Below are 230,686 nucleotides of genomic sequence, written 5' to 3' on the forward strand. Positions count from 1 at the left end.
CCGGCACTGGCAAAACGACCATCGCGCGGTATATCGGCCGACTGCTTTACGAGCTGAAATTGCTGCGCAAGGAAAAACTGATCGAGGTTGATCGTTCGGCGCTGGTCGGAACCCATCTGGGTGATACGGCGCGTCTTGTTCAGGACAAGGTGAAAGATGCGTTGGATGGGGTACTGTTCATCGATGAGGCCTATACGCTGGCAGGTGGTGGAGGCGCGACCGGGAAGACCGATCCGTTCGGTCAGGAAGCGATCGATACTTTGCTGAAGCTCATGGAGGACCATCGGGAGCGGCTGGTCTGCATCTTCGCGGGGTACACGACCGAGATGCGTCGTTTTGTCGAAGCCAACCCGGGTCTGAAGTCAAGGATTTCGCGGACGGTGGAATTCCCTTCTTATGGAGGTGACGAGCTGTTTCAGATATTCGAAAGTCTGGTCGAAAAGAACGGCTTCAACATGACCGAGGATGCGCGCGACGAAGCCCGGAAGGTGATTGACGATCTGGCACGAAACGCAGACGAGAACTTTGGCAATGCACGTGAAGTGCGTCAGTTCTTTGAAGCTTTGCAGCCCATTCAGGCCGAGCGGATTGCTGAACATCTGGACGAGGTCGATGACATCGACCAGATCGACAACGAAACGCTGATGCGGATCGAAGAAGACGACATCACTTATTACGCTGAACATCTCTGAGGAAACCACCGGATGTCCCTCGGAACCCAAGCTGTCCAACTTTGGAAACGATCACGCCCGTTTCGTTTCACGACAATTGCTGCGGTCCTGATGACCGCGCTTGCCGTGTTTTCCGGAAGGGGCGGCGGCTCCAACACAAACCCTAATCAGCAAGTGGCTGGCAACACACTACCACCTGTCGGCGGATCAGCCCCAGGTACGGGCAGCACGCAGAATACGGGCGGAGGTAGCAATCAGCAGGCTCTGGTGCGTTGCGGCCCTGGTGGGAATACCCAACTTGCGGCGCCAATCGTTCAGGGCAGTTCGGTTCCCCGAAACGTTACTGCCGTTCAGCCGTCAGGTAATCAAAATCAGGGCGGTGTTCCACTTGAAGTTGTCGGGCGTTTCAACCAGTTCTTTGTGACGGTGGATGCTGCCAAGTCGGAACCCCGACGGGGTGAAAGCTGCGCTTTGATGAGTAATGCGGTCTCTATTCTGCAGGCGACTGATTATGCTTATGCGTCCTGTTTTCAGGATGGTCAGTCCAAATTGACCGACGCGCAATCCTGCGCACAGACGCATGCGCAGTCCGAGGCCCGCTATGCCAGCTTGCTTGCAGCTCATGCGGCGTTCAAGGATCAGCCATCCTCGGCCAACATTGCCGCTCTGGCCAAGGCGCGTTCGGATATGCGTGACTACGACGAAGCCCGCGAACGTTGGCGGGATGTCGTACCGATCGTTTCTGAGGCACAGGCCGCGGCGGCCTCGATCGCGGAAAGCGACATTCGCATCGGTAGGCTTGTCGCGGCGGCAAACGCTGCGAAATCGGGAGGCGCGCCCCAAGTCGAAGCGCTGGCTGCGGCATCGGCACTTGAGCAGTTGGACATTGCCCGGCTGAGCCCGGATCAACACGACATGCTGGAAGCAGCCCGCGCGGCACGGTCGGATGTTCAAGACAGCGATGCCCGGCTGGATGTTTTGGCTATAAGTGTGCAAAGCGCTGCTGGGGGTGGCGCGGAAGGGCGCGCTGATCTGATTTCTGCGGTCGGTGCCCTGACGCCCTTTGACACCGCACGGGCGAACCCCGAACAGGCGCAGACGATTGCGCGCGCCAAATCTGAGGCTGCGGGATTTGCATTGAGCGATCTGGTTGCGGAAGCAACGGACCTGACGTTGACCACAGCCACCGCTGAGCAACATCAACGCCTTGTGGACTTGGCCGCTGTGGTCACGGGACACGGTGGGGTCGACATGCCAACCCCGGAACAGACTGCAGCGTTGAAGCTGGCACAGGAAGCCGGAGCTGCACTGGCACGCTCGGATCGCCGCCTGAAAGCAATGTCAGACACAATGAGTTCGGTTCGCTCTGGGGGGCCATCGGCAATCGGCGACGATGTTCTGAAAAGCTATGATGCGATCCAACCGTTTGACCAAAGCCGGATGTCCGATAGTCAGAAGGCGGATTATGCCGCACTTGCCAAGGCTCGTGAGGTTGCAGTTGCCACCGACGAGAAAGAGCTGACCCGAACTGTTCCAATCTATCTGAGCGCCGAAGGATTCGGCCCGACCGATGACGCTCTGGAAGCTTTCGGCACCGGCCTGAGGCAAGACGGCTTTAACATAGTTGAGACGCGTGAATCCGCTGCGGTTCATCTGATCCTTCGGGTTGGTGAGATGCAGGAACGCGAAAACACATTTGGCAGTACAACGGTCAAAACAGCGCGGATCGACGTGAACCTTGGTGGGGAATGGACAGTCGCAGGGGACGAGATTTTGTCCGCGTCCGCCGAAGGCGTCGGCCGTGGGCGGGATGCCCCGGACGAAGCGATAGACGTAGCAATCGACGCCTTGTTGGAAACCGTGCGTAAGACCGCATCGGGAGGCTGATCGCGATGAAACACAGGATCAGCTCTTCCGACGTTACCGAAGCGGGGGTCACATTCTGGGCAAGTCTCTTTGGGTCACTGGGCATTTGCTTCTGCATTCATCTTGTCGCTCCAGGGTTCCGTGACGATGATTTTTTGCGGATGGTTCTTGTTGTCCTGTTTTTTGGCTGCCTGGCTTCGGCGACCTGGAGCCTTACGAAACCCTATGCTGATTATTCGAATGCGAAGTATCGCTGGAAATACGCCGATGCCGGCCCTTCTGTTCAACAAAGCGTCGAGCGTTACCTGATCCGTATCAACCGATATGTCGGCGCGCTGGGCAATGTGCTGACAATCGGGGTTAGCGCCGTTGGCCTTGCCGTTTTGACCGACTGGGACCTTTTTGCGCCACTTTCGGTTCTCAGAACGCCGCTTTATTGGATCGGATTCGGCGCCATCCTAGCTACGCCTATTGTTGCGCTTTTCGGGGCAGGCAGATTGCGTGAAGCCATGGTTTTGCGTCACCAGATTGATGAAGAGATGGAAATCTCGGGCGTGAAAACCCGCGACACGTCCAGCCTGGTGCAGGAACGCGCCGAAGAGGAGCGGGATGCCGTTGAAGTCACCGGCCCGATGACATTTCGCGCGGGTGGTTACGACTGGAATGTCAGCGACTTTTACAAAAACGCAGCCATCTTTGGACAATCGGGCACAGGTAAAACTGTCTGTGTTCTGAACGCCCTTCTGGACGGGCTGCTGGGCGCGACAGAGGCGGCAGGCAAGCCAGCAGCCGGGTTGATCCTTGATCCCAAAGGTGACTTTGCCGACAAAATAGAAATTCTTGCTGCCCGTCATGGCCGCAAGCGAGATCTGCATGTGATCGACCCCGACAAGCCAAAGATTTCGATGCGCTGGAACCCGCTGGATACCGACGATGACGCACAGGAGATCGCCGGGCGTTTCGCGGCGGTTATGGAAATCCTGAGTCCTTCCGGCAAAGATGATGCTTTCTGGGTCGATAACACAAAGCGGCTTGTGCAAAACCTGATATCATTGCTCCGCTTCGCGCGCCCGGATGAGCCACCGTCGTTGATCGAAATATATGAGGCCGCGATGTCTGACGAAAAGGTCGAGGCATGGGCCAGGCAGGTCGCAGACGAAATATACGACAGCAATATCGAGGTTGCCCGCACATTCGATTTCTTTCACGAAGTTTGGTTCACCATGCCGACCGACACGCGCGGCACAGTGCGTAGTTTTGTGTCAAATATGCTGGGTACCTTCCTGACACCACCATACGACAAATTGTTCTCGGGGCAGTCGACAGCCAGTATTGGAGATATCATCGACGATGGAGGTCTTCTCTACGTCAACATGCCGATAGCCGACAAAGAGGTTATGGCCCGTGTGGTCTCTACCTTCATTAAGTTGGAATTCTACCGCGAAGTCCTTAAACGCCGGGACAAATCGCGCCCATCTTTCTTCCTGTGCGACGAGTTCCAGTCATTCTTTACCACCGGCCAAGGTCGCGGAGATGCGGATGCGTTCGAACGCACCCGGCAATCCAATCATGCGAATATCGTAGCGTTCCAGAACCTCAACGCCCTGTTTAAGCAGACGGATCGAAAAGAACCGGTGCTGAACATGTTGGGGAATTGCGGCACTAAGATTTTTCTGCGCAATACCGAGCGTGAAACCAATGAGTTTGCTTCGGACCTGTTCGGTGAGCAGATCGAGACTATGACCGGCTCCAGTGTCAATGTCGCGCAAGGCGCCCGAGGACGCGGCGGCGGGGCCGCGATTTCAAGTACGGCACAGTATTCGGCGCGCGTGAAAAAGGATCAGTTTGCCACTCTCGGCGTGCCTAGCCGAGAGGAAAACGCTGCGTTTGCCGAGGCGATAGCCCATCTCGCCGCTCGGGCGACCGTTGAAATGAAGACGATGCGTTGGAAAGTGCATCCGATCGAAAGGAGCTGATGCATGTTGTTTCGCTTGCTTTTGATCGCGGTGATCCTTTTTGCGGGCTACAAATTCGCGACCGGTGCGATTTCAAATGCGCAGAACGCACTAAGACAAACCTTTGCCTGGATGTATGAGGATTACTGATGGTGGATCGTTTATCAATTCTACGCGCAGCGCAGAATTTTGAAGCCCGAATTGACGGTGTTTTTTCCGGTGAGGTCCGAACCCGGCTTATGGATAGAAACAAGGCCGAAATCACCGTGCCTAACGGGCGGGTTGAAATTGCCATCGAACGCGGCTTTGGCGACAACGACGAGGATGGATGGATCATTTATCCGCAACGTCTTCAAAATTGGGCTGACGACGAACCCGTCACCGAAGATGAACGGGTTGAAATCGCTCGGGTTCTGACCGGGGCGCTGGAAGCTCTTGACTATGTTGTCTGGAGGTAATCCCAATGCCCTGCCGCCACGACTCTGCCGAAGCCTATATTCAGGAAACCAATTGGAAACGTGGCGAGCTAAAGGCGCCGCGTGACGGTGCTATTTTTTATACCAATGGCGGTCAGGAAACTGCCCGTGCTTACATGATTGAGCAAAACGAAAACCAGCAAAACATGACAATTTTGGAAGAAACCAAACATGGAAAGCGGTTGGATGAAGACAAACTGTATGAAGCAACCGACGACAACTACGCCAAGCTTGAGCGCAAACAGGCTGAACGTCTTTCCAAGGAACTAGGTCGTCCCATAAGCCCCTATGGCCGACGTGGCGCTGACCGGGTGTGGGACCACGCCAGCAATACATATGCCAAGCAGGCCTCGGGCCGTGTCACTGTAATTACGAATAGTGAAGAGATTAAAGAAACCTCTGCTTTCGCGCGGCAAGAGCGGAATACGTTGATAAGAAACGAAGAAGTCACGCATATTAATGGCGTCGACCGAAAGGAACTGCTTGCCAAGCTCAATCAGGTCGAAAATGCCCGAAACCTTGAAAAAGCAGAGAGACGGCGCGAGTTGAATGCAATGATCGAATCCAACGCACCAATGCCAGCCAAAGGTGTGCATAATTCTGATCGTCAAAAGAACGAGCAACTCGAACCAGTGAAAAACAGATATGACAGTCAAGTAAAATCCAAACAGCCGACGACGCCTTCACTTCGGAAAAATAAGTCAAAGTGAAAGCTCGGGAGGTCAGGTGAGCGATACCGTGTGGGCGTGTTCTGACCAAGAGCGGTGATTTCGCCGTTGGGCAAGATGCCGATTGCGCTGGAAGTAAGATTGTCAATTTTGGACGGTATATATTGCTGGCCTGCGTTCCGGCCTCAGCAAATCGTTCCGCTGGATCCGTCGAACAATGACAACGCTTGTCTGGACCTTGGGACAGACGCAAGATTTCAAAAAAAATCGCCTGGATACGCAGCGCAAAAAAGTAAATAATATAGGCTTGCCCGAGCATCTCTTTGATATTGTCGATATTGCTCGTTTACACACCTGCCTTCCTGACTAATGCGATGACTTGCTAGGCTAACACATGCTTTGCGCGAAGCCGATCGCTTGAACATAGCCCCATCCATTTGCGGCCACATAAGCAGCAGGCACCGCCAGAACTTTGAACGCCCATGAGGGCCACTCCAGCACCTCGGCAGATGCGGTTGCGATTGCATTGAACACCAGCGCAAGCGCGATGGTAATTACGCATTGAATCACCAGAAACAAAGCAAAATTCCATGCGCCGGATTGCGCGAAGGCAATAGCAAAACCAAGCGCCAGCGTCGGACCCAGCAAGGCGGCCCAGACCTGAAAACTCAGAACGGGGATCATGACATAAACCAGACAGGCAAAGAAAATCACTGCTGACCATGTCGCAAAGAAATCAGCCCTCAACCCCGGCGGAGGCTGGGTAGAGGGGCATGGCAGAAAGTACGAAAAGGCAGATGCGGCTGAAATGATGACTGCGATTGAAGCGCCTAATAGAAACAGGCGCAAAAATATCATTTCTTCTTGGCTTCGCCGTTGAACTTATCCTTTAGAGCCCGGCTGTCTTTTGCGCGCACATCTTTCTGAGCACCAGCGCCACCTTTCCGCTGTGTGTGCTGATCCCATGCGGTGTGACCCGATCCCCCCAGACCCGGGGCCGCGTACTTTGGCGGTTTGGGTTTCAGTTTGGGTTTTGGCTGAGAATGCGATTTCTCAGCTTGACCTGCTGCTGCCTTGTTGAAATCGTTCTTGATAGAGCGTTCTTCCCAACGTGACATGATCACCTCCTAACCGATGTGAGAAGACTAGCAGCACGTTTCCGGGCTGGACAAGGGCTAGGCTCGGATTGAGGTGCATCTTTGATGCCAGGCTTTTTACCATGAATCAGAAAAAGCAAATTGTGACAAAGCCCGTTGCAAACCCGATGGGCCCCATCCGCCCCTGACTTGCCCCTTCATCCGGTGTACCTTGAAACCCAGGCGCGCCGCTCTTGGCTGGTCGATCGGGGCTTTAGCAGCCTCTGCTTAACTCGCGTGAACAGCGTCTGCAATCAGCTCGGCTACTGACGGGCCGGGCCCAACCAGTTCCAAAACGTTGCGGTCCGGGTCGCGGATGAAGATCGTCTTTGTACCACGGAATTCGCGCCGTCCGGTGATCGCGATACCCTGTTCCTTCACAAAGGCTTCGGTGGCCTCTGCATCGCCGACCTTCAAGGCCAGGTGCGTGATGCCCGGATACTTCATGGCTTCATCCATCAAGACGTTTTTGCCAGCCTTGGCATCTGCGGGCCCGAGAAGATTGATGTTGATGCCTGAGGGGTGAAGCATGACCAGCGGATGGCCTTTGTCATAGCCGCCATCTGCGATCAACTCAAAGCCAAGTCGCTCGTAGAAAGCCACAGAAGCCGTTCGGTTACTAATGCGGATCCCGATGTGGTCGAAGTTTGCGATATCAAGCATTTTACTTTCCCTTCTGTTTGGCAAAAGGATAGGCTTGCAGCATCCATGGAGCTAGAATGGCAAAAATTACAGCACCTGCTCAATTCAAACACAGTCCAAGTCTCGATCGCATGCGGGAGTTTTTGGCTGTCATCCAGGCGGGCAGCATCTCGGAAGCAGCGCGAGATTCGGGTATTCCACGGGCAACACTCAGCCGTCGTATTGCGGCTCTGGAAGCTGATCTTGGCGTCCGTCTGATCGTGCGACGAACAACCCGGCTTGCGCTGACCCACGCTGGAGATGAGTTACTAAGACGAGCGGAACGGATCATCGCAGATGCCGATGCCGCTTGGGCTTCCGTCCGGCGTCTGGACGACACGCCGCGCGGACTTTTGCGCGTTTCGGTCGCGGGCGCGCATTTCCCAAAACTGTTCTCGGCCTTTCTGCGCGAGTTCCCAGAAGTAAAGCTTGAGGTGCAGTCGACCACTCGCCAGGTCGATCTGCTTGCAGATGGTGTTGATGTCGCCATGCGGATTGGACCGGTGAAGGATCAGGATCTGATCGCGCGCCTGATCCACACGGACAGGCTGGTTGTGGTGGCGTCCCCCGACTACCTCGCCCGCGCGGGCACACCATCCATGGCCTCGGAACTTCGCAGCCACGATTGCCTTCTCGGATTTGCTGGCGAATGGGCGGCAAATAGGAAATGGCCGCTTCAATCGCGCGGTGCGATTGCAGTCGACGGGCGCATGGCTTCCAACGATGTCAGTCTCCTCCGGCAAGCCTGCCTTGATGGCCTTGGGTGTGCACTCATTGCTTCTGCAGTCGTTGCCAAAGATATCGAAGCCGGACGCCTTGTTCCGATCCTCTTGGATGAAATCGGCACTGAGCTTCCAATCTCTTTGGTTTATGTAGATCGTGAATATACCGATCCAAAGGTACGCGAGTTCGTCGACCGCGCGGTCGATGTCATCGCGCGTGAGATGCCGAAGCCATGGAGCCGGAGTGTTCCATAATTAGCACTTTCACTGTGAAGACTTTCAGAACTTTCATGTGCATCCAGCGGGTGCCGCAAGCCCAAAGCCGCCGTTGACCTGGACACGGCTATGCCGCGCAGCGGCTCGTTGAATCTGCCATTCGCTGCGTTGCAAAACAGGGTTCGCGCTGCCAAACCAAGAGACGACGCGCCCAATTTGGTATCAATGAACGGTCGCTCCGCACTGGCTGGTTGTGAAATTTTTTTCATCTTTTGATAATTATCCTGGGATTGGTTGACCGAGTGCATTCTCTGTCTAAGAAATAGGGCGTGCAAAAAAGTGCGCTCAATGAAATTTCTTGCGTCCCTGAAAACTTGGAGGAAGTGTTTTCAGGAACGACGAGCAAAAGATAAAGGGAGGATTACAATGAAGTACAAGAAACTGAAGACAGTTCTTGCGTCTGCTGCACTCGTCGGCAGCGTCACTACAGCGGCCCCGGTTGTCGCCGAAGGCATCATGTGCGAACCGGGCGAGACTTATATCATGAACGTTATGGTTTCGGGTCATCCTTACTGGGTGCCGGTCTATCAAGGTTTCAAACAGGCGGCCGAGGCATTCGGCTGCGACACCGTGTTCTCCGGCACGCCGGACTACGACATCACAAAACAAATTGCCTCATTCGAGCAGGATCTGGTTAAGACCCCCGCCGGTATTCTGCTGCATCCAATGCAATCGGACCCGTTTATCGAGCCAATCAACCGCGCAATTGGCAGCGGCACTGAAATCGTGACCTTTGCCGCGGACAGCCCGAACTCGGATCGAACCGCATACATTACTTCCGACAACCTGGCCGAGGCGAAGTTCGCTGCTGAAGAAATCGTCAAGCAGGTGGGCGAAAGCGCGGAATATGCGGTGCTGGAAAATCCGGGACAATCCAACCACGACCTGCGCGTGACGGCTCTGATTGCATATATGGAGGAGAACTTTCCGAACATGAAGCTGGTCGGCCGTCAGGCCACCAATCAGGACAGTAACGCCGCCTATCGTGCCACTGCTTCAATTATTCAGGCCAATCCCAACGTTGCCGCAATCTGGATACCCGAAGCCGGTTCGGCTGAAGGCGCGGTTGCCGCCAAGCTGGAAGCGAATTCGGACCTGTTGATCATGCACGCTGACGTGACGCCCACAACGCTGGAACATATCAAGGCGGGCAACATTCACATGTCGCTGAATCCTAATCAGGGTGTGCAAGGGTTCATGGGCTTCATGGCTGTACATCTGGCCAATCGCTCGGACATATTTGATCCGTTCAACGACTGGCAAACCAGTGGCTTCAACCCGGTTCAGATTCCGTTCATGGACAATGGCTTTGCGGTCATCACCAAGGAAAATGCCGACAGCTTTGACCTGAACGTCTACATGGAAGGCCGCGATCCGGCCTGATGCTACACACGGGCGCTGCCTTGCAATTGTGCTGGCAGCGTCCGATCTGAACCGAAACCTGGCGCGATGGTATCATGCAAGACGATGTGATCCTAAAAATCTCGGACCTCAGCAAGTCATTTGGCCCGGTCAAGGCTTTGCGCAGTGTCGATTTCGAGCTGCGCAAAGGAGAAATCCACGCCATCGCGGGTGAAAACGGGGCCGGAAAATCGACCCTGATGAACGTGATCGACGGCATTCTACAGCCCGATTCCGGGCAAATTATGCTGGACGGCAAGCCTGTCAAAATTTCTTCACCCACTATGGCGCAGCGCCTGGGTATTGGGTTTGTTCATCAGGAAATTGCGCTGTGCCCGGATGTGTCGGTGGCCGAAAATATCTTTATGGCCAAAACCAACGTCAGCAAATCCTGGCTGATGAATTACAAAAAACTGGAACGAGACGCAGCGGACGTGTTCCGGCAGCTCAGTGATATCGACCCCGCGGTGCTGGTCAAGGACCTGTCGATCTCGAACCAGCAACTGGTCGAGATTGCCAAGGCGCTGACCCTCGATTGCCGCATTCTCATTCTGGACGAACCCACCGCTGCACTGACCGAGGCCGAAGCGCAAACGCTGTTCGGGATCATGCGCGATCTGGCGGATCGGGGGATTTCGATCATCTATATCTCGCATCGCATGGTCGAGATTTTTGACAATTGCGACCGGGTGTCCGTGTTTCGGGATGGTCAGCATATCGTTACGCAAAACGTGGCGGATATTCAGCCCTCGGACGTGGTCAACGCCATGGTCGGGCGGGTTATCGACAACTTGTACCCGGACAAGCAGACCGAAGACGAGAAATCGGACGACATCCTGCTGGATGTGCGCAACCTGACCGAGGCAACGCGGTTCCGCGACGTGTCTTTCAGTCTCGAAAGAGGTGAGATTCTGGGCATTGCGGGGCTGATTGGCGCAGGCCGCAGCGAAATTGCTAAGGGTATTTGCCGGCTCGAAGGGGACGTGACCGGTGAGGTCTGGCTGAACGGTGAAAAGCTGGCCCTGCGCAACTATCAGGACAGCATTGCCAAGGGCATGGTCTACCTGTCTGAGGATCGCAAAGGCGATGGCGTGTTTCTGGACTTGTCAATCTCGGCAAATATTTCGGCCCTGAAACCGGACCAGGTGGCTAACGGGCTGGGTTTGATCCAGCAGGCGACAGAAGAGGCGCAGGCCGAAGCGCTGGGTCGAAAGTTGAACCTGAAATACGGGTCACTATCCGATCCGGTGTCATCGCTGTCGGGGGGAAATCAGCAGAAAGTGGCGCTGGCGAAGATGTTATCAGTGAACCCGCGGCTGATCTTCTTGGATGAGCCGACCCGTGGGGTCGATGTAGGCGCGAAATCGGAAATCCATCGAATTCTGCGTGATCTGGCGCGGGGCGGGGTGGGGATTGTCGTGATTTCCTCTGAACTGCCGGAGCTGATCGGCGTTTGTGACAGGGTGCTGGTGGTGCGCGAGGGCAGCGTCAGCGGGCAGGTCGCAGGTGTGGATATGACAGAAGAAAACATCATGCATCTGGCCTCGGTCATGGATGCGCAGGCGACGGTCGCATGAGCGGGGAGAGCAAGATGGACAATACGGTAAACATGGCCCAGGCAGGCCCAGGCGACGGTGTATCACTGTTGAAACGGCTGTTTCGGATGCGTGAGACCGGGCTGATCGTGATCATCTTGGCGCTGTTTCTGATCATGTCCTTCGCCTCACCCTATTTTCTGACGTGGGCCAATATGCGGGCCATGTCGATGGCCTTTGCGGTTGATGGCATTCTGGTGATCGGGATGACCATCCTGCTGATTTCGGGCGGGATCGACCTGTCGGTCGGCTCGGTCACGGCGCTTGCGATGGTGAATGCGGGCTGGCTGTTTCTCAGCGGAATTGACCCGTGGGTCGCATCAGCCATGTCCATTGCGCTGTGCACGGGGATCGGGGCCTTTATGGGCTTCTTTGTGACCCGTGTGGGGCTGCATCATTTCATTGTGTCGCTGGCCATTATGGTGATCGCGCGCGGCGCCTGTCTGTTGTTTACCGGAGGGCGCCCCCTTGGCCTTTACACTCTTCCACCCGAGTTCAAGTTCATTGGTCAGGGTAGCATCGGCCCGATTCCGATCGTGATCATTATCTTTCTGGTCTTTGTGATCGCCTTTGATTTCATGTTGCGGCGGACAACCATGTTCCGCAAGGTGTTCTATACCGGCAGCAACGAAAAGGCCGCCGCCTATTCCGGCATTCGCACCAAGAAGGTCATCTTTCTGACCACCACCCTGTGTTCGACCCTTTGCGGGATCGCCGGGATCATTTACATGGCCCGGTTCGGCTCGGCCCAGCCTACTTTTGGACTGGGGCTGGAGCTGACGATCATCGCCGCCGCCGTGATTGGCGGGGCCAGCCTGAATGGCGGCTCGGGTTCAATTCTGGGCGCGATCCTGGGTGTGATCCTGCTGTCGCTGGTGTCCAGTTCGCTCGCTCTGCTGGATGTGTCGGTCTATTGGCAGGACATCATCCGCGGTTCGATTTTGCTGAGCGCGGTGACCATCGACCATTACCTCAACAAACGGCGGGGTTAGGACATGACGGACAAGGAAAAAGACTTTGAACTGATCCGCCAGATTCACACGGTTCTGATCCTGCATTTCATCGAAGGGCAGAAACAGTCGGACATTGCCAAGGCACTGAACCTGTCGACCTCCAAGGTCAACCGGCTGATCACCCAGGGTCGCCGGATGGGCATGGTGAAGATCGATATCGAAACGCCGTTCCAGACGCTTATGGACCTGGAGCGCGAACTGGCTCAGGCTACGAGTCTGGTCGACGCGGTGGTGACGCCTTCGGTATCGGGCAGTGTCGACACGACATTGCAACAGGTGGGACGCGCCGCTGCCAATCATCTGGTCGAAACACTGCGTGACGGCGACGTGATCGCGATTACCGGCGGCAAGGCAGTCAGTGCCGTGGTTGAGAGCCTGACCCCCGAGCAATCCTTTGACGTGACCGTTGTGCCGCTGACTGGTGGTGTGCAGGGCAAGTACTATACTGACGTGAACCATCTGGCGATGCGGATGGCCGATCGTCTGGGCGGTCAGACTATGCTGATGCACGCGCCGTTGTTTGCCGAAAGCCAGCAGCAGCGGGATATGCTGATGGAGGTCGCCTCGATCCGCGACGTACTCGATCTGGCGCGGCGGGCGAATGTGGCTCTGGTCGGCATCGGCTCGATCGAACCTGAATGTTCAAGTTACTACGACTTGCACCCGGTGCCGGATGCGGATCGTAAGATGCTCGTTGGGATGGGCGTGGTCGGCGAGTTTCTGGCGCATCTGATCCATAGCAACGGCGCGGTATCGAACTACGCACTGAATTCGCGGTTGGTGGCGTTGCCGCCGGGTGATCTGGCCCAGTGCGCCCGGGTGATCGGAGTGACGGCAGGCCCGCTCAAGGTGCAGCCGATCACCGCGGCACTGAATGGTGGCTTTCTGGATTCACTGATTGTCGATGAAGAGACTGCCAAGGCGGTGCTGGAAGAAATGGAAGGAACACAGAATGTCGCATGACATGCTGACACGTGCAATCGGTAGGTCCGGGATAGAGGCCTCGGCCATCGGGTTGGGCACATGGGCCATTGGTGGCTGGATGTGGGGCGGTACGGATGAGGCCAAATCCATCGCGGCGATCCAGGCTTCGGTGGATGCGGGCGTAACTCTGATCGACACCGCACCTGCCTATGGGCAGGGCGTCGCCGAGGAAATTGTCGGCAGGGCGTTGAAAGGTCGCCGCGATCAGGTCGTGCTGGCTACCAAATGCGGGCTGGTCTGGCACACGCAAAAGGGCAACCATTTCTTTGACTATGATGGCAAGCCCGTGCATCGCTATCTGGGCAAGGACGCCGTTATTCATGAGGTCGAACAAAGCCTGACTCGCCTGGGAACCGACTACATAGACCACTACATCACGCATTGGCAGGATTCGACCACACCGGTTGCCGAGACGATGGAGGCGCTGGAACAGCTCAAGCAACAGGGCAAAATCCGGTCCATCGGGGCCAGCAACACATCAACCGGTGATATCCGGGCCTATGTTGCTGCCGGTCAGTTGGACGCCATTCAGGAAGAGTATTCGATGGTCAGACGTGACATCGAAAACAGTTTGCTGCCCGTCTGTCGCGACAATGAGGTTTCGGTGATGAGTTATTCGTCGCTGGCCCTCGGCCTGTTGACCGGCAAGATCAGTCCAGACCGGGTCTTTGCTGGGGATGACCAGCGTAAGGATAACCCGCGCTTTTCGCAGGCGAACCGTAGAAAGGTGGCCCGGCTGATGGAAACCATCACCCCGATTGCCGAGGCGCATGGCGCGACGCCGGCCCAAACGGTCATCGCTTGGACGGTGCAGCAGCCGGGCATCACCTTTTCTCTGTGTGGCGCGAGGGATGCGGCGCAAGCAGCGGAAAACGCGCGGGCAGGCCAGTTGCGCCTCTCCGCGGAAGATATTGAAACAATCAACCAGCAAGCAAAAACACACCTGAGCGATCTGGACGCCTGATCCCAGGTCAAAACCCAAAAATCAAACCCGCTGAAGCACCCTTTCAGCGAACAGGAGAGTCATGTCTACTCAACGGCAACAGAGCCTGGCCAAACTATACAGCGACGGTGCCTTCGATGTCGTGGTTATCGGCGGCGGTGTGAACGGAATCGGCGTTTACCGCGATCTATCGCTGCAGGGTTTGCGGGTTCTGCTGGTGGAACGGAATGACTTTTGTTCAGGTTGCAGCGCGGCGCCGTCTCGTATGATACATGGCGGGTTGCGCTATCTTGAGAACGGTGAATTCGATCTGGTGCGCGAATCCCTGCGCGAGCGTGACGCGCTGCTGAAAAACGCCCCCCATCTGGTGCGCCCTTTGCCCACGATGATCCCGATCACCTCGCGGTTTTCTGGCCTTTTGAACGCCGCGGCCAGCTTCCTGGGGCGGACAGGAAAACCCTCCAACCGGGGTGCGATTCCGATCAAATTGGGGTTGTCGCTTTACGACTGGGTGACCCGGTCCCGCCGCATTCTGCCGCGCCACCAGTTCAAGTCTGCTACTCAAACACGGCAAGGCTGGCCCGCTCTGACTCCGGCGGCCACACGGTCCGCCATTTATCACGACGCCTGGATCAGCCATCCGGAACGTCTGTGCATCGAATTGCTGCGTGACACCGTGCGGGCTAATCCCAACTCTATCGCGCTAAACTATGCTGAACTGGATGTTCGGGGAGGCACTTACAATCTGCTTGATTTACGTACAGGGGAGTCAAACCCGATCCAACCAAAGGTCATCGTCAATGCCACCGGTGCTTGGTTGGATGACACGATCCGCACCTTGGGCAACACGCCGGACAAGCCGTTCGTATCCGGCACCAAGGGGTCGCACCTGATCCTCGACAACCCCAAGCTGCTCAGAGCGCTTGGCGGGCATATGGTGTATTTCGAAAACATGGATGGTCGGGTATGTATCGTCTTTCCTTACCTGGGAAGGGTGCTGGCCGGATCAACCGATATCCGTGTCGACAGGGTTAGGCGGGTGCGTTGTGAGGAGGAGGAGGCGGACTACATCCTGGAATCGCTGCGCCTTGTGTTCCCGGGCCTGAAAATTTCATCAGATGACGTCGTGTTCAGCTACAGCGGCATCCGCCCATTGCCGCATAGCGACCATGATTTCACCGGTCGGATTTCCCGCGGTCACTACACCAGGCGGTTGGACGGGGATGTGCCGCAATTCTGCATGATCGGTGGAAAATGGACCACCTTTCGTGCTTTCGCCGAACAAACTGCGAATGAAGTGCTGACCGAGTTGGGCAAAACCCGGCACCAATCCACACTTGAAACTGCCATCGGTGGCGGAGTTGGTTTCCCTGCGCAATCAGAGGTTCTGGAAGAGGGCCTGCAGCGGCGCTACCGGCTTAGCGCTGCCCGCGCGGCGCATCTGGTGGCGCACTACGGCACTCAGGCTGATCGGGTGGCAGACGCTTGCGAGGCGACGGTCGATGAGCCGCTGACCCAAGGCTGCCCATACACCCGGCAGGAGATCCGGCTGTTGTTGCGTGAGGAATTTACCGAAACGCTGTCGGATATTGTGTTACGCCGGACGGCGCTGGCCATCACCGGCGGAATTTCGATGCAGGTGATTGATGCTCTGGCCGATCTGCTGGCCAAGGAGCGGTGCCTTTCCGAACAAGACATAGCAAGGCAGCGCGCGGCGCTAATCAATGAATTGACAGAATACCACGGTGTATCAGCCGAAACTCTGATCGCCAGAAACATCAAACGGAGTGAAGAATGCGAATTAGCAGCAAGGCCCGCATGAACCGAATGTTCACCAATGGTGGATGTCTGGACGTTGCCATTGATCACGGGGTCTGCAACGAGCCCAGCTTTATGGTCGGTCTGGAAGATATGCCCGCCGTCATGAATACGCTGATCGAGGCTGGACCAGATGCTATCCAATGCGCATACGGGCAGGCTGATCTGCTGCAGAGCCGCCCGGAAAAGGAAAAACCGGCATTGGTTATGCGGATCGACATGGGCAATCCCTACAATGATCAACGCCACCGGGTGATGTGGTCGATGTTGCAAAACGCCGATGAGCCTATAATCGGTGCCCTGGAAATGGACGCTGCGGCCGTGGTCGTGAACCTTTTCATGCTGCCGGACGAGCCCGATTTGTTCCGTCAGTGCGTCGAGAACATCTCGCGCGTCCGCGCCGCGTGCCACAAATATGGGATGCCGCTGATGATCGAGCCGCTGGTCATGCTGCCCAACGATGTGCGCGGGGGCTATCAGGTGGATGGGAACGCAGAGAAGATCGTGACGCTTGTCCGCCTGGCATCGGAAATGGGGGCAGATATCATAAAGGCCGACCCAACCGAGAATCCTGAGGATTTTCATCGGGTGATTGAAGCCGCGCGGGTTCCAGTTCTGGTTCGCGGCGGCGGGAAGGAAGATTTGAAGACGGTTCTGACAAAATCGGCGGCCTTGATGGCGCAAGGCGCGCAGGGCATGGTCTACGGGCGCAATATCTATCAGCATGACAACCCAAAAGCCGTGGTGTCGGCCCTGATGGCGATGATCCATAACGGCGCAAGTGGCGAAGAAGCCTGGGATATCTACAACTGTGGCTGAGAACGGCACATATTTTCTTGGGTTGGATGCCGGGAACACGGTGATCAAGGCCGTCTTGTTCGATCAGGACGGGCGTCAGATGGCGGTACATGCGCTGGACGGGCAGTCCTCGACCCCCGAGCCGGGTTTTGTGGAGCGTGATCTAAATGATCTCTGGGCCAATGCGTGCGAGGCGATCCGTGGTTGTATCGCTAAGGCGGACATTCAGGCCACACAGATTGCGGGCGTCGGATGTGCGGGCCACGGCAACGGGCTTTACCTGCTGGATCGGGCGAACGAGCCTCTGATCGGCATTCAGTCGCTGGATACCCGCGCCGCCGATCTGGCCGCCGAGCTTTCAGCGTCCAATGGGAATAGGTTGCATGAGATTTGCCTGCAAAAGCCTTGGCCCTCGCAGACACCGACCTTGCTGGCCTGGATCAAACGACACCGACCTGAAGTATATGACGGCACACGGACCGTATTGCTGTGCAAGGACTTCATCACTTTCAAACTGACGGGTGAGCGGGTCAGTGAGTTGTCGGACATGTCAGGCTGTGGCCTGACCCGAATGCCGGATTGCGTTTATGACGATGAGCTATTGGCGCTGTACGGCCTTTCGGATGCGCGGGACTTCTTGCCACGCCTGATCGACCCGGCAGAGATTGCCGGCGTCCTGACCTCTGATGCCGCCGCCCAGACCGGGCTTACACCCGGAACGCCGGTAATCGGCGGATATTTCGACGTGATCTCCAGCGCCATGGGGTCGGGTGTGGTGGGCGCGGGTGAGGCGTCGATTATCGCGGGGACCTGGAGCATCAATCAGGTTTTCTCGTCAGTACCGGTGAACGATCCGACGGTTTTTATGGCGTCGTGCTTTGGCAAAGATCGCTTCGTCAATATCGAATCCAGCGCGACATCTGCTGCCAATCTGGAATGGTACGTGCGTGAACTGGTCGAGCGGGGCGGGCATCACGCTGATCCTTTCGGGCACTGCAACGCGCAAGTCGGGCGTGTGATGCCACGTGGGGATGATCCCTTTTTTCACCCCTTTTTGTATGGCTCTGGTCAGGGTGCAGCGTTCCGGGCCGGATTCTACGGGTTGGCGGGCTGGCATGAAGAAGGCCATATGCTGCGCGCCCTCTTCGAAGGCATAATGTTCGAGCATCGCCGCCATATCGGGGTGCTGCAACAAGCAGGTGTTCAATTTGATCGCGCGGTCCTTTCAGGTGGCGGGTCGCGCAGCCCTCACTGGCCGCAGATGTTTGCCGATTGTCTGGGCGTACCCATCACCGTTGCCGAAGCCCGCGAAACCGGCGCCTTGGGCGCAGCCATCGGAGCCGCTCAGGCTGCGGGAGAGGTTGCGGACTATGAAGAAGGGATCGCCCGGATGACGCGTGCCAAGCAGGTATTTGAACCCGATCCCGGCATGTTCACTCACTATGACGAACGCTACGAAACTTATCTGGACTTGGCTGAAACAATGCAGGGCTTCTGGTCGCGTCTGCACGCGCAGCGTGACCGGGTGTGAAACCGGAGCTATGTTTGGCAATGTCGTGACAGACAAACGAGACGGAAAATGACACAGCCAACGCGCCTTGACGGCGATTTCGACTACATCATCGTTGGAGCCGGAACCGCCGGTTGCGTACTGGCAAACCGATTGACCGAAGACCCCAGCACGCGCGTATTGTTGTTGGAGGCAGGTAAGTCCGACAGCTACCACTGGGTTCATATCCCGGTAGGCTATCTCTATTGCATCGGCAATCCCCGCACCGACTGGATGATGAAAACCGCACCCGAGCCGGGTTTGAACGGGCGATCGCTGGTCTACCCGCGCGGCAAGGTTTTGGGGGGCTGCTCATCGGTGAATGGCATGATCTATATGCGCGGACAGGCGGCAGATTACGATCACTGGCGGCAGTTGGGGAATACCGGCTGGGGTTGGGATGATGTGCTGCCTTATTTCCTAAAGTCCGAGGACCACCATGGCGGCAGCACCGACATGCACCACTCTGGCGGAGAGTGGAAAGTTCAGAAACAAAGGCTTAGCTGGGATATCCTGAAAGCTGTGCAGGAGGGTGCAAAGGAATTTGGCATCCAGCCGCGCGACGATTTCAATGATGGTAACAACGAAGGGTCGGGTTTTTTCGAGGTCAACCAGAATAACGGCGTGCGTTGGAACACCGCCAAGGCCTTTCTGCGCCCGGCCATGAACCGCCCGAACCTGCGGGTTTTGACACAGGCGATCACGGACCGCCTGATCCTTGACGGCAAAACCGTGCGCGGAGTCCGTTTTCGCCAAAAAGGGCAGGTTCTGGATGCGTTTGCCAGGCGAGAGGTGCTGCTGGCCGCCGGTGCGATTAACTCCCCCAAGATACTGGAACTGTCAGGGATTGGTCGCGCTGAGGTATTAACAGCGCAAGGTATCGACGTCCTGCACGAAAGCAATGGGGTCGGAGAGAACCTGCAGGACCACCTGCAAATCCGGACAGTGTTCAAAGTGACGAACGCCAAAACGCTGAACACGTTGGCCAATTCCGCTTTGGGTAAGGTCCGGATCGCACTGCAATATGGTCTGACTCAGTCGGGGCCGATGTCGATGGCACCCAGCCAGTTCGGTATGTTCACCAAATCCGATCCCGCACTGGAAACACCTGATCTGGAGTATCACATCCAGCCCTTGTCGACGGACAAGTTGGGTGATCCGCTTCATCCTTTTCCCGCGATTACTGTCTCGGTCTGCAACCTGCGCCCCGAAAGTGTTGGTAACAGCCATATCCAGAGCCGAGATATTGATCAGCAGCCAGATATCCGCTTGAATTATCTGTCTACGGCACGAGACAAGTCCGTCGCGGTCAGGTCGGTCCAACAGGCCCGCCAGATCATGAGCGCCAAACACCTGGCCCAATACGAACCAGAAGAAATCCTGCCCGGCCCGGCCATAAGGAACGAAACTGATCTTTTACTAGCGGTCGGAGACATCGCGACCACGATTTTCCACCCAGTTGGGACCTGCAAGATGGGGCAAGATGACGGGGCGGTTGTGGATCCGCAACTACGTGTGCGGGGGCTGAATGGGTTGCGTGTCATAGATGCCTCAATCATGCCAAGGATCGTGTCAGGCAACACGGCGTCTCCGGTTATCATGATCGCTGAGAAGGCAGCCGAGGACATCAGGAAATCCTAGGGTAGTCTGGGCTGGTGTACGATACTTCGTGCGGACGCTGTTCCATCGCAGGACCTGGAAGTGCAGATTCACACCTCTTGTGCCTTGACTGCCTGCTCACACTCGTTCGGTTTTCGATTTGGGCCGTTTTCACGGACAGCGATGTCCGACTAAGCGTTTCAATGTTGTTCGCGTGCTATTCAGCATCCGACACAATAGGCTCATTGCAGGCATCTTAGCTTACGCAGCATGGGCTTCTGTTCTGTTTGCCGCGATCTATTCCGGCCCGAAGCCGACGTTCGGCACCGCTGCATTCCGGGCATTCGCCGTGAGCGCTTGGTGACGAGGTTGTCAAAGTCGGGACCGCGAACACTGCAGAATCTCAACAACTTAACCCAATGTCTGCTCTCTGGAAGAAAAAGGTGTTGGTGAGTGATATCGTCGATACTACCTTCTGACGTCGCATTGCTTGTGTGTCAGATTGGTCTCGGTGTTACCCGACTTATGGATTGACAGAGCTTCTGGGCGCTCTCTCTATGGCTGAAGTGATTTTTTCGTATCAAGCAGAACAGGATGTTCAATTTAGTATTTTTGGTGGCAAGCGTCACAACGAGCATAATCTTAGCAACCATTTTCATCGAAGCGACAGATGGCGCAGCCGGATGGGTGGTTCTCGGAGTTTTTGGAATTCTGCTGGGCATTGCAAATGTGTTTGTGTTTCCAAGATTTTTTGGTCTGCCCGTTTCAAAACCACACGTAGACATAACGTATTATGCGCTCGGCATGGCAGGCATCATACTTTTCTTCGAGGCTGATCGCCTGGATCGCAAAGTCGCCGAACTGAGGCAGTCGGCTCTGAGTAATATTCTCGCCGTGAACGCAATAGAAGATGAAATTGAAGCGCAGAAGGTGTTCCTGAGCGCGCAACGTCAGGATTTTGAGGAGGAAATTGAATTACTCCAACTCAATGAAGATATTTTGATGGATTTATCGAAAGGAGGCGACGCATCCGACTCAGATCTTGCAAAAAGGATAGTTCAACATGTACAGAAAGCAGCTTTAGAACGCGCTAACGCGAGTGCCACAGACGGGGACCCATTTGAACAATCTCTATTAAAAGGCATCGCAGCGACCTCAAGCATCGCAGCGCTTGTGCAGTTTCACAATCAGGCTCCGAGACAAGCCTTCGAAGTTCGAAAAATCCTAGCAGGCACCGAGGAATATTTCCCACCCTATGCCAGGAACTGCGTCTTTGAAAATCGTGCAGATTGCCAACCTCTTTATGATCAACTGCAATATCTGCAGACTTACGTGAAGCTTATTGCTGAGAACATCGAAAGTCTTGAAAATGAGAGGTCTTTCGTATTCCGGCAACTTTTTGAAGCCAAGCTGAAAAGTCGCGATGCCAATGCAGCGTATCTGGAATTTACGAACGGAGTTGATGGATCTCCTAGTTTTGATGATCCCTCTCAAATTGAGGCAGATCGATACAGGCATTCGTTCTGGCCCTATGCGATCATTTCTGCGTTTACGCTGAAGCTCGCCAGTGCTGACAGTTCCCGAATTACCGAAGCTTTGTCCAGAAAGGTCGCCGCCGCAAAGGCGTATTTGAACTACGCCATGAATGAGCAGAGGGCAAGGCAAGGCAAATCGAAAGCGTTGCAGAGAAGTATCCGGGGTTTTCACAGGAGGTTCCGAAGATCTGGAACATTAGAAGAAGTCAAAGCTTACCTGGAGGCTGCGCGTGAACTGATCAGCGAGGCAGATGCCGCCGGAGAAATAGATATCTCCGATGCGGTGTATTCTGGATGTATCGAATTTCTTCGAAACGCTCTACCCGTCAAAAGCTCTGTTGCCGGCTTGGTAGCACGCGGTGATTTTCTGGAGGCAAGTGGAGACTTTTGGTTTGGACTTGAGAGATTTGAGGATGCGCGCGACGCTTACACTGAGTGTATTGAAGACCGAAAGTCGATCGAACGCCGGACATTGTCCGACGAAGCGGCTTTTGATCACGCCAGGTGCATTTTGAAACTCTGCATTTCAGAAGCCGGCCTGGAAAACCATACGGCGGCAACCAGTCTTCTGGATAAGCTTCAAAACCTCGAAGATGAACTGGATAGTGATTATCAGAAGATGCTCAGGGAATTCAAAGCCCGCGCTCGGCGTGTCCTGTCGGGCTTCCCTTCTAAGGTTATCTAATGTTTGATTAACCCCCATTTCGGCCACAAGGTCTTACTCTCACCCATCGCACTCGCAGCGACCGTTAGGGCATTTCTGCTTGGCGACGGTACCCATCATCGTTGTTTTGACGGTCCCGCAGAACTCACGAAATCATGAAGTCGATCCCGTAGGCTAAAGAGTTCCTCTGCGGGGATGTTCAAATAACAAAAGAAATCTCCCAACATCTTTTCGGCCTGCTCCCGCAGTGCTTCACCTTCGGGTGTTAATTCTACTAAAACGCGCCGCTCATCTGTGGGCTGTCTTCGTCTTGTAATCAGCTTCTTGTTTTCCAGTCGCTTGAGCATGGGAGACAGGGAGCCCAACTCCATTTTCAGCAGCGTGGAAAGCTCACCCACGCCCTGAGCGCCACGTTCCCAAAGGACAATCAACACCAGATATTGAGGGTAAGTTACACCCAGATCGCGCAGAAAAGGCGAAAAAATGCGTGTCATGTGGTTGCTTGCAGCATAAAGCGCAAAGCAAAGGTGGCTGTCCAACGTCACGAAGTCTGCCACATCGATCGACCCTGGATCCATATTGCGGATATTCTTCGCTTGGCTTGGCATAGACAGGTTTCCAGTGGTCGTTCACGTACGTCGGAGAGGTTGATGCCCCGTCAATCAATATAATCGCGATTGATTAGAAGACTACCAGAGCGATAATTTCGCGCAAGCGATACTCACATAGTGCTGAGGGTTCGACTTGGTGACACCAGCTTGTGGTAGCGCCATCCAGGCCGTTAATAAACTGGCTGCTAGATCGTTGTTTTGAGTCATTTGTCGAAGTGTTGACAAGAGGGAAATCTTACAAGATTATATCTTGTAAGATTCAATATCCAACTTCTGGCTGATACCGCCAACCCAATGCTGTTTTTGCCAGCGGTTTGATCAAAATCCTTGGGGAGAACAACAGATGTCGCAAGTGATCCTGCACCACTACCAGCTTTCTCCGTATTCAGAGAAAACCCGTCTTGCCATGGGCCTCAAAAAGGTGGCCTGGAGCTCGGTCGATATCCCGATATGGACACCGCGTCCCAAGCTCACACCGATGACCGGGGGCTATCGGCGAACGCCAATTGCCCAGGTCGGGGCAGAGTTTTATTGTGACAGCCTGCATATTTTTCAACTTCTCGAACAGTTGGGCGGTGCTGGCAGATTATACCCACCCGGCCAGGAAAGCCTGGCAAAGGCGATTGGCTGGTGGTTCGAAAAAGGGTCTTTCTTCAACGCCGTAAGTGTTGCAATGGGTGGAATGGAAGGAGTGCCCCAGGAGCTTATCGACGAGCGTCTTCCTCTTTTTGGCGTAAATATCGATCCAGAGGTGCTGCGCCCCGAGCGCGCCAAATACCTTCAGAGGGTCGATGCGCATCTCCAGTGGATTGATGATTTGCTTTCTGACGGTCGTAATTTCCTACTCGGTGCCGAGCCCTCGGCAGCGGATCTGTCCGTGTATCACCCTCTTTGGTTTGTTCGGCAGAATGGTGGTGACGAGGTGAACGAACTCGTCAACCGTTCGACTGTGATCGACGCATGGTATGGGAGAGTGGCGGCCATTGGTCATGGTGATTTTACCGAGTTAACAGCGGATCAGGCCATTGATGCGGCCCGGGAAAGTGATCCGAGCGAGCCTGTCGAATGGTCACGTGAGGCAGAAAATGTAGGGCTTCATCGCGGTGATAAGGTCACTGTAACGCCAGACGATTATGGCAACCCGGTGTATGGTACCCTGATTGCCTGGGCTGAGAATCGTGTTGTGCTGCGGCACGAAGATCCATCCGTTGGAAAAGTGAACCTCCATTTTCCGCGTGTCGGTTTTGACGTAGCTCTTGCTGCATAGGCCCGGGGCTTCTTCCGATCTGTGCTCGGTTGCGAGCTTTGAACGATCAACGGCCGGATTGAACTTAAGCAGCTAGTTCCGCGAATTGATGAAATGGGCAGGTTCTGCGCGTTAGTTGCCTTTGTGCGAACAACAAAAAAGGAGCGGAAAACCAGTTGCAATGCTGTCTACCTACTGATAGGTAGTTATATGAACCACAACCCCCGTCGGAGTTATTCAGATGAAGATTTATGATGTCGAAGGGTTCCCGAACCCCGCCCGTATCCGTATTGCGCTGGCCGAAAAAGGCGCATCGGACAAAGTGGAATTCATCCCCGTGGATGTGATGGGTGGTGAGCATCGTACGCCGGAGTTCAAAGCAAAAAACCCTGATGCGGTAGTTCCTTGTCTGGAGCTTGAGGATGGATCCCACATTGCACAATGCAATGCGATCACCGAGTATATCGACGCAACGTTTGACGGCCCCTCATTGACTGGGGTTACTGCAAAAGAGCGCGCGCATATTTCTATGATGAACCTGCGCGCAGAAAACGGTTTGCTGAACGCGGTCGGCACTTACTTCCACCACGCCACACCTGGTCTGGGTCCGGATTTGGAAACCTATCAGTGTGCCGAATGGGGCAACAAGCAGAGAGAGGTCGCGGAAAGCACCATGGCCTATCTGGATTCGGTTTTGGCCGAAAACGAATATCTGGCCGGAGAAACCTTCTCGATGGCCGATATCACCGCCTTCGCAGGGTTGGCATTTGCCGATTTTGCCAAGGTTGAAATCCCCGAAAGCCTGGGCAACCTTAAGGCTTGGCGTGCGAGAATAGCGGCTCGTCCGTCCATCGCAGCTTAAGCGAAACCTGCCATTTAAGTCGAAAGGACGTCTCCCCATGGAACTCAACTCGGACTTCTCTTCCCGTGTCGTTGTTCACTCTGATCAGCTTGAGTGGCAGGCTTCGCCCATGAAGGGTGTGGACCGCCGCATGCTGGACCGGATTGGTGGCGAAGTCGCCCGCGCCACCACCATTGTGCGATATGCACCGGGCAGCAAATTTTCGGCCCACACCCATACGGGCGGAGAGGAATTCATCGTTTTGGATGGCGTATTTCAGGATGAACACGGTGATTTTCCTGCGGGCACTTATGTTCGCAACCCACCGACCACGGAACATACGCCTGGCTCAGAGCCTGGCTGTACAATCTTTGTCAAACTCTGGCAGTTCGACATGGAAGACCGAACCCAGTTCCGCAAAAACATGGCTGAAGAGTTGGCCTCTCCTGTGAATGGTGTCGCAACCGCGACTCTGCACCAAGATGACCGAGAAGTCGTGACATACAGCCATCTTGATCCGGCAGCGATGTTGACCTCGGGCGCTTCAGGAGGGATCGAGTTGCTGGTCATTGATGGCTCAATCACAACCGGAGGCGACGTTCTTGGGAAAAACGCCTGGTTGCGGCTGCCCGAGGGTGAGAGGCTATCAGCCATAGCAGGACCTGAAGGCGCAAAGGTCTGGATGAAAACCGGGCACCTGCCCTTTGCCCAACCACCGGCGGTATAGCGTATGAACACCGTTCATTCCCTAGCGCTTGTCGCCGGTGCGGGGGCTGGCCTTGGCCAGTCCCTCCTTTCCCGTTTTCAGGCTGGCGGCATGACGGCTGTTGGCCTCGGTCGAACCCGTCCGGAAAACCCAATTGGCATCTTTCACGAACTCGACCTGTCCAACCCCGAGGCTGTTGCCTCAGTCATTGCGGATATGATTGCGACCCATGGTCCACCAAAAATCGTAGTCCACAATACTGCCGAACTGGTGATCGCACCTTTCTCTGAAACCACTTTGAATGACTATCAGCAGACCTGGACTTCAATGGTCCAGTCGCTTGTGGTTCTGGGGCAATGCGTTTTGCAACCCATGGTACGCGGCGGCGGTGGTACGCTGATCGTGTCCGGAGCTACTGCGTCGCTGCGAGGAGGGCCACGTTTCTCGGCCTTTGCGTCTGCAAAGTTCGCCTTACGCGGGCTGACGCAATCATTGGCGCGAGAGTATCAGCCAGCGGGCGTGCACATAGCTCATGTCATTTTGGACGGTATCATCGATACATCTCGTTCGCGTGATCTTCATAGTCTCGACGCATCGAAAATGATGAAGCCCGATGAGATTGCAGAAGCCTACTGGCAATTGGCGCATCAACCCCGCTCGACATGGACCCATGAACTGGACCTGCGCCCTGCTTCGGAGGGATTCTGAGCGATGCAGTGTGAGACTCTCGTCATCGGGGCAGGCCTTTCGGGCCTGTCCGTTGCAACGCAACTGGCAGAGCATGGGCACGATTTCCTGTTGGTTGAGGCAAGGGATCGGCCAGGTGGACGTATTTTGACCCAACGCGATGGGGCCAGCTATTTCGATTTGGGGCCTGCATGGTTCTGGCCAGGCCAACCGCGGGTGGCATCCCTTATCGACCGGTTGGGTTTGGAATGGTTTGAACAGTATTCGGCTGGTGCCTTGAGTTACGAAAACGAAAGCGGTCGCGTTGACCGGGGGCCAAGCTTTGCTTCAACGGAAGGTTCTTATCGGCTGAAAGGTGGTTTTGGTGAAGTGACCGATGCCTTGGCAGACCGATTGCCTAAGGATCGCCTGTTGTTATCCATGCCAGTTTCTACACTTACAAAAACCTCAGATGGCGTCATGGCGACCACCCGTTTAGGGCAAGAAATCCACGCGCGACAGCTTGTGCTTGCTTTGCCGCCACGTATCGTTAGCCAAATAACTTTTTCGCCTGCTCTGTCGCGAGAGACCCATAATGCAATGACCGGTGTCGTGACCTGGATGGCAGGGCAAGCCAAAGCTGTCGCTATCTATGATCGGCCGTTCTGGCGCGACGCTGGGCTATCCGGTGATGCAATGAGCCGTCGTGGCCCCATGGTGGAAATCCACGATGCGTCACCGGCACAGGACGGCCCATATGCCTTGTTCGGCTTTATTGGAGTCCCCCCACAAGCACGTCGGGAGGAAAGCAGTTTGCGTAAGGCGATACGCGACCAGCTAGTTCGAATTTTTGGGACCGATGCTGCGGAGCCTAGGTCACTCCTTATCAAAGACTGGGCTCTCGATGGCTTCACCTCTACCGAAGAGGACCAGCAACCGGTATACGCTCATCCAAGATACGGGCTACCGCAGGCTCTGGTACAGATCTGGAACGACCGCCTGATCTTTGCCGGCACCGAAATAGCGTCACAGTTCGGAGGGTACATTGAAGGTGCACTCGAAGCTGCGGAAGACGCATTGGCCCAGATTATGAGAGAAAAGGTTTGAGAATATGCCAAGCGACACCAAAACCGCGTTGCTGGATGTAGCTGAACACGCTGCCCGGGCGCGCGGGTTTGACGGGTTCAGCTACGCTGATCTGGCTGACGCAGTGGGTATCCGCAAAGCCTCAATCCACTATCATTTTCCCACAAAAGCTGATCTATCCGCGGCTCTTATGGATCGCTACCACGCTGCACTTGAAGGTGAATGTAGGAAGATCGAGGCGTCACACGACACGGGATCCAAGCGACTGCGGGCTTTGATCCAACTGTACCGAGACGCTTTGAATGATGGCAAAACACTGTGCTTATGTGTCTCACTGATCAGCAGTCGGGAAAGCTTGTCGGAAGAGGTTATTGAAAAGATCAAGGCCTTCCGCACCATGATGGTTCAGCGGATCAGTGCGGTCTTTGAGTTGGGCCAAAAAGACAACACAATCTCCGGTGTGACCGACCCTCCTTCTGAAGCACGGGCCACCCTTGCGCTGCTGGAGGGTGCGCATCTTACGGCGCGCGCCGAAGAAAATACCATAACTTTCGACGAAGCCGTGGCTGTGTTGAAGTCGCGCTGCTGACACCAAAAAACTGATCGTTCCAGAAGATTGCTCAAGAAACTTGAAAGTTGCTCTCTGCACTGAAGGCAACCCTCGAACCTGCGATGAAAGAGGCGGGTTTCCCTTGTGGACGTTCTCACTAATCAGGCGCTACTTTCTGCGCAGAACCACCACAAGATGCCAGACTTCGCAGGCATGTTTGTTCGTCTCCGACTCGTAGAGTTGCGTGAGACGATTATAGAACTCCGCCATGAGTTGATCGAGCAACTCGGCAGTTCTGCAATTGGGACCGAACAGATGCGTTCTCAATGTCGAGTCTGCAAAGGCCCGGATATATCCAACATATTTTTGGGCATAGGTATGGGGATCATCAATATGCTCCTGGAAAATATCTTCCGCCTTGGTCGGAGCAGGTTGGACGGTTGTTTGGATAACTTCGAACGCATCCCTCAATTCGGTGTTTTCTTCAAACGGCCTGCGCGCCTCGGCTTCGGTCATGAACCAAAGCGAAAACAAAAAGGAGTCGAGGCTTTTTGGACTGATGAGTGCATCGTCCACCATCGATTTGGCGACGACCTGAATAGAGCGGTAGATGCCGCGCCCCGACGCAGCGATCCCATTCACTTCGGAGGCGTCGGGGACCGAACCCAGCGTCCCGACAACCAGATGCCCACCTGCATTGATTTCCCTGGAGCGCTGAAGCAGGAATTGGGTCCAGTCCCTTTGCGCAATCCGGTCAACAATCTGGCGGGCATCACTTTGTAGATCGGCGAACCAGACGGTTCCGGCAGACGTCAGTTGAATACCCTGGCTCAACCAATGGCTGGCGAATATGCATGTGCCGATTGAAGCCGACGCAGGGGATGTGACCTGATCATAAAAAGACCCGACGGCTGCTTCTGTGCGGATATTCTTGGACATTTGCGCATAGCCCTCGGGGCCTGCCGCCAGTTGGAACAAGGTGTTCCAATCGTTGCCAACCTGATCAGAATGGCAAACAACGATGGGGGTTTTGGCGAATTTCTCCAGACAAGCCTCGATTGCCGGTTTGACCATTTCGATGGAGTTCACACCCGGCCCGCACCCATAGTCCATGATTTTGAACTCAGTGTCGGGCGGACTCATCGAATGCACCAGGTCTCGAACCAGTGGGGACAACAGTCGCACCAGCTGCAGTTGCGCGGAAGAGTTGTCGTTGTAATCCAACATGCCTTCGGTAGATTGTCCCGATTGCATTTTCTTTTCAGTCATTGTTTTGGTCCTCAATTTGAACCGGGGCATCAAATGTTTGAACACTACAGGTCCAACCGCGATTTGTCAGTTCTGGCTGCTGGTGAGGTTCGTGATAACAACACAAGTGGGGCTTGCCACAGGTGTTCGCTGCCAGTGCTTTGCCGGAGAGCCGAGTACCGTAAACGGAGGCCAAAGTTTTAGTGAGATGTGTCCGCGCCTGATCGATCTGAGTGTCGCGAGTTTAGCGTGGCTTTGAATCGTTATCGATATATTCAGCTATGGCTGCCCGGCCGCCACTGCGCCAAATTGCGGTCAACCAAGAAGAAAAGGCTTCGGAAAAGCGCGTGCCAGGCCCAAAGTCACCGCAATACAGCCGTTGTCCAATCCAGAGGCCCGGATCAGTTTTGGCCGCCAACGCGGTTTTTCTCAGGTTCTCCCAGAGGGGGTCATTTGGTGCGATTTCGGAGCCATCTTCACGAACTCCGGCACACATCCGGCACCAGAATGCTTCGGCCAGCGCGAGTCCGTTTATGGACGAACCGGACGCAATTGCATCGCGCAGGGAAGGCAGCAGGAACCCGGGATGTCGTGCTGATCCATCGAACGCGACCCGGCGTGTCGAATCGTGAATCGCTGTATTTGCAAATCGCCGCTTAACCAAGCCAAGGTAGTCCTGCGCTGTCGTTCCGGGAACGGCCTCGACATGGGGCAGAATTTCCTCGACCTGAACTTTCGTGAAAAATGCTGCGATGTCCGGATCCTGCATACAGTCTGAGATCGTCGGGACATTCAGAATTTCTCCGACGTTCGCGAGCAGTTGGTGACCTCCGTTCAAAATGCGTAGTTTCATAGTCTCGTAGCTATGAACATCGTGGGTTAACGTCACTCCGACCTGTTCAAGTGGGGGCCGCCCAGCGCAGAAATCATCCTCGATCACCCATTGGCGGAAGTTCTCGTGCGAGACCGGGGCGCGATCATCGATGCCAAGCGTTTGGCATTGTGAAATCAAATGGTCAGTCGTCGCGGGCACGATGCAATCTACCATCGCATTCGGGAATGCGCCGTTCCGATCAATCCAGTCGGCCAGATCAGGGTCGGACAGGCGCGCCAAACCAGCCACGCAGTTTCGCAGGATCGTTCCGTTGCCCTGAAGATTATCGCAGCTCAGCGCTGTAAAAGGTTGCACTCCATTCACGCGGCGCTGCCTGAGTGCAGAAACGATGGCGCCAAAAACGGTACGAGGCTGGTCGGGATTTTCCGCATCGTGGCGAATGTCTTCGTGATTTGTATTGAAGGTGCCTGTATTGGCGTCCAAAAAATACCCGCCTTCGGTTACCGTCAGCGACACAATCCGGATAGATGGCTCAACCATCTTTCGGATCAGGGCTTCGTTGTCTGCTTCAATCGGAAGGTAGTCGATCATCGGACCAATCACCTCGGCGGATATCCCTTTCGGATCCAGCTCGATCAGAGTCGTCAGGCAGTCTTGCGCAAGCAATCTCTCCCGCATCTCGACATCGTGGCTTCGTACACTGGCACCGATGATCGCCCAGTCATACGCCCGACCCTGCTGCATCAGTTGGTGGATGTACCCAGCCTGATGCGCGCGGTGAAAATTGCCAAGCCCGATATGGACAATACCCGGCTTCAGGTCCGATCGCTCATACGCTGGCACCCTGACAATCGCAGGCAAGTCTGCAAGCCTGTCGCGCCGCAGCCGCACCGGAGGTTTCGCGTTCGCCACAGGGTTCATCAACTCATCCAGTTTCCGCCATCGACATTGTAGGTTTGGGCGACGATGTATTTGGCCTCGTCAGAGGCCAGAAAAACCGCCATGCCGGTCAGATCTTCGGCGCGCGCCATGCGGCCATAGGGAACGGCCGCCGCGACTTCGCGTTTCTTTTGCCCTGGCGATTTGCCCTCGTGTTTTGCGAAGAATGCATCAACGCCGTCCCAGTGTTCTCCATCCACCACACCCGGAGCGATGGCATTCACGTTGATCCCGTGAGAGATCAGGTTGAGGCCCGCAGATTGAGTCAGGGATATGATCGCGGCCTTGCTGGCGCAGTATACGGCAACCAGAGGTTCGCCCCGCCGCCCGGCCTGCGATGCCATGTTGATGATCCGGCCTTTCACCCCGTGTTCGATCATATGGCGCGCAACTGCCTGCATCGTGAACAGAACACCCGAAACGTTGATGTCGAAAACACGGTTGTAGTCGGTGCGCTCAATTTCGACGATTGGCGCAGCGGTGAAGATGGCTGCGTTGTTGATAAGAATACCGATGGGGCCGAATTGCGCTGCTGTTTTCGCCACGGCCCCATCGATGCTTTGCTGGTTGGTCACGTCTATCTCGACAGCCAGAGCGGCCTCGCCGATATCCTTAGCCGCATCCTGTGCCCGCCGGATGTCGATATCGGCGATGGCGACGCGCGCGCCCTCTGCAACATAGGCTTTGGCAAAGGCCAGTCCGATGCCTCGTGCAGCCCCGGTGATCAGGGCAGTTTTGCCTGCCAGTCTTTTCATTCGATGCGCAGGCCTTTTGCGTCAAACCGATGAATCACATCTGATCGCGGAGTCAGGTGAATGCGATCCCCGTGACGAAAGCCGACCTCGCCATCCGCGCGAACGGTGATTGTCTCGGCCAGACCGGTTTCGTGAACATGGAAGAAGGTGTCCGAGCCAAGGTGTTCCGAAACGCTGACGACTCCGGACCATTCACCTTCGGTTTCGGAAACGGAGATGTGCTCAGGTCGAATTCCGATGGTTCGTGCGCCGTGTTTTGCGGCCTCATCGCCTTCGATGAAGTTCATTTTCGGCGAACCAATGAAGCCTGCGACGAAAAGGTTTCTTGGGGTACGGTACAGTTCCAACGGGCTGCCAACCTGTTCGATTACACCGGCTTGAAGAACAACGATCTTATCGGCCATGGTCATGGCTTCGACCTGATCATGGGTGACGTAGATCATCGTGGTCGCCAGACGTTCGTGCAACTCGCTGATCTCCAGTCGCATTCCAACGCGCAGCGCCGCGTCGAGGTTCGAGAGAGGTTCGTCAAACAGGAACGCAGCGGGCTCACGGACAATCGCGCGACCAATGGCGACCCGCTGGCGCTGTCCGCCGGACAACTGGCCGGGGCGGCGATCCAGATAGTCGGTCAGGTTCAACACGCTTGCTGCCCCTTCGACGCGCCTGTCGATTTCGGCCTGATCCAGCTTGGCCATGCGCAAGGGAAAGGCGATGTTCTTGCGCACAGTCATATGCGGGTACAAAGCGTAAGACTGGAACACCATCGCCAGACCGCGCTTGGCAGGTGGCACGTCGGTGGCGTCCGCCCCGTCAATATCGATCGAGCCGCTGGTGATATCCTCCAACCCCGCGATCAGGCGCAAAAGGGTGGACTTGCCGCAGCCCGAGGGGCCGACGAAGACAGTGAACTCGCCATCCTCGATGGTCAAATCCAATGGGGGAATGACCTGCACGTCGCCGAAGCTTTTGGTCACGGACTTGAGTTGAATACGTCCCATGTGTCGTGTTCCTTATTTCACAGCGCCGAAGGTCAGGCCGCGGACAAGTTGTTTCTGGCTGAACCAGCCAAGGATCAGGATTGGTGCGATTGCCATGGTCGAGGCTGCGCTGAGCTTGGCAAAGAACAGGCCTTCGGGGCTGGAATAGCTGGCGATGAAGGCCGTAAGCGGTGCCGCATCTACCGCGGTCAAATTGAGGGTCCAGAACGCCTCGTTCCAAGCCAGGATGAAGTTCAGCAAAACGGTCGAGGCGATGCCCGGAACGGCCATGGGCGTCAAGACATAGAGGATTTCCTCTTTCAACGTCGCCCCATCCATCCGTGCGGCTTCCAGGATCTCACCCGGAATTTCGCGGAAATAGGTGTAGAGCATCCAGACAATGATCGGCAGGTTGATCAGCATCAACACCACGACCAATCCTCCACGCGTGTCCAGCAGACCCAGCCGAATGAACAGCAGGTAGATCGGGTACAGCACGCCGACCGCAGGCAGCATCTTGGTCGACAGCATCCACAGCAGAATGTCCTTGGTGCGCTTGGACGGTACGAAGGCCATCGCCCAAGCGGCAGGCACCGCTATGATCACACCCAGAACAGTCGAGCCGCCCGCGATGATCACTGAGTTCCACAGGAACCGCATGTAATCAGAGCGCTCTTGAACGATGGCATAGTTCTCAAGCGTCCAATTGAAGTTCAGGAACAGGGGCGGACTGGCAATGGCCTCTGCCTCGGTCTTGAAGCTGGTCAAGATGGTCCAGAGGATCGGAAAGAAGATCAGCAGGCCGATACCCCAGGCAATGGCGGTATTGATCGTTTTGCGTTGTGTCGTGACGGCGCGGGCCATATTCGTTCCTCCTCACGCGTCCAGGTTCTTGCCGACGATGCGCATCAGGAAGATCGCAACGATATTGGCTAAGATGATTGCGTAGACACCTCCGGCTGATCCTAGGCCGACATTCTGGCTTTCCAGCACGCGCTGGAAGATCAGGTAGGTGAGCGTGCGGGTGCCGAACGCGCCGCCGGTGGTCACGAAGATCTCGGCGAAGATCGACAAAAGGAAGATCGTCTGGATCAGGATCACGATCGTGATCGCGCGGCTCAGATGCGGCAGAATAATGTGGTAGAAGCGTTTCAGAACCGGCGCACCGTCCATTTCAGCGGCTTCCAACTGCTCACTGTCCAGCGACTGGATCGCAGTCAGCAGGATCAGCGTTGCAAAGGGCAGCCACTGCCATGAGACGATCATGATAATCGAGGTCATCGAGGCCTCGGACAACCATGAGATCGGCTCGGCCCCGAAAAAGCGCCATAGGTGGGCCAGCAAACCGTTAACCGGGTCCATGAACATGTTCTTCCAGACCAGTGCGGATACGGTGGGCATTACGAAGAAAGGCGCAATGACGAGGATACGGACAACGCCCTGACCCCACATCGGCTGATCCAGCAACATCGCCAGAAGGATGCCGAGGATGACCGTGATCACCAGTACACCACCAACGATCACCAAAGTTGCTTGCACGGCTGGCCAGAAGGAACTGGAGGATACGAACCGGACGTAGTTGTCGAACCCAACCCAGCCTAGGTCGCCACCGCGCAGGGGCAGGTATTTCTTGAAGGAAAAATACAGTGTCATCGTCAGCGGTACGAGCATCCAGCCAAGTAGAAGGACCACTGCGGGTGCCATCATCAAGCGCGCAACGGATCGGGAATGTTGAGTTGCCATGACGCAAGACCTCTCTGTTCAGGCACATACCAGCCTGCGAGAAAAATACGGTTTGTGGAAGGGTAAGGCGGGGGGCAGATTGCTGCCCACCCGAGGGGAGATTCTCAGCGGTAGCCTGCGGCTTCCATCGCGTCGTTTGTTAGCGCTTGTGCTTTTTCAAGCGCTTCCTCTACCGTTTGCTGTCCCGCATATGCGGCGGAAAACTCTTGGCTGACTTCTGTCGCGATACCTGCAAACTCGGGTATTGCGGCAAATTGGACACCAACATACGGCGACGGCTCGACAGTAGAATCGTTGGGATCCGCTGCTAGGATCGTATCCAACGTGATCTGAGCAAATGGTACTTCCTGATACAGCTTGTTGTCATACAGCGACTGACGAGTTCCCGGGGGAACGGCCGCATGACCGTGTTCAAATGCGACGAGACGCATATAATCTGGGCCAGTTGCCCATTCCATGAACTGCTTGGCCGCATCTTCTTTTTGCGTTCCGGCAGGGATCGCAAGCGCCCATGACCAGAGCCAACCGGCGTTCTTGCCAAGACCATTGTTTGGGGCAATTGCCCAGCCAACCTTTCCGTCGACTTCGCTAGGTGTACCTTCACGCTCGCCAGTAAGCCATCCGGCTGCAACCGTAGCGTCGATCCACATTCCGCATTTACCTTGCCGGAACAAAGAAAGGTTCTCGTTGAAACCGTTGGTCGCATATCCTGCAGGACCGTAGTTATCCATCAGGTCTTTGTAAAAGTTCAGAGTATTTGCCCATTGCTCGGTGTCGAACTGGGCATTCCAATCTTCGTCAAACCAACGTGCACCAAACGAGTTGGACATCGCAGTGATGAAAGCCCCGCCTTCACCCCAGCCAGCCTTGCCGCGTAAACAGATACCGTTGATGTCATTGTCACGATCCGTCATCGCTTCGGCTGCTTCGCGGATGAACTCCCAAGTGGGCTCTTTGGGCATTTCAAGACCTGCTTTTTCCATCAGGTCTGTGCGGTAATGCACCATCGAGCTTTCGGCGTAGAACGGTGCTGCGTACAAGGTGCCTTCATGGGAAAGCCCGCCACGAATAGCCGGCAGAATATCTTCAACTTCGTAGCTGTCCGGCATGTCATCCAGTGGCACCAACCAACCATTCGCACCCCAGATCGGAGCTTCGTACATCCCGATGATCATGATGTCGAATTGGCCGCCTTTGGTGGCGATATCCTGAGTCAGGCGCTGACGTAGAGTATTTTCCTCTAAAACAACCCATTCGACGTCGTGTCCGGTTCTTTTGGTAAAGTCGTCGCTCAGCGCCTGCATGACGATCATGTCGCCATTGTTCACGGTACCTACGGTTAATGTTTCAGCATAGGCGCCGCCCGCAACAACAGTTGCTAGTGCAGTCGCCGCACGAAGTGCGTGTTTCAGATACATCCCTGTCCTCCCTGAGCTTGGATGTCGTGCAGAGAGCGTAGATCGTAAATTGTCGCGGCGTCAATAAAAACTTTACGCGCGTTAAAAACTGGAAGTCACGCAGAATCTCTCAACACGAGGCGCGCCGGAAAAAGCGTTTCTGTTCGAGCATCGAATTTCCCACCACTTTCAATAAGTTCGAACAAAGTTTCGACGCTGCGCCCGGCCACGTTGTCGTAGTCATGCGCAGCCGTCGTCAGGGACGGGCACGTGAATTTTGCGAACGGGTGATCGTCATTTGAGGCGACCCGCAGGGTGCAACCTTCTTTCCGGCCGACCCGAATCCCCTGTTCGAAACAAGCTGCAAGGAAGCCAATAGCAAGCCGGTCATTGCTGCACAGAACCGAATTCGTTCTCAATCCACGCTCTTCCAGAACCTTTAGCGCGCCCCGGTGCCCAATCTCTTCAAACGCCCATCCTTTGCCGTCGACTTTGATGATATGTGGCTCGAACCCCAGACGGTTCATCATTTCAACATAGGCCTTTCTTCGTTTGTTGGCGTTCGGGTTCGCAGGTGTGCGCATTTCGAAGAAAGACGGCGGCTCGCCCGTCCGGGTCATGTATTCGACGGTTTGCGATACAAAGCTGAAATTGTCAGATCCGATAAAGGCGGCCCCGAGACCATCTAGGTTACTGTCAAACAGAACCGTTGGCACATTGGCGCAGAACCTTTCAATCGCTGAACGGTCCGAGATTCGCCCCAATGGCGCCAACAAAACGCCGGCGGGCTTCATGGATTGCAGCCCATCCAGAATTTCGTTTTCCAATTTTTGTTCGCCATGTGCACTAAACAGAGATGGGCGATACCCCGCTGCGATACAGCTTTGTTCCAGGTACCGAGCAATTTCGGCGAAGAACGGATCAGCCAGATAAGGCACTACAATGCCGATATTCTTAGTCAGCTTCCGGTTCTGGTTCACCGCGTAGATATTCGGGCGATAATCAAACCGTTCGAGCGCCTCTTCGATGCGAGCCCTTGTCGTTGGGCGAACGCTGTCGGGATCGTGGAAGTACTTGGACACAGTGGGCCGCGAGATACCGCTGAGGGCTGCGAACTCTTCCATGTTCTTAATCTTAGTCATGCCAGTTTGCCTAAGGATATTAGCCATCTTGAACTTGTCATATTTTTACATATTCTTTGCGCGCGATAAAAATCAATAGCCAGACAAGTTCCGGGCGTTTGTGCGGGCAAAGGGTTTGAATGTATCTCGGGATCGATATCGGAACGTCAGCGGTCAAGCTTGTCTGTGCGGATATCGATCGAATTCTCGCGACGTCCTCAGTTGGGATAAAGACTTCCTCGCCGCAGCCCGGCTGGTCAGAGCAGCACCCGGATCTTTGGTGGAAGGCAACAACGGATGCACTGAACCAACTTGCTGGGCAAATCACGATGTCGGACGTGAAGGCTATCGGGTTGTCAGGACAAATGCATGGGGCCGTTTTGCTGGACCGGGATCTACACCCGATACGTCCGGCAATCCTGTGGAATGACAGCAGGGCAGTCCCGGAGTGCGATGAATTGCGCGCGACCCACCCGCAGATTGGTCGTATCGCAGGCGTCCTCCCCTTACCAGGCTTTACCGCGCCCAAGATTACCTGGATGAAAAAACACGAACCGGCCAACTATTCCCGACTTGCCCATATCCTGCTGCCCAAGGACTACATCGGTCTATGCCTGCACGGAGAGTTGGCGACCGACACGTCCGATGCTGCAGGAACTCTGTGGCTGGATCAGGCCGCGCGCAACTGGCATGCAGATATTGCCGAAGCCACTGGCGTAGCGCCCAATTGGCTACCGCCGGTTTTCGATGGCCACAGCGTCGTTGGGACGGTGACGGCACAAGCCGCAGCAGAAACAGGATTGAAGCCCGGCGTACCCGTCGTGGCCGGAGGAGGAGATGCAGCAACCGGGGCGGTGTCTTTGGGCGCGACCGAACCGGGGCGTGGCTTCATCTCCCTTGGGACGTCCGGCCAGCTGTTCGTGGCGGATCGTAGGTATAAGCCCAACCCCGAATGCTATGTGCATGCCTTTGCACACACATTGCCCGACCGCTGGTATCAAATGGCCGCGATGCTGAACGGTGCAAGACCGATTTCATGGATCGGCGATCAACTGGGGTTATCTGCTGCCGAGGTCGTTGCGCTGGCCGAAACAGTAAGCGGTGACCGCGTGCCAATTTTCCTGCCATATCTCACAGGTGAGCGCAGTCCCCTCGGAGACCCGCATGTTCGGGCCAGTTTCTTCGGCCTTGAGGATTCGACAACACGCGCGGACATTTGCCGTTCCGTGGTAGAGGCAATTGCCTTTTGCTTTGCCGGCGCCGCGCAGAGTTTCGGTGACACCATTGACAGCTTGCCGGAACTAGCCGCAATCGGAGGTGGCAGCCGATCTGATCTGTTGTTGTGTCTGATTGCAGCGGTGACCGGGAAACCCATCGTACGCTCGGACGGGGCGGATGCCGGCCCAGCCCTTGGCGCGGCCCGTCTGGCAGCCTGTGGCGACAGTGCGTTGACTATTGCCGATCTTGCGGACCAGCCCCCAACAACGGACAGATTCGAGCCGGTCGATCTGGCGGGACTGTCCGAGCGATTGGAGCGGTTTCGAAGACTCTACCGCGCAGTGAGTACTGCCTACTGATTGCCCTATAATCATCTTCCGCAGTGACTTTATCGCAAACTTTCAGCGACGACGCCTCCGTACGAGTTGCACTTCGGATTTTGAGCGTCGTTGGCTGCGACGATCTCACTCAAAAGTGCTCATTTACCAAGGGGCTTTTGTACACGGTTTTTCTATTTTCGTTATCCAGTGTCCCATCGATAACTGAAAGAAAATCTGGCTGAGCGTGGGGTAACCGCGATTGGAACTGAGTCCACATGGCTTGTCCTCGCAGCCCCCTGAAAACGTTCAAAGATAGAGATGTTTTACGGTATCGTCCGCCAGCAACTCTTCCCGCGTTCCGGCTGCTGCAATCCGGCCTCGCACCAGCAAGTACCCTCTGTCTGACACCGATAGCGCTGTTTCCGCGTTCTGTTCAATCAGTAGGACGGTTGTTCCATCCTCACGGATGCGCTTCACGATCTGAAAGTACTCCGCAATCAGTTTGGGCGACAATCCAAGCGAAGGTTCGTCCATAATGACAAGCTTTGGTGCGCCGATCAGCGCCCGGGCCAGGGCGACCATCGCCTGTTCCCCGCCCGACATGGTTCCGGCGGGTTGTGACAACCGCTCACGAATACGCGGAAACAGCGTGGCCATTTCCTCCAGCCGGCTTTCAAAAGGGATCTGACAACCTGCCGCGTCATATCCAAGTCTTAGGTTTTCGCGCACAGTGAGCGAAGGAAACAAGCGGCGACCTTCGGGGACAAATCCAATACCAAGCGCCGAAAGCTTCTCGGTGCCTAACTTCGACACGTTTTCACCAGCCAGGGTGACTGTACCGCCCTCAGAGGGAAGCAGCCCCGACAACACTTTGAACATGGTGCTCTTTCCAGCACCATTAGGACCCAGAAGGCTGACGACTTCGCCTTCCATCACGTTCATCGACACGTCCTGCAGCATCGGCACGACGCCATAGCGCGAACTCACTCCGGACAGTTCTAGCATGTTACACCTTTTGCCCCAAATAAGCTTCCTGAACGTCTTCCCGCAGACGAATATCCTGAAACAGCCCGTCCGCGATCTTGCGTCCATAATCGATCACGATCACTCGGTCCGGCAGGGCGGATACCAACCGCATGTCATGCTCGATAATCAGAAACGAAATGCCGGGCCGTTCCTGCATGATGCGTCGGACATCTTCCATCAAGGCATCCGTATCGCGGTCATCCATACCCGAAGAGGGCTCATCCAGCATGATCAGTTGCGGGTCACTCGCCAGCGCACGCGCAATTTCAAGCCGTCGCCTGTCGGCCTGTGGCAGTGCACCTGCCAATGTGTTTCGCCGGGCATAGAGATCTCTGGAAATTGAGTTCAGCAAAGCGCCTGCGTGGTCTGCGGCCTCCCGTAGTTTCCGCCGCGCGCGCCGCGGCAAAAGAAGCGCTTCGAGCACGCCGGTATCGGTACGGCTGTGCATTCCGATGATCACATTGTCCAGAACCGTCAGATCGTTGAACAAGCGACTTGACTGGAAGGTGCGGGTGATCCCCATTTCGACGATGCGATGCGCAGGTCGACCCGAAATGCTGACGCCGTTTAGTAAAACATCCCCGTTTGTTGCCTGATACAAGCCCGAGATCAGGTTCAGCAATGTGGACTTGCCCGCACCGTTTGGGCCAATGACCCCGAGAATTTCAGACGCATCCACATGAAGGCTGACTGAATCAACCGCGACTAACCCACCAAATCGAATGGAAAGGTCGCGGGTTTCAAGGACAGGTGTTGTCATTTGCTCTCTCCATAGTCGCGCGCACGCTGTGGAAACAGCCCCTGTGGTCTGAGGATCAGAAACAGGATCACCACCACGCCGACGAACAGCAGGCGATAGTCATCGAAGATGCGTAGCTTTTCGGGTAGCAGCGTCAACAGGAAGGCCCCAAGGATCACACCAAGCGTGTTGTCCATGCCCCCAACGATAACCATCGTCATGATCGTGACCGAAACAATGAATGTGAAATTGTCCGGCGAGATATAGCTGACATAAAACGCATAGATGGTACCCGCGAAGGCCGCGAGGAACGCATCGACACCAAAGGCCAGCATCTTGTACCAGACAACGTTAATGCCCTGACACCGTGCCGCAATTTCATCGCTGCGCAGCGCGTTCCATGCCAGACCGACGCGGCTTTCATGCAGCCATTTGGCGGACAGGATCGTCAGCCCCACAAGCGCGGCGGACAGATAGTAGAAATTCGCCTGACTGGGCAAACGGTAGCCAAAAACCTCGATCGGCGAGATGAAGGAATGGCCAAATAGTGTAGGTGCGGGAATACCGACCAGGCCATTGGGTCCGCCGGTCCAATCGAAATTGTTCAGAAGCTGATGCACCACGATGCCGAATGCGATGGTCACAAGCGCCAGATAACTGTCACGTGTGCGCATGGATGGGAAACCGAGCAGAAAGCCAAAGAGCGTTGCAACCACCGCCGCCACCGGCAGGGTGAGCCAGAACGAAACCCCGAAATTGAGCGCCAACAAGGCCGAGGTATATGCGCCGATGCCGTAGGATGCGCCCGTCGCAAAATTCGGGATATTGGCGCTGCCCAGTTGGAAGTTGAGCGCCAGCGCGAGTACGGCATAAAGTTGCGCGATGATCAGCAGATGCAGCGCATAGCTGCTGCCTTGCATGAAGAATGGAAAGACCAGCGTAATGGCAATACCGAGAAATATCGCCAGACCGCGAAGGCCGCTGAAGGCCGAAACGATGTAGTCTTCGATCATCGGGCGAACCTGCAAAATGGCAAAGCCAACCCCAAGAAGCGCCAGCAGGACCAGCGTTTTGGCGGTTGTCCCCGCCAGGACAATTGCCCCCAACATCACCGCTCCGCCTATTGTGACGGAAAGGACCGTTGCGATCCGCAACATGGTCGAGAGGCTTGATGCTGGGTTTGAAGGGGCGCGTGCTACGTGACTCATGTTTATACCTTCTCAATGATCGGCTTACCGAACATTCCCGATGGTCGGAGTACCAGGACGGCGATGACCAAAAGGAAGACAAAGACCAAACGATAGGCTGCTCCGTCGGCCAAGGTTGCCTGCGCCAGAACGTCGATTCCCGCGATCAGGAGGCTTCCGACAATCGCACCGTGCATTGATCCGAGACCGCCCAGCACAGCGGCGGAAAACCCGATCAGCCCAAGCTGGATTCCAAAATCAAATCGGACCACGCCCGCGTAGCTGCCATAAAGCAATCCCCCCACGGCGCCGATTGCCGAGGCGATAAAGAAGGTCACCGCGAATATCCTGTTTGGGTTTATGGCCATCAACCGGGCCACTTCACGATCTTCGGCCACGGCTCGGATGCGCATACCAATTGGCGTGCGATGCAGCAGGAGATAAAGAAGCGCCACAAGCCCGCTGGCCGAGACCAGGACGACGATGGTGAATGCCGAGATCTCTGTTCCCGCAATGGCAAGTTTACCCTCAACCACCAATGGAAACGGTTTGGGATTGCTGCCCTGGGGATAGACTGTGCGGACAAGCTCGCGCAGGACGGCGCCTAATGCGACCGTGGCGACCAATGCCATCATTGCAGGTGAATTTCGGAACCGCCGGATCACCAACCAATCCAACAGAACGCCCAGACATCCAGTTGCCAGAACGGCGAACCCCAAAGAGAGTATCCAGCCCCAAGCGCCCAGGCCCGGTGCAAGCCATGAACTTACGGCCTGCACACTCGCCAGTGCCAGAAACGGGGCAACAATGGCGACATCCCCATGCGAGAAATGGATGACATTCAATACGCCGAACAGAAGGCTGAACCCCAGCGCGACGAGCGTGTAAAGACAGCCCAACATCAACCAGTTCATAATGTGCTGCAGTAAGATTGCGTCCATGGGTCCCTCAGATCAGAGCTAAGCTGGCTCTATCTGATAAGGGGGAACCCTCAATTCGGAAAAGTATAATCGCCGTAATCGGGCATACGCATTTTCTATACGGTCTATTGAAAAATCTTTCTTTCGCGGCGACGTCGAAAACGGCCACGGTTTTGATGCGCGTTCTTTCCACCGCCAGTGGATGACCGATGGATCGGACGTTCACAAGAAACGATCGTTCTTCTTGACAGCGATCGTACCGACACCCGAAGGGAAACGAAATGATCTCGATCAAATTCCATCGCCGGACACTTCTAAATACTCTGCTCGCCGCCTCCATGAGCTTCGCGGTACCAGCCTATGCAGAGGACAAGCCCGTCATCAAACTTGGCTTCATTGGCCCGCTCAGTGGCGGGAATGCGTCGCAAGGCCTTGGTGCGAAAAACGGCTTTCTGCTGGCTGTTCAACAAGCGAATGAGGCTGGGTTCCCGTATACCGTGGAAGGGGTGGTGCTTGACGACGCGTCCGACCCGCAAACCGGTGTTTCGGCTGCACTTAAGCTGGTCAATGACCCCGACGTGGTCGCCGCAATCGGTCACTGGAACAGCCCAGTCGCGCTGGCGACGACCCCGGTATTCAGCCGCTTTCAGACTCCTATGATCGTTTGGGGTGCAATCAGCCCCAAGGTAACGGACCAGAACCTGCCTGAAATCACACGCGTCACTCCGACCCTGGTCGCCGAGAACGAGCCTTTGGCCAATTGGGCGGCAGAGGAACTGGGAGCGTCGAAAATAGCCGTTGTTGCCGACACCAGTGACTACGGAACATCCAATGCAGACGCATTCGGGACATTCTTTGGCAATGCTGGCGGAGAAGTTATCTCGGAAGATTTGCTGCCTGTTGGGACAACCGATTTTCGTGCTGTACTGACCCGGATCAAAGGCGAATCTCCGGACGCGATTTACTTTGGCGGTGTCATTACTGAGGCCGGCATCCTTCGCAAGCAGATGATCGAACTGGGCATTGACCTTCCGATGATCGGGATTTCGGGTTTCTATGATCCCGAGTTCATTGCGATTGCCGGAGACGCCGCTGTTGGCACGATGGTGAGTTACCCTGCGTCGGCTTCGAACCCGATCCTGGAAAAACTCTATGCAGATTATGATGCTGCGAACTTTGACGAACCGACAAGCCCGTACACCAAGTATGCGTTCGATGCCGCGAACATCCTGCTGGAAAACATCCGCGAACACGGCATTGAAGACAAACCGGCACTGGCCAAGGCCATTCGTGCGACCGAGCATAACGGTGCACTCGGGGTTACCGCGTTTGATGAAACCGGTCAGACGAAGCTGCCGATCAATATCGAAATCAAGGTCGTTCAGGATGGCGCTTGGGTCACCAAGGGCAAGTAATATCCCTCTGTAAATCGGTCCGTGCCCTTCCCGGGGCACGGATAACTCATCAAAAGGTTTGTTTTGTTGCGGGCTTCAGTTGTCGTACTGTGGTTGAAAACGTAGAGCTAGTCCGGGGAGCACCAGTGCAACCCCCCAAAAGCTCGGACTGCCAAAGACAGTAATTCCAGGGTCCGCACATGCGCTTTACTCTAAGACAACTCAGTTATTTCGTTGCTGCGGGCGAGACCGGAAGCGTAACGCGCGCAGCGGAACGGGTGAACATATCGCAGCCCTCTGTTTCGGCTGCGATCGCACACCTGGAAACGGAATTCGGCGTTCAGCTTTTTGTTCGTCAGCATGCGCAGGGTCTGGCTCTGACGCCCGCAGGGAAGAGGCTGCTCAAGGCCGCCAAGCAATCGCTGCAGTCCGCCCACGATTTATACAGTGTGGCAAACGAAAGCAGCTCGGCCGTGACAGGCAGCATAAATGTCGGGTCGTTCAAGACCTTTGCGCCTTTGATCGTCCCGAAACTGTGGAACAGCTTCAAATCGAGATACCCGGATGTTTCAGTCAATGTCAGCACCGGGAGCGAGGCGGAAATGCTGAGTGGTTTACGTTCGGCGCAGCTGGATATCGCGTTGACCTATGAAATCCACCTGAGCGACGACATGCTGTTTCAGCCGTTGGCACAACTGCCGACCTATGTGCTGGTTGCGGCGGATCACAAGCTGGCCAGCAAAGATGCCATCACGCTTTCAGAAATAGCCGACGAGCCGTTTGTGCTGCTTAATCTTCCGCTGAGCGGGCAGTATTTTCTGTCTTTGTTCGAACGCGAACGGCTGAAGCCCCATATCGTGACCGAAGTCACCGACTCGGCGACGTTAAGATCTTACGTTGCTGCCGGTATCGGGTATTCGCTTATGACAGCGCGCCCCATGAACAACTTTGCGGAAACCGGTATGCCATTGGCGTATATCCCGCTGAAGGGTGACTATGAACCGATGGTGATCGGTCTTGCCAGCCTGAAGGAAATCAAGCCCACCAGCGTTGTCACGGCCTTTCAGGATCACTGCAAATCGCTCATAACCAGTGGCAAAATACCGGGCATGCAACCGTATTGAACACAGGCCGATCTGGCCCAAGGAATTCCTGAATCACACCCACAGAATTCCCGATTTCTTCGATTCACCCATTTGGCTCAAACTTCAAAACAGAACCGAATCTGACTTGGGAAAACAAAAACATGGACCCATTGGACCAAGCGCTGCGCGATAAATTTCTGCACGGGATGAGTCACGCGGCCTGCACGGTTAATATTGTGACCACTGACGGCGTTGCAGGTCGCGCCGGTGTCACAGTTTCGGCGATGTCGTCGGTTTCTGCGGATTCGACAAAGCCGACCTTGCTGGTCTGCGTACATCACCTGAGCCCGGCGGCGAACATGATCGTTGAAAACGGGGTGCTTTGCGTCAACGTTTTGCGCGATGACCAATCGTATATCTCTGATACTTTTGCAGGACGTTTCAAGGACGAAGTTACGGACAAGTTTGAATGCGCGGAATGGACAAAATGCCCTTCTGGTGCGCCGCGTCTGATCGATCCGCTGGTCGCTTTCGATTGCACCTTGTTGTCAAGTGAACGCGTTGGCACGCACCACATTTTTTTGTGCGAGGTCCAGGACCTTGTTCTGGCAAGGCGCGGCTCACCACTCATCTACGCCAAACGCGCTTATGGCACTCCGCTTCAGATCGAAGGGGCCAAAAACCTGAAACATGCGCTGGCTGCAAACGAAACAACATTCAAGCTCGGCTGCTTTCATACCTTTGGTCCCTATATTTTGCCGCGTCTCATCGCGGATATGCCGGGCACCTCAGTTCACCTGGTGGAAGGAGATCAACGTAGCCTGTGCCAAAGCCTGTCCACTGGTGAATGCGAACTTGCATTGATGTATGACATTGATCTGCCCGCAGATTTGGACGTCGAACCGATCGACAGATTGAGCCCTTACGTTTTGCTGCCTGACGGGCACCCGCTGGCGCGTCAGTCAGAGGTTTTGCCGCATGAACTGGCCGAAGAGCCGATGGTTCTTTTGGAAGGACAGCCCAGCCGGGACTATTTTATTGGTTTGCTGGAAAACTCGGGCGTGAAGCCGTTTATTGCCTATCGTTCCACCTCTTTTGAAATGGTGCGGGGCATGGTTGCCCATGGGCTGGGTTTCGCCCTGCTGGTCACCCAGCCAGCGTCCGCCATGAGCTATGACGGGCTGCGCGTTGTCAGCCGGCCTCTTGGGGGCGTCGCGGGCGAAAGTCAGCTTGTTCTGGCGCATCGAAAGGGCGAAGAACTTTCACCCGCAGCGCAGCGTTTTACCGAACTATGCCGGGATCAATTCGCCGGTTCTTTGGCGTTCCAAGAGGCTGTATAGCAATTTCTTATTCACGCTATACGAGAAGCGAATTTTTCATGCGCAGCGCCTTGCACTAGGCTTGTCGTGCGTTTGTCAGACGCAGGAGCATTCAATGCTGGACGCAACCGATCGCTTGTTTACCCAAAGCTATTCCGTACAAGAACCTCTGATAGTCTCCTCGGCTTTACCTTTGGATGATGCGATGCGTGGCGGCGTATTGATGCTGGGTAATTTCGATGGGTTCCATCGCGGGCACAGGGAACTTGCGCGTCTGGCGCAATCGGTTCCGACCAGAACGTGCATCGGCCTAATGTCATGTGAACCGCATCCCAGGGCTTTTTTCGGGGTCGAGACAGAGGCGTTTCGGTTAGCTACGAAAAATACCAAATCGGCGATGTTGGGCAACAAGGGTATAGACTTTGTTTTTGAACCAACATTTGACAGCTCTTTCGCCCGACAGACACCAGAGGAATTCATCACAGAAGTGCTTTGCGGTGCATTAGGTGTATCCCATGTGGTGACGGGGCCGGATTTCCGTTTTGGCCATCGGCGCTCAGGGGATGTCAGGCTCCTTCAGGAGATGAGCAGACGCTTTGGATTTGGAATTAGTGTCGCCGAAAGCCTGAAATCAGGCAGTCAGACGATTTCATCGACGCGAATTCGAAATCTGATCCGTGACGGCCAGATCAATCAGGCTCTCGAATTGCTGGGCGACCCATGGATCATCGAGGTTGAACGAACACCAAACGGAAAACTGCGCATGCATCCGTCGCTTTGCCGACCAAGGGCAGGTTGCTACAAGTCGAGCCTGCAAGAACCGTTTGGCCGGAAGATCAGCATCGATCTGGATGTCGATGAAGACGGGTATGTTTCCCCGAAAGGTCCATTGCCGACCGTGAACCGGTATCTTTTCCAAATTTGTGGGCAGGCTTCGAACAGATAAGTCTCGGGCGACGGCCAACCCGCAAATGTAACCCAAAGCACTAAGGATACGAAACACGTGCCTGTCCGGTATTATCCCGCCTCATCCTACATCCAACGTCCCTGGAAAAATGGCGTGGGGCAAACTGATGAAATCTACCTGATGCCAAAGGAGTCGACCCGGGACAGTTTTGATATCCGTGTGAGCAGCGCCGCAATATCTGAACCTGGTGTATTTTCACCTTTTCCGGGCGTAGATCGTGTTATTACGGTGATCCGAGGTCACGGCCTGTCGCTGAGCTTCGAAAGCGGCACCGTTCAGCTGCCTCCGTTTCAGCCATTCAAGTTCGATAGCACTATGACCCCTTTCAGCGACCCTGGCGCAGAAGAAACCCGGGTTTTGAATGTCATGGTCAACCGAGCCAAGTGGACAATCACTGATTTCCGGGTTTTGACAGATAAGACCGTACTTCGCTGTGGCGAAGGTGGATTGATATTTGTCTTTGCTGCAAACGCTCCCTGCCGCATCCGGTCCCAAGGTCACGATGTCGAACTGGGTATTCTTGACACAGCTTTCGCCGATGAATCTGCCGAGATCATACCTCAGCCTTCTGCGGTCGAGGATACCATACCCCGCGTTCTGGCTGGTGTGCTTGACCTTGTCTGAGTCCGTTCTGGTGTCAAACGCCCTGAACCAGCCGCGCAAGTAGCCGATCCATCATACGGTCGCACTGTTCCAGTTGATTGATCGCAAGATACTCATCCGGCTTGTGCCCTTGTGCCATGAAACCGGGGCCACACACTGCTGTTGGCAGACCCAATCGCTGATCGAAAAGGCCTGCCTCGGTCCCGAATGCGACCTTGAAGGTGTCTTCGCGATAGTTGGTAACATCCCGCAGAAGGCGAACAATTTCAGCATCCGGATTAGTGCTCAGACCCGGGTAACTATTGTATTGCTCAATCTCGATTGAAGCTTGCGGAAACTTTGTCTGAAAAGGCGCAACCAGCCTTTCGGCTTCTTCATTCAACGCGGCAATCAGCTTGTTTGGATCATCTGCGGCGATGTTGCGGATCTCAAAATCCAGCTCACATTTGTCCGGAACGATATTGAGCGCTTTGCCACCAGACATCTTGCCTACATGCAGCGTCGAATAGGTGACTTCATACCCGTCTTCGAATAGGCCGCTGTTTGCCAGCTTTGCCTGTAGCGCGCGGATACCACTCAGAAAGTCAGCTCCCAGATGCAGCGCGTTCAAGCTCAACGGTGCCATCGCGGAATGACCGGCACGTCCGGTGCACACAGCGCGCAATGCTGTTTTGCCCTTGTGGCCAACTGCGATGCCCATGCCGGTGGGTTCACCCACAATGCACATGCGCGGTTTCGGCGTCCGGGCCTTCAGATACTCGATCAACGACCGCACCCCGACACAGCCGATTTCCTCGTCGTAGGAAAAGGCCAGATGCAGCGGCGTTGCCAGTTCCAATCTCGAAGCGCGTAACGCCGCCGAAAGCGCCGAGGCCAGAAAGCCCTTCATATCAGCGCAACCGCGCCCATAAAGCTTGCCGTCCTTCGACACCATTGAAAACGGGTCGCTTTGCCAGGCCTGACCTTCGACGGGCACTACATCCGTGTGGCCGGACAGCAAAACGCCGCCTTGGTCATTGGGACCAACCGTTGCAAACAAGTTCGCGCGCGTTCCGTCCGGGCTTTCGATACACGTCCACGAAATATTAGCTGCATCTAAAAGGCTGGTGACAAATGCAATCAACTGACGGTTCGGCGTTCGGCTGACCGTCGGGAAAGCGATCAATCGCTCAAGGATATCCAGCGTTTGCATGATACAGCGTCAAAAAAGGCGCGCACGAAACGTGCGCGCCAGAACTGACCTGCCAATCAGGGGCAAGGGGTCAGCGGGGAGAATTGAATTACAGATCACCCGGTACACCATAACTTGGGGCTGCGTCCGGGTTGAGCGCCCGTGCGACGTAATCTGCCATTTGCGGTTCGTAAGCTTCCCACAAGGCACGCAACGCTGCGATCGGGCATTCGTCGGACCAGTCAACGCGCAGATCAACCAATGGCCAGGGCGTCGAATCCGCGACCAGCAGGCAGGCAGAATGAACCGGACCTTCTTCACCGCCCCCTTCGTGCAGACCGCTTTCCAGCGCCTTGAGCAATCTTTCAGGAAGTGAGAGGTCGCTTAGTGTTTCAAAGCTGCTAGCCATGACCTGTGGCAGTCGTGTGTCCGACAGCAAGTTCCCTGCCGCAATGCAATCCCGGCCTATCACCTCGGCGTGCTGGCCAAGTGTCTTGCTGCCGGAAAAAAGCGCCGTTCCGCCTTTACTGTCGACGACGGCGACCTGTCGATAATCAGGGAAATCCTCGGCGCCTATGACGTTATCAAGCGCGGATTGGGTATCTGCCCCGGCGGCAATCCTGTCCAGGACATCGTTACCGATGGACGGCTTGGTCACATTCTGTGTTGCCACCGCACCAACGCCTGCGCGAACCCATGGGCAGCGACTGCCAACCGCGATTGAGCTTGTCGTGATCGCCACGCCCACTTGCCCGGTTCGTGCGCATCGCCCTGTTATCGAGAACGTCATTCTACCTCCTCACGTCAGTCCGGAATGACCGCAGTCGCTTCGATCTCGACCACCCATTCGGGCCGCGCGAGCGCTGGCACAACGATACCGGTCGAACAAGGATGAACGCCCTTAATCCACTTTCCCATTTCCTGATAAACCGCCTCGCGATAGCGGATGTCAGTCACATAAACCACAATCCTGCACAGATGTGACATGTCACTGCCCGCCTCCTCCAGAAGCATCTGGATGTTTTCCATTGTCTTGGCGGTCTGAGCACCAGGATCACCAATATGCAGGCATTCTCGGGTCTCCAGATCCTGTGACACCTGACCGCGCAGAAAGACGGTCGTGCCCTTTGCAACAACGCCCTGCGACAGGTCATTGTCGAGGTTCTGCTCGGGGTAGGTGGCTTTGGTGTTAAAGGGGCGCAGGCGTTTGTGTGCCATTCGAGGTCTTTCCATGTGAACTGCGGTCAGTCAGCAGGCCGCTTCCTGTCCGGTGTGATGTCGATCTTGATGAGTTGGTGCGCGCATGATGCGCGCACCCTTGTTTGTTGGCCAGGCTCAGCGCGCCTATTCCGCCGCCGTCCGTTTGGAGTGGGACTTTATGTCTGTAGAGAACCAGCTGGAAATGGCCGAGTCCCCCATCGACAGCGTCTTGCCTCCCATGACATTGTCGCTGAGATCGGCTGCATCCTTGACAAATGCCAGCGGACCTTCCCAGTCAAAATTGCGATAGACGGCCGCAAGATGGGCAAATGGTGGGGATTGCGCAAACAGCTGGAACGTGAGCCGGTGGCCCGCATAGTCCGAGTTCAACATGTCCCGTGCAAAGGCCAAAAGCTTGCGACGGTCATCCGCAACCCATTCGTCGTTGATGCTGTAGTACTTGGACATCCATGGTTTGGTTTCGGGTGCTTCGAACGACGCGACATCCGGTGTCACGCAAATCTGCCCACCGCACAGTTCGCGGGCAATATGGACCATTTCATGCAACTGGCTACATGCGTGGACACGGCCCGTATACAGAAGTGACTGGTTCGGCATCATCAAGCCCGCCGGGGACTTTTCGCCCAATGCGATCGCCGCGGTAAGATGGGCATTGATCCCCTCGCGATAGACTGCGAGCTTCGCAAGCTTCTCTTGAACGCCCTGTTGCTTTTCAAGCCCGGTCTGGCGCGCATTGAACAGCGCGGCACCAATCATCATGTCGGCCAGTTTCAGATTTCGTTGAACAAATGCAAACGCAGAGTAGCGGTGCAAAGTGGCCCGAATAAACGTCGCTGCGCGGGTATGACGATAGAACAGCACGTTTTCCCAAGGTATCAACACATTGTCGAAAATCACGATCGTGTCGACTTCGTCAAACTTGTTGGCCAAGGGATAATCGGCGGCAGGGGCGCGACCGGCAAAACCGGTGCGGCAAATGAACTTCAGGTTTGGCGAATTCAGATCACAGATAAAGCCAACAGCATAGTCCGACATTTCCGAGTTGCCCCAGTTGGCAATGGTCGGTTTTGTGAAGGCCTGGTTGGCATAGGCCGCAGCCGTCTCGTACTTGGCGCCACGGACGATAATGCCTTCGTCGGTTTCCTTGACAACATGCAACAGCATGTCCGGGTCCTGATCCTGCGGCGCTTTGGAGCGGTCGCCTTTGGGGTCGGTGTTGGCCGAGACGTGAAACGGATCCTGTTTGAGGACACGGAAGATATGGTTTTCGATATTCTTTGAAAACTGCGGGTCGACCTCGTTCAGGACATCTTGCCCATCGTAAAGGGACCACATCTCGCCCACGGTTTCATCACCAACCCGGGTGACCACGCCGCCGATCTCATTCATCATATGATCGGTGGCGCGGCGCTTTGCCCACCAGTCATCTTGGCTGTAGGGCAGGGCGCTGCCCAGAGCATTCGTTTCACCATCCTGCTTGACGGTCATGATATCGCGGTGCGCTTCTTCGTGCTGCATGTCATAGATGCGCGCGCGGATGTCCACCAATGGTTTAAACTGCGGATGGGAAGTTACGTCCTTGACCTTCTCACCATTGACAAAGATCTCGCGGTTCCCACGGATCGAGTCACGATACTCATCGCCTGTTCGTATCATTGATTATCCCTTTTGACTTTTCGCTCTGCGGAATGACGCAACTCAGCGAAATTACCTGTCTTGCATCTAACAGCCTAGATGGATTGGCCAAAATAGGTATTTTTACAGCTTTGAAATGGAAAAACTGATGCTATCGCCGAGGTGGGTTCAGTGACCCAAAATCAGGTCTGAAAATACCCGCTGTGGAACTTGCCTGACCAGAGATAAGTTAGGGCGACAGGAACTGCGGACGTTGAGAAATTGACTCTATTGCCACCTCACCCGGCAAGCTACTGATCCCGTTCTTTTCGTTGATGTCTTATCGAGCTTTCGTGCCACGTTATGACAACAGTAGCCGCATCTGGGGTGAACACGGTGTCGAATTTGGCAGGTATCGCAAATGAGCAGGAAAGTGCCGCGCGAAATGCCAGCACGGGCTGTTCATCAAATTTGGTGACATATCCGGTCAGACAATTGGACCCTGACCAGATGGCAGTTAGCTCAGCATTCTTTCGGACACATCCTCAAGAAGATCATGCAAGTCGAACTTCTCGCCTTTCTCTGCAAGACCATGATCTCGCAAAATGAACGACAGCCCGTGGACGAAGCTCCACAACAGGAACCCACGGCGGCGGACTTCATCGGTGATTTCCGGTTCGCCAAGACATTTCGCCACCTCAGATAGGAGGATTCCAAAGCTTTGCTGGCCGCCTTCTTCCAAGCGCGGGTCAGCGATGCGATCTGTAAACCCGCCAAACTTAAGTCGAAATATCCCCGGCTCATTCAGGGCAAATGCGATGTATTCCATGCCGATTGCGGTAATGCGCTCGGGTGATCCTTCGGGGATGCTTTCCAACGCAGCCAGCATGTTTTTGCGATGCCTGCCCATGCCCTCAAGAACGGCAGCGACAAGCATTTCGTTCTTGTCTTTGAAGTGTTTATACGGCGCGGCGGTGGACACGCCAGCCAGCTTGCAGGCCTGAGAAACCGAAAAACTGTCCGGGCCCTTTTCTTCAACCAGCTGCCGGGTCGCTTCTATCAGGGCAGCGCGGAGATCCCCGTGATGGTAGGCTTTTTTTCCCACCGTCCGGCGGTCTGCGTGGTCGCCTGCCAATTGATTTTTTTCAGTGCTGGTCATGCTCCAACATGTGCCAGATCACATACCCCTTGTCAAAGTGAGAGCTTCTAACATATGTTAGAGATGCTAACTTCTTGAGGTCCCCAAATGCCGAATTCTGCGACATCCCCCTCTGAGACCACTAAGAAAAGCCCTTTTTCGCGCATGTTGCGCGGCGCTGCCCGGCTTGGATTGACTGCCAGCATCATGACCATCGCCGCAGCTGCGGTTTACTTCGGAGCAGCTGAGCTTATGCGCAGGGCAAATGCCGTACCTGCGCCGGACGCGGCCGCGGTGACTCCGGTCTCTGTGACACCGATCAAGTCCGAAAGCGCATATACCGTTGATCGTGTTTTCATCGGCCAGGTTGAACCGCAGCGTTCCGCTGACGTGTCATTCGAATTGAATGGGACGCTGGATCAAATTTTGGTGGATGAGGGCGATGAAGTTGCATTGGGTCAGCTTCTTGCCACGCTGGATACTGCACTTTTGGAAGTCGAACTTGACCGCCTGACGGCTTCGCGCGATGCCGTTGCGGCGCAACTTAACTTTGCAAAGAAAACGGTGGAGCGAAACGCAAAACTCATCGAACGGGGCTTTACCAGCCAGGCCCGTTTGGATGAAGCCGTCGCGCAACAGGATGAACTGCTGTCCAGAATCGGTGAACTCGACGCGGGATTGCGCGACGTTACGGTTCGGATTGAAAAATCCAGTATTGAGGCCCCGTTCCCAGGCCAAATTACTACCCGGCACGTGGATGGGGGCGAGACGCTAAGGTCAGGCGAGCTGGTTTTGGGCATGGTCGAAATCGTGTCGCCGCAGGTTCGGATCGGGATCCCATTGGATGTGGATCCCTCACTACTGTCCGATGTCGAGATTGAAATAGCGGGCAAAAGCTATCGGGCAGACCTTGCGACCTTGCGCCCGGATATCGATCCGGTAACCCGAACACGGACAGCCTTGTTCGACCTAAAGGGCGGGCCGGATGTTGCGTTCGGGCAGACTGCTCGTGTGCATGTGCTCGACACCATCGCCAGTATTGGCACCTGGGTTCCGACGACCCTGCTGAAAGAAGGAACACGGGGCCAATGGACGCTGATGGTTGCCGACGCTCAAAAAACTGTGCGTCTTGCGTCTGTCGAAGTGCTCCATGCCGAAGATAACCGTGTGTTCGTGCGGGGGGAGTTTCCGGACGGCACCGTCCTGATCGGTCAGGGACCACAGCGTGTGACCGTTGGTCAGCGCGTGGCCTTCGGCACCGGTGATTGACGGAGCGATACCATGGAGACCCTGACCTTTCGCCATCCTCGTCTTGTCGCACTTATCATTCTGGTTCTGGTATCCGCCGGGCTATCTTCCTTCCTGTCGCTGGGGCGGCAGGAAGATCCGACAATCACCAATCTCTTCGCAACCATAACGACACAGTTTCCGGGGGCGGACCCCGAGCGTGTCGAGGCGCTGGTTACTGCGGAAATCGAGGAAGAGCTTCGGAAAATCGCCGAGGTGGATGAAATCAGCTCGGTTTCCCGCTCGGGCGTTTCAGTTGTCTCGGTTGAGTTGCTGGAAACGCTGGACGAAACCACCATCGAACAGGTTTGGGCCGAAGCGCGCGACGCCGTCGATGATGCCAGTCAGAATTTCCCGGCGGGCGTACTACCTCCGGAATTCGATGCCGAGGGCATTTCGGCTTATTCTGCCGTCATCGCCGTCGCCGCAGAAAGCCCTGATTTCCCGGTCACTCTTTTGTCGCGCCACGCCGAAGCGCTGGGTGACAGGCTTCGCGCGATTCCAGCTACACGGGCCGTTGACTACTTTGGTCAGCCAGACGAGGAAGTATTGGTCAGTGTCGATATGGACAAAGCCGCAGCATTGGGGCTCAGCGCCATTGAGATATCACAGCGGATTGCAGAAGCCGACGGGAAGGTTCAATCTGGACGGCTGCAATCTGATGTGGATCTAACGATAAGCATCAGCGGCGAAATTGAGACCCTGGACCGCATCCGCAACATCGTACTGCGTGAAAGTGTGGATGGTGCCGTGGTACGGCTGGGGGATATCGCAACCGTGGATAGAGGAGCGCGCAACCCGCAGTCCTCAATCGCTATCGCCAATGGCAAGCCGGCTGTACTGGTAGGCGTACTGGCGCAGGACGGGGTCCAGATTGATCGCTGGACTGGGTTCCTGCGGCAGGAACTTGAGGCAGGCGCTGCATCGGTGCCATTGGGCATTCAGGAAATGCTGCTGTTCGATCAAAGCCAATATACGACAGATCGCCTGACTGATATCGGGATCAACATGGCCATCGGTGTGGCGCTGGTCGTGGCAGTTCTATTTATAACGCTGGGGGTTCGGGCGGCGACGATTGTGGCTTTGGTGTTGCCTGTGGTTTCTTTGGCTACGCTTGCCACCATGAACATGATCGGTCTGCCGATCCACCAGATGTCGGTCACAGGCCTGATTGTGGCATTGGGCTTGCTTGTTGACGCGGCCATTGTGATGACCGACGAAATCCGGCGTCGCCTGCAGGGAGGGATGGAGCGCCTTGCGGCCGTACGGGACGCCGTTCGTCGGTTGGCCGCGCCGCTGTTGGCGTCGACCATTACAACGGCGCTCGCGTTCACGCCGATGATCCTGCTGCCGGGGCCTGCTGGTGACTTTGTCGGCGCTATCGCCATTTCCGTTGTGCTTATGCTGGTTTGGTCGTTGCTCGTTGCCCTGACTGTAACACCAGCGATTGCGGGCTGGGTCCTGTCGGACCGCGCCGACGCTGGAATGTTAAGCCGTGGTATCAGTGTCCCTCCACTCGCCCGCCTGTTTGAAGCCTCCATTCGTTTGTCGGTTGCCAATCCGGTGCGTTCCATTGCGCTGGCACTGGTTTTGCCGGTCCTTGGATTTGTTGCCTTTCCCACGTTGACCGCGCAGTTCTTTCCGGGCGTCGACCGCAACCAGTTCTATATCGAGGTCGATATGCCGGGCGGCACATCAATCGCCAGCACCGAAGCAACCGCGCGACAGATTGACGAAATGCTGCTGACCGATGACGGCGTAAAAAGCGTCTACTGGACCGTGGGAGAGTCAGGTCCAGCCTTCTATTACAATATTGTCGGCAACCGTTCACGTGAGCCCGGTTTTGCGCAAGCCATGATAACGACCGATACTGCAGACGATGCTGCCCGTCTCGTTGGCGCGTTGCAAAGCCGATTGGACACAGAATTCCCCGATGCACAGATCATAGTGCGCAATTTGGTTCAGGGTCCGCCAGTCGCAGCGCCGGTCGAGGTCAAAATCCAGGGACAGGACATCACGGTTCTTCGCACTCTGGGGGATGAGGTGCGCTCGATCATGGCCAACCTCGATCTGGTGACCCAGGCGCGGGCCAGCGTTAATGGAGGTAACCCACAAATTCGGATCGAGATCGATGAGATTAAAGCCCGGTTGCTGGGATTGGACGTGGCGGATATCGCTACTCAGTTGGATACGGCACTGGTCGGAATTACCGGCGGATCACTGATCGAAGGAACGGAACAGCTGCCTGTTCGTGTGCGCTTGGGCGACGAAGTTCGCTCGGACCTGAGTGCAATTGTCAGCATGCCGATCTTGCTGCCAAACGCCGCCGCGATCTCTGCCACCGGTGTGTTTCCGGCTGTGCCACTATCGGAATTGGCCCGACCCGTTATCGAGCCTGCCGAAAGCGTTACAACCCGAACGGACGGCATCCGCGAAAACACTATCCAGGCATTCATTGTACCGGGTGTATTGCCCGAAGAGGCATTGCAGGACGTATTGGAAGCGCTGGATGCGTCCGGTTTTGTGCTGCCGCAAGGTTACACCATGTCTCTGGGCGGGGACAGCGACGCACGCTCGAATACGGTTGGCAATCTGATGGCCTCGGTTGGGTTGATCGTAACGCTTTCCAGTGCGACCATTGTGCTGACCTTCAATTCGTTCCGGTTGACACTGGTCACTTTGGTGGTCTGCGTATTGTCAGCCGGTCTTTCGATATTGTCACTGGCAATCATGCAGTTCCCGTTTGGTATTCAAGCCATTATCGGCGTGATTGGCTCGATTGGCGTTTCCATCAATGCGGCCATCATTATCCTTACTGGATTGCAGCAGGACCCCCAGGCCAGTCGCTGCGATCAAAAGGCAATGACACGCGTGGTCACCGGCTCAAGCCGGCACATCATTTCGACAACGGTGACGACTTTTGGCGGCTTCCTGCCCTTGATTTTGGGTGGGGGCGCTTTCTGGCCACCCTTCGCAGTTGCCATAGCAGGAGGTGTTTTGTTGTCGACGGTTGTGTCCTTTTACTTCACGCCGCCCGTTTTTGCTTTGGTGTATCGTGGGCGGTTCACAGAACCGGTTTTGTCCACTCATGAACATTCCAAGTCCAGCGACGCGGTTGTCCCACTTGCGGCGGAATGACGATAGAGGCCAAATATTTAGTGAACTTTCCCTTTGCAGCCTAATCGGTTCGCCGGGTGATTCAGATTTGTCGCTTGGCATTGTTGCAGAAGCTTTGGTCACTGTTGCTCATGGATGTTGCGAACCAATGGGTCTCTTTACCTCTGGGACGAAATGACCACGATTTCTCTCAGAGGTGCATAGCATCTATAGAATGTTATCCTGTTCGCCTTCTTCCATGTTCGCTATCAGAGCGGCGGTAAAAGCTACAGCCGGGAGCGGAGTTTGCACAGAACCCTATGTTTGTCAGTCTGCGGTGTTGAGAATACGGTGCACCCATTGAGCGATGTCCAGCAATCGGGCATCGCCGCCGCGCGGTGCGATCAGTTGTATTCCAAGCGGCAGGCCGTTCGCGGTGGCGCCGAAGGGCAGGGCCAGAGAAGGGACCTGCAACAGGTTCCACATACGAGAAAACACCGGATCACCCGTTGCATCCAGCCCCTCGGGCGCAGGGCCAGCGGCAGAGGGGACGAGAAGGGCGTCAGTATCGCGAAATAGCTGATCGAGGATTGAGTTGGCTCTGTCACGGACTGTCAACGCTGCGCGATAGGTGGCCTCGTCGATCTGTTGACCTGCTTCGATAAGGGCGTGGAACTGTGAGCTGATACCTGGCTCGCCAATCTCGAATTCCTTGGCACGCAGGCGGGCGGCTTCGTATCCCATTACAGTGATCTGGGCTTGGGTGAGTTCGGCAAAGACTGCGGGATGGGCAATTTCACCCGTGTCAGCCCCTGCATCGGCCAGTGCGGCCAGTGCACGGGTACAAGTGTCTCTCATTTCCATGGTTCCGTCCTGCCAATGCGGCCCCCGCATCAGACTGATCCTTGGCAGTGCTTCGTCAAAATCAGGTGGCGGCGGTAGGTCGGTACCGCGCAGGACCGCGTCGGCCAGTACCAGATCGCGCGGGTCGCGGGCCAGAATGCCCAGCGTGTCCAGACTTTGCGACAGACCCATCACTCCGGTCAGGTCATAGCTGCCGGTTGTGGGTTTGAACCCGTTAACCCAGGTTCAGCAAATTTGACATACACGGCTCCATAAGGTCATGATACAAAACGATTTTATTTTCGGAAAAGCCCGATATGGCACTACATTTTGTGCGTCAGGAGGTCGGTTGGAATGGCCTCGACCGTTACGGGTTTTTCAGTTTCCGGATACGCCTTTCAAGCGCGTATGGTACGCCCGCCGCCTTCGCAACCCCTGCCGCCACCGGGTCTGGCCGAGCGTCCGTTCTGACCTCGATCCGTGCGCCGTCGACGGAGGTGAAGGACGTGGTGGCCCGCTGCCAGCGACCGAGCTTGTTGCGCACAGAGGCCCAACTGTCGTGGACCCCCTGCGCAGCGAGACGGGTCCGGATGACATTGACGCCGTACAGCGCCAGCACCGCGATGAACAGATGGCCCTCGATCCGCCTGGACAGTTGGTGCCAGATCGGGCGCAAGCCGAGTTCAGACTTGAGCGTCTCAAACGTCGCTTCGAGTTCGGTCAAACGCCAGTAGGTGCGCACCGTCTTCTCAAGGCCCCATTCCGTGTGGCTGGTGCGCAGCACATAGAGGCCCGCGCGGGCATCGCGTGTATTGAATGCCGCATTGGGTACCCATGTCACCGCGCTGGCCTTGCCATCCGAACCCTTTGTGACGCGGATGTCATAATGCTGATTGACCATAGCGTAGCGTTCCCGCAAACGCCCGAGCCGCTCCAGAACCTTGTCGTATGTCTTGACGGAGCGCGGCTTGCTCAAGCCGTCGTGCAAGGCGGTAAGTTCTGCCTCAAAGGCGTCCCGCTTCTTGGCCAGAATGGCTTCATCACGCTCCTGTCGCGCCTGGCTCCAGATGCAGAGTTGCGCTTCGTTCTCAGGCTCGTGGGACAGGTTCCAGATCCGCGCCTCATGCCCCGATCTGGTCTCGATCGTTGCATCAGGATCCCGCGCGCCTGCAGCATCCGCCTGATCCGGCTTGACCCCACCCCGCCTGACCGTGATCCAATGATAGCCCCGGTTGCGCAGTTCGGCGAGGTTGTTTTCGGTAGCGATGCCTGCATCCATGATGACCGTGGGCTTGTCCTTGTCCTCCGGTGTGGCAAGGCTGTCCAGCGCCTCGAACAGCGTGCCGGGTTCGCTGACATTGCCGGGCAGAACGCTGGAGCGGCGCGGGAAGCCGCCCTCGTCGGTGGCCATCGCGAGCGTGACAAGAGGGCAGTCGTTCCGTTTCTGCTTGGAGCGTCCGAACCTGGCCAGATCGGACGCTGGACGCCCGGTCATGTAGGTGTTGGTCAGGTCATAGAAGATCACCGCACCGGAACTGCCGAACAACGTGCGCTGACGGTCAAACAGCGCGTCTTCGATGGCCTCGTGGTGTTTGACCAGACCGTCACTGAGACGATACAGCTTGTCGAGATAGAGCGCCGGCCCGGTATTGAGGCGCAGAAGTTCAAACGTGGCACTGTTGGTCTCCAACCATCGCAAAGTCTCCCGTTCGCTGGCGGGATGCACCATGCGCGCAATCACCAGCGCCATGGCGATCCGGGCGTCTCGATCCGACAGGCCGACATTCTTGAGCACCCCAAGAAAGCCCAGAGCCTCCAGAGCGGCCAGGGCAAGTCGCTCACAGCCCACAGACCGCGCGTCTTCAATCTGTATGCTGTCGAGACGGATATTTGCTGTGCCGCCATCCAGGGCCTCGGCCGCCGACTGGACCAACGCGCGGCTGCGCAACTTCTGCACAATGGTATCCGCCATTGTCGCCAATTCCGGTTCAGGATCGAACAGAGGCGTTTCTCCCGTAATCCCCGCCTGAACGAGTTCGACCAGTTCGGGCCACTGCGATTTGGGGATCGGAAAGGCTGCTCCGAGGTTCAGGAGCGTCTTTTGTTGCACCTTGCGGCCCGTTCTAAAATTCTCGACCAACCGGACGGATCGGTAGCATTTGTCAGCGCGGCGGCGGGTCAGGGTCTCACGAATAAACATGTTCCTACATTAGGACCGCTGCACCCCACTGGGAATCCCGAAAAGCCCTCAGGAAGCACATTATGGCACCACTTCGAAAATCCAGAAACTCACCTCAACAAAATCAACGCTTTACCGGCCAGAAAGCGGCAATTTCGACCGATTTCAGCAAAAAAGTGCGGAACTTGGGTTAACGCCGCAGTAAGCAGCAGGGCGGATCAGGGAGGCCGCGGTTTGCGATCCAAAGGCCAGCGGTGCCATGCAATCCGCCACCGCCGCTGCCGAGCCCGAGGACGACCCGCCCGGTGTATGTTTTGGATTTGCGGGATTTGCGGTTTTACCGGGGCGGAAATAGGCGAATTCGGTCGTGACCGTCTTGCCGATGGGAATGGCACCGGCGTTCAGAAATGACTGCACGCATGCAGCGTTACGGTCCGGACGATGGTCTGCGTACAGATCGCTCCCCCAGCCGGTCGGCATATCTTCGGTATCGATGATGTCTTTGATGACAAAAGGCACGCCATGGAGCGGGCCGCCGACGGGGAGAGCATCGGCTGCATGCGCCCGCTCCATGGCGCGTTCCGCGTCGAGATACTGAAAGGCCCCGATCGCGGGCTCTCGGAGGGAGATGCGTTCCAGGTGAATGGCCATAACCTCCGATGGTTTGACCGTGCCCACCCGGATCAGGTGGGCAAGGTGGTGGGCACTGAGTTCAGCGAGGTCGCTCATGCCTCAAGCGCTTTCATTGCTGCGGCAAAGGGACCGACCGGCATGTCGTAGATACCGCCGCCCAACCGCCCGGCCTCACCCAGGCGGTCGAGAATGCCCAGCGAGATCACCGGGCCCGAACCCTGCGTAAGCGCGCCGCGCCCGGTGCTGCCCAGTTGCACGTCGAGTGTCTGGAAATAAGGATGCGCGCCGACCGACAGGCCCGAGGTCCGGGCCTTGGCATCTTCGGGCAGATAGGCGCCCAGACCCTTCTTTTGTTCCGGGCTCAGCTCGATTGCCATTGCGCCCAGCCCAAATGCCTCGACCACGGCGCTGTCACCGATTGCGCCAAGCGCTCTGTCTTCGGGCAGGTCAACGTCAAACTTGCCTTTTGGCGGTGTGGCCGGAACGGTGAACCACTGGCCGGGCAGGCCTGATATCTGAATCCCAACCTCGCGCCCGTTGCCGCCCGCAGCGGTGACAAAGCTTGATCCTTCCACGCCTTCAGCCAGCTTCATCATGATCTTGGTTGCCGCCATCCACAGGTTGAGGAACAGCGAGGGCGAACTGGCCATGAATTCCAGCACATCTGGGTCATGAATGCCGCCGGGGGTGCGGTCTTTCAGTTCTTCCACCAGCGCATTGGCCGCCACTGGTGTACGCCCATGGCAATCATCACCACCCATCAGGCCGACAACAGCCAGCGGCACCAGTGCAATGCCTTCGGCAATGCCGCCCTGAAGCACGTCCAGAAAGCGGGTGTTCAGCCAGCGGATATGTTCCAGCACCGCTTCGGACCGCAGCCCCAGCCGCATCGCGGGGCGCGACCCGGCGTTGATCGGGGTGAAGATCCGCGTCTGCCCGCGCCAGGCGTCATACACCGTGTGCAGGGGCATGTTGGCCGAAACTACTGCTGCCAGCGGCGTGACGACGTCATGATCCTGCGCCGGTTTCAGCAGGATTTCACCCGTCATGATCATCGCCTCGGCCTGATCGAAATCCTTTGCCAGCCCCTCCCAGACAGCGGCGACGCAAGCAGAGTTCAGGATCGGTGCGGTGATCTGATCCGGTGCCGCAAAGGCGGGTCCTGCGTGCAGCAGCACATTATCGGGCAAATCCACCGCATCTGCGGCGGTGTTGAAGCGGTTCCAGACTGGCTGGGTCACCATTGCCCGGTCAAAGGCCAGTTGATCAGCTTTGTGCAAAGTCATGGCACCTCCGGCGGAATGATCCAGGTTTCCGAGAAATAGAGGAATGCGGTTGTAGTCTCGTATCCGGCCTGCACCCGCGTACCCAGCTTGCCCGGCAGCGCATGGCCGTTGACCAGAATCTGCGCCGAATGCGCGGGCACCAGAAGCGAGAACATGTTCTGCTCGCCCGAGGCCACCTCATGCGGTGACAGTTCCAGCGCCCGGGGCGGTTCGAACCCTTCCCAGACCAGCTCCACCGTCAGGTTTTCGCCCGCAATGGTTTCGGTATAGCGATGGCTCATCGGATCGCCCGAGCTGCGCACCGCCTGGGCGCCTATTTCGGGTAGGGTGGCAAATGCAGGCGCGTTGGCAAACGCTGCGAGCTTGCTGATGAAGTTTTCCTTCAGGAACGCTGTCAGTTCGGGGTTGTCGCTGAGAATGACGTTGGGGGCCTCGGGCGGGCCCTCGACCTGCTCCGGTGTTCCGTACAACAGCAGCACCTGCCCCTGACCCACGGGCGACCAGGCGACCCGAAAGAACAGGGCCATCGCACTGAAGTTTCCGTCATCATCCTTCAGTAGGATGCCGGGGTTTTCGCCAGTCCAATCGACAACGCCCGGTGTAATCGGTTCACTCAGCGGCATCAGACATCCTCCTTTGGGGTAACCCAGGTTTCGGAAAAGGCCAGAAAGGCAGTGCTCATGGTGCGACCAAAGAACTGGCGATCCGCAACCTGACCGGGCAGGGCTGTGCCGTTGATCCTGACCTGCGCTGATTCGGCCTCCAGAAAGACCGAGTACATTTCGTGCTCTTTGGTGGCGGAGTTTTCCTTGGTCACCTCGACCGGTAGTGGCGGGCCCATATCCTGCCAGATCATTTCCAGCGTCACACCTGACCCGCGCAGGGTCTCGGAGTAGCGGCTTTTCAGATCGCCGGGGCGCTTTTCGACGCTGTCGCAATCCAGCCAGGTCATTGCGCCAAGCCCCGCCTTGCCGATGAATGTCGGCATCTTGGTGACCCAACCGTCAACGATCCATCGCATCATACGCTGGTTGTCGGTCATGATCAGGTTGGGTGCGTGCGGCCAGCCCTTGGCCTGATCCGGCGCGCCTAGAACGATGGCAGCATGGCCGCGCCCATAAGGCGACAGCACCACGCGAAAGAACAGGGCGAGCGTGTCGTAGTGTTCCTGCGACGGGTCCTGTTTCAGGTATATGCCCGGGTTTTCCCCGGACCAGTCGACCCGTCCGGGGTTGTGGGGAATACGCGCGCTCATGCCCAGCCCGCCTCGTATTCCTTGAGTGCGTTTTCGATGAAGGCGCGGCGTTCCTTGCCTTGCAGATGGTCGCCGGATTTCAGAATCTCGGCTACTTTGAAGCTGACTTCTTTCTGCAAAGCGCCGTCGTCACGACCTTCCTGCATCGGGATTTTCAGCACCGTGTCACCGGCGTAGGTCGGGATCACGCCTCCTTTGAAATTGTCTGTAGCCTGAGCCGGACGCTCGCCCTTTTGCAAAGCGCGGATGGCATTGCGCACCATGCGCCGCGCCTTGGCCACGCCGCGATCGGTAAAGGACAGGTTTTCGCGCGCGTGCACGTTGATCGGCCCTTGACTGACCCAGGCATCATAGTCGCCGGGATCACGCTGTCGCATTTCATACGGACGGTCCGGCCCCTGGCCGTAGAAATCGGTTTTGCCGAAGCCTACTTCGTCGCGATTGGTCATACCACGCGGGTCATCGTTGAAGGAAGGATCACGGAAATGCCGCCAGGCGATCACCATTGTATTGGTGTCGTCAATCGGCGTGATCCAACGGGTCAGACCGCCACGACCAAAATAGCGCGACTGGTCCGGGATCGGGAAATGGCCCCCATTCTGAGTAAACGAGGGCAGCATGTGGTCATGCACCCGCACCCAGATGTAATCGCCATCGCGGCGTACATTGGTGTAAAAGTCGCCGGTCTGACAATCGTGGAACTCGATCATCGGCATATGCGCGAAAGCTTCGTGGAACTGAACGCGCGCGGCTTTGGTGTGCAGATAGACCACATGGAAAGGATCCCAGGCGTTTTCCATCACCTGCAACCAGTTGCAGGGCGATTTGATGAGATAGGGCACCAGTTCGTCCCCGTCATCATCGAAGGTATCCATGACTGGAAACGGTGGGCGTTCGTCGGCAGGACCCATATAGGCAAAGGCCAGCCCTTTATACTCGATGACCGGGTAAGCCCCAAGACAGGCCTTTTTCTTGACCTGGCTGGCTGGTGGTTCGCACGGTGTCTCCAGCACCGTGCCATCCAACCCGTATTTCCAGCCGTGATACGAGCAGCGGATTCCGCCCTCTTCGATGATGCCGAACTCCAGACTCATGTTGCGATGGCAGCAATGCAGATGCGTCAGGCCCAGCTTGCCCTCTTTCTTTTCCCGGAACAGAACCAGATCCTCGCCCAGAATGCGGATGCGGTAGGGCAGGTCGCCCACCTGATCCGTCATCGCGACAGGCAACCAGAACCGGCGCAGATATTCGCCGCAGGGGGTGCCGGGGCCAACCTCGGTCAGTTCGGGATCATGTTGCTGGTTCCAGACCGATTGCTGATCATGGCCGCGGAAATTGCCCTCGGGCGCCTGAAAATGATCGTTCATGGTTCTCCTCCGTTCGTCTCTTGTGTGTTCTGCGCAGGTGTCAGGGAAACGGATCCGGCACCGGTGCGGTGCCCGTCCAGATCGATTTGGCCTGCAGGAAATCCTTTACGGCGCCCGGGCCCAGTTCCCGCCCGTAGCCTGACAGCTTGATGCCGCCAATCGGGCTGGACGGATCGACGTTCCGGTAATGGTTGATGTAGACCGTTCCGGACTGGATTTCGCCCGCCACCCGCGCGCCCTTGTTCGCGTCGCTTGTCCACACCCCGCCCGCCAGACCGTAATCGCTGTCATTGGCCAGCGCGATGGCTTCGTCTTCGGTGTCGAAGGTGGTGACAGCAAGGACCGGTCCGAACACCTCTTCGCGCCAGAGCTGCATGTCGCGGGTCACATCTTCAAATATCGTCGGGCCGACATAAAAGCCTTGCCGCCCGTTTGCGGTCTCGGTTCCGTCCAGCAGACAGGTCGCCCCGTCAGCCTTGGCTTGCGCGATCATCGACTTGACTTTACGCAGATGCGGCTCATTGGCCAGAGGTGCGATCTGCGTGGCCGGGTCCATTGGGTCCCCCATCCGTAGCGCCTGCGCGCGTTCAACCAACCGTGAAACCAGCGCGTCTTTGATCGATGCCTCGGCAATTACACGCGAGCCCGCGACGCAGGTCTGACCGTTGGACAAAAAGATGCCGGACAGGATGCCGTTCACGGTGTTTTCCAGATCGCTATCGGCAAACACGACCTGCGGAGACTTGCCGCCCAGTTCCAGCGTGGTCGGGACCACTCCGGCCGAGGCGGCCTCGGCCACTTTGCGGCCGCCGATATCAGAGCCCGTGAACGTCACCTTGCGGGTCAGCGGGTGGCGAACCAGCGCTTCACCCACCTCATGTCCCAGGCCGGTCACCACGTTTAACACCCCGGGGGGCAGCCCTGCCTCGTGCGCCAGTCGCGCGAACTCTAGTGACGAGGCCGAGGCCATCTCAGAAGGTTTGACCACCACCGTATTGCCCGCTGCCAAAGCTGGGGCGATTTTCCACGCCAGGATCATCAGGGGTGAGTTCCATGGCGTAATCGCGACCACGACACCGTAGGGTAGCCAATGGCCAACGCTGGTCACGCCGGGGATGGAGTTGGCCTGTGCCTCGGGTTTAAGTTTGCGAGCCTCGGCGGCAAAGTACCTGAACCAACTGTGCAGGCCGGAAAGCTGGCCGCGGACCTCGGTGATCCGTTTGCCGTTGTCGCGGATTTCGGGTTCGACCAGTTCTTCCCACCTTGCCTCCAGCACATCCGCCAGAGTGTCCAAAATGCGCGCGCGCCCTTCGATGCCAGCGTCGGCCCAGGGCCCGGTGCGAAAGGCACGATTGGCATCCTGAATGGCGGTGTCGGCCTCATCAGCGCCGCAGCGCGCAACCTGGCTCCAGACCTCACCAGTGGCGGGATCGACGCTTGGTATGGTGTCGCCCTGCCAGTGTTGAAATTTACCCGAGATAAACGGAGCGTAGGTTTTCATTCAGTGTCCTTCAGAAACATCTTGGGCCACAAGCGCCAGCAGGTCGCCGCGGCGCACCATGCCGCGATTGCCATGGGCCAGCACAAAGCCGCTGTTGGGAAAAGTCAGGTCCAGAGCTGGTCGGGCCGGGTTATCGGGAAAGCGAAGGCAGCCAGCCCGGTCACCGGCCTGAACGCTCTGTCCGGCTGTGATGGACCGGTCAAACAGGCCGGTGCCGGGGGCAAAAACGGAATCGTGGGGCGATGCGATCTCAATGCGCCGCGCGCCAGAGCGTCTTGAAGGCGTGTCGCGGGTTATTCCCAGATGGGCCGTGCAGTGCAAAAGGCCCGCCTCTGCAATGTCTGTGAGTTCCGGGTTCACATTGCCACCACCACCCAGTTCGGCTGCAATCATCGGCACACCCACGCGGGCGGCTGCGGCGTTAACCGAACGGTTGTCGTTGTGTTCGCCCAACGCCCAGATCAGGGGCAGGCCAAAGGCCTCGGCCAACTCGAAGTTGGCGCGGGTCAGGGCAGCATCTGGTGTGCGGGCGGCCAGGGTGCAAGGGGTGAACACAGAAGCCTTGCCGCCGGAATGCAGATCGATCGCCGCATCTGCGCGCGGCAAGAGAACGGTTTCGACAAAATGCGCCAGCATTGCCGTCGGCCCGCCATCAATGTCACCCGGAAACGCCCTGTTCAGGTTCTGACCGTCCAGGGGCGACACCCGCGACGACGCCATCAGGGCGGGCGCGTTGAGGGCAGGCAGCAGAATGACCTGCCCTGACATCTGCGATGGCTCCAATCGCGCGGCAAGGCGCAGAATTGAGGCCGGACCCTCGAACTCATCACCGTGTGTGCCGCCGATGATAAGAAGAGTCGGCCCCTCTGATCCGCGCAAACTGATTATCGGGACAGGATGATAGCCCAAGGGCACGGAGTTGTCCGACCATTTCACCATCACATCCCCTACCTGCCGACCGGGTGCGTCCAGATCGATGGTCAAGTGCAGCCTGCCTGCCAGAGAAGTGCGCGGGTCGGTCATGTTTCTCCTGTCGCGGGATGGTTTCGGCATTCTTCTTATCATAATTTTTTTGTAAGTGAATTGCAAAAATATGTTTACTATGTGATATGACGAAATAAGGATGACGGGTAGTATCGGCACAGGAGGGACTGTATGGCTGTTACGCGTGCGAAAGTGGGAATAGACCGGATCAAGCCGCACATGGTGGGCGGCGCGACCGACGAAGTTCCGCCAGCCTCAGTTTTGCTGAACTCCAATGAAAGCGTGTTTGGGCCAAGCCCGAACGCAATTGCAGCGGCGCGTGCAGCCGTCAGCGGAATTGAAAGGTATCTGGAGAATCCGGATCAGGTGCTGGCCCCGGCCATTGCTGCGCATTTTGGGTTGGATGGGTCACGTATCACCACCGGTCAGGGATCGGATGATCTTTTGGCTCGTCTGGCCCGCGCCTATCTGGGGCCGGGTACAGAACTGATCCGCAGCGCCAACGGGTACCTGAAGGTTCCGAACTACGCGCATGCCAACGACGCGGATGTTGTTTCAGTTGCTGACGATGGTTTTGTGCCGTCCGTGGACCGGATGATCGCGGCTTTGACGGATTGCACCCGCATTGTCTATCTGGCCAATCCCGAAAATCCGGCAGGCACATATCTGAGCGGTGCCGAGGTCAGGCGTTTGCACGCTGCATTGCCTGACAATGTGTTGCTGGTGATTGACGCCGCATATGAGGAATATGTCGACGCCGAAGACTATGAGCCTGCTCATAAGCTGGTTGACGAGGCGGACAATGTCGTAATGTGCCGAACGTTTTCGAAAATCTTCGGCCTGGCAGGCGCGCGTGTCGGTTGGATATACGGCCCCGAAGACGTGATCGATTCCGTTCGGCGGATTGCGCTGACTTTTCCCGTTGCGTCGCCCTCGGCGGCTGCGGCGCTTGCCGCATTAGAGGACCGGTCGCATACGCAGTTTGTCTTTGATGCCAATCGCAAAGGTCGCGAGTGGCTGACATCGGAATTGGGCGCGCTAGGATTGTCGGTGGTGCCGAGCCAGGCCAACTTTTTATTGGTGCATATGCCCGACCCTGAAAAATCAGCAGCAGCAGCGGACATGGCTTTACGGCAAAAAGGCATCGCAGTGCGCCGTTTCGCGTCACCCGCGTATCAGGACTATATCCGTATTTCGATCGGGCATCGGCACGAACTGAAGGCGGCCCGCGACGGGATCGCAAGCTTTTTGAATGGAGGGGCGTGATGGTGGCTGCACCAACACTTGCTGACGATGCGCCGGTGGTGGCGCATCCGTCCGGGGCAAGGATCATTGCTGGCATCAAGGCGGCCGGGGTTCGGGAAATTGTTGCCTTGCCGGATATTGTAACCAGCGATGGTCTGCTGTGGCCGATCTCAAGGGATCCTGATTTTCGCCTGACACGAATCTGCAAGGAAGACGAGGGTGTCAGTATCTGCGGGGCAATGTCCTACAACGGGACCAGATCAGTGCTCATGATGCAGCAAACCGGCTTGATGGACTCGCTGAACGCGATCCGGGCCATTGGGGTCGACTATGAGCGGCCTATCGTGATGATGGTCGGCCTTCAGGGGAAAGAGCCGCATGTGCATCCCGATCAATCGGCCTCGTACGGGGTTCGGATCATCCGCCCGGTACTGGACGCAATGCAGATTTCGCATTCGATGATTGAAGAACCCGAGGACGTCGATCATGTTCCGCAAGCGATTGCAGCGGCTTACGCGGCATCGCACCCGCATATTTTCCTGATTGGCCGCGCGCCGGAGGCAGTATGACCCTGTATCGTGACCAAGCGCTCAAGGCGCTGATCCCGCATGTGAATGACCGCGATATCGTAGTGGCCGTATACCAAAGCTGTTTCGATTGGCTGCAACTCAACCCCCGTGACCTGAACTATGTCGCGGTGGGGGCGATGGGGCAGGCCAGCTCGCATGGGCTGGGGCTGGCTCTGGCCAATCCCGACCGCCGGGTGATCGTGCTGGATGGGGATGGGAGCCTGCTGATGAACCTTGGTTCGCTGGTCACCATTGCCAATTCCGGGGTGACCAATCTGTATCACTTTCTGTCGGCCAACCGGGTATACGAGGTCAATGGCGCACATCCGTTGCCGGGCGCGGATCAGGTGGATTTCGAAGGGTTTGCCCAATCCGCCGGATATGCCGGTTCGCATAGTTTCACCGAACTGGATCAGTTCACCGAAGCGCTGCCCGCAATTCTGACCGCGCCCGGGCCTCAATTCGTGAGCATGGAAGTGATGCCGGGTGATGCCTATCCACGGGACTATGCCTATATCCACAGTGCTGGCGCACGTGAGAAATTCCGCGCCGCGCTTACTCGGGGTTGAGCGAGTCGCGCGCGAGGTCCAGAAAGATTTGCGCCACTGCTGACAGCGGTCTGTTCTTGGACCAGAATAATACTGCCCGGAAATTCAGCGGCGCGGCGAAAGGCAGGGCAACGCAGCCCGGGATCGTTTCCAGATAGCTTTTTGATGAGCCGACAATCGACACTCCGAGTCCCTTTGCTACCAAGCGGCAGATACCGTCAGTGGTGCGGGTTTCGTATTTCATGCTGCGCGATACGGATTTTGCCTCGAAGAAGCGGTCGACCTCAAACCGGAAGCGCGATGAACTCATGTACGAGATAAAACACTCGTCCGCCAGGTCACGGGCATGGATGACGGCTTTGTCTGCCAGGCGGTGGCCCTTTGGCAGGACGCAATAGACATCGTCATCCGACAATATCAGACTGTCAAATGACGGATTGGAGGGCTGGCTGGACGTGATGCCAAAATCATAGCTTTGCGCCACCATCCATTCGACCGAGTCGTCATTGGCTTCGAATTCCATGCGCGCCATGGAATCGGGGCAGGCGGCTGCAAAGGCGCCAATCAGATCCGGTGCCAGTTGCGAAGCAAAGGCCGGGGTGGCCACCAAGCTCAGCCGCGCATGCCCGAAACTGCCGATCGCCGTCGCAGCCTGCTTGATATGTTCCATCCCGCTGACCGCCTGGCGAACCTCCTCTACCAGTAGCCGGGCTTCGTCCGTTGGCACAAGTACCCGGCCCGAGCGTTGAAACAGGGCAAACCCCACTTCGGCTTCGAAATCTGAAATCAGGCGGCTAACGGCAGGCTGCGATATACCCAGCATTTCAGCCGCTTCTGTCACCGTTCCGGTGGATACGACCGTACGAAACGCATCAACCTGTCTGAAAGTAATTTTCATAGCCATCGTATTTCCACTATCGAAGGATTTTAGGCAAGAAGTTTCGTATTATAGCATTTATGAAAGTAAAATTACCAAAATCGTTGACAAAGCTATATATTGCACATGATACTCATCAAATAAATCAGCAGCGGACCAGGGGGACTGCATGCAGGGAAGGGTTGCCGCAGCAACACCGCGCAATGAGCGTCAGCGTGAGGAAGCGGGCTTTGACGCAGCAGCTTTCAGCCGTACGACCTGGCAGGTCGGGCAGGCCGTCCTGATCTTCGCTGTTCTTGGGTTTCTGATCTGGCGCGGTGCCCAGGCCATGGACTACAATTGGCAGTGGTACCGGGTGCAGCCCTTCTTCTATCGCGTCATTGATGGCGAGCTTATCTGGGGTCCGTTGGTTCGGGGTTTGATCCAAACGCTAAAGTTGGCTGCTACTGCCGGGATTATTGCGATCCTGATCGGGTTTGTTACGGCCTTCGCAAGACTGTCCAATTCGATCTCGGGGCGGATCATCGCAAAGGTCTATCTTGAGGCGATCCGGAACACGCCGCTGCTTGTGCAACTTTTCCTGTTCTACTTCGTGCTGGCGCCAATCTTTGGCATCGACCGTTTCTGGGCCGCCATTCTGTGTCTGGCTTTCTTCGAAGGCTCTTTCGCCGCTGAAATCATTCGCGGGGGCATTACGGCTGTTGACAAGGGGCAGTACGAAGGTGCGGACTCGATCGGTTTGAGCGTTGCCGACAAGTATCGTTTTATTGTTATTCCACAATCCTTGCCTCTCATCCTGCCGCCACTCACGGGGCTTTTGATCTCGCTGATCAAGCATTCGGCGATTGTCAGTGTGATTGCGGTATCGGAACTGACCACTGCGGGGCTGAACCTGATTGCCGATACGTTCATGGCGTTTGAAGTGTGGTTCATCGTGGCCGGGATGTATCTGGCTGTCACCGTCACTTTGTCCGTCCTGGTCAGCCTGTTCGAGCATTCACTCAACAAGGGAAAACGATAACCCTTTGAAAACACTGAACCCAACATCGGAGGATATAAAATGAAGTTCCTGAAACCACTTAAGGGTTTTGCCGTTGCAGCGGCACTGGCTGTCACCAGCGTTGCTGCATCCAGTGTCCCGGCTGCGGCAGAAGGCGTGCTGGAGGAAATCCAGAAACGCGGCAAGCTGCGGGTTGGCATGGCCACGTTCGTGCCATGGGCCATGCGCGACAAGGAAGGTAACCTGATCGGCTTTGAAATCGACGTGGCCAAGAAAGTAGCTGCGGACATGGGCGTCGAGATCGAGTTCGTACCCACTGCGTGGAGCGGTATCATTCCCGCCCTGATCGCCAAAAAGTTCGATGTCATTATCGGCGGTATGTCGATCACGCCCCAGCGCAACCTGACTGTCAACTTCACCATTCCCTACGCGCATTCCGGCCAGCAAATGGCTTCCAACACCGCGCTGGCGGGGGAGTTTGGCGCATTGGATGACTACAATGACACCAGCGTGACAATTGCCTGCCGTCGGGGTGCCACACCCTGCAATATTGCCGAAAACCGCTTTCCGAAAGCGACAATTCGCAAGTTTGACGACGATGCGCAGGCCTTTCAGGAAGTTGTAAACGGGAACGCACATGCGATGATCTCGTCGGCACCCAAACCGCGGTTCTGGGCAGACGCCTACCCTGACAAAGTGTTCCTGGCCAATGACGGCGAGAACCTGACGCGCGGTGACGAGGCCTTTGCGCTGCGCAAAGGCGATCCGGATGCACTCAACTTCTTTTCGAACTGGATTCTGGTGAATTCTTCGAATGGTTGGTTGCAGGAAACCCATGACTACTGGTTCAAGGATCAGTCGGCCTGGAAAGACATGGTTGCATCTAACTAAGCCTTGCCCAGGCAAAGCGGAGGCGCCGGGTTTGTCCTGCGCCTCCGGAACTTACTCAGGTGATGGTTCCTATGGACAGAAACACTCCTCCTCCCGCAGCGCCCAGGAAATCTCTTACGGTTTCTGACTATGTTATCTTTGGCATCGTGGCAGCTGTGGTGGTGTATGCGGGTTATCAGGTCAATGATGTGTTGGTCTACCGCTGGGATTGGTCGCGGGTCCTGTCATTCCTCATCCGTTGGGATCCTGAGAGGCAGGAGTATGTAAGCAACCTGCTGTTGACCGGGCTGTTCACCACCCTGCGGCTGGCCATCTGGGGGACCGTTTTCGCAACCATCATCGGGATCGTCATGGGGTATTGGCGAACCTGCGAGAACCTCACGCTCAGGATCATCAGCCGCGCCTACGTCGAACTGATCCGCAATATCCCGCCGCTGGTCTTCATCTTCATTTTTTTCTTCTTCATTTCCAGCCAGCTTTTCCCGGCATTGGGTCTGGAAGACATTGACCCTGAAAATCCGGTCGTAAACAACTCGGTCTTTACATTCCTGTTCGGGCAACCCGCGCTTCTGTCGAACTTTCTGGCCGGTGTTTTGTGTCTGGCGATGTTCGAAGGTGCCTATATCACCGAGATCGTGCGCGCCGGTATCCAGTCCGTAGCAAAAGGTCAGTGGGAAGCAGCGCGTGCCATCGGCCTGTCGCCATTCAACGTGTTGCGCGACGTGATCATGCCGCAGGCCCTTCGCAAGATCCTGCCGCCGCTTGCTGGCCAGTTCATCACCCTGATCAAGGACAGCGCCATCGTATCGCTGATCTCGATTCAGGAGCTGACCTTCATGGCCACCGAAGTCGCCGCGACCACAACCAAGGTGTTCGAGACCTGGATCCTTGTGGGCGCGATGTACTTCGTCTTGTGCTACAGCTTTGCCCTGTTGTTCGACTGGCTTGAACATCGGACAACCAGAACCCGCCGTTAGGAGACTTATCTATGCCCGACGCATCCGCCAATCCGCTGGTTGAAATCACCGGAATGAGCAAATGGTATGGTCAGTTCAGTGCGTTGCACGACATCAACCTGACCGTGAACGAAGGCGAGAAAGTGGTTGTCTGCGGCCCGTCCGGTTCAGGGAAATCGACGATGATCCGCTGTATCAACCAGCTTGAGGCGCATCAAAAGGGTACCATTGTGGTCGATGGGGTCGAAGTTACACCAGACATGAAGAACATCGCCGACATCCGCCGCGAGGTCGGGATGGTGTTTCAAAGCTTCAACCTGTTTCCGCATATGACAATTCTTGAGAACCTGATCCTCGGGCCGATGCGCAATCGTGGGGTCTCCAAGAAAGATGCGACTGATCTGGCGATGCATTACCTTGAACGTGTGCATATCGCACAACAGGCCGACAAGTACCCGCCGCAATTGTCGGGCGGGCAGCAGCAGCGTGTCGCGATTGCGCGGTCGCTATGCATGAAACCCAAGCTGATGCTGTTTGACGAGCCGACCTCGGCGTTGGACCCCGAGATGATCGCGGGCGTTCTGGATGTGATGACGGAACTGGCCGAGGAAGGCATGACCATGATCTGTGTGACCCATGAGATGGGTTTTGCCCGCAAGGTGGCTGATCGGGTTGTCTTTATGGACGAAGGTGAAATCATCGAAGTTGCCGAGCCTGAGGAGTTTTTCGGCAACCCACAAAGCGACCGGGCCCAGTTGTTCCTGAGCCAGCTTTTGGGGCACTGAATTCGCCGATCACTGTGGGCGGGTTGAGACGGTTATGAACTCAACCTCATCCGACTGGATTTCGCGAAACCCATGGGGCAGTTTGGCGTCAAAGCTGAGCGTATCCCCGGCGGACATCGGGAAATCTTCGTTGCCGCATCTGTAAATCGCCTTTCCTTCGATCATGTAGATGAACACATGCCCTTCATGCTGATAGCGAGGCAGGGCACCTGCGTCGGTGCGGTGGATGCGGATGCGCGCGGATTGAAACGATCCGCCCGGCCCGCTGTGTTTGCCCAGCAGCAAATAGTCATGGGCGTGGTCTTGCGTGATACGTCGCCCCGGCAATCCCGCCCCGGCGCACACATGATGGACATCGGCGGCGGAGTCAGAGTGCGCAAACAGCGCCATCAACGGCACCGAAAGCGCATCGGCCAAAGATTGTAGTGTATTAAGAGACGGCGAAACGTGCCCGTTCTCTATCCGACTGATCATCGCCGTTGACACCTGGGCGTGTGAGGCCAGTTCAGTCACCGTCAGGTTCCGCTCCTGCCGCAAGCGTTGCAGGGTGCGCCCGATTTCTGTCTCGGTATCGATTTTTTCCGCCATTGGGTTCCGCGTCACAGTGTTTCATCGAAGCTGACCTTATCTGTTTTGAGGATTGCATGAAAGTACAGGATTTGCTTGACGGTTAATTACTGTTGATAAATAATATAACCAACATGCAAAATTACTCGATCTTCTCGCTTGTCCGAAATGGACTGTCCGGGCACAAAAACTGGCATCGGGCGTGGCGCAGCCCTCCGCTGCAAAGCCGGTACGATGTCATTGTCATCGGGGCGGGCGGGCATGGGCTTGCAACCGCCTACTATCTGGCCAAAGAGTTCGGCATCACCAACGTCGCGGTGTTGGAGCGGGGATGGCTTGGCGGTGGCAACATTGCCCGAAACACAGTCACCATCCGCTCGAACTACATGCGGGACGAGTCGATCCCATTCTACGTCAAGTCGGTGGAGATGTACGAAGGTCTGACGCGTGAGCTCAACTTCAACATGATGCATTCCAAACGCACCATGGTGGATGTCGTGCAGACCTGGCCAAAACTGAGGGAACTGCGCCGGCGTCAATTGGCGATGGATATCTATGGCTCGACCTATACACAGATCACCACCGAAGAGGTTCGCCGCCGCATTCCGGCCCTGACAGGTGGTGGACCGGACGCACGGCTGCCGGTGATCTGTGGGATGGTGCATACGGATGCAGCTGTAAACCGGCATGATGCCGTGGCCTGGGGTTATGCCCGGGGGGCCGATGCGTTGGGGGTCGAGGTTCATCAGCAGACACCGGTGCAATCACTGATCCGCGGTGATGACGGTGCGATTGCCGGGGTCGAAACCCCAAACGGCACTGTGCATGCCAAAAAGGTCGTGGTCGCAGTGTCAGGCCATACAACCACCCTGACCGAAACCGTTGGACTGAAACTGCCCCTTCGTACCATGAACCTGACGGCATTTGTTTCAGAGCCGGTTCAGCCCCTTGTCGATGTGATTGTGAATTGTCCCGACAGCGGTTTCTATTTCAGCCAATCCGACAAGGGTGAGATGGTGATCGGCGGGGCGCCTGACATGGGGCAGAGTTTTCGACGTGACATCAAACAGCACGTGTTCGAAGATACCGTCTCGGCGATGCTGTCGCTTTTCCCAAGTTTCAAGAAACTCAAGCTTATGCGGCAATGGGGCGGGCATCTGGACATCGCCCACGACGCGTCCCCGATCATGTCGAAGACCGACATAGGCGGGTTGTTTGTCACGGCTGGCTGGTGGGGTGGGTACAAAGCCATTCCGGCCGGTGGTCTGACGCTGGCCCATCTTGTTGCCAAAGGTGAACCGCACCCGCTTATGGCGCCTTTTACGCTCGACCGTTTCCGTCATCTGGATTTCGTGATGGAAGCCGGAACCACCACGGCTCGTTAAGCAGGACAGACTCATGATGAACATACCCTGCCCATTCTGTGGCAACCGCAACGAAAGTGAATTCATCTATGGCGGGCCGGTGGTTGATCCTCGGCCGGACCCGAACAGGGTCAGCGACGCCGAGTGGGTCGAGCATCTGACAATTGTGCCGAATCCGCTTGGTCCGGTGCAGGAAAGGTGGTGGCACGCACGCGGCTGCGGCATGTGGTTGACGATCTGGCGGGACACGAGGACCCATGACATTGGCGGGGGTCCTGATGGCACAGCGTAACAGACTGGCCACTGGGGGGCGCATAGATCGGCAAAAGAGCATTCGGTTTCGTTTTAACGGTCGGGAGCATGAAGGATATGACGGGGATACTCTGGCATCTGCGTTGATCGCCAATGGCGTGACGGTCACGGCCCGCAGTTTCAAATATCACCGTCCGCGCGGGATCGTGGGTCATGGCCCCGAGGAACCCGCATCATTGGTCGAGCTTGATGGCGCGGATGCGTCCGGCAACAACCCGGTTACCACGGTCCCGCTGCGCGAGGGGTTGAGTGCGCGTTCGGTCAATTGCTGGCCTTCGCCGGAATTCGATCTGGGGGGGATCAACCAGTTATTTGCCCGTTTCATCCCGGCGGGCTTTTACTACAAGACATTCAAGTGGCCCGACTGGCACCTGTTCGAGCCCTCAATCCGGAAGGCGGCCGGATTGGCTGCTGCGCCATCACGGCCTCCGACTGTGGGTCATTTTGAGGCGCGGCACGCACATGCGGATGTGCTAGTTGCCGGGGCCGGGCCCGCAGGCCTGATGGCCGCGCTTGAGGCTGGTCGGGCGGGCAAACGTGTTTTAGTGGCAGATGAAGGGGCTGAGGCAGGTGGCAGCTTACTGAACCGTTGCCTAACGATTGGTTCACAGGCCGCAATGGATTGGGTTGCCGATGCAGTCGCAGAGCTGTCTTCAATGGACAACGTGATCCATCTGCAGAATGCGACGGTGTGGGCCTATCGCGAGCACAATCTGATGATGGTCAATCAGCGTCGGACAGGTCAGGACAACGTGATCGAACGCAGCTGGCACGTACGCGCGGCTGAGGTCGTGATCGCCACCGGCGCAACCGAGCGGGCAATGGTCTTTGGTGACAACGATCGTCCGGGCGTCATGCTGGCCTCGTCGGTGCAGGCATATGTCAACCGATACGCTGCGGTGCCGGGGCAGCGGGTTGTTCTGTTCACCAACAACAACAGCGCCTATGCAGTGGCCGCAGATCTGGTGCGCGCCGGGCTTTCAGTTGAGGCGATCCTCGACAGCCGTCCGGGTGTACCGCAGGCGGCTTTGGATCTGGTGTCCGGCATCTCTGTGCAAGCTGAAACCGTTGTGGCCGGGGTGCGCGGGCACAAACGGATGCGTGCGGTATGCGCCATGCCGCGGGGTGGCGGCCCGCAAAGCTGGATCAGGTGTGATGTTCTGGGCCATTCCGGTGGCTGGAACCCGACCCTGCATCTGTGGTCGCAATCGCGCAGCACGTTACGGTTTGACGACGATCTGGCCGCCTTTGTCCCTGATCAGGCGGTGCAGGCCTGCCGTGCCGTTGGCGCTGCCGCGGGTATGTTAACATTGGATGGGATCGTTCCGGGCGGCAACGATCTACCTTACGAGATTGAACCGCTTTGGCGGGTAGATACGCCCGGACAACGTGGCAAGGCATTTCTGGACATTCAGAATGACGTGACAGTCAGCGACGTTCATCTGGCTGTGCGCGAAGGGTACTCCAATGTGGAACACGTCAAACGCTACACAACCGGCGGTATGGGCATCGATCAGGGCAAGACCGGCAACATCAACATCGTCGGCACAGTGGCAATGCAAAAGGGTGCTCCCTTGCCGGAGGTTGGCACGACCACTTTCCGCTCGCCCTATACCCCTGTGCCCTTTGGCGCGATTGCCGGACTGCGTGAAGATACGGTCCTGTTTCCCTATCGCCATACGCCGGTAACACAGTGGAACAAAGACAATGGCGCGGTGATGTACGAGGCGGGCGCGCGCTGGCGGCGACCGGGTTATTTTCCGCAACCGGGCGAGGGCTTGCAAGAGGCGGTGAACCGCGAGTGCCGCGCAGTGCGCGAAGGGGTTGGCGTCTATGACGGATCACCGTTAGGCACGTTTGAATTGAAGGGCCGAGATGTGTCGCGGTTCCTGGACTTTCTCTACACCAACGCGATGTCCAGTCTGAAACCGGGCAATGGGCGTTATGGCCTGATGTTGTCGGATGACGGGCTGATCCTGGATGATGGGGTCGCCTTCCGGCTGGATGAGCACCGGTGGATGGTTTCCACCTCGACGGGGCATGCGGATGCGGTCAACCAACATATGGAAAAGCTGTTGCAGACCGAATTCCCCGACTGGCAGGTGATGATCACCACCGTCACCAGCCAATGGAACAATGCAACCATCTGCGGGCCCAAAGCCCGTGACATGATGCGGGCTTTGGGCACAGATATTGATCTGTCACCCGAGGTCTTTCCTTTCATGTCCTTCCGCGATGGCACCGTCGCAGGGTTGCCTGCTCGGGTTATCCGCGTCAGCTTTACCGGTGAGCTGTCCTTTGAGGTCAACGTAGCCCCGCGCCATATGGCTGAATTGTGGGCGAAGGTGATGGCGGCTGGCGCGCCTTTTGGCGTCACGCCCGTCGGTTCGGAATCCAATCATGTTCTTAGGGTCGAAAAAGGGTTCCTCTCGCTGGGGCATGAGGTTGACGGTACCGTTGATCCTTTTGATCTGGGAATGGGTTGGGTCATGTCGAAGAAAAAGTCCGACTATTCGGGCAAACGCTCGGTCGCGCTGCGGCGCGCGTCCGGTAAACCCCGGCGCGAATTGGTCGGTTTTCTGCCGCAGGATCCGAACCGGCAAGTCCCCGAGAGTGCGCCACTAACCCCCGGTGGACGTAAAGAAGCGACCGAGGGTCTGGTCACCGCCTGCGTTTGGAGTGTGGTCAAAGACGGCTGGGTCGGGCTGGCGCTTTTGGAGAACGGGCACGCCCGTCATGGGGAAACGGCACATGTGCGCCTGACCGATGAAACCATTCCGGTCACAATCACTCCGCCTGTCTTCCACGACCCGGACAGCAAACTGCTGAGGTCCTGAGACATGAGCTATGATGTCGATATCGCCCGAACCGGAATGGCCGCGCTGTTCGATCTCAAGGGAGTACCTGAACCACTGGAGGCCTGGCTGATTGGCACGATGCCTGCCTTGCCGCGAAGACCGAACTCGAAATTCTCCGGGGATGGGGTCGATCTGCTGTATATTGGGCCCAATCACTGGCTGATCCGGGCGCCGTTGGATCAGGAGCAATCTCTGTCGGATCGCCTGAAACCTGAAACCTGCCCGCCGGATATCAGCATCGTTCGTGTCTCGGATACCCAGGTGTTTTTTCGCGTTGTCGGCCCACAGGCATCGGACATCATGGCCATTGCCTGTCCGCTAGATCTGCATCTTGCCAGCTTTGGCCCGCAGGATGTTACCTTTACGGAAATCTTCGGTCTCAAGGCATTGGTGCAGAGGTGTGAGGGCGGGTTTGAATTTGCCGTCGAACAAAGCTTTGCTGATATGGTCGAAGACTATCTGAGCCGCGCCAACGCCTGAGGAGGTGCCCCATGAGCCGCACACATATTCACAAGTATCAAACCCGCTATCATGCGCGGGCAACCTACTCCAAAGCGATCCGGGCGCGTGGGGATTTTGTGTTCATGCAGGGGCAGGTTGGCACCTTGTTGGACGGGACCCTTGTCGGCGAGGGTGATCCGGGTGCACAGGCCGATCAGGCCTGCCGCAATATCAGCCGCTGGATGGAAGAGGCGGGCGGCAGCATTGCGGACGTCTGCAAGCTGACGGTCTATGTGACCGACATTTCGTACCGTCCGGCGGTATACGAAGCGATCAATCGTTGGTTTGACGGTGTACATCATTGCTCGACCGGGGTGGTGGTGCAGGGGCTGGCTGATCCTGCGCTGCTGGTCGAGATCGACGCGATGGGAGTGATTGATAGTGACGCGGATTAAAGCCGGGAATGAAGCACCACGAAAGCCATTGTAATCGGTGCCGTTTCAGTGTCCGGTTGCTTCGGCCCCTTGCCGCACGTGACACGCCATGTTGACGACCCTGACCTCGATCTTGCCGATCTTTCTGATCATTGCGCTGGGCCTGGCCCTGCGCAAAGGCGGCATTCCCAGTACCGATTTCTGGAACCTGAACGACAAGCTGGTCTACTGGGTTCTGATGCCGTGCCTGTTGTTCACCAAAATTTCGCTGGCACCGATCGAGGCGGCATCGCTGGGGCTGTATTCGATTACCATTCTGGGCGGTTTTGTTGCCGCCTTGCTTTTTGGGCTGATCGTGCCCCGGCTGGCGGGTTTTTCGGCGCCTCCCGCGACCTCGATCCTGCAGGGAAGTGCGCGGCATAACTCATTCATTGGATTGGCGATGGCCGCCAATCTTTACGGGCAGCAGGGGTTCGATATCGCAATTCTGGCCACCGCCATACTGGTGCCTGTAACGAATATCGTGATGGTGGTGCTGATGGTCAGCACGCTGCAAACCCGAAGCTCTGGTTATCTGCCGATGGCTATTCTGCGTGAACTGGCGCGCAACCCTTATGTGATCGCAATATTGCTGGCTGTTCTGGTCAACCGCTTTGTCGGCGACCGTATTCCCGTGGTGCATGAGATATCCGATGTTCTGGGCGCAGGCGCGCTGCCGATTACCCTGCTGGCCGTGGGCGCCAATCTGCGGGTACGGGCGATGGCGGCGCGGGTGATGCCGATTGTGTTGTCTTTCGTCGGCAAGATGATGGTATTTCCGCTGGCCGTTCTGGCTATTGGCTTGATGGTCGGCCTGCCGCAGAACGTTTTGCAGATTGCTGTCGTCTATTCCGTGGTGCCGACAGGAGTGTCGTCCTACACACTGTCCAAACAACTGGGCGGAGACGCCCCCCTGATGGCCGCCATTGTCACGGTTCAAACACTTTTTTCGGCAATAACCATACCGATATCCCTGGCGTTGTTGCTTCCTTTGGTTGGGTCGGTCACTGCAGCAGTTTCAAACTGATAGCAACTGTATTTCTCAGGCAATCTGCGATCCCCACTTTTCGCGCGATTTGCATAGTGCGTTCACGATTGTAATGAGCTTTCGGGCAACTGCCGTAATGACCACCTTGTGCGGCTTGCCGGCGGCGCGAAGGCGATCTGCGAAGGTTTTCAGGACCGGGTTGTGATGGCTGGCAACGAGGGCGGCCTGGAACAACACGTGTCGCAGCGCACGACGTCCGCCTCCAATGGCGCGCTTGCCGCGCATTGCGCCGCTGTCATGTGCTATGGGAGCAAGGCCTGTGAGGGCTGCGGCCTGTTCGCCTGTGATCTGGCCGAGCTCTGGCATTTCAGCGATCAGCATCGTGCTGGCGACCGGACCGATCCCGGGGACGGAGCGCAGGATGTCACAGGTCGCAGCCAAGCTTTCTTCGGTTGCGATGGTCTGTTCGATACGGGTTTCGAGCCCTGCTATCTGACGATCCAGCAGGTCTTTCAGTTCGCCATCAATGGCTTCAAACATCTCTGCCGATCCCAATTTCTGATGCGCTTTGATCTGCACCAGAAGCCGCTTTCTTGTTTCAACGAGTTGCCCGCGCTTTGATGCCAAGGCTCTGAGTTGGCGCAATTTTTCCTATGGAAGGTTACGTCCTGCTTCGGGCCGGAACGTCATGAAGCGCGCAATCAGTTCGGCGTCGATCCGGTCCGTCTTGGCGCGCGTGCCACAACTGGCAGCAAAGGCCTTGATCTGTGCTGGTGGCAATTGCCTCGTGGCAATCCCAGCCGCATCGAGGGCGGACCACAAACGCCATTCCTGTCCGCCAGTCGCTTCAAAGCACACCAACGCGCCGTCCGCGCATATCGACCTAGCAAGCTTTGTATGTCCAACTTTCGTGTTTGGCAGGCGAAATCTCCAACCGTCTGGCAGGCGGTGGATATCCAGCCAATCGCGGCTGACATCTATGCCAATGATCCGTTCATGTGATACTTTGCTCATGCTCTCTTCCTTCTGCTCCGCGGTCCAAGGCGGCCGCAATCAACTGTTCGAGACGATGAAGAGAGGCGGTGCCGACAGGCTAGGAAACGTGGTCATGCCACAAGGGTCAGACGTCGAGCACCACCCCGCCATCGGCCCAGGCCGGGGCCGGTGACGGGGGAAATCTAGCAGATCAGAGATACAGAAGGGTCAGGACTCATGACCAGAACATGCTGATACGAAGACTTTTGGGCAGTGCCAGCCAATGCACCCCAGCCCAAGCAGGACAGGCCAATTCCTGCAGTGAAAGCGCGTCGGTTCATGAAGGTCTCAAGTGCTTATAACGGTGGTTCAAACAGCTGTTTTGAAACTATTCGCCAACGGTCCGGGCATCTACTTGGCGGTGTCCATACTGCGTTGGACAGTTCTCGCACTCTCTCTTGGTGGAGGACAAGGCACTGCGCCGCAGTATCGGCACAGGTTGTTCAACAGAGGAAAAGAGCCTTCGTTGGCTGAAGCCGCATATCGGCCTGTCGCTCGACTAATACAATCCCTAGAGGCGTCCCGGTACCTTCGCACTTTTCCACTTGCAAGATGGGTCAGGGCGGATGGCGTCTACATACCAGTACTCACGCGGAACCATCGCCTTCCACTTGATCCAGCTCCCATTGTAATCTGGATGCTTATGGAGCCAGCCCAGCCAGCGGGCGTAGAATTCTTCATCACTCAACTCTCGATCCAGAATCCATTGACAAGGCAAATTCTCCTTATTTCTCCAGTCGGATCTCAGCTTTACGCTCTTATCCAGGAACGCATTCTCAAAGTTCGTTTTCGTGTCAGTATCGATGTATCCCAGATTGATGTTGCGAAATGCTGCACCATCGGCGACGACGCTGGAAAATTTCGCCCCGCGAGGCAACACATCTGCGTGGTTTGAATCCGCGAAGTATGAAAAACTGATATCAGCATTCGAAAAGTCCACGTCCACAAAGTTGCTTCCGACGAAGCGTGAGAACCTTAGATCAGCCTCAACAAAGCTGGCTTTCACGAGCGTTGCGAAACTAAAAACAGCGCTGTTGAGATGCGCGCCATCGAATTCCGCGGCGGTTAGTCTCGTATGCCGGAAGTCGCTGTTTCTAAACACGGCGGAGTGCAAAATGGCACCTTGCAGACGGGCACCAAGAAAACTGGCGCCACTGGCGTCGGCCCCACGCAGCTTAGCGAAATCAAGATTGGCACCGCCGAAATCAGCGGCCTGCAATTCTGCGTTCTCAAAATCGGCGCGGCTCAGGCTGGCGCCTTCGAAAACGGCACCTCGCCCGTCTGCATTGTGAAACCGCGCCCCTGTGAAATTCACCCGCGGCATAAAAGACAATCGAAAACTAGCTTCGCGAAAGTCAGGTCCTCGCGTTTCTAGTTCCTGCACATCTTGAGTCGCCAATTCAAAAACATCAATGGAGTTCAAGTTGGATATGCGCGGCAGAGGCAGCTCTTCTAGAAGTGCATTTCGTTTGATAGACCATTCGTTGTAAATTTGTGTGTAATCATCAACTTCTAACTCTGAACACGATACACCTTGCTTCATGCACCACGACATACGGTACTCTAGTTCATCCGCACTGCGTGGTAGCCACCCCTTGGGACGTTCCGTCAGTTTCTGGCCCTCCAGGTCAACAGGAGCCAGATAGCCAGCGGGACCCGCTGTGCGCACGTAACTGAAACCGCCAAGCCCCAGCGCCAGCAAAACAACGGTCGCTTTAACCGGTGTTGACCAAAGGCGTGTGTGTTCCTCGGGTTTATTTTCGCCCATTCGTAACCAACACATTGCCAGACTTGCCATGCCTGCAAACAGGGAGATGGCAAATGACCCAACTGCGATGCCGGCCATCCAAAACGTGCGGGCGGACATCGAAAGCCACCAGATAAAGAACAGGACGACCAGACCTGCAAGCCAGGCAAGCGCAAAATTGAGCAGCATAGAGGGAAACTCCAAGGTCCTTTGCGTTGTGCAAAAGTCCTTTTGCCTGCGATGGCGTAAGAGCAATGCGGCGTCCGTGACCAGCCAAGGCGTTATGGCGTCCCCTAAGCGCAAACCGCCCTGGCGGGCATCCGCAGAGGCCAATGCATCCCATAGCCGGACAAGGTAAAGATGGAAGTAACCGTAGACTGCAGCTGTCAAAATCGGTGCTGCGACGAAGAAAAACCTAGTGGGAACTTCAACATTGACCAAGGGCAATTGAGTGGCCCGATTAACTCCGTAAAAGTCAATATGCTCCACGCGCATCAAGGTGAGCCCAACGAAGACGAGCACGCCAAGCAACGCAAACCAAGTATTTCGCGCGTTGTTGGTCAAAGCGTTGATGCGGTCGATGGCATCTGGATAGTCGCTCATTGCAAAACCATTTTTTGAAATTTCATAACAAACTCATGATCCTGAAATGGTAACCGATTGGGAGTCTTTTTTCCAAGCTTTGTCGGTGTTTCCTTACTGTACGCGGGCGTGGCACAATCGCTTGCGGCACAGCTCTGAGCTAAAACCTCGAATTTGCACTTGAAGCGAAAGTCTTGAACACGGTTTGCTGGCGCAGCATGCGAAGATCATGCCCAAAACCAGCTTCCGACCCCAGAAAATTCAGTTTTTACGATCATAGGTAATCCCTTAAGCTGACGCCTGACGAGTGAGGAGCAAATCAATGGACATAAGGCCTCTGACAGGCGGTTTGGGTGCAGAGATCATCGGCGCTGACATCCGTGATCCTACTCAGTTCGGGGACATTCGCGCCGCCTTTTCCAAGCATTCTGTAATCGTCGTCAGAGACCAACAGATCAGCCCAGACGACCACTTGGAATTTGCCCGTCGCTTTGGTCCGATTAATGTCAATCGCTTCTTCAAGCCCGTCGATGGCTATCCAGAAATCGCCATGGTTTTGAAAGAAAAGGATCAGAAGGAAGCGGTCGGCGAGGGCTGGCATACCGACCACTCCTACGATCAAGAGCCCGCCATGGGCTCTATTCTTCATGCAATCGAGATGCCGCCCTACGGTGGGGATACGCTGTTTGTGTCGATGGGGGCGGCCTATGACGCGCTGTCCGAGCCGCTGCGCCAATTCCTGCATGGGCTGACCGCAATCCATTCCTCGCGGCACGTCTTTGGTACGACAGCACAAGACAGCGAGGCCGCACAGAGCGGGCGTCTGAACAACGCAGAAAACGCCACCCAGGACGCTCACCACCCAGTCGTCATTTCACATCCTTTGAGTGGGCGTCGCGGCTTGTTCGTGAACCCGGTGTTCACCACGCATATCGAGGGGCTGAGCAAAGCGGAGTCTGACGCGATCCTCAACATGCTTTTTGAGCACTGCAAACAACCTGAATTCCAGTGCCGTGTCCGGTGGCGTGCAGGGGACATCACTATGTGGGACAACCGCGCGACGTGGCACAAGGCCATCAATGATTATCACGGCTTTCGGCGCCTGATGCATCGAGTAACCGTAGACGGCTCAGCTATTTCTAGCCATTAGGTTGGCGCTAATTGCGCGAATCCAAAGGCCGGAAAAAATGCCCGTGCCTCGGTCAATGCAAAGTCATTAACTGAGGTCGTTTGCCAAGGCTGCCTATGCAAGTTGCGATCGCAGCAACAGGGGGCCACGCTCTAAGTCGGCTTCGGCCCGTTGTCGGATTTGCATGTCTTCGCGCGTCCTTGCACCATGCGACTTATGCATGGAGGCGAAAATGATATACGCAATAACGATCTATGGGGAACCGGGCGCGTTCGAAGCGCTGCCCAAGGACCGTCAGGATGAAGTAATGTCGGGTCACGGCGCGCTGCAATCGGTGTTGACGGACCGGGGGGCCTTCGTGTCGATGAAACTGATGCCACCCACCTCTGCTGTGATGGTCGAGCCCGCCCCGATCGAAGGCGCGGCGCCATTGATCACCGATGGCCCATTTGCTGAGACAAAAGAGAATTTCCTTGGGTTTTACGCCGCCGATTTCAAAGACCTTGATGAAGCATTGGAATACGCAAAGATGATCTCATCCCCCGTGGCACGGCTTGAAGTGCGGCCGGTCGCCTGGGCCGGCGGCGTGATCTCGTCGGAATAGGTCATGTCGGACTGGCTTGAGGCCACTTTCACTCTGCACCGCCCGCGTGCGCTTGCCGCTCTGACCCGGGTGTTTCGGGATATCGACGTGGCCGAAGAGGCGTTTGCTGACGCTTGTCTGAAAGCGCTGACGGTCTGGCCCGAAGACGGGGCACCTCGTGATCCATTGGCATGGCTGCTGACAACGGCACGTAATTCTGGCCTGGATCATGTGCGCAAATCACAGCGCCGTGCTGCAATCCTGTCGCGCCACGTAGAGGAGTTTCAGCCGATGCCCGCCGAAACACCGGACCCGGACGAGATGCGCGATGACGTTTTACGGCTGCTGTTCATCTGCTGCCATCCGGAACTGGACCGGCGGGATCAGATTGCCATTGCTTTGCGCGTGGTCCTGGGGTTGAGCGTGGACGAAATCGCAGGCGGATTTCTGGTCAGGCCCAGGACCATGGAACAGAGGATCACCCGTGCCAAAAAGAAGATTGCCAGCAACCCGGTTGCTTTCGAAACGCCCAGCCCGGCTGAGCGGGGTGCGCGCTTGGGCGAAGTCTCAGTGATGGTTTACTTGATGTTCAGCGAAGGGTGGTCGACCTCGGCCGGGCCAAAGCAAATCAAGCTTACCCTGTGCGAAGAGGCGATCCGACTGGCCCGTCTGCTTGCAGCGTTGTTTCCGGCAATGGGTGAACAGGCCGCCTTGCTATCGCTTTTGCTGTTTCAACACGCACGGCGGCGTGCACGCATTGACGCCGAAGGAAAGCTCGTCGCGCTGGACGATCAGGATCGCAGGCTTTGGGATCGTGCTGAAATCGCCGAGGCAACAGGCCTTTTGCAGAAGGCCCAGCGGACCGGCCATCATGGTGCTTATATTATCCAGGCTGCAATCGCTGCGACACACGCCCATGCCGAGTCGGTCGGTGATACGGACTGGGCGTTGATTGAAAGCCACTACGCCGCCCTCTATTCATTGCAACCGACGCCTGTCGTCCGTCTCAACCAGATTGCGGCGCAGGCCAGATTGCATGGCCCGCATCATGCGCTGAAGGCGATGGAGCCTCTGGCACAGGATTTGTCCACCTATCGTTGGTTTCACGCAATGCGCGGCGGGCTTTTGCAGGAAACGGGTGATCACGATGCAGCTATTACTGCCTTTGAAACGGTGATGGCACTCGGTCCGACTGCCCTCGAACGTGTTGCAATCACGGAAAAAATCGAGATTAGCCAAGAAAGTTTACGCAAGGTGTAGGGATCGCTGCGCTTCGCGCGTCCTTGGATCAGACCCGTATGTGGCGGGCGCAACCAAGGGAGAAGCACATGAGTATTCTTGAAATGACCACCGTCGGAAATTCCGGTTGGATCGGACATTCCGGCCCTGATCAGGGCAAAGCTAAAGCTTTCTATCAAGAAGTGTTGGGCTGGACGATCAACGACATGCCCATGCAGGACGGGTCGAGCTATTCCGCCGCTGTCGTGGGTGAAACCGCCATTGGTGGGTTTTCCCCGATGCCAGAGGATCACGGCAACTGGACGATCTTCTTCACTGTGGCCGACGTGGACGCCAGTGTCGCCAAAGCCGAGGCTAAGGGCGCTACAGTCGTTCAACCTGCGATGGATATGCCAGGCGTCGGTCGAATGGCCACGTTGAATGACCCTCAGGGCGCACGGTTCGCGCTGATCACTTACGAAAGCATGGCGTCCTGAGCGTGACCTGAAAAGGAGAGATCAGATGGAACAGTTTCCGCAAGTCGCGTTGGCAGTCACAGCCGCTTTTGTTTTGATGAGCATTCCGATGGCGATTGCCGTTGGCGTGCGTCGGACCAAGACCGGGATTCCTTTGCTTCACGGCGAGGATGAAAGCTTGCTGCGGCTGATGCGGGCGCATGGGAACTTCATCGAATATGTCCCGCTTGCCTTACTGGCCCTTGCAGGGGCCGAGATCGCTGGAACTGCACCCTGGCTGGTCGCTGCCTGCGGTGTAACGCTGATTATTGCCCGCCTCATCCACTATTTCAGCCTTAGTATTTCGGTAGATGGTAAGGGTCGCGCGGTTGGGGCGGGGCTCACGACCTTGATCATGTTGGTACTTGCACTGGCGATCCTCTGGCAGCTTTGGACGACCAGCTGATGCCCGTGGATGAAACACTGAACGCCCGCATGCGCGAGGTTTTGGCCGCGCATGTGGGCATTTCCGAAAAGCGGATGATGGGTGGCCTTTGCTTCTTTTTGAACGGCAACATGCTGTGTGGTGCGCGGCGGCACCAGGACGGGGTGGGTCGGTTCATGTTTCGGGTCGGCAAGCTGAATGAGAGCACTGCCCTGAAAGATCCCACGGCTCATGCCGTGATCCACGGAACCCGTAAACTGGGTGGCTTTGTTCGCGTGGATGAAACAGATTGCGATGACGCCGCCTTGCAGCGTTGGCTGCACCTGTGCCTCGAACACGCCGCAGCGCTGCCAAAGAAAAGCTGAACGGAGGATTTTATGGCCCAGTTTGACTGTTTCTCGTCTGAGGCGGTTGGCTTCCTGCAAGACCTGAAAGCGAACAACACGAAAGATTGGTTTGCGGCGAACAAAACGACCTACGAGACCTATCTGAAAGCGCCCAGCAAGCTGTTCGCCGATGACATGGCGTTGGCCTTGCGCGACCTGACGGGGCAGGATCATGGCAGTAAAATCTTTCGGATTCATCGGGATGTTCGATTTTCCAAGGACAAGACACCCTATAATGCGCATTTGCACCTTGCGTTCATGCCAACGGGGCAGGTGGTTCAGCCGCCGATGTGGTTCTTTGGGCTTTCACCTGACAAGTTGTCTCTGGGTTGTGGGGTTTTCCAGTATGATAAAGGGGCTTTGGACACCTTCCGTGATGCGATGGCGGGTCCCCTGGGGAAAGAATTAATCCAGACCACCTTAGAGATGCGAGATCTGGGTTTCCGGATCGGAGAGCCAGAGTTGAAACGGATACCACCCGGTTTTGACAAAAATCACCCCCATGAGGAAGCGTTGCGGCGCAAAGGCTTTGCGGTCTGGATGGACGCCGGTACCCCTGACTTTGTTCTCGAACAGAACCTGACGGAGCGAACAACCGCCGCGTTTGCCGAGCTTATGCCGGTGTTTCAACTGCTTTCTCGGATCAAGTAACCCCAATTTCGGCCTTCAGCGAAGGGCTACTGGCGCTGGCCGCGGTATTCGCAACATAGGCGCGGGCAAAGGCACTGCGTCCGCACCCAGCTTAGCCACCGAAGGCGTTGCAACCGACACCGCCTTGAGTGACTGTTGCAATCACCTAGAAATTGCGCGCGCGCCGAAACCCGCTTTTTTGAGTTCACTTGAGCTTCGGCTCTAATAAAGAGAAAACCCGCTACCAACGGTAACGGGTTTCTACCTTCATTTACGGTCGGGTGGGTATCACCATCGGCGAACCCTAAAGCCATATTGCAAAAATGACCTTAGCCCGCCGCGTCTGCGAGTTCCTGAATCCGGCCGCGAATTTTTTCACGTTGTGGTTTAGAGAGCTTCACCTTTTTGACAGGCCGAGCACGCACACCCTGTGCCGCAGCTACCGCTGCGCGCCGCCGTTTAATCGCGTGCTCTTTTACGCGAACCATGGAGTCCATGATGCGATCTTCGCTCGCGCGGACCCGAACCTGCGCATCGGCGCTCTCAGCCGTCTGGAGAGCCGGCGATTCTAGTCTAGGCATTTTTTCCAATCCTTACACAGCACCGAAATCGCAGCACTGTAGCTGTCCCTTGTTCTTTGTAGGACAGTCTAACAGGTGAACTGCGCAACGTATATGCTTGATTTCTTAACACTCTGTTGATCTATATATTGGGGTCAAACGTGTCGCAGACAAGGCACACACCGGCCAAACTTGTGGGCAAATCCCACACAAACCATAACTGAAGCGTGACATTGAAACATCGATTTTCCCCCGTTGAATAACCTCCTATGCACATGATTTGGTGTGAAGATCAAGGCAATCGGGTTCCGGCCCCGGTCTGTCGGCGGAAGTTTGTTTAAGGAATAAGCAGTGAGTACCGAAGTCAAAAGTGGCGGTTTCAGGCAAACTGTCGGCCATGCGCTCCGCGCGGTGATGCCCGAGGGGACACAGCCCGAAGACCTTGAATGGAGCGATGAGGAACGCGCAGAACTGGCCGAAGACGGCTATGATCAGGAGGTACTTCAGTGGTACTTACCGCCATCACTGCCTTCGGATATTTTTGCTGGCGCGGCTTACCTCTGCAAGATTGGCGGTGTGATCCCGTTTTTTGAACCATCGCCCTATTGGAAAGACCGGAGCAGCAGCCGCTTTGCATTCGGCGTTGGTGAAAGAAAAAAACTGAGGGCCGCAGCAAAAGAGTGGCAGAATCCGGATTTAGAGAGCGACGTTCCTGATTTCGTTTACGATCTTTGGGATGTTTTGATCCACGCCTGGGACGATGTCATCACACCCGGTGCATACTCTTCGTCTGAAATCGACACCCCGGAATGGTGGCGCGCGGCCGTTAAGCTTGTCGTAATTTCCGATCTGGCATGTGATGGGCTTTTTAATCGTGGACTGGAGAAAACCCGGCGACGCCAAGATCGGAACAAGACGCTGATGGAAGCATGGCTCGACGGGCAATTTGTAAAGCCCAGGATCAGCGAGGGAGAGGATTTTCGCCCTCCTGCATCCGTAACCATGATGGCCGATACGTCGATTGTCTGCGTCCAGCCGAAAGTCCGTGTAGCAGCTGTTGGGGCAACGCTGAGCAACATGTCACGCAATTTGTGCCTTCTGCCGGGCAGGGGCGAAGTGCGTTGCTACTGGGAATCGCCCGTGCAGGCGATGCCAAACGAAAACAGTGCAACACTTGATATTCTATTGATCCCTGAACCGAGGGAGCTCAAGGCGAATGACTTTGTTCCTCATGTGGATGAAAATGTATCGGAGAAATCACGACACGAAAACAAGCACGCCTGGGAGTATTTTGATCTTGAGCAGCGTTGGATATCCGATTGCGTGAAACGCGCCCATTTTTTGAAAAATTGCGTTGCCCTGCTAAAGAAAGCCAAGCTTGAGTCCCGTTCGGTTAATGCCGTCATACTGCCCGAGTATGCATTGGATTATGACCTTTTTGACAGGCTGTGCAGGTTGCTCAAGGAAGAGGAGCCGCGCATCGAGTTTGTGGTCTCTGGCGCTTCTGACAACTGCTACACTGAAAGCGGCAACCACGTGTTGACGCGAATATGGTATCAGGACAGCGCGCAGGTCCTGACACAAAGCCGCCCAAAGCATCATCGCTGGCGTGTCGATCGCTCGCAAATTGGCACGTATGCACTGGGTGCCTCGCTGAACCCCAAGATCGAAAACTGGTGGGAAAACACGCCCCTTGGGCGACGGGAGTTGCACTTCCAAAGGTTCCGCAAGTCGTCCGTGTTGTCCGTGCTGATCTGCGAGGAGCTGGCGCGCTCTGACCCCTGTCATCATATCCTTCGGGCAGTTGCTCCTAACCTTATTATTGCTCTGCTTCTCGATGGGCCGCAGTTGAAATCCCGGTGGCCTGCGCAATATGCTTCCAATCTGGCAGACGATCCCGGATCGGGTGTGCTGACCTTCACATCATTTGGCTTGATCGATCGCAGCAACAAGCAGGGACACTATCCCGAAGCAAGTGCCATTGCTTTGTGGAAAGACGACAGTGGCAAGATGGTCGAGATTGCAATGCCAAAAGGCCAAGGCATGCGAGGTGTTTTGCTATCTTTGTGGAGCGAGCACACTCAGGACCAAACACTTTGCGGTGAAAGTCGACCGGTCAGAGCTTGGCGGTATTCCGGACATTTTCCGATCGTTTTGGAGAGCTGAATGCGATGGCGGCCCGCACACGTCACAAACGTGGTCTCGCGTTAATGTTCGGAATCTGACCAGGCACTTAACATAGCCTTGCCAATAGCGGTTAGGCGCGCCGTCCAACACGCTTGCTTTGATAGCCCCAAAAATATCCGACACAGCCGTTTCGATGCGGAGTCTGTGCAGAGTTGGCGAGCCTTTTGCAGACGAAATCATTGAAAAGATTCTGTTTTCCTGTTTTTCTCAATGCAAATTTCTTTTTTTGGGTAGTTTTATGAAAGATGATACCGACGACCTTAAGGTCCCTTCTGGTTCTTTTTCACATGTCAAGCTAACTCGTCGCCGCTTCCTGCAATCCAGCGCTGCCGTACCGTTAAGTGCGGCAGTCGCACGAGCGAATACGCTGCATGATGGCGATGAGGTGGATCTTGATTTTCAGTTTCTGGGCGGTCGTAAGCAAGTCCAGATAACGGTGCTGTTCCCATCGCCAGAGGGAGATACGTATCCTCCAACGGCAACTGAAAATCCGATACAGTGGACGATTGATGCCCGTCGCTTTGGTCCGCGCGCTTATTTCACGTTCCGGGACCGCTCGCGTGAACGCAACTCAAACGGTGTGCTCAAAAGCTACGAACTTCGTGTTCGTAACGTCCAATATGGCACGGTGCCAGCGGCGAATGTTGTCTTCTTTTTTGAGCAGCGTACTATGCCGGATAGTGGGGCAAAACGCTTTGGCGTCGTTATTGAATCCGATGTTTTCCAGCGCAATGGCCGTCTGCCTTTCTTTCTCGAAGACTATCGCAATCCGATGGGTGTGTCTGACGGGGAACGGTTTACTGTCCGCTTGGGCTCAAACCTCGGTGGCCGCCGCCCTTATCCCGGGCTTTTTCGGGCCGTAGCAAGCGGCGAGGCCGAGCTGCGTCAGGTTGTAAACGCGAATGTAGTACCTGGCACATTTGATGGCATGTTTAACGGTCTTGTTCAGTACAGACCTACGACGCGCGCAGGGCGTGATGTAGACGTTGTGCTGACCCGTGATTTGATTTGGGAAATGCGATCAAGGGGTGCGGCACCCGGACCTCAGATCTATATCGCATCCATTCTTTTGCCCCTCAAGCGGATCAGCTTCGGCTGGATGTCAGATAAAACGTCAATGACCGGCAAGGTGTCCGAGAGCGAGAAGGCAGATACTTATCAGCTTTTTGCGCGTGCCACGAGGACAGACCTGGCGGCCTTTGATCTCAATGGAGGCAGTGGCCCGAAAACTTACCTGACGCAAAACAGCGCTTCGGAGCGAAGCGAGCCGGATGCTCCGGGCGTTTTCATTTTAAGACGCGATGATACCCGCGCTGATGGCGCGTCGCGCGCAGAAGCCACTTTGCCCGGGATGTTCACGCTGACAATTGGAGACCCCGACGATCCGGACCATAGGACGGGCCCGTTTCGCAATCTGGCCGCGCGACTGCTCCTTCGGGCGGACCGCACCTCGCCCGCGTCAGCTTCTGTATTTTCGCTGAGTTTCGACGGCGACTTTGCGTCGTCAAAGGCTCAACGGATCGTCAGCCCAATCGGGCCGCTGATTTTGCGCGGGCCAACATTGTCACCCGAGGTCGACCTTAACGCAGATACCAACCCGGAGACTTCGCGTAGGCCAAGCGTTTTTCTGGACCCATTCGCGCCGCGTTGGGATCAGGGCGTTTCGCTGATCTGGTCGCGCGCTCAGACTTTCGAACGCGATCTCGAATGGGCCGAAGTCAATGTCTTGTTGCTTGAGCATGCGGCAGGTTTGGCCGACGCGGAATACTCTCGGTTGACGTTCAAACCGACGGACATGCGGATTCTCTGGGCTCCGACGGAGCGTGAGGACGCTGCAGCAAGCGTCAAGAGCCTGCTGCGTTTGGGGCCGCGCGGTCAAATACCCGGCACCCGAATAGATCTGAGCCAAGCAACTTTGCGGGCGTCGCGTAGCCATGATCTTCTTTCTCTTGGCTTCCGGTTTTCTGGTCTGTCTCTAGCCTATGGTCCCGTTGGGCCACCCGAACTGGTAAAGGATAACGCAGCCTGTTTACGTCCGGTTGAAAGCGGGGCTGGCGACGACGATCCAAGACCGCTGATTGTTGTGGATTTTCCTGGTCAGCATCTGTTTGAAGAAGCTCTCTTTCTACCCAAGCCCGAGCCGCTGCCAGATGTGGGCCTCGACCCTGCGCACGGGTCGGTTGACAAGATGTCCGGGCAGCTCGAGGTTCTCCCCGACGACCCGCCACGAGTCCTGTCTGAGACCGAGACACATATTGCGCTCGATTTGAACGATCTTGTGCAGGTCGATGAAGCGCTGCGCCGTCTATCGAGAGGCAGCGAAGATAGCGGGCCGCGCACGGTATTCAGATCTGCGCTGAAGGATTTGAAACATAGCGCAGGGGATGATGCGTTCAGGGCTTTTGTGGATGCGTTTCACGCTTCGTTTGAAAGCATGTCTGGGCAACTCAAACTACCAAAGAGCCAAAGTGCGTATATCGGCAATGTTGGACTTGACGCAGATACCCGTGCTTTGGCCAACAATGTTCAGCGTAAGCTGCGGGAACAAAAGGCCGCGTCGTTCTTTGATGAGTTTGTCGGCCGGCTGGCTGACACACGAGCGGCCATCATTGCCGCTGCTCAGCAAGCCAAATCAAAGACGTCTGAAGATCTTGCAATAGCCGCGCCAAAAGATTCGGTCGCCAATGCGTTGGTGCTGGAAGGGCGTTTAGAACAGGCCGTGCCGGTCTATCAGCTTTTGCGGAGCTATTACCGCGATCGCATGATTTCACAGAGCGTGTTGGGGGATGGAGGGGAAAGCGCCTCAGGGCCCTTGGATACATCTGCGGCAGAGCTCGAGCTTTTTTCCGCAATCGTTGTTGGGCAGCCTGCAGATTTGCCGCCAGGCGTTTCTCAGGAGGATGCAGGAACGCGGTTTACCGAAACTCGGAGCGCTTTCACTGCCGAGATACTTGCGCATGACGAACAGGCCCAAATTGCCCGGCAAACAGGAAAGGGTCTGGTCGAAGGTCGATTGGCCAACCCGTCGCGCCTGGCCTTTCGCGTGTTGTGTCGCGACTGGACAGAGGTGCAGCGCGCCAGCGCCATCACCCATCTTGATGAGCCCGACGAAGCCGAAGCACGTTTGCCGCGGTCTACGCTTAAGTTTTCGCTTCAGGCGCTGACAAACTTTGCGGATTTTGAGCTTGCGGTGACCAAAAGGGCCGAGCGCATCTACACTTCGGACGAAGGTGGCCGTCGAGACAGGTTAAGTCGCCGCACACTGAATGTCAGTCCGGGCGCGATGCTGGACCATTTGGGGTTTCATCAGGGGCCGTTCGTTAATTCATCGACGCGTCTGGCGGATATCCAGAAAGCGCTCCAGACCCCTCCTGGGGCGTTCGAGACGGCAATCGAAATCCCGGCTCGGTTGATCCTTTCACCTCATCAGGACGCGGTTGTCATCGGGCGGGGGACCGGTGTTGTCCCCAGCAGCGTCTATGCAGAAGACGAGCGTCAGGCAACGCCGGGCCGAGCGGTCTGGAGTGCCGATTTCATGATCGAGGCTGAGGATCCCGGCATCCGCGCGGTCGCGTCGCCGGATTTGCGATCCGATTTCCTGTGGGGCGGTGTCTATGGCACAACCCCTGTTCCAGAGTCCAAGCCAGCCCATGTGCCTGCCACAGCACCGCCACGAGGCCCGTTGGCACCTTGGCTGTCCGGTCGGGGCGATACGGCCATCGGGGCGCACGAGCCTATCCTTATTGGTCCAGGTCGTCATGTCCTTGACCGATCATTTGGTGCGCCTGACGATCCATCCCACGAGTGGTCCTTTGTTGTTCAACCCAAACAGAAAAAAGGACTGCGCGGCGGTATCGCGGCGATCTGCAATGCATTGGTTGGAACCGACGCCGGGCAAGAGGTTTCAGAGCCCACACGCTTCCGGGGCCCAACCGACGCATTCATCCGTCACGAATTGGTTTTGTTGTCCTCGGGTTGGGGTCTGCCCGTTGTCGGCCGTCGCTTGCCGACAGGCGAGTTGGCCAATGGTGCATCGCAGGTCGAGCCTGAACCGAGACACCGTCTGGTTGATGTAACTCAGGGTAGCGCTCTTTATCAGCCGCGGTCACTGGAGGTTTCAGAACTTTCCCTTAGCAGTCTCGGTGGATCATTGCGTCATGATAGTAGTTTCGAACCCCCCGCGGCTGCCCTTAGCGCGTTTTCGGGACAAGGTCTCTTCGATGCGCTCTCAATTGAACGCTGGCAACAATGGACTGTGTTGGGGCGGGATGTATTTTGCGAGGTCACGTTCAAGGGTTTCCTATTCCCTCTGGGACATCGGGCGGCGCTGGTACAGGTCACCGAGCGTGAATTTTTGCGCGACAATGCATCGGGTAGCATCCGTGCTTATTTGCGGCAGCGGATGTTTATTCGGCTGGGCAAACCAGAGAAACGTTTCCCGGCGATTGGGCAACCCTTTGAGGGCCGTCTTTTCCCGGTCGAGCGCCTCCGCATTCTGACCACCCAGACACCTGATATCATGGACCCGGCAACAAATGCCGACAACAGCACGCCAATTCAGGGTCCGATCATGCCTGTGGCAGTTGACGCCTTTGGTCGGCTCAATTTGCGTAAGAAGAGCGCTCTTGCCTTTTGGCCCCGGACCGCCCCCCTGCAAGAGGCAAATGTGCGCTTTGAGATGGAGATAGACGGTGCCAAGGCCGATCTGCCGCTCATATTTGTCGACAATGTCGCGGCCAATGATCCGGCAAGCCTGGAAGAGGTTGTCGTAACCTACAATGCCCTCGTGTCGCCCGACAACGCTGCGGGGCAGGTGGAAGTCGACCCCCTCAGACATCTGCGCACCTTGCAATTCCGTGGGCAGAAGCGCCGTTACGCGCCGGAAAAGAAAGCGGGCTCTGCAAGCCTGGAAACGGATCACTGGACATTGGCAGCCAGCGGGCGGAGAGGGGGCGGGGCCGAAGGTGCCCCGGTTTCCATTCCCGATGTGCAGCAAATCCGAGCGTTCACACCCTCGCTTAGTCGATTTGTAAGCGATCCGATCCTTCAGGGCGCCGATCAACCGCCCTTCTATCCGCAGGTCGACATCGCCCGCGTGCGCCTGCGTCAGGCCGAAAGGCTTGTGGGGCGCAGTTATCCACCGGTCCGTGCTCGATTTGAATTCACCTACCTGCAGCAGGGTTTCCCCGAGGTGCCAGAGGGCGAGGTAATTCAGGGCAATGCCGGGGAGGTATTTCTGGCCGTTGCCTCACAGGACCAGCAAGAGCAATCGATGGGCAAGAAGGGCGACCAATCGGGCGGTGTGTTCCGGCCATCTGGTCAGATGGTTGGTTTGTCGCGGGCCAAGGGGGTCCTGAGCAACGCGACGCGAGTGGCGGTGCCTTTGAGTGCGCCAGCGCTCCAACCCATCCCGGAAGAACCTGAAAAGAAGCGGCCCGTGATTGGGGCCTACCCGCAGTTGGCCCCGCTGTTTGATCATGACGCGACACCGCCTGCGGCGCGGCAGTATACCGATCAGGAACTCACAGAAGCCGGATCAGACGAAGAGCGAGACGCGCTCAGAAAGGCCAATGAGGCGCTGGAACGGGCGCGCGAAATCTACAGCAAGCTCTTTGACTCAAAGGCTAAGATACTTGGCCTTGTCAGCCTCAAAGACCTCATGAAAGTTCTCGAAAACCTGGAAAACCCCAACACCGGCGCACCAGAGCTTGATGAACAAATCCGCTATGGGGCGGGCCAGTTGAAAGGGGCGATAAAGAACGCACAAGGTCAGGTCAACGACGTCGTAAATGACGTCGATGACGCGGTTGATGAGTTAACTGGCGAAGTTCGGCAGCAGGCGGCGGATGCTGCGGATCTGGTACGGCTGCAGGTGGTCAAGCCACTTTCGGACGCGGTCAAGGATATCCGTAAAGGTTGGGATGAAATCGAGGCGCAACTTGCCGAGGAGCAGCGTATCGTAGCCCCTGCTCAAATCAGCGCGATAACGTTTCGTGAAATTTTTCCCGAGCTCGATGGCGGGCTGACTGCACTGGATCTTGCTCTTACCGACAGTGCCAACCAAAGCGATCAAATTGCCTTTGCCCTGTCCTTGGGTGCCGTTTACGAAGCCGGTCGTCGTTTTATCGATGCGTTGCAGCGATCGCTGTCGAATCCGGTCGCCCGGATTGAGGAAGCTTTCCGCTCTCGCTTTGATGCAATGCGCGATATTTTCGAAGGGTTGGCTGATGGATTAGAGAGCATCGTAGAAGACTATGTCGGAACGTTGTTCAAACAGGAACGCAGGCAGCTTGCCAACAGACTTGCAAGTCGAATTGTAGCCAGTAGCGGTTCTGACAATTTCGCATTTCCGATAGTCCGCGTTCCCGACATCGACGCTTTGCAAGCGATCGGTTTACCGCCCGAAGCCGCGGACAAATTGGTTGCGGATCTGCGCGCCGTTCTTTTGCTGAAACGCGAAGAAGCGCGGTGGTTGCTCGAAAACTTCATTGTCTTCAGTCTTGATCCTGAGGTGATTCAGCAGCTTGACGGTAATGATCCCCTCGGCGACGTGGTGCGAGCTTTCCTTGCGGACAACAGCTTTCCGAATGTCCTGTCCTCTGGCGCAGGTCAGGGTAGGTTTTCATTTGTGCTTGGTAGCGACACCCATGGAACGCAGCTGGGCGAATGGCTGGACAACAAAGAAGATGAGGTCAAAGCGGTCTTTGGGGCTGCCATTTCCGCGGTGGAAGTGCGGATCGCAGAGGTGCGCGCCGAGATCGATACCGCAGTTGGAGAGGAGCAAAAGCGGCTTGAACTGCTCCTAATAGAGCTTGAGGCCATTGCTGCCGAGTATCGCGTTCTGCTCAGTGAATTGGTGGATCAGGCGATCGATGAGTTGACTGACTGGATTCTGCAAGAATTCGCGGAAGAAATATCTGTTCTGGCGGATATCGTCTTGAAGGTGGAAGCGCTGTCGGTAGCGATTGCGAAAGGCGCGCCTCGGCCTGTTATTGATCGCTCGTTGGATCTGATTGAAGTCTTCGCCGGCCCACTTCAAATCACATCCGATGACATCTGCAAAGAAGCTGACAGGTTCGTCAAACCTTTGCGACGAGTTCTGACTTACCTCAACCCCGAGGAACTGCTGTTTTCAGACCCCAAGGCCCTTGGCGCGCCTGTCATTCTTGAAGACGTAGCAGTGCCCGAAGGAGCGGCCGCGTTCAGACTTACGATGACACGGTTAAGCGAGGGTACGCCGGTGCCTCAGGCGCCCCGCCCGGGAACGCGCCTTTTCGGTGCGCAACGCGGCATCGCGAAGGCCTTGGAACAAGGCGCCGCTGGCTTTGCGGGTGCAGTTGCCGACCTTCAGGATGCCAAAGACAAGGCACCAAGTGTCGAGGATCAGATCAATGAGGTGATCGACGAACTGCAAGAGCTTGTCGAGCCCGCACTGACGGACGTCAACACCGTACACACGGCCCTTGCCGAAAGTTACCGAGACCTCGTGGCAGCAGATCGGGGGGCTGTGATCCTGCGGGGGCGCTTGAATGCTGTGGCGAAGATTGACATCTGCGGACCGGATATCGGCGCTCAACTCGACGCCGCTGCGCGATTGCCGCGGGACCTGGAAGCTTTTGCTGCAAATTACCAGACACTTGCCACGACCTTAGCCAGTTCCGGAACCGCAATTGGTTTGTCACTCAAGTCTTTGTGGGCAGGGGACGCGAAATATGTTGCCCTTACCGGTTTTCTGGTCAAGGAGCTGGACGAGCAGACAGGCATTTTCGCTCTGATCGAGCAAGAGGTCGCGGATGCAGCTCAGACGGCCAAAGCTTACGCAAAAAGACTCCAGCGTCTTGAATATAAGCTTACAATCTACATTGCTGGTGTTCTGCAAGATTTCGTCCGGCCGATCCGTGCGCAAGCGGTACACGCACGCGCGCTCGTAGATGAAGTGCGCGAATTGAACGAAAACGGCCTGGTGATTGATCTTGGCGTCATCAGTAATCTCGAAACCAACCTCAAGTCCATCGAAGATGCGATTGGATATCTGGACGAGCTGAACACCAAGCTTGCAGATATTGCCGCCTTGCCTGACTACGACGAGGATAAACCCGCCGATGCACAGCCGCCGATGGTTGGCCCGAAGCTTTCGGAGCTGCAAACCGTCCTGACTGAGCCGTTGGACTTCCTTACAGCCCCGGTCTCGCCTAACCCTGACAGCAAGACACTGGCCGAGTTTCGCGCGTTGCAGGCGGCCATCGAAAAAGAGCTTGATGCCATCGTGCGCAACCTGCGCGTCCGGCTTCAACGGGCAGAAACACAAGTCTTGGCCGAGTTCGATAGCGTTGTGGTTGAGATATTGAACAAGCCCGTCAAATTCGGGCACGACATATTCACGCTCGCAGACTTTTACAGGAACGCGGTTCAGCAAAGGGCAAAACTTCTGTCTCAGACCCCAGAGGTCCTTCGGCCTGCTTTGCAGTCAGCAATTGTTGCTGCGCCCGGCTCTCATCACAAACGGCTTCCTCCGCTTCCTGCCGCAGCAATTTATGAACCTAGCCCACCTTCTGATGATCCGACGCTGGAGAATGACGCATTGGCTGGGGATTCTGCGTGGCTTGACGTGGTTTCATCCGGCAAACCACTCAGCGATCCGGATCAACGCCAATTCCTTGAGGCCTTTCTGCGACAGTGGGTGGCGTTGGACGAAGCAACGCCGGTGGTAATCGGTCAATCGGTGGTGAGCGTTCTTTCTGACATCCTTCGTGGCGACATCATGCGTCTGATCGATCTCAACGCAATTCGCACCCAGATCGAAGACCATCTACTGTCGCTTGTACCGTCGGAAATCCAGATGAGATATGGCTATGGCGTCGAGTTGGGAGATCCAGTTCGTAAGGCCACCGGTGGTATCTTCGCACCGCAAAAAGGTACACGTCTAGACGTAAACACAGGTATCGTCATCCGGCTAAATCAGTTTGAGCCCGAGATTGCCTTTTCGTCGGTCGGAACACTTGGTGCATTTGACGTCAAGCTTGTCGGCGACGCTTTCGATGCCCTCACGCTGCGGTTCAAAGGTGCGCGGTTTGAAACCAAAGGCGGTTCCAGGCCGCGCTTCGACATCACATACGATGATTACGTGATCGGCCCCCAGTTGGAGTTCGTGCAACAGCTGCAATCCATCCTGTCGCCCTCGGAAGGTTCGGGTGCTTTCATCATCCCTCGTTTTGGTCTTCCAGGGATCGAAGCGGGCTATAGCATGAACCTTGGCATCTTTTCGATTGGCGCGGCATCGTTCTTCAATATTGCACTACGCACGTCGGCCATTCTACCCTTCGGCGACGGGGATGCGCGGTTCAGAGCGTCCCTTTCCAGCAGGTCAAATCCGTTCACAATTTCATACTTGCCATTTGGAGGCTCGGGCTTTTTTGCCATTGAAGCGAACGCTGAGGGCATAGTTGGATTCGAGGCTTCCTTTGATTTCGGAGGGGCGGCCGCCTTCGGTTACGGTCCGCTGACCGGACAGGGACGTCTGATGTCCGGCATCTATGTCCGGCAGATGACTCTTGCACGCGGACGCAAGCTAACTGAGATCTCGGGGACGTTTTATGTTGGTGGTTCCGCCCGGATCTGGATCTTTGGTTTTGGTGCGTCACTTTATGTCCGCCTGGGAATGGTCAATGGAAACATGTCCGGCGAGGCCGTGTTCACTTACTCATTCTCAATCGGAATAAAGGACTTTGATTTCTCGGTTCAGGTCTGGAAGCAAGAGGCCAAAGGGTTCAGTGGTCAGACTGCGGCGCTGAGTTCGAATGGACTGACCCGGTTTGCCCAAGCGGGCGGGGCACGCGCGTCAGCACGGTCTAGTCCGTTGGTCGAAACGGATGTGAAAGCTCATCCCAACACGAACTACGCCGAATACCGGGACACGTATTTCCGCAAACCACTTCGCAGCGAGGATTTTTTCTGATGACCCTTGAATTCGGAGTCACCGAAGCAAACGTCAGCGGCGCGGAATACGTCGATGCGGATCTTTACGTCCTGGCTGCCGGGACCTGGCCCGAGACAGGTGCGGCCAGGCTTACGTTGCAGGTCGAACCTGCGCCAATCCCCAAGGGTACGCTTAGGGACAGCACTGCAGAATTGATGACCCTTGAAAGCTGGCCCAGCGGTATCGCTGCAAAGCTGGCGAAGGGCGTGCGATTGACGTTCGTCCGACTTAACCCAGGTTCAGCAAATTTGACATACACGGCTCCATAAGGTCATGATACAAAACGATTTTATTTTCGGAAAAGCCCGATATGGCACTACATTTTGTGCGTCAGGAGGTCGGTTGGAATGGCCTCGACCGTTACGGGTTTTTCAGTTTCCGGATACGCCTTTCAAGCGCGTATGGTACGCCCGCCGCCTTCGCAACCCCTGCCGCCACCGGGTCTGGCCGAGCGTCCGTTCTGACCTCGATCCGTGCGCCGTCGACGGAGGTGAAGGACGTGGTGGCCCGCTGCCAGCGACCGAGCTTGTTGCGCACAGAGGCCCAACTGTCGTGGACCCCCTGCGCAGCGAGACGGGTCCGGATGACATTGACGCCGTACAGCGCCAGCACCGCGATGAACAGATGGCCCTCGATCCGCCTGGACAGTTGGTGCCAGATCGGGCGCAAGCCGAGTTCAGACTTGAGCGTCTCAAACGTCGCTTCGAGTTCGGTCAAACGCCAGTAGGTGCGCACCGTCTTCTCAAGGCCCCATTCCGTGTGGCTGGTGCGCAGCACATAGAGGCCCGCGCGGGCATCGCGTGTATTGAATGCCGCATTGGGTACCCATGTCACCGCGCTGGCCTTGCCATCCGAACCCTTTGTGACGCGGATGTCATAATGCTGATTGACCATAGCGTAGCGTTCCCGCAAACGCCCGAGCCGCTCCAGAACCTTGTCGTATGTCTTGACGGAGCGCGGCTTGCTCAAGCCGTCGTGCAAGGCGGTAAGTTCTGCCTCAAAGGCGTCCCGCTTCTTGGCCAGAATGGCTTCATCACGCTCCTGTCGCGCCTGGCTCCAGATGCAGAGTTGCGCTTCGTTCTCAGGCTCGTGGGACAGGTTCCAGATCCGCGCCTCATGCCCCGATCTGGTCTCGATCGTTGCATCAGGATCCCGCGCGCCTGCAGCATCCGCCTGATCCGGCTTGACCCCACCCCGCCTGACCGTGATCCAATGATAGCCCCGGTTGCGCAGTTCGGCGAGGTTGTTTTCGGTAGCGATGCCTGCATCCATGATGACCGTGGGCTTGTCCTTGTCCTCCGGTGTGGCAAGGCTGTCCAGCGCCTCGAACAGCGTGCCGGGTTCGCTGACATTGCCGGGCAGAACGCTGGAGCGGCGCGGGAAGCCGCCCTCGTCGGTGGCCATCGCGAGCGTGACAAGAGGGCAGTCGTTCCGTTTCTGCTTGGAGCGTCCGAACCTGGCCAGATCGGACGCTGGACGCCCGGTCATGTAGGTGTTGGTCAGGTCATAGAAGATCACCGCACCGGAACTGCCGAACAACGTGCGCTGACGGTCAAACAGCGCGTCTTCGATGGCCTCGTGGTGTTTGACCAGACCGTCACTGAGACGATACAGCTTGTCGAGATAGAGCGCCGGCCCGGTATTGAGGCGCAGAAGTTCAAACGTGGCACTGTTGGTCTCCAACCATCGCAAAGTCTCCCGTTCGCTGGCGGGATGCACCATGCGCGCAATCACCAGCGCCATGGCGATCCGGGCGTCTCGATCCGACAGGCCGACATTCTTGAGCACCCCAAGAAAGCCCAGAGCCTCCAGAGCGGCCAGGGCAAGTCGCTCACAGCCCACAGACCGCGCGTCTTCAATCTGTATGCTGTCGAGACGGATATTTGCTGTGCCGCCATCCAGGGCCTCGGCCGCCGACTGGACCAACGCGCGGCTGCGCAACTTCTGCACAATGGTATCCGCCATTGTCGCCAATTCCGGTTCAGGATCGAACAGAGGCGTTTCTCCCGTAATCCCCGCCTGAACGAGTTCGACCAGTTCGGGCCACTGCGATTTGGGGATCGGAAAGGCTGCTCCGAGGTTCAGGAGCGTCTTTTGTTGCACCTTGCGGCCCGTTCTAAAATTCTCGACCAACCGGACGGATCGGTAGCATTTGTCAGCGCGGCGGCGGGTCAGGGTCTCACGAATAAACATGTTCCTACATTAGGACCGCTGCACCCCACTGGGAATCCCGAAAAGCCCTCAGGAAGCACATTATGGCACCACTTCGAAAATCCAGAAACTCACCTCAACAAAATCAACGCTTTACCGGCCAGAAAGCGGCAATTTCGACCGATTTCAGCAAAAAAGTGCGGAACTTGGGTTAATGACGACGACCCGCAGCTTTCGCCGCAACCGGCTGCGGAAAACGAAGTGCACTACGAAGCCCGCGCGCTTGGTTTACCTCAACAGAGCGGTGCCGCCCAAGCAGATGCGGCAGTTCTGTGGAGTACTCTCTTATCGAAAGCCGGAGCTTTGCCGGATCATCGTTATGATGCCCCGGATAGTGTTGGCGCATCGAAAGAGCGCGCGCCTGAAGGCACGTGGTCCGACCTCGCCTTGGCGTTGAAAAATTCGCAGGCCAACAAGGGCGTGATGGGCGGATCATCCATGCAGGATGGAACCGGCGCTGTGGCCGAACTTCCACTGGACGAGCTTGGCCAGGATGGGCAGATACCGCCGCGCTCTGCCGAAGACAGCGCGGGTATTGCCGCGATTGTCTCGGTACCCCATGGCGATCTGGCGCTTGCTCTTGATCAACAGCGCACGCAAGAGCTGTGCCTGTCTCTGCAGGAATTCTGTGAGCCGTCCAAGCAACATTGGACAGCAGAGGAAGCGCGGCGCAACGCGTTGAACCGCGACAGAAAATTCGAAAAAATCCGTGAGCTATTGGACGCGCCGAAGGCACCGACCTCGAAACAGGTCAAAAAGGTCTTGGGTGTTGAACTGGACATTTCCGCTCTGTGGGGGCCGCCGGGAAATCCTCAGGATGAGGTCATGTCGCAATTGCGGAAGGTTCTTAAGCAACGGGAGAGATCAGCCCTGTCAGAGCGGCTGTCTGACGGGCGAAAAGCGGCAGCACAGGCGTATTGTGACGAGCAAAAGCGGCTTGAAGACGGACTGTGCGATGCAAAAGACGCCGAGCCCGTGACCCAGCTATGCGGCGAAACCGTTCTGGATGAAACCGCGCGGGAAGCGGCCATGGAGCGTGCTTGCGCTGCACATCACTATGCAAGTTGGCCGCAATATCCCGACGCGGCTACAGATACCGGTGCGCCTGTGGGAGTTCCAGACAAAGCGGCGCCACCGCTGACGGAAAAGGCGATCGTCCAGCGCTATGCAAGCCTAAGATCCGATCCGGTGCTGTCACGCCTGTTTGGTTTGAGCGTTGACATCGAACTTTCCCAGACAGATTTTGCAGGTCTTTCCGATGGGTTTTACCTGGTCGCCGCGCAGATTGGCGAATTGACCGAGGAAGAGCGCGAAACACCTCTCACCGGGCAAGGGGCGACCTGGACGCTGCTCGAGATTGCCGATCACGGGAAGGAGGTGAAGTTCTGGCCTGCGACGGAACGAGCGGCTTTTCTGGGGCGCGGCGGCGAAGGTGGCCAAGGCGTGCCGCGTCAATCCCACGGCCTTATGGCGCTGTCTCAAGGGGCATGCGGGGTAGGGGCTGATCTGCCGCGCTTCGATCTTACCAGCCTTGAGCTGCGCACTGCGACCGAAGCGGAAATGCAACGCCGCCTGGCGCGGCAAGCGAATGTCGATTCAAGCGATCCACGCAAGCCCGATATCACCGACGGCAACAATCCGCTTCCGACAGACCCGCTGCCCGAAGCGGATGATCTGAGCTTGGGGGCCAAATACCTTACTGGGGGGCTAACACTTTTGACCCGCTCCTCGGGAACAGACATGGCTGTCCGCTTGGCGCGGCGTGACGGACGACTAAATGCCCTGCCCAATCATCGGGATGTTGTCCTCGATGCCGATGATTTGACGACCGGTGTTCGGCCGATCGTCGGCGTTCCTGTCGAAAACGGGAGTAAGACACGCTGGTCCCTTCTGACGGAGAGAGACATCGACTATGGAACGTCCGGTTCGCAGCGCGCGGCCGTCCAGGGTTTGATCCAAGCCGTTTTTGCTGCGCCATCCATGGCGCGTCTGCGCGATACCTTAGAGGCTGGTTACCTGACGACACCCTCTCGTCTGCTACCCACGGCCGCAGCCGACCAGGAAGCGGTCGTTGATGAAGCGTTCACGACATGGGATGGCTCGCCCATGGGTGTTGACATTACATCACTCGACCAGGCAGCGAGCGATGTGCAGGCGTTCGGGCGTACGCACAAATTGCCGGACAACAGCCTGGATACTTTGCGCTTTGGCGTTCCTTACCGTTTTGCATTGGCGGCTGTGTATTCCGGCGGTATCTCGCGCCCGGTCGAGAGCTTACCCGCGCGCCCCAAATCCGATGAGGCACCGGCCTATTATCCTGCGCCCGCGGCGCAATCCAAGCCGGGTGCGTCGATTGTTTGGCCGTTCTTCCGTTTCCTACGCCACGAAAAGATTGCCGCTCCGCAATTTGCGTTGCCCCTAGGCCATGCCCTGCGTAGCAAAGGAGAACAATTGGACAAAGGCGGGACGCGTCGGAACCCCTTTCCCTTTATAGCGGCCGGTCCCATGGGGTTTGATACGGGCCCGCGGATGGTTCTTCGCTCTTTGGGGCCAACCGGAGGCGATGACAAGCCTGAGTATGATGCGCGTATGGAGGCAAGGGGCACCCCTGAGATATGTCATCGCGTCGTCATGGCACCCAGTCTTCCTTTCGACTGCGCCGAATGGCACGGAGTGTTTGATGACGTCTCCACCGATAGAACCAAGGGTGATTTTCGCGGGATGACCGGCGCGCGCGCGCTGATAGGTGAAAAGGGTACGCTGGCGGCTCAGCGCGATCCAAGGGACCGCGAAAACCTTATCGTTGCACGTACCAACCTGCAGCGCGGGATTGGCAATCAAAGTGTTCTCGATACCCGCACCTACACGGACGTTCCCAATGCCGAACTTGCATCCGACACGTTGAAACTTGGTGACGCCATCTTGAAGCGTCCAAATGAGTTAAACGGACAGGTTCTCAGCCGCCGACGGGACGAAAAAAGGCTGAACCGCTATTATGCCGATCCACTTGCCCGACGGCTTGCCTTTGGCATCCGGATGAAGGGCGAAGACTGCTATCTGGATGGCGGACCCCTTGTCTACAACGTCGCGGATGTGACCGACGAAGAGGGCTCGGTCTTTTCACAAGTTCCCGTGGTGGTTACTAGCGTGATCTCTGGCGGGGCATCACGCACGGCCCCCAAGAAGCTGAGCGATCTGGTTATTGTAGGACCTGACGCCAAGCTGAACTGGCTTAACTCGGATGCATCGGGTGATGGGTTTGTTGGGCGTAACCGTCATTTCCCAGCGCTTGAATTACGACTTGAACTGCGGGCGGGTGAAGCCGTGGAAATTGACGTTTGGGCATTGCCGGACGACGACTTGCTTGCGCGGGAGCATGCGCTGATTCAGTCACTGGGCGTACGGCTTGGCGCTGCGGGGCGTAAGATAGACGAAAATGCCACAGAGGATGAGGCGCTTTTTCTGGGCGCCAAAGACACCATGCCTCAAGCCTTTGTGGATGCGCTCTTGGCGGCTGAAGAGGCGCTCGGGAAGATTGCGGTTAAGCCGACCGATGCCGTTTGTTTTATCGGACCCGGTGGGGTCGAGACGCCGTCGAACCGCACGCTCAAGATTTTAGGCCGCGCAGTGACCACTTTTCTTGAACGCTCGCCACTCCCCGAGATTTGCGGACTGACCACGTTGGAGGCGGTTCATGCCACAAATCGCATGCCAGAGCAGCCCGTGGCACTGCGCCCTGCACAGCCCGCGGAACCTCAGGCGTCAGTGTTGCCACCCGTGCCTGACCTGGCGATCGATCAGATTCCGAGCCCCCGCCCGGTGCGCGCTGCGCGGCCTGCCAACTTAGATGGTTCCCTGCACGCACCTCTGGCAGTCTGTGCACCCGGCTCTGCACATCTCGTTCTGGACGGGACGGTTCCCTTCAACACCAGTGGGAATGATATCGTAGAGATTGTAGCTGATGTCACCCTGCCTGGCAGTTCTGCCTTTGATGATGTCAATCGCCAACGATCACTGGCGCATCGGCGCAAGGGCACCTGGCCACCACTCCGTGGGCTGGACGGGAACGAGTTGCGAGACAGCGCAAACCAAATTCGCTATCGCAGTGCCGAGGACCTGTTTGGCTTCAAAGTCAGTCGCGATGGTAGTGTCCGATTCACCCCGGCGAAAGTAACGCTGCTCCGCGTGGAAGGGTTGCCCCGAACGCTTCCTGGCGGCTTGTTGGACTTGCGGGCCCTCTTCTTTGGGGATCTGCCCGAGGGCGCGCGCGAGGCACATCGGCACATTTTTCCCGATGGCAAGGCGCGGCGTATGACCGTCCGCGTCAACGCATTGTCCCGAACGCTGGAAGACATGCGTACAGCATCCCGCGTAGCGCGGAGTAACGACCCCTGGACCAAAGGTGAGGGTCGCATCTACGATGTGGGTGCCCAGATAACTGGTCAGGTTGTCCCAGCCAGACACCAGAAAAACCTGTCAGACGAGTCCGAGATCGTCCTTCCAGCCACGATCCGTCCTGCAAAGCCGGACGCAAAGGCACCGATGCCCCTTTTGGAAACGGAAGTAAGCCCGGATGCTACAGATCGCAGGCCATGGATTTATCACAAACGGCATTCGTCGCTACGCATTCCGCTGGGTCGGGAATGGTTTTCCAGCGGCGAAGGTGAAGCTGTTGGCGTTGTGTTGTGGCCGCCGATCTATGACGGTGTGGAAAAACGATTTGACAACTCTGTGCCTGTACCAGGTCACCATCCGGGCGATCCTGACCGGCGGGTCGACCTCGATAACCTTGGGGACGAGAGCTATTTCTTCAATGATGATGATCTTGGGCCTGGCGGCAAATTCGTTTCTCGTCGTGGCAGCGACCCGGTGCGAGGAGGGATCGAAAAAGAAGCCGTTCTTCCGCCCTCTGCCATTGCTGACCTGATGCGCGATCGTTCAGATATCCGGCGCGCGCGAATGGTGGAAAACGTGCTCATGCCGCTTGATGACGAAGGGTCCGACCCTGGCCAGGCCGAGCAGTCCAAAGTGTCGCCCATGCGCGTCGCATTGGCTGTTTACGAGCCGCGCTTCGATGTGGAGCGCGAGGAATGGTACATAGACGTTACACTGGATGCGCCGATGGCGCCGGAGGGCTTCGTTCGTCTGGGCCTTGTCCGTTATCAGCCGAACAGCATTCCGGAATTGCGGTGTTCGAGACCGGTTGTCCAATGGGCACAGCCTCTCAGTGCCCGATCTGTTTATGCGCGCAAAAACGGCACCGGGCGTATCACAGTCGAAATGACAGGGGCCGCGCCGAAAGAACGCAAGCCGATTGCGGCATTATCTGGCGCAGAGCCGCTGCGCGGCGTCGATCTGTCGGCACTGACATGTCAGCCCGCAATGAGGCTTACATTGTTTCGCGAAGTAGCCAATGCAGGCGAAACGCAGAGAGTTCTGCTCAGACGGCGCGACGTGATCAACGTTAATACCATTGGCGCAAATGAAGATGCGTCTGATGCATTGCATGCTGACAACGTGTTGGTAAGTCCGGAACGCCTTACCGATCCGTTGGCGCGTTGGCGTCATACCATTGATCTAAAAGAGTACACAGTTGGTTTTGGAGCAGACGCAGAAGATACAGCTTCCCGGGGAAACCTCCGCCTGTTGGTCGAAGAAATCGAGCACTTTCGCCCTGCAAGCTATGCCGAAGAACCGTTGGCCAGTGCAACGGATGCTGCTTGGCAAAACCAGTTGCAAGAGGCTGGTCCACGCTTCAGCGCCATTTTGAACCTCGGGAATTTGGAGTAAGCTGCCAACAACAAACGAATGGGCCGACTAACTGAAAGATGCAGCAATACAAACTGGCCCGACGCAACACCGGGCCTGGCGACCCACCAATCGAAAAAATCTTGCTATGCTTAAGGCGTGCAAACAAGAATTCAGTTCTCTGACAATCTTTGAGGGATAGGTAAAAATGACATTGGATCGTAGAAGTTTAATCGCAGGTGGTGTCGCAGCAACACTGTTCTCCGGCTCGCCAGTCAAAGCCCAAACGCCTTGGGAAGAATGGCGAGATCTAACGAATTACCTGCCAGATCAGGCCGCGCTTGAAGCATTAAGAACAGGCCGCGGGCGGCCCCCGCTGGTTTGGGAGGTGCAGAGGATTGAAAGCGCCCAAAAGCCCACTTTGAATCTCGACAAGTATGAAATCAGAATTTCAAGTCTACCAACATCAGGACCAGGCGCTGGCGGCGCGCAAAATCTCTATGATGCCATTCGAAATAACTTCGGATCCTTCTTTGATAGCTCAATTGCCGAGTTTCGGCCTCATATTGCGACGGATGGCACAGAGTGGACACAGTCCAGTGTGCCGCCGCTTGGTGGCATGCACCTGTTTGGGATCAAAGCCTGGGGTTTGGAGCTTGAGCGAGGCGCAGTTGTCTTAAGCGGCGCCACCAACATGAGCTGGCGTTTTTCCACTGTAACCATTGGCAGTATTATCGTCGGAACGCATCCTGTTGCCGGAAACCGTGAGTTCCTTTTGCAGGCGAACGGCGATGGAAGCCACTCGTTTATCATTAGGGCTGCGGATCGAGCCTACGACCATACTCCGACAGAGGCCACGGTGCTTGACGGAGCCAAGGATTGTTGGCGCGCGTTTCAGGGTCGCTTGGTGGCGTTCGTGAACTCAGGAGGCGGGAGCGCACAAGCACTTGCACCGATCGTGATGGCCCCGGCATGGTCTGACGCCGTGGCAAACGGGCTTTTTACCAGAGCATAAGGAATAGCAGAGCGCGGACTTGCAGAGCCTTTGCCTCAGTAGAAAGATGGGTTGGAAGGGTTGCCGATATCGCAGGAAAAGTGTTTTGGGATACACGGCAGCGATCTCCTATTCTGTCGGCCGGCTTTCATAAAGTGGCGACGGGTCCATAAATACCCGATAGTCGACCGCTTTGCTTGATTGGCGGCGAATTGTGCTGGTGGCCTGTAGAACAATGCGCCGACCGTCTAAAAGGTCGTAGGTCACGTCTGCTTCGATTGCGATCACATCGCCGTGGGCCCAGGTGCCTGTCCAAATTCCCAAAATGTCATGCCGGAACTGCTTGACGAACTTCTTGTTTGCCTCTGCTCCGGTCTGGAACGCATCGTATCCTTCTGCCACAGGGAAATTCGCCATTCTAAAACGAAGGTTGTCGGCCAAGTAGTTTCGAAGCGCATCGAAATCTCCTGCGTCCATTGCCTTGAACATGTCGCGGGCCCAGTTGTCGATTTCTGTCATGAGTTCAGGCTTTCCGTGATGATCCGCCGCATGTCCCAGGCTTCCCACTCTGGATGCGCGGCGGTTTGCTCGGTCAGCGATCTGACAATTTCGTTCGATTGCTCTTCGGCCACGTATTTTGTGCTGTAGTGAGTAAAGATGTAGTAGTCGCCCCGTTGGATGCCCTTTAGGCAACGCCGCGCGACTTCTGCCGGTTGCATGCCGATCTCAAAAGCCTCGACGACGCTTTTGATCGGGCCGCCGAATTGTTCAGGACGGTTTCCGGGGCTTTTGATGAGTTTGGTCTTCACCAGACCGGGGCAAAGAACGCTGAGTGCGATATGGTCGGGAAGCTCCATGCGCAGAATACCGGAAAACCCTGTGACGGCTGCCTTGGCACCTGCATATACGCTGAAAAACGGGGCGGACGCACATACGCTTTGCTCGGACGCCGTGTTCACGATATGCGCGGATGCCGATTGTTTGAGCAGCCTGCGCGTGAAGGTCGAGCAAACATTCCAGGCACCAAAAACATTGACCTCAAAAACCCACCTTAGAACATCCTCGCTGACCTTAACAAAGGGCAGAGTTGGTGCCATGACGCCTGCATTGTTGAAAAGCAGATTGACCTCACCGAGCCTGTCAAATGCTTGGTTGGCAAAGGCCTCGATCTGCTCTTTGCTGGTCACGTCGCAACAAATGGCGGTGACATTGCCTCCGCGCGCTATCAGGGCGTCGCGCGCTTGGTTCAGGGCTGCTTCGTCAATATCTCCGATAATCAATTTCACGTTTTGGTCAACAAGGGCTTCGGCCAGTGCGTAGCCGATACCGGAAGCGGCCCCCAAAATCACCGCCGTCTTGCCCGCGAACCCGTCCTTGAACGGTTGTTTGCGCCGAAAGTAGTCGGTGTTGGTCTTCATGCCAGGGACTTTTTCTTGAGATAGCCGAAGTCGAGGTGATGCGTCAGATCTCCAAACAGGGGGTGCTTGATCTCGCGCTTTCGAAAGGCCCATGCGCCGTCAATTCGCTCATACTCATCAAAGTAATGGCCAGAGAAAATCACCTGCAGGGGTAGAGCCTTAGTGGCCTGGAAGATGGTCATGTAGCTTTGCGCGGTGGCTGTGCCGTTTTCTTCGTCCACCTCGATCTGAATGTTGCTTGCCACGTGCCGGGTTTTGACTTCGCCGTCGTAGAGGATGATGTTGTCAAGAAAGCTGCGGACGCCCTCTCTGCCTTCGAAGGCGGGTCCGCTGGCCCCGATCCAGGCGCCATGGGTGAAGAGTTCTGCAAACGCGTCAAATTCGCCGCGATCAATATAATAGCTGTATTTGTTCATTAATTCGAGAATTTCAGCTTGGGCGGTCATATCAATTGGTCCTCTGGGAATGTTAAAGTCTCAGGTCGCGGCGGAGACGGTCGTCCAGTGCTTTGTCGCCCTGAGTCCTGCGAATTTCGCTGTATTCAAGCGGCTCACGCGGCAGTTGAAGACGAATGGGCGGATTGGTCATGATTGCGGTTCGGGTGACCTCTTTGGCGACGAAGTTGGGGTCCATACCGCCGCGAGTCAGTCGTTCCAGCGCGTTGACCACCTCGTCGTAGTCGGCAGGATGATCGATCCTGCTCATCTCTTTGGCCTGTTTTGCCAGAAACGGAGTGTCGATAAGACCCGGTTGAATCAAAACGACATCAATTCCGAACTGAGCAACCTCCATCCGCAGCGCATCGCTGACCCCTTCGATCGCGAATTTGGAAGCCGAATACCAACCAAAGACCGGTGTCGATAGAAAACCGGCGATTGATGAGATATTGACGATACGGCCCGAGCGCTGACGGCGCATCGCCGGAAGGACGGCCTGCATGAAGCGACCATAGCCGAAGACGTTTATGTCAAACTGGCGCTGCACATCGTCAATCGGCACACATTCTACTGCGCCCGGCGTGGCAATTGACGCGCCGTTGATCAGGATGTCGATGCGATCCTGTTCCTGTAGAACCCGGCTAACGGCGCTGTTGACCTGCTGTGTATCCGTGGTGTCCACGGCCAGTGGCAGGATGCCATCGGCCGCGACTTCCGCTAGCAGGTCGTCATCCAGAGCGGCGGCATAGACAACACAGCCGTGTTCCCGCAGCCGGTTGCAGATAAGCCGCCCAATGCCGCTGGAACCCCCCGTTACAATTGCAATTTTGTTATTCACGTCTGTTCCTCCCTGACGTCATGAAGAGGGCGGTTTAGGCAACCGGATCCGGCTTGAGCGCATAGCGTGGGTCCGCCAGACGTGCCGCGATCTTGGTGTTAAGCTTGTCGTAGTCGACTTTGCCTGACGGGGGGTGTTGGAATACAGGGTAGGGGATGTCTTTCCCGCGCGCGACGCCGGGACGTGCGGACATCCGTTCGAACCAGCGCAGGATGTTCGGCGAATCTTCAAGTTGCTGGCCGTGCCATTCGTGGTATTGAATCCATGGAAACAAAGTTATGTCGGCAATGGTGAACTGGTCGGCGGCCATCCATTCCCGATCCTCAAGGTGGTCTTCCAGCAGGCGATACAGCCGGGCCGTCTCGTTCGTGAACCGCTTGATTTCATACTCGCGCGGTTCCGGCACATAAATCCGGTACATATGCGCGTTGCCAATGTAAGGGGCGTGGCTTACCTGCCAGAAAAGCCATTTCAGCGTCTCTGCGCGTTTTCGGGTCTCTGTCGGAAGAAATTTGCCATATTTCTCGGCCAGATAGACAAGGATGGCACCGCTTTCCCAGATAATCAAAGGCTCGCCGTCGACGTCATCGTCGATGATGGCGGGAAACCGGCCGTTTGGATTGATCTCAAGGTATTCCGGCGACCGGTTGTCGTTCTCGAAAAGGCTCAGCCCGACATACTCATATGGAACTTCGGCTTCCTCTAAAAAGATGCTGATTTTTTTTGGATTAGGTGCAGAGCATCCATACACTTTTATCATTGATAGTACCTCATTCCGATGCCGTAAGAGATTGACGAAGGTTGCTCTTATGAAAACAAATAAGTCAATAGATATTTATTCCCTTCGGCTATCGATTCCCGATAAATTCAACTTGGAAGACTGAAATGAACTTGTCTGAATTGCAAATTCCCGACTTATGCCGACACCTTGATGGCGCGCGTACTAGGGCGGGGAAATTGGATTTTTTGTGAGCCCTGCTTTTATATCATGACAAATCTATTTCTATTAAAAAAACATAAATATCATGTAGTTAAGACAAGTTGCTTTTCAAAGGAATTTCTCCGTTCTGGGATTTTCGGCGGCGTGGGTTAGAGCTCGCTTGTGAAAAGATTATTGACAGGTAAATGTAATCACTAGATATATTAATAAAATTGGCAACTGTAACAGTTGTATCGGGGACGGGAGGCTCTGATGGCAATAGGTGATACGGCTCTCGCACCTGCGGGGGCTGTTGCAGGGCAGCACTCATCAAGCTTGCTGCAAATAGAAAACGTCACCGTGAAATTCGGAGGAATCGTTGCCCTGAACGATGTTTCGTTCGATGTGAAAGAGGGTGAAATACAAGGTTTGATCGGCCCCAATGGGGCGGGAAAGACCACGCTGTTCAACTGCCTTAGCCGTCTTTATGTGCCGAATTCTGGCGATATCAAATTTGAAGGCCAATCCATTATGTCGGCGCGGGTCGATCAGATTGCTGCGCTGGGAATTGGTCGGACGTTTCAGAACCTTGCATTGTTCAACACGCTTTCAGTCAGCGAAAATGTGAAGATCGGCTGTCATTGCCGCAGTTCGGGCGGCATCGTTTCGGGGATGTTGAGCTTGCCCGCGTCCCGGCAGGAAGAACGCCAGATCGAGGATCTTGCCTGGGAGCTGATTGAGTATCTGGGGTTGCAGGATGTCGCGTATGTCGAGGTTGGCGACCTTCCGTTCGGCACTCAGAAAAAGGTCGAGCTTGCGCGCGCCATGGCAAGCCAGCCAAAGCTTCTTTTGCTGGATGAACCCGCCGCGGGTCTGAACCACAACGAAGTGAATGTGCTGGCGGATCTGATCAAGCAGATCAATGAACAAAGGGGCACGACGATCCTGTTGGTCGAACACCATATGGGGCTGGTCATGTCCATTTCAGACACCGTTGTTGCAATCGATTTTGGCAGCAAGATCGGCGAGGGCAAGCCCTCGGATATTCAGCGCAACCCCGAAGTTATTCGGGCCTATCTTGGAAGTTCAGCTTAATGCCGTTTCTCGAAGTTCGAAACCTCGACGCATTTTATGGGCAGATACAGGTTCTGTTTGGCATCAGCTTTGCGCTGGATAAGGGCGAGATTACTGCAATCTTGGGTGCAAACGGGGCAGGCAAAACCTCTACGCTTCGCGCCATATGCGGAATGATCAAGACCAAAGGATCCATTCTGTTCGACGAAACCGAAATTGCGGGCCGTTCCACCGAGTCCATCGTGCGCTCTGGCATTGCGCATGTGCCCGAGGATCGTGGAACGATCGTGCGTGTCACGACGGAAGAAAACCTTTTGCTCGGCGGCTACACGCGAAAGGCCAGCGAAGCAGCAGGGGATATCGAGCGTGTATATTCCTACTTTCCGCGATTGAAAGAACGGCGGCATCAGCAGGCGGGCACCTTGTCAGGAGGTGAGCAGCAGATGCTGGCAATCGGCCGCGCCCTGATGCTGAACCCAAAGCTGATGCTTCTTGACGAACCGTCCTTCGGATTGGCGCCGCTGATCACGGAAGAGCTCTTTGAGATTCTTCGCAAAATTAACGAAGAAGAAAACGTGACGATGCTGCTTGTCGAGCAAAACGCCGGGTTGGCGTTGGGCCTGGCGAACCATGCCTACCTGTTCGAGACAGGGCAGATCGTAAAATCCGGGACATCGGCAGAGATCAGTGGAGATGATGCCATCCGACGTTCTTACCTGGGATATTGAATTGAGGATGGGCTGATTACGATGGAACTCTTTTTCCAACAAACGCTGAGTGGGCTAGCGACCGGGGCCATTTATGCCAGCATCGCACTGGCTGTGGTGATGATTTACCAGGCCATCGATCATGTGAATTTTGCCCAGGGTGAGATGGCGATGTTCTCGTGTTACATCGCCTGGCAACTGATGGATATGGGCGTTCCCTATTGGGCGGCCTTTTTCCTGACGATTGGTCTTTCGTTCATGGGGGGTGTCGCGATTGAGCGCGCTCTTTTTGCGCCAATTCACAACGCCCCGGTTTTGGGTCACATCGTCGTCTTTATCGCCTTGTTCCAAATATTTAATGCGATGGCTGGCTTCCTGTGGGATTTCACGATCCGTGAGTTCCCAAGCCCCTTCCCGGACAAGTTGCCGTTTGAAACCAAGCTTATTGGCGCTCATGAGATTGGCGTTGTAGCGGTGACGCTGCTTATGTTGCTGGCCATCTTCATGTTCTTTCAGCACACCAGAGTCGGGCTTGCCATGCGGGCGGCAGCCTCCGCGCCGGTGTCAGCGCGGCTTGTTGGGATCAATGTCGGTCATATGCTGGCCTTCGGCTGGGGGCTTGCCGCCGCAATCGGAGCGGTTGCGGGCATGATGATTGCGCCAATTGTGTTCCTGGAACCGAACATGATGCTGGGCATTCTGGTTTATGGCTTTGCCGGGGCTGTTGTCGGCGGGCTGACAAGCCCGGTGGGCGCCGTTATCGGAGGATTCTCGGTCGGAGTGCTGGAAAACCTCGCCGGCACATACGTCATCGGATCTGAACTGAAACTCACATTCGCTTTGCTGGTCATCGTGACCATTCTGATTTTCAAGCCTGACGGCTTGTTCGGCCGTACCGTAGTCAAGCGCGTCTAACCTTGGGGTTTTGTTATGACTTTAAGCGATAATTCACCCACGATGGTTTCGTCAGACGCCAAATCCCCCTCGGACACCGGCACAGCGGACAAGCAATTTCGGCAGGACCCCAGTAATCGCCTGGTGCTTTTCGGGGTGCGGCTTCCTCTGCTGCGGAGCGCTTCGATTCTATTGGCGTTGGTCATTGCTCTGACGTTGCCGTTTTTCCTCAAGGGGTTTCAGGTCTTTCAGCTTACGCAGGTGATATATCTGTCCATAGCCGTTTTGGGCCTGAACATTCTGACCGGATATAATGGCCAGTTCTCACTTGGTCACAGTGCTTTTATGGCGTTCGGTGCTTATACGGCGGCCATTTTGATGAGCCATATGCAGATTGGGTACGTCTGGACGATCCCTATTGCCGGTCTCACCTGTTTCGTCGCCGGGTTTCTCTTTGGTCTGCCAGCTTCGCGGCTTGAGGGCATCTATTTGGCGCTGGCGACTTTTGCGTTGGCCACTGCTGTGCCGCAACTGCTGCGTCATGACGACCTTGAGCATTGGACCGGCGGTGTGCAGGGGATCAGCCTTGATGGAGTGGAGACCCCATTACAATTCCTGACGGATGATCAATGGCTTTATTTCTTTAGCCTGGCGATCGGAGCTCTGCTTCTGATCGCTGCGCTGAATCTGGTGCGCTCGCGGTTTGGCCGCGCCATGCTCGCGATCCGCGACAATCCGATTGCGGCTGCGACCATGGGGGTCAACATCCCGATGGTCAAATCCCTGACTTTCGGATTGAGCGGGTTGTATTGCGGCATCGCCGGCGCATTGTCCGCCATTGTTGTCGAGTATGTCGCCCCCGAAAGCTATACGTTCCTGCACGCGATCCTGTTGCTTATCGCGATGGTTGTGGGCGGGGTTGCGTCTATACCGGGTGTCATTTTGGGGGCCATGTTCATCCTGTATGCGCCCAGCTTCTCGGAGAACGTGGTTGATACCGTTTTTGATGGTGACCCAAGCTCCAAAGCTCTGGTTTGGGTTGCCTTCGGGGTTTTCCTGATACTGACCGTCCACCTGATGCCAAATGGCGCTGCCGGTTTGGTGAAAAGCTTTGTGCGGCGATTTGCCAAGCCAAGCAAATAGCCCGCGCAGAATTGTCCAATTTAAAAGAAGCCAAATCTAGTCGTGAATTCAGAGGAGGAAAATTCATGAAAAGACCAACTTCAATCATCGTCGGTGCCGTTGCCGCCGTGGTCGTCGCAAACTCTGCATTCGCGGCTGATATGCCCGGTGTGACTGATACAGAAATCAAAATCGGTAACACCACCGCTTATAGCGGCCCCGCCTCGCCTTATTCGACAAGTCAGAAAGCGGCTGGCCTTTGTTTTAAAATGATCAATGATAATGGCGGCATTAACGGACGGATGATCAATTTCATCTCTTACGACGATGCGTACAGCCCACCCAAAACAAAGGAGCAGGTCCGGCGTTTGGTCGAGCGGGACGAGGTCGCCTTTTTGTTCAACACAATGGGTACGCCAACCAACTCAGCGATCCATGAATACGTGAACAAGGAGGAAATACCGCACCTGTTTTTGGGAAGCGGCAGCACCAAATGGGGTCAGCCTGACAAGTATCCGTGGACAATGGGTTTCGCGCCCAACAACCAGGTGTTCGGAGGTGTCTACGGTAACTATATCCTCGACAACCATCCGGATTCGAAGGTCGCGATCCTCTATCAGAACGACGACTACGGTAAGGACTACCTGATCGGGCTTAAGCGCGCCATGGGTGACAAGTTCGACGAAATGGTGGTGGCCACCGAGTCGTACGAGGTGACCGATCCGACAATTTCCTCTCAGATCGTCAACCTGGCCGACAGTGGCGCGGATTTGTTTGTCGACATCGCCATTACCAAGTTTGCGGCTCAGGCCATCAAGAAAATGGACGATATCGGCTGGAAGCCGACGCATATCGTGTCTCAGGACAGTGCCAACATCAAAGCCGTTTTTGAGCCAGCCGGTATCGAGCGGTCCATCGGCATTATCTCGGCCACTTACTTCAAAGATCCCGGCGATCCAGCCTGGGCGGATGATGCGGAAATGAACGAATGGCGCACGTTTATGGCGGATTACTATCCCGAGGGGGATGTGAGCAGCTGGTTGAATGTCTACGGTTGGTCCGTCTGCAGCATCATGCAGCATGTGCTTGAGCAGGCCGGTGACGATCTGTCCCGCGAAAACATCATGGAGCAGGCACGCAGTGTAAAGGATTTCCGCCTGCGGGGTATGTTGCCCGGTATCGTCGCGAATACCGGCGCGGATGACTATTTCCCGGTCGAGCAAATGCAGATGACCCGCTTTGACGGAGAGCAGATCGTCCGCTTTGGCGATATCGTCAGCGCGCGCTGATCACACCATCAAGAGACCTAGCTCTCCGACCTTACCGGGCCGGGGAGCCAGACCAACATAGCAATGCCGTCCTAACGGAGATTTCTCTGTGAGCGTTCACCTATCCATTGCGCGGGCTGCACAGATAGCACCGCACGACATCGCAATCAGATCACCGCATTTCGAACAATCCTGGGACATGACGGCCAAAAGGGTGGCGAAACTGGCCGCAGGCCTGCACGGCCTTGGTCGTAAACCCGGAGATCGCCTTGCGATCCTTGCCGGAAACAGCCCAATTCATATGGAGCTAACCTATGCGTCTTTCTGGGCGGGTGTTCCGATTGTGCCGATCAACACAAGGCTTTCGGTGCCGGAAATGTGCCAGATCGTCAAAGAAAGCGGCGCTAGCGGCCTTGCATATGACCGGGCGAATTCAGCCAGCGCGCTGTCGATCGCAGGGAGTATCGGTGGCCTGAACCTGATCGCGATGGACGGCGGCGAGCAGGGGGCGGATATTGGTCAGATGCTCACATCCTCGGGTGTCGAGCCGGTGCATTCCGCCGCAACGGACATGATTGCGCTTTACTTCACCGGGGGCACGACAGGGCGGCCTAAAGGAGTAGAGTTATCCTATGGTTGCCTGCACGCGGTTACCCAGGATTTGTTGTCCGCCGCTGCCTACAATTCCTCCCACAGCTATCTACACGCCGCCCCGTATTTTCATTTGACAGACAGCGGTATCGGTCACGCGATTTCTTACGCGCGCGGAACGCATGTCTTTATCGACCAAGTTACACCGCAGAGCATTCTGTCGGCCATCGAGCTGCTCGGCGTTAATACGCTGACATTAGTCCCGACGATGTACCTCGATCTTATGGATTATGGTCCAGAGCCGTCGCCCTTGCTTCGAAACGTCGTAAACGCAGTCTACGGGTCCGCGCCAATCACACCCGACCTGTTGAAGCGTATGCTCAAGGCATTTCCAAATGCTGAGTTTCGCCAGGGCTACGGGCAAACCGAAATGGGAGGGGCCTGCTGTTTCCTGCCACCAAGTGCCCATAAGCCGGACGGGGATAAACTGTCGTCCGTCGGGGTGGCACTGAACGGGGTTCATCTGCGTATCGCAGACGAGAATGGAATTGAAATGCCACGGGGGCGAGCAGGCGAGATCCAGGTTCGCGGCAATCGGATAATGACGGGTTATTACAATCAGGAACAGCTTACGCGAGAGACGATTGTAGATGGGTGGCTGAAGTCGGGTGACATCGGAGTCATGGACAAGGACGGGTTTGTATCCATAGTTGATCGAAAAAAAGACATGATCGTGTCTGGCGGAGAAAACGTGTTCTGTTCGGAAGTGGAGAACGCCCTTTCGACACACCCGTCGGTATCACTGGCGGCGGTGATAGGTATTCCCCACCCCCGTTGGGGTGAGGCCGTGCATGCCTATGTCGTGGCTTCCGAGGGGTGCGAACTGAACGAAGCGGAGTTAATCGAACACACGCGTCATCAGATTGCCGGATACAAATGTCCAAAGTCCGTCAGCATTGTCCCTGAACTGCCGCTCAGCGCCGTTGGGAAGGTGCGGAAGGACATACTGAAGCGAGACTGGGCATCCTAAACGCCTTTTTGAATTAGCCCGCCATCCTGTTAGCCACATCTATGTATGTGGGGTGCTGCCCGTCGTCAGAACAATTTGGAATGCCGGGGCTATATCTCAGTAGAGGCTCGTGTTCGATTTCTTGTAAGGCTATGTGTTCGCAGCTTAATGCTGCAATCTGCGCTTACGGCGTGATGATATGACTGCTCATGTCGCGAAAAGATTGCCACGCAGATATTAACGGTGCCATTGTTAACACCGCTTAGCTTTTTGGGACCGATAGAGCACCTGATACATGTCTGAACCCGTACCAGGACGCAGGCGTCCAGAACATTGCGAAGAGGAGAAGAGAATGATCGTTCGCGAATTGAATGATGTCATCGGGTCTTGGCGTCATGCCAGTGGAGATGGATGGGAGAGCCGTCGCATTGTGTTGGCCGAAGATAAGATGGGATGTTCTCTGCACGACGCGCTGGTCAAGGAAGGGGCTGAACTTCACTTGGAGTATAAAAACCACTTGGAGACAAATTACTGCATATCCGGCGAGGGCGAGGTGGTTGATGTTGCGACAGGCAAAACCTGGCCAATTCACCCCGGGACCATGTATGCGCTTGACAAGAATGACCGGCACGTCCTGCGTGCGCTCAAGGGGGATTTACGCCTGATCTGCGCGTTTACTCCGGCCCTTTCGGGCAGGGAAACGCATGACGCGGATGGCAGCTACAGGGTAGAAGGGTAACCTTGTTTCAACTTTGCGCTCTCTTGGGTTCGGGCACAGAAAGGAACGGAATTGAATTCGGGGCTCAAAGCGGTTCGCCAGAACGCACCCGGCCGTTCCTGCCCCGACGATGATGTAGTCATGGTCGCCATCGAGGCGGGTGGAATCGGTCATCGTCATTTCCAATCAGGCTCGGCCAATCACCGTTTTTGGTCAGTGTACTCTAGCACTTCTTCGAGGCGGCGTTGTCAAAAGCTTAAACGACTCGTTTCCTTTGGGCATCTCGGACGAGGGCTGCCATGCGATAAAACCCATGCGCCATTTTAGTATAGGGCATCAGCAGGAAGAATGTCAGGACCGGTCCAAGGTGGACTGCCAATAGCGCTGGCATCAGAACCGTCGAGCCGAGGGCGTAAAGAACAAGCCCGCTCAGCCCTACAAACCCAAGCAAGAGGATGAAGCCGATATCACCGCTCCATGCCGACGGGTCGCCAAGTTCGCGGTCTGACTTTTGCTTTAGCAGAGCCATCGCGCCGCATCCCACTGTCAGCAAAACACCACCCGAAATCCCAAACAGTTTGGGTAAAGACCAGAACCCGTATGGCGCATGCATGCCAAACACGTAGTGCATAATCGTCGCCACCGAGGTCGACGCAAAGCACAGCAGGAAGCCGTACATAATGGCGTGGTGAACGTGACGACGCGCCTGGCTAAAGCGGTCTTCGTCCTCGAAATTGCAACCTTCGCCATGCCCCGCAGCCAGATCCTGCATTTTGCCCGCGCGTTGGAAGGCGACCGCCAAGTCGTTCATTTGGACGGATTTCCCGCCGACCTCAACCCAATAGCGCCGGAGGCCGATGGCGATACTAAAGAGCGGCAGCAGAAATGCGGGTGCAAAAATCGCGACCATCGCACTGTGCGACAGGACGGCGTAGAAGCCCTCCCCACCGCTCGATCCAATGGCGCGGATGGCCCAAAACAATAGGGCAAACCCGATCACAAGTGCCAGGGCGATGGCCCCGCCATGCGTGTGAAACCGACGCGCCACAGGCTGCGGCCAGGCGAAGCTTTCCCAACTGTCTCGACGTACCTCGGCCAGAGCTTTGGGGAGGTTCAGGTCGAACTCATGAGGTGCCGTGTACTGACAGGCGTAGTAGCAACCCCGGCAGTTGTGACAGAGATTGGCCAACTGCGTGATGTCTCCGTCCGAGAACGCGCGTTCTGAATGCAATGACGGAAAGACCGAGCAATAGCCCTCGCAATACCGGCAGGCGTTGCAAATCTCGGCCTGACGGCGGGCTTCTTGAATGAGATCAGTTTGCATAGGCTGCGGCCTCACGTCCTGCGATGCGTCCAAACACGGTTCCGATGGTCATGCCAAAGCCCGCAAGATACCCTTGCCCGAGGATCGAACCGGCCATCGTCTCTCCGGCGGCCCAAAGGTTTTTGATCTTTCCGCTGGCGGTCGAACATTGGGCAGAGTCGTCGACCTTCAGACCCAGATAGGTGAAGGTCACTCCGGTGCGTAGCGAGTAGCCATAGAAGGGCGGCTCGGTAATTGGGCGCGCCCAGTTGGTTTTGGGCGGCGTCAGGCCCGAGGTCGCGACCCCATCCAGTTCGGTTGGATGAAAGGCGCTGGTATCGCCACAAGCGGCGTTGAACTCGGCGACGGTGGCAACCAGCTTTTCGGCAGGCAGGCCCATCATCCCGGCCAGTTCTTCCAACGTGCCTGCCTTCAGCGGCGGGAACACGGACGGCATGAACAGGTCGAGCGACTTGGCGTCGATGATTACATAGCCCACCTGATCCGGCTGCGCCGCCACCAAGCGGCCCCAGATCGCGTAGCGTTTGGGCCAGACATCCTCGCCTTCGTCATAGAACCGGTCGGCATACTTGTTCACGACAATCGAAAACGGCACACAGTCCAGACGGGTGACGATCCCACCATCGAACTTGGGCGCGCGCCCGTCGATTGCGACGGCGTGGCATTGGGTCGGATCACCGACGCTTTCAACGCCTTGATCCAGAAGATCGGCCAACACCACACCTCGATTATATGGGGTCCCCCGGATCAGAAAGTTTTTTGCGGGTTCGCCCCAGGCGCGGGTCAACCAATCTGTGTCTGCCTGAAATCCGCCCGCCGCGACAATGACCGCTTTGGGTGTGATGCGATGGGACAGCCCCTCATATGCGTAATCAACCCATTCGATTTGATCCCCGTGCAACTCCAGATGCGTAACCGCGGCCTCGTACAGAACATCGACACCCAAACCCGCTGCTGTTCGGTAATATGCGTTCACCAAAGACTTGCCGCCTCCCATAAAGAACGCGTTGGTCCGAGCCAATGACAACGTCCCCGACAGAGAAGGTTGAAACCGGACGCCGTGTTCTTCCATCCATGGCAGGCATTCCTCGGAGGTTCTGATCGCGAGGCGAGCCAGATGTTCGTCGGTTTTGCCACCCGTGACCTTCACCCAGGTTCAGCAAATTTGACATACACGGCTCCATAAGGTCATGATACAAAACGATTTTATTTTCGGAAAAGCCCGATATGGCACTACATTTTGTGCGTCAGGAGGTCGGTTGGAATGGCCTCGACCGTTACGGGTTTTTCAGTTTCCGGATACGCCTTTCAAGCGCGTATGGTACGCCCGCCGCCTTCGCAACCCCTGCCGCCACCGGGTCTGGCCGAGCGTCCGTTCTGACCTCGATCCGTGCGCCGTCGACGGAGGTGAAGGACGTGGTGGCCCGCTGCCAGCGACCGAGCTTGTTGCGCACAGAGGCCCAACTGTCGTGGACCCCCTGCGCAGCGAGACGGGTCCGGATGACATTGACGCCGTACAGCGCCAGCACCGCGATGAACAGATGGCCCTCGATCCGCCTGGACAGTTGGTGCCAGATCGGGCGCAAGCCGAGTTCAGACTTGAGCGTCTCAAACGTCGCTTCGAGTTCGGTCAAACGCCAGTAGGTGCGCACCGTCTTCTCAAGGCCCCATTCCGTGTGGCTGGTGCGCAGCACATAGAGGCCCGCGCGGGCATCGCGTGTATTGAATGCCGCATTGGGTACCCATGTCACCGCGCTGGCCTTGCCATCCGAACCCTTTGTGACGCGGATGTCATAATGCTGATTGACCATAGCGTAGCGTTCCCGCAAACGCCCGAGCCGCTCCAGAACCTTGTCGTATGTCTTGACGGAGCGCGGCTTGCTCAAGCCGTCGTGCAAGGCGGTAAGTTCTGCCTCAAAGGCGTCCCGCTTCTTGGCCAGAATGGCTTCATCACGCTCCTGTCGCGCCTGGCTCCAGATGCAGAGTTGCGCTTCGTTCTCAGGCTCGTGGGACAGGTTCCAGATCCGCGCCTCATGCCCCGATCTGGTCTCGATCGTTGCATCAGGATCCCGCGCGCCTGCAGCATCCGCCTGATCCGGCTTGACCCCACCCCGCCTGACCGTGATCCAATGATAGCCCCGGTTGCGCAGTTCGGCGAGGTTGTTTTCGGTAGCGATGCCTGCATCCATGATGACCGTGGGCTTGTCCTTGTCCTCCGGTGTGGCAAGGCTGTCCAGCGCCTCGAACAGCGTGCCGGGTTCGCTGACATTGCCGGGCAGAACGCTGGAGCGGCGCGGGAAGCCGCCCTCGTCGGTGGCCATCGCGAGCGTGACAAGAGGGCAGTCGTTCCGTTTCTGCTTGGAGCGTCCGAACCTGGCCAGATCGGACGCTGGACGCCCGGTCATGTAGGTGTTGGTCAGGTCATAGAAGATCACCGCACCGGAACTGCCGAACAACGTGCGCTGACGGTCAAACAGCGCGTCTTCGATGGCCTCGTGGTGTTTGACCAGACCGTCACTGAGACGATACAGCTTGTCGAGATAGAGCGCCGGCCCGGTATTGAGGCGCAGAAGTTCAAACGTGGCACTGTTGGTCTCCAACCATCGCAAAGTCTCCCGTTCGCTGGCGGGATGCACCATGCGCGCAATCACCAGCGCCATGGCGGTCCGGGCGTCTCGATCCGACAGGCCGACATTCTTGAGCACCCCAAGAAAGCCCAGAGCCTCCAGAGCGGCCAGGGCAAGTCGCTCACAGCCCACAGACCGCGCGTCTTCAATCTGTATGCTGTCGAGACGGATATTTGCTGTGCCGCCATCCAGGGCCTCGGCCGCCGACTGGACCAACGCGCGGCTGCGCAACTTCTGCACAATGGTATCCGCCATTGTCGCCAATTCCGGTTCAGGATCGAACAGAGGCGTTTCTCCCGTAATCCCCGCCTGAACGAGTTCGACCAGTTCGGGCCACTGCGATTTGGGGATCGGAAAGGCTGCTCCGAGGTTCAGGAGCGTCTTTTGTTGCACCTTGCGGCCCGTTCTAAAATTCTCGACCAACCGGACGGATCGGTAGCATTTGTCAGCGCGGCGGCGGGTCAGGGTCTCACGAATAAACATGTTCCTACATTAGGACCGCTGCACCCCACTGGGAATCCCGAAAAGCCCTCAGGAAGCACATTATGGCACCACTTCGAAAATCCAGAAACTCACCTCAACAAAATCAACGCTTTACCGGCCAGAAAGCGGCAATTTCGACCGATTTCAGCAAAAAAGTGCGGAACTTGGGTTCAGTAGATCTTCAAAATACTCATCTTCGCTGTATTCTTCGATCAGCGGGCCCAGAGGAATGCCATGCATACAACGAAAGTTGCGCGTGTGGCGCGAGTTTCCTCCGCGATAGGGTCTCGGTGCCGCTTCAAGGATCAGAACGCGGGCGCCTGCCTCGGCAGCGGTCATTGCAGCGCAGAGGGCGGCGTTCCCACCACCAATCACAGCGATATCGTAAGCTTCCCTTTGGGTGGCCATATCCTGTCTACCTAATGATTATCGTCGGTTGTCCGGTCGCGCTGTTGCAGCGCCCGAATGCGCATCCGTTGCGCGGCCTGAATATGCGCCCGCATTTCTGTCTCGGCCGCTGCTTCATCTCGGGCTTTCAACGCTGCCATGATACGGCGATGTTCGGCGACCGCAGTCTCGGCACGGTCCCCGTCCAGCAACTGCGAAGGCCCAAGGATCAACAGCGCTTTTTGCAGGGATAACATGGACTTGGTCAGAAAGCGGTTTTTGGCCGCATCCAGAAGCGTCGCATGAAATATCCGGTTGATCCGCGCCGCATCTGGCCCGGTACCAGCCTCGGCCAGCCGGTCATTCAGCACCTCCAACTCGTCCAGTTCGACGTCCGAGGCCGCGCGGGCTGCCAACCGGGCTGCTGTGCCTTCCAGAACGGCTCGCATCTCATAGAGTTCCATCACCTCGGCATAATCCAGACTGCGCACCGTGGCGCCTTGTCGCGGTACATGTGTTACCAGCCCGTCTGCCTCTAACTGCCGGATTGCTTCGCGCACCGGGGTGCGGCTGACGCCAAGCCGTTCCGACAACTCGATCTCGCGCAGGCGCTCGCCGGGTGGAAGCGTGCCGTCGCGAATCTCATCCAGCAGGCGCTGATACGCTGAATTGCCTTGTGGGGCAGACTGTAGCGGGTCGTCTTGAATGGTCATCACGCGCTCACTTGTTTTCTTGCGTCCAATTGTATACATTTGGATACATATTGAGTCAACCACATCGGAATCCGCGCATTGACCACCCAGAACGACGAACCTACTGCTCTGAAAAAGCGGGCCGTGACCTTCGGGCTTGCAGTGTTGGGCACCGGAATCTTTTGGGCGCTGAACTTGCCGCTGCCTTTCTTGTTCGGCCCGATGAGCGCCTGTCTGATCGCGGCCCTCGCTCACGCGCCGATGGAGGGATTTGGGCAGGTGTCGGTGGCGGCTCGCACCATTCTGGGTGTGGCGGTGGGCGCATCAATCACCCCGGCTTTGTTTGTTGAATTGCCGAAAATGGCCGCGTCGATTGCGCTGATCCCGTTTTTCATCCTGCTGATCGCGCTGGTCGGTGTGCCATTCTTTCGAAAAGTCTGGGGCTTCGACACGGCAACTGCTTTCTATGCGGCCATGCCCGGCGGCTTGCAGGATATGATCATTTTCGGCACCGAGGCCGGAGCGAACCCACGCACCCTGTCCCTGATCCACGGCACGCGCGTGTTAATTATCGTGACGCTGGCCCCTCTGTTTATGACGGTGTTTTACGACGCCCAACTCACCAACCCAATCGGAGAGCCCGCGCGCGACCTGCCGGTGCATGAATTGGCCCTGATGGTTTTGGCAGCCTTTGTCGGCTGGAAAGGTGGCGAGCGCATCGGCCTGTTCGGCGCGTCCATTCTGGGGCCGATGACACTGACTGCTGCACTGTCGCTCGGGGACTTCATCCATACCCGCCCTCCGCGCGAAGCCATCCTTGTTGCGCAATTCTTCATTGGATGTGGCATCGGCGTGAAATTTGTCGGCGTCACCTGGATCGAACTGCGCAAGGTTGTGGCTGCGGGTTGCGCCTATGTGGTGGTGCTGGCGATGCTGGCCGCGGCCTTCACCGCCGTTGTCACCACTTTGGGCCTCGGAAAACCGGTCGAAGCATTTCTGGCCTATGCCCCCGGCGGTCAAGCCGAGATGACGGTTCTGGCCATCGTCTCGGGCGCAGATCTGAGCTTTGTCATCACCCACCATCTGACAAGGATCGTGCTGGTGATCATCGGCGCGCCCATAGCGGCCAACCTTATCCTGCGCTGGTCCAAACCTCGGGGTTGATCATGTGGATCGGAGCGCCTTCGGCATATGCGTTCACCTGATCGAAAATATCCGCGAATTGCAGGTCGAACTCGTCCTCGGTCACAAAACCTATATGCGGTGTCGCGATCAGGTTGGGATGCGACAATAACGGATCGTTCGGATCGGTCAGCGGCTCGGTATCGAACACATCAATCGCCGCCTTGCCGGGGCGACCCGAGTTGAGCGCCTCAAGCAAAGCGCCCGGAGCGATCAGCCCGGCCCGTGAAGTGTTCACGAACAGCGCCCCGGGTTGCATCTGCGCAAAATCCGATGCGGTGATGATCCCGCGCGTATCCGGTTTCAGGCGCACATGGACCGAAACGACATCACTGTTGGCAAAGAACGCCTCACGGCTGGGCGCGACCTCTGCACTATCAGCCTGCGCACGTGTCCGGCCTTCCTCGGACGACCACCAGACCACATCCATCCCGAACGCCTTGGCATAACCTGCAACAGCGCGCGCAATTCGGCCATAGCCATAAAGCCCCAATTGGCGGCCACGCAGCGTTTTGCCCACACCGGCTTGCCAGTGCCCTGCTTTGGCCGAAATCATCTGCGCAGGCAAATCGCGCATCCCGGCCATGATCAGCGCCCATGTAAGTTCGGCAGCGGCATAGGACGGCGTACCGCCATGCATGTTCGAACACAACAGCACGCCGTGATCTGTGCAGGCCCCAACGTCGACATGAGGATAAACGCTGCGCTGGCTGATCAGTCGCAGGTTGGGAAGGGACTCAAGCAGTTCACGCGTCACTTTCGTGCGCTCCCGGAACAGGACCAGTGCTTCGGTGTCTTTCAGGCGCGAGGCTAGTGTTCCGGTGTCATCAACGTGATCTGTCCAGATGGTCACATCATGATCGGCGAGTTTCGCAAAGCAAGGCAAACCCCGTAGCGTGTCAAACCAATCATCGAGAATGTGTATTTTCATCGGCTTTCAACGCTTTGCCCGGCGGTCGGTTTTCTTGGGGTCGGAATAAAATACGGAGCCTCAAGCGCCGCCAGAGCATTCCGGACACGTTCGCTTTGATCCAGCAGGTGATTGAATTGCTCGTCGCAACCCGCAATCGGCGTTGGGTAATCCGCCATATCCCGCCGCAGCGCAGTTTGTGCGAGTTTGAGTTCTTGCCGAGCAATATCGAGGCACTCGGAATAGTTGTCCATCGCGACGCTCCCTTTTGGTATACTAAAGTATACCAAATACGCTGTACCCGATCAACTCCCCTCCCACACGGCCCGTGGCACGTAAACATGTCCATCTGCCAGTTTGCGCGCGGTACGCACCAAACCCGCGGCATTGAGGGTAAATCCGTCGGTGTCCACATAATCCACCAGAACGTCTATCTTGCCCGAGGCGTGCTCGAGCGCCACTTCAGCCGGACTCGCCTCGGGCCGTTCCAAAAGCCCGTCCGCAACTGTTCCAGGTGTCAGCGCACACGAAGCCATGCATTGCGCGCCTGTGACAGCCATCGTTGGATGTGTCTTCCACGGCATGAAATACCGCACCGAAATTGTTCCGCCCGCTCTGGCCGGTGCAAAAAGTCCAAATTTCGGAGTGACCGACTGCGAAACATCGCCCATCCCCATTCTTTGACCTGCTTCGATCCGAATAGCTTCCATCCGGTCAAAGAACGCCCGATTATTGTCCAGTTCTTCAGCGGTTTCATATCCTGTCAGACCAAAGTCAGATGCCCGGGCGATGACCATGGGCATCGCGACGTCCATACAAGTCAGGTCCACCCCCTGCACGGTGTCCCGCAGATTGCCTGTGGGCAGAAACGCCCCGGTGGATGACCCCACGACGCCCCTAAAGCTCAGTTGCACGGGCGCCGCATGCCCAGGAACTCCGGCAATTTCTGCCCGCCCTTCATAAGTCAAATGACCGCCAGGCGTCTGAACCTTCGCCACTACCTGTGCGCCTGTATTTACAGCTCGAATACGAATTTCAGTTTCGTCTTCGGCGGGTTTGATCAATCCCATTTCGATAGCGGCAGGAGCAACGCCAGACAGTATATTTCCGCAGGTGGGTTTGAAGTCGACCAGTTTCTCTTCGACCGAAACCTGCGCAAAGAAATAGTCGATGTCGGCCCAATCATCCTCGCTGATTGACAGCATCGCGACCTTAGTTGTGACTGCCGCCCCGCCGCCGATGCCATCGATGTTGAGGGGGTGCCCAGCGCCGAGCACTGCAATCAGAACGTTCGACAGGGTGTCCGGATTTTCCGGCAGGTCGGTGCGCTTGAAGTAGGGGCCACGGGACGTGCCGCCGCGCATGAAGATAAAGGGGATTGCGGTTTGGGTCATTTCGCGCCCTCACTTCAAAGGCCATGGCAGATCAGCCATGTCCTGCAACAGACCCGGCGGGAAATCGCGGTTCAGTGCACCCGCCATCAGGCACATGAACCCGATACCGCAGGCCGTCAGGACCAGCGTCATCTGCCAACTGGCCCCCGCCCGGATGCGGAAGAAGGCGATCAGGAATCCCAGCAGCGCGAGGATGAACCCCACCACCCAGGTTGCCGCAATCAGGCTGGCGAACCACGCCAGCGTGGACCACAGGCCATGGGGTGCAGTTGCGTCCTCACCCGCGATTTCCTTGTCGGCAAAAATCGCATCACCCTCGGGCCGCCGCATCATCTGGATCAGCAGGATCACGCAGCAGAACAGCGAGACGCTGCCGATCACCAGCGGGATGATCTTGTCGGTCATGTTGTAGTCGGGGATCATGTTGGCGTTGATCAAAGCGACGATCAGATAGGCCATGATCACCAGCAGGAAGATCAATGGCGCGCGCTTTGTACCTGCCTGAACATCACCTTCGGACATGATCATCTTGGCTTGTCGGATGCCCAGAATGACTGAGACCACGGTGACCACGATCAGGACGATCACGATGGGGCTGAAGACGTATTCCATGCCCTCGCCAAAGCTCTTGCGGAACCGGAACGAGGCGATCTGGAAGGCCTGATTGGTGAACTTCTCAACTGGGTTCGACAGAACGAAACCGATCAGGAAGGCCGGACGCGACCAATCGAAACGACGCAGGAAGATACCGATCAGCCCAATCACGAACAGGGCCAGCAAGTCTTCGAAGTTCTGGCCGGACTGGAAGGCGGCAAAGCTGATCAGCATGAACAGGAACGGCGCCAGATAGGTAAAGCGGATTGTGGTCAGCTTGGCGATCCCGCCCGAGGCTGCGATGCACAGGATGGTGCCCACCACGTTGGCAAGCGCCAACAACCAGACAATCGAATAAGTAATGTCGAGATTGTCCTTGAGCATGCTCGGGCCGACCTCGATATCACCCGACCCCAATAGCGCAACCGCGCCGATGAAGATCGCCATCGAGCCTGATCCGGGGATGCCGAACAGCAGCGTTGGTACCAGCCCGCCGCCCTCTTTCGCGTTGTTCGAGCTTTCCGGGCCGATAACCCCGCGCACTTCGCCTTTGCCGAAATTGCTCTTGTCTTTGGTGGATTGAACCGAATGGCCATAGGCGATCCAGTCGACGACCGAGCCGCCGAGGCCGGGAATAACACCAACAACCACACCAATGATCGAACAGCGGACCGAAAGCCAGATATTGGCGAACCAGTCTTTGACACCGTCCAGCCATCCGGCCCCAAGCGAGGCGCCTTTGGCAATCGACCGATCCTGCCGCAGCAGCGAGACGATCTCGGGCACGGCAAAGATGCCCAGGCCAACGATGACCAGCTTCAGACCATCTGTCAGATAGGGAATGTCGTAGGTCGCCATCCGCAGCGAACCGCCCGCATCGGCCTCGCCAATCGTACCCACCATCAGGCCCAAGCCGGCGGCGGCAACGCCCTTCAGCGGGATGCGCCCGGCCAAAATGGCGACCATAGACAGGCCGAGAATTGTGATCATCAGCATCTCGGGCAGGCCAAACGCCAGAACGATGGGTCGCGCGATCAGGATGAACATGGTCAGGAAGGTTGCACCCACCAGCCCTCCGAACAGCGACGAAGAAAAGGCGGCCGACAACGCGCGCGCCGCTTCGCCCTTTTTCGCCATGGGGAATCCATCCAGCACGGTTGCCTGTGACGCCGAACTTCCGGGGATACCCATCAGGACCGATGCGAAGGTGTCCGAGGTCGGCACCACCGCGACCATCCCGATCATCAGTGCCAGCCCCAGGATCGGGTCCATCCCGAACATGAAAGGCAGCAAAAGGGACAGGCCGGCGATACCGCCCAGCCCCGGAAAGACGCCCACGGCCAGCCCCATAACGACGCCGAGAACAAGGTAGCCCAGAACGATAGGTTGCAGGATCAGACCCCACGCATCACCAAGCGCAGGAAGAGCGGTGGCGAAAACCTCCATAGCGGCCGCCTTTCATAAATTGTCTTGTATGCAGAAAAGCGCGCGCCCTACGTTGGGCGCACGCTGCGGCGTGTTGGCCTAGTTCAGCTCGACGCCATAGGCCTCTTTCAGCCAGTTCAGAACGTAGGCTTTGGCGTTGTCGTCGACGTTTGTCGCGGTTTGCAGCGCCGCCTTAGAGCCGTCGCCGACGAACACCGGGTACTTGCCTACGCGTTTGGACGAAATGTCCGCAAAGTCACCACGCTCGGTTACAGCCTGGAACGCTGCGGTGTATGCATCGACTATTTCCTGAGGCGTATCACCGGGCAGGAAGGCCAGCTTCTGAACCGGGAAACCTGCGACAAAGAAGGCTTTCCAAGCATCCCATGCCTCACCGCTGGTTTCACAGCCATCAGTGGCTTCACAGACTTCCTTGAATGTCGGGATGTCCGGGAAAGTCGGGTCGCGGACGATATTACCGTCAGCATCCAGAGCACCCCAGGTCATCATCGGCACAGCCTGACCGGATTCAACCAGCGGGGCCGAACCACCCAGATAGCCGGACGAGGTCTGATAATCGATGTTGGCTTCGCCACGCTCGAACATCAGACGACCATCGCCACGGCCTTTGATGCCAAAGACCGGCTCGACATTCATACCCAGCATTTGCCAAGCCAGCAGCGGGACCAGATCCAGCCGGGTCGCGCCCTGCGAGCCGTAGATGAAATTGGTGTCTTTCAACGCATTGGCAGAGCCATCAAACTTGGCGCCATCCTCGGCGTTCAAATAGGCAACGCCACCGGTACCCGACGCCATGACCGGAATCCAGTCATTGTATTCATAACGGACGCGCGGGTCACTCAGCAGATAGGGGAACTGTGTCGAGCCAGACGTGCCGAACAGCAGCGTGCCGTCGTCATGGCTCTGCTCCTGAAACCAGTTCGCACCCTTGGTCGATCCAGCGCCCGGCATGAACTTGACCACCACAGTCGGCTGACCCGGCAGCGCTTCGGACAGAAGGGGCGCAAAGAAGTTGGCCCATTTGGCCGACCCGCCCGTTTCCGAGAACGGAATGACCCATTCGATGGTCTTGCCCGAGAAATCGACCTCGGCGGCGGCGGGCGCGGCGATACCGGCGGCGGCGATCAGCCCCACGACGGCGCGACGGGTGAAGTTGGAAATGGCCATTGGTTCCTCCCTGTTGACCAGACAACCACGTCGGCGCCCTCCGCGCCACAGTGATCGCAAATGGAACTGTGGGGTTGATTCCCCCTTCCATCTGGCAATCATGGAGCGCCAACCTTGCGCGAAACTTGCAGGAGCCCGAATGCGGATCGTCATCGTCGAGGATAACGAAACCCTCGCCAACGCCATTGCCTATCGCCTGCGCGACCGGGGCCATGCGGCGGATGTGCTGACAGATGGCGATGCTGCCGATCTGTATCTGGAACAGGAAGGCGCGGATCTGATCGTCCTGGACATCAACCTGCCGGGTCGGTCAGGGCTTGAGATCTTGCGGTCTCTGCGCAACCGGGGCGACAGCGCGCCCGTCATCCTGCTGACCGCGCGCACCGAGACCAGCGATCGCGTATCGGGGCTGGATATGGGCGCGGACGATTATCTGGTCAAACCTTTCGAGATGGATGAACTGGAGGCACGTATTCGCGCGCTGTCTCGCCGCAAACAGCTTGATTATGGCGCGCGGGAGATCATCGGAGATCTGGAATTCGACCGCACCGCCCGGCAGGTCAGTGCAAATGGCCAAGTGCTTGACGTACCCCGCCGAGAAATGGCGGTGCTCGAATGCTTGCTGGAACGGCGCGGCAGGATCGTCCCCAAAAGTCAGTTGACCGATTACGTCTACGGCGTAGGCGCCGATGTCGAGGATTCAGCCGTCGAACCGCATGTGTCACGGTTGCGCAAGCGCCTTCAGAACCTTGGCATCCGGATCAAGACCGCCCGTGGCCTAGGATACTTGCTTGAGGTGCAGAAGTGATCCGGCACGGTTCGCTCAGGCTTAGGCTTTTCATTCTGATCCTGACGCCATTGGTGCTGCTGGCAATCCTGCTTGGATACTGGCGTTACACGGTGGCTCAACAGACAGCGCAGGAGCTTTTTGACGACAGCCTGTTATCCGCCGGTCTGGCCATTTCGCGCGACGTGGCGGTGTCAGAAGGGGATGCGCTGTCGCCCACCACGCGCAGTATGATCCGCGATGCGTCGGGCGGAGAGATTTTCTATCACGTGACCGGACCGGGAGGTATCTACGTGACCGGCTACGCATATCCTCCGGCCTCAGCAAGCTCGTCAGAGCGGGACCCGTACCAGCCGCAGTTCTTCGAAGCGGTTTATCGGGATGAGCCAGTGCGCGTGCTGAAAATGACGGAAAGGGTCACGCTGGATAATCTGGCTGGTGACGCAACTGTCACGGCTTGGCAGCGCATCGCGGATCGCAATGCCTTTGCCAATGAGTTGTCGATCCGCGCTGCGATCCTGATGGGTATCCTGCTTGCAACCCTTGCTTTCGTTGTCTGGTTCGGTGTTGCGCGTGGCTTGCGGCCCCTGCTGGATTTGCAGGACGCGATCGACCTGCGCTCGCCCGACGACCTGAGCGAGATTAAGCGCCCGGTTCCGGCCGAGGTTCGCGGTATCGTGCAGACCCTGAATCGACTGTTTGGGCAGGTCGAGCATAGTATCAACGCTCATCAGGTGTTTATCTCCGAAGCCGCGCATCAGCTGCGAAATCCGGCGGCAGCCGTCCAGTCCATGGCCGAGGCGTTGCGGGACGCGAAGTCGGATGAAGACAAGGACAAACGTATTGTCGAACTTGTGGCGGCGGCAAAAAACTCGGCCACGGTGGCGGAGCAGCTTCTATCATTGGAACGGCTGCGGCACCCAACACACCAGGATCAGATGGATGAGATTGATTTCCGCCAAGTCGTCGAGGAAGCCTGCGCAGAGATGGGCGTTCCCATCCTTGCCAAGGGTATCGAATTCGATGTCACGATGCCCGAAAAGAAGGTCTTGGTGTCAGGTGACCGGGTGTTTTTAAGTGAAGCTATCAAGAACTTGTTGGACAATTCGCTTAAACACGGCGGCGATGTACTGAGCAGAATATCGGTTACGTTGCGGTGCGATGATGAAGCCGTGCAGTTGAGCGTAATCGATAACGGAAAGGGGCTAGCGCCCGACGAAAGTGAAGCAGCATTTGGCCGCTTCTCACAGTTGGAGCACTCGGAGGGTAGCGGGTTAGGTTTGTCGATTGTCTCTGCTGTGGCGCAACGCCACGGAGGACATGTTTCAATCGACAAGGTCAATATAGGCGCCAGCCTTACACTTACCTTGCCGAGGGCGCATTGATCTTTGGTGGAGGTCTCCGCTCACATTGCCGATGCGGGCAAGCAGGGCGTAGGTCTGCAAACGCCTCTAGCCAAGTTCCGCAATCAGTTCGCGCGTGGAGACCTGCCGACAATAGCCTTTGATCGTTCTCAGGCTGTGGTCGTGGCGATCCTGAGTGTAGGTGAGGCAGGCGTCTGTGACTTGCGTGACCAGGTAGCCTAGGTCGCAGGCGTCGCGGATTGCACTTTCGACACATTGGTCTGTGATCAGGCCCGAGATAACCAGTTGGCGCACCCCGAGATTGCGCAGGATGTAATCAATATGGGTCGAGACAAAGACCGAGGACGAGGTTTTGGGTAGAACGATCTCATCGCCTTCCGGTGCAATCTGGTCAATGACCTTACCGTCCCATGATCCTTTTGGCACGTGGAAACCGGTGATTTTGTAGTCGAGTGACCGGTCACGCCCATCAAGTGTCAGGCTTTCGATGGTGGTGTACATCACTTCGATATCCGCCTGTCTACACGCGGTCTGAAGGGCCTGCATGTTGGGGATCACTCGACTTTGCAGCTCAGAAAAGAACCAGCCATATTTGCCTTTGAATTCGGCATCCGGCAGATCCTTGAATTCGCCTCCATCACGACGAGCCGCGAAATTCTGAACGTCGATGAACAGAAGTGCCGACTGCGCCGGGTCAAGTGGGAGGTTGCGGGTCAGTGTCATGGGGTGGTCTCCAAAAGGGCTTGGATGGCATTGGCCTGTAGATCGGCCCAGCGGTCAATCCCAGTCGTATCCCGGAGCTGATCATTGCGAATTTCGATCAGGGCATGGTACACGCCGCGCGGCTCGGCGTGGGCGGGGATGAACCAATCGGTTTCGTCATCAATCTGGTAGGGTTGATTTGCGGTCAGCAGAAGTTCAGGCGCGGCTCGGCTGATATGGGCAATCAGCGATTGGGCAGTTCCCAGATCGCGGCGGGTCAGGAAACCTGCATGCCAGGGACGATACGGGCCACCTTCCAATGCGGGTGTGAAGGAGTGAACCGAAAACGCCGCCCTGCGGGGATGGCGGTCAAACCCTTCTCGTACTGCATCTGCCAGCGGGTCGAATATCTCGCGAATGCGGGCTGTGCGCTCATCGGTATCGAGACTGGTATTCCCGGGGACTATCTGTTCGTCACTGATTTCAGGTATGGCACTGGGGGAAAGCGGCGGTCGGTTACAGTCGATGACCAGACGGCTGTAGCGTTGCAGGATCAGCGGAGCGTTCAGCCGTTCTGCGATACCACGCGCCAGGGCTTCGGCCCCGATATCCCAGCCGATATGGGTGTCAATCACACCTTCAGTCAGCCCCAGATCACCCAGCGCACGGGGTACTTCCTGACCGGCATGTTCGCAAAGCAGCAGCACTGGCGACGGGCTGTCAGCGTTGACCCACTCCACCGGAGGAGGATCGGCATTGCCAAGAAGCCGGGGTGCGCGGGTCATACCTTTTGCGCCTGCAAGGTTGCCGCCGGGATCAGCCCGTTGGGTCTGAGGATCAGGATCAGTACCACTAGGCTGAGCCCAATGGGCTCGCGAAATTCCTGCCATTCTGCGGGCAGGAAAGCGGCCAGAAACACCTCGATAAAGCCAAGTGCAAAGCCGCCGGCAACTGCCCCTTTGAGCGAACCAAGCCCACCCAGTATGGCCGCGATAAACGCCTTGAGGACGGGTGTGAACCCCATCAGCGGATCAACGGATGCGCGCTGTGAGACCCATAGGACAGCCGCCACACCAGCCAGAAGGCCAGAAAGGGCAAAGGCTGCCGAGATCACGGTATTTGCCCGGATGCCCATGAGGCGGGCAATGGCGAAATCCTCGGCAGCGGCGCGCATGGCAATGCCGTGCTTTTGCCGTTTCATAAACAGCTCAAGCGCAATCAGCATCACGATTGTCGCAAGGATCGCGAATATCTTGTTCACCCCGATAATGAGGCCACCAACGGTGACGCTCTGGCTTAGCAGATCGGGCAGGATCACCGGCTGCGAACGGGCCGAGATCAGGTTCTGGAACAGCACTTGCAGGATCATGGCCACCGCAAAGCTGGTGACAAGCATGGTGGCACCCGAGGCGTTGCGGACCGGTCGGAAAGCTATCCGTTCCATAGCCATGGCCGCCAGCATCGGGGCCAGAATGGCCAGTGGGGCGCTGATTGCAAAAGGAAAACCCGCGAGCCCGCAAAACATCAGCACATAGCCAGCAATGGTCATCAGTTCACCATGAGCGAAATTGATCAGTCCCATGATCGAAAACACTACCGCCAGACCCAGCGCCAACAGCGCATATGTCCCACCCAAGGCGAGCGCATTGACGGTTTGCTGAAGGATCAGGTCCATGTTCAGTGCACTCCGAGGTAGCTGGCGCTCATGTCTTCCGAAGCACGCATTTCTGCGGCGCTGCCAGCGCGGGTGATTTGGCCTGAAGCCATCAAATATGCACGGTCTGCGATCTCAAGCGCTCCGGCCACGTTCTGCTCGACCAGAAAGATCGTTACGCTCTGATCGCGCAGGGTTGAGATCAGTTCGAACACTTGTTCGACTACAAGAGGGGCCAGCCCGAGTGATGGCTCGTCCAGCAACAATAGGCGCGGATTGCACATCAGCGCTCGTCCAATGGCCAGCATCTGCTGTTGCCCGCCGGACAGCGTTCCGGCGAATTGATTCTGACGTTCGGCGAGAATGGGGAAAAGCGTAAAGACACGATCCTGTGCCGCCCTGATTTCGGAAGGGTCCGACACCGCGTAGGCCCCCATACGCAGGTTGTCTGCAACGGTGAGAGTGCCAAAGACCCGCCGCCCTTCGGGTGCCAGGGTCAGCCCGGAAATTGGGATTTCTTCCGGGGGCAGGTCGGTGATGTCGCGCCCGTCGAAAATGACCCGGCCGTCGGCCACCGGTGCCAGACCTGCGATCCCGTTCATGGTTGACGATTTCCCGGCCCCGTTGGCACCCAGAAGGGCGGCAATCTCGCCCTTCCGGATTTCAAGATTAATACCGCGCACGGCCTCTACGGCACCGTAGCGCAACTTGAAGTTTTCAAGCTTCAGAAGCACGGACATGCGCGGGCGGTCCTTATTGCATCCGTGGGGCAGGGATCAGGTCGGCCTGCGGCGCTGGCTGACCCACCAATTCACGCTCTGCCCCTTTGACACGGACAAGCGAGACCTGGCGGACCGGCATGCCGGTGGTGCCTTTATAGGTGATCAGGCTGGTTGCGCCCTGCACATCCTCAAGGTTGGCCATAGCGTCACGGATCGCCTGCGGCTCGGTCGAGCCAGCGGCCAGCACGGCGGCCTCTAGCACTTTTACCAGATCATAGCCCACCGCGTTGAAAACAGTCTCAGAGTCATTGCCGGTAGTTTCCTTGTAGAGTGCGTTGAACGCCTCCAGCGGGCTGCCTTCGGTGGCATGTCCGGCGGTGGTGAACACAACGCCTTCGGCCACGTCGCCCAAGCCAAAGGTTGTCGGGCTGTCGATGCCGTCGGAGCCGATAACCTGCCCATCATAACCCGCCGCGCGCAGCGCCTTGATGAAGGTCGGGAAATCGGGTTCATAGGCCGATGTCATCACCACATCGGGAGCCGGGTCGAGGGCCGCGATCTGCGTGGCGATTGCGGAAAAGTCGGGTTGACCGATATTGTAGGTCGCCTCTCCTACAATCTCGCCACCAAGCGCTTTCATCACATCAGCGAAGTAAAGCGGCATCGTCGTGTACTGGCTGTCCGGGGAATACAGGATAAACGCTGTCTTGTGACCCTGATCAAATGCCCATGAGGCCGAGACCGTAGCCTGCACATTATCCCCGGGGAAATTGGCAAAGACATAGTCCCCGCCTATAAGCGGCAGTGTTGGCGACGAGGCACAGGTAGAGATCGCCGGGATCTGCGCCGCGCCGACGATGGCGGCGGCTGCAATAGATGGATCCGCGTCGCAGGGCAGCACAATGGCCTCGGACCCGTCATCGACCAGCTCCTGCACCGAGATTGAGGTCTGAGCGGTGTCAGAGCGCACGTCCTTCTCGTTCATCTCGATCATGATGGTGCCACCAATACCGCCCGCGGCATTGATCTCGTCCACGGCGATGCGGATGCCTTCGACCACGGGCGCGTCGTATGGTGCCAACCCGCCGGTCTGTGCAGTGGCCAGACCCAGTTTCAGCTCATCGGCCTGCGCGGCGAGTGCTGCAAAGGCCAGTAAGGACGAAGTCGTCAGAATGTGTTTCATAACAGGTCTCCCTAGATTGGTTGTCGTTTTATGTCGCAGATGTGCCCAGATAGGCCTCAATCACTGCGGGGTCTTTGCGCACCTCTTCGGGGGTGCCTTCGGCGATCAGTTTGCCTTCATTCAGGACAGTGATGCGGTGACACAGGGCGTTGATCAGCCCCAGATCGTGATCGACCAGCAGAATGCCGATCCCCAATTCGCTGTTCAGTTTGCGTAGGGTTTCCATCAGCGCATCGGTTTCGTCGCGGTTCATGCCTGCGGCGGGTTCGTCCAGAAAAATAAGCGAGGGCTGACAGACCAGCGCCCGGGCAATCTCGACCCTGCGCTGATCACCGTATGAGAGTGTGCCAGCCTGCAGTTCAGCCACCTGTTCAAGGCCCAGCCATGTCAGCGCGCCAGCGACCCGGGCACGTGAGTTCTTTCCACCCTGTGTCGACAGAGCTGCGGCCTGCACGTTCTGATAGACGCTGAGCGTGGGAAAGAGGCGGATGTTCTGAAATGTGCGGGCGATGCCAGCGTCTGCGAACTTGTGCGGAGGTAATCTGGTAAGATCGCTGATGCCCCGCGTGATTTCACCGTCGGTAGGACGCAGGACGCCTGAAAGCTGGTTTAGAAGCGTAGTCTTGCCGGACCCATTGGGACCGATCAGCCCCAGAATCTCTCCGGGCTTGACCGTTATGCTGACCTGATCCGTGGCGGCCAAACCGCCAAATCGTTTTGTGACGCCCTTGGCCTCCAACGGTTCCGTTCCGGCAGGGGATAGCGGCAGCGGGGAAGCTTTCGACCGGTGCGGGGTGATCAGCCATTCTTCCCACTCCTTCAATCCCGCCAGACCTTCGGGGCGGCGCACGAGGGCCAGAAGTATCAACAACCCTATACCGATTTGAGTGGTGCCAAAAACCTGCGGGATTTCCACGAACCCCAGATCCAGCCCACCCTCAAGCCGCCGCAGGAATTCAGTAATCAGCGTTACAACAACCGCGCCCAGTATTGCGCCGGTTATTGTGGTCATCCCGCCCACGATCAGCATGGCCAACAAGAAGAAAGTGTCGGTGAAATAGAATTTCTTAGGGCTGAAGGCACCGAGGAAATGCGCAATCAACGCCCCCGAAAGCGCCATCAGACCGGCGCTAAGCACCAGCGCGATGAACCGCTCACGCCGAACATTGACCCCGATTGCGGCTGCGGCAATCGCGTTCTCTCTGCCCGCGCGCAACCGCAGGCCCGAGGTTGAATCCCTGTATAGCCGCACCACGACCAGCGCGATCAGGCATCCTGCGGCGGCGACCCAGATTGTAGTCTCTCGGGGCACCCCAAAAAAGGTCTGCGCGCCCCGCGTTACATCGCGCCAGCCGATCAGTATTCCGTGGGTGATGATCAGCAGCGCCAGAGTTGAGATAGTTGCAGCCGACCCCTCAAGGCGCCAGATCGCCAACCCCACTACGACGGCGACCGCCATTGAGATCACGACCGCCGCCACGGTAGCCGGCAGAAGGCCTGTTTGGGTTGTTGCCAACCATTCTGGCAGGGCGGGCAGGGTCGCCGACTTTAGTTGGGCTGGCAAGGTCAACAACGCGGCGGCATAGGCCCCGATGCCCATGAATGACAAGTGCCCAAAGCTCAGAATGCCGGAATTTCCGGAATAAAGTCCCATTGCCGCAATCGCTGTCAGCGAAATCAGAAATACTATGATGGTCCGCTGAATCGACGTTCCGATGATTTGACCGGCGACAGCCAGACACAGCACAAAGCCGAGCACCGCCAACAGGGCGGCAACAAGCTGCATGCGCGGTGCTGTCAGTTCCATGAGAATCCCCTTGGGCGGCTTCAGCAGTAGACGAGAGGAAATTTTCAAAGTCAACATTTCTATCATTGACTGAAAACACATTTTCAATCATGATCTCGTTTACCCAAACCCAACCTTGGACTCATGAGAATTCAGGACCGGATCAAAAACGCCGCCGAGCATCTGACCCCCAGCGAGCGCAAGCTCGCCGCCGTTATCCTGTCTGACTACCCTTATGCTGGCCTTGTCTCGATCCAGGATCTGGCAGAGCACACAGAGGTTTCCGCCCCATCGATTTCGCGTTTTGTCACCAAGATCGGTCTGTCGGGGTATCAGGAATTCCAGCGCGGTCTGATTTCGGAACTGAAAGAAGGGCAGAGATCTCCGCTGGAGCTACACGAGGGCAATCGCGCCATTGAGGGCGCGTTTCTTGGCGACTTCATCTCGCGCGCGACACAGCAAATGGCGGTGTCATCGGCCGCGATCACCGAGGACCAGTTTGCCCGGATAAGCGACCTGCTGATGGACCCGAAGCGAGAGATTCATATCCTTGGCGGCCGCGTGAGCGACTCCATCGCGTTTGTCTTGTCGTTCCATCTGCGTCAGATGCGTAAAGGTGTCTATCATCTGCCTGCCAATATCGAAGCCTGGCCGGAATACCTTCTGCGGATGAAACAGGGCGATCTGCTTTTTGTTGTAGATTTCCGGCGCTATCAGCCAAACTTGCTTGGGCTCAGCCGATCTGCCCATGATCGGGGTGCGCGTATTGTGCTGATGACCGACAAATGGCTTTCACCCATAGCCAAATACGCTGCTGAAGTGATGCCCGTTCCGATCGAAAGTGGTACGCTTTGGGACACTTATACCCCTGCGCTTGCGGTAATTGAGGCGTTGGCGACCAAAATAGCTGAAGACAACTTCGAACAGACTCGCGCCCGGATCAAAGCCTGGGATGCTGTGCGGCTGACAGAACAGGAAAAAATGCCATGACCCCTATGCCACTTATCTTTGCCGGAACCTGCGATCTTGCTGGTAAGGTGCGGGGTAAGGCCTTTCCAGCGGATCAATTGGACAAGCGCCTGCAACGGGGTGTTGGCTGGACTCCTACCAACGTGCAGATCAACTGTTTTGACGGGATCGGCGAAAGCCCCTTTGGCGCCTTGGGTGATTTGCTGTTGATCCCCGATCCGTCGACTGAGGTTAAAGTCGATTTTGGCACCGGGGCTGTTGAGCATTTCATGCTCGGCAATATCACCACACTTGACGGAGATCCCTGGGAGCTGTGCACCCGGTCGCTTTTGCAATCAGCACTGGATCGGTTGCACCAAGTGGCGGGTATTCGTCTGATTGCCGCCTTCGAGCATGAATTCCAGCTGAAAGGTGAACCTGCTGTACGCAATCAGGGCTATGGTCTGGAAGCCTTCGAAGTTCAGCGCTGCCTGTGTGAGACGCTGATGGGTGCGTTAAAGCAGGCTGGAATGGAACCCGACAGCATCATGAAGGAGTATGGTGACAACCAATACGAAGTCGTCGTCGGCCCCAATGAAGGCGTCCGCGCCGCCGATGCGGCGGTCATCCTGCGCGAACTGACCCGTTCCACCGCCCGGTCTCTGGGAGAAGCGGCGACTTTCACACCGATCCGCGATGTGGCAAGCGTGGGCAATGGGGTACATATCCACATGAGTTTCATTGACGATGACGGGCAACCGGTCACATACGACGAAGCTGGTGCCTGCGGAATGTCTGCCCTGACCGGAGCCTTCGCGGCAGGTGTGCTCAAATATCTGGAAAACATCATCGCGCTGACGGCGCCCTCCGATATCTCTTATGAACGACTGACGCCGCATCGCTGGTCAGCAGCTTACAACAATCTGGGTTTTCGCGATCGGGAGGCTTCACTCAGGGTGTGTCCGGTAACTAGGAAGGAACCGGTGTCCATCGCGCGCCAGTTCAATATGGAATACCGCGCCGCGGATGCAGCCGCGTGCCCCCATCTTGCGTTGGCGGCCATTGTTCACGCCGGAGCGCAAGGTATCGAAGAAGGACTGAGGAGTCCTGCTCCGACCGAAGAGGACCTGTCGCTTCTAGCGCCCGACGATCTTGCTGCGCGTGGCTTTATTCGTTTGCCGACCTCGCTTGCTGCGGCGCTGGACCGGTTTGAAGCCAGCGAAACAGCCAAGGGCTGGTTCCCCGTGCCTTTCGCCGCTGTTTATAGGGCACATAAAGAAGCCGAGATGGCTCATGTCGCTGAGATGGATATCACCGGGAAATGTGCGGCTTATGAAGACAGCTATTGATGTAGGGCCACCATTGGCACGTTTTGTAAACCTGATGTCTGACTGGGGGGGGGCTTTGAAACCCCTGCCACGCGTGCTTTTTCAGGTTGGCTGTGCGAACAGGCGGGTGTTTAGTATGTTGTTCTCATTTGGTAACCTTGATGGAATGTCATTCTGACGAATGTGACGGGTTTGTTTTGGAACCATGTGGTGCGTTCGAGCTGGAAGAGGGGTGTTCCGGTTGGGACGGAGAGGAAGTCCTGGAGGGGGCCTGTTGCGGGGACGGCTGAGAAGGCGATTTCGGCGTTTGAGAAGGGAACCTCGGAGAGCAACCATTCATTGGGGCCGGTGCTGAGGAAGTCTTCGGCCACCACATGGGGTACGGCGTCGATATTGATCCAGCGTTCCTCGAACTGGAAGGGCCGGTTGTCGGCGTGGTGCATGCAGGTCAGGTGCAGAACCTGGGCGCCCTCGGGCAGGCCGAGCTTGGCTTGCAGCCAGGCGGGGCAGTCGATCACGGTGCGGCCGACCAGGGCATAGCGGTATTCGGCATTCATCTCTTCGATGGTCTGGCGGACCACGGCGATGGACAGTTTGGCCTGTTTGACGGGCATGGTGACCACGCGGGTGCCGCCTTTGCGCTTGCGGGTGACGATGCCCTGCTCGGCCAGTTCGCGCAGGGCACGGTTGACGGTGGCCCGGGCGCAGCCGAATTCGGCGGCCAGTTCCAGTTCGGTGGGCAGCAGGCTGCCCTGCGGCCAGACGCGGGTCTGGATGCGGTTCAGGACCTCGTCGCGGATCGCCTGAAAGCCGATGTTTTTTTGCTCGGTCAAGTTCTGCTCACTATATGATTTTGCTCATATTCATATTATGTCCAGATCAATAGCAACATGCAAAGAAATTGAACCGGATGCAGATAAGACTGGATGAGATCGCCGCCACACCCTGGGCCAACGGGGGTGGTGTGACCCGAGAGCTGGCCACCCACCAGATCGGGGGGCAGGTCGCCTGGCGCATCAGCGTGGCCGAGATTGAACGGGACGGGCCGTTCTCGCGGTTTCCGGGGCTGGCGCGGGTGCATACGATCATCGATGGGGCCGGGCTGGACCTGCAGGGTGCGGAGGGCACTTTGAAGGCGCGGCCGTTTGCGCCTCTGTCCTTTGACGGGGCGCTGGAGTTGCAGGCGCGCTTGCTGGATGGCCCGTGCCGGGCGTTCAACGTGATCTATGATCCGCAGATTGTCACGGTCACGGTGGATGTTCGTACCGGCGCGCAGGCGTTCGACGCGGCGGCGGATGCGTTTGTCTTTGTTGCGGTGGGAGGGGTTACGATAAACGGCACCGGGTTGGTCGCAGGCGAGGCGATGAGGCCGGACGACGCTGTAACGATCATTCCGGCCCCCGGGGCCAAGGTTCTGCATGCCCGGTTTGTGGACGCCCCGATTCAGAGATCGGCCAGAAGCCCGGCTATTGCGGTCCGGTAGTTCGAGACAATCCGGTCACGATTTACATGGCGGCCATTCTGCACCTGATGGCGGCCAGCGGACCACAGATCGGTGACCACATGATCCTTGGCGGCAAAGACCAGCCCGTCCAGCAATTGATCAGAGCGGAGCGCGCAGAGCGCCGGGTTCCGGCTGTCGATGGCCACGAGATCGGCCAGTTGGCCCGGGGCGATCTCTCCGGCGTTGCGGCCTAAAGCCTGTGCGCCACCAGTGGCCGCGCCGCAATAAAGGGTCTGCCCGACCGAACCCTCACCCACGACCAGCACATTGCGTGACAGATCGCGCAGGCGCTGGGAGTATTCCAATATACGCAGTTCTTCGGTCAGGGAAATCAGCACGTTGGAATCCGAGCCCACGCCAAAGGCCCCTCCTGCATTCAGGTAGGTTGGGCCGTTGAAGGGGCCGTCGCCCAGATTGGCCTCGGTCACCGGGCACAGGCCTGCAACGGCCCCGCTGGCGGCCATGGTGCGGGTCTCATCCTCGGTCATATGGGTGGCGTGGATCAGGCACCAGCGCGCATCGACCGGGGCATTGGCCAGCAGCCATTCCACCGGGCGGGCCCCCAGACCGGCCTGGACCTCGGCCACTTCCTTGGGCTGTTCTGCAATGTGGATATGGATCGGACCGGTGCCTTGCGCGGCCACCACCTGCGCCAGATCGGCGGGCGAGGTGGCGCGCAGAGAGTGTGGCGCGATGCCGACGCGGCAGTCGCCGGGCAGGGTCGCGCGTGCGTCCCGCGCCTGATCGACCAGCGTGCAGAAACGGTCGACGTCATTGCCAAATCGTGCCTGCCCCGGTTCAAGCGGCTTTTCCCCGACACCGGCATAGGAATACAGCACCGGCAGATGGGTCAGGCCAATTCCGGTCTCGGCGGCGGCCTCCATGATCCGGTCGCTGAGTTCGGCGAGGCGGTCATAAGGCTGCCCGTCCGGCCGGTGATGCAGGTAGTGGAACTCGCCGACCGAGGCATACCCGGCCTCCTGCATCTCAAGGTAGACCAGTGCGGCGATGGCCTGTACCTGCTCGGGGCTCAGGTGTGCGGTGAAGCGATACATCAGATCGCGCCAGGTCCAGAAACTGTCGCGACCGGCCAGACGGTATTCGGTCATCCCGGCCATGGCGCGCTGAAAGGCATGGCTGTGCAGATTGGCCAGCGCAGGCAGCAGGGTGTCGACATGCGTATCGCCCGGTTGTGCTGTCACATTCGGGGTCAGGCGCGCAATGCAGCCTTCTTCGAGCTCGACGCGCAGGTTGTCTGCCCAGCCGGTTGCGAGCAATGCGCGGTTTGCAAAAATGGCCATCGTGCCGTCCTCCGATTTTATGGATAGACATATGGCATAAAGACTTGTACCAGAAAAGAGAGAATTGCAGGGAGGGGGGATTCGAATGCCGGCCCACGATCAGCTGTTCACCGATCTGCATGCCGCCACCATGGCCGGTGGGGGCGCCTATGGATTGATCGAGAATGCGGCGATTGCCGTTCAGGGTGGCAAGGTTGCCTGGGTTGGCCCGCTGGCAGATCTTCCGGCTGATTATACGGCGCTGCCCCGGACCTCGCTTGGCAATCGCCTTGTGACACCCGCACTGATCGACTGCCACACCCATGTGGTCTTTGGCGGCAACCGCGCCGTTGAGTTCGAGATGCGATTGAACGGGGCGACCTATGAAGAGGTCGCGCGGGCCGGAGGTGGCATTCTTTCGACAGTCAACGCAACGCGGGCTGCGTCCGAAGACGCTCTGCTGGCCGATGCGTTGACGCGTGTGGATGCCCTGCTGGCCGAAGGGGTGGCGTGTATCGAGGTCAAGTCCGGCTATGGGCTGGATGTCGATACGGAGCTGCGCATGTTGCGTGCGGCACGGCGTATCGAAGAAGAGCGCCCTGTCCGGGTAAAGACCACCTTTCTGGGTGCGCATGCCGCGCCGCCCGAGTTTAAATGGCGCCCGGATGCCTATATTGACGACATCTGCATTCCAGCCCTGCGTGCGGCCCATGCCGAGGGGTTGGTGGATGCTGTTGACGGGTTTTGCGAAGGCATCGCTTTTGACACAATCCAGATCGCCCGTGTCTTTAACGTTGCGCGGGAACTGGGCCTGCCGGTCAAGATACACGCTGAACAACTGTCCAATCTGGGCGGTGCGAAACTGGCCGCCGGTTATGGCGCGCTGTCTGCCGATCACATCGAATATCTGGATGAGGACGGCGTCCAGGCCATGGCCGCAGCGGGCACCGTGGGTGTGATCCTGCCCGGGGCGTTCTACACCCTGCGGGAGACGCAACAGCCGCCCATTGACCTGCTGCGCAAACATGATGTGCCGATGGCTTTGGCCACCGATTGCAACCCGGGATCCTCTCCTCTGACATCTTTGCTGCTGACCATGAACATGGGCTGCACGCTGTTCCGCATGACGCCCGAAGAGGCTCTGGCCGGAGTCACCACGCATGCCGCGCGCGCACTGGGTCTGACCGATGTGGGCACGATTGCTCCGGGCCAGCGCGCCGATCTGGCGGTGTGGAATGTCACTCACCCGGCCGAGCTGTCTTATCGCATCGGCTTCAACCCGCTTCATACCCGCATATTCGGAGGCGCAATTTGACCCCCCTGACACTTACTCCCGGCGCTGTCTCTCTGGCGCAGCTGGAACAGGTTTACCGTGATGAATTTGCGGTGCGGCTGGACCCCGTTTGTCGCCCCGGTATTGAGGCCGCCCATGCCCGTATCGCCGATGCGGCGGCGGGTGAGGCGGCGGTTTATGGGGTCAATACCGGCTTTGGCAAACTGGCCAGCGTCAAGATCGCGGCTGAGGATACGGCGACCCTGCAACGCAACCTGATCCTGTCCCATTGCTGCGGTGTTGGCCCGGCCATTCCGCGCGCGCATGCGCGGCTGATGATGGCGCTGAAACTGCTCAGCCTCGGGCGCGGCGCGTCCGGCGTGCGGCTGGAGCTGATCGATCTGCTGGAGGCCATGCTGGACAAGGGCGTGACCCCGGTAATCCCGGCGCAGGGTTCAGTGGGCGCTTCGGGCGATCTGGCCCCGCTGTCGCATATGGCGGCGGTCATGATGGGCGCGGGCGAGGCCGAGTTTGGCGGCACTGTCATGCCCGGAGGCGAGGCATTGGCGGCAGCCGGTCTCACGCCGGTCGAGCTGGGCCCCAAGGAAGGTCTGGCGCTGATCAACGGCACTCAGTTCTCGACCGCCTTTGCGCTGGCGGGTCTGTTTGGCGCGTGGCAGGCGGCGCAGAGCGCGCTGGTCACCTCGGCGCTGACCACGGATGCCATCATGGGCTCGACCGCGCCGTTGCAGCCCGAGATTCACACTTTGCGCGGTCATCGCGGCCAAATCGAGGCCGGGGCCACCATGCGTGCGCTGTTGGCCGGGTCGGTGATCCGCGAAAGCCATCGCGAGGGCGACACGCGGGTGCAGGATCCGTATTGCATTCGCTGCCAGCCGCAGGTTGTCGGTGCGGCAATGGATGTGCTGCGGCAGGCGGCCACCACGCTGGAGATCGAGGCCAACGCGGCCACCGACAACCCTCTGGTCCTGTCCGAGGCCGGGCTGATCGTCTCGGGCGGCAACTTCCACGCCGAGCCGGTGGGCTTTGCCGCCGACATGATCGCGCTGGCCGTGGCCGAGATCGGGGCGATTGCGCAGCGCCGTATTGCGCTGATCGTCGACCCGGTGCTGAGCCATGACCTGCCGCCCTTCCTGACGCCCAATCCGGGGCTGAACTCGGGGCTTATGATTGCCGAGGTCACTACAGCGGCGCTGATGAGCGAAAACAAGCATCTGGCCAACCCCTGCGTGACGGATTCGACACCGACCTCGGCCAATCAGGAAGATCACGTCAGCATGGCCGCCCATGGCGCGCGGCGTTTGGGGCAGATGGTGACAAACTTGGAGCGCATTCTGGGGGTCGAGCTGCTCTGTGCGACGCAAGGCATTGAGTTCCGCGCGCCGCTGCCCACCAGCGAGACCTTGCAGGGCGTGATGGCGCAGCTGCGTGCGATGGTGCCGCCCTTGGGCGATGACCGCTATACCGCGCCGGATATCGAGGCGGCCTCGACCCTGATTGCCAGCGGCGAGATTGCCCATGGCACGGGTGTCGACATGCCGGAACTTGGCGCATGACCGAGCCAGTAGAGATCACGAAGGGCCACAGCCCTATCGTGTTGGGCCTGCCCCATACCGGAACCTATGTGCCGCCCGAGATCGAGGCAAAACTGAACGACCGGGGCCGGGGGCTGGATGATACCGATTGGCATATCCATACGCTCTATGACGGGTTGCTGCTCGATGTCACCACAGTACGCGCCACCTTCCATCGCTATGTGATCGACGCCAATCGCGACCCGTCCGGCGTGTCGCTTTATCCCGGGCAGAACACCACGACGCTGGTGCCGCTGACCGATTTTAACGGGCAGGATATCTGGGATCAGCCGCCATCGGAGGCTGAGATCGCCGAGCGCCGCGCGGCGTTCCACGCGCCTTATCATGCGGCGCTTGAGGCCGAATTGGCGCGAGTGAAGGCGATCCATGGATTTGCTGTCCTCTATGACTGCCACTCGATCCGCAGCCATATTCCCTTCCTGTTTGACGGCGTGTTGCCGGACTTCAATATCGGCACCAATCTGGGTACGACCTGCCATGCGCGGGTCGAGAAAACCGTAGTGGATATCTGTGAGGCAGCCGAAGGTTACAGCACCGTGCTCAATGGCCGTTTCAAGGGCGGCTGGACAACACGCCAGTATGGCCGTCCGGCTGACGGCATCCATGCCATACAGATGGAATTGGCCCAATCTACCTATCTCAGCGCTGAGACCGCGCCCTGGACCTATGAGACAGGCAAGGCCGATCGTCTGCGCTCTCATCTCAAAACCATTCTCAATAGCCTGGCCGCGCTGGCCCCTCAGACATCCGGAGAACCCCGATGACCGACCCCCGCAAGAACACCCGTGACATCTATCCACCCACCGGCCCTGAGCTGAACGCCAAAAGCTGGATGACCGAGGCGCCGTTGCGGATGCTGATGAACAACCTGCACCCGGACGTGGCCGAAAACCCGCATGAGCTGGTGGTCTATGGCGGCATCGGGCGCGCGGCGCGGACGTGGAATGATTTTGACACGATTGTTGCCAGCCTTAAGGATCTGGAAGAGGATGAGACGCTGGTCGTTCAGTCCGGCAAACCGGTGGCCGTTGTGCGGACGCATTCGGATGCGCCGCGGGTGCTGATCGCGAACTCGAACCTGGTGCCGCATTGGGCCAATTGGGATCACTTCAACGAGCTCGATAAGAAGGGTCTGATGATGTACGGCCAGATGACCGCTGGCTCGTGGATCTATATCGGCACGCAGGGCATCGTTCAGGGCACCTATGAGACCTTCGCCGAGGCCGGGCGTCAGCATTATGATGGCGATCTGACCGGCAAATGGATTCTGACCGGCGGTCTGGGCGGCATGGGCGGTGCGCAACCTCTTGCAGCGGTCTTTGCCGGGGCCTGCTGTCTGGCCGTGGAATGCAACCCGGACAGCATCGATTTCCGCCTGCGCACCAAATATCTCGACGAAAAGGCCGAGACACTGGACGAAGCGCTTGAGATGATCGACCGCTGGACCAAGGCGGGTGAGGCGAAATCGGTCGGTCTGTTGGGCAATGCCGCGGAAATCTTCCCCGAGATCTACGCCCGGATGCAGGCCGGCGGGATGCGTCCCGATATCGTCACCGATCAGACCTCGGCCCATGATCCGGTCAACGGCTACCTGCCACTGGGTTGGACCATGGCGCAGTGGAAAGACAAGCGTGAAAGTGACCCCAAGGCGGTTGAGAAAGCCGCGCGCGCTTCGATGAAACAGCACGTCGCCGCGATGGTCGACTTCTGGAACGCGGGCGTGCCGACGCTGGATTACGGCAACAACATCCGGCAGGTGGCGCAGGATGAGGGACTGGAGAACGCCTTTGCCTTCCCCGGCTTTGTGCCCGCCTATATCCGCCCGCTGTTCTGCCGTGGCATCGGCCCGTTCCGCTGGTGCGCGCTGTCAGGCGACCCCGAGGATATCTACAAGACCGATGCCAAGATGAAGGAGCTGTTCCCCGAGAACACACATCTGCACAACTGGCTCGACATGGCGCAAGAGCGGATCGCCTTCCAGGGCCTGCCCGCCCGTATCTGCTGGATCGGGTTGGGCGACCGTCATCGCGCCGGGCTGGCGTTCAACGAGATGGTTCGCAACGGCGAGTTGAAAGCACCGGTGGTGATCGGGCGCGATCATCTGGACAGCGGTTCGGTTGCCTCGCCCAACCGCGAGACCGAAGCGATGCAGGACGGATCGGACGCCGTCTCCGACTGGCCGCTGCTGAATGCGCTGGTCAACACCGCCTCGGGCGCGACCTGGGTGTCATTGCACCATGGCGGCGGCGTTGGCATGGGCTTCAGCCAGCACGCAGGCGTCGTCATCTGCGCCGATGGCACAGACGAAGCCGCAAAGCGCCTCGAGCGCGTTCTCTGGAACGACCCGGCTTCGGGCGTCTGGCGTCACGCCGATGCAGGCTATGACATCGCCAAGGACTGCGCCCGCGAACACGGATTGCGCCTGCCCGGCATTCTGGGCTGAACTATGCCAGCGGAGGGACAAGCACCCTCCGCACCCACTTTGGAGAAAACGCCAAACAAACCCAGCCTGACCAATAGGACAGCAAGGAGACGTAGATGCGAAGTATTCTGAACCTGGTAATCCAACGATTGGGCCTGGGCACGACAAACCTACTGGTAGTGCCTATCTTCATCTCGGCGACCTTTCGCAACTCCTGGCGTCATCGGACAGTGTCTTGTCTGTCTGTTTCGTTGCCCGCGCATTCGCCACCGACCCGAAGTTTCTGATTTCTGACGTCGCCGCCAAACTATTGGGCGACAACTCCGCTTTCGACCCACGCGTCAAACTGCGCCAATACCGCGTCGCTGAAGGCCAGATCATTTATGTGTGCGTCCAGCTCGGTTGTTGGCACGCGCCCAGCCATCATCTTGCGAACCTCATCCACCATATCGTTCAACGCCTCCGGATCAAATGCCTCCTCACCTTCCGTGTCCCAGGCCTCGACCCCTTGAATCGGCAGGAAAAAGTGAACGGGTCCGGTTGCAGCCTCCAGGCGGTTGGCGAGTTCCCGCACCCAGGCGCGGCGTTCTTCCCCGGTAAAGACCGAGCTTTTAATAAGCCGATTGTGCTCATGAAATGGGCGATCAGTATATTGGTCAGGGATGTCCTGCCAACCGGCAAAATCCAGCAAGTCCAGTGCGCCGGGCGCAACCATTTGCGGGATGCCCACGCGGCCAGCATTGGTGACGCGATCCTCACCGCTTGAGACTACCGAGCCAGCCATCAAGTTCCCGAATTCCTGCATGCAGAAATCCATGACACAGACAAAGGCACCTTCGCCCGCAAGTTTTTCAAACGCCATTCCCCCCATACCGGTCGAATGGAACACGGCCACCTCAAATCCACGGTCCTCCAATGCTGGCTTCAGAGTTTTCATGTAGCGCAAGCAGGAGGAACCAAGGCTGGTCATTCCGATCAAGGGCTTGCTGCGATCTACTTCAATGGCCGCCTTGGTCGCTCCGACGACCGCGCCCGCAGCCTGAGTGAGAGAGGACCGGCAGATCGAGTTCATGCCATAAAGGCCGCCCGCCCACAAAATCATTTGAATGTCCGGGGCCAGACGGTGTGGCGGGATCAATGGTGAGAAGCTCACGGTCGAAACAATGTACTTTGGAACTCCCATCGGCAGTGCCTGCGCACAGTCCAGCGCCAGATCTGTTCCCATGGTGCCGCCTATTGCCAGCATCCCATGGAAGCGCCCCGCGGCATAGGCCTTTGCAACAACATTCGCGGCGCCGGCGGACATCACGCGAAATGCCTTGTTTTCGTCACCCTGCGCGATGACTTCTTCGATGGTCATTCCTCCGGCTGCGGCGACGTCATGTTTGCTGATGTCTGTAGCACTTTCTGGATCTCCCAAAACCGATACATCCATTGTCAGCACGTTGGCCCCTTGCGCCCTGACGACATCTTCGATGAAACGCATCTCGGGTTCTTTTGTGTCGTATGTACCAATCAAAAGGATTGTTTTTTGGGTCATGGGCACCTCCCGTCTGTGTGATTTATTTTAGGTATCGGCTCAGTAATTCCCGGGCCGTTTCCAGAAATCGGATGTTTCGTTCGGCTGATCCATCTTCGTCCAGGCGCGCTGAAATCCATCCAACATAGGATGTCGCGCGCAGTGCCATGAACAGGTCAAGTTGATCGGTGTCGATTGGTCGTTCGGAACGATAGCCGCCCAAAAGCGCTTGTTTCAACTGGTCGAAATCCGGCTCCTTGAGGTTTTTGATAAGCGCTGTCGCAAGGTCGAACTGCCGAAAGCCAAAACCGGCATCATCAAAATCAATAAACCTTACTTTGTCGCCGTCTATTATGACGTTTTCGCGGACAAGGTCGGCGTGTATCAATCCGTAGTCAGCGGTCTGCTCCAGCTGTCGCAGATCGCGGTTCGCTTTTTCCCGAAAGCACCCCAATAGCCAGCGGTCATTTTCGCCCAATGTGGGATTTTCCCAAAACGGGCCCCACAATGGTTTCTCTCCCAACAGCCCCGCGCGATTCCAGGACCATCGCGTAAAACTATCCGGAGGGTTCCAGACGTCGCTGACTTTGTGCAATCGCGCCATTTCGCGGCCAACGGCCCAGAACACGCCGGTGCGGTTCTTATGATCGATGCCCGACCCGGTCGCCCCGAGTGGGCGGCCCGGCAACCAATTCAGCATATCCACGTAAGTTCCTGCGACTTCGTGCAACACCTGACCATCAATGGCTGGAATTGGGGCAGGGACCTCGACGCCCTTTGCGGCCACCGCGGCCATCCACTGCAGTTCTGACCAAAGCTCGACTGCCGAATGCAGACCCTGACGGTGAAGACGCAGCGCATAAGAGGTTTTCCCGCGCTGAAGGCGGTACACGTGGTTTTCCCGAGCAGCCACCAACGACCATTCGGTATTTTCCATTCCCCATAGGACCAGAGCTTGTTCGACAATCTGCTTCATTGCGTCAGGGGCGTGTCAGCCAGAACATCGTCCAGCGTATCGAAAAGAAGGTCCGCATTTTCGATGGAAAACGGCATGGGCGGGCGGATTTTCAACGTGTTCTTATGTCGCCCGAGCTTGGAAAGAATGATGCCGCGTTGGCGCATGGCGTTAACGACATGATCGGTTAAGGCGCTGGCGGGCTCTTTGGTCTCATGATCCAAGACCATTTCAGCGCCGAAAATTAACCCCGAACCTCTGACGTCTCCGATGAAATCGTACTTTTGCTTCAAAAGGTTCAGTCTGGAGCGTGCGTGGCCGCCGACGTTGTTCGCATGAGTGACCAAATCCCTGTCTTCAATTTCCTGCAAGACAGCCATCGCAGCGGCACAAGAAACGGGGTTTCCGCCGAATGTATTGAAATACCGATACCCTTTACGGAACGTCGAAAGGATCTCGCTGCGCGTCACTACACCGCCTACCGGGTGACCATTGGCCATCGGTTTGCCCATGGTCACCACGTCCGGCACGACGCCCATTTTTTGATGAGCCCACATATGCGTGCCAGTTCGCCCAAAGCCCGACTGAACCTCGTCACAAATCAAAAGACCGCCAGCTTTGCGAACGGTTTCGGCCACGGGCTTCAACCAATCGTTTGGATGATCCGGGAACCCTTCGTTCAGGAAATAGGGGCAAACGACCAAAGCTGCAAAACCTGCAGCCGATTTCTCATGCTCGGCAATCTGTTCGGCCACGGCGTCGGCAAAACCCCTGCCGTCCGGATCGGGGCTGCGGTAACTATCCGGTGCGTCAACGAACCGGAAGTATTGGTCCAGACCAAACCCAACCGCCGGCTCATTTGATTTGCCAAGCTGACTGACCAGAGATGTATTCCCGTGATATGTTGCATTGGTTGCGATGATACCCCGTTTGCCGGTCATTCCTTCCGCCATGCGCAGCGCGATGTCATTGGCCTCGGACCCGGTGCAGGTCAGGATAGCGGTGTCGAGTGACGCCTCCATAGTTCCTGTCAGCTTTTCAGCGTAGTCCAGAATACCGTCGTGCAGGTATCGCGTGTGTGTGTTCAGTGTCGAAGCCTGACGACAGATCGCCTCGACCACGCGTGGATTGCAATGCCCGACATGCGGAACATTGTTGTAGCAATCCAGGTACTTGCGGCCATCGGCATCCCACAACCAGACGCCTTCGCCTTTAACAAAATGCACAGGCTCGTCATAAAACGTCGAAACATTCGGGCCCAGTAATCTGGCCCTGCGTTCCAAAAGCTCGACTGACTTTGCGGAAAGGGTCACGCATGTATCCTTGGTTCAGAGTTTTATCCAGGCAGTTTTCAAGTCCAGATATTTATCAAAAGCATGCAAAGATTTGTCATGCCCGTTTCCGGATTGCTTTACACCTCCCAACGGTACGGTGATGTCCGCGCCGCCATAGGTGTTGACGTGAACCACACCAGCCTGAATTTTTGCGATCATGCGGTGCGCGCGTGACAGGTCCGCAGTCCATAATCCTGCCGCCAAACCGAACTTGGTCGCATTGGCCAGCGCCACCGCTTCTTCCTCTGTGTCAAAGGCTTGCACGGTCAGAACCGGGCCAAACACCTCTTCGCAGACGACGCGGTCATCAGGCTGCACGCCTGTTATGATGGTCGGTGCCATGTAGGTACCGCCTGTTTCCTGCAAAATGCGGTGTCCTCCGGTGGCGATTGTGCGGCCGGCAGAGCGGGCTTCATCGACAAACGCAAGGTTCTGCGAAAGTTGGCGTTCTGAGTTCACAGCACCGGCCTGGGTGCTTGGGTCCAGCGGATCGCCGACCCGCAGTGCCTCGGCGTTTTCGACCAGCATCTCGACGAATTTGTCGTGAATCTCGCGTTGCACCAGCAACCGTGATCCGGCAACGCAGACTTGGCCGGAGTTGCGAAAGATACCGGCGGCTGACACTTTCGCGGCTTCGGCCAGGTCGGGTGCATCAGCAAAAACGATGTTTGGGGATTTGCCGCCCAGTTCCAGATATACGCGTTTGAGATTGGACTTCGCCGAGGCCTCCATTAACCGCCGCCCCGTCGCGCCCGATCCGGTGAAAACCAGAACATCGACATCATGAGATTCGGCGATTTCGGCGCCAACAACCGCGCCTTCACCAGTCACGACATTGAACACACCGGGTGGCAACCCGGCGTCGAGTGCAAGCTCTGCCAAGCGGATCAGGGTCAAAGAGGCCGTTTCCGCCGGTTTCAAAACCACAGCACAGCCTGCGGCAAGTGCCGGTCCCAGCTTCCAGCTGCCGATCATCAAAGGGAAATTCCACGGGACGATTGCACCAACCACACCAACCGGCTGCTTTTGTACAAGTCCAAGTACGTCCGGGGCCGTTGGGGCGATCTCGCCGTAAATCTTGTCAATCGCCTCGGCGAAATAGCGGATCGTTCCTGCGGCGCTGAGTGGCTCGGCCTTATAGGCCATTCCGATTTCAGTCCCATTGTCGCGGACGCCCAGAACGGCCAACTCTTCGGCGTGTGCCTCAATCAGCTCGGCCCATTTCAGCATGGTTTTCTTGCGGGCAGAAGGGGATAGGCCCGACCATCTACTGTCGTCAAACGCCCGCCGCGCAGATCGGATCGCGAACTGAGCGTCGTCTTTCGTGCCCCTTGGCATCGTCGTCAGGGACGAACCGTCTATGGGCGACACAACATCCAGCGTATCGCCATTCGATGCCTGATGCGGGGTGCCTTCAATCAGATGACTTGCTGGTGGAACGGGTCGGGTCCGAAGATCCTCAAGTCTTGCAATGTCCAAGTCAGGCCTCGCATGGTTTAAATAATGAACCAAAGGTGTCAAAAAAAGTGTCAAACTTTAAACCTACATTTGTCAATAATGATTTTTTTGTTGACATGTGAAGAATCCAATTCAGAATAAATGATACTAAAGGTTCAAATAATAAACCAATATAGCGACGCGTCGCAGGGAGATGATATGTCCAACAAAGCTAAGGCCGCATTGGCCGCACTTGCTATTGGTCTGGCCGGTCCGGCCCTGGCCGAATACCCCGAAAAACCTGTAAGCTTTATTGTTCCGTGGCCTCCGGGCGATCTGGAAGACGTGCTGACCCGGATGATCGCCGAAGACTTCCAAGCCGAGTACGGCGTACCGGCGGCCGTGGTGAACAAGCCTGGCGGCGGAGGAGGTCCGTTCCCCGGCGCGGTAGAGGTGGCAACGGCCCCTGCGGATGGGTACACCATCGGATCTTTTGTTCCGGCGGTTTCCTTGATTGGCCATGAAATCGATATCCCCGAGCTGACGCCTGAAAAATTCGATCCCATCGGCATTTTCCTGACTTATCCGTTCGTGATCGCGACCTCGGGCAACGCGCCTTATTCGTCGATGCAGGAACTGGCTGACTATGCTAAAGAAAACGAAGTCTTCCTTGGGCATTTTGGCGATGTTCTGACGCCGACCCAAGTTACCAAAGCGTTGTCTTCAACCATGGGTTTTGAATGGGGTGGGGACGCTGCATTTGATGCGCTGGATTGCAACACGCTGGCCTCGGGCGATGCGGATGTGATCAATACGACCTTGCAGCTCATCCTGCCGTGTCTTGACGATGTAAATGTTCTGGTCTCGATCACGGGTGAGCGGATCAGCAAAGTTCCAGACACGCCGGCAATTGGCGAAGTTGAGCCAAGCCTTGATATCTCACTGTGGAACGGTCTGTTCGTTACCAAGGACACCCCGGCAGATGTGCGCGACAAGATTGCCGCCGTTGCTGAGAAGACAGTCAATAGCGAGCGGGCACAGCAGTTGGCAGCAGAAACAGGTGCTTTGGTCTATTGGCTGAACGCCGATGAAAGCGCTGCTGTAATTGCGGAAGACAAAGCAACTCTGGGCACAATCTCAGAAGCGCTGGGTCAGTAAGTGTGAACTTGAGAGAGGGCGCAAACTGCCCTCTCACTTGTGCTAAGGACCACTTCGAATGGACAATTCCGAGCTTTTACAGGTCAAGACAAAGACGTCCGGTCAGGTTGTTTTTGTCGTGGCGGGTCTGATCGTGACGCTGGTCCTGTTGTCCCAGATCGGCAATCAAACGGAATGGACCGACAAGGCGCGCAATATCGGCAGCCAACCCCGTTTGTGGCCCGCAATTGCGCTTATCACCATGCTTGCTGGCTTTGCGGTTCATTACCGTTTGATGCGGCGCAGAAAGCCGAACGCTCTGGATTGGGTCGAAGCAAGGCGTTGGGCCGAGCCGCTGGAATACCTTGTGTGGTTCTTGGTCTATGTCGCGGCGGTTCCGCGTTTAGGCTTCATGCCCATGAGCATCATTTTCGCCTGCGCTTTGACATACCGTCTGGGATATCGGACGCGTTTGGCGGTAGGTATCGCTGCGGTGTTCGCAATCGCCATGGTGCTGCTGTTCAAGGGGCTTCTGGGCGTGAGTATCCCGGGGGCCCAAATCTATGAGTTCCTGCCGGATTCGATCCGAACCTTCTTTTTGGTGTATCTCTGATGGAGCTGATCTTTTCGGCCATTGACGTTCTGGCACGCTGGGACGTGATGCTTGCCCTTCTGGTGGGGGCTGTCGGAGGCGTGGCCATTGGTGCAATCCCCGGTGTCGGGCCGGCCGTTGCCATTGCCATCCTGTTGCCCGCGACATTCTCGATGGACCCTATCGTCGGGCTGACCCTGCTGCTGGGCATCTACGGGTCGTCAATGTATGGCGGGTCCATTCCCGCTATCCTGATCAACACGCCCGGTACGGCGGTGAACGCGCTGACCACCTATGACGGATTCCCGATGACCCTGCGGGGCGAGGGCCGCAGGGCTTTGTCGTTAGCCTACTCAGCCAGTTTCCTGGGTGGTCTGTTTTCAGTCATCTGCCTGATCTTCCTATCGCCTGTACTGGCCAAGATCGCACCGATGTTCGGGTCGCGTGAGATTTTCCTTGCAGCTTTGCTTGGGCTTTTGCTGGTGGTCGTGGCGCATAAAGGCCAGATGGCTATCGCCGCCGCGCTTGCCGGTTTTGGTATCCTGATCGGCACAGTTGGTCTGGAACCTGCTGCGTACACCCGCCGCTTCACATTTGGTCAGAGCTGGTTGGCAGGTGGTCTTGATCTGATTGTGGTCGTTCTGGGCCTGTTCGCGCTGTCGCAGGCGTTTTTGTTGCTGACGATGGATGACGAGAAAATACGGCTCCCTCGGTCGCGTGGCTCATTGTTTCAAGGGTTTCGGGAACTGGCGCGCCACCCGCGCGTTGCGGCAATCTCGGCCAGTTTTGGCGTCGTGATGGGTATGATCCCGGGGGTCGGGGAGTTCACGGCTCAGTTCATGTCCTACACTTCAGCGCGCAAGCTCTCGAAAAACCCCAAGGCATTTGGCCATGGTTCCTCCGAAGGGCTGATCGCGTCAGAAACCGCCAACAACGCGGTTCCTGCGGCGGCGATGATTCCACTGCTCGCGCTTGGAATTCCCGGCGAGGCACTGACAGCGATGATGCTGTCGGTGTTCTATGTCCACAACGTGGTTCCAGGGCCCGGATTGTTCCAGAATGACATGGATTTTGTCGTCGCGCTCTATATCGCGCTGTTGGTTCTGAATGTCATTGTGGTTGGCTTCCTTCTGGTCTCGACTGGCTGGCTCGTGCATCTGACGCGCATTCCGAACCGCTTTCTGGGAATGTGCATCCTGTTGCTCAGCTTTGTCGGGGTCTATTCGATCCGAAACTCTGCAATGGACTGCATTATTGCGGCTGTGTTCGGGCTGCTTGGTTTCGTCCTCAAACGCCTTAACATGCCGATTGTTCCGATCATTCTCGGTATGGTTCTGGGTGGGATCATGGAGGTCAAGCTGCGGGCATCCCTGGCGCGGGTGAAAACCCCGTTGGATTTCATCGACCGCCCAATCGCTTTCCTGCTGTTCTGCATCATCGTGATCATCCTGTGCTCGACCATATGGCGGGTCTGGCGGGAATGGCGCCCGGTTGATCGCCGCTCGATCCAGAAAAAGGCATCAAGCACATTTGCCAAACGGATCTCGGGCCGTTCGCACCGGCACTTTGAAAATCGCAAGAAACAACAAAGACGGAGGCGTTTCTATGACCATGTGGGTTCCTGATGACGATGGGTTTGCAGACCTCGGCTCGCATGACAGTTTCGCCGACGGTGCGCCGTACAACACATTCGCCCGGCTGCGGCACGAAGCGCCGTGCCACTGGTCCGAGTTCGATGGCGGTAAAGGATATTGGTCGATTACGCGCCACGCAGATATCGACAAAATGGTGCGCGATGTCGAAACCTTCTCTTCAGCGCGCGGCATTCGTATGGAAGACCAGACATACGAAGAATACATGGCCCGCCGGACCTTTCAGGAAACGGATGGTACCGATCACCGCAAAGTGCGGATGAAAGTGGCCAAGGCGTTCTCGCCCAAGGTTGTTGCGGGGTTCGAGGACCAGATCCGCGACCTGTGCGGGCCCATCCTGGATCGCGCGTTGGAGAAAGGTTCGTTCGACGCAACCCGTGACATCGCACGGGAGTTGCCGATGCGGATGCTGGGCCAAATCCTGGGCGTTCCGGACGAAGATTTACCGTGGCTGGTCGACAAGGGTGATGCCCTGATGGCCAATTCCGACCCGGATTTCACCGAACACGTGGTGGACAAGATGGAGACCGATGAATTCCGTTTGATGCCATTCAATTCGCCCGCCGGTGCCGAACTGTACGAGTACTCGCGCACGTTGATGGACAGAAAAAACGCAACGGGGGACACCAGCGGCATACTCCACCTCATCCTGCAGCCGGATGAGAATGGTGACACGATCTCGGAGACTGAGTTCCGCAATTTCTTCTGCCTGTTGGTGGCTGCTGGCAATGACACAACCCGATACTCCATCGCGGCGGGCATCCAGGCGATTGCGCGGCAGGACGGTCTGCTGGAGGAAATGCAATCGGGCGAGGTGTGGGGCACCGCCGCCGATGAGATTGTACGCTGGGCTTCACCCGCGACCTATTTCCGCCGGACGGCGATGAAGGATGTCGAAGTTCATGGTCAGCAGATCAAAGAGGGTGACAAGGTTCTTTACTGGTTCATTTCGGCCAATCGGGATGAAACGATGTTTGAAGACCCTTATCGCCTAAACCTGTCACGCAAGCCCAACCGTCAACTGGGCTGGGGGCAGGGCGGGCCGCATGTCTGTCTGGGAATGCATCTGGCCCGGCTTGAGGTACGGGTGCTGTTCGAGGAATTGGTCAAGCGGATCAAGACCATCGAACCTGAAGGCGCCGAGGCTTTTGTTCGGTCCAATTTTGTAAACGGCATCAAACGGATGCCTGTTCGCGTCACTTTGCAATAGGTTTTCAATGTCCAACCGTTTACGTGCCCTTTTTATCGATCACCTGTCGATCCCACGTGGGAAATACATGCCCGCCAGCAAGATCAGTGATGCCTCGACCCGTTTTGCACGTGCAACCTTCGGCGTACATTACGACCGTGACCTTCTTTTAGATGCGCCGCACGCAAAGGTGAGAGAAGGCGCGCCGGATATGGAGTTACGTTGGCGCGGCGAAGACGTGCGCAAGGGTTGGGAACCCGATACGTCCGTGGTGCTGGGGGATCTTTACGACGCCGATGGTTCACCGCTGTCGTTGTGTCCGCGAGGTGCCTTGAAGCGTGCCGTTGCGGCCTGGGAAAAGCACGGGTTGAAACCGATGCTTGGGATTGAGCTGGAAGCCTATGCATTGCAGGGTGGCGAAGATGGCCGGTTGCGACCCTATGATGCGCCCGGTGGTGGAGTGTATGGAACCGGCCCGTTCGCGGATCCGATGCGGATTAACGACGTGATCTGGAACAAGGCGCTGGAAATGGGGTTCAGGCTTGACCTGATCACGGCCGAGTATGACAGCCCCCAGTTCGAATACACACTGACCTTTGATAACGCGCTGACGGCCGTGGACGACATCGTACTCTTCCGCCAGATGGCACGCGAGATCGCTCTGGATCATGGGATTGTCCTGACATTCCTGCCCAAGCCACTGTCCGAGCTGGGTGGATCGGGAATGCATATTAACTTCTCGTTTCAGGACGCTGAGGGCAAGAATGCACTTGCGACCGGCGAGGTCGGCGGCCCGGAGCACCTGAACGACCTGTCGCGTGGCTGTCTTGCTGGCTTGGTTCACCATCACGAAGGTCTGGCTGGCCTGATCGCGCCTACTGCCGGTTCATATCGCCGTCTTCAGCCTTCGTCGCTGTCCGGGTATTGGAAAAACTGGGGCGGCGACCATCGCGGCGTCACCACGCGCGTGTCCGGCGAAGGCGGCGCAAAGGCCCGTTTGGAACATCGCATGGCCGATGCCAGCGCCAACCCCTACACTGCGGCGGCGGCTGTTTTACAGGCAGCCCGTCTTGGGTTCGAGGCCAGGATGGAATTGCCGCCGATCGAGACTGGAGACGGGTTTGACACCGTGGACGCGCGTTCCGGCACGGCCCCGAACTTACGCAAAGCCATTCAGGACTTGCAGGCCGACACGGCGTTGGTAGATGCGGTCGGTCGCGAGCTTGTCGAAAATCATGTCTTCATGAAGGAGCGCGAATTCCGTAAGACGCGCGAACTGGAGCCTGATGCTCTGCTCGACTTTTATGTGTGGTTTATCTGAGATGCGACTTGCGACCCTTGTCACCAACACCGATTTTAGCGCTTTTGCAAAAGCGCGCCCGTTGGATGACGAAAAATTTGCCACTTTGATTGCAGAGGTCCGCCCGGATTGGGAGGTAAACGCCTTTTGGGTCTGTAAGGGGGAATTCCCTGATGATGTTTCGGCATTTGATGGCGTAATGATCACCGGAAGCCCGGCCTCGGTCACTGAAGATGCAGCTTGGATGCAGCGACTTGAGGATTTGGTGAAAGAGGTTGTTGATCAGAAAATCCCTTTGTTCGGGGCGTGTTTTGGCCACCAGATCATTGCGAAATCCTTGGGTGCCCGGATTATCCGAAATCCCGAAGGTTGGGCGCATGGCCGGATCAAGAACCGTCGTGTTGCGTCTTTACCGTGGTCAGATCAAGAAAGTGGTTGGCACCTGTACGGCTCGCACATTGAACAGGTCGGGTCTTTGCCTGATGGAGCGCAGCGTGTTTTTGAAAGCCCGGGATGCCCGATCGCCGGTTTTATCTTCGGCGAAAGGGTATTTACGGTTCAGCACCATCCTGAAATGACAAAAGAATTCATGACGGATCTTGTTGAAGAATATGCCGACTATGTTGGCGAAGATGTCACCCGAACCGCACGCCAGTCGCTCAGCAAAGGCCCTGCCGATCGGGCGGGCTTTGCCCATGAAATGGTGGCTTTCTTCGAATATGGGGGGCGTTAGATGGGAACGATCACAAAAGCACTGGATCTGCTCTCTCTATTCGCTCGTGACCGGGCGGAAATCGGGTTGGGTGAGTTTGTGCGTCTCACCGGTCGTGACAAGGCCACCGTCCATCGCCACCTGACCGAGCTTGCGGAAAACGGCTATCTTGAACAAGATCCAGACACGCGCGCCTATCGTCTTGGCCCGGCATTACTGCGGCTGTCAGCCCTGCGAGAAACGCTGTTTCCGGTGCGAAAGTTGTTGCAGCCTATCGTGTTTGAACTGTCCGAGGCCGTCGGCGAACTGGCCCACGCCAGTTTGCTGCAAGGCGAGGCTCTTTCGCCGGTTTCTCATGCGGACCCCAGCCTGCATGGCATTCAGGTCAATTTCGATATCTCCGAAATGTTGCCCTTGCATGCAACGTCATCCGGCGTTGCGGCCTTGGCTTTCTGCCCGGATGACTGGCAGGCCCGTATCATGACCAGGCCATTGGCGAGGTATACGGATAAGACAATTTCCGACCCGGCTATCCTGAAAGACAAGATCAACATGGTGCGCAGATTTGGGGTGGCGACGATCACCGGGGCGTTTGACGAGGGCGTCAGTTCGGTCGGGTCACCGTTGTTCGGCGAAGGTGAGCGCGTCCTTGGTGCGCTGGCGGTGGCTGTTCCAAGTGCGCGGGCCAATCCGGAAAAACTGCGTGATATCGCGCTTGTGCTTTTGAAAGAGGCGGAACGCGCCTCTGTCGCGCTGGGTGGCGTGTTTCCGCGAAACTTCGAAGACCTGCCGCTGCAATGGGGCGGCGAAACCACGACACAACAGGTGAACTCATGAAGGATAGTAACTTCCTTAAAGAAAATAATGCCCGCCACCTGTGGCACCCGATGGCGCATCCCGCCGATAGCCTTGCAAACCCGCCCGATATCATTGTCGGCGGCGAAGGCGTCAGCATCGCCGATGTAGATGGGCACACGGTCGTGGATGGGGTAGGCGGCCTTTGGAACGTAAATCTTGGATATTCCTGTCAGCCTGTGAAAGATGCCATTTCGGCACAACTGGACCGGCTGCCATACTACTCAACCTTCCGGGGGACGACCAATGATCTGGTCATTGAGCTGAGCTGGATGCTGCGAGAGTTCTTTGAGCCAGACGGGCTTTCGCGTGCGTTTTTCACATCTGGCGGATCGGATGGCGTTGAAATAGCTCTGCGCCTTGCGCGACAGTATCACAAGGTACGGGGTGAAGCCGGGCGTGTTAAATTCCTCAGCCTCAAGAAAGGTTACCACGGAACGCATACGCTGGGGGCCTCGGTCAACGGGAATCCGAACTTTCGAACGCAGTATGAACCGTTGATGCCGGGCTGCCATCACATTCCTTCCCCGTACACGTACAGAAACCCGTTTGGCGAAACCAACCCTGAGAAACTGGCGCAGCTGTGCCTTGCAGCGCTGGAAGACGAGATCCGCTTTCAGGACCCCTCGACCATTGCCGCAATGATCATGGAGCCCGTTCTCGGGGCCGGGGGTGTCATCCCCCCGCACGAGAGCTTTATGCCCGGCGTGCGCGAGATCTGTTCCAGACATGGTATTCTGCTGATCGCGGATGAGGTGATCACAGCTTATGGCCGCACCGGGGCGTGGAGCGGATCGCGCCGATTTGGTGTGAAACCTGATATGGCCGTCACGGCCAAGGCCATAACGAACGGATACTTCCCCTTTGGAGCGGTGATGATCAGCGATGCCGTCTCTGATGTTTTTGAAAACGATACCTCTGGCAAGGCCGCGATCGGATCAGGCTACACTTATTCCGGACATCCGGTGGGTGCGGCCGCAGCGATCGCATGCTTGAAGGAAACGGAGCGCCTGAACGTCAAGGAGAATGCCGCTGCGCGGGGAGCGCAACTCTATGCAGGCCTTCAAAAGCTGGGCAGCGAATTTGACCTGATCGGAGATGTCCGCGGTGGGTATGGCTTGATGTGCGCGCTAGAGCTTGTTTCAGACAGAAATACCAAAGCGCCGATCGACAAGGCCACAATCAACACGATTCAAAGAGCTGCCTATGACGCTGGGGCCATGGTGCGTGTATCGGGAAACAACATCATTTTGTCACCGCCACTTGTTCTGAGTGAGGACGATGTGAACACCATTCTCTCGGCACTGCGCAGCGGATTTGAGGCGGTGTGACTCTCTGGGCGTTAGGAGTCGTAGGTCCGATCTTCGATGCTGCGTGCGAGTTTGTGTAGCAAGCCCAGCAGCAAATCATGATCTTCATCCCCAAGGACGTCGCGATAATACGCCGCGATGTCCAATGCTTCGGCCATGTGGTCGTCGATAATCGCTTGTCCCGCAGCCGTAATGGCTATGTGTTGCCTACGGCGATCACTGGCGTCCGTTTTGCGTGAGACGAACCCCGCGTTTTCCATGGAGTGCACAATCCGGCTGAGGCTGGGGGGCATCAGCGCGCTGCGGTTGGCCAGCATGCCGGTGTCCATTTCTCCGCTCTCGCTCAAGACCCTCAGCACGCGCCATTGCTGCTCGGTGATGCCCGCGCGAAGCAACATCTTCCGGATCGGAGCCATGACGGCCTCTCGGGCACGGATCAGAGACACGGGAAGAGACTGTGATGTCGGTGGCAGAGAATTACGTTTTGGCAATTTCGAAGTGTCCGGCACAGATCCAATCCTTAATTATATCACATGTTAATTAAATTGATTGACTCAAGACTGCAATATCCGGTAGGTCTAATATTAATTAACATGGCAATTAAAACGAGTTGAACCATGCCCCACATCCATATCGAATACTCGGGAAACCTAGAAGGTGTGGTGGATATGGCAGGTTTGTGCGACGCGCTTAGGGAAACCGCTGCCTGCATCGACACTTTGCCTATGCCGGGGGTCCGTGTGCGGGCCATTCGTGTAAACCATTATTCCATCGCTGATGGTGACGACAAACATGGATTTGTAGATGTTTCAGTCCGTTTGCGCGAAGGGCGAACGGAAGATGAAAAACATGAGGTCATTACGCGCGTGTTCGATGCTGCCTGCGTCTTTCTTGCGTTAGCGATGAAAACACACTCAATCGCGCTGTCATCCGAATTGCGCGAGATCGATGCCAAACTTTCCCCGAAATGCGGCACGATCCGCGATCATCTGGAGGATCCGAAATGAGTGCCTTGGAACAGAATCTTGAAAAGCTGACGGGGTTGCTGGCGCGTTTTCAGGCAGAGGGCATCAAGAACCGCATTGCCGGAAAAGACCGCGATGGTTCTGCCGGTAGATTCGACAACACTTCTCCTGTCGACAAGAGTGTGATTTGTCAGGTTGCCCGGGGCAATTCGGACGATATCGACGCCGCAGCAAATGCTGCGGCTGATGCTTTTGCCGACTGGCGTGACATGGCCGCAACCGAACGGCGAAAAATTCTGATCCGGGTTGCCGAGGGCATTGAGGATCGCGCTGAAGACATCGCTTTGTGTGAGTGCTGGGATACCGGCCAGGCGTTGAAATTCATGTCCAAGGCAGCTCTGCGCGGCGCAGAAAATTTCCGCTATTTCGCCGATCAGGTTGTGCAGGCGCGGGACGGGCAGCATCTGAAATCTCCGACCCTTATGAACATTACGACCCGAGTTCCAATAGGTCCTGTCGGAGTGATTACCCCGTGGAACACGCCGTTCATGCTGTCTACATGGAAAATTGCGCCCGCTTTGGCGGCCGGTTGTACCGTGGTTCACAAGCCCGCCGAAGCCAGCCCGCTGACGGCCCGGCTGTTGGTCGAAATCGCTGAAGAAGCTGGTCTGCCAAAAGGTGTTTTGAACACAGTGAACGGCTTTGGCGAAGAGGCAGGTAAAGCGCTTTGCGAGCACCCGAAAATTCGCGCCATCGCTTTCGTAGGCGAAAGCCGCACCGGTAGTTTGATCACCAAACAGGGGGCGGATACGCTAAAACGTAACCATCTTGAGCTTGGAGGAAAGAACCCGGTGATCGTGTTCGACGACGCCGACTTGGATCGTGCTTTGGATGCGGTGATCTTCATGATTTACTCAATCAACGGCGAGCGCTGTACGTCCTCTTCGCGTTTGCTGGTGCAGGGCACGATCAAGGAGGAATTCGAAGCCAAGCTTGTCGAGCGCGTCAACAAGATCAAGGTGGGTCATCCCCTGGACCCGGCAACTGAGATCGGTCCTTTGGTCACCGAAGAGCACTACAACAAGGTCACAAGTTATTTTGACATTGCAAAAGAAGACGGTGCGACCATTGCGGCAGGAGGAACAACGGTCGGAGATGCGGGCTATTTCGTGCGTCCGACCCTTTTTACCAACGCGACCAACCAGATGCGTATCGCGCGCGAGGAGATCTTTGGCCCGGTTCTGACCGCGATTGCGTTCTCGACGGAAGACGAAGCGCTGCAAATTGCCAATGACACGCCCTATGGTTTGACCGGCTATGTCTGGACCAACGATCTGACCCGCGCCTTGCGTTTTACCGACAAGTTGGACGCAGGGATGATTTGGGTAAACTCAGAGAACGTGCGCCACCTGCCCACGCCCTTCGGCGGGGTCAAAGCCTCGGGCATCGGTCGCGACGGCGGGGACTGGAGCTTTGAGTTTTATATGGAACAAAAGCATATCGGTTTTGCAACCGGTCAACATAAGATCACGCAGCTGGGTAAGTAGGTCAGACGGGGTCGATCCTTTGAGCCAGGCTGATACGCTATACTTGGTTGGATACGCGTACAGAATATCGGCCCGAAGTCTTGGCCATTGGCGCGGACCACAGGCGTTTTTCTTCTGCGAAGGCAGCCGCAGAAAAAGCGCACTACGCATGAGGAGGAACTGTCATGGGAAAGATTGTGCAGGCCGCGAAGATTACGCATGTGCCTAGTATTTGGATGTCCCACACGATGCCAAAGTACAAGGGCATCCGGCAACCTGCCATCGATGGGTATGCGCGCCTGCGCCAGGATGCGATTGATCGCAAGGTCGATACGTTTGTCATCTTCGACACGCACTGGATTACAAATCAGGGCTTTCACCTGAACACCAAAGAACATCACAAAGGCCGTTTTATCAGCCATGAGCTGCCACATATGTTGGCGGATATGGAATTCGACTATCGCGGCGACCACGCACTGGGAGAGACCATACTGGATGTCCTGCGCGAGCGAGGTGAACGAGCTTTGGGTCACTCGCACCCCGACATGGGCATGGAGTATGGGACGCTGCTGCCAATGCATTTCATCAATGAGGGCGTGAATGCGCGGGTGCTGCCTGTGGCCGTCAACCAGTTCTCTTCGATTCAGGAAAACCGTGTTTGGGGCGAGGCAATTGCCGAGGGGATTCGCCGCTCCGATCGCAACGTTTCGATCCTTGCATCAGGCTCACTGAGTCATGATTTCACGCCGAACGAACGATCTGTCGACGGTCTGAACGCTGTGAATGGAGAGTTTAACCGTCAGATGGATTTACGGGTGATCGAACTGTGGGAGCAGGGGCGGTTTGAAGAGTTTCTGGAGCTTCTTCCCGACTATGCCAAGAAATGCACGGGCGAGTGCGCGATGAATGACACCGCGCTTTTGTTCGGGGCGCTTGGGTGGGGCAGCTACAAAGGTGAGATTGATATCTATACGCCATATTTCGGTAGTTCCGGGACGGGTCAGGCGAATATCAGTTTCTCAGTCTGAGGTTCAAAAACACTGATAATACAGGACAGTACCCGGCCGCAACGGTCCTGTCCTGCTGATTGTTGCGGCACTGGAAGGCGGATTGATGAACTGGGATGAGTTTTCACATTGGGGCCAGCACATATCAAGATGGGCGGCCGACTACCACCAAACCCTGTCTGATCGTCCGGTGCGGGCGCAGACCGCGCCCGGAGATATCGCAAATCAGCTTGAGCGGTCGCCGCCGGAAACCGGCCAGCCGATGGACTCGATCATGGCCGATTTTGAACGGATCGTCATGCCGGGTATGACCCACTGGCAACATCCGCGCTTCTTTGCGTATTTTCCTGCCAATGCCGCGCCACCTTCAATGCTGGCGGAAATGCTGGTTACCACAATCGCTGCCCAATGCATGCTGTGGCAAACCTCGCCCGCGGCAACAGAGGTCGAAGGCGTCATGGTGGATTGGTTGCGCCAGGCACTTGGGCTGCCCGACGGAATGACCGGAGTGATACAAGACAGCGCGTCTTCTGCAACGCTTTCGGCTGTTTTGACAATGCGCGAACGAGCCACTGGGTATACCGGCAACCGTGACGGTCTGGGTGCCAAGGGCGCACTGCGGATTTATTGCTCGGATCAGGTGCATTCCTCAATCGACCGGGCGTGTTGGGTTGCGGGGATTGGTCAGAGCAATCTGGTCAAATTACCTACCAGCGGCCCAACTTTCGCAATAGATACTGTCGCGCTAGAGGCTGCCATAAAATCGGATATCGCGGACGGGCACATTCCGGCAGGCATCGTCGCGATCACCGGCGGTACAGGGGTAGGGGCTTGCGATGACCTGAACACCGTCGCGGACATTGCCAAGAAATACGATCTCTACACCCATCTGGACGCTGCCTGGGCCGGGTCGGCCATGATTTGCCCGGAATTCCGCGAGGCTCTTTGGCCTGGGGCAGATCGCTATGACAGCATCGTTTTCAACCCTCATAAATGGCTTGGTGCCCAGTTCGACTGCGCTATCCAGTTTCTCAAAGATGCCACGCCGCAGCTGAACACGCTGAAAATCGAACCCGAATACCTCAAGACTACGGGGGCCGAGGTCACGAATTATTCGGAATGGACAATCCCGCTGGGCCGTCGCTTTCGGGCGTTGAAAATCTGGTTTCTCTTGCGGTCATACGGGTTGGAGGGTTTGCGTCTGCGGATCCGAAACCATGTTGCTTGGGCGCAAGAGCTGGCGGAAATGATCGGTGAGATAGACGGGTTCGAGATTGCGACCGGCCCGATCCTCAGTTTGTTTTCGTTCCGCTGCCCGGGGGATGATGATATGCAACAGCGGCTGGTCGATGCGCTGAATGATGACGGTCGGATTTATCTGACACAAGGCATGTTCGAAGGTCGCAAGATCATCCGGTTTCAGGTCGGGCAATTCGACACCACACGGGATGACGTGCTTATGGCGGTGGATGTGATCCGTAACGTTTGGGGGCAACTTTCATGAAATTTGCGACCTACACCGCTGATGGTGAGACTTTCTTTGGGGCGATCACAGACGAAGGTGCAATCGCCTTGAATGGCGAATTCCCAAACCACGCAAGCCTGTTCGAGGTAATCGCAGCAGGTGAGTTTGACCAGCTGACTGAGGTTGCAGGAGTCAAATCCGTAACGCACAGGGACTTTGCCTACGAAATGGTCATGCCGGATGCCCGGCGTATTCTGTGCGTCGGTGTGAACTTCCCGGATCGCAACGCAGAATACAAAGATGGTAGTGCGCAGCCAAAATTCATGTCCCTGTTCCCGCGCTTTGCCAGCGGCTTTACCGGCCATGACCGCCCGCTGATCCGACCGCCCGAGAACCATACACTGGATTATGAGGGCGAAGTGGCCATCGTGATCGGCAAAGCAGGTCGAAGGATTTTGCAGACCGACGCCTATGACCATATCGCTGCGCTGACCCTGTGCAACGAAGGAACCATTCGGGACTGGGTTCGTCACGCCAAGTTTAATGTCACGCAGGGCAAGAACTGGGACAATTCGGGCGCAATTGGACCATGGCTTGTTCCGTTTGTTGATCCTGCACAGTTGGACGACGCTCGTATCCAGACCCGGGTGAACGGCGAGCTTCGTCAAGACGATACGCTGAACCGAATGATGTTCCCGATCCGGCGTGAGATCGAATATATCTCAACCTTTATGACTCTTCAGCCTGGGGATGTCATCGTAACCGGAACACCAACTGGTGCAGGCGCCCGTTTTGATCCTCCGAAATATCTGGTTCCCGGAGACGTTGTTGAGGTTTCGGTCGATGGCATCGGTACTTTGCGCAATACGGTGGAGGACGAGCAGGTATGACCCCGGAAGATCATGCGCGTGCCGCCGCTGACCTATTGCAGGCCGAACGTTTGCGCGAACAGATCGGGTTGCTGACCTTGCGCCACCCCGAGATGGGGATGGATGACGCTTACGCGGTGCAGGACGCATTACTCCGCCAGAAACTGGCCGAAGGGCGCAGAGTGATTGGCTGGAAGATTGGGCTAACGTCGAAAGCCATGCAATATGCGTTAAACATCGATGTTCCTGACAGCGGGATTCTATTTGATGACATGGTCTTTGAAAACGGCGGAACTGTACCGGCCGATCGCTTCATCCAGCCCCGGATCGAAGCAGAAATCGCCTTTGTCATGAAATCCGCCGTGGGTGGCAGGAACGTTACCCGCAACGATGTCCTCGCTGCGACGGATTATGTATGCCCTTCAGTCGAGATCCTTGATACGCGCATTCAACGGTCGGACCCAGAGACGGGCAAGACACGCTCGGTCTATGATACGATCAGCGACAATGCCGCGAATGCAGGCATTGTGCTGGGTGCGGAACGCCATGGGGTTGACGCGTTTGATCTACGCTGGGTGGGCGCGCTGACGTTCCGTAATGGTGAAATTGAGGAAACTGGTCTGGGCGCAGGAGTTCTGAACGATCCGGTTGAAAGCGTCGTCTGGCTGGCCCGTCGACTGGCGCAGTATGGTCAGAGTATCGAACCGGATCAGATCGTTCTTTCGGGTAGCTTTATTCGCCCGGTTGAGTGCCCTTCAGATACCAGAATCCATGTTGATTTTGGGCCTTTCGGTTCGGTGAACATAAACTTCGCCTGAAAAACCGCGGTAAATCCGGCTCCTCGCAACGCATTCAAGAGCGCTTGTTCACGATTAAATTCACGAAGTCACGGCGGTGGTTTTAAACACTTCTATGTCCTGTGGCAGACCTCGAACCGAATGAAACCCAACCGACTGAACCGTGCCGCCTAAATGCCGAGAGACATCTGAGGTCATCAGAATCTGTTCCCCCAATTCTTTGCAAAGGCCTTGGACACGACTGGCAACATTTACCGCCTGTCCAACCACCGTAAAATCCAATCGGTCAGGGCTGCCGATATTGCCGAAAGTTACCTGGCCAAAATCTATACCTGTAACAAATTCAATGGGTTCGCGGCCTTCGCGTAGCGCTGCCTCGTTGTAATTTTTGAGGTTGGCCAGCGACTGAACCGCTGCCTTGACTGCAGATCTACAGGCGTCTTCATCGCTGTTTTTCTTGTTGAAGACGGCCAGAATACCATCCCCCATAAATTTGAGGACGTCGCCTCCCATTTCCTGGATGGGGGATACAACCATTTCGAAATACTCACCCATCATGTCCAGCAATTGGGCTTCAGGCCAGGCTTGTGCCTTTTCCGTAAAGCCGCGAAGGTCCGCAAACAGGATTGCGGCGGAAACAGTCCTGTGTTCTCCGCGCTTGATGTGACCCTGGCCAATTTCTTCGGCGGGCCCATAACCAAGATAGGTTTGCAGCAAACTCTTTTGCGAATGGCGCATCGCAATCGGTTCCAAGGCTGCGGCGAGTGCATAGCGTGAGTCTTCAATGCATTCGATATGCGCGTCAGAAAACCCCGTTTCCGCATTCGAGGTGAAGCTGGTGCCTTGAACCGAACCGTTGCCATGCTCCAGCGGGATGGCCAGGAAATCGGTGGCGCCCGCCTCGGTAAGCTCGGCATAAACCGGGTGCTCGGCTTCAAGGTTCAGACCAAGCAATCGCTTGCGCAGCGGCCGCCGCTGCGTGACGACAAACTCAAAAGGACTTCCGCGCCATGCGCCGGTGGACAGGACGGTTGTCGGAACGGTGTAGCGACGGGCTTCATCCGGGGTCCAGATGATACCCCAAGCGCTCAGCAACGGGTTGGAGTAGTTCTGCGCGATACGCGCGCGGGCCAGTGGTACACCAAGCTGAACCAGACCCTCGCAATAACCTTTGACGATTTTTACCTCATCGCCAAGCAATCGTCCTTTGGAAATAAGCCATTGGTTCAGTTGATCAATTTCGGGCACAGGTATCTCGTGGAGTGTTGGACACGCACTATTCTACATACTGCTTGCCCGAAAAGAACCCATGGTGTGATCCACGGTTGGGGGAAACATGAAATTCTGATCAGCTTGCAGCTTGTTGGAAAAGTTTCTGGAACCTTACCATATAAGGCCGCGCCATTCGGGTCACCCCTCAGCATGACTCCGCAATGGTGTCGCCGCTGATCATTGCCAGCATTTGCTTGGCGGTCTGTCGGGCTTCATGCATGCTGATTGAGGCGGCGGACTCAACCATTGTAATCACCGAAGTCAAGCTTTCGTCATAGTCGAAAACTGGCACCGCAATACCAATGAGACCGGGAATCGTAACCGAGTTTACGGTTTCATACCCCCGATGGCGCGTGGCTTCGCAGGATTCGTATATACGCGATATCGTTTCCTCACTTACCTCGTCATCGGCTTCTCTCAGTTCGCGGTGGATAATTCCCTCTGTGCGGTTCCTTGGCAAAAAGGCGGCGAACACCCGTCCTGTCGCCGTCTGAAGGGTAGAGGGATGATGGCCAATGCGTATCTCAAATGGTGTGTCAAGGAACCCCTCGCTTCTTGACACGATGACGGGGCCGGCTTCGGACCAGATTGAGACGAAGAACTGCCCGTTGAAGCGGCCGCTGTCCTGCATTCTGCGGACCATAGATCGCGAGTGTGATAGCCCGTCTCGTGTAGAGAGTGCTGCGAGGCCGAGATCCAATGCCAAACTGCCCAGCATGTATCGCCCGGTGTCTTCATCCTGCGCGATCAACCCGACACGCTTAAAGCTTGTCAGATACGAATGTGCGCGACTTGGCGTCATCTTGATGCGCTCGGCGATCTGCGAAAGGGACTTGGATGTCGGTGTTTCAAGGATTGCTGCGATAACCTCGAAACCCACTTCTATGGATTGGATTCCGCGGGAGTTGGGGTTTTCCTGTGGCAAAGCTCGGATCCTCGAATTCGTATCAGGTCAAAACAACAGCCGCGGCAGAAAAAGCGCAAGCCCTGGTATCGATGCGATCAGAGCAAGGCGCAGAATGTCAACGATCCAAAATGGCACGACACCCCGGAAAACGGTCCCAAGTGAGATACCGGGAACGGTTGACCGAATGACAAACACGTTTAACCCGATGGGGGGTGTTATCAGGCTAATCTCAGTGGTGATCACGACCAGAATTCCGAACCAAATCAGATCGTATCCAAGATCCGCGATCAGCGGAAAGAACACCGGCACCGTCAAAAGAAGCATCGAAAGGCTTTCGAGAACACAGCCAAGAAGGATGTAGATGCAAATGATGGCAAGGATCACCAAGGGTGGGGAAATTGAAAACCCGGACACGAAAGAAATCAGCGCGGATGGAACGCCCAACAGATTGATCAGATTTGCAAAAAGAAGTGCGCCAATGACAATGGCAAACAACATTGCTGTGGTCCGTGCGCTGTCGAATAGCACATGGGCAAATAGCCTTACGTTCATCCCTCGTCGACGCAAAGCCAACAGCAAGGCGCCTGCTGCACCGATACCTGCGGCTTCGGTCGGTGTGAAGTAACCGGCGTAGATACCGCCAATCACCAGAACGAACAGGAATAAGGCGCCCCAGACTTTATTCAATGCCAGCAGTCTTTCCTTAAAATCTGTCTTTGCACCCCTTGGCCCCGCGTTCGGATTGCGACGCACGACATAAGCGACGGCCATCACATAAAACAGAACACCCATCAGCCCCGGAACAAGGCCGGCCGCAAACAACTGACCGATACTGGTTTCCGTCAACACTCCGTACAGGACAAGGATTACCGATGGCGGGATCAGAATACCCAACGTACCCCCAGCGGCGATTGATGCCGCAGCTAGCCCGTCGTCGTATTTGTACGCACGCATCGATGGCATGGCGACCTTTGACATTGTCGCCGCCGTTGCAAGAGAGCTGCCGCAAATCGCAGAAAACCCGCCGCAGGCCACGATAGTCGACATGGCAAGCCCGCCGCGACGATGCCCCAGGAATGCATAGGAGGCATCGTATAGGCCGCGTGACAAACCGGCACTGTTCACGAGGTTTCCCATCAATACAAACAGCGGGATCACAGAGAACTCATAGGTGAACGCCGTGCCGTACACGGTCTGCTCCACAAGCGCAAAAGCGGCGGAGCTGCCGATTATCCAGGCGAAGCCACCGAAACCGACCAGTGCTGTGGAAATGGCGATGGGAACCCGAAGTCCGATCAGAAGAAACATTGCACCAAAGGCAACCGCGGTTTCGACCAGCATTATTCAACTTCCTCAAGTTGGAAGGCGTCGTACAGGGGCGTCGATGAGAACATCTGTGCAAATGTCATCCCCGCCGCCAAGGCTGCTGTAGTGGCGATGTAGTAGGCGACAGGTGCGACAGGCAAAAGCAGGTAGCTGGTGATATGACCGTCGTTTGCAAAAGCGCGTCCCATCAGAAACAGCCGCCATGCCAGAACAGCCATGCAGATGCCGGTAAGCAGGGCGGCAAAGCGCACCAGAATCTTCAGAACGCGTTTTGGTACAACCCTGTCAACAAAGTCGATAGCGACATGTTCTGACCGCACGCAAACAGACGGCATTGCGGTAAAAATCAGTGCTGCCATCAATATTTGCGTTATTTCGAAGGCCCCCTGAATTGGTGCATTAAACGCGTTACGACCAATCACATCTGCCAGGGTTAACGATACAAGCGCGAGGCTAAGAAAACCGCTGAGGGCCATGGCCAGTCTGTCCATTAGGCGGACTAAATACTCAAGAGTTTGCATTTCCTGTATCCAGAGAAAAGTGGCGGCGATGACCCGTCGTTCGAGAACGGGGCCATCGCGGCCAACGCGAGGATTCCCAATAAACGGTCGCTTATTCGCCCGCCAGTTTCGCAACCTCATCTCTATATGCCGCCAAAACTGCCTCGGCATCCAGCCCCTTGGTATTCGCAGCCTCAATCCATGCAGCTTCGACTGAGGCGACCTGGGCTTGAATTTCAGCGTTCAGGTCCGCGTTCGCAACAGTAAGCGTATTACCTTCGGCTATTGCATAATCGTGCCCCGCCTGATCGCCCTCGGCCCATGCCCGTCCGGCCAGTTCGGCCAATGCAAGGCCTGACGCCTTGTCGATGGCGGCTTTGTCTTCGTCCGATAGGCCATCATATTTCGCCTGGTTCATCACCATGAAAAAGCTGCCAAAATAGAAGCCACCCGGCAGCATCAACGAATGTGGCGCAACCTCGGACAGTTTTAGACTTTTCTTGGTTTCCATGGGCATAAGAATACCGTCCACAACCCCCTGAGAGGCAAACTCATAAACTTTCGTAGCCGGTGCCGCGACCGTCACGATCCCAAGGTTCTTGGCAACCTCACCGCCCACTCCGCCGCCCACGCGAACTTTTAGGCCGTCAAGCTGTTCAATGCTGCTGATTGGTTCTCGGGTATGCAATACACCCGGGCCATGACTAAAGACTGACAGAAGCTTGACACCGTCATGCTCCCCAGCGGAGTCGAGATATTGTTCGTGGATTTTTTGATAGGCGACGGATGCCTCGTAGGCCGAGGCCTCGGCGCCGGGAAGTTCTACAAGGCGTGTCAGAACAAACTTGCCCGGGGTATAGCCGTGGAAGCTCCACGTTACGTCCGATATTCCAGATTTGGCGCGATCAAAAAACGTCTTGGGGTGGACGTTAGGCGGATATGAAATATCCACCTTGAGCCTGCCCTCTGAAAACTCTTCGACATTCTTTGCCCAGGTCGGCAGGACCACTGCATTCTGAGGGTGCTGCGGTGAAAGAAAGCTTTCTACCCGGATGACCGTTTCCGCGTAGGCCGCCCCGCATGCAATCGCCATTAGTGTTGCGGAGGCGGTGAGTGCCGCTTTGAAGTGTTTCATAAGTTTCTCCCTGTTTTGTCGATGAATGTGCGGCTTTGGACACTGCTATGCTGACAAAGTCATCGCACGTGCCATTTTGCCGGAAGGGGCTTGGCACCGTTGAGTTCGGCATAGCCTCCGCCCGTGATGCCCTTGGGGTTTTCACCAAAATAGCGGTCATCAAGTTCTGCCGAGGCGGGTTGCCAACGCACATCGCACGACATCCGTACTTTGTTCGTGCTGGTGTCACTGTCGAAGCTGCCGTGCAGCAGCATCTGCTCGAAGATGATAACATCGCCTGCGCGGAAATCAGTCGTGAGAAGGCGGGCGTTGCGCTCGGCTATCAGCCCCTCTGGTTCGAGATCTAATTCCACGGAACGCCCGGGTTCGGAGTAGACGTCAACGTCGCGAATTTGAGAAACGAGGTCTTCGAAGTGCATGCTGCCCTCGACCATGCTCAGCGTTCCTTTGCCGAAGGGAAGGTCCCCAAACGGTATCCAGGCGGTCAGGATGCGAACACCCTTGTAGCGGTTGAAGAACGGGTGATCGTAGTGAAAGCGCGTCCCCTGTCCGCCACTTGCGACGCGGAGAATTACATAGTCGGTTCCGACCGCCGGCTCGCCCAGTATTTTCGACATGATGCCTTTGAGTTCTGCGCCGTGCGTAATGTCGCGTACCGCCCGGCATTCGCTTACTTCCTTCCACCAGTCGCCCAGATCATCGACCATTTCCTCTCGGTTGCTGGTTCCGGTGGGGATTCCGTCAAATATCGGTGCGTCGATTTCACCAACTTCATGCAGCTTCTGAAGAACCACCCCGCGCGCTGCAAAAACTCTGTCTCGATTGAGGGCGCCGGGGATGTACGCATAGCCGTTGCGATTGATGCATTCCTGCAAAGCGAAAGCGTCACTGACGTCACCCTGAAATGCTTCCAGCTCTCCAACGGACTCTTCAGGAAGAGGGTTGCCCCGATAGTAGATGCTCACATCACTTCTCCATTCACATTTCACGAATACATTCGCAAATAGCGAAACACGGTGTCAAGACGTGATATGACGCGCGTGATAGGCCTTTATTTTTATGTGGAAAATTCCGCTGCGCGCAGGGGAACAGCGCGCCTTTGGTCCTGTCGAAGACGCATTTGTTCTTAGATTTCTTGAGGTGAATTGCGCCAAGTCAGCACGGGATTCGGCGAGAAAAATGTACCTGAGACACGTCAGGTACTTGCTCGACCCGACCGGCCTTCTATTGCTTTGCTTCGAATTTTGCAGGAAGCGCGTCAACCTTTGTTACGATCGTATTGATGGATCCCGCGCGGCCATTTTCGAGGTTAAAGCTGGTGAAAAGGGCTTTGCCATCGCCGACAGTTCGTATGTTACCGTTTGCTGCGCCACCAACAACGTTTGGTGTTCCGGCGGCCTGGAATGAGAACCCGCCCACGCCATCTGGTACAAATAGCAAGAACTGAGTTTCGCCCAGTTTTTCTTCCGGGCTAACCCACCGAACCCGTGCGACCAAGACGCCATGTTTTGCCTCTAGGAACTCAATAGCAAAGTTCGCTCCTTCAAAGGACTGAACTGTGCCTTCTGTAGTTACCGCGACATAGGAATATCCGTTTTCAGTCACCCAAATCGTGTTCGCCAAATCCTCTGGTGCGGGCAGGTCCTTCGCATTCAGGCTGCTGCCCAAAGCGCATACCAAGCCAGCGGCAAATAGTGTTTTCGCGGAAAATCTGTCACAGAAGAGCAGGGCGGTCGAAGCGACCCGGTAAAGCCAAGATAGGAAAGGCGAAAAGGTGCGAACGTCCATCTTAAATCTCCCAAAGAATCCTGAGTAGAATGAACTGCAATCTTAAGTAAGCCTACTGCGCGCCCTGAAGTCGCGCAACATGACGGGTTGGGTGCCCCTGTTGGGTCGAACAGGAATAGGAGACACAGCGTTAGTTAGGCATGCCTTCTATGTGATCCCATTCACAAATCTGTCCTGTTTACTGTGCTAGCCTGATCGCGCAACAACCAGAGGTCACGCCGATGAAACTTGCTGTCTGGAACATGGAATGGCTTAACGACCTTGTCGATAGCAGCCAGGGCACCCTGAACCCGGATGACCGGAACGTCCGTGGCCCGCGACCGCCGTGGGAAAGGGAGGGCCCAACCGTCGCGGAACGCATCACCCTGCTGCGTGAGGGGCTTGCTGATCTTGACCCTGACATCCTGCTGATCGTCGAAGGCCCTGACCGGACCGAGGATATGGAGGTGCTGATGGCCGCTATTTCCGATGCCGAGTGGGCCATCCACATCCAAAGTTCGCGCTTTCCCTCAGGCCCGGATAATCCGCGCCTGAACACTTCTACCCAATGCGTCGGCATCGCAGTCCGGACGGATCGCGGCACTTTCGCCAATACGCCCTTGACCATCACGGATGTAGAGAACCCGGCGGCGGGGTTGATCCACACGGCGACAGAGCCCTTTTTTCTTGATCTCGGCAATGACAAAGTGCCCGAGTGGTTTCGATACGAACGTCGCCCGCTTTGGGTTACCGTTCATCCGGCCCAGGGCTCGGATTTCAATATCATGGGATTGCATCTGAAATCGAAGGGCGTTTTCCGCGCATATGAGTGGTCACGTTGGTGGCAAATGGCGGATGCCAACCGAATGCGCCTGCTTGCACAATGTCGGCATATTCGCCAAACGTTTTTGGACACCTATCTGTCTGACGATGCGGCCCTGCCCCTGATCGTGGCGGGCGATATCAACGACGGTCCCGGTTTCGACACATCTGAAATGCGGCTCAATGCCAGCGGGGTCGAAACGCTGATGGGGTCTATCTGGAAGCCGCAGCTGAGTCTTGGAAACGCCCTGTTCGACGCGCTGGACGATAGAGACCGCGCGCGGCTTGATTTCAGTGACGTTACAACCACCCGCTTTGCGGACCCGATTTTCAACGACACTTATCACCGGGTGATGATCGACCACATCCTGTACTCTCGTAACACACCGGGTTGGGTTGCCCCGGCAGAGGTCCCGCGCGAGACGGCCGCCGGCACGGCCTACTGGAAAATTTCCGACCATTTCCCTGTCGTTACCGAAATTACCCCGCCGGTCGTTGGCCCCTGACGCCGATTGTCGATTTCACCAATTCGAAGAAGCCGCGGGACAAATAGAGCTGCGCTCCGATCTGGCTACCGGCCCCAAGTGCCCGACAAGGTGAACCGGGGCTATCGTCCAATCCAATTGTCTGTCTTCCCTGTTGTAATTGGCGCGGTCAAAGGATCAGCGTCAAACCGCGATACGTCCGCGCAGATGCCAGCAAGTCGCTGCATCCTATGCATTAGCCTGGCGCAGGAAAGCCGCCACATTTTTCCCCCAAATCAACAGGGAAAGCTGCTATACAATCTCCAAAACCAACAGGGATAGACAAATCCCGCAAAAAACAGGGACATAACCACATGAATAATCGTTTGCGCAAAATCACCATTGTGGGCGGCGGTACAGCAGGTTGGATGACCGCGCTGATCCTGGACATGGTGTTTTCACGCACGTCAGCACCCAAGGATCGACCGAAACTCTGCCTGATCGAAAGCCCCAATATCTCTACCGTGGGTGTGGGCGAGGCCACGGTGCCACGCATGCCGGTCACGCTCCGTCAGGCGGGTATTTCAGAGCGGAACTTCTTTCGCGAAACCAACGCGTCCTTCAAACTGGGTGTCAAATTCTGCAATTGGAACAAGGACGCCAAGGGCAACCGCATTGACTATGTAAACCCCTTTTCCCATGCTAACATGATCGAAGGGTTGGAGGCGGCCGAATACTTTCTGCGTTTTGGCAATGGAGACCGGGACTTTACACAATCCATCTCGCCACATGATGACCTGGGCCGCCTGTGTAAAGGCGCGCGGCAATTGGGTCAGCCCGAGTTCGAGCAGCGGTTCGGATATGCCTATCATCTGGATGCCGTGAAGTTCGCAGGGATGCTTACCAGGGTCTGCACAAAGCGCGGGGTTGAGCATATTCAGGATGAGGTCCAGTCGGTCGAGCTGGACGAGCAGGGCAATGTCAGTCACCTGATGTTGGAACGCGCAGGTCGGCATGACATTGAGATGGTCATCGATTGCACCGGGTTCCGCGGTTTGATCATCAACCAGGCTCTTGGTGAGCCGTTTCTGGATTATTCGGATTATCTGCCCAACGACCGCGCCATGGCGCTGCAGGTCGAACATCCCGACCCCGAGAAGATCGAAAGCCTTACCCGGTCGACCGCACTGGGCGCCGGGTGGACATGGCGGGTGCCTCTCTACAACCGAGTGGGCACTGGCTATGTGTTCTCATCCGCACATCGCACGGATGATCAGGCTGCGGATGAATACCTCGAATGGCTGGGCGACAGTGGTAAGGGCCTGACACCGCGCATAATCCCGATGCGCGTTGGGCGTGTGCGCAATGCCTGGGTCAAGAACTGCCTTGCGATCGGTCTGTCCGGCGGGTTTATCGAGCCGCTTGAGAGTACCGCGATCCACATGATTGATCATGCGATCCGTTGGTTTGCCGAGCACCTGCCCACACGTGAAATCGAACCGGCCCTACGGGCTAGATATAATCAGCAGATGGACAAGCTCTATAACGAAGTTCTGGAATTCATCTGCCTGCACTATCGCTTGGGCAATCGCACGGATGACCAGTATTGGATCGACGCCCGCACCGAGATGAAGCTGCCGGATCGGTTGGCCGAGAATCTGGATTTATGGCAATATCGCCTGCCGCTGGAGAATGATATCGAGTTTGCCACGCTATTTAACTTTCGCGTTTATCAAACGGTTCTTTTGGGCAAGCAGGTTTATGATACGGGCTATGGCCCGGGCATCCGCGACCGTTTGCGGCCTTTGAAGAAACCAATTTGGTTCCAGGGAATGAAGACTGCAAAATCCGACCTTGCGCGGATACTCAAAGCCATGCCGGATCACAAAACACTGCTGCGCGATATTCGAGGGGAGTTGGACCAACCCGCCTTTGGCATGGCGGCGGCGATGAAACCAACAGTCGCGATGCCGGGCACGGCACCAGCACCGGTAACGATCCAGAACATGCCGAACTTTGCCGAGATCCAAAGTGGAAAGAAGGATGTGCAACTGTTCTAAATTTCTTGCACAGCCGGTGCTGCACGTTGCTTGATGTACAACTGAGGGGCGGGGTTAATCTCCGTCCTTCAGGGACGTTCTATGATGCGTAGGTCAGTTTGCTTCAGAACTACCCCAACCGTTTCTTGAACCTGAGCGTTGCGGCCACCAATCCGAGCACCGCAAAGCCAATCATCCACAGGATCTCCCACCGCAGCTCATAAAGAGAAGCATCGCGTAGAACGACACCGCGGATCATGTCCATGAAATGGGTAGCAGGCAGGATCTGAGCGATGATCTGGACCGGTTTGGGCATGCCGTCAAAGGGAAACATAAACCCGGACATCAGGATCGAAGGGAGCAGCACAAAGATCGTCATCTGCATCGACTGAAGCTGATTTTGGGCGAGAGTCGAGATCACCAGGCCAAGGGATAAGCTGGCAATGATGAACAGCAATGTCACGACCAGCAAAGTGCCCAACCCCCCGTTTATCGGAACTTCAAACAGAATGTGACCAAGGCCGAGTATGATTGCGACCTGTATGAGGCCAAGAAAGATGTAGGGAATGATTTTCCCAACCATTAATTCGATCGACTTGATCGGGGTGTTGATCAACATCTCCATATTCCCCCGCTCACGTTCCCGGACAATTGCAGCCGAGGTGAACAGGATCATTGTCATGGTCAGGATAACCCCCACAAGCCCGGGTACGATGTTCACCGCGGACCGCTGTTCCGGGTTGAAATAAAGCGTCACCTCGAATGTGGGTACCTGCCGGTTTGGCGGCAGTCTCAGCAGTTCGGTCAGCGGCATTGTCCGCAGCGATTTAATTGCGCTGGCGACCATTGTGTCCGAACCATCCACGATCCAATGGGCGACGGGCCTGCTGCTGGTCTGGCCTGTCGCGTCGGGCAGGCCCAGCCCGACAGATGGGCTGCGGGCTACCCTATTGGCTACGTCCGATGGAATGATCAGTGCGGCGCGTACCCGGGATTCCGTGATAGCGCGCTCGGCCTCCTCTGGCGTGGAAAGTTGTTCGGTTACGGTTACAACCTGCGTGGCCTGAACGAGTTGTGTCAGCGTCCGCGACAGTTCTGTCCCGGACTGATCCACGACGGCGACCGGTACGTGGCGCAGATTTGTGTTGATTGCATAGCCAAACAGCAGCAGCTGGATCAACGGGATCATAATGACCATCGCGAACGTCATTTTGTCTCGCCGCAGTTGAAGCAGCTCTTTCTTCAGAACAGCAGTGATGCGGCGTGAGGAAATCATGACGCGTGCTCGCGGGTGGCACTGACAAAAACATCTTCCAGATTTGGCCGCTGCGGCGTCAGAGACAGTTCCGGAAAAGCGCCAAGATGGGTGCGCAGCATCTCTGCGGGCAGCGGTTCGGATTTGTCCACCAGCACGCGCAGCCGAGAGCCGACCTGTGCTGTGGACAGAATCTTGGGTTTGCCATCCAGTTCATGTTTAACCCGGCGCAAATCCGGGCCCTCAACTTCGATGACATCGGCCTGAAGGTCATCCATCAATTGGCGTGGCGATCCATCCGCCTTTTTGACACCATGCTGCAGAATGGCCAATCGATGGCAGCGTTCCGCCTCGTCCATGAAATGTGTGGACACGATCATCGTTGCGCCCTGGTCGACCAGATCGAACAGTTGCTCCCAGAATGTGCGGCGGGTTTCGGGATCAACAGCCGAGGTCGGTTCGTCCAGAAACAGAAGCTTTGGCTGGTGCATGACGGTTGCTGCAAGGGCCAGCTTTTGCCGCTGGCCGCCACTCATACTGCCGCTGAGCTGATGAATGTTTGTCGTCAGGTCGTAGGTGTTTAGCAGCTCATCAATGCGCGTCGCCGCAGCTTTGGGAGAAATGCCATAGATTTCCGCTGCAAACCTCAGGTTCTCCAATACGGTCAGGTCGCGGTAATACGAAAAGATCTGGGTCATATACCCGATTTCGTTCTTCAGTGGTTCCGCAGCCTCCGGCATCGAACGGCCCAGAACCGAGATCGTTCCGCTGCTGGGGGTCAGCAATCCGGTCAACATGCGCATGGTTGTTGTCTTGCCGCAGCCGTTGGGACCGAGGAAGCCGTAAATCTGGCCTGTTCTGATCTCCAGGTCCAGATTGTTGACCGCGGTATTTTCCCCGAACCGTCGGGTCAGGCCCTGCGTCGCAACAACGACATCGGTCATGGCATGCGAACCTGTACCGGCACACCGGCAGGCAAGTCGGATGAGGCATCAGGCAGGTCAATCTCGGCCAGATAAACCAGGCGCGTGCGGTCATCTTTGTTCAGACCGTAGTAAGGCGTGAATGACGCATCATCGCTGATCCAACGGATGACGCCGTTCAGCGGCGCATCCAGCCCGTCGACGCGCACTTCGAGCTTGTCGCCGGGTTTTAGTTTTACGCGATGCGGTTCGGGAACATAGACACGCGCGTAAGGAGTTTGCCCCGTCACCAGAACCGCCACCGGACTGCCCGATGTGACGCGTTCCCCAAGGTTCCACGGCAACGAGTCCAACACGCCGTCCCGGGTTGCGACAACGGTCAGATCATCCAGAACGGTTTGCTCGGCGGCAACTGACGCCTCGGCTGCACGCACATTGGCTTCGGCAACCGCCAAATCCTCTGGCCGGGTGCCATTTTGGAGTTCCCGCAGGGATTCCTGCGCGCTGGCCAATTCGGCCCTGGCCGAGTCCCGCAACGCCAAGTCATTTGCGACCTGTGCTTCTGTCACGACCGAGTTTTCAACCAGCCTGGCGTTTCGGTCGTAGATGGCCTCTGCATCGGCCAGCCGCGCGACGGCGCCGGCAACCTTGGCCTCGGCAATCGCGATCTCTTCTTCCCGAGGGCCGACCTGGAGCTTGAGGAGCGTGGCTTGCGCTTTTTCAAGCTCGGCCTGTGCCAGCCTCAACTTGGCGGTTTGCAAACTGTCATCAAGCTGAACCAGCGTGTCACCGGCTTTGACCAAAGTTCCCTCGGCGACGGGCAGATCCACGACAATCTCGTTTGCGGTTGCCGTCAGCGCCACACGGTCACGTGCCAGAACGCCCAGAGCCACGCTTGGATCGGTTCCGGAACAGCGATCCAAGACTGCTGGCAAAGCTGCGACAAGTATCAATGGAATAGGGATCGTCATGTTCAGCAAAAGTCATCTCCCGCGTGTGCCCTGTTAAAAGAACGCGATGTTTGCTCAAACATACAATCAGTAAGTGTTTTTGTACATATGGCGGGGCAATTTGCCTGATCCCGCCTTTAAGGAAGGTGCAGAAGAACTTGTCTGTGGGTGTGGAACCTGCGGCATTCAACCGAATGGTGAAGCACGTTGCAGAATAGGTGTTGGGAAAATGATGGCGCACTAAAGGGTACGCCATCATTTATTTTTCTTCAGTGGTTAGAATACTGCCACGGGGCCGCGTGGAATGCATATCCTGATCCGGTTTTCTCGACAAAGCCGACGCCGGGGAATGTCAAATGCGCCCCCGCAACCATGAGGCGGTCTGTTGAGACCTGATCCATAACCCGGTTCCGCGTGGCGCGGGCCTGATCCTGATCCACGTCAAAGGAAATCGTCAGGCTGGGGTCAGGGAACTGGAGGAACGGGACATGAACGATATCGGCCCAGAACAGTAATGTGTCCTGCCCTGAACTCAGAGCATAACCCGTATGGCCCGGTGTGTGGCCCGGCAACGGTAACGCCGTAAGGCCGGGCAAGATATCGGCCTCGCCTGTGAACAGACGCAGTCGATCCTGATAGGACGAAACCGCCGCAACGGCAGTGTCAAAAAACGGTCTGGCTGCCTCTGGCGCGCCAGCCCGGATATCGGCATTCGTCCAGAAATCGTAATCGGCCTGATGCACGACCATTTCCGCATTCGGGAATGCCGCGGCGCCATCGATTTGCGCGCCCCCGATGTGATCCGGATGCAAATGGGTGACGACGATCGTGTCCACTTTTTCGGGCGAATATCCAGCTGCGGCAAGCCGTTGCTGCAAATGCCCCACGGTTGGGGCAAATCCCTTGGCTCCGGTGTCGATCAGGTGAACCTTTTTGCCATCATCCAGCAAAAAAGCGTTGATTGCGGTTTTGTAGGTTTCAGGGGTCAGAAAGGCCTCGGCCTGCATCTTGTTCCAGAGGGCGGCGTCTACGGCCGGAAAAATGTCATGCGGGATTTGGGTAAAGCCGTCCGAGATTGCAGTAACGGTAACGTCTCCGATCTGAAATCTTTGGATTGCCTCTACCTGTACCAGATTTTTGGCCAGCATTGCCTTGGGCGTCAGCGCGACAGCAACACTTCCAGCCGTGGCAAATTTCAGCACATCTCTTCTATTCATGATCACCTCTCCTGCCAGCCGGCCTGATGCGCCGGAATGTTCTTCCATTTTTCTGTGGTTGGGGCCAATTTATCTGAGCAGTCTAAAATAATCAATTAATACATTAATATCATGCCAATCACGCAGGCTCTTAATAGTGCCAAGTATTGATGGTGGTCTCCTGACTTGATCTGATGTCTCTCAGCATTTCTTGAAGAAACTCGTAAAATATTTATAGATTAATAGTCTTTCCGTCTTAAAAACGGCCTTCGTTTGCGACCTGCAAATCTCAGGCGCTTGAACCGGTGCAATCCTTGTCGAAATTACAATCACGGATAGCGGGCTGGATCCGCGCCAACCGCCGAGCCCATCAATCTTGGGGCCGTTTGTGCATGAAGGCCGCCCGCTTGCATAATGCGACCCGCACGTCGTCCTGATTGAACGCTTCGTGCAGAAAGTTCACGATGCCGGCCTCCGGGCGAGACTGGCTTTCGCGGCATTCGCCCAAGGTGGTCCGGATACGCAGTGTATCGCCGTGAAACACAGGGGCGGGAAAGATCACATCCGTCATGCCCAGATTGGCAATCGTTGTCCCCAGAGTTGTTTCGTTGACAGATATGCCGACCATACAGCCCAGTGTGAACAACGAATTGACCAAGGGCCTGCCAAACTCGGTCTTTTCGGCGAAGTGCCGGTCGATATGCAGGGGTTGCGAATTGTAGGTCAGCGAGCAGAAGAACATGTTGTCCGCTTCAGTGATCGTTCGCGTGATTGCGTGATTGATCACCATGCCCTCAGAGAATTCTTCGAACCAGAGCCCGGCCATTGGGTGTTCCTTTTAAGTTGAAAGGTCGAGTTGAACCAGCAGTTTCCCCGCATCCACCGTATCCCCGGCGGTTCCATTGATGGCGGTGACCCTGCCATCAGCCCCGGCCTTCAGTTCCATCAACAGTTTCATTGATTCCATGACCACCAGCGTTTCGCCTTCCGCAACTTTGGCACCGGGTTCGGCACGCAGCTCGACGATCAGCCCCGGCATGGGCGCGGTCACGCGGTCCGGGGAGGTGACGTTTTCCTTAAGCTGTGCCGGATCGAAATCCCCTAGCAGAGTAATGGCGTGGACCGCGTCGAAATCGGGGCCCCAGACATGCACAAGCTTGCCAGCAATCAACGCGCCTAGGGTTTCGCGCACACCGTCTCGGGTCACCGAAAGGCTGTGCGGACCCGTCCATTCAACCTGTATTGGTTCATCCTTCCCACCGGCGTTCAATATAAGCCCTCCGCTTGTCGAGGTCAGCTTCACCCGACGCTCGGGAGTTTGACTGTCTGCATATGTGCTTTGAGGTGGATGGCCTGCGTTCTGCAACAGACGAAAGCCGCCCGCCACCTGCCAGGGCGATGTCGGGGCCGCAGGTCTGCAGTGGTATGCCAGCGCAGCAAGTGAAAGGCTGTCGCGGGCAGGGGGTTTCCAGCCTTCGGGCCATTCCTTGGGCAGGAAACCTGTGGTGGCGCGCCCTTTCGCAAATGTTTCACGGCAGATGGCGTCGCGCAGGAACAGACGCGTGGTTGTGAGCCCGGCGATTTCGAGCTGTTCCAATCCGTGCGCCAACTTCTGGCAGGCTATCTGGCGATTGTCGCCATAGGCGATCAGCTTGGCGATCAGCGAGTCATAGCTGGAACCGATGGCGGACCCAGCCTGAATGCCGCTATCGCACCTCAGGTCCTGGTCGATACTCCAATGCAATATTGTCCCGGTGTCCGGACGGAAATTGTCGCTGGCATCTTCGGCGGTCAGGCGTGCCTCGATAGCGTGTCCGGTGCAGGTGATCTGGTCCTGTGCAATGGACAGGGCCTGGCCAGCGGCGACCCGCAATTGCTGTTCAACCAGATCAATCCCGGTGATTTCTTCGGTCACCGTATGCTCGACCTGAAGCCTTGTGTTCATTTCCAGGAAATAGAAATCCTCGGTTGTCGCATCCATGATGAATTCGACCGTGCCCGTGCTGTCATAGGCAATCTTGCGGCCCAGCCTGATTGCCGCCGTGTAAAGCGCCTTGCGGGTATCGTCGCACAGGTTCGGCGCGGGGGCTTCTTCCAGCAATTTCTGATGGTTGCGTTGAACAGAACAGTCGCGCTCGAACAAATGCAGCATGGTGCCGTGCTTGTCGCCCAAAAGCTGCACCTCGATATGGCGCGGATTCCGGATCAGTTTTTCGATCAGAAGGCGATCATCACCGAAGGATCGCTTTGCTTCGATCCGGGCGGATGAGATTGCGTTGACCAATTCATCCGCGTCGAAAACAGCGCGCATGCCCTTGCCGCCGCCGCCCGCACTGGCCTTGACCATCACCGGAAGGCCGATTTCATGGGCGGCGTTGATTAGTGCGCTATCGGATTGGTCAGACCCGGAATAGCCGGGAACGCAGGGAACACCTGCCTGCTGCGCGATCCGCTTCGCCTCGATTTTGGACCCCATCGAAGTCATTGCTTGCAGATGCGGGCCGATCCAGACAATGCCAGCCTCGGCGCAGCCATGGACCAGATCGGGTTGCTCTGACAAAAAGCCATAGCCCGGATGGATTGCCTGAGCGCCCGTTTTGTGGGCGGCTTCAAGGATGCGATCGGTGCGAAGATAGCTTTCGGCGGCCGCAGCAGGGCCGATATGCACAGCCTGATCTGCCATCTGCACATGCAAAGCGCCCTTGTCGGCATCAGAATACACCGCGACTGTCCTAAGGCCGATCCTGCGGGCGGTTTTGATGATACGGCAGGCGATCTCGCCCCGATTGGCGATCAGAAGACTGTCAAACATGAGCGATACCCTTACATTCGGTAGACGGGACGGGCACCGGTGTCCTGATCTTCGCCTGCCGCGAGTGCGATACAGAGACCAAGAACGTCGCGCGTCTGGTTGGGTTCGATGATACCGTCGTCCCAAAGGCGGGCGGTCGCATAGTAGGGATCAGACTGTTCTTCGAACTGGGCACGAGTTGTTGCGTCCAGCGCTGCGATATCCTCTTCCGTTGCCGAGGATTTGAGACTGCTGCGGCGCAAGTCGGTGACAACAGTCGAAGCCACGTCGGGACTCATGGTGGCGATGCGCGCATTCGGCCACGAGAACAGGAAGCGTGGCCGAAAACCGCGCCCGCACATGCCATAGTTTCCCGCGCCGTATGAGCCGCCAACGAGGATCGTGTATTTCGGCACTCTTGCGTTAGAGACTGCGTAAACCAGTTTGGCGGAGTGCTTGGCGATACCGCCACGTTCTGCTTCGGTTCCGACCATAAAGCCGGTAATATTTTGAAGAAAGATCAACGGGATGTGCCGCTGATCGCACAGTTCGATGAAATGTGCGCCCTTGACGGAGCTTTCAGAGAACAGAGCCCCGTCATTTGCCAGTATTCCAACCGGATAACCGTGAATGTGGCCGAAACCGGTGATCAGAGTTTTTCCGTAATCCGGCTTGAATTCGGAAAACTCGGACCCGTCGACTATCGTTCTGATCAGCGCATGCATATTTGCTGGCCGCTTGAGATCGACAGGCGCGTAGTCTTGTGTTTCACCATGTGCCGCCAGCGGCGCGCATGAGGTCCGTGCTGGCGATGCAATCCGACGACCGTCGCCCAGGTTGGCAATGATTTCACGCAACTTTTGCAAGGCGGTTTCCTCATTTTCAGCGATATGATCGCTGACACCCGATATGCTGGTGTGCATTTCGGCCCCGCCAAGGGTTTCACCGTCGACGATTTCGTTGATTGCGGCTTTAACGATTGGCGGACCGCCCAAATGGATACGCCCGGTTCCCTTGACCATGATGACCTGATCGCTGAGCGCGGGGATGTAGGCACCCCCAGCCGTACAGCCGCCGAAGACGACCGAAATCTGCGGAATGCCCGCAGCTGACATCCGGCATTGCCGCCAGAACCCCCCGCCAAAGTGATCCTTATCAGCAAAAACGCGATCCTGTTCGGGCAGAAATGCGCCACCGCAATCCACAAGATAGATACAGGGCAGGCTGTGCTGTTCCGCGATTTCCTGCGCGCGGGAATGTTTGCGCACGGTTTCCGCAAAGAACGAGCCGCCTTTGGTCGTGGCATCATTGGCAATGATCATGCAGGGGCGGCCGTGGATCATGCCGATGCCCGTGACGATACCAGCCCCGGGCACCTCATCGCCGTAAAGGCCGTGTGCGGCCAGTGGGGATAGTTCCAGGAATGCGGTTTCGGGGTCCAGAATAAACTCGATCCTATCCCGGACGAACAATTTTCCGCGTTTGGCATGGCGGGCGCGAAACTTCTCTCCGCCGCCTTGCGAGGCAGAGGCATGGGCGCTGCGCAATTCGTCAATCAAAGCGTTGATACCGGACATCGGCGTTTCTCCGTGATCGAAGGAATTGACTTTCTACCTAACGACCGTTAGAAAATCTGTCAATACATTGAAGCAATCTGTTGAGGGTGGTGCGGGAATGGATGTCAGGGATTGGGTGATACTGAAACGCAATGGTGTGGTGTGCACGATCACTTTTTCCGCGCCGAAACATCTCATGATACCAGGAACCAGATAATGACCGCACTTGGATTTGACGCCACAACGGCCAGCAACTTCTTTTTTGAGGAAGAACACCACATGCTGCGCGCGCAGGTGCGCCGGTTTGTTGAGGAAGAAATCAAACCGAATGGAGGCGCCTGGGAAGAAGAGGGGAGCACCCCCCGCAAGGTCCTGCAAAAGATGGGTGAGCTTGGGTTCTTTGGAATCCGGTATCCCGAAAAATATGGCGGCTCGGAAATGGACGAACGCGCCACTGTCGTTTTGGCCGAAGAGCTGGGACGCAGCACATATGCTGGGGTCGCCATCACTGCGCTGGTGCATACCGACATGGCGTCCGTCCATATTTTCAACGCCGGGAATGCTGCGCAGAGGGAGAAGTATATCCCTCGCGTTATCTCGGGCGAGATCATCACCGCCGTGGGCGTTACCGAGCCCGATGCCGGGTCGGATGTCAAAGGCATCCGCACCTCTGCGCGCCGTGATGGGGATCACTACGTCCTGAACGGGGCAAAGATGTTTATCACCAACGGCGTGCAGGGCGACGTCTTTTGTATTGCCGCCAAAACTGATCCGGCAGGGCCGCCCAGTCAGAGTGTGACGATGTTCATCGTTGAGAAGGGGATGGAGGGCTTTTCCGTCTCGCGTTCGCTAAAGAAACATGGCTGGAACAGCTCGGATACTGCCGAACTTTCTTTTGTGAATGTGCGGGTTCCAGTTGAAAACGTGCTGGGTCAGGAAGGGCGCGGATTTTACGAAATCATGAAGAATTTCCAGAACGAACGACTTGTACTGGGCGCGATGGCGATGGGCGAGGCGCAGGCTGCTATTGAAATGACCGTGCAATATGTGAAAGACCGAAAGGCCTTTGGGGCGCCACTTTGGGATAAGCAGACCATCCGTCAGCGCCTGGCCGAGCTTGCTGTAAAGGTCGAGGCAGGTCGCCAGCTAGTATACTCTACCGCTGCCCGAGCTGCGCAGGGCGAAAACCTGGTGCGCGAGGTGTCTATGATCAAGGCGTTCTGCGGTGAACTGGTGAACGAGGTGATGTATGCCTGTGTTCAGTTCCATGGCGGTATGGGTTTTATGCGCAAAAGCGCGATCGAGCGCATGTCGCGCGATGCTCGTGTTCAATCGATTGGTGGGGGTGCAACCGAAGTTATGCTGGAAGAAGTCGCAAAACGGATGTGATCGGGAAGATTTGCGTTTCTTACCCTGAGGAGGGACCGTTGTGAGTGAAACTCAACACAAGTTGCGACCGAAATCCAAAGCCGCAGAAGCCAGATTAGAGATTTTGGCTATAGCGGCAGGAATGATGCGTCAGGTTGGGTATTCGGATATGTCTCTGCGTGATCTGGCGGCCGAGGTCGGTATGAAGGCTGGCAGCCTGTATTACCATTTCCCGTCCAAAGATGCGCTGGCCGTAGAGGTCATGAAGGTCGGAGTAGAGGTTGTCCAAAATGCGGTTCGATCCGAACTGACGGAGTATTCGGACGCTGATGCCCAAACCCGTCTGATTGTTGCGATGCGCACCCATCTGGAAACGCTGTTGTCAGAAAGCGATTTTTCGTCGGCGCATATACGATGCTACCCGTTTGTTCCTGAAACCGTCCGGGCAGAGCTGGCTGAAGTCCGCAGGGCATACGACAGAGATTGGAACGAGTTAATCGGCGCGTTTCTCGATGTGCCGCCAGAAGATATTCGGGTCCGCCACCTGCGCCATGCTTTGCTGGGTGCGCTGAATTGGTCATTGGAGTGGTTTGATCCAAAACGCGACAGCGTGATCGACTATATCGCATCGCTTGAAAGGCTGATCACCAAGTAGGAGGAAGGCTATGCCTCTGCCGTCACATGGTGCCCGGTCCTGGTTGTTTGTTCCGGGCAACGACTTCAGAAAGCTGAGCAAGTCGCTGACCTCCGGTGCGGATGTGATCATCTTCGACCTTGAAGATGCCGTATCATCCGATGGCAAAGCCGCCGCGCGTGCGTTGACTGCGCGGGCACTGCAGTCTGACAGCCGACCCGCCCGGTATGTGCGAGTCAACGATCTGACAACCGGACTGACAGCCGAGGATGTGGCGCAGACTATCGGGGCTTTGCCAGATGGCTATGTGCTGCCCAAATGCGATGGGCCGCGGTGCATTGAACAGCTGGCAAAACTGATACGTGACCACGCCCCTGCAAAGATGCCGGGTATTTTGGCCATCTGTACCGAGACCGTGCGTGGTGTGCGCAACCTCATGCGTCTTGATTGGTCCCATCCGATGTTGGTGGGGCTGACCTGGGGCGGTGAGGACCTGATGGTCGATTTGGGTGCCAGATCGAACCGGGGTGATGATGGCCATTATCTTTCACCATTTTCCATGGCGCGCGATCTTACGCTTTATGCTGCGAAAGAAGCGGGTGTTCTGGCAATCGACGCGGTCTTTACCGATTTTCGCGACATAAGCGGTTTGCATCGCGAAGCACAGGGCGCGGGTGCAGTGGGCTTCGACGGTAAACTGGCGATCCACCCGGCGCAGCTGGATGTCATTCACGACGCGCTTGCCTTTGAGGCAGAACAGGTCAGATGGGCCGAACGTGTCATCGCGGCGCTTGCTGCATCGGAAATCGGGGTTGCCGAGCTTGATGGCAAAATGCTGGATCGTCCGCATTTCAAACAGGCAGAGATGATCCTCAGGAACGGTGGGCGCGCCCTCAAATCACCCGGAGTTTAAGCCAGTTTTCCCATCGCTGGGAATTCAGAGCCGGAAGACGCCGGAGGCTTTGCAACGGCCTAATCTGAGTGGCCCCAGAAAGAGGCCACTCTTGTTTGCTTTATTCGAAGTTGTAGGGAACTCCGGCCTGGTTGATGACACTGTTGTATTCCCGGAAAATCCCAACGATCTTCTCGTGGACTTCCCCTTCCTGCGCAATTTCTGCCCAGAATTCCTTGGCCGCATTCTCGACCTCGGCCCACTCGGACGGCGGAACAGAGCGCAATTCCAGCTTGTCTCCATTTGCCCGCAGCGCAGCCTCACCGCCCCAATACCATTGGTTGCGATAGGTGTGGCCAGCCTCAATCCCCGCCATCACGATGGATTTGAGGTGGTCGGGAAGCTCGTTCCAGCGCTCCTGATTGGCGAACCACGATCCGATCCACGCGCCCGAGATGTTGTTGGTCAGGAAATAGTCGGTCACATCCGCCCAACCAACTGTGTAGTCCTCGGTAATGCCGGACCAGGCCATACCGTCCAATTCTCCGGTCTGAACCGCGACTTCGGCGTCTTCATAGGGAATGTTCACCGGCACGACCCCGAACTTGGCCAGGAACCTGCCAGCGGTCGGGAAGGTATAGAGCTTCAGCCCATCCAGATCGGCGACGGATGTGATTTCTTTTTTGGTATTGAAGTTGCACGGGTCCTGCCCGGCGGCGGACAGCCACTGAACACCGACCTTGGCGTATTCGTCGCGCCAGATATCTGCCAGACCGTACTGGTTGAACAGGACCGGCACATCAAGGATATGCTTGGTTGCAAAGGGGAAGTACCCACCGAAAACGCGCAGTGGCGTGGGTGAAGCCATCGAGTCATCATCCGAATGAACGCCATCAATGGTGCCGCGCTGCAGGGCCTGGAAAAGCTCTCCGGTCGGGACAATCTGATCGGCAAAGAACAGCTCGATCTCCAACTCGCCATTGGCGTTGGCGTTGATGTAGTCGATGGCCGGTTTGGTCACATGCTCTCCCAGCGCGCCACCGGCATAGGTCTGAAACCGCCATTTGATCGGGGCCTGCGCCTTTACGATTGCGGGCGCGGCGAGTGTTGCGGGTGCGGCCAAGGCGGCTGTCCGCAAAAATCTGCGTCTTGTCGTCATTGTCTTTTTCTCCCATGTTTTTAATTAACGCCGAACCGGTTGATCCGGTTTCTGGTTCTCTACGTGCTCAGTTTCCGTAGACGATGCCCGGAAGCCACAATGCGATCTCGGGGAAGGCCATCACCAAACCCAAAGCCAGTGCCATCACGCCGACGAAGGGTATGATGGAACGATAAATATCTCCAATAGTCACTTCCGGCGGCGCCATGGCCCGCATCAAAAACAGATTGTACCCAAAAGGCGGGGTCATATAGGCGATCTGGCAAGTGATCGTATAAAGGACGCCGTACCAGATCAGATCGAACCCAAGCGCCCCGACCAGCGGCACGTAAAGCGGGGCGACGATGACCAGCATGGCGGTGTCGTCCAAAAACGTGCCCATCACCAGAAAGCTAAGCTGCATAAGGATCAGGATAATCCACGGATTCAGGCCCAACTGCACCGTGAACAGGTTCTCGATTGCTTTGACCGCGCCCAGCCCGTCAAAAACCGCGCCAAAGGCAAGGGCGGCGAGGATGATCCACATAAACATGCAGGTGATTCCAAGCGTCTGCTTGATCGAGGTCTCAAAGACCTGCCAGGTCATGCGACGTTTCAAAACGGCTGCCATGAAGGCAGCGATTGCCCCCAAGGCCGAACTTTCGACCAGAGAGGTCCAGCCGTTCACAAAAGGAACCATCATCACGGCAAAGATGCCTATGGGCAGCAGACCGGCCCCCAAAAGGCGCAGTTTCTCGCCCCATGTGACCTGCGCGCGTTCCTCGGCACTCATCACCGGCCCTAGCGATGGATTCAGGCGGCAGCGGATCGCAATGTAGATAATGAACAGGGTGGCCATCATCAGACCGGGGACAACGCCAGCCAACCAAAGCTGCCCGACCGGCTGCCGTGCGATCATCGCGTAGAGGACCAAAACAACCGAGGGCGGGACAAGAATACCTAAGGAGGATCCGGCCTGTATAACGCCTGTGACCATGCGCTTGTCATAGTTGCGACGCAGCAACTCGGGCAGGGCGATAGTCGCCCCGATGGCCATGCCCGCCACGGACAATCCGTTCATTGCCGATATCAGAACCATCAGGCCGATTGTGCCTATGGCCAACCCGCCGGACAGACCGCCCATCCAGACATGGAACATGCGGTACAAGTCGTCCGCGATCCGGGATTCGGACAGGATGTAACCCATAAAGATGAACATCGGCAGCGTCAGCAGGGGATACCAGCGCATCACCTTGATCGCCGCAGCGAACCCCAGATCATACCCGCCCCGGTCACCCCACAGGAAAAACGCAGCTATCACAGCAACAAACCCGATGGCCCCAAAGACCCGCTGCCCGGTCAGCAACATCAGCATCATGGTCGAGAACATGAGCGCGGCAATCAGTTCGTAGCTCACCCGCGGTGTCCTCCTTCAAGGTCCTCGGGGGCCATATGCACGGGCTCGTCATCCTTTGGGCCCATGTCATGGCCTTGCAGCCGCAAGATGTCTTTGAACAGTTCCGAGAGTGCCTGCAACAGCATCAGAAGGATGCCAACAACCATGATGGTTTTGATGGGCCAGATATAAGGACGCCACGCAGACGAGGATCGCTCGCCCCCATACTGGAACGAATACATCAGGCTGTCCCAACCGCCCCACAGCAGAAAGGCCAGATACACGATCAGAAACAGCACCGTCATCACATCGATCTGGCTTTTCCGGCGGTCCGACCACTCTCCGTACAGCAGGTCCATGCGCACATTCGCGCCCATCTGCATCGCGTAAGGTCCGCCAAGCATATAGTACGCGACCATGGCGAACTGCGCCATTTCCAGAGTCCACAGAGAGGGAACGAAGAAGGTCTTCGATACCGACGAATAAAGCAGGATCGCCATCATGACGAAGATGCCGTACATGATGATCCGCCCAAGCATCCGGTTGGCGCGGTCCACATGCCGGACATAAGCCTTCATCACACCCGTCACGATGACGACCTTACAAAAACAGTGCCAAATAATGATCCGGCGCAGGGCGCGCGCGCCGTCGAGCGACCCGGACCCCAAAAACCATATTTGCGTGGAAATACGCCGCCTTCGCGCATGTTGAACTCTGCCCCAATACTCCCTGTGCCATCAGAGCGATATGCGTGATAGCTGTCAAGCTGACACAGGAGGAATGATGGACTTGGGGCCATGGCCAATGCTCGGCCAGAGGCAAGGGCGTATAAGCGATCACTTTGCAAAGCTGAGATTGACCCGGCCAGACTCTGATGTGCAACGTACAAGAAGACACAGTCAGGAACTGCCATGAAAGACGATCCGCTTCTCAGGCCCTATCAGCTTAAGCATCTTGCGATCCGCAACCGTGTGCTGTCTACGGCGCATGAGCCTGCCTATACCGAGGACGGGCTGCCAAAAGAACGCTATCGCCTTTACCATTCGGAAAAGGCCAAAGGCGGTATAGGGATGACCATGATCGGTGGATCTTCGGTCGTGGCCCCTGACAGCCCACCCGCCTTTGGCAATATCACGCTCTATAAAGACGAAGTGGTCAAATGGTTATCCGAACTGGCCGATGATGTGCATGAACATGGCGCGGCGGTGATGATCCAGATCACCCATCTCGGGCGACGCAACAATTGGAACAAGACGGACTGGCTGCCGCCCATCGCGCCGTCTCATATCAAAGAAGCCACCCACCGGGCTTATCCCAAGGCGATGGAAGATTGGGATATGGACCGGGTTGTGGCCGCTTATGCCGACGCGGCCGAGCGGGTTAAGGCTGCAGGTTTGGATGGGTTGGAATTTGAATGCTACGGCCACCTGATCGATCAATTCTGGTCTCCCGCCACCAATAAGCGCCAGGATGAGTATGGCGGTTCGCTGGAAAACCGGATGCGGTTCGGCATGCGCGTTTTCGAAGCAGTGCGCGACCGGGTCGGTCCGGATTTCCTGATTGGTGCGCGGCTGAGTTGTGACGAAACCTTCGAAGGCGGCTTTGATGAGGCAGAAGGCCATCGGATTGCGATGAAGCTAACCGAAAGCGGGTTGTTTGACTTCCTGAACGTGGTGCGCGGCCACGTGGATACGCATGAAGGCGTTTCGCATATGATCCCGACCATGGGTCATAAATCGGCTCCACAGCTGGACCATGTCGCCAAGATACGTGAGGCCACCGGCATGCCAACCTTCCACGCGGCCCGGATTCAGGACGTGGCCACGGCGCGCTATGCCATCGAATCCGGCAAGCTGGATATGGTCGGGATGACACGGCCTCATATGGCCGATCCGCATATTGTCAACAAGCTGGCTGCGGGGCTTGAAGACCAGATCCGCCCCTGCGTCGGCATGGGATATTGCATCGATGCGATCTACGCTGGTCAGGCTGTCTGTATTCATAACGCCGCCACAGGACGTGAAAAGAGTATCCCGCATGTGTTGAAACCGGCCGGGCGAAAGAAAAAGGTTGTCGTTGTCGGGGCCGGTCCCGGAGGTCTTGAGGCTGCACGGGTCGCCAGTGAACGCGGGCATGAGGTTGTGGTGATGGAAGCTGCGGCTCAGGCTGGCGGGCAGGTCCTGCTGACCGCGGCCCTGCAACGCCGCAAAGAGATTCTGGGAATCGTCGATTGGCGGTTGGAGGAGTGCGAGCGGAAGGGTGTCGAGTTCCGGTACAATTGCTTTGCCGAAACCGACGATGTTACAGCTGAAAATCCCGATATCGTTATTGTTGCGACTGGCGGCATACCGTCGACCGCTTTCCTGAAGTCTGGTGAACATCTGGCAACAACATCATGGGATATCCTGTCGGGCTCAGTGCCGACGGGTAAGAACATTCTTCTTTATGATGACGGAGGTTCGCATGAGGGAATGACAACCGCCGAATTCGTGGCCTCACAGGGGGCAAACCTGCATTACGTGACGCCCGAACGCATGGTCGCTCCGGAAATAGGCGGGACAAATTATCCGGCCTATCTCAAGGCATTCAGTGATTTTGGGGTGCAAACGACGCTGAACCTCAAACTTGAAAGTATCGCGCAGTCGGGGAACCGATTGACGGCTACATTCTATGATGAATACGGTCGGACGCGGAAAACCTTCGAAACCGATCAGGTCATCGTGGAAACCGGTGCTGCACCGTTCGATGATCTGTATTTCGAATTAAAGCCTATGTCTGTAAATCTGGGCGAGACCGATCTGGACGCTTTGGTAAAGTACGGTACGCAAACCTTGTCGAAGAACCCCGATGGCGGGTTTCAACTGTTTCGTATTGGTGACGCGGTGGCCAGCAGAAATATCCACGCCGCCATACTGGATGCCAAGCGCCTGCTGATGCACGCCTAGGTTCCCGGACATGCGCTCGGTCTTATGGTCGCGGCATGCAATCCCAAGCCTGATTCGACGTCAAATTTCATCCGATTCCACCGATGAAACCGTAGTAAAGTCTCGGTTTGACAGGTCTTCTTGACAAGCAGAAACGGCTGTTTCAATCTATTTGAAACGTTTCAAATACATATGTGGCTTAAATGCGGGTGTCAGCACAACTCTATACGGTCAGGCAGGTTGGCCCCCTGGAGGATCAGCTTCGCCTCGTAAAGACGTGTGGGTTTGAGGATATTGAAACGATCGGATTTCACGACCTTCCACCTCAGGCAATGATCGATCAGATCCTGCAGTCAGGGCTGAACGTACGATCGGCGCATTTTGATTGGGAGGAGTTCGAAACACGGTTTGACGATATTCTGGGGTTTCTTGAGGGCGTGAATTGTCGCGTGGCTGTGATGCCATGGTTGGCAGCCGAGCAACGGCCGCGGGCGTTGAAAGAATGGGCCGAAATGGCGGGCCAATTGGCGGAATGGGCTAAGCGATTGGCAGAAAGGGATGTGCAGCTGGCCTATCACAACCATGATTTCGATCTGGAAGGCGATCCCGGCAACACGCCGCTGGACCAGATATTGGCACATGAAAACATCTTCTGGCAGCCTGACATTGGCTGGTTGGCCGTTTCCATGCCGGAGCCGGTTGCGCTCTTGCGCCGCTATGCGGATCGGATCGTTTCCGTTCATGCCAAGGATGCCGATCCTGATGGTGGTTTGGGGGACGAGCGATGGCGCGACCTGGGGCAGGGGGTTGTAGACTGGGAACAAACTTTGGATGTTTTGTCCGGTAGCCGCTGCACCGATCTTTTTGTGGAACATGACGAGTCGTCAGACCAGGCACTGACGCTAAAAACCGGGCGAGACGTCTTAACGACTATGCTGTCTGAGGGCGTACGGTGATGGCCCGCCCGACGATCAAGTCGATCGCCCGCGAGACCGGTTATTCGGTAGGGACAGTGTCCAACGCATTACGGGGCGAGGCCTCGGTCAACGCAAAGACGCGTGCGGAAATTCAGGCCGCGGCAGCCCGCGTCGGGTACCGTGTTAACCTGGACGGGCTGAAACTACGAACAAACAAATCTTACCGGATCGGGGTGTTGGTGAGTGTATCGACCGACGCTGCTGACGAATGGGAAGGGGTGGAATTCACCCGGATTCTGGCCGGCATATCCACAGCTTTGCAAGGGTCCCGATATGAGCTGAGTGTGTTCAACGTTGCCGATATCTCAGAGGCCATGGCAACTTTGAACAGGATCGTTCAGGACGGTTTGGCCGATGGCATCATATTCTCGGGCACATTGCACGACGACCCCCGGATCGCGTTCCTTCAGAAGTGTGACTTTCCATTTGTGACCATGGGCATGAGCGAAGGCTGCAAGCCGCACGCCTTTGTCGATATCGACAGCCAGGGTGCTGCCCACGACGCGACAGAACGTCTGGTGCAGCTTGGTCATCGGCGGATCGCTCTGGTCAATCCTCCCGCCGGTCTTGTTTACGCAAGCCAACGTCAAAACGGGTATGTCGAAGCCCTGTCTCAGGCCAATTTGCCAACCGACCCAGCGTTGATTTTTACGGGGCCGACCACTGCGAGAACGGGAAAAGACGCTTTCAATGCGCTTATGAAGCTGTCGGACCGTCCGACGGGATGCATCTGCGCAAATGAAGCGATGACATTAGGTGTTCTGTCGGCCGCTCACGAAGCGGGCATTTCGATTGGCCGCGATCTGGTGGTGATTTCGACCGACGATCTGAAACTAAGCAGATATTTTGTACCTCCCACAAGCACCTATTACGTGCCGATCGAAGAAACCAGCCGTTTGCTGGGCGAATACATGTTGAAAGCTTTGGCCGGAGCCGATCCGGCTGAAACCCAGAAAAAGATCAGGGCCACCTTAATCGAGCGGCAACCTGACACACCTGCGCCGAACCCGGCGCCCATCACCTGACCCAACAGAGGAGAAACCGGAAATGATCAAGACATTACTAACCGCCGCGGCTGTGGCCGCAATGACCGTTCCAGCGGCTTTCGCGGCCGATCTGGAAGGTCGCGTTCTGAAAATCGGAACGGATGCTACCTATCCGCCAATGGAAACCGTAGATGAAGCAACGGGCGAAATCGTGGGCTTCGACGTGGATGTGATGAACGCGATCTGCGAGAAGGTCAATTGCGTCCCGAATTTCGTAAACACCGCATGGGATGGCATCTTTGCTGCGTTGCAACAGGGTGAGTTCGATCTGGTGATTTCCGGGGTGTCGATTACGCCGGAACGCGAAGAGACCATGGATTTCTCGGAACCGTATATCGTCGTCAGCCAAGCCATCCTTTTGCAAGTGGATAATGCGGATATGACGCTGGACGATTTTAAGGCGGGCGGCCAGAAACTGGCGGCGCAAACCGGCACCACCAACGCGCAACTGGCCGAAGAGCTGGTCGGTCGCGAGAATGTCAGCCTGTACGACAACTTCTCGGCTGCGATCCTGGCGCTACAGAATGCCGATGTTCAGGGTGTTATCATCGATGGTACATCTGCCTCGGCCTATGAACAGGAATTCGCGGGTGAATTGACCGTGGGTATCACCGGGCTGCAATCTGATCCGTTGGGCATCGTCTTCCAGGAAGGTGACGGAACCGTTGACGCAATCAACGAAGGTCTGGCCGCCATTAAAGAAGATGGCACGCTGGATGCGTTGATCGGAAAATACTGGGGCACTGAATAAGCCGCCGGTTCCTCAACGGCCCGGCGCCACAACGGTGCCGGGCCGCATGTTTTGGCGAGAGGTCCCATGTCGCGTATAAAATCGATCCGGCCGAGCAATCTTGTTCTGCTCGCCGCTGCTCCGTTCATCATCTATCTCTTTGCAACATCTTCGAAATATCTACGCTCTCTGATCGCGATCCTCGGGATCGGCGAAAATGCCAAGGCGATATTCATCGGCTTCCTGATGGTGCTGGCGGTAGCCGTACTGGGGTACCTCTCGGCCCGTTATACCCGATTTCAAACGGCTGCGCCGATGTGGCTGCGCCTGTCCGCGCTGGCCGCCCCGGTCTGCGCTGTGGCGTTGGCGCTTTTGGGCTGGGCCGCGCCGCAGCTGCTGATGCCCTTTGCTGAATCCGTTTTCTTTCATGCGCTCAGCGAAAACACTTCAACCCTGATTGACCGCAGCGCGCAACCCTGGCGCCTGTTGCCCGAGGTTGTCGGGCAGGTCCAGACGTGGGTTCAAGTGTTGTTGGCGGTCTACGCGCTGTTGGTTGTTGTCATCCCGTTGACTACGCGATTGCCTGCCAAGACAGCGGGTTTTGCGGGTCTTGGGTTTGAAATTCTGACCGGCGCAGTCCTGTTCTATTTGCTTTTCATGGCGCATTGGCAATTTGCAACCGGGGTCGCAATCACCTTCCGGGCAGCCATCTTTGCCTATATCTTTGCGGCCATTCTGGGTCTGATCTGGGTTGGGTTGCAGTCCTTCAAACCCAAGGCCCGGACTACTGTTGTCTATGGCTCGATCAGCCTGGCCCTGCTTGGGATTTCGGCCTTCTTTTTCATGCAGCCACAAGTGAGTTATGTTCTGGTCGGCAGTACCGATGCGCGCATCGCCATCGTGCGGGGCACTCCGCAGGCGCAAGCCGATATCATCCGATTTGGCGAGTTCGATGGCGGTGGAGAGCAGCAGTACCGCATCCGCAGCGCAACAGATCCTGCGAGTGCTTTGGAACAGATTGAAACCGTTGACAGCGTGTCGGGGGCCTTTGTGCCTGTCGAGGCTCATACGCAGGGGTATCCGGTTTTATGGCAAACCAGTTTCCTGCCCGACACGTACCGCACTCCGGCACTGACCTTTGCGGTATTTGGCTTCCTGCTGCTGACGCTGACCGTAGGCGGGGCGCAGCACAACCTGCACCCGCTTGCTGTCGGGGCCGAATTCTTTGTCGACACGATCCGGGGCATCCCGATGCTGGTCATCATCCTCTATATAGGCCTGCCCTTGGCAGGTGCAGTCAAGGACGCGACCGGTGGGGGTATCGACATGACCAACATGACCCGAGGCATCATCGCCATTTCGGTCGGGTATTCTGCCTATATGGCCGAGATTTTCAGATCCGGTATCGAAGCCATTCCGCGTGGTCAGATCGAGGCTGGCGGGTCCCTCGGCCTGTCGCGCTGGCAGACCGCGCGGCTGATCATTCTGCCGCAGGCTCTGCGTATCGTTACACCCCCGCTGGGCAATGAGTTTATTGCGATGATCAAGGATACCTCGCTGCTGTCGATCCTTTCGGTCCGCGACATGACCCAACGTATGCGAGAGTTTCAGGCCGCCAGTTTCCTGCCGTTCGCGCCTTTCAACACGGCGGCGATCCTGTATGTGGTGATCACTTTGGGATGCGCCAGTTTCCTTAAATGGATCGAACGTCGCACTGCAAGGGAAGACAGATGAATAAACTTGAGTTGGGCGTCTGCTACTACCCCGAGCAGTGGGACAGATCGCTGTGGCGCGAGGATGCGCAGCGGATGGTCGATATGGGGATCGACTGGGTTCGGATTGCCGAATTCACCTGGGGGCTGATCGAACCCAGGCGGGGGGAATTCGACTGGGGATGGTTGGATGAGGTGATCGACATCCTTGGTCAGGCCGGGCTGCGCATCATGATGTCCACACCCACGGCGGCCCCTCCAAAGTGGTTGGTAGATGAATACCCGGAAATGCTGCCTGTCGATCCAAACGGTCGGGTTCGTGGTTACGGCTCGCGTCGGCATTATTGCTTTTCCAGTGACGCGTATCTCGCCGAAGCCAAACGGATCGCAACGGAGTATGCCCGCCGCTATGGCCAGAACCCCTATGTTCAGGCCTGGCAGATCGACAACGAATACAACGATCATGATACGGTGCTCAGTTATTCGGCTGCGGCCCGCGACGGGTTTCGTCGCTGGCTGGCGGAGCGCTATGGCTCGATCGAGGCACTGAACGATACCTGGGGTGCTGCGTTCTGGAGTCTGGCCTATACAAGCTTTGACCAGATCGAGTTGCCGAATGGCACGGTTGCGATGCCGAACCCAACCCATGCGTTGGATTTCGCCCGCTATTCGTCGGATCGGGTGAGACTATTCAACAAGGCGCAGGCGGATATTCTTCGCGCGTTTTCGCCGGGCCGGGACATCACCCATAACTTTATGGCAGGCAGTTTTGAGTTTGACCATCATGCGGTCGCCAAGGATTTGGATATCGTCGGCTTCGACAGCTACCCGTTGGGCAATCTGCTGGGTTCGACCCTGTCGGACAAGGAAAAGCATCATTACTTGCGGACCGGCGCGCCTGATTATCAGGGGTTCCATTGCGATCTTTATCGCAGCCAGGGCCGGGGGCGCATGTGGATACTGGAACAACAGCCCGGACCGGTGGATTGGGCCGAAAAAAACCCTTCGCCCGCTGACGGCATGGTCAGGCTGTGGACCTGGGCGGCCTATGCGCATGGCGCGCAGGCCGTAATGTTCTTCCGCTGGCGTCAGGCCAAATATGCGCAAGAGCAGTTTCACACGGCCCTGCTGCGCTCGGACGGAAGCCTTGATCAGGCGGCGTTGGAACTGGCACAGGTGGTCAAAGAGCGGGCCGCGCTGCCGGGTGCCCTAAGAAGCCGGGCGCAGGTGGCCATTGTTTTGGATTACGAGTCACTGTGGGCCGCAGATATCCTGCCCCATGACAGCGAGTTCCCGAATGCGCAGATCGTACGGGAATGGTATGCCGGGCTAAGATCCTTGGGCGTTGATTTGGACTTTGTTGGGCCTGACGGAGATTTTTCCGGATACGCATTGGTTGTTCTTCCCCAGAACATGATCGTGACCTCGGAACTGGCTGCAAAATTGCGCAACTGCCAAGCCAAGCTTTTGATTGGCGCGCGTTCGGGCAGTAAGACAGCCACAATGCACACGCCGCAAAACCTGGCACCTGGTGAACTGGCCGACCTGACGGGCGTCCGGGTTTTGCGCGTTGAATCTCTGCCCGAACTGGCCAATGAGTCGGTGATCATGGGCGACGGGGCGCGATACAGCTTCTCGGGCTGGCGTGAGGTTGTCCAAGCCGACGGAACGACCCTGGCCCGGTTTGACAGTGCCTATCGCGATGGGAGCCCAGCAGTCGTCCGATCAGAAAAGGCAACTTATCTGGCCATGGTTCCGCGCGGCTCTTTACTACACGCCATTCTGACAGAGACCCTGGAATGGGCGGGCATGGAGGTGACAGATCTGGATCCCGATCTCCGCATCACTCAGCGCGGAGAGCTTCGCTTCGCCTTCAACTTTGGAAGCACAGACAAAGCCCTTCCCGATACGCAAGCGTATGAGTTCCTGGTGGGTGGTGCAGTTATACCCCCCTATGGGGTCGCGATTTGGCGGCCAGGGTGAACCGGATCGCGCAATTCCAAATTGGTTGCTGACCCGGTGTTGGCTTTGGCGGGGGTTTGGCCGCGCTCATTCACATTAAATAAGTTGCGTTTGCAGCCATGCGCAGAACTCTGCGGCTGGTTCGTCTGCGTCGTTGAAGGATAGAAAATAACCTTCATTGCTTTCAATGGAGGATTGGTGCGCGCGTTCGATCAGGCCGGATGCGAGCGCGTTGCGTATCAGCAATTCGCTGACAAGCGCGACCCCGCAGCCATGTGTGGCCAGGTGAAGGGCCATGCCAAATGTGTCCGCGTAGACAACCGGCTGTTGTTGCGAGCTCGGCCCATGTTGCCATGCCGCCCAACCGCCTGACGTTCCCACCGCTTCTATGAGCGGCAGTTCATCGAGGTTCCCAATCAGTTTTGGGGATTTCACTGCAACAAGCCTATCAGGGCGAAGTCGCACTGAATTCTCACCAACTTGCCTTTCGGACCCGAACCTGATCTGAACATCGGCCTGTGACGCGTGAAAGTCGTCCGGCCAGACCGCGCTTAACAACCTGACGCGAATGTCGGGGTGGCGCCTTGTGAATTCCGGTAGATTTGGGGCAATGACCCATTGGGCGATACTGACAGACGTCGCGACGGTCAAAATGTCTTCGGAAACACGCGCGTCAATACGGCCAGCGGCGGCTGACAACGTTTCGAGCGCGTTGCCGACTTCGGGCAACAGCTTTCGCCCGGCATCGGTCAGAGAGAGGCTTCGTGGGTGCCGTACAAACAACGTAGCTCCCAAGCGCATTTCCAGTGATTTTACTTGTTGGCTGACTGCCGATTGCGTCAAGCCGATTTCTTCCGCTGCCGCAGTGAAACTCAGCGTCCTTGCCGCTGCCTCAAAAGATCGGAACCATGTCAGAGGTGGAAGTGATTTTCCCATTGGTCAAGTAAGCCATTAGCTTTATTAATGGCAAAGCACATAATTCAATCATTTGTCAAATTCCACACCCCTTTTTAACGTCCTTGGGCGCGACAGGAGGGGCTGGATGAAACCGGACATACGCAAATTCGTCACCTATGATGAGGAAGTTCTGATCGAAGGGTTTCGGCAGGCCAGCCAACCGTGGCGCATGTTCGCGGTGGCCGCCGTGGTCAGGAACCCCTGGGCGGGTCGCTATGTCGAGGACCTTAAACCTGAAATCCAAGCCTATGGGCCCATTTTAGGCGAGGCGATGACGGAACGCATGCTTGACCTGGCCGGAATTGGCGACGCGATTGAAGCCTACGGTAAAGCTGCGGTCGTGGGATTGAATGGTGAAGTAGAGCATGCCTCGGGCCTGATACACACCCTGAGGTTCGGCAACCACTATCGGCAGGCGGTCGGGGCCAAATCCTATCTCGCTTTCACCAACACCCGAGGCCCGGCAAATGCGCCGATCATGGTTCCGTTGATGGACAAAAACGATGCCGGTCGGCGTTCGCATTACCTGACAATTCAATTCTCGATTGCTGACGCACCGCGCGATGATGAAGTGGTTGTGGTGCTTGGGGCGGCGACTTCGGGTCGGCCGCATCACCGTATTGGTGACCGCTATCAGGATCTTAAGGATTTGGGTCATGACGTGGATAACCCGGCAGCGGTTTGAAATCGGTGGACTGATGGCCATACAGGCCGGTTCGGGCCCAAGCGTGTTGCTGTTGCACGGCGTAGGCTTGCGCGCAGAAGCCTGGGGGGCCCAGTTGGATGGGCTTTCGCATCAGGCGCATTTGACTGCGCCCGACTTGCCCGGACACGGCGATAGTCCGCCGCTGTGCGCGAATGCGGGACTGTCGGGATATTCTGACGCCGCCATGGCTGTCCTGGCCCGGCTAAGGGCCCCGACCGTGGTTGTGGGGCATTCCATGGGGGCAATGATTGCGCTTGATTTGGCCGTCACGGCGCCGGAAAGGGTTTGCGGTGTCGTGGCCATGAATGCCGTTTTCGAACGCAGCGCCGAAGCCGCACGTGCTGTCCAAGCCCGCGCGGCTGAACTGAATGGATCAACACCAGCTGACCCGAGCACAACGCTGCGCCGATGGTTTGGCGATGCAACCTCAGCCGAACGCGATGCCTGCCGCGCGTGGTTGCTGGCAATGAACCCAATCGCCTACAAAATGGCGTACACAGCCTTTGCGCAAAGCCAAAAACCGGACCGCGCTGATTTGGCAAACCTTGGATGCCCCGCGCTTTTCATCACTGGCAGTCTTGAGCCGAACTCGACCCCGGCGATGACTCGCGCGATGGCCAACCTTGCCCCAAAGGGCCGCGCGCAAATCGTAGAAGGGGCGGCCCACATGATGCCCATGACACATGCCCATGATGTCACCGCTGCCCTGTCACAGTTTCTGGATGAGGTGCCGGGATGACAAACCTTGACCCATTTGATCTACGCCACGCCTTTGGTCGTTTCATGACCGGCGTCACGGTTGTGACAACCCGCGACACGTCCGGTTCACTTGCGGGGTTTACCGCCAATTCCTTTACGTCCGTCTCACTTGAACCGCCGCTTTTGCTGGTCTGCCCGGGCAAGAAACTGTCGTCTTATCAGACTTTTGTTTCCTGCAAGCACTTTGCGGTCAATATCCTGGCAGAGGGGCAGGAGCATGTCTCGAACACATTCGCCGGTTACAAGGGCGACAGGTTTGCCAAGGTTGACCACAGCCTAAATGCGCGGGGCATTCCGGTAATTGACAATTCGGTCGCACATTTCTCTTGCCGGACCCATGAGGTCGTCGAGGCCGGAGATCATTGCCTGCTGATCGGTCAGGTCGAGGCGTTTTCGCATGACGACAAACCTGGTCTTGGTTACGCATGCGGAAAGTACTTCAGCCTTGGCCTGGAACGCGGCGCGCTGGAACAATCTGGGCGACAGGTGACCTGCGGTGTGATCATCGAAAAAGACGGGAAGGTATTGCTGGAAAAAACGGATAAGGGCTACCGCCCGCCGCAAATGACAATGTCTGACCGGCATCAATTGCGAGAAAGTCTTCAAAGCAACCTGGCTACCCGAGGGATCAAGGCAAATCTTGGCGTCGCTTATTCCGTCTATGACGATGCCACGACCCATCATGTTTACATTCTGGCGACTGCGCCGGAATGGCCCATTCATAACTCTCTGATAGCGGTGAGTATTCCTGATCTGGCGTCATTGGCCTACGCCACACCCGCAATTGCCACCATGATGTCACGCTACGCGTTGGAAAGCCGTACGCAGAATTTCTCGTTGTATTTGGGCGATACGCAGCAAGGTGACGTGCACACTCTTTCAGAAAGGACCTGAGAGATGGAGTTTTCACTGTTTGCTCATATGGAGCGGCTGGAACCCGGTGAGCCCCAGGACAAATTGTATGAAGAGTTTATCGAGCTTTGCAAAATGGCCGATGACGGAGGAATGCGTGCAGTTTGGACGGGTGAGCATCACGGCATGAACTTCACAATCACGCCGAACCCGCTCATGTCTTTGGTCGATATTGCCCATCACACCAAAAATGTACGACTTGGTACCGGTACAGTCGTTGCGCCGTTCTGGCATCCGATCAAGCTGGCGGGCGAGGCCGCCGCGGCTGACCTGATGACCGGCGGACGGATTGAGCTGGGCGTCGCGCGCGGGGCTTATTCCTATGAATACGAACGGCTTATGCCCGGTCTTGACGCATGGGAGGCTGGTCAGCGCATGCGGGAAATCGCACCGCTTTTGCCAAGGCTGTGGACAGGCGATTGCGCCCATGACGGTGAGTTCTTTCAGTTTCCCGCCACGACTTCGACGCCCAAACCTGTTCAACCTGGTGGGCCGCCCATCTGGATCGCCGCCCGGGACCCCAACAGTCATGAATTCGGGGTGCAAAATGGTTTCAATATTCAGGTCACGCCGCTTTGGCAAGGTATGGAAGAGATCGAAGCATTGATTGGACGCTTCAACGACGCCTGTGCGGTACATGATGGGCCGCGTCCGAAAATCATGTTGCTGCATCACACCTATGTCGGCAGTGGTGACGCTGATTTAGAGCAGGCCGCGCAAGAGCTCTCTAGGTTCTACAATTATTTCGGGGCGTGGTTTCAGAACAAACGGCCAGTCACCCAAGGGCTGATTGAGGCACTTTCGGATGAAGAGATTGCCGCCAACGCGATGATGGCGCCCGAAAATCTGGCCCGCGATCTGACCATTGGTACCGCAGCAGGCGTGACGGATCGTCTGAAAAAGTATGAAGATCTCGGGTATGATGAATTCTCGTTCTGGATCGACAGCGGAATGAGTTTCGAGCGCAAGCGCGCGTCACTGGCCCGCTTCATCGATGATGTGATGCCAAAGTTTCAATAGGGACCTATGATGCCAAAGAAACCCCATTATCAGCTGTATATCGATGGCGTGTGGACCGAAGGAGCGCAAGGGCAGGTGATGGCCACTCAAAATCCAGCAACGGGTGAGGATTGGGCCAGTTTTGCCTGCACGGCACCCGCAGATGTCGACCGTGCCATCGCTGCCGCGCGCCGATCACTTGACGACCCCGACTGGCGTGACCTGACCCAGACCGCGCGTGGCAAACTATTGTTCCGTCTGGCAGAATTGATCGAACGAAATGCGAAACAACTGGGCGAGATCGAGACAACCGACAGCGGGAAACTATTGGCTGAAACCGCAAGCCAAACGGCTTATGTCAGTGATTACTACCGCTACTATGCCGGGCTTGCAGACAAAATCGAGGGGGCGGTACTGCCGATCGACAAGCCGGACATGCACGTCTTTACAAGGCGCGAACCCATCGGGGTGGTGGTTGCGATCGTGCCCTGGAACGCGCAGATGTTTTTGACCGCGACCAAACTTGGCCCGGCACTGGCGGCTGGCTGTTCGGTTGTATTGAAGGCATCAGAAATTGCACCGGCCCCAATGCTGGAGTTTTCCCGGCTGGTTCATGAGGCTGGGTTCCCACCCGGCGTTGTCTCCGTGATAACAGGTGATCCCGACAACTGCGCTATCCCCCTTACGCGACACCCGGATGTGGACCGGATCGCTTTTACCGGCGGGCCGGAAACGGCGCGTCACGTGGTGCGCAACTCGGCAGAGAATTTTGCCGTAACCACGTTGGAGTTGGGTGGAAAGTCTCCGATTCTGGTGTTTGACGATGCCAATCTTGATGGTGCTGCAAATGGGTTGATTGCAGGAAATTTCGGAGCTTCCGGTCAAAGCTGCGTGGCCGGATCACGCGGTTTGGTTCATCGCCCGATATTGGAAGCGCTGGCCACAAGTATCGAAGAAAAAATGAAAGGCGTCATTATTGGCGATCCGCTGGACGGGGCAACACATATCGGCCCTCTGTGCACGCAGGCGCAGATCGCCAACATTCAAACAACGCTGGCCGCGGCCACGAAACAGGGTGCCCGCGTCCGTTTTGGGGGTACTCCGCTGGATGGACCTGGGAACTACATGGCCCCGACGCTGGTGGAATGTAACACCCCCGAGACAGAGACCCTCAAGGTCGAGATGTTTGGACCGGTCATGTCCCTGCTGCCCTTCGATACTGAGGAAGAAGCCATCGCCTTGGCCAATGATACCGCATACGGCTTGGGTTCGGGCGTTTTCACCGAGAATGTTGCCCGGGCCCATCGCGTGTCATCGCGTCTTCGCGCCGGTATTTGCTGGATCAACACATACCGCGCCGTATCACCTATCGCACCTTTTGGCGGCTACAATCAGTCCGGATATGGCAGGGAAGCCGGGATCGAAGCCATTCACGATTATACACGCACCAAATCTGTCTGGCTGAATACGTCAGATCGACCCATGGCGAACCCGTTTGTTATGCGTTGAGGTGGGCGTGCGGAAATAACGGCCGCAGGATTTGGAGCCCCAGCTATCCCCGCAGTTGACACTGTAACCGGGATCGCAGACATCTTTTTGCACCCGAGCTAATCGGACGATGTGTATCCTGAACCAATAATCGCGTTCGAACGGATGGCTCACCAAGAAAAGGCCCAGCGAATGTTTGCGCGCGACGAAATCAAATACGAGCCCATCGATCTTCCCGACCGTCTGGATTATTCAGAGTCACAAAGCCTTGAAGAAGCCCGCGCATTTCATGCGATGATGAAGCGGCGGCACACTGTCAGGGATTATTCGGACAAGCCAGTCTCACGCGAAGTGATCGAAGAGTGCATTCGCACGGCAGGTACTGCGCCTTCCGGGGCCAACCATCAACCGTGGCACTTCGTTGCCATCTCGAATCCGGCCCTCAAAAAGAAGATACGCGAAGCCGCTGAAGAGGAAGAGCGGCAATTCTACGATGGCGGCGCAGGTGACGAATGGCTGAAAGCGCTGGAGCCCATTGGCACCAACGACAACAAGCCACATCTGGAAGACGCTTCGTGGTTAATTGTCGTCTTCGCGCAGCGCTGGGGCTATTTCGAGGATGGGACACGGTTCAAGAATTACTACGTGCCGGAAAGTACGGGCATTGCCTGCGGTTTCCTGTTGGCGGCGCTTCACCATGCCGGTTTGGTGACTCTGACGCATACGCCGAACCCAATGAAGTTCCTCAACAAGATGTTTGACCGACCCGACAGTGAAAAACCGATCATGATCGTCGCTGTCGGGCATGCGGCCAGGGATGCAAAAGTACCGGCCGTGGCAAAGATCAAGAAGCCGCTTGAAGAAATCCTGACAGTTGCCGACTGATCAGTAACGACCTTTCCGCTTTGGAAATATTAATCAGTTAGTGGGCCTATGCCGTTCAAATCAACGCAAAATGTAAACGGAACATGGCGCGCGTCGTGCGACCCGAGCGGCGGTGGACCCAAGCGAATATCCTTGTGCACCGGGGCTGTGCGATCCGACGATTATTAGGTCCACGTCATTTTGTTTGGCAAACTCCGCCACCTGAACGCCCGGTTTTCCCGAGATGACGCGCGTTTCAATATCTTCCGCATCGCCTGCGGCTGCAGCAAGCGCAGAATTGACCTTCTGTGTCAGGTTGTTGGACTCTTTGATCGTGACGAACTCGTTCACAAACCCCGGAATACTCTCAAGCACCGTGATCAGTGTAACCTTGCCGCCGTCTTCCAAAAGCCTGCGCGCGGTTTCGACTTTACGTGGCACAAGGTCTTCGTGGTCCAGTGCGACGGGTATCAGGATATGCTTATGCACCTTTCTTTCCTTTCTGGGTCATTGACAGGTGGGCCCGCGTGTTGTTCTGGTCAGGAATTTTTCGCGGGGCTGGGCAGTGGGCTATGCGTATGTCAGGCATGGTGGCCCGCCAATTCTCGCGCGTAGTCTATGTAATGCCGGGGTACGCTCAGCCCCTTTTCGCGCGCCATGAAAATTGAAGCTACCCTGCGATCACCCGGTAGACGGGCACCTTCCAGATCGTTGATGAAGGTCAATATCAGCTCAAGGCGGGCTATAAATGCCTCGATGTCAGGGGGTGCCAGCACCAGCAGGAACTGCCCGGATCCCGAGGGCGGGCCCTCTGCCGTGAAAAACGACGAAACCGATCTGCTTGGATTGGCATTCGGAAGGACAGCGGCAAGGATTTCGACCATCAATGCCAGCGCTGTTCCTTTCGCCCCGCCCATCGGCAGCATGGAACCGGCCAATGCTGCCTCGGGATCGGTCGTGGGTTTGCCGTCTGCGTCCACGGCCCAGCCCTCGGGGATCGCTTCTCCGACTTTGTTGGCATGCATGATTTTGCCGCGCGCGACCTTGGAAAGCGATAAATCGATCACCAGAGGGTCGTTGTTCAGCCTGGGCGCGGCGAAGGCGATCGGGTTGGTGCCAAACACCGGTGTACTTGCACCCCAAGGGGCTATTGCGGCAGGGGTGTTGGCAACCATCAGGCCAATCAGCCCTTCCCGCGCGATCTTGGCCACCTGTATCGAAAGCGCCCCGCAATGATGGGAACGGGTTACCGCAACCGAGGCACAGCCATGGCGTCTGGCTGCCGTTATGCCCACATCGATGGCAATATCCAGAGCCGGGTAGGCAAACCCGTTCCGAGCATCGATTGTCAGCGCCGCATCGTTTTGGGCCGAACAAAGGGGGCGGGCCATTCCATTCACTTTGCCTGATCGCACCTGGGCGGCATAATCCGCAAGGCGAGAAAACCCGTGCCCGATTTGACCTTCGGCCTCTGCTGCAACCAGGGCAGCAGCGACGGAACGTGCATTCTGGGAATGGGTGCCAACAGCGCACAGCGCTGCCATCACCAATTCTTCGGCCTCGGTAAGTGACAGGGTTACTGTCGATGTAACCATCTGCAATTCGGTCAGGCGACCAACAGGCCGCCTGCCCCCTTTCCTCATGCGCTGCGGTAGAGTTTTGTCATCGAAAACTCCCTATGTCCCAAGGCTTCGGCGGCTGTGCTGCGCCCATTGGCGGTGCGGCAGATCATGTCGATCAGCGCGTCTCCGGCCTCGTTAATGGTCATTTCACGGCGCAGGATGCCTGAAACATCCACATCGACATGTTCGCTCATGGTGCGTACTGTGCGTGGGTTTGCCGTGATCTTGATAACCGGGACGATCGGGTTTCCAACGACGTTACCTTGCCCTGTAGGGAAGGTGTGGATCACTGCCCCGCCTGCCGCCATGAGCGTAACGCATTCTGCCGCTGCCGATGACGAGTCCATGAAATAAAGCCCATTGCCCGCGCGCGGTGCCTCGGCAGGTTCGAGGATGTCGATATATTGCGATGTGCGCCCGATTTTTTCGAGATTGCCCAGTGCTTTCTCTTCGATGGTCGTCAATCCGCCTTCGATGTTGCCCTTGGTCGGCTGACTGTCGGACAGGTCATCTGTCTGATGGGCAAAGATCACGTCATCCTGATAGGCCTTCCACATTTTGTACCAGCGTTCACCCACTTCTTCGTTTGCCGCCCGTTTCTGGCAGATATGTTCGGCGCCGGTAATTTCGGACGTTTCACCAAAAAAGCCGTAAATACCTTCGGGAAGCAGTTTGTCGTACATGTTGCCCACAGTCGGGCAAGAACCCAAGCCAGTTGTGGTGTCGCTTTCGCCGCATTTGGTCGAAACCCATAGCTCGGAAATCGAGCATTCTTCGCGCTGATATTCGGACGTTTGATGCACGAATTCCTTCGCCGCCCAGCTGGCCGCGCGAATCGTTTCGAAGTCACCATTTTGCTCGATCGAGAATTCAGCCACCGGCTTGCCGGTTTCGCGAATTCCATCGGCGATGCGCTTGGTCCAACCGGGCTCGATCCCGATGACAACGACGGCAGCGACATTGGGGTTCGATCCTGTACCGATCATTGTGCGGAAATGCAGTTCAAGATCTTCCCCAAATTGCAGACGGCCATAAGCGTGGGGCAGGGCCATCGTGCCTTTGACATTGTTGGCGACGGCTTCGCATGCTGCGTTCGAAATGTCGTCGACTGGCAGAATGATCACATGATTGCGAACACCCACCCGGCCGTTTTCGCGACGGTAACCCATTACCGTCATGTTTGAATATTTTGATGCCATGGGTCGGTTCCTTACCAGCGCTTGGTTTTGCAGTTATGAGTGTGGACATGCCCGCCCTTGGGGATGTCGGCGATGATTTTGCCGATATCTTCGCCGTATTTGATGGCCGTATCGCCGGTCGAGAAATCCTTTAGCGCGATCTTGTGACCGATCGGTACGTCAGCCCCGGCGGTTAACCGGAACGTCGAATTGTCATGCGTCACGCAGCACAGCATATCGGTGCCGGCAACAAGCCCCTCGACAACCACGACGCCAACATTGTCGGCGTGCTCGTGAACAAGAAGGTGGGGGATTTCGGACATAGTTATTGTCTCCTCATGGGGCGCACCGCTTGGGGTGCTATGGTTTCAGAATGATTTTGGGGGCGGCGACGCGACCTGATCGGATGTCGGAGAACGCTGAGCCACCGTCGGACAGCGTGCGGCTCTCGAACCAGTCCAGCGGACCCAGTCGGCCATCGAACAGCGCTTGCGCCGCGTCGCGGAAATCCTGCGCGGTGTAGGTATAGGTGCCGATGAACGAGATTTCCTGCAGCGTCAGGCGGCGGATATCCAGACCGCCCGTATCCTCGCCAAGGCCAATATGAATAATCACTCCGCCCGGCGCAGCCAGACTGGAGGCCGCCTTGCGCGTTGCAGCATAGCCCACGGCATCGATGACAAGCGGGACCTGTGCGTTCCACGTATCGGCGACGGTCAGGTCACAAGTGTCGCTCAGGAATGCGCGTCGAGTGGCATTTGGTTCGACAATGGTGATCTCTGGTATCCCCATTGCTTTCAGCGACAGCGCAGCGGCAAGGCCAATCGCGCCACCGCCGATCACCAGAGCCTTTTGGTCCATGCTGGGATGCAATGCGTCCAGGCCCAGTTTCGCTGCGTGCCAACTTACCGCAAGCGGTTCTGCCAACGCGGCCTTTTCAAGGCTCACACCATCAGGCACGGATACGAGGTTGGTTTCAGGTATAGAAACGAACTGTGCAAACGCGCCCTCTCTGGGTGGCATCGAGATGATTTGACGATTTGGGCACAGATTTTCGCGCCCCGCTTTGCAAGCCTGGCAGGTGCCGCAGGTAACCAGTGGATTGATGGTCACACGATCGCCGTCGCGTGCCCCCCCTACAATGACGCCCGCTGCTTCGTGCCCAAGGATCAAAGGGGCAGGCCGCCGGTCATCGTGACCGAGATACGCATGCATGTCCGAGCCACAGATCCCGACGGCTTCGACCCGGATCAAATGCTCTCCGGCAGCCGGAACCGGATCGGGGACATCGCGAAAGCCAAGGGTTTCCGGGGCATCATACACAAGCGCTTTCATTTTGCGGTGAACCCCCCATCGACCATCAGAATCTGCCCCGTCACATATCGGGATGCGTCCGAGCATAAGAACAGCAGTGGGCCGTCCAGATCTTCGGGCCTACCGTTTCTGCCCACGCAGGTTTGCGCCGCATTACGGGCTGCGCGTTCCGGGTCGTCAAAAACCGCTGCCGTTAATTCGGTCGGGAAAAACCCGGGCCCTATGGCGTTGACGTTGACGCCTTTGCCCGACCACGCCTCGGCCATGGCGCGTGTCAACTGGGCGACACCGCCTTTGCTGGCGCCATAGGCGACACCGCCGGGAAAGGCACGGAAGGATTGGAGCGAAGCAAAGTTCACGATCCGGCCCCATGCTTTGGCTTGCATTGCTGGCGCGAACTGCTGGCTCAGGAAAAACGGCGCCGAAAGATTGATGGCAAGGGTTGCATCCCACCCTTGACTGGTGACCTCACCCGCCATTTCACGTGGGTTCAGGCCAGCTGCATGAACCAGAATGTCAGGCGGCCCGAATGGCTGCGCAATTTGCTCCACACACTGTGCAAGGCTGTCCCTGTTCGCGATATCGGCCTCGACCACAGCGCAGTTTTGACCGATTTCCTCGCGCAAGTCGCGTAACGCCTCACCTCGACGCGCCACTCCGACCACAGACGCGCCTGCCCGCGCCAAAACGGTGGCGGCGCGGCGACCAAGGCCCGAACTGGCGCCCGTCACGCAGGCGACCCGGCCAGAAACACTGAACAGATCCTGAGCGGCCATTGCGTTAACCTTCTGCGGTCAGGTCGAAAGTCTCATCGGGGAAGTATTTCTGCAGGCGGATGTCAGCTGTTCGCGCGTGACCCTCCATCCCTTCCAGACGTGCAATTCTGGCCGTAGCTTCAGCGACCGGTTTCGCGCCCTCACGTGTGGCGCGCTGCCAGGTCACGATTTTCATGTATTTATGCACGCTCAATCCGCCGGTATAGCTGGCAGCACCCGAGGTCGGCAAAACATGGTTTGTGCCGGATGCCTTGTCGCCGAAGGCGACGGTGGTCTCTTCTCCCAAAAACAGAGAGCCATAGCAGGACAGCCGCCCCAGCCACCAATCCAGATCGTCTGCCTGAACCGTCAAATGTTCGGGCGCATAGTCATCGGATGTGGCTGCCATCTCCTCGCGGTCTGCGCAAACGATAACCTCGGCATAGTCACGCCACGCCGCCGTTGCGTTTTCACGGTTCACCTCTGGCAGATCGGCAATCAGGATGGGAACAAGCCGCATGACTTCTTCAGCCAAAGGCGTGTTATCCGTGACCAGCCAGACCGGAGAATTGTATCCGTGTTCAGCCTGACCCACGAGGTCCGTGGCAACGACCATCGGGTCAGCCGTCTTGTCCGCCAGGATCAGGCTGTCGGTCGGCCCGGCGATCATGTCGATCCCGACGCGGCCAAACAGCATCCGTTTCGCCTCGGCCACAAACTGGTTTCCAGGGCCTACGAGAATATTGGCCTTCGGTAGGCCAAACAGCCCGAAGGTCATCGCGGCGACCCCTTGCACTCCGCCCATCGCCATAATCTTGTCTGCGCCGCACACATGGGCCGCGTAAATGATGGCCGGGGCGACACCCACATCCGGACGTGGGGGGGAACATGCAACGATATGGTTGCAGCCCGCCACTTTTGCGGTCGTAACGGTCATGATTGCACTTGCGATATGGCTGTACCTGCCACCGGGCACATAGCAACCAGCGGCGGCCACCGGGATCGCCTTCTGGCCAGCAACCAAGCCGGGAACAACTTCAATCTCAAAATCGTTCACCGTCTGCTTCTGCGCCTCGGCGAAGCGTTTCACATTCGCATGGGCAAATTCGATGTCACGCCTCAGCTTGGCTGGCACCTGTGCGGCTGCTGCCTTGATTGTCTCTTCGGAAAGCAGAATTTCACCGTCATACTTGTCAAATTTTCTGGCATATTCCAAAGCCGATTGATCGCCCCCGGCTTCAATGTCATCGAGGATTCCCCGAACAATCTTCTTTGTTTCCGAAGCGTCGCTTTTCGAGGTGAGCGTTGCCTTCTTGAGATAATGTCTCGGCATTATGCGGTCCTATTTGTAGATGTCCGGCAAAAGCACCGTCGAAATCGTCGGTACGTAGGCGATGAAGAGTGTGACGATCAGCATGAAAAGAACGAACGGGATTGCACGATAGGCAATTCTCAGGATCGACTCGCCAGTGATCCCGGCCACCACGAACAGGTTCAGGCCCAAAGGCGGCGTTATGAAACCCACGCCCAGGGCGGTGATCATCATGATGCAGAACTGGATTTCGTTCATCCCGATGTCGTCGGCCAGAGGCTTGAGGATGGGTGCCAGGATCACGATATTGGGTGTCGTCTCCATCACGCATCCTGCGGCAATCAGGATACAGACCATCATGAGGATCAGAACCATCGGATCGTCGCTCACTGATGTTGCCGCCGCAACAAACCCCTGAGGTACGCCAATAATCGCCAGAGCTTCGGCCAAGGGTGCAGAGAAGGCGATAATGGGCAGGATCACACCGTTCACCTTGGCAGAGCTGACCAACATTGCGGGGAAATCGCTGAGCTTCAGGGTGCGCAGGATGAACCCCATGATGATCGTCACCACCACGGCCGTGGCACCCGCCTCGGTTGGGGTCAGACGGCCCGAGAAGATTCCGTAGAAGATAATTCCCGGCACAAGAAACGCATACCAGCCGGATTTCAGCGATTTACCAAGCCGTGAGAAATACTCGCCCATCGAGATGTTCCCACCGCCTTCCCATCCTTTCAGACGGTTCATGATGATGTTGGTGGCAAGGATGGACAGCAAAATTGCAATGCCCGGAATGAGCGCCGCAAGGAAAAGCGTCGAGGCGGAAATCCCCAGTACAAGGCCGATGATGATATATGCGATCGAAGGCGGTATCAGAATGCCGGTACAGGCGCCAGCGGCAACAAGGGCGCAGGCATAGGGGCGGGGGTAACCGGATTCGACAAGACGGTCGATTGTCATTCTGCCGACGGCGGCAGCACCGGCTGCGTCGGACCCCGAGATCGCAGCGAACATGCCGCAGACAAGGACAGTTGCCGACCCAAACCCACCCTTGGCGAACTGAGTCAGCGCCTCGGCCACGTCTAGGAATTTTCGACTGAGCCCCGTTCGCACCAAAACGTCACCTGTCAGGATGAAGAGTGGAACGGCGGTCAGGGCAAAGAAATCGATTCCAGAAAACAATTTCTCGCCAACAAGGCTGAGAGGCAGCGCGCCTGACCATACGAGCATCAGGATTGCTGAGGCACCGATGGACGCCCAGACCGGGACGGCCAGTGCAACAAGGATTACGAACAGGATGACGGGGCCATAAAAATCCCAGCCAAGCACCACGGATTGATCGAGCTGATTCCAAAGCACTGTGTCGCTCCTTTCAGTCGAACAACTTGTCGCCTTCGTAGACGGGACGACCCGCACGAAGGTCCGCGATATCGCGGTATATGGATTGGAAGAGGCGAAGCAGCACCAGGCCGAAGCCAATCGGAACGGCCATCAGGAACCACACCCTGCTGATCCGAAGGCCGTCAGTGACCGATCCGAATTTTGCGGAAACGTGCACTGTCTCGTACGAATAGTAGAGAGCGACGACTGAAACACAGACCATCACAATGTCCCCGAACAAATACAGCAAGGCTTTGGTCCGGGGGCCGACATAATGCATGATCACGTCGATCCTGATATGCCCTCTTTCACGGACAGCCGCGGCTGCGCCGATCCAGGCGAGGTAGATGAAAGAGTAGCGGACGATTTCTTCTCCCCAGATCGACGAATAGGAAAGAATCTCGCGCCGCAAAACTTCGACGAACATCGTGACCACAAGCATCGTGTAAAAAGTCAGAAGCGCCCATCGTTCGGCGTTCCGGTTCAGACTCTGTAGTATTCGCGCCATGCACGTCTCCCTCGCGTCACAAAGTGACGGACCCAATCACATGATTGGATAAACCTGCCCATCAGGATGAAGGGACGGCACTGATGCGCCGTCCAGATTGATGTGAGACACCGCTACGCGTCGTGCACGTAGTATCGGCCCATTGTACCAGCTGCCTCTTCCAGTTTGGCAAAGGTGTCCATGGACCCGGCAAGTTCGACCTTGAACTCGTCCCATTCGGGGCGCTGGAATCCTCCGGCAGCCTGCCATTCGCCCAATTGATCCTGGCTGAGCGAATGGAACTCCACACCTGCCTTCACCAGTTCGGCCATCGCATAGGCGCGTGCCGAAGGGACTTTGGCCAGGTTCTGGTGAGAGGTCAGCTCACCCGCAAATTCCACACCTTCCTGAACGTCGCTTGGCAGCGAGTTGAACCACTCCAGGTTCATCGAATAAACCTGACTGTCCGGAACCGCCTGGGTGAATGTCACATGGCTGAGGATGTCTTTGAACCCAAAGACGAAAAGCGCTCCAACTGATGGATCAAGCGCATCGGCGACACCTTGCTTAATGGCGGATGGTGTTTCGCCCCAAGCCACTGGGGTCGGGTTGGCGCCGACCATCCGATAGTATTGCTGAAGCATCTTCGAACCCGGCACACGGAACTTTATGCCTGCCATATCCGCAGGGGTAATCACCGCGTTGCCACCCTTGCGCACAGCGACAACACGCGGGTCGATGTTCACGTAGAAAAGTGCCTTGAAGCCGGCGGTTTCGATCTTTGGGTGGACTTCGGATTTCCATGCATCTGACGTTACCAGGTTAGTGAAACGCTGGTTGGAACCGCAGAAGTAAGGCATGTTGATCAGGTCGGCGGCGCTTGCAAAGGGCGCGAAATTCGACAGTGAATGCTGCGCGCATTGAATGGTGCCTGCCTGTACGGCCTGAACCAAAGCTCCGCCCGCGCCAAGCTGTCCGCCTGGGGCAAGCTTCACGTAGATCTTTCCGTTGGTCGCGTTCTGGATATTTTCCTTCAGGTCAAGCTGCATGATCGGATAGCTGCGCGACGCACCCAGAACATAGGCCGTCGCCACTGTCATCGTGAATTCAGCCGCATCCTGACGCTCTTTTTCTTCTTTTGCAGTTTGAGCTGATGCCTCGCTTGACCACAGCAGGCCTCCGGCGCCGGCCACCATCGCGGCGGTGAAACTGCCGGTGCTGGCAAGTTTCAGGAAATTTCGCCGTTCCTCGGAAACCTTTTCGTGCTTGTCATGGTCCATATTTTCCTCCCTTTGGATCATGTCTTTATGCTTTAGTTATTTTGATTTCTCGTTGGCCTCTCGCCTTAGCGTTGCCACCACGAAGGCAATGGACGCGGCGAAAAGAACAAGCATTTCGCCGACATCGCTCAGGTATTGAGTAGCATTGAAGGCACCTAGCGCGACATTTGCGGCAAACACCGCAAACAATCCGACAGACAGAGCAAGGAACAAAGTGGCCTCCCCATTTTGATTCTCATGAAATGTAAGCGCTTGCATGATTTAATGCAAGCGCTTACATTGCTGAACTCATATCGTAGCATTGTCACTTCGGCGAAGTGACTTTATTGAGTGTTAAGCTCTCACAAATGAACTGCGTTGCACATGGGAAGAACTGACCGGCATTCAGTTTCTGTTGACAAACTAGCGACATCACCAACGCTGGAAGACGTGGCGCGACGGGCGATGGTATCCACAGCGACTGTATCGCGCTGCCTCAATTACCCTTCCAAGGTCTCTGAAGAGACGCGCAAGCAGGTTTTGAAAGCTGTCGATGACCTTGGTTATGCCCCAAATTTCGGTGCAAGGGCGTTGGCGGCCAAGCGGACCAATACATTTGGCGCAATTGTTCCAACGATGGAGAACGCGATTTTCGCCCGAGGTTTGCAAGCTTTTCAGGAAGAACTGGGACGTCACGGAGTGACCCTTTTGGTGGCGAGTTCATCATACAGCCCAGAACTTGAAGAAGAGCAGATCCGTGCGCTTGTCGCACGCGGAGCAGATGCGCTTTTGCTGATTGGGCATGACCGTACACCGCGGAGCTATGCGTTTCTTGAGCAGCACAAGATACCGTATGTGGTGGCGTGGACATTCAACGGGGATCAATCGCGCCCATCGATTGGCTTTGACAACAGAAAAGCCATGGCCAGGCTAGCGGGGCACGTACTGAGCCTTGGGCATAAAAAGGTTGCGTTTGTCACAGCACCACGTGTCGGAAACGACCGGGCCCGGGAACGGTTCGAGGGTGTTCAGGATGCCATGTTGGAGGCGGGCTTGGATCCCGCATCTCTGACAATTGTTGAAACACCGTATTCCATAGCGAACGGCGCCGCTGCGTTCGAAGGCCTCATGTCTGACAGTTCGCGCCCAACTGCAGTTTTTTGCGGAAACGATGTGCTTGCAGCAGGCGCGCTGACCAAAGCCCGATCTTTGGGCTTAGACGTGCCCGGCGAAGTGTCCATCACGGGCTTTGACGATATCGAAGTCGCGGAAATCGTTTCCCCTGCGCTGACGACCGTTCATGTCCCGCATAGAAAAATGGGCGCGGGGGCCGCCAAGCTGCTTGTGAGAATGCGCAACGGGGAAACTGCTGTTTCGCCGATTGAACTGGAAGCAGAAATAAAGCTGCGGGAGTCACTGGGTCCTGTGGTGCCAGCTATCTGAACAAAGGGAAGCGCGATGTTCAATAGAACCAGTCACCCGAATGGACGTAGTGCGGTGGATACTGACAGCGCAGACTGCGGCCTACCGCTGCACTATTCGTAGCGAGGCAGCACTCAAAAAGCCTATTGCGTTAAAGGCCTTTTCTGCAAACTCTGCTGCCGACCTCACGTCGACAAAGGGGAGAGCAAAATGAAAGTCACCGTCTGCCAGATTGATCCGCGTGCGGGGCAGCTTGAACAGTATCTGGCCGGTCTGGCTGAGCATGTCAGAGCTCGGAACAGTGATTTTGTTTTGTTTCCCGAAATGTGTTTTGCAGATTGGCTGGCCGCCGACGACAAACCAGACGCTGACCGTTGGGGCGCTGCTGTCGCGGCACACGAGGTCGAGGTTGCCCGGCTTTCCCGTTACGGAATGAAAGCCGCCATGGGCACTCGTCCGATTGTCAACGCCGCGGGAAGTCGCCGCAATCAGGCTTATGTTTGGTCAGCCGAGACCGATCACGCGGTACCGATACATGAAAAGTACTATCTGCCGGACGAGCCGGGTTACTATGAGCACACCTGGTATGATCGGGGCGAAAAGCGATTTGATACAGGGCGCGCTTTGGGAATGCGCCTGGGGGTACAGATTTGTACCGAGATGTGGTTCTTTGAATGGGCCCGGCACTATGCGAATTCACGTGTCGATCTGCTATGTGTGCCGCGGGCTACACCTCATGGTTCGGTCGATAAGTGGCTCGCCGGAGGGCAGGCGGCTGCGGTTTGTTCGGGTGCATATTGCCTGTCGTCAAATTTGTGGGCGCCCGTGGGGCAAAGCCCTGATGCCGGTGGTTTGGGGTGGGTCGTTGATCCGGAAGGCAACGTGTTGGCAACCACAAGTTCCGACGATCCGTTTGCGACGGTTGACATCGACCTGGATTTTGCCCGGCTCAGCAAATCGACCTATCCTCGCTATGTCCCAGAGTGACGGATCGCATCAGTTCCAGTGATCGTGTTGTCAACGTGAATTTTCCGGCAAAGTTAAATCTGGCTTTGCGTTCTTGGGCTATGCTCAATCATATTTCGGGCTAGTTCGGCGGGCGCTTCCAAGGCTGAAGCGTCACTTAATTCCCTCTTTTGGTATTTTTTTGTTGCAAATTGATACTAAGGTGCAGAACCATGCGCCCATCACTTAAGCCAAGGTTCTCATGACGTTGCCATTCACCATTGATGGGCACAACGACGTACTCAGCAAAATAGCCGGATCGAATGCGCCTGATCCACTGGCGCTTTTTGATACGGGTACACAGGATTGGCATCTGGATCGTCCCCGCATGACAGCGGGCGGTGTTCTGGGTGGCTTCTTTGCGATCTGGGGGCCGTCCGAGCATGATGCGACGGACTATGACGGGCTCATGTCACAACCGGAGTATGATGCTCCCCTTCCCGATGCGTTGCCACAAGAGGTCGCGATGCAGCGCTCGGTCATGCTGGCAAGTTATCTTATTCAGCTTGAAGAACGCGGTTCCCTTCGTATTTGCCGGAATGCAGCAGAATTGAAGCGTAGCTGCGAAACCGGTGAAATCGGTGCAATCATGCATATGGAAGGTGCCGAGGCTATCGGCCCGGATTTGCTAGCGCTGGATTTGTTTTATGCGGCGGGTCTTCGATCCCTCGGGCCGGTTTGGAGCCGCAACAACATCTTTTGTGACGGCGTGCCGTTTCGGTTTCCGGCCTCGCCCGACACAGGCGGCGGGTTGACCGAGGCCGGTCGGGCTCTGGTTGTGCGGTGCAATGAACTGGGGGTGCTGGTTGATCTGTCGCATATGACCGAGGCCGGATTCTGGGATGTGGCGAAAACATCGAACGCACCGCTGGTTGCCACGCATTCCTGTGTGCATGCCATCTGTCCCCACACGCGAAACCTCACAGATGCGCAATTGCGCACCATTGCCGATAGGGGAGGCGTCGTCGGGTTGAATTATGCCGCGCAGTTCCTTCGGCCAGACGGACGGCGCGATCCCGATATCCCGCTGGAACAGGTTCTGGCGCACCTTGATCACATGATTGATGTCATGGGTGAGGATTGCGTGGCCCTGGGGTCTGACTACGACGGTGCCACGGTGCCCCGGCCCATTGATGGGGTCGAAAAAATACCAGCATTACTCAGCACGATGGAGGCGCATGGATACAAACAGGATCGGATCACGAAGATAGCCAACGCGAATTGGCTGCGCGTGCTGGCCGACACTTGGGGTGGGTAGACCCGAGCAGGGCAATAGGGAGAGAGAAATATGAAGCTATTTACAAAACTCATTGGAACCGCAGCTATTGGGGTGACGATGTCGTTGGGGGCTCCGGCAGCTTTTGCCGAAACGCCGCCCAATATGCTGGTCATGGCCATGCGGATTGATGACATCACAACTGCTGATCCGGCGCAGTCGTTCGAATTCACCGGCATGGAAATGACGCGCAATATCTATGGCAAGCTCGTCAACTACGACCCCCTGAATCTGGACGCAGGGTATCAGCCGGATCTGGCAACCGAGTGGGATGTCTCCGAAGACGGCAAGACCATTTCCTTCACCATGCGCGAAGGGGTTACGTTTCATTCCGGTAACCCGGTAACTGCCGAAGACGCAGCCTATTCGTTGCGCCGTGTGATCAAGCTGAACAAAACACCGGCCTTCATCCTGACGCAGTTCGGGTTCACGCCTGAAAATGTGGATGAGATGATCCGCGTTGAAGATGGCAAGCTGCTGATCACCACCGACCGGAAATACGCGACCTCGTTTGTTCTGAACTGCCTGACGGCGGGTGTAGGCGCGATTGTTGATATGAAAACGGTCGAGGCCAATGCCGTTGACGGCGACATGGGTAACACGTGGCTGGCCACCAATACCGCAGGCTCTGGCCCTTACAAGCTGGTCAGCTGGAAGCCAAATGAAAGCTACATGCTGGAAGCAAACCCTGACTATTACGGCGGCGCCCCTGCAATGCAGCGTGTTGTGACCCGGCATGTGCAGGAAAGCGCGTCGCAGCGCCTTCTGCTTGAGGCGGGTGATATTGATGTAGCGCGCAATCTGAACCCGGAAGACGTGAAAGCGGTTGATGGCAATGGTGATCTGGACGTCTATTCGGCGCTCAGCGGTCAGGTGATGTATTTCGCCATGGGTCAGAAACAACCTCAGTTTTCGAACCCCAAAGTAGTTGAGGCGGTCAAATATCTGATTGACTACCACGCGATGGCCGACAGTTTCCTGGCGGGCGAATGGGCGGTTCATCAGAACTTCCTGCCGGCAACCTACATGGGATCGGTGGACGAGAACCCGTTCAAGTTTGACGTGGAGAAAGCCAAAGCCCTGCTGGATGAAGCCGGTGTTGGTCCGTTCGAATTCGAGGTTGGCGTGCGTGAAGCACAGGACCGCATCGAAATGGCCCAATCCATTCAGAACACATTGGCCGAGGTTGGGATAACCATGAATATCACGTTGGGCACTGCCAAGCAGATCCTGACCCGGTATCGTGCGCGCGATCTGGACGCCTATCTGGGTGCCTGGGGGCCGGACTATCCGGACCCGCAGACCAATGCCGGTACGTTTGCCTGGAATCCGGATAACTCGGACGAAGCGAAGGCAACCGGAATCCTGGCGTGGCGGAATTCGTGGAACCCGGGTGAGCTGACCCAGATCGTCGACGATGCCAAGGTCGAGCCTGACACTTCGAAACGGGCTGCCATGTACGAAGAGATCCAGGCGATCTCGCGTGCGACGTCACCCATAGCGGTTATGTTCCAACGTACCGAGCGCTCGGGGGTTGCCAGCAATCTGAAGAACTGGAACCTCGGTGGTGCTGTCTCTGAGGCCGGGTACTTCGTAGTCACCAAGGAATGAGTGACACGTCTATAGACGAGGGGCGCGATTTCGCGCCTCTCTTTCGCTTTATCAAAGGCACCGCACTGACCATCGGATCGATTCTGGTGACGATGCTGGGGTTGCTGTTTATCACCTTCATCATCGGTCGGGTCATGCCGGTCGATCCGGTGATCGCCATTGTGGGCGAACGAGCTACACCTGAGTTGTATCAGGAAACCTATGAAATGCTGGGGCTGGATAAGCCCCTGCTTGTGCAGTTCTGGTATTATTTGTCAGATGTTGCCCGGCTGGATTTCGGGATTTCCTATCTGAACGCCCGCCCGGTCGCCGAAGATATCAAACGGGTTTTCCCCGCAACGCTCGAACTTGCGACGCTGGGCGTGCTGGCCGGTATTCTTATCGGAGTACCGCTGGGGGTCGCGGCCGCCGTAAACCGTGGCAGCTGGATCGATCAGATCGCGCGTTTTGTGGCGCTTGTCGGATATTCGATGCCCATTTTCTGGCTGGGTCTGATGGGGCTTATGATCTTCTACGGGCAGCTTCGGTGGGTCGGTGGCCCCGGTCGTCTGGACATTTTCTATGAGGACATCGTGCCGACACGCACAGGTATGATCCTGGTGGACAGCCTGATCGCGGGCGATATGACCGTGTTCTGGAATGCGGTCAGCCATATCATCCTACCCGCTTTGCTGCTGGGTTATTACTCACTGGCTTACATCAGCCGCATGACTCGCAGTTTCATGCTTGAACAACTCAGCTCGGAATACATCCTGACGGCGCGTGTAAAAGGCCTGCCTGAACACATTGTCATCTGGCGTCACGCGTTTCGAAACATCCGCGTTCAGCTGATTACGGTCATTGCGCTGTCATACGCCGGGCTACTGGAAGGATCGGTGCTGACCGAGATTATTTTCAGCTGGCCCGGCATCGGCAGCTATATCACAACAGCCCTTCTGAGTGCAGATATGAACGCCGTTCTTGGCGGCACGGTTGTTGTTGGTTTCTGTTTCATTCTGCTGAACGTCACAAGTGATCTGCTGTATAAAGTTCTTGATCCGAGGGCCAAATGACCAACCAAACGTTAAGGCAGTGGCTTCTTTCGGATGAACCAGAAAGCAGAGTGCAAGCCCGCGCAGCCTCATTCTACAACAACTGGTTGACCCTGCGTGGCAACGCAATGGCCATGATCGGGTTGATTATCATTGTGGCGTTGGTTCTGACGGCGCTTTTTGCCCCGCTGCTTGCACCACATGATCCCTATGTTCAGGACCTCGGTAAACGGCTTATGCCATTGGGAACCGAGGGGCATTTGTTGGGGACGGACAGCCTTGGGCGCGATATCCTGAGCCGTCTGATTTATGGGGCCAGAATAACGCTATATATCGTTGCACTGGTTGCCTTGATCGCGCCTGTTCTGGGGCTTCTGATCGGCACTGTCGCGGGATATGTCGGTGGTGTTGCAGACCTGGTTTTGATGCGGATCACTGACATCTTCCTTGCGTTTCCCCGGCTTGTTCTGGCGCTTGCCTTCGTGGCAGGCCTTGGGGCCGGTATCGAAAATGCCGTGCTGGCAATTTCGCTGACCGCGTGGCCGCCCTATGCCAGATTGGCGCGGGCCGAGACACTTACCATCCGGTCACAGGATTACATCAGCGCAATCCGTTTGCAGGGGGCTGGCCCATTTCGGATCATAACGCGCCACATCTGGCCTTTGTGCATCAGTTCCCTGATCGTTCGGGTTACTCTGGACATGGCAGGGATCATCCTTGCAGCCGCAGGTCTTGGCTTTCTGGGGCTTGGTGCGCAACCGCCCAGTCCGGAATGGGGGGCAATGATCTCGGAAGGGCGCCGATTTATCCTTGATCATTGGTGGGTTGCCACAATGCCCGGACTGGCGATTTTCATCGTTTCCCTTGCGTTCAATTTGCTGGGTGACGGGTTGCGGGACATCCTCGACCCCAAGCAGGGGGGGCAGGGATGAGCGAGCAGCTTTTGGATGTTCAAAACCTTTGGGTGCGCTTTCCGTCCCGCCGGGGGATATTTGACGCTGTGCGGGGGATCAGTTTCAGCCTTGGGCGCGAACGACTTGGGATTGTGGGGGAAAGCGGATCCGGAAAATCGATGACGGGCCGCGCAAT

At 56.7% G+C, this 230,686-nt stretch carries 204 protein-coding genes and 1 pseudogene (2 of these 205 running past the window's edge); 112 read left to right on the forward strand and 93 right to left on the reverse strand.

All coding sequences use genetic code 11. The features are described 5' to 3' along the window. From ACP0GE_RS01600 to ACP0GE_RS01630, 7 genes are all read left to right on the forward strand, one after another. On the forward strand, positions 1-692 hold the 3' portion of the coding sequence (locus ACP0GE_RS01600; RefSeq protein ID WP_424830250.1) for an AAA family ATPase. It extends 226 nt beyond the left edge of the window; the window shows 692 of its 918 coding nt (coding positions 227-918); its start codon lies off the left edge, out of view; it ends in the stop codon at positions 690-692. 12 nt (positions 693-704) lie between these two features. Further along, positions 705-2,558, forward strand: a complete 1,854-nt coding sequence (locus tag ACP0GE_RS01605; protein ID WP_424830251.1) for a hypothetical protein — start codon at positions 705-707, stop codon at positions 2,556-2,558. Positions 2,559-2,698: 140 nt separating this feature from the next. After that, on the forward strand, positions 2,699-4,513 hold the full coding sequence (locus ACP0GE_RS01610) for a type IV secretory system conjugative DNA transfer family protein (protein WP_424830252.1): 1,815 nt from the start codon (positions 2,699-2,701) through the stop codon (positions 4,511-4,513). A 3-nt stretch (positions 4,514-4,516) separates the two neighbouring features. After that, a complete protein-coding gene (locus tag ACP0GE_RS01615) occupies positions 4,517-4,642 on the forward strand; it encodes a hypothetical protein (RefSeq protein WP_424830253.1) in 126 nt (41 codons plus the stop codon). Beyond that, positions 4,642-4,950 (forward strand): hypothetical protein, encoded by a 309-nt coding sequence (locus ACP0GE_RS01620; protein WP_424830254.1) that lies wholly within the window; start codon positions 4,642-4,644, stop codon positions 4,948-4,950. Before ACP0GE_RS01615 ends, ACP0GE_RS01620 begins: the two co-directional genes overlap by 1 nt. Positions 4,951-4,955: 5 nt before the next feature. Further along, positions 4,956-5,678, forward strand: coding sequence for a hypothetical protein (locus ACP0GE_RS01625; protein ID WP_424830255.1), 723 nt, complete (start codon positions 4,956-4,958; stop codon positions 5,676-5,678). Between the two features lie 175 nt (positions 5,679-5,853). Next, entirely contained in the window at positions 5,854-6,006 is a 153-nt protein-coding gene (locus tag ACP0GE_RS01630; RefSeq protein ID WP_424830256.1) for a hypothetical protein, read from the forward strand. 17 nt (positions 6,007-6,023) lie between these two features. Here the strand turns inward: ACP0GE_RS01630 and ACP0GE_RS01635 are convergent, their stop codons facing one another. From ACP0GE_RS01635 to ACP0GE_RS01645, 3 genes are all read right to left on the reverse strand, one after another. Continuing rightward, complete coding sequence (locus ACP0GE_RS01635) at positions 6,024-6,494, reverse strand: hypothetical protein (RefSeq protein ID WP_424830257.1); 471 nt, start codon at positions 6,492-6,494, stop codon at positions 6,024-6,026. Then, entirely contained in the window at positions 6,491-6,754 is a 264-nt protein-coding gene (locus ACP0GE_RS01640; protein WP_424830258.1) for a hypothetical protein, read from the reverse strand. The genes ACP0GE_RS01635 and ACP0GE_RS01640 overlap by 4 nt, the downstream gene beginning before the upstream one ends. Positions 6,755-7,000: 246 nt before the next feature. After that, a complete protein-coding gene (locus tag ACP0GE_RS01645) occupies positions 7,001-7,435 on the reverse strand; it encodes a VOC family protein (RefSeq protein ID WP_424830259.1) in 435 nt (144 codons plus the stop codon). A gap of 110 nt (positions 7,436-7,545) precedes the next feature. Between ACP0GE_RS01645 and ACP0GE_RS01650 the strand changes: the two genes are divergently transcribed. From ACP0GE_RS01650 to ACP0GE_RS01700, 11 genes are all read left to right on the forward strand, one after another. Continuing rightward, positions 7,546-8,430, forward strand: coding sequence for a LysR family transcriptional regulator (locus ACP0GE_RS01650; protein WP_424830260.1), 885 nt, complete (start codon positions 7,546-7,548; stop codon positions 8,428-8,430). A 387-nt stretch (positions 8,431-8,817) separates the two neighbouring features. Beyond that, on the forward strand, positions 8,818-9,834 hold the full coding sequence (locus tag ACP0GE_RS01655) for a substrate-binding domain-containing protein (protein ID WP_424830261.1): 1,017 nt from the start codon (positions 8,818-8,820) through the stop codon (positions 9,832-9,834). Positions 9,835-9,908: 74 nt separating this feature from the next. After that, a complete protein-coding gene (locus ACP0GE_RS01660) occupies positions 9,909-11,429 on the forward strand; it encodes a sugar ABC transporter ATP-binding protein (RefSeq protein ID WP_424830262.1) in 1,521 nt (506 codons plus the stop codon). Positions 11,430-11,443: 14 nt separating this feature from the next. Further along, the gene (locus ACP0GE_RS01665; RefSeq protein WP_424830263.1) at positions 11,444-12,439 is read left to right on the forward strand and encodes an ABC transporter permease; all 996 of its coding nucleotides are present in this window, start codon (positions 11,444-11,446) and stop codon (positions 12,437-12,439) included. Positions 12,440-12,442: 3 nt separating this feature from the next. Beyond that, positions 12,443-13,423 carry a sugar-binding transcriptional regulator gene (locus ACP0GE_RS01670; protein WP_424830264.1) on the forward strand — a complete coding sequence of 327 codons (981 nt, stop codon included), beginning with the start codon at positions 12,443-12,445 and terminating at the stop codon, positions 13,421-13,423. Beyond that, positions 13,413-14,408 (forward strand): aldo/keto reductase, encoded by a 996-nt coding sequence (locus tag ACP0GE_RS01675; RefSeq protein WP_424830265.1) that lies wholly within the window; start codon positions 13,413-13,415, stop codon positions 14,406-14,408. Before ACP0GE_RS01670 ends, ACP0GE_RS01675 begins: the two co-directional genes overlap by 11 nt. Before the next feature lie 61 nt (positions 14,409-14,469). Next, positions 14,470-16,209 (forward strand): glycerol-3-phosphate dehydrogenase/oxidase, encoded by a 1,740-nt coding sequence (locus ACP0GE_RS01680; RefSeq protein ID WP_424830266.1) that lies wholly within the window; start codon positions 14,470-14,472, stop codon positions 16,207-16,209. Beyond that, a complete protein-coding gene (locus ACP0GE_RS01685; RefSeq protein WP_424830267.1) occupies positions 16,182-17,024 on the forward strand; it encodes a class I fructose-bisphosphate aldolase in 843 nt (280 codons plus the stop codon). Before ACP0GE_RS01680 ends, ACP0GE_RS01685 begins: the two co-directional genes overlap by 28 nt. Next, a complete protein-coding gene (locus ACP0GE_RS01690; RefSeq protein ID WP_424830268.1) occupies positions 17,017-18,534 on the forward strand; it encodes an FGGY-family carbohydrate kinase in 1,518 nt (505 codons plus the stop codon). The genes ACP0GE_RS01685 and ACP0GE_RS01690 overlap by 8 nt, the downstream gene beginning before the upstream one ends. 48 nt (positions 18,535-18,582) lie before the next feature. Then, positions 18,583-20,193 carry a GMC family oxidoreductase gene (locus ACP0GE_RS01695; RefSeq protein WP_424830269.1) on the forward strand — a complete coding sequence of 537 codons (1,611 nt, stop codon included), beginning with the start codon at positions 18,583-18,585 and terminating at the stop codon, positions 20,191-20,193. Positions 20,194-20,745: 552 nt separating this feature from the next. Further along, positions 20,746-22,371 carry a hypothetical protein gene (locus ACP0GE_RS01700; protein WP_424830270.1) on the forward strand — a complete coding sequence of 542 codons (1,626 nt, stop codon included), beginning with the start codon at positions 20,746-20,748 and terminating at the stop codon, positions 22,369-22,371. A gap of 95 nt (positions 22,372-22,466) precedes the next feature. Here the strand turns inward: ACP0GE_RS01700 and ACP0GE_RS01705 are convergent, their stop codons facing one another. Then, the gene (locus ACP0GE_RS01705; RefSeq protein ID WP_424830271.1) at positions 22,467-22,958 is read right to left on the reverse strand and encodes a MarR family winged helix-turn-helix transcriptional regulator; all 492 of its coding nucleotides are present in this window, start codon (positions 22,956-22,958) and stop codon (positions 22,467-22,469) included. 346 nt (positions 22,959-23,304) lie between these two features. On the opposite strand from ACP0GE_RS01705, the gene ACP0GE_RS01710 reads away from it, so the two are divergent. The 6 genes from ACP0GE_RS01710 to ACP0GE_RS01735 all read left to right on the forward strand — a co-directional run bounded on the left by ACP0GE_RS01710 (position 23,305) and on the right by ACP0GE_RS01735 (position 28,095). Next, complete coding sequence (locus ACP0GE_RS01710; RefSeq protein WP_424830272.1) at positions 23,305-24,228, forward strand: glutathione S-transferase family protein; 924 nt, start codon at positions 23,305-23,307, stop codon at positions 24,226-24,228. A gap of 220 nt (positions 24,229-24,448) precedes the next feature. Further along, positions 24,449-25,069: a glutathione S-transferase family protein gene (locus tag ACP0GE_RS01715; protein WP_424830273.1), complete on the forward strand. Its 621-nt coding sequence runs from the start codon at positions 24,449-24,451 to the stop codon at positions 25,067-25,069. A 37-nt stretch (positions 25,070-25,106) separates the two neighbouring features. Next, positions 25,107-25,775, forward strand: coding sequence for a cupin domain-containing protein (locus ACP0GE_RS01720; RefSeq protein ID WP_424830274.1), 669 nt, complete (start codon positions 25,107-25,109; stop codon positions 25,773-25,775). A 3-nt stretch (positions 25,776-25,778) separates the two neighbouring features. Continuing rightward, positions 25,779-26,462, forward strand: a complete 684-nt coding sequence (locus ACP0GE_RS01725) for an SDR family NAD(P)-dependent oxidoreductase (protein ID WP_424830275.1) — start codon at positions 25,779-25,781, stop codon at positions 26,460-26,462. Between the two features lie 3 nt (positions 26,463-26,465). Then, positions 26,466-27,527 carry a flavin monoamine oxidase family protein gene (locus ACP0GE_RS01730; protein WP_424830276.1) on the forward strand — a complete coding sequence of 354 codons (1,062 nt, stop codon included), beginning with the start codon at positions 26,466-26,468 and terminating at the stop codon, positions 27,525-27,527. Positions 27,528-27,531: 4 nt separating this feature from the next. Continuing rightward, on the forward strand, positions 27,532-28,095 hold the full coding sequence (locus ACP0GE_RS01735) for a TetR/AcrR family transcriptional regulator (RefSeq protein ID WP_424830277.1): 564 nt from the start codon (positions 27,532-27,534) through the stop codon (positions 28,093-28,095). A 129-nt stretch (positions 28,096-28,224) separates the two neighbouring features. On the opposite strand, the gene ACP0GE_RS01740 is transcribed toward ACP0GE_RS01735, so the two are convergent. The 8 genes from ACP0GE_RS01740 to ACP0GE_RS01775 all read right to left on the reverse strand — a co-directional run bounded on the left by ACP0GE_RS01740 (position 28,225) and on the right by ACP0GE_RS01775 (position 37,095). After that, the gene (locus ACP0GE_RS01740; RefSeq protein WP_424830278.1) at positions 28,225-29,325 is read right to left on the reverse strand and encodes a hypothetical protein; all 1,101 of its coding nucleotides are present in this window, start codon (positions 29,323-29,325) and stop codon (positions 28,225-28,227) included. 223 nt (positions 29,326-29,548) lie between these two features. Further along, entirely contained in the window at positions 29,549-31,060 is a 1,512-nt protein-coding gene (locus ACP0GE_RS01745; protein ID WP_424830279.1) for a mannitol dehydrogenase family protein, read from the reverse strand. Next, positions 31,060-31,833, reverse strand: coding sequence for an L-iditol 2-dehydrogenase (locus ACP0GE_RS01750; protein ID WP_424830280.1), 774 nt, complete (start codon positions 31,831-31,833; stop codon positions 31,060-31,062). The genes ACP0GE_RS01745 and ACP0GE_RS01750 overlap by 1 nt, the downstream gene beginning before the upstream one ends. Then, complete coding sequence (locus ACP0GE_RS01755) at positions 31,830-32,834, reverse strand: ABC transporter ATP-binding protein (RefSeq protein WP_424830281.1); 1,005 nt, start codon at positions 32,832-32,834, stop codon at positions 31,830-31,832. Before ACP0GE_RS01755 ends, ACP0GE_RS01750 begins: the two co-directional genes overlap by 4 nt. Positions 32,835-32,846: 12 nt before the next feature. After that, entirely contained in the window at positions 32,847-33,677 is an 831-nt protein-coding gene (locus ACP0GE_RS01760) for a carbohydrate ABC transporter permease (RefSeq protein ID WP_424830282.1), read from the reverse strand. A gap of 12 nt (positions 33,678-33,689) precedes the next feature. Continuing rightward, positions 33,690-34,556: a carbohydrate ABC transporter permease gene (locus ACP0GE_RS01765; RefSeq protein WP_170375757.1), complete on the reverse strand. Its 867-nt coding sequence runs from the start codon at positions 34,554-34,556 to the stop codon at positions 33,690-33,692. 104 nt (positions 34,557-34,660) lie between these two features. Continuing rightward, positions 34,661-35,974: an ABC transporter substrate-binding protein gene (locus tag ACP0GE_RS01770; RefSeq protein ID WP_424830283.1), complete on the reverse strand. Its 1,314-nt coding sequence runs from the start codon at positions 35,972-35,974 to the stop codon at positions 34,661-34,663. Between the two features lie 95 nt (positions 35,975-36,069). Beyond that, positions 36,070-37,095 (reverse strand): LacI family DNA-binding transcriptional regulator, encoded by a 1,026-nt coding sequence (locus ACP0GE_RS01775; protein WP_424830284.1) that lies wholly within the window; start codon positions 37,093-37,095, stop codon positions 36,070-36,072. Positions 37,096-37,214: 119 nt separating this feature from the next. On the opposite strand from ACP0GE_RS01775, the gene xylB reads away from it, so the two are divergent. Continuing rightward, positions 37,215-38,651 (forward strand): xylulokinase, encoded by a 1,437-nt coding sequence (xylB, locus tag ACP0GE_RS01780; protein WP_424830285.1) that lies wholly within the window; start codon positions 37,215-37,217, stop codon positions 38,649-38,651. Positions 38,652-38,918: 267 nt separating this feature from the next. Here the strand turns inward: xylB and ACP0GE_RS01785 are convergent, their stop codons facing one another. Genes ACP0GE_RS01785 through ACP0GE_RS01800 form a run of 4 tightly spaced genes read right to left on the reverse strand, consistent with a single transcriptional unit; the run spans position 38,919 to position 42,505 of the window. After that, positions 38,919-39,617 (reverse strand): ABC transporter ATP-binding protein, encoded by a 699-nt coding sequence (locus ACP0GE_RS01785; RefSeq protein WP_424830286.1) that lies wholly within the window; start codon positions 39,615-39,617, stop codon positions 38,919-38,921. 1 nt (position 39,618) lies between these two features. Then, a complete protein-coding gene (locus ACP0GE_RS01790) occupies positions 39,619-40,398 on the reverse strand; it encodes an ABC transporter ATP-binding protein (RefSeq protein WP_424830287.1) in 780 nt (259 codons plus the stop codon). Then, positions 40,395-41,585: a branched-chain amino acid ABC transporter permease gene (locus ACP0GE_RS01795; RefSeq protein ID WP_424830288.1), complete on the reverse strand. Its 1,191-nt coding sequence runs from the start codon at positions 41,583-41,585 to the stop codon at positions 40,395-40,397. Before ACP0GE_RS01795 ends, ACP0GE_RS01790 begins: the two co-directional genes overlap by 4 nt. Before the next feature lie 2 nt (positions 41,586-41,587). Next, on the reverse strand, positions 41,588-42,505 hold the full coding sequence (locus ACP0GE_RS01800) for a branched-chain amino acid ABC transporter permease (protein ID WP_424830289.1): 918 nt from the start codon (positions 42,503-42,505) through the stop codon (positions 41,588-41,590). A 260-nt stretch (positions 42,506-42,765) separates the two neighbouring features. On the opposite strand from ACP0GE_RS01800, the gene ACP0GE_RS01805 reads away from it, so the two are divergent. From ACP0GE_RS01805 to ACP0GE_RS01825, 5 genes are all read left to right on the forward strand, one after another. Beyond that, positions 42,766-43,899: a branched-chain amino acid ABC transporter substrate-binding protein gene (locus tag ACP0GE_RS01805; protein WP_424830290.1), complete on the forward strand. Its 1,134-nt coding sequence runs from the start codon at positions 42,766-42,768 to the stop codon at positions 43,897-43,899. 179 nt (positions 43,900-44,078) lie between these two features. Continuing rightward, positions 44,079-45,002: a LysR family transcriptional regulator gene (locus ACP0GE_RS01810; protein ID WP_424830291.1), complete on the forward strand. Its 924-nt coding sequence runs from the start codon at positions 44,079-44,081 to the stop codon at positions 45,000-45,002. A 122-nt stretch (positions 45,003-45,124) separates the two neighbouring features. Beyond that, complete coding sequence (locus tag ACP0GE_RS01815; protein WP_424830292.1) at positions 45,125-46,303, forward strand: LysR substrate-binding domain-containing protein; 1,179 nt, start codon at positions 45,125-45,127, stop codon at positions 46,301-46,303. Continuing rightward, positions 46,194-47,228: a hypothetical protein gene (locus tag ACP0GE_RS01820; RefSeq protein ID WP_424830293.1), complete on the forward strand. Its 1,035-nt coding sequence runs from the start codon at positions 46,194-46,196 to the stop codon at positions 47,226-47,228. Before ACP0GE_RS01815 ends, ACP0GE_RS01820 begins: the two co-directional genes overlap by 110 nt. Positions 47,229-47,285: 57 nt before the next feature. Continuing rightward, complete coding sequence (locus ACP0GE_RS01825; RefSeq protein ID WP_424830294.1) at positions 47,286-47,873, forward strand: HutD family protein; 588 nt, start codon at positions 47,286-47,288, stop codon at positions 47,871-47,873. Positions 47,874-47,886: 13 nt separating this feature from the next. On the opposite strand, the gene argE is transcribed toward ACP0GE_RS01825, so the two are convergent. From argE to ACP0GE_RS01850, 5 genes are all read right to left on the reverse strand, one after another. Beyond that, entirely contained in the window at positions 47,887-49,044 is a 1,158-nt protein-coding gene (argE, locus tag ACP0GE_RS01830; protein ID WP_424830295.1) for an acetylornithine deacetylase, read from the reverse strand. Positions 49,045-49,132: 88 nt separating this feature from the next. Continuing rightward, on the reverse strand, positions 49,133-49,813 hold the full coding sequence (locus ACP0GE_RS01835; RefSeq protein WP_424830296.1) for a DUF1028 domain-containing protein: 681 nt from the start codon (positions 49,811-49,813) through the stop codon (positions 49,133-49,135). 14 nt (positions 49,814-49,827) lie between these two features. After that, positions 49,828-50,241, reverse strand: coding sequence for a RidA family protein (locus ACP0GE_RS01840; RefSeq protein WP_424830297.1), 414 nt, complete (start codon positions 50,239-50,241; stop codon positions 49,828-49,830). Between the two features lie 126 nt (positions 50,242-50,367). Then, positions 50,368-51,900: a 4-hydroxyphenylacetate 3-hydroxylase family protein gene (locus ACP0GE_RS01845; RefSeq protein WP_424830298.1), complete on the reverse strand. Its 1,533-nt coding sequence runs from the start codon at positions 51,898-51,900 to the stop codon at positions 50,368-50,370. A gap of 475 nt (positions 51,901-52,375) precedes the next feature. Continuing rightward, complete coding sequence (locus tag ACP0GE_RS01850; protein ID WP_424830299.1) at positions 52,376-53,017, reverse strand: TetR/AcrR family transcriptional regulator; 642 nt, start codon at positions 53,015-53,017, stop codon at positions 52,376-52,378. A gap of 87 nt (positions 53,018-53,104) precedes the next feature. On the opposite strand from ACP0GE_RS01850, the gene ACP0GE_RS01855 reads away from it, so the two are divergent. Beyond that, positions 53,105-54,265, forward strand: a complete 1,161-nt coding sequence (locus tag ACP0GE_RS01855; RefSeq protein ID WP_424830300.1) for an efflux RND transporter periplasmic adaptor subunit — start codon at positions 53,105-53,107, stop codon at positions 54,263-54,265. Positions 54,266-54,277: 12 nt separating this feature from the next. Further along, positions 54,278-57,421 carry an efflux RND transporter permease subunit gene (locus tag ACP0GE_RS01860; protein ID WP_424830301.1) on the forward strand — a complete coding sequence of 1,048 codons (3,144 nt, stop codon included), beginning with the start codon at positions 54,278-54,280 and terminating at the stop codon, positions 57,419-57,421. Between the two features lie 285 nt (positions 57,422-57,706). On the opposite strand, the pseudogene ACP0GE_RS01865 reads toward ACP0GE_RS01860, so the two are convergent. From ACP0GE_RS01865 to ACP0GE_RS01905, 9 genes and pseudogenes are all read right to left on the reverse strand, one after another. Further along, positions 57,707-58,450: pseudogene (locus ACP0GE_RS01865) on the reverse strand (amidase family protein); the annotation flags it as partial. A 139-nt stretch (positions 58,451-58,589) separates the two neighbouring features. Next, on the reverse strand, positions 58,590-60,422 hold the full coding sequence (locus tag ACP0GE_RS01870) for an IS1634 family transposase (protein ID WP_424830302.1): 1,833 nt from the start codon (positions 60,420-60,422) through the stop codon (positions 58,590-58,592). Between the two features lie 144 nt (positions 60,423-60,566). Continuing rightward, a complete protein-coding gene (locus tag ACP0GE_RS01875; RefSeq protein WP_424830303.1) occupies positions 60,567-61,130 on the reverse strand; it encodes an amidase family protein in 564 nt (187 codons plus the stop codon). Next, positions 61,127-62,320 carry a DUF1116 domain-containing protein gene (locus ACP0GE_RS01880; RefSeq protein WP_424830304.1) on the reverse strand — a complete coding sequence of 398 codons (1,194 nt, stop codon included), beginning with the start codon at positions 62,318-62,320 and terminating at the stop codon, positions 61,127-61,129. The genes ACP0GE_RS01875 and ACP0GE_RS01880 overlap by 4 nt, the downstream gene beginning before the upstream one ends. Next, positions 62,317-62,943 carry a hypothetical protein gene (locus tag ACP0GE_RS01885; protein ID WP_424830305.1) on the reverse strand — a complete coding sequence of 209 codons (627 nt, stop codon included), beginning with the start codon at positions 62,941-62,943 and terminating at the stop codon, positions 62,317-62,319. The genes ACP0GE_RS01880 and ACP0GE_RS01885 overlap by 4 nt, the downstream gene beginning before the upstream one ends. Continuing rightward, complete coding sequence (locus ACP0GE_RS01890) at positions 62,943-63,575, reverse strand: hypothetical protein (protein WP_424830306.1); 633 nt, start codon at positions 63,573-63,575, stop codon at positions 62,943-62,945. The genes ACP0GE_RS01885 and ACP0GE_RS01890 overlap by 1 nt, the downstream gene beginning before the upstream one ends. Continuing rightward, positions 63,572-64,942: a Rieske 2Fe-2S domain-containing protein gene (locus tag ACP0GE_RS01895; RefSeq protein WP_424830307.1), complete on the reverse strand. Its 1,371-nt coding sequence runs from the start codon at positions 64,940-64,942 to the stop codon at positions 63,572-63,574. Before ACP0GE_RS01895 ends, ACP0GE_RS01890 begins: the two co-directional genes overlap by 4 nt. Before the next feature lie 40 nt (positions 64,943-64,982). Next, complete coding sequence (locus tag ACP0GE_RS01900) at positions 64,983-66,443, reverse strand: aldehyde dehydrogenase (protein WP_424830308.1); 1,461 nt, start codon at positions 66,441-66,443, stop codon at positions 64,983-64,985. Continuing rightward, a complete protein-coding gene (locus ACP0GE_RS01905; RefSeq protein WP_424830309.1) occupies positions 66,444-67,466 on the reverse strand; it encodes a succinylglutamate desuccinylase/aspartoacylase family protein in 1,023 nt (340 codons plus the stop codon). Positions 67,467-67,598: 132 nt separating this feature from the next. Between ACP0GE_RS01905 and ACP0GE_RS01910 the strand changes: the two genes are divergently transcribed. The 3 genes from ACP0GE_RS01910 to ACP0GE_RS01920 are packed head-to-tail and all read left to right on the forward strand — an operon-like array spanning position 67,599 to position 69,810. Further along, positions 67,599-68,693 (forward strand): pyridoxal phosphate-dependent aminotransferase, encoded by a 1,095-nt coding sequence (locus ACP0GE_RS01910; RefSeq protein WP_424830310.1) that lies wholly within the window; start codon positions 67,599-67,601, stop codon positions 68,691-68,693. Beyond that, positions 68,693-69,241: a decarboxylase gene (locus tag ACP0GE_RS01915; protein ID WP_424830311.1), complete on the forward strand. Its 549-nt coding sequence runs from the start codon at positions 68,693-68,695 to the stop codon at positions 69,239-69,241. The genes ACP0GE_RS01910 and ACP0GE_RS01915 overlap by 1 nt, the downstream gene beginning before the upstream one ends. Then, positions 69,238-69,810, forward strand: a complete 573-nt coding sequence (locus ACP0GE_RS01920; protein WP_424830312.1) for a thiamine pyrophosphate-dependent enzyme — start codon at positions 69,238-69,240, stop codon at positions 69,808-69,810. Before ACP0GE_RS01915 ends, ACP0GE_RS01920 begins: the two co-directional genes overlap by 4 nt. Here ACP0GE_RS01920 and ACP0GE_RS01925 read toward each other — a convergent pair. After that, positions 69,797-70,693, reverse strand: coding sequence for a LysR substrate-binding domain-containing protein (locus tag ACP0GE_RS01925; protein ID WP_424830313.1), 897 nt, complete (start codon positions 70,691-70,693; stop codon positions 69,797-69,799). The two genes, ACP0GE_RS01920 and ACP0GE_RS01925, sit on opposite strands and share 14 nt — an antisense overlap. Positions 70,694-70,835: 142 nt before the next feature. Between ACP0GE_RS01925 and ACP0GE_RS01930 the strand changes: the two genes are divergently transcribed. From ACP0GE_RS01930 to ACP0GE_RS01945, 4 genes are all read left to right on the forward strand, one after another. Then, entirely contained in the window at positions 70,836-71,687 is an 852-nt protein-coding gene (locus ACP0GE_RS01930; protein WP_424830314.1) for an amino acid ABC transporter permease, read from the forward strand. A gap of 39 nt (positions 71,688-71,726) precedes the next feature. Next, positions 71,727-72,557 carry a transporter substrate-binding domain-containing protein gene (locus tag ACP0GE_RS01935; RefSeq protein WP_424830315.1) on the forward strand — a complete coding sequence of 277 codons (831 nt, stop codon included), beginning with the start codon at positions 71,727-71,729 and terminating at the stop codon, positions 72,555-72,557. A 71-nt stretch (positions 72,558-72,628) separates the two neighbouring features. Beyond that, positions 72,629-73,534: an amino acid ABC transporter permease gene (locus ACP0GE_RS01940; protein ID WP_424830316.1), complete on the forward strand. Its 906-nt coding sequence runs from the start codon at positions 72,629-72,631 to the stop codon at positions 73,532-73,534. Positions 73,535-73,545: 11 nt separating this feature from the next. Beyond that, a complete protein-coding gene (locus tag ACP0GE_RS01945; RefSeq protein WP_424830317.1) occupies positions 73,546-74,298 on the forward strand; it encodes an amino acid ABC transporter ATP-binding protein in 753 nt (250 codons plus the stop codon). A gap of 9 nt (positions 74,299-74,307) precedes the next feature. On the opposite strand, the gene ACP0GE_RS01950 is transcribed toward ACP0GE_RS01945, so the two are convergent. Continuing rightward, positions 74,308-74,886 carry a helix-turn-helix domain-containing protein gene (locus ACP0GE_RS01950; RefSeq protein WP_424830318.1) on the reverse strand — a complete coding sequence of 193 codons (579 nt, stop codon included), beginning with the start codon at positions 74,884-74,886 and terminating at the stop codon, positions 74,308-74,310. Between the two features lie 113 nt (positions 74,887-74,999). Here ACP0GE_RS01950 and ACP0GE_RS01955 point away from each other — a divergent pair, with 113 nt between their 5' ends. From ACP0GE_RS01955 to ACP0GE_RS01980, 6 genes are all read left to right on the forward strand, one after another. Further along, positions 75,000-76,250: an FAD-dependent oxidoreductase gene (locus ACP0GE_RS01955; protein WP_424830319.1), complete on the forward strand. Its 1,251-nt coding sequence runs from the start codon at positions 75,000-75,002 to the stop codon at positions 76,248-76,250. 13 nt (positions 76,251-76,263) lie between these two features. Then, the gene (locus tag ACP0GE_RS01960) at positions 76,264-76,521 is read left to right on the forward strand and encodes a sarcosine oxidase subunit delta (protein WP_424830320.1); all 258 of its coding nucleotides are present in this window, start codon (positions 76,264-76,266) and stop codon (positions 76,519-76,521) included. Beyond that, positions 76,508-79,378, forward strand: coding sequence for a 2Fe-2S iron-sulfur cluster-binding protein (locus tag ACP0GE_RS01965; RefSeq protein ID WP_424830321.1), 2,871 nt, complete (start codon positions 76,508-76,510; stop codon positions 79,376-79,378). Before ACP0GE_RS01960 ends, ACP0GE_RS01965 begins: the two co-directional genes overlap by 14 nt. Before the next feature lie 3 nt (positions 79,379-79,381). Further along, positions 79,382-79,879: a sarcosine oxidase subunit gamma gene (locus ACP0GE_RS01970; protein WP_424830322.1), complete on the forward strand. Its 498-nt coding sequence runs from the start codon at positions 79,382-79,384 to the stop codon at positions 79,877-79,879. A gap of 11 nt (positions 79,880-79,890) precedes the next feature. Next, entirely contained in the window at positions 79,891-80,295 is a 405-nt protein-coding gene (locus ACP0GE_RS01975) for a RidA family protein (RefSeq protein ID WP_424830323.1), read from the forward strand. An 88-nt stretch (positions 80,296-80,383) separates the two neighbouring features. Further along, positions 80,384-81,340, forward strand: a complete 957-nt coding sequence (locus ACP0GE_RS01980) for an AEC family transporter (RefSeq protein WP_424830324.1) — start codon at positions 80,384-80,386, stop codon at positions 81,338-81,340. 15 nt (positions 81,341-81,355) lie between these two features. Here ACP0GE_RS01980 and ACP0GE_RS01985 read toward each other — a convergent pair whose 3' ends face one another. The 3 genes from ACP0GE_RS01985 to ACP0GE_RS01995 form a co-directional block, all read right to left on the reverse strand. After that, positions 81,356-81,841 (reverse strand): transposase, encoded by a 486-nt coding sequence (locus tag ACP0GE_RS01985; RefSeq protein ID WP_424830325.1) that lies wholly within the window; start codon positions 81,839-81,841, stop codon positions 81,356-81,358. Between the two features lie 111 nt (positions 81,842-81,952). After that, the gene (locus ACP0GE_RS01990; protein ID WP_424830326.1) at positions 81,953-82,315 is read right to left on the reverse strand and encodes an IS110 family transposase; all 363 of its coding nucleotides are present in this window, start codon (positions 82,313-82,315) and stop codon (positions 81,953-81,955) included. Between the two features lie 532 nt (positions 82,316-82,847). Then, positions 82,848-84,686, reverse strand: coding sequence for a pentapeptide repeat-containing protein (locus tag ACP0GE_RS01995; protein WP_424830327.1), 1,839 nt, complete (start codon positions 84,684-84,686; stop codon positions 82,848-82,850). 301 nt (positions 84,687-84,987) lie between these two features. On the opposite strand from ACP0GE_RS01995, the gene ACP0GE_RS02000 reads away from it, so the two are divergent. The 10 genes from ACP0GE_RS02000 to ACP0GE_RS02045 all read left to right on the forward strand — a co-directional run bounded on the left by ACP0GE_RS02000 (position 84,988) and on the right by ACP0GE_RS02045 (position 102,503). After that, a complete protein-coding gene (locus ACP0GE_RS02000; protein ID WP_424830328.1) occupies positions 84,988-85,815 on the forward strand; it encodes a TauD/TfdA dioxygenase family protein in 828 nt (275 codons plus the stop codon). A 211-nt stretch (positions 85,816-86,026) separates the two neighbouring features. After that, entirely contained in the window at positions 86,027-86,398 is a 372-nt protein-coding gene (locus tag ACP0GE_RS02005; RefSeq protein ID WP_424830329.1) for a YciI family protein, read from the forward strand. A gap of 3 nt (positions 86,399-86,401) precedes the next feature. Then, entirely contained in the window at positions 86,402-87,637 is a 1,236-nt protein-coding gene (locus tag ACP0GE_RS02010; RefSeq protein ID WP_424830330.1) for an RNA polymerase sigma factor, read from the forward strand. 68 nt (positions 87,638-87,705) lie between these two features. Beyond that, a complete protein-coding gene (locus tag ACP0GE_RS02015) occupies positions 87,706-88,092 on the forward strand; it encodes a VOC family protein (protein ID WP_424830331.1) in 387 nt (128 codons plus the stop codon). 25 nt (positions 88,093-88,117) lie between these two features. Beyond that, on the forward strand, positions 88,118-88,516 hold the full coding sequence (locus tag ACP0GE_RS02020; RefSeq protein WP_424830332.1) for an MAPEG family protein: 399 nt from the start codon (positions 88,118-88,120) through the stop codon (positions 88,514-88,516). After that, entirely contained in the window at positions 88,516-88,860 is a 345-nt protein-coding gene (locus ACP0GE_RS02025) for a TfoX/Sxy family protein (RefSeq protein ID WP_424830333.1), read from the forward strand. The genes ACP0GE_RS02020 and ACP0GE_RS02025 overlap by 1 nt, the downstream gene beginning before the upstream one ends. 12 nt (positions 88,861-88,872) lie before the next feature. Then, the gene (locus ACP0GE_RS02030; RefSeq protein WP_424830334.1) at positions 88,873-89,532 is read left to right on the forward strand and encodes a DUF2461 domain-containing protein; all 660 of its coding nucleotides are present in this window, start codon (positions 88,873-88,875) and stop codon (positions 89,530-89,532) included. Between the two features lie 1,115 nt (positions 89,533-90,647). After that, entirely contained in the window at positions 90,648-92,237 is a 1,590-nt protein-coding gene (locus ACP0GE_RS02035) for a hypothetical protein (protein WP_424830335.1), read from the forward strand. A gap of 259 nt (positions 92,238-92,496) precedes the next feature. Further along, positions 92,497-102,213, forward strand: a complete 9,717-nt coding sequence (locus ACP0GE_RS02040; RefSeq protein WP_424830336.1) for a hypothetical protein — start codon at positions 92,497-92,499, stop codon at positions 102,211-102,213. Then, positions 102,213-102,503, forward strand: coding sequence for a hypothetical protein (locus tag ACP0GE_RS02045; protein WP_424830337.1), 291 nt, complete (start codon positions 102,213-102,215; stop codon positions 102,501-102,503). Before ACP0GE_RS02040 ends, ACP0GE_RS02045 begins: the two co-directional genes overlap by 1 nt. Positions 102,504-102,594: 91 nt before the next feature. On the opposite strand, the gene ACP0GE_RS02050 is transcribed toward ACP0GE_RS02045, so the two are convergent. Continuing rightward, positions 102,595-104,427 (reverse strand): IS1634 family transposase, encoded by a 1,833-nt coding sequence (locus ACP0GE_RS02050; protein WP_424830302.1) that lies wholly within the window; start codon positions 104,425-104,427, stop codon positions 102,595-102,597. A gap of 219 nt (positions 104,428-104,646) precedes the next feature. Between ACP0GE_RS02050 and ACP0GE_RS02055 the strand changes: the two genes are divergently transcribed. Further along, positions 104,647-110,235, forward strand: coding sequence for a hypothetical protein (locus tag ACP0GE_RS02055; RefSeq protein WP_424830338.1), 5,589 nt, complete (start codon positions 104,647-104,649; stop codon positions 110,233-110,235). Between the two features lie 166 nt (positions 110,236-110,401). After that, entirely contained in the window at positions 110,402-111,208 is an 807-nt protein-coding gene (locus tag ACP0GE_RS02060; protein WP_424830339.1) for a hypothetical protein, read from the forward strand. A gap of 108 nt (positions 111,209-111,316) precedes the next feature. Here the strand turns inward: ACP0GE_RS02060 and ACP0GE_RS02065 are convergent, their stop codons facing one another. From ACP0GE_RS02065 to ACP0GE_RS02085, 5 genes are read right to left on the reverse strand one after another with little or no spacing between them, the layout of a single operon-like run. Next, positions 111,317-111,706, reverse strand: coding sequence for a nuclear transport factor 2 family protein (locus ACP0GE_RS02065; RefSeq protein WP_424830340.1), 390 nt, complete (start codon positions 111,704-111,706; stop codon positions 111,317-111,319). Further along, on the reverse strand, positions 111,703-112,605 hold the full coding sequence (locus tag ACP0GE_RS02070; RefSeq protein ID WP_424830341.1) for an SDR family NAD(P)-dependent oxidoreductase: 903 nt from the start codon (positions 112,603-112,605) through the stop codon (positions 111,703-111,705). The genes ACP0GE_RS02065 and ACP0GE_RS02070 overlap by 4 nt, the downstream gene beginning before the upstream one ends. Continuing rightward, positions 112,602-113,051 carry a nuclear transport factor 2 family protein gene (locus ACP0GE_RS02075; RefSeq protein ID WP_424830342.1) on the reverse strand — a complete coding sequence of 150 codons (450 nt, stop codon included), beginning with the start codon at positions 113,049-113,051 and terminating at the stop codon, positions 112,602-112,604. The genes ACP0GE_RS02070 and ACP0GE_RS02075 overlap by 4 nt, the downstream gene beginning before the upstream one ends. A gap of 22 nt (positions 113,052-113,073) precedes the next feature. Then, positions 113,074-113,880 (reverse strand): SDR family NAD(P)-dependent oxidoreductase, encoded by an 807-nt coding sequence (locus ACP0GE_RS02080; RefSeq protein ID WP_424830343.1) that lies wholly within the window; start codon positions 113,878-113,880, stop codon positions 113,074-113,076. 34 nt (positions 113,881-113,914) lie between these two features. After that, the gene (locus ACP0GE_RS02085) at positions 113,915-114,640 is read right to left on the reverse strand and encodes a glutathione S-transferase family protein (protein WP_424830344.1); all 726 of its coding nucleotides are present in this window, start codon (positions 114,638-114,640) and stop codon (positions 113,915-113,917) included. Positions 114,641-115,072: 432 nt separating this feature from the next. Here ACP0GE_RS02085 and ACP0GE_RS02090 point away from each other — a divergent pair, with 432 nt between their 5' ends. The 7 genes from ACP0GE_RS02090 (at position 115,073) to ACP0GE_RS02120 (ending at position 122,203) form a co-directional block, all read left to right on the forward strand. After that, complete coding sequence (locus tag ACP0GE_RS02090; protein WP_424830345.1) at positions 115,073-115,894, forward strand: ABC transporter ATP-binding protein; 822 nt, start codon at positions 115,073-115,075, stop codon at positions 115,892-115,894. Next, positions 115,894-116,601, forward strand: a complete 708-nt coding sequence (locus tag ACP0GE_RS02095; protein WP_424830346.1) for an ABC transporter ATP-binding protein — start codon at positions 115,894-115,896, stop codon at positions 116,599-116,601. The genes ACP0GE_RS02090 and ACP0GE_RS02095 overlap by 1 nt, the downstream gene beginning before the upstream one ends. A 21-nt stretch (positions 116,602-116,622) precedes the next feature. Further along, positions 116,623-117,495, forward strand: coding sequence for a branched-chain amino acid ABC transporter permease (locus ACP0GE_RS02100; protein ID WP_424830347.1), 873 nt, complete (start codon positions 116,623-116,625; stop codon positions 117,493-117,495). Positions 117,496-117,510: 15 nt separating this feature from the next. After that, positions 117,511-118,617, forward strand: coding sequence for a branched-chain amino acid ABC transporter permease (locus ACP0GE_RS02105; RefSeq protein WP_424830348.1), 1,107 nt, complete (start codon positions 117,511-117,513; stop codon positions 118,615-118,617). A 65-nt stretch (positions 118,618-118,682) separates the two neighbouring features. After that, positions 118,683-119,885, forward strand: a complete 1,203-nt coding sequence (locus tag ACP0GE_RS02110; protein WP_424830349.1) for an ABC transporter substrate-binding protein — start codon at positions 118,683-118,685, stop codon at positions 119,883-119,885. Between the two features lie 88 nt (positions 119,886-119,973). Next, positions 119,974-121,485: a class I adenylate-forming enzyme family protein gene (locus ACP0GE_RS02115; RefSeq protein WP_424830350.1), complete on the forward strand. Its 1,512-nt coding sequence runs from the start codon at positions 119,974-119,976 to the stop codon at positions 121,483-121,485. 331 nt (positions 121,486-121,816) lie between these two features. After that, complete coding sequence (locus ACP0GE_RS02120) at positions 121,817-122,203, forward strand: ectoine synthase (protein WP_424830351.1); 387 nt, start codon at positions 121,817-121,819, stop codon at positions 122,201-122,203. 235 nt (positions 122,204-122,438) lie between these two features. Here ACP0GE_RS02120 and tcuB read toward each other — a convergent pair whose 3' ends face one another. From tcuB to ACP0GE_RS02145, 5 genes are all read right to left on the reverse strand, one after another. Beyond that, positions 122,439-123,506: a tricarballylate utilization 4Fe-4S protein TcuB gene (tcuB, locus tag ACP0GE_RS02125; protein ID WP_424830352.1), complete on the reverse strand. Its 1,068-nt coding sequence runs from the start codon at positions 123,504-123,506 to the stop codon at positions 122,439-122,441. Further along, entirely contained in the window at positions 123,496-124,656 is a 1,161-nt protein-coding gene (gene tcuA, locus ACP0GE_RS02130; protein WP_424830353.1) for an FAD-dependent tricarballylate dehydrogenase TcuA, read from the reverse strand. Before tcuA ends, tcuB begins: the two co-directional genes overlap by 11 nt. A 127-nt stretch (positions 124,657-124,783) precedes the next feature. Continuing rightward, complete coding sequence (locus tag ACP0GE_RS02135) at positions 124,784-126,616, reverse strand: IS1634 family transposase (RefSeq protein WP_424830354.1); 1,833 nt, start codon at positions 126,614-126,616, stop codon at positions 124,784-124,786. A gap of 144 nt (positions 126,617-126,760) precedes the next feature. Further along, positions 126,761-127,024, reverse strand: coding sequence for an FAD-dependent oxidoreductase (locus tag ACP0GE_RS02140; protein WP_424830355.1), 264 nt, complete (start codon positions 127,022-127,024; stop codon positions 126,761-126,763). A gap of 11 nt (positions 127,025-127,035) precedes the next feature. Continuing rightward, positions 127,036-127,716 carry a GntR family transcriptional regulator gene (locus ACP0GE_RS02145; RefSeq protein ID WP_424830356.1) on the reverse strand — a complete coding sequence of 227 codons (681 nt, stop codon included), beginning with the start codon at positions 127,714-127,716 and terminating at the stop codon, positions 127,036-127,038. 78 nt (positions 127,717-127,794) lie between these two features. Between ACP0GE_RS02145 and ACP0GE_RS02150 the strand changes: the two genes are divergently transcribed. Continuing rightward, a complete protein-coding gene (locus tag ACP0GE_RS02150; protein ID WP_424830357.1) occupies positions 127,795-128,859 on the forward strand; it encodes an AbrB family transcriptional regulator in 1,065 nt (354 codons plus the stop codon). Here ACP0GE_RS02150 and ACP0GE_RS02155 read toward each other — a convergent pair. The 5 genes from ACP0GE_RS02155 to ACP0GE_RS02175 form a co-directional block, all read right to left on the reverse strand. Continuing rightward, positions 128,828-129,808, reverse strand: a complete 981-nt coding sequence (locus tag ACP0GE_RS02155) for a D-2-hydroxyacid dehydrogenase family protein (RefSeq protein ID WP_424830358.1) — start codon at positions 129,806-129,808, stop codon at positions 128,828-128,830. The two genes, ACP0GE_RS02150 and ACP0GE_RS02155, sit on opposite strands and share 32 nt — an antisense overlap. Next, on the reverse strand, positions 129,805-130,041 hold the full coding sequence (locus ACP0GE_RS02160; protein ID WP_424830359.1) for a hypothetical protein: 237 nt from the start codon (positions 130,039-130,041) through the stop codon (positions 129,805-129,807). The genes ACP0GE_RS02155 and ACP0GE_RS02160 overlap by 4 nt, the downstream gene beginning before the upstream one ends. 51 nt (positions 130,042-130,092) lie before the next feature. Next, the gene (locus ACP0GE_RS02165) at positions 130,093-131,181 is read right to left on the reverse strand and encodes a 4-oxalomesaconate tautomerase (protein ID WP_424830360.1); all 1,089 of its coding nucleotides are present in this window, start codon (positions 131,179-131,181) and stop codon (positions 130,093-130,095) included. Positions 131,182-131,190: 9 nt separating this feature from the next. Beyond that, on the reverse strand, positions 131,191-133,221 hold the full coding sequence (locus tag ACP0GE_RS02170) for a tripartite tricarboxylate transporter permease (protein WP_424830361.1): 2,031 nt from the start codon (positions 133,219-133,221) through the stop codon (positions 131,191-131,193). A 78-nt stretch (positions 133,222-133,299) separates the two neighbouring features. Further along, positions 133,300-134,388 carry a tricarboxylate transporter gene (locus tag ACP0GE_RS02175; protein WP_424830362.1) on the reverse strand — a complete coding sequence of 363 codons (1,089 nt, stop codon included), beginning with the start codon at positions 134,386-134,388 and terminating at the stop codon, positions 133,300-133,302. Positions 134,389-134,527: 139 nt separating this feature from the next. On the opposite strand from ACP0GE_RS02175, the gene ACP0GE_RS02180 reads away from it, so the two are divergent. Then, entirely contained in the window at positions 134,528-135,196 is a 669-nt protein-coding gene (locus ACP0GE_RS02180) for a response regulator transcription factor (RefSeq protein WP_424830363.1), read from the forward strand. Further along, positions 135,193-136,560, forward strand: a complete 1,368-nt coding sequence (locus ACP0GE_RS02185) for a sensor histidine kinase (protein WP_424830364.1) — start codon at positions 135,193-135,195, stop codon at positions 136,558-136,560. The genes ACP0GE_RS02180 and ACP0GE_RS02185 overlap by 4 nt, the downstream gene beginning before the upstream one ends. Positions 136,561-136,626: 66 nt before the next feature. Here ACP0GE_RS02185 and ACP0GE_RS02190 read toward each other — a convergent pair whose 3' ends face one another. The 6 genes from ACP0GE_RS02190 to ACP0GE_RS02215 are packed head-to-tail and all read right to left on the reverse strand — an operon-like array spanning position 136,627 to position 142,607. Further along, entirely contained in the window at positions 136,627-137,262 is a 636-nt protein-coding gene (locus ACP0GE_RS02190) for an isochorismatase family cysteine hydrolase (protein ID WP_424830365.1), read from the reverse strand. Next, positions 137,259-138,026 carry an N-formylglutamate amidohydrolase gene (locus tag ACP0GE_RS02195; RefSeq protein WP_424830366.1) on the reverse strand — a complete coding sequence of 256 codons (768 nt, stop codon included), beginning with the start codon at positions 138,024-138,026 and terminating at the stop codon, positions 137,259-137,261. Before ACP0GE_RS02195 ends, ACP0GE_RS02190 begins: the two co-directional genes overlap by 4 nt. Next, the gene (locus ACP0GE_RS02200) at positions 138,023-138,916 is read right to left on the reverse strand and encodes a branched-chain amino acid ABC transporter permease (protein WP_424830367.1); all 894 of its coding nucleotides are present in this window, start codon (positions 138,914-138,916) and stop codon (positions 138,023-138,025) included. Before ACP0GE_RS02200 ends, ACP0GE_RS02195 begins: the two co-directional genes overlap by 4 nt. 2 nt (positions 138,917-138,918) lie before the next feature. Next, on the reverse strand, positions 138,919-139,635 hold the full coding sequence (locus tag ACP0GE_RS02205) for an ABC transporter ATP-binding protein (protein WP_424830368.1): 717 nt from the start codon (positions 139,633-139,635) through the stop codon (positions 138,919-138,921). Positions 139,636-139,648: 13 nt separating this feature from the next. Continuing rightward, positions 139,649-140,800 (reverse strand): ABC transporter substrate-binding protein, encoded by a 1,152-nt coding sequence (locus ACP0GE_RS02210; RefSeq protein ID WP_424830369.1) that lies wholly within the window; start codon positions 140,798-140,800, stop codon positions 139,649-139,651. A gap of 28 nt (positions 140,801-140,828) precedes the next feature. Further along, complete coding sequence (locus ACP0GE_RS02215; protein WP_424830370.1) at positions 140,829-142,607, reverse strand: ATP-binding cassette domain-containing protein; 1,779 nt, start codon at positions 142,605-142,607, stop codon at positions 140,829-140,831. A gap of 123 nt (positions 142,608-142,730) precedes the next feature. Between ACP0GE_RS02215 and ACP0GE_RS02220 the strand changes: the two genes are divergently transcribed. Continuing rightward, the gene (locus tag ACP0GE_RS02220) at positions 142,731-143,576 is read left to right on the forward strand and encodes a MurR/RpiR family transcriptional regulator (RefSeq protein ID WP_424830371.1); all 846 of its coding nucleotides are present in this window, start codon (positions 142,731-142,733) and stop codon (positions 143,574-143,576) included. After that, positions 143,573-144,883 carry a glutamine synthetase gene (locus tag ACP0GE_RS02225; protein ID WP_424830372.1) on the forward strand — a complete coding sequence of 437 codons (1,311 nt, stop codon included), beginning with the start codon at positions 143,573-143,575 and terminating at the stop codon, positions 144,881-144,883. Before ACP0GE_RS02220 ends, ACP0GE_RS02225 begins: the two co-directional genes overlap by 4 nt. Positions 144,884-144,993: 110 nt before the next feature. On the opposite strand, the gene ACP0GE_RS02230 is transcribed toward ACP0GE_RS02225, so the two are convergent. After that, positions 144,994-145,695: a GntR family transcriptional regulator gene (locus tag ACP0GE_RS02230; RefSeq protein ID WP_424830164.1), complete on the reverse strand. Its 702-nt coding sequence runs from the start codon at positions 145,693-145,695 to the stop codon at positions 144,994-144,996. Between the two features lie 77 nt (positions 145,696-145,772). On the opposite strand from ACP0GE_RS02230, the gene ACP0GE_RS02235 reads away from it, so the two are divergent. Then, positions 145,773-146,345 (forward strand): HutD family protein, encoded by a 573-nt coding sequence (locus ACP0GE_RS02235; RefSeq protein ID WP_424830165.1) that lies wholly within the window; start codon positions 145,773-145,775, stop codon positions 146,343-146,345. On the opposite strand, the gene ACP0GE_RS02240 is transcribed toward ACP0GE_RS02235, so the two are convergent. Next, on the reverse strand, positions 146,306-147,667 hold the full coding sequence (locus ACP0GE_RS02240) for a formimidoylglutamate deiminase (protein ID WP_424830166.1): 1,362 nt from the start codon (positions 147,665-147,667) through the stop codon (positions 146,306-146,308). The two genes, ACP0GE_RS02235 and ACP0GE_RS02240, sit on opposite strands and share 40 nt — an antisense overlap. Before the next feature lie 85 nt (positions 147,668-147,752). Here ACP0GE_RS02240 and hutI point away from each other — a divergent pair, with 85 nt between their 5' ends. From hutI to hutU, 4 genes are read left to right on the forward strand one after another with little or no spacing between them, the layout of a single operon-like run. Further along, entirely contained in the window at positions 147,753-148,961 is a 1,209-nt protein-coding gene (gene hutI / locus ACP0GE_RS02245) for an imidazolonepropionase (protein WP_424830167.1), read from the forward strand. Beyond that, positions 148,958-150,496: a histidine ammonia-lyase gene (hutH, locus tag ACP0GE_RS02250; RefSeq protein ID WP_424830168.1), complete on the forward strand. Its 1,539-nt coding sequence runs from the start codon at positions 148,958-148,960 to the stop codon at positions 150,494-150,496. Before hutI ends, hutH begins: the two co-directional genes overlap by 4 nt. Continuing rightward, the gene (gene hutG / locus ACP0GE_RS02255) at positions 150,493-151,299 is read left to right on the forward strand and encodes an N-formylglutamate deformylase (RefSeq protein ID WP_424830169.1); all 807 of its coding nucleotides are present in this window, start codon (positions 150,493-150,495) and stop codon (positions 151,297-151,299) included. The genes hutH and hutG overlap by 4 nt, the downstream gene beginning before the upstream one ends. Beyond that, positions 151,296-152,978, forward strand: coding sequence for a urocanate hydratase (hutU, locus tag ACP0GE_RS02260; RefSeq protein WP_424830373.1), 1,683 nt, complete (start codon positions 151,296-151,298; stop codon positions 152,976-152,978). The genes hutG and hutU overlap by 4 nt, the downstream gene beginning before the upstream one ends. A gap of 286 nt (positions 152,979-153,264) precedes the next feature. On the opposite strand, the gene ACP0GE_RS02265 is transcribed toward hutU, so the two are convergent. From ACP0GE_RS02265 to ACP0GE_RS02280, 4 genes are read right to left on the reverse strand one after another with little or no spacing between them, the layout of a single operon-like run. Continuing rightward, on the reverse strand, positions 153,265-154,497 hold the full coding sequence (locus ACP0GE_RS02265) for a Tm-1-like ATP-binding domain-containing protein (RefSeq protein WP_424830374.1): 1,233 nt from the start codon (positions 154,495-154,497) through the stop codon (positions 153,265-153,267). A 22-nt stretch (positions 154,498-154,519) separates the two neighbouring features. After that, the gene (locus ACP0GE_RS02270) at positions 154,520-155,452 is read right to left on the reverse strand and encodes a phosphotransferase enzyme family protein (RefSeq protein WP_424830375.1); all 933 of its coding nucleotides are present in this window, start codon (positions 155,450-155,452) and stop codon (positions 154,520-154,522) included. Next, positions 155,449-156,744, reverse strand: coding sequence for an aspartate aminotransferase family protein (locus ACP0GE_RS02275; RefSeq protein ID WP_424830376.1), 1,296 nt, complete (start codon positions 156,742-156,744; stop codon positions 155,449-155,451). The genes ACP0GE_RS02270 and ACP0GE_RS02275 overlap by 4 nt, the downstream gene beginning before the upstream one ends. A gap of 15 nt (positions 156,745-156,759) precedes the next feature. Next, the gene (locus tag ACP0GE_RS02280; RefSeq protein ID WP_424830377.1) at positions 156,760-158,244 is read right to left on the reverse strand and encodes an aldehyde dehydrogenase; all 1,485 of its coding nucleotides are present in this window, start codon (positions 158,242-158,244) and stop codon (positions 156,760-156,762) included. 177 nt (positions 158,245-158,421) lie between these two features. On the opposite strand from ACP0GE_RS02280, the gene ACP0GE_RS02285 reads away from it, so the two are divergent. From ACP0GE_RS02285 to ACP0GE_RS02320, 8 genes are read left to right on the forward strand one after another with little or no spacing between them, the layout of a single operon-like run. Further along, a complete protein-coding gene (locus ACP0GE_RS02285) occupies positions 158,422-159,360 on the forward strand; it encodes a tripartite tricarboxylate transporter substrate-binding protein (protein WP_424830378.1) in 939 nt (312 codons plus the stop codon). A 58-nt stretch (positions 159,361-159,418) separates the two neighbouring features. Next, the gene (locus tag ACP0GE_RS02290; protein WP_424830379.1) at positions 159,419-159,952 is read left to right on the forward strand and encodes a tripartite tricarboxylate transporter TctB family protein; all 534 of its coding nucleotides are present in this window, start codon (positions 159,419-159,421) and stop codon (positions 159,950-159,952) included. Continuing rightward, positions 159,952-161,556 carry a tripartite tricarboxylate transporter permease gene (locus ACP0GE_RS02295; RefSeq protein ID WP_424830380.1) on the forward strand — a complete coding sequence of 535 codons (1,605 nt, stop codon included), beginning with the start codon at positions 159,952-159,954 and terminating at the stop codon, positions 161,554-161,556. The genes ACP0GE_RS02290 and ACP0GE_RS02295 overlap by 1 nt, the downstream gene beginning before the upstream one ends. After that, positions 161,537-162,793 (forward strand): cytochrome P450, encoded by a 1,257-nt coding sequence (locus tag ACP0GE_RS02300; RefSeq protein WP_424830381.1) that lies wholly within the window; start codon positions 161,537-161,539, stop codon positions 162,791-162,793. The genes ACP0GE_RS02295 and ACP0GE_RS02300 overlap by 20 nt, the downstream gene beginning before the upstream one ends. Before the next feature lie 7 nt (positions 162,794-162,800). Then, positions 162,801-164,093 carry a glutamine synthetase gene (locus tag ACP0GE_RS02305; protein WP_424830382.1) on the forward strand — a complete coding sequence of 431 codons (1,293 nt, stop codon included), beginning with the start codon at positions 162,801-162,803 and terminating at the stop codon, positions 164,091-164,093. A gap of 1 nt (position 164,094) precedes the next feature. Beyond that, the gene (locus tag ACP0GE_RS02310) at positions 164,095-164,805 is read left to right on the forward strand and encodes a type 1 glutamine amidotransferase (RefSeq protein WP_424830383.1); all 711 of its coding nucleotides are present in this window, start codon (positions 164,095-164,097) and stop codon (positions 164,803-164,805) included. Further along, a complete protein-coding gene (locus ACP0GE_RS02315; RefSeq protein ID WP_424830384.1) occupies positions 164,806-165,621 on the forward strand; it encodes an IclR family transcriptional regulator in 816 nt (271 codons plus the stop codon). Then, the gene (locus ACP0GE_RS02320) at positions 165,618-166,970 is read left to right on the forward strand and encodes an aminotransferase class III-fold pyridoxal phosphate-dependent enzyme (RefSeq protein ID WP_424830385.1); all 1,353 of its coding nucleotides are present in this window, start codon (positions 165,618-165,620) and stop codon (positions 166,968-166,970) included. The genes ACP0GE_RS02315 and ACP0GE_RS02320 overlap by 4 nt, the downstream gene beginning before the upstream one ends. Positions 166,971-166,981: 11 nt before the next feature. On the opposite strand, the gene ACP0GE_RS02325 is transcribed toward ACP0GE_RS02320, so the two are convergent. Further along, positions 166,982-167,365 (reverse strand): MarR family transcriptional regulator, encoded by a 384-nt coding sequence (locus ACP0GE_RS02325; RefSeq protein ID WP_424830386.1) that lies wholly within the window; start codon positions 167,363-167,365, stop codon positions 166,982-166,984. 201 nt (positions 167,366-167,566) lie between these two features. Here ACP0GE_RS02325 and ACP0GE_RS02330 point away from each other — a divergent pair, with 201 nt between their 5' ends. The 6 genes from ACP0GE_RS02330 (at position 167,567) to hpaH (ending at position 173,599) form a co-directional block, all read left to right on the forward strand. Then, complete coding sequence (locus ACP0GE_RS02330) at positions 167,567-167,956, forward strand: 5-carboxymethyl-2-hydroxymuconate Delta-isomerase (RefSeq protein WP_424830387.1); 390 nt, start codon at positions 167,567-167,569, stop codon at positions 167,954-167,956. Then, the gene (hpaE, locus tag ACP0GE_RS02335) at positions 167,953-169,461 is read left to right on the forward strand and encodes a 5-carboxymethyl-2-hydroxymuconate semialdehyde dehydrogenase (protein WP_424830388.1); all 1,509 of its coding nucleotides are present in this window, start codon (positions 167,953-167,955) and stop codon (positions 169,459-169,461) included. Before ACP0GE_RS02330 ends, hpaE begins: the two co-directional genes overlap by 4 nt. 164 nt (positions 169,462-169,625) lie before the next feature. Further along, the gene (gene hpaD / locus ACP0GE_RS02340) at positions 169,626-170,468 is read left to right on the forward strand and encodes a 3,4-dihydroxyphenylacetate 2,3-dioxygenase (RefSeq protein WP_424830389.1); all 843 of its coding nucleotides are present in this window, start codon (positions 169,626-169,628) and stop codon (positions 170,466-170,468) included. A gap of 85 nt (positions 170,469-170,553) precedes the next feature. Next, positions 170,554-171,951 carry a pyridoxal phosphate-dependent decarboxylase family protein gene (locus ACP0GE_RS02345; RefSeq protein WP_424830390.1) on the forward strand — a complete coding sequence of 466 codons (1,398 nt, stop codon included), beginning with the start codon at positions 170,554-170,556 and terminating at the stop codon, positions 171,949-171,951. Continuing rightward, positions 171,948-172,802 carry a fumarylacetoacetate hydrolase family protein gene (locus ACP0GE_RS02350; RefSeq protein WP_424830391.1) on the forward strand — a complete coding sequence of 285 codons (855 nt, stop codon included), beginning with the start codon at positions 171,948-171,950 and terminating at the stop codon, positions 172,800-172,802. The genes ACP0GE_RS02345 and ACP0GE_RS02350 overlap by 4 nt, the downstream gene beginning before the upstream one ends. Next, a complete protein-coding gene (gene hpaH, locus ACP0GE_RS02355) occupies positions 172,799-173,599 on the forward strand; it encodes a 2-oxo-hept-4-ene-1,7-dioate hydratase (protein ID WP_424830392.1) in 801 nt (266 codons plus the stop codon). Before ACP0GE_RS02350 ends, hpaH begins: the two co-directional genes overlap by 4 nt. A 60-nt stretch (positions 173,600-173,659) precedes the next feature. Here hpaH and ACP0GE_RS02360 read toward each other — a convergent pair whose 3' ends face one another. The 7 genes from ACP0GE_RS02360 to ACP0GE_RS02390 form a co-directional block, all read right to left on the reverse strand. Continuing rightward, positions 173,660-174,826, reverse strand: a complete 1,167-nt coding sequence (locus ACP0GE_RS02360; RefSeq protein WP_424830393.1) for an adenylate/guanylate cyclase domain-containing protein — start codon at positions 174,824-174,826, stop codon at positions 173,660-173,662. Positions 174,827-174,995: 169 nt separating this feature from the next. Further along, positions 174,996-175,775 carry an IclR family transcriptional regulator gene (locus tag ACP0GE_RS02365; protein WP_424830394.1) on the reverse strand — a complete coding sequence of 260 codons (780 nt, stop codon included), beginning with the start codon at positions 175,773-175,775 and terminating at the stop codon, positions 174,996-174,998. Positions 175,776-175,802: 27 nt separating this feature from the next. Continuing rightward, complete coding sequence (locus tag ACP0GE_RS02370; protein ID WP_424830667.1) at positions 175,803-177,095, reverse strand: TRAP transporter large permease; 1,293 nt, start codon at positions 177,093-177,095, stop codon at positions 175,803-175,805. Between the two features lie 2 nt (positions 177,096-177,097). Continuing rightward, complete coding sequence (locus tag ACP0GE_RS02375) at positions 177,098-177,604, reverse strand: TRAP transporter small permease (protein ID WP_424830395.1); 507 nt, start codon at positions 177,602-177,604, stop codon at positions 177,098-177,100. A 91-nt stretch (positions 177,605-177,695) separates the two neighbouring features. Beyond that, positions 177,696-178,718, reverse strand: a complete 1,023-nt coding sequence (locus ACP0GE_RS02380; protein ID WP_424830396.1) for a TRAP transporter substrate-binding protein — start codon at positions 178,716-178,718, stop codon at positions 177,696-177,698. Between the two features lie 59 nt (positions 178,719-178,777). Continuing rightward, on the reverse strand, positions 178,778-179,683 hold the full coding sequence (locus tag ACP0GE_RS02385) for a phytanoyl-CoA dioxygenase family protein (protein WP_424830397.1): 906 nt from the start codon (positions 179,681-179,683) through the stop codon (positions 178,778-178,780). Between the two features lie 259 nt (positions 179,684-179,942). Further along, positions 179,943-180,506, reverse strand: a complete 564-nt coding sequence (locus tag ACP0GE_RS02390; protein WP_424830398.1) for a hypothetical protein — start codon at positions 180,504-180,506, stop codon at positions 179,943-179,945. A 221-nt stretch (positions 180,507-180,727) separates the two neighbouring features. Here ACP0GE_RS02390 and ACP0GE_RS02395 point away from each other — a divergent pair, with 221 nt between their 5' ends. Continuing rightward, complete coding sequence (locus ACP0GE_RS02395) at positions 180,728-181,813, forward strand: endonuclease/exonuclease/phosphatase family protein (protein WP_424830399.1); 1,086 nt, start codon at positions 180,728-180,730, stop codon at positions 181,811-181,813. A 332-nt stretch (positions 181,814-182,145) separates the two neighbouring features. Beyond that, positions 182,146-183,831 carry a tryptophan halogenase family protein gene (locus tag ACP0GE_RS02400; protein ID WP_424830400.1) on the forward strand — a complete coding sequence of 562 codons (1,686 nt, stop codon included), beginning with the start codon at positions 182,146-182,148 and terminating at the stop codon, positions 183,829-183,831. A 109-nt stretch (positions 183,832-183,940) separates the two neighbouring features. Here ACP0GE_RS02400 and ACP0GE_RS02405 read toward each other — a convergent pair whose 3' ends face one another. From ACP0GE_RS02405 to ACP0GE_RS02435, 7 genes are all read right to left on the reverse strand, one after another. Next, entirely contained in the window at positions 183,941-185,086 is a 1,146-nt protein-coding gene (locus tag ACP0GE_RS02405; RefSeq protein ID WP_424830401.1) for an ABC transporter permease, read from the reverse strand. After that, entirely contained in the window at positions 185,083-186,009 is a 927-nt protein-coding gene (locus tag ACP0GE_RS02410) for an ABC transporter ATP-binding protein (protein ID WP_424830402.1), read from the reverse strand. The genes ACP0GE_RS02405 and ACP0GE_RS02410 overlap by 4 nt, the downstream gene beginning before the upstream one ends. Beyond that, complete coding sequence (locus ACP0GE_RS02415) at positions 186,006-186,959, reverse strand: HlyD family secretion protein (RefSeq protein ID WP_424830403.1); 954 nt, start codon at positions 186,957-186,959, stop codon at positions 186,006-186,008. Before ACP0GE_RS02415 ends, ACP0GE_RS02410 begins: the two co-directional genes overlap by 4 nt. Positions 186,960-187,207: 248 nt before the next feature. Beyond that, positions 187,208-188,155, reverse strand: a complete 948-nt coding sequence (locus ACP0GE_RS02420) for an MBL fold metallo-hydrolase (protein ID WP_424830404.1) — start codon at positions 188,153-188,155, stop codon at positions 187,208-187,210. A gap of 349 nt (positions 188,156-188,504) precedes the next feature. Further along, positions 188,505-188,960, reverse strand: a complete 456-nt coding sequence (locus tag ACP0GE_RS02425) for a MaoC family dehydratase (protein ID WP_424830405.1) — start codon at positions 188,958-188,960, stop codon at positions 188,505-188,507. Between the two features lie 12 nt (positions 188,961-188,972). After that, positions 188,973-190,946, reverse strand: coding sequence for an acetyl/propionyl/methylcrotonyl-CoA carboxylase subunit alpha (locus ACP0GE_RS02430; RefSeq protein WP_424830406.1), 1,974 nt, complete (start codon positions 190,944-190,946; stop codon positions 188,973-188,975). An 11-nt stretch (positions 190,947-190,957) separates the two neighbouring features. After that, a complete protein-coding gene (locus tag ACP0GE_RS02435; RefSeq protein ID WP_424830407.1) occupies positions 190,958-192,502 on the reverse strand; it encodes an acyl-CoA carboxylase subunit beta in 1,545 nt (514 codons plus the stop codon). Positions 192,503-192,697: 195 nt separating this feature from the next. Here ACP0GE_RS02435 and ACP0GE_RS02440 point away from each other — a divergent pair, with 195 nt between their 5' ends. The 3 genes from ACP0GE_RS02440 to ACP0GE_RS02450 are packed head-to-tail and all read left to right on the forward strand — an operon-like array spanning position 192,698 to position 195,396. Further along, positions 192,698-193,870, forward strand: a complete 1,173-nt coding sequence (locus ACP0GE_RS02440) for an acyl-CoA dehydrogenase family protein (RefSeq protein ID WP_424830408.1) — start codon at positions 192,698-192,700, stop codon at positions 193,868-193,870. Positions 193,871-193,910: 40 nt separating this feature from the next. Continuing rightward, positions 193,911-194,504 carry a TetR/AcrR family transcriptional regulator gene (locus ACP0GE_RS02445; protein ID WP_424830409.1) on the forward strand — a complete coding sequence of 198 codons (594 nt, stop codon included), beginning with the start codon at positions 193,911-193,913 and terminating at the stop codon, positions 194,502-194,504. Between the two features lie 10 nt (positions 194,505-194,514). Next, positions 194,515-195,396 (forward strand): HpcH/HpaI aldolase/citrate lyase family protein, encoded by an 882-nt coding sequence (locus ACP0GE_RS02450; RefSeq protein WP_424830410.1) that lies wholly within the window; start codon positions 194,515-194,517, stop codon positions 195,394-195,396. Positions 195,397-195,496: 100 nt separating this feature from the next. Here the strand turns inward: ACP0GE_RS02450 and ACP0GE_RS02455 are convergent, their stop codons facing one another. From ACP0GE_RS02455 to ACP0GE_RS02465, 3 genes are all read right to left on the reverse strand, one after another. Continuing rightward, a complete protein-coding gene (locus tag ACP0GE_RS02455; protein ID WP_424830411.1) occupies positions 195,497-196,534 on the reverse strand; it encodes a TRAP transporter substrate-binding protein in 1,038 nt (345 codons plus the stop codon). A 67-nt stretch (positions 196,535-196,601) separates the two neighbouring features. Further along, on the reverse strand, positions 196,602-197,930 hold the full coding sequence (locus ACP0GE_RS02460) for a TRAP transporter large permease (protein ID WP_424830412.1): 1,329 nt from the start codon (positions 197,928-197,930) through the stop codon (positions 196,602-196,604). Beyond that, complete coding sequence (locus ACP0GE_RS02465; protein WP_424830668.1) at positions 197,927-198,487, reverse strand: TRAP transporter small permease subunit; 561 nt, start codon at positions 198,485-198,487, stop codon at positions 197,927-197,929. Before ACP0GE_RS02465 ends, ACP0GE_RS02460 begins: the two co-directional genes overlap by 4 nt. Before the next feature lie 333 nt (positions 198,488-198,820). Between ACP0GE_RS02465 and ACP0GE_RS02470 the strand changes: the two genes are divergently transcribed. The 6 genes from ACP0GE_RS02470 to ACP0GE_RS02495 all read left to right on the forward strand — a co-directional run bounded on the left by ACP0GE_RS02470 (position 198,821) and on the right by ACP0GE_RS02495 (position 207,281). Then, positions 198,821-200,854 carry an FAD-dependent oxidoreductase gene (locus ACP0GE_RS02470; protein WP_424830413.1) on the forward strand — a complete coding sequence of 678 codons (2,034 nt, stop codon included), beginning with the start codon at positions 198,821-198,823 and terminating at the stop codon, positions 200,852-200,854. A gap of 182 nt (positions 200,855-201,036) precedes the next feature. Continuing rightward, positions 201,037-201,789, forward strand: a complete 753-nt coding sequence (locus ACP0GE_RS02475; protein WP_424830414.1) for a sugar phosphate isomerase/epimerase family protein — start codon at positions 201,037-201,039, stop codon at positions 201,787-201,789. After that, positions 201,789-202,835 (forward strand): LacI family DNA-binding transcriptional regulator, encoded by a 1,047-nt coding sequence (locus tag ACP0GE_RS02480; protein WP_424830415.1) that lies wholly within the window; start codon positions 201,789-201,791, stop codon positions 202,833-202,835. The genes ACP0GE_RS02475 and ACP0GE_RS02480 overlap by 1 nt, the downstream gene beginning before the upstream one ends. A 22-nt stretch (positions 202,836-202,857) precedes the next feature. After that, the gene (locus ACP0GE_RS02485; protein ID WP_424830416.1) at positions 202,858-203,607 is read left to right on the forward strand and encodes a basic amino acid ABC transporter substrate-binding protein; all 750 of its coding nucleotides are present in this window, start codon (positions 202,858-202,860) and stop codon (positions 203,605-203,607) included. Between the two features lie 66 nt (positions 203,608-203,673). Then, complete coding sequence (locus ACP0GE_RS02490; protein ID WP_424830417.1) at positions 203,674-205,320, forward strand: amino acid ABC transporter permease; 1,647 nt, start codon at positions 203,674-203,676, stop codon at positions 205,318-205,320. Beyond that, positions 205,317-207,281, forward strand: a complete 1,965-nt coding sequence (locus ACP0GE_RS02495; protein WP_424830418.1) for a beta-galactosidase — start codon at positions 205,317-205,319, stop codon at positions 207,279-207,281. The genes ACP0GE_RS02490 and ACP0GE_RS02495 overlap by 4 nt, the downstream gene beginning before the upstream one ends. A 75-nt stretch (positions 207,282-207,356) precedes the next feature. Here ACP0GE_RS02495 and ACP0GE_RS02500 read toward each other — a convergent pair whose 3' ends face one another. After that, on the reverse strand, positions 207,357-208,196 hold the full coding sequence (locus tag ACP0GE_RS02500; protein WP_424830419.1) for a LysR family transcriptional regulator: 840 nt from the start codon (positions 208,194-208,196) through the stop codon (positions 207,357-207,359). Positions 208,197-208,302: 106 nt separating this feature from the next. Between ACP0GE_RS02500 and ACP0GE_RS02505 the strand changes: the two genes are divergently transcribed. The 6 genes from ACP0GE_RS02505 to ACP0GE_RS02530 all read left to right on the forward strand — a co-directional run bounded on the left by ACP0GE_RS02505 (position 208,303) and on the right by ACP0GE_RS02530 (position 213,966). After that, positions 208,303-208,902: an amino acid synthesis family protein gene (locus ACP0GE_RS02505; protein ID WP_424830420.1), complete on the forward strand. Its 600-nt coding sequence runs from the start codon at positions 208,303-208,305 to the stop codon at positions 208,900-208,902. Beyond that, the gene (locus ACP0GE_RS02510; protein WP_424830421.1) at positions 208,874-209,662 is read left to right on the forward strand and encodes an alpha/beta fold hydrolase; all 789 of its coding nucleotides are present in this window, start codon (positions 208,874-208,876) and stop codon (positions 209,660-209,662) included. Before ACP0GE_RS02505 ends, ACP0GE_RS02510 begins: the two co-directional genes overlap by 29 nt. Then, entirely contained in the window at positions 209,659-210,576 is a 918-nt protein-coding gene (locus ACP0GE_RS02515; RefSeq protein WP_424830422.1) for a flavin reductase family protein, read from the forward strand. Before ACP0GE_RS02510 ends, ACP0GE_RS02515 begins: the two co-directional genes overlap by 4 nt. 3 nt (positions 210,577-210,579) lie before the next feature. Continuing rightward, the gene (locus ACP0GE_RS02520; RefSeq protein ID WP_424830423.1) at positions 210,580-211,614 is read left to right on the forward strand and encodes an LLM class flavin-dependent oxidoreductase; all 1,035 of its coding nucleotides are present in this window, start codon (positions 210,580-210,582) and stop codon (positions 211,612-211,614) included. Positions 211,615-211,623: 9 nt separating this feature from the next. Beyond that, on the forward strand, positions 211,624-213,102 hold the full coding sequence (locus ACP0GE_RS02525; RefSeq protein ID WP_424830424.1) for an aldehyde dehydrogenase: 1,479 nt from the start codon (positions 211,624-211,626) through the stop codon (positions 213,100-213,102). A gap of 171 nt (positions 213,103-213,273) precedes the next feature. Then, entirely contained in the window at positions 213,274-213,966 is a 693-nt protein-coding gene (locus ACP0GE_RS02530) for a nitroreductase family protein (RefSeq protein WP_424830425.1), read from the forward strand. 60 nt (positions 213,967-214,026) lie between these two features. Here ACP0GE_RS02530 and ACP0GE_RS02535 read toward each other — a convergent pair whose 3' ends face one another. From ACP0GE_RS02535 to ACP0GE_RS02585, 11 genes are all read right to left on the reverse strand, one after another. Then, positions 214,027-214,434 (reverse strand): universal stress protein, encoded by a 408-nt coding sequence (locus tag ACP0GE_RS02535; RefSeq protein ID WP_424830426.1) that lies wholly within the window; start codon positions 214,432-214,434, stop codon positions 214,027-214,029. Between the two features lie 92 nt (positions 214,435-214,526). Beyond that, the gene (locus tag ACP0GE_RS02540; protein WP_424830427.1) at positions 214,527-215,540 is read right to left on the reverse strand and encodes an Ldh family oxidoreductase; all 1,014 of its coding nucleotides are present in this window, start codon (positions 215,538-215,540) and stop codon (positions 214,527-214,529) included. A gap of 44 nt (positions 215,541-215,584) precedes the next feature. Continuing rightward, complete coding sequence (locus ACP0GE_RS02545) at positions 215,585-216,766, reverse strand: UxaA family hydrolase (protein ID WP_424830428.1); 1,182 nt, start codon at positions 216,764-216,766, stop codon at positions 215,585-215,587. Positions 216,767-216,777: 11 nt separating this feature from the next. Then, a complete protein-coding gene (locus ACP0GE_RS02550; RefSeq protein WP_424830429.1) occupies positions 216,778-217,068 on the reverse strand; it encodes a UxaA family hydrolase in 291 nt (96 codons plus the stop codon). Positions 217,069-217,105: 37 nt separating this feature from the next. Further along, entirely contained in the window at positions 217,106-218,080 is a 975-nt protein-coding gene (locus ACP0GE_RS02555) for a zinc-dependent alcohol dehydrogenase (RefSeq protein WP_424830430.1), read from the reverse strand. Next, entirely contained in the window at positions 218,077-218,835 is a 759-nt protein-coding gene (locus tag ACP0GE_RS02560) for an SDR family NAD(P)-dependent oxidoreductase (RefSeq protein WP_424830431.1), read from the reverse strand. The genes ACP0GE_RS02555 and ACP0GE_RS02560 overlap by 4 nt, the downstream gene beginning before the upstream one ends. Positions 218,836-218,839: 4 nt before the next feature. Further along, positions 218,840-220,147: a histidinol dehydrogenase gene (gene hisD / locus ACP0GE_RS02565; RefSeq protein ID WP_424830432.1), complete on the reverse strand. Its 1,308-nt coding sequence runs from the start codon at positions 220,145-220,147 to the stop codon at positions 218,840-218,842. Between the two features lie 9 nt (positions 220,148-220,156). Next, positions 220,157-221,485 carry a TRAP transporter large permease gene (locus ACP0GE_RS02570; RefSeq protein ID WP_424830433.1) on the reverse strand — a complete coding sequence of 443 codons (1,329 nt, stop codon included), beginning with the start codon at positions 221,483-221,485 and terminating at the stop codon, positions 220,157-220,159. A gap of 13 nt (positions 221,486-221,498) precedes the next feature. Continuing rightward, positions 221,499-222,014 carry a TRAP transporter small permease gene (locus tag ACP0GE_RS02575; RefSeq protein WP_424830434.1) on the reverse strand — a complete coding sequence of 172 codons (516 nt, stop codon included), beginning with the start codon at positions 222,012-222,014 and terminating at the stop codon, positions 221,499-221,501. A 113-nt stretch (positions 222,015-222,127) separates the two neighbouring features. Then, a complete protein-coding gene (locus ACP0GE_RS02580; RefSeq protein WP_424830435.1) occupies positions 222,128-223,273 on the reverse strand; it encodes a TRAP transporter substrate-binding protein in 1,146 nt (381 codons plus the stop codon). A gap of 36 nt (positions 223,274-223,309) precedes the next feature. Continuing rightward, positions 223,310-223,531: a hypothetical protein gene (locus tag ACP0GE_RS02585; protein WP_424830436.1), complete on the reverse strand. Its 222-nt coding sequence runs from the start codon at positions 223,529-223,531 to the stop codon at positions 223,310-223,312. Between the two features lie 105 nt (positions 223,532-223,636). Here ACP0GE_RS02585 and ACP0GE_RS02590 point away from each other — a divergent pair, with 105 nt between their 5' ends. From ACP0GE_RS02590 to ACP0GE_RS02620, 7 genes are all read left to right on the forward strand, one after another. Beyond that, positions 223,637-224,695, forward strand: coding sequence for a LacI family DNA-binding transcriptional regulator (locus ACP0GE_RS02590; protein ID WP_424830437.1), 1,059 nt, complete (start codon positions 223,637-223,639; stop codon positions 224,693-224,695). A 189-nt stretch (positions 224,696-224,884) separates the two neighbouring features. Then, on the forward strand, positions 224,885-225,661 hold the full coding sequence (locus tag ACP0GE_RS02595; protein WP_424830438.1) for a carbon-nitrogen hydrolase family protein: 777 nt from the start codon (positions 224,885-224,887) through the stop codon (positions 225,659-225,661). A 220-nt stretch (positions 225,662-225,881) separates the two neighbouring features. After that, on the forward strand, positions 225,882-226,937 hold the full coding sequence (locus tag ACP0GE_RS02600; RefSeq protein WP_424830439.1) for a dipeptidase: 1,056 nt from the start codon (positions 225,882-225,884) through the stop codon (positions 226,935-226,937). 30 nt (positions 226,938-226,967) lie between these two features. Then, complete coding sequence (locus ACP0GE_RS02605) at positions 226,968-228,566, forward strand: ABC transporter substrate-binding protein (protein WP_424830440.1); 1,599 nt, start codon at positions 226,968-226,970, stop codon at positions 228,564-228,566. After that, positions 228,563-229,618: an ABC transporter permease gene (locus tag ACP0GE_RS02610; RefSeq protein ID WP_424830441.1), complete on the forward strand. Its 1,056-nt coding sequence runs from the start codon at positions 228,563-228,565 to the stop codon at positions 229,616-229,618. The genes ACP0GE_RS02605 and ACP0GE_RS02610 overlap by 4 nt, the downstream gene beginning before the upstream one ends. Further along, on the forward strand, positions 229,615-230,529 hold the full coding sequence (locus tag ACP0GE_RS02615) for an ABC transporter permease (protein WP_424830442.1): 915 nt from the start codon (positions 229,615-229,617) through the stop codon (positions 230,527-230,529). The genes ACP0GE_RS02610 and ACP0GE_RS02615 overlap by 4 nt, the downstream gene beginning before the upstream one ends. Next, on the forward strand, positions 230,526-230,686 hold the start of the coding sequence (locus ACP0GE_RS02620) for an ABC transporter ATP-binding protein (RefSeq protein ID WP_424830443.1). The gene runs 706 nt beyond the window's last position; only the first 161 of its 867 coding nucleotides appear in the window; the start codon lies at positions 230,526-230,528; its stop codon lies off the right edge, out of view. The genes ACP0GE_RS02615 and ACP0GE_RS02620 overlap by 4 nt, the downstream gene beginning before the upstream one ends.

Source organism: Ruegeria sp. (assembly GCF_965243365.1).
Classification (GTDB): Bacteria; Pseudomonadota; Alphaproteobacteria; order Rhodobacterales; family Rhodobacteraceae; genus Ruegeria.

Excerpts from the sequence above, each read along its gene's own strand:
- ACP0GE_RS02090 (WP_424830345.1), top strand. The coding sequence starts at position 115,073 with ATGGCAATAGGTGATACGGCTCTCGCACCTGCGGGGGCTGTTGCAGGG.
- ACP0GE_RS02210 (WP_424830369.1), bottom strand. The coding sequence starts at position 140,800 with ATGAAACACATTCTGACGACTTCGTCCTTACTGGCCTTTGCAGCACTC.
- ACP0GE_RS02065 (WP_424830340.1), bottom strand. The coding sequence starts at position 111,706 with ATGACAGAAATCGACAACTGGGCCCGCGACATGTTCAAGGCAATGGAC.
- ACP0GE_RS02195 (WP_424830366.1), bottom strand. The coding sequence starts at position 138,026 with ATGACCCGCGCACCCCGGCTTCTTGGCAATGCCGATCCTCCTCCGGTG.
- ACP0GE_RS02060 (WP_424830339.1), top strand. The coding sequence starts at position 110,402 with ATGACATTGGATCGTAGAAGTTTAATCGCAGGTGGTGTCGCAGCAACA.
- ACP0GE_RS01775 (WP_424830284.1), bottom strand. The coding sequence starts at position 37,095 with ATGACTAAGATTAAGAACATGGAAGAGTTCGCAGCCCTCAGCGGTATC.
- ACP0GE_RS01810 (WP_424830291.1), top strand. The coding sequence starts at position 44,079 with ATGCGCTTTACTCTAAGACAACTCAGTTATTTCGTTGCTGCGGGCGAG.
- ACP0GE_RS02545 (WP_424830428.1), bottom strand. The coding sequence starts at position 216,766 with ATGGCATCAAAATATTCAAACATGACGGTAATGGGTTACCGTCGCGAA.
- ACP0GE_RS02310 (WP_424830383.1), top strand. The coding sequence starts at position 164,095 with ATGCGACTTGCGACCCTTGTCACCAACACCGATTTTAGCGCTTTTGCA.
- ACP0GE_RS02120 (WP_424830351.1), top strand. The coding sequence starts at position 121,817 with ATGATCGTTCGCGAATTGAATGATGTCATCGGGTCTTGGCGTCATGCC.
- ACP0GE_RS01845 (WP_424830298.1), bottom strand. The coding sequence starts at position 51,900 with ATGATACGAACAGGCGATGAGTATCGTGACTCGATCCGTGGGAACCGC.
- ACP0GE_RS01995 (WP_424830327.1), bottom strand. The coding sequence starts at position 84,686 with ATGAGCGACTATCCAGATGCCATCGACCGCATCAACGCTTTGACCAAC.
- ACP0GE_RS02140 (WP_424830355.1), bottom strand. The coding sequence starts at position 127,024 with ATGGCCACCCAAAGGGAAGCTTACGATATCGCTGTGATTGGTGGTGGG.
- hpaE (WP_424830388.1), top strand. The coding sequence starts at position 167,953 with ATGAGTGCCTTGGAACAGAATCTTGAAAAGCTGACGGGGTTGCTGGCG.
- ACP0GE_RS01705 (WP_424830271.1), bottom strand. The coding sequence starts at position 22,958 with ATGCCAAGCCAAGCGAAGAATATCCGCAATATGGATCCAGGGTCGATC.
- ACP0GE_RS02465 (WP_424830668.1), bottom strand. The coding sequence starts at position 198,487 with ATGAAGGCTTATGTCCGGCATGTGGACCGCGCCAACCGGATGCTTGGG.
- ACP0GE_RS02350 (WP_424830391.1), top strand. The coding sequence starts at position 171,948 with ATGAAATTTGCGACCTACACCGCTGATGGTGAGACTTTCTTTGGGGCG.
- ACP0GE_RS01720 (WP_424830274.1), top strand. The coding sequence starts at position 25,107 with ATGGAACTCAACTCGGACTTCTCTTCCCGTGTCGTTGTTCACTCTGAT.
- ACP0GE_RS01880 (WP_424830304.1), bottom strand. The coding sequence starts at position 62,320 with ATGACTTTGCACAAAGCTGATCAACTGGCCTTTGACCGGGCAATGGTG.
- ACP0GE_RS01895 (WP_424830307.1), bottom strand. The coding sequence starts at position 64,942 with ATGAACGATCATTTTCAGGCGCCCGAGGGCAATTTCCGCGGCCATGAT.
- ACP0GE_RS02500 (WP_424830419.1), bottom strand. The coding sequence starts at position 208,196 with ATGGGAAAATCACTTCCACCTCTGACATGGTTCCGATCTTTTGAGGCA.
- ACP0GE_RS01675 (WP_424830265.1), top strand. The coding sequence starts at position 13,413 with ATGTCGCATGACATGCTGACACGTGCAATCGGTAGGTCCGGGATAGAG.
- ACP0GE_RS02235 (WP_424830165.1), top strand. The coding sequence starts at position 145,773 with ATGCAGATAAGACTGGATGAGATCGCCGCCACACCCTGGGCCAACGGG.
- ACP0GE_RS01790 (WP_424830287.1), bottom strand. The coding sequence starts at position 40,398 with ATGACAACACCTGTCCTTGAAACCCGCGACCTTTCCATTCGATTTGGT.
- ACP0GE_RS02155 (WP_424830358.1), bottom strand. The coding sequence starts at position 129,808 with ATGAAAATACACATTCTCGATGATTGGTTTGACACGCTACGGGGTTTG.
- ACP0GE_RS02085 (WP_424830344.1), bottom strand. The coding sequence starts at position 114,640 with ATGATAAAAGTGTATGGATGCTCTGCACCTAATCCAAAAAAAATCAGC.
- ACP0GE_RS02555 (WP_424830430.1), bottom strand. The coding sequence starts at position 218,080 with ATGAAAGCGCTTGTGTATGATGCCCCGGAAACCCTTGGCTTTCGCGAT.
- ACP0GE_RS02180 (WP_424830363.1), top strand. The coding sequence starts at position 134,528 with ATGCGGATCGTCATCGTCGAGGATAACGAAACCCTCGCCAACGCCATT.
- ACP0GE_RS01605 (WP_424830251.1), top strand. The coding sequence starts at position 705 with ATGTCCCTCGGAACCCAAGCTGTCCAACTTTGGAAACGATCACGCCCG.
- ACP0GE_RS02490 (WP_424830417.1), top strand. The coding sequence starts at position 203,674 with ATGTCGCGTATAAAATCGATCCGGCCGAGCAATCTTGTTCTGCTCGCC.
- ACP0GE_RS02240 (WP_424830166.1), bottom strand. The coding sequence starts at position 147,667 with ATGGCCATTTTTGCAAACCGCGCATTGCTCGCAACCGGCTGGGCAGAC.
- ACP0GE_RS02170 (WP_424830361.1), bottom strand. The coding sequence starts at position 133,221 with ATGGAGGTTTTCGCCACCGCTCTTCCTGCGCTTGGTGATGCGTGGGGT.
- ACP0GE_RS01805 (WP_424830290.1), top strand. The coding sequence starts at position 42,766 with ATGATCTCGATCAAATTCCATCGCCGGACACTTCTAAATACTCTGCTC.
- ACP0GE_RS01860 (WP_424830301.1), top strand. The coding sequence starts at position 54,278 with ATGGAGACCCTGACCTTTCGCCATCCTCGTCTTGTCGCACTTATCATT.
- ACP0GE_RS02205 (WP_424830368.1), bottom strand. The coding sequence starts at position 139,635 with ATGTCCGTGCTTCTGAAGCTTGAAAACTTCAAGTTGCGCTACGGTGCC.
- ACP0GE_RS01870 (WP_424830302.1), bottom strand. The coding sequence starts at position 60,422 with ATGTTTATTCGTGAGACCCTGACCCGCCGCCGCGCTGACAAATGCTAC.
- ACP0GE_RS02105 (WP_424830348.1), top strand. The coding sequence starts at position 117,511 with ATGACTTTAAGCGATAATTCACCCACGATGGTTTCGTCAGACGCCAAA.
- ACP0GE_RS01785 (WP_424830286.1), bottom strand. The coding sequence starts at position 39,617 with ATGCTAGAACTGTCCGGAGTGAGTTCGCGCTATGGCGTCGTGCCGATG.
- ACP0GE_RS01975 (WP_424830323.1), top strand. The coding sequence starts at position 79,891 with ATGAGCCGCACACATATTCACAAGTATCAAACCCGCTATCATGCGCGG.
- ACP0GE_RS02325 (WP_424830386.1), bottom strand. The coding sequence starts at position 167,365 with ATGGCTCCGATCCGGAAGATGTTGCTTCGCGCGGGCATCACCGAGCAG.
- ACP0GE_RS01835 (WP_424830296.1), bottom strand. The coding sequence starts at position 49,813 with ATGACGTTCTCGATAACAGGGCGATGCGCACGAACCGGGCAAGTGGGC.
- ACP0GE_RS02265 (WP_424830374.1), bottom strand. The coding sequence starts at position 154,497 with ATGACCCAAAAAACAATCCTTTTGATTGGTACATACGACACAAAAGAA.
- ACP0GE_RS01615 (WP_424830253.1), top strand. The coding sequence starts at position 4,517 with ATGTTGTTTCGCTTGCTTTTGATCGCGGTGATCCTTTTTGCGGGCTAC.
- hisD (WP_424830432.1), bottom strand. The coding sequence starts at position 220,147 with ATGCCGAGACATTATCTCAAGAAGGCAACGCTCACCTCGAAAAGCGAC.
- ACP0GE_RS02440 (WP_424830408.1), top strand. The coding sequence starts at position 192,698 with ATGACCGCACTTGGATTTGACGCCACAACGGCCAGCAACTTCTTTTTT.
- ACP0GE_RS01765 (WP_170375757.1), bottom strand. The coding sequence starts at position 34,556 with ATGGCAACTCAACATTCCCGATCCGTTGCGCGCTTGATGATGGCACCC.
- ACP0GE_RS02225 (WP_424830372.1), top strand. The coding sequence starts at position 143,573 with ATGACCCCTATGCCACTTATCTTTGCCGGAACCTGCGATCTTGCTGGT.
- ACP0GE_RS01980 (WP_424830324.1), top strand. The coding sequence starts at position 80,384 with ATGTTGACGACCCTGACCTCGATCTTGCCGATCTTTCTGATCATTGCG.
- ACP0GE_RS02110 (WP_424830349.1), top strand. The coding sequence starts at position 118,683 with ATGAAAAGACCAACTTCAATCATCGTCGGTGCCGTTGCCGCCGTGGTC.
- ACP0GE_RS01940 (WP_424830316.1), top strand. The coding sequence starts at position 72,629 with ATGGACAGAAACACTCCTCCTCCCGCAGCGCCCAGGAAATCTCTTACG.
- ACP0GE_RS01685 (WP_424830267.1), top strand. The coding sequence starts at position 16,182 with ATGCGAATTAGCAGCAAGGCCCGCATGAACCGAATGTTCACCAATGGT.
- ACP0GE_RS01885 (WP_424830305.1), bottom strand. The coding sequence starts at position 62,943 with ATGCCGCTGAGTGAACCGATTACACCGGGCGTTGTCGATTGGACTGGC.
- ACP0GE_RS02540 (WP_424830427.1), bottom strand. The coding sequence starts at position 215,540 with ATGGTTACATCGACAGTAACCCTGTCACTTACCGAGGCCGAAGAATTG.
- ACP0GE_RS01915 (WP_424830311.1), top strand. The coding sequence starts at position 68,693 with ATGGTGGCTGCACCAACACTTGCTGACGATGCGCCGGTGGTGGCGCAT.
- ACP0GE_RS02200 (WP_424830367.1), bottom strand. The coding sequence starts at position 138,916 with ATGGACCTGATCCTTCAGCAAACCGTCAATGCGCTCGCCTTGGGTGGG.
- ACP0GE_RS02455 (WP_424830411.1), bottom strand. The coding sequence starts at position 196,534 with ATGACGACAAGACGCAGATTTTTGCGGACAGCCGCCTTGGCCGCACCC.
- ACP0GE_RS02320 (WP_424830385.1), top strand. The coding sequence starts at position 165,618 with ATGAAGGATAGTAACTTCCTTAAAGAAAATAATGCCCGCCACCTGTGG.
- tcuB (WP_424830352.1), bottom strand. The coding sequence starts at position 123,506 with ATGCAAACTGATCTCATTCAAGAAGCCCGCCGTCAGGCCGAGATTTGC.
- ACP0GE_RS02315 (WP_424830384.1), top strand. The coding sequence starts at position 164,806 with ATGGGAACGATCACAAAAGCACTGGATCTGCTCTCTCTATTCGCTCGT.
- ACP0GE_RS01800 (WP_424830289.1), bottom strand. The coding sequence starts at position 42,505 with ATGGACGCAATCTTACTGCAGCACATTATGAACTGGTTGATGTTGGGC.
- ACP0GE_RS02410 (WP_424830402.1), bottom strand. The coding sequence starts at position 186,009 with ATGACCGATGTCGTTGTTGCGACGCAGGGCCTGACCCGACGGTTCGGG.
- ACP0GE_RS02070 (WP_424830341.1), bottom strand. The coding sequence starts at position 112,605 with ATGAAGACCAACACCGACTACTTTCGGCGCAAACAACCGTTCAAGGAC.
- ACP0GE_RS01665 (WP_424830263.1), top strand. The coding sequence starts at position 11,444 with ATGGACAATACGGTAAACATGGCCCAGGCAGGCCCAGGCGACGGTGTA.
- ACP0GE_RS02470 (WP_424830413.1), top strand. The coding sequence starts at position 198,821 with ATGAAAGACGATCCGCTTCTCAGGCCCTATCAGCTTAAGCATCTTGCG.
- ACP0GE_RS02040 (WP_424830336.1), top strand. The coding sequence starts at position 92,497 with ATGAAAGATGATACCGACGACCTTAAGGTCCCTTCTGGTTCTTTTTCA.
- ACP0GE_RS01630 (WP_424830256.1), top strand. The coding sequence starts at position 5,854 with ATGACAACGCTTGTCTGGACCTTGGGACAGACGCAAGATTTCAAAAAA.
- ACP0GE_RS02290 (WP_424830379.1), top strand. The coding sequence starts at position 159,419 with ATGGACAATTCCGAGCTTTTACAGGTCAAGACAAAGACGTCCGGTCAG.
- ACP0GE_RS02175 (WP_424830362.1), bottom strand. The coding sequence starts at position 134,388 with ATGGCCATTTCCAACTTCACCCGTCGCGCCGTCGTGGGGCTGATCGCC.
- ACP0GE_RS02030 (WP_424830334.1), top strand. The coding sequence starts at position 88,873 with ATGGCCCAGTTTGACTGTTTCTCGTCTGAGGCGGTTGGCTTCCTGCAA.
- ACP0GE_RS01930 (WP_424830314.1), top strand. The coding sequence starts at position 70,836 with ATGCAGGGAAGGGTTGCCGCAGCAACACCGCGCAATGAGCGTCAGCGT.
- ACP0GE_RS02285 (WP_424830378.1), top strand. The coding sequence starts at position 158,422 with ATGTCCAACAAAGCTAAGGCCGCATTGGCCGCACTTGCTATTGGTCTG.
- ACP0GE_RS02435 (WP_424830407.1), bottom strand. The coding sequence starts at position 192,502 with ATGTCCGGTATCAACGCTTTGATTGACGAATTGCGCAGCGCCCATGCC.
- ACP0GE_RS01900 (WP_424830308.1), bottom strand. The coding sequence starts at position 66,443 with ATGAAAACCTACGCTCCGTTTATCTCGGGTAAATTTCAACACTGGCAG.
- ACP0GE_RS02450 (WP_424830410.1), top strand. The coding sequence starts at position 194,515 with ATGCCTCTGCCGTCACATGGTGCCCGGTCCTGGTTGTTTGTTCCGGGC.
- ACP0GE_RS02560 (WP_424830431.1), bottom strand. The coding sequence starts at position 218,835 with ATGGCCGCTCAGGATCTGTTCAGTGTTTCTGGCCGGGTCGCCTGCGTG.
- ACP0GE_RS01645 (WP_424830259.1), bottom strand. The coding sequence starts at position 7,435 with ATGCTTGATATCGCAAACTTCGACCACATCGGGATCCGCATTAGTAAC.
- ACP0GE_RS02345 (WP_424830390.1), top strand. The coding sequence starts at position 170,554 with ATGAACTGGGATGAGTTTTCACATTGGGGCCAGCACATATCAAGATGG.
- ACP0GE_RS02580 (WP_424830435.1), bottom strand. The coding sequence starts at position 223,273 with ATGGACCATGACAAGCACGAAAAGGTTTCCGAGGAACGGCGAAATTTC.
- hutI (WP_424830167.1), top strand. The coding sequence starts at position 147,753 with ATGCCGGCCCACGATCAGCTGTTCACCGATCTGCATGCCGCCACCATG.
- ACP0GE_RS01620 (WP_424830254.1), top strand. The coding sequence starts at position 4,642 with ATGGTGGATCGTTTATCAATTCTACGCGCAGCGCAGAATTTTGAAGCC.
- ACP0GE_RS01955 (WP_424830319.1), top strand. The coding sequence starts at position 75,000 with ATGCAAAATTACTCGATCTTCTCGCTTGTCCGAAATGGACTGTCCGGG.
- ACP0GE_RS01735 (WP_424830277.1), top strand. The coding sequence starts at position 27,532 with ATGCCAAGCGACACCAAAACCGCGTTGCTGGATGTAGCTGAACACGCT.
- ACP0GE_RS01670 (WP_424830264.1), top strand. The coding sequence starts at position 12,443 with ATGACGGACAAGGAAAAAGACTTTGAACTGATCCGCCAGATTCACACG.
- ACP0GE_RS02605 (WP_424830440.1), top strand. The coding sequence starts at position 226,968 with ATGAAGCTATTTACAAAACTCATTGGAACCGCAGCTATTGGGGTGACG.
- ACP0GE_RS02400 (WP_424830400.1), top strand. The coding sequence starts at position 182,146 with ATGAATAATCGTTTGCGCAAAATCACCATTGTGGGCGGCGGTACAGCA.
- ACP0GE_RS02505 (WP_424830420.1), top strand. The coding sequence starts at position 208,303 with ATGAAACCGGACATACGCAAATTCGTCACCTATGATGAGGAAGTTCTG.
- ACP0GE_RS01925 (WP_424830313.1), bottom strand. The coding sequence starts at position 70,693 with ATGGCTATGAAAATTACTTTCAGACAGGTTGATGCGTTTCGTACGGTC.
- ACP0GE_RS02495 (WP_424830418.1), top strand. The coding sequence starts at position 205,317 with ATGAATAAACTTGAGTTGGGCGTCTGCTACTACCCCGAGCAGTGGGAC.
- ACP0GE_RS01965 (WP_424830321.1), top strand. The coding sequence starts at position 76,508 with ATGGCACAGCGTAACAGACTGGCCACTGGGGGGCGCATAGATCGGCAA.
- ACP0GE_RS02485 (WP_424830416.1), top strand. The coding sequence starts at position 202,858 with ATGATCAAGACATTACTAACCGCCGCGGCTGTGGCCGCAATGACCGTT.
- ACP0GE_RS02375 (WP_424830395.1), bottom strand. The coding sequence starts at position 177,604 with ATGCAAACTCTTGAGTATTTAGTCCGCCTAATGGACAGACTGGCCATG.
- ACP0GE_RS01715 (WP_424830273.1), top strand. The coding sequence starts at position 24,449 with ATGAAGATTTATGATGTCGAAGGGTTCCCGAACCCCGCCCGTATCCGT.
- argE (WP_424830295.1), bottom strand. The coding sequence starts at position 49,044 with ATGCAAACGCTGGATATCCTTGAGCGATTGATCGCTTTCCCGACGGTC.
- ACP0GE_RS02415 (WP_424830403.1), bottom strand. The coding sequence starts at position 186,959 with ATGACGATCCCTATTCCATTGATACTTGTCGCAGCTTTGCCAGCAGTC.
- ACP0GE_RS02330 (WP_424830387.1), top strand. The coding sequence starts at position 167,567 with ATGCCCCACATCCATATCGAATACTCGGGAAACCTAGAAGGTGTGGTG.
- ACP0GE_RS01610 (WP_424830252.1), top strand. The coding sequence starts at position 2,699 with ATGGTTCTTGTTGTCCTGTTTTTTGGCTGCCTGGCTTCGGCGACCTGG.
- ACP0GE_RS01970 (WP_424830322.1), top strand. The coding sequence starts at position 79,382 with ATGAGCTATGATGTCGATATCGCCCGAACCGGAATGGCCGCGCTGTTC.
- ACP0GE_RS01650 (WP_424830260.1), top strand. The coding sequence starts at position 7,546 with ATGCGGGAGTTTTTGGCTGTCATCCAGGCGGGCAGCATCTCGGAAGCA.
- hutU (WP_424830373.1), top strand. The coding sequence starts at position 151,296 with ATGACCGACCCCCGCAAGAACACCCGTGACATCTATCCACCCACCGGC.
- ACP0GE_RS02215 (WP_424830370.1), bottom strand. The coding sequence starts at position 142,607 with ATGGAACTGACAGCACCGCGCATGCAGCTTGTTGCCGCCCTGTTGGCG.
- ACP0GE_RS01680 (WP_424830266.1), top strand. The coding sequence starts at position 14,470 with ATGTCTACTCAACGGCAACAGAGCCTGGCCAAACTATACAGCGACGGT.
- ACP0GE_RS02615 (WP_424830442.1), top strand. The coding sequence starts at position 229,615 with ATGACCAACCAAACGTTAAGGCAGTGGCTTCTTTCGGATGAACCAGAA.
- ACP0GE_RS02525 (WP_424830424.1), top strand. The coding sequence starts at position 211,624 with ATGCCAAAGAAACCCCATTATCAGCTGTATATCGATGGCGTGTGGACC.
- ACP0GE_RS01795 (WP_424830288.1), bottom strand. The coding sequence starts at position 41,585 with ATGAGTCACGTAGCACGCGCCCCTTCAAACCCAGCATCAAGCCTCTCG.
- xylB (WP_424830285.1), top strand. The coding sequence starts at position 37,215 with ATGTATCTCGGGATCGATATCGGAACGTCAGCGGTCAAGCTTGTCTGT.
- ACP0GE_RS02420 (WP_424830404.1), bottom strand. The coding sequence starts at position 188,155 with ATGAATAGAAGAGATGTGCTGAAATTTGCCACGGCTGGAAGTGTTGCT.
- ACP0GE_RS02160 (WP_424830359.1), bottom strand. The coding sequence starts at position 130,041 with ATGGACAACTATTCCGAGTGCCTCGATATTGCTCGGCAAGAACTCAAA.
- ACP0GE_RS02610 (WP_424830441.1), top strand. The coding sequence starts at position 228,563 with ATGAGTGACACGTCTATAGACGAGGGGCGCGATTTCGCGCCTCTCTTT.
- ACP0GE_RS01850 (WP_424830299.1), bottom strand. The coding sequence starts at position 53,017 with ATGACCAGCACTGAAAAAAATCAATTGGCAGGCGACCACGCAGACCGC.
- ACP0GE_RS01890 (WP_424830306.1), bottom strand. The coding sequence starts at position 63,575 with ATGAGCGCGCGTATTCCCCACAACCCCGGACGGGTCGACTGGTCCGGG.
- ACP0GE_RS01750 (WP_424830280.1), bottom strand. The coding sequence starts at position 31,833 with ATGAAAAGACTGGCAGGCAAAACTGCCCTGATCACCGGGGCTGCACGA.
- hpaD (WP_424830389.1), top strand. The coding sequence starts at position 169,626 with ATGGGAAAGATTGTGCAGGCCGCGAAGATTACGCATGTGCCTAGTATT.
- ACP0GE_RS01985 (WP_424830325.1), bottom strand. The coding sequence starts at position 81,841 with ATGTTTGAAGCCATTGATGGCGAACTGAAAGACCTGCTGGATCGTCAG.
- ACP0GE_RS02600 (WP_424830439.1), top strand. The coding sequence starts at position 225,882 with ATGACGTTGCCATTCACCATTGATGGGCACAACGACGTACTCAGCAAA.
- ACP0GE_RS02295 (WP_424830380.1), top strand. The coding sequence starts at position 159,952 with ATGGAGCTGATCTTTTCGGCCATTGACGTTCTGGCACGCTGGGACGTG.
- ACP0GE_RS02015 (WP_424830331.1), top strand. The coding sequence starts at position 87,706 with ATGAGTATTCTTGAAATGACCACCGTCGGAAATTCCGGTTGGATCGGA.
- ACP0GE_RS02590 (WP_424830437.1), top strand. The coding sequence starts at position 223,637 with ATGGGAAGAACTGACCGGCATTCAGTTTCTGTTGACAAACTAGCGACA.
- ACP0GE_RS02430 (WP_424830406.1), bottom strand. The coding sequence starts at position 190,946 with ATGTTTGACAGTCTTCTGATCGCCAATCGGGGCGAGATCGCCTGCCGT.
- ACP0GE_RS02165 (WP_424830360.1), bottom strand. The coding sequence starts at position 131,181 with ATGACCCAAACCGCAATCCCCTTTATCTTCATGCGCGGCGGCACGTCC.
- ACP0GE_RS01935 (WP_424830315.1), top strand. The coding sequence starts at position 71,727 with ATGAAGTTCCTGAAACCACTTAAGGGTTTTGCCGTTGCAGCGGCACTG.
- ACP0GE_RS01855 (WP_424830300.1), top strand. The coding sequence starts at position 53,105 with ATGCCGAATTCTGCGACATCCCCCTCTGAGACCACTAAGAAAAGCCCT.
- ACP0GE_RS01635 (WP_424830257.1), bottom strand. The coding sequence starts at position 6,494 with ATGATATTTTTGCGCCTGTTTCTATTAGGCGCTTCAATCGCAGTCATC.
- ACP0GE_RS02020 (WP_424830332.1), top strand. The coding sequence starts at position 88,118 with ATGGAACAGTTTCCGCAAGTCGCGTTGGCAGTCACAGCCGCTTTTGTT.
- hpaH (WP_424830392.1), top strand. The coding sequence starts at position 172,799 with ATGACCCCGGAAGATCATGCGCGTGCCGCCGCTGACCTATTGCAGGCC.
- ACP0GE_RS01625 (WP_424830255.1), top strand. The coding sequence starts at position 4,956 with ATGCCCTGCCGCCACGACTCTGCCGAAGCCTATATTCAGGAAACCAAT.
- ACP0GE_RS02575 (WP_424830434.1), bottom strand. The coding sequence starts at position 222,014 with ATGGCGCGAATACTACAGAGTCTGAACCGGAACGCCGAACGATGGGCG.
- ACP0GE_RS01640 (WP_424830258.1), bottom strand. The coding sequence starts at position 6,754 with ATGTCACGTTGGGAAGAACGCTCTATCAAGAACGATTTCAACAAGGCA.
- ACP0GE_RS01875 (WP_424830303.1), bottom strand. The coding sequence starts at position 61,130 with ATGAGCGACCTCGCTGAACTCAGTGCCCACCACCTTGCCCACCTGATC.
- ACP0GE_RS01960 (WP_424830320.1), top strand. The coding sequence starts at position 76,264 with ATGATGAACATACCCTGCCCATTCTGTGGCAACCGCAACGAAAGTGAA.
- ACP0GE_RS02395 (WP_424830399.1), top strand. The coding sequence starts at position 180,728 with ATGAAACTTGCTGTCTGGAACATGGAATGGCTTAACGACCTTGTCGAT.
- ACP0GE_RS02515 (WP_424830422.1), top strand. The coding sequence starts at position 209,659 with ATGACAAACCTTGACCCATTTGATCTACGCCACGCCTTTGGTCGTTTC.
- ACP0GE_RS02045 (WP_424830337.1), top strand. The coding sequence starts at position 102,213 with ATGACCCTTGAATTCGGAGTCACCGAAGCAAACGTCAGCGGCGCGGAA.
- ACP0GE_RS02425 (WP_424830405.1), bottom strand. The coding sequence starts at position 188,960 with ATGGCCGGGCTCTGGTTCGAAGAATTCTCTGAGGGCATGGTGATCAAT.
- ACP0GE_RS02480 (WP_424830415.1), top strand. The coding sequence starts at position 201,789 with ATGGCCCGCCCGACGATCAAGTCGATCGCCCGCGAGACCGGTTATTCG.
- ACP0GE_RS02145 (WP_424830356.1), bottom strand. The coding sequence starts at position 127,716 with ATGACCATTCAAGACGACCCGCTACAGTCTGCCCCACAAGGCAATTCA.
- ACP0GE_RS02220 (WP_424830371.1), top strand. The coding sequence starts at position 142,731 with ATGAGAATTCAGGACCGGATCAAAAACGCCGCCGAGCATCTGACCCCC.
- ACP0GE_RS01740 (WP_424830278.1), bottom strand. The coding sequence starts at position 29,325 with ATGACTGAAAAGAAAATGCAATCGGGACAATCTACCGAAGGCATGTTG.
- ACP0GE_RS01770 (WP_424830283.1), bottom strand. The coding sequence starts at position 35,974 with ATGTATCTGAAACACGCACTTCGTGCGGCGACTGCACTAGCAACTGTT.
- ACP0GE_RS01655 (WP_424830261.1), top strand. The coding sequence starts at position 8,818 with ATGAAGTACAAGAAACTGAAGACAGTTCTTGCGTCTGCTGCACTCGTC.
- ACP0GE_RS01725 (WP_424830275.1), top strand. The coding sequence starts at position 25,779 with ATGAACACCGTTCATTCCCTAGCGCTTGTCGCCGGTGCGGGGGCTGGC.
- ACP0GE_RS02075 (WP_424830342.1), bottom strand. The coding sequence starts at position 113,051 with ATGACCGCCCAAGCTGAAATTCTCGAATTAATGAACAAATACAGCTAT.
- ACP0GE_RS02100 (WP_424830347.1), top strand. The coding sequence starts at position 116,623 with ATGGAACTCTTTTTCCAACAAACGCTGAGTGGGCTAGCGACCGGGGCC.
- ACP0GE_RS02530 (WP_424830425.1), top strand. The coding sequence starts at position 213,274 with ATGTTTGCGCGCGACGAAATCAAATACGAGCCCATCGATCTTCCCGAC.
- ACP0GE_RS01730 (WP_424830276.1), top strand. The coding sequence starts at position 26,466 with ATGCAGTGTGAGACTCTCGTCATCGGGGCAGGCCTTTCGGGCCTGTCC.
- ACP0GE_RS01840 (WP_424830297.1), bottom strand. The coding sequence starts at position 50,241 with ATGGCACACAAACGCCTGCGCCCCTTTAACACCAAAGCCACCTACCCC.
- ACP0GE_RS02550 (WP_424830429.1), bottom strand. The coding sequence starts at position 217,068 with ATGTCCGAAATCCCCCACCTTCTTGTTCACGAGCACGCCGACAATGTT.
- ACP0GE_RS02510 (WP_424830421.1), top strand. The coding sequence starts at position 208,874 with ATGACGTGGATAACCCGGCAGCGGTTTGAAATCGGTGGACTGATGGCC.
- ACP0GE_RS01910 (WP_424830310.1), top strand. The coding sequence starts at position 67,599 with ATGGCTGTTACGCGTGCGAAAGTGGGAATAGACCGGATCAAGCCGCAC.
- ACP0GE_RS02300 (WP_424830381.1), top strand. The coding sequence starts at position 161,537 with ATGACCATGTGGGTTCCTGATGACGATGGGTTTGCAGACCTCGGCTCG.
- ACP0GE_RS01905 (WP_424830309.1), bottom strand. The coding sequence starts at position 67,466 with ATGACCGACCCGCGCACTTCTCTGGCAGGCAGGCTGCACTTGACCATC.
- ACP0GE_RS01760 (WP_424830282.1), bottom strand. The coding sequence starts at position 33,677 with ATGGCCCGCGCCGTCACGACACAACGCAAAACGATCAATACCGCCATT.
- ACP0GE_RS02380 (WP_424830396.1), bottom strand. The coding sequence starts at position 178,718 with ATGAAACACTTCAAAGCGGCACTCACCGCCTCCGCAACACTAATGGCG.
- ACP0GE_RS01990 (WP_424830326.1), bottom strand. The coding sequence starts at position 82,315 with ATGAGCAAAGTATCACATGAACGGATCATTGGCATAGATGTCAGCCGC.
- ACP0GE_RS02095 (WP_424830346.1), top strand. The coding sequence starts at position 115,894 with ATGCCGTTTCTCGAAGTTCGAAACCTCGACGCATTTTATGGGCAGATA.
- ACP0GE_RS01920 (WP_424830312.1), top strand. The coding sequence starts at position 69,238 with ATGACCCTGTATCGTGACCAAGCGCTCAAGGCGCTGATCCCGCATGTG.
- ACP0GE_RS01815 (WP_424830292.1), top strand. The coding sequence starts at position 45,125 with ATGGACCCATTGGACCAAGCGCTGCGCGATAAATTTCTGCACGGGATG.
- ACP0GE_RS01695 (WP_424830269.1), top strand. The coding sequence starts at position 18,583 with ATGACACAGCCAACGCGCCTTGACGGCGATTTCGACTACATCATCGTT.
- hutG (WP_424830169.1), top strand. The coding sequence starts at position 150,493 with ATGACCGAGCCAGTAGAGATCACGAAGGGCCACAGCCCTATCGTGTTG.
- ACP0GE_RS02000 (WP_424830328.1), top strand. The coding sequence starts at position 84,988 with ATGGACATAAGGCCTCTGACAGGCGGTTTGGGTGCAGAGATCATCGGC.
- ACP0GE_RS01745 (WP_424830279.1), bottom strand. The coding sequence starts at position 31,060 with ATGAACCCTGTGGCGAACGCGAAACCTCCGGTGCGGCTGCGGCGCGAC.
- ACP0GE_RS01945 (WP_424830317.1), top strand. The coding sequence starts at position 73,546 with ATGCCCGACGCATCCGCCAATCCGCTGGTTGAAATCACCGGAATGAGC.
- ACP0GE_RS01660 (WP_424830262.1), top strand. The coding sequence starts at position 9,909 with ATGCAAGACGATGTGATCCTAAAAATCTCGGACCTCAGCAAGTCATTT.
- ACP0GE_RS02135 (WP_424830354.1), bottom strand. The coding sequence starts at position 126,616 with ATGTTTATTCGTGAGACCCTGACCCGCCGCCGCGCTGACAAATGCTAC.
- ACP0GE_RS01950 (WP_424830318.1), bottom strand. The coding sequence starts at position 74,886 with ATGGCGGAAAAAATCGATACCGAGACAGAAATCGGGCGCACCCTGCAA.
- ACP0GE_RS01755 (WP_424830281.1), bottom strand. The coding sequence starts at position 32,834 with ATGGGACGTATTCAACTCAAGTCCGTGACCAAAAGCTTCGGCGACGTG.
- ACP0GE_RS02405 (WP_424830401.1), bottom strand. The coding sequence starts at position 185,086 with ATGATTTCCTCACGCCGCATCACTGCTGTTCTGAAGAAAGAGCTGCTT.
- ACP0GE_RS02520 (WP_424830423.1), top strand. The coding sequence starts at position 210,580 with ATGGAGTTTTCACTGTTTGCTCATATGGAGCGGCTGGAACCCGGTGAG.
- ACP0GE_RS02050 (WP_424830302.1), bottom strand. The coding sequence starts at position 104,427 with ATGTTTATTCGTGAGACCCTGACCCGCCGCCGCGCTGACAAATGCTAC.
- ACP0GE_RS02390 (WP_424830398.1), bottom strand. The coding sequence starts at position 180,506 with ATGGACGTTCGCACCTTTTCGCCTTTCCTATCTTGGCTTTACCGGGTC.
- ACP0GE_RS01710 (WP_424830272.1), top strand. The coding sequence starts at position 23,305 with ATGTCGCAAGTGATCCTGCACCACTACCAGCTTTCTCCGTATTCAGAG.
- ACP0GE_RS02010 (WP_424830330.1), top strand. The coding sequence starts at position 86,402 with ATGTCGGACTGGCTTGAGGCCACTTTCACTCTGCACCGCCCGCGTGCG.
- ACP0GE_RS02475 (WP_424830414.1), top strand. The coding sequence starts at position 201,037 with ATGCGGGTGTCAGCACAACTCTATACGGTCAGGCAGGTTGGCCCCCTG.
- ACP0GE_RS02270 (WP_424830375.1), bottom strand. The coding sequence starts at position 155,452 with ATGAAGCAGATTGTCGAACAAGCTCTGGTCCTATGGGGAATGGAAAAT.
- ACP0GE_RS02305 (WP_424830382.1), top strand. The coding sequence starts at position 162,801 with ATGTCCAACCGTTTACGTGCCCTTTTTATCGATCACCTGTCGATCCCA.
- ACP0GE_RS02005 (WP_424830329.1), top strand. The coding sequence starts at position 86,027 with ATGATATACGCAATAACGATCTATGGGGAACCGGGCGCGTTCGAAGCG.
- ACP0GE_RS02025 (WP_424830333.1), top strand. The coding sequence starts at position 88,516 with ATGCCCGTGGATGAAACACTGAACGCCCGCATGCGCGAGGTTTTGGCC.
- ACP0GE_RS02585 (WP_424830436.1), bottom strand. The coding sequence starts at position 223,531 with ATGCAAGCGCTTACATTTCATGAGAATCAAAATGGGGAGGCCACTTTG.
- ACP0GE_RS02595 (WP_424830438.1), top strand. The coding sequence starts at position 224,885 with ATGAAAGTCACCGTCTGCCAGATTGATCCGCGTGCGGGGCAGCTTGAA.
- ACP0GE_RS01700 (WP_424830270.1), top strand. The coding sequence starts at position 20,746 with ATGTTCAATTTAGTATTTTTGGTGGCAAGCGTCACAACGAGCATAATC.
- ACP0GE_RS02190 (WP_424830365.1), bottom strand. The coding sequence starts at position 137,262 with ATGACACTGACCCGCAACCTCCCACTTGACCCGGCGCAGTCGGCACTT.